We start from the raw sequence: 228433 nt of genomic DNA, 5'->3' as shown, positions 1-228433 counted from the left end.
CTGATGCCCGACTCGAAGATCGTCGCCAGCCACTCCGGGATGTGGTTGTAGATCTCAGGGACGGTGATCGGGATGATCCCGACGCCGATCGACGCGGCCACGATGAGCACGTTCGAGTTGGTGAAGTCGACCCGGCTCAGCGTGCGGATGCCGGCAGCGGCGACCGACCCGAACAGCACGATGCCGGCGCCGCCGAGGACGGGCAGCGGGATCGCGTTCATGACCCGGCCCAGCACCGGCAGCAGGCCGAGCAGCACGAGGATGCCACCGCCTGCGGCGACGACGAACCGGCTCTTGATCCCGGTCAGCGCCACCATTCCGACGTTCTGCGCGAAGGCGCTGATCGGGAACCCGTTGAAGACCGGGGAGATCGCGGTGGCGGCGGTGTCGGCGCGCAGACCGGCGGCGATCCGCTTCTTGTCGACGTCGGTGTCGAGGATCTCGCCGACGGCGAGCAGGTCCGCGGTGGTCTCCGCCATGATCACCAGCATCACGATGCACATGGAGATGATCACGCCGATGGCGAACTGCGGGGCGCCGAAGAAGAACGGCTGCGGGAACTCGAAGACCGATCCCCGCCCGACGGCGCCCCAGTTGACCCGGCCCATGACCGTCGCGATGAGCGTGCCGATCACCAGGCCGAGCAGCACCGCCATCCGCGACCAGAAGCCGGGCGCGAAGCGGGCGATGGCGAGGGTGATGACGAGTGTGAGGAAGGCGAGCAGCAGGCTCGTCGCGGAGCCGAAGTTCGGGTTCTCGATCGTCTGGCGGGTGCCGTCGACGGCGGTCGTGGTGACCGTCGGGTTGCCCCGGATCCAGCGCAGCGCCACCGGGAACAGCGAGATGCCGATGATCGTGATGATGCAGCCCGTCACCACCGGTGGGAAGAAGCGCACGACGCTCGCGAAGAGCGGGGCGATGAGGAAGCCGAAGATCCCGGCGACGATCACCGCGCCGAAGATGGTGGCGAGGCGCGCGTTGGAGTCGCCGAGCGAGGCGTTGGTGGCCACCGCCGTCATGGTCCCGACGGCGGCGAACGAGACGCCCTGCACGAGCGGCAGTTGCGAGCCGACGTACGGCACGCCCAGCGACTGCAGCAGCGTGCCCAGGCCGGAGACGAACAGTGCGGCCGTGACCAGCAGTGCCGTTGCGCGCGGGTCGAGCCCGGCGGCACTGGCGATGATGATCGGCGGCGACACGACGCCCGCGTACATCGCGAGGATGTGCTGAAGGCCGTAGATGAGCGCCTTGCCGAGGGGGACGCGCTCGTCCTCGGGACGGACGGCGGCGGAGCCGGCCTCGAGGTCGGCCGGGTCGTCAGGGGTCGACTCGTCCGGATCCTTGTGGGTGCGGTCGGTGGTCGACATCAGATGAACCCCTTCACGCCGAGCCACGCCTCGGGGACGGGCGGGAGGTCGTCGCGGATGATCGAGGCCTCGATGAGGCCGTACGGGCGGTCGGCGGCGAACCAGACCTCGTTGGGGTTGTCGAGGCCCCACTTCGACATGTCGACGAGGAAGTGGTGCTTGTTCGGCATCGACAGGCGCATCTCGGCGATCTCCGGGTGCGCCTCCAGCACCGCCTCGCCCATCGCGTAGAGCGTCTGCTGCAACGACAGGCTGTGCACGGCCGCGAACGTGTCGAGCATGATCGAGCGGACGCCGGCGTAGGTCTTGTCCCAGTCGACGTCCGTACCGAGATAGCGCCACCGCGCGGTGACGACCGTGGCCATGATCCGGTCCGTGGTCTCGACCAGCGAGGTGTACTCCACCTCGGGGAAGCCGTGGAACTCGCTGCCGGTGCTCTTGAGGACCGTGATGTTCTGCAGCCCGGAGATGACCGTCTCCTTGTCGCCATCCTTGCTGACGACGGTGGTGCGCACCTCGGGGCTGCCCTTGACGAACGAGTGGTCGTGCTCGGCGCCCTCGGAGGTGACGATGCGGTCCCAGAAGTACTCCTCCACCTCCTGGCGCGCGCCGGTCACCCACGCGTACTTGTCGACGAAGTTGCGCGCCATGCGCAGGGCGAAGTCCTCGATCGCACCGACGCCACCGAGGCGGGCCAGCGCGTACACCGTGTTCTTCTGCGTGTCGGTCGCGATGACGGCGCTGTTGTCGCCGGTGGCGTGGGTGTCGGCGGTGAAGTCGCCGATCAACTGGCTGGTGACGTTCACATCCTTGATCTTGTGCACCGGGGTCGACCGGTCGATGTGCACCAGGCGGACCTCGGCTTTGCCATATTGATTGGGGCCCAGGACGATGGCCATGCGCGTTCCTCCTCGGGTGGCATCACTCCCCGTTGAGTGCGATCTCGACGAACCTAAATCCGGCTACCCGGCGCTGAGGGCGTACCGCTCCTTTCGAAACCGGGACTTAACGCCCGACCGCGCGGGTGCGCCTACGGTGCGCGGAGAGACGAAGGGAAGGGTCTGCATGGGGGACACCCGTCGCGAGGCACTGCTGCGCGAGCTCGACTCACGCCTCGCCGCCACCGACGCCGCGCTCGCCGCCCGCTATCCCGGCCCCGCCGGTGGCCGGCATCCGGTGCACACCGTCTACGTCCCCGCCGACCGCTTCGACGCCGGCGCCGCCGTGGCCTGGGGCGAGGCGGGCGCCGCGGCGTTGGCCACGCACGGCGGCGACGACGCCGAGCTTGCGGCGGTGTTCGGGATCTCCCCGGAGCTCCTCGGCCCGGTGCGGGAGCGGGTGGTCGCGAAGCTGACCCGCGAGCCCGTGGAAGACCTGCGCGTCGACTTCGAAGACGGCTACGGCCGTCGCGGCGACGACGAGGAGGACGCGGCCGCCACGGCCGCCGGCGCCGCGCTCGGCGCCGCCCACGCCGCCGGGACCGCCCCGGCGTTCGCCGGGCTGCGCCACAAGAGCCTCGAGGCCGACACCCGGGCCCGGGCCGTCCGCACCCTGGACCTGTTCCTGGAGGCGTACCTCGCGGCAGGGGGTGATCCGGCCGCGTTGACCGTCACCTGCCCCAAGGTGAGCACCGTCGACCAGGTCTCGGCGCTGGTCGCGCTCTGCGCCGGGCTGGAGGGTGCGCACGGCATCGCACCGGGCGCTCTGCGCTTCGAGTTGCAGATCGAGACGCCGCCCGCGGTGCTGGGCGCCGACGGTGCGGCGACCGTCGCGCGCATGCTCGACGCCGCGGAGCAGCGCTGCCTGGCGTTGGTCTACGGCACCTACGACTACTCCGCGGCCCTCGGGGTCGCGCCCGCCGAGCAGCGCAGCGATCATCCCGTCGCCGAGTACGCCAAGGCCGTCATGCAGGTGGCGACGGCCAACACCGGGGTGCGGGTGTCGGACGGCTCCTCGAACTTCCTGCCCGTCGGCGACCACGACGCCGTGCTCCGCGCATGGCGCGTGCAAGCACGACTGGTGTGGCGGGCCCTGCGGGGCGGGCTCTACCAGGGCTGGGACATGCATCCCGCCCAGCTGCCCGCCCGGTTCCTGGTGACCTACGCGTTCTTCCGCGAGGGCGCCCCGTCGGCCGTCGCGCGGCTGCGGGCCTACCGGGCGAAGGCCGACACCGGCGTGATGGACGAGCCGGCGACGGAGCGGGCCCTGGTGGCGTACCTGGAACGCGGTGTGGGCTGCGGCGCGCTCGACCCGGACGAGGTGGAGGTTCTCTGATGCAGCCCGTGGAGACGGTCCCCTGCTCGCCCGCGAGTAGCGAGCGAGGGGCCCGACCCCACTGCGCGCGCCCTTCCGGGCCCCGCAGCACCCGTAACCCGTGCTCGACCACGAACGCCGCGCGGAGTGGATCGAGGCCAGGCGTCCCCCGCCGGGCGGGCCGGTGGGATCAGGGGACGGGGAAGCCGAACCGGTAGCCCTGCTCCGCCAGCCACGGGATCAGCTTCTCCAGCGCCTCCACCGTCTCCTCGCGCGAGCCGCCGCCGTCGTGCAGCAGCACGATCGGGCCGTCGGGTGCCTGCTGGAGGATCTGCTGCTGCACCGCCGCCACGATGGCGTCGGCGCCCGGTCGCTCCCAGTCGCGCGGGTCGATGTTCCAGCTCAGCGGCTGCATACCGTGCTCCGCCGAGAGCTCGGCGACCTCCGTCGACCAGTTGCCGCCGGGTGCCCGGAACCACTCGACGGGTGCCCCACCCGCCGCTGTGCTGAGCGTGGCCTCGGCGCCGACCACCTCGTCGTCGATCCGATCCTTGTCGCGGTCCGGGAGCTGCTCGTCGTGGGTGCGGGAGTGGTCGCAGAGGCGCATCCCGGCGGCGACGACCTGCTTGACCAGCGCCTCCTGGCCCACGGCGTTCGAGCTCACCATGCAGAACGTCGCGACCGCGCCGTGGCGCTGCAGGATCTCGAGGATCCGGGGCGTCCAGCGAGGGTCGGGGCCGTCGTCGAAGGTGAGCGCGACGGTGTGGCTGTCGGTGAGCTTGTTGAGGATCGCGGCGCGCGCCACGACCGGAGCGGGGGCGACGAGCTGTACCTGGACGGGTGGGGGCGCCGCCGGTGCCTCCGGTTCCACGACCGGGGCGGTGATCGGGGTCCGGGGCAGGTCGCCCGCATCGAGCGGCGGAAGCAGGGGAGCGACCAGACCGAACACCAGCACGGCCAGGTAGATGCCTGGTAGCTCGCGGCGCCGGAACGGGGGGATCCGGGGCCGACGGATCCGGGTGTCCTGGAGCATGCGCCACCTCCCGGCACCGACCGTCGATGTCCTGTCCTTCCTACTCGATCAATCGCACACCACCGGGCGACACGCCGGAGGGTGGTTCTTCCACCCGTTACGGTGCGGTCTCGTGACGCGCGACGTGGCTGTGGTGACGGGAGCCGGATCCGGAATCGGGCGGGTGGTCGCCCGTGCTCTGCTCGACGCCGGATGGAGCGTCGCGCTCGCCGGGCGGCGTCCCGAGACGCTGGCGGAGACCGCAGGCGGGGCGGACGCGGCGCTGGTCGCGCCGACCGACGTGGCCGACCCGGCCTCGGTGACGGAGCTGTTCACGGCGGTGCGCGGCGAGTGGGGGCGGGTGGACCTGCTGGTCAACAACGCCGGGATGTTCGGACCGGTCGGCGAGGTGGACGAGATCCCGGTCGAGGGGTGGCTGTCCACGGTCGCGGTGAACCTGACCGGGGCCTTCCTGTGCGCACGGGAGGCCGTGGCGACGATGAAGGCTCAGGAGCCCCGCGGCGGACGGATCATCAACAACGGGTCGATCTCCGCGCACACCCCGCGGCCGGGCAGCGCGGCCTACACCGCGACGAAGCACGCGATGACGGGGCTGACGAAGTCGCTGTCGCTGGACGGGCGCCCGTACGACATCGCCTGCGGGCAGATCGACATCGGCAACGCCGCCACGGACATGACGGCCGGGATCGCCAGAGGAGCACGTCAGGCGGACGGGCGGATGCTGGCGGAACCGACGTTCGACGTCCGGCACGTCGCGCAGGCGGTGCTGTTCATGGCCGGGCTACCGCTCGACGCGAACGTGCAGTTCATGACGGTCACCGCGACGACCATGCCGTTCATCGGCCGCGGTTGATCTAGCCGTCGACCGACACCGCAGCAGAGGAGCGGGCGCCGGCGACACCGTCGTCGCCGGAGCCGTTGTCGTCGCCGGACTTCTCGCCGGACTTCTCGTCCGACTTGCCGGACGCGCCGTCGGAGCCGGAGCCCGAGTCGTCGTCGGAGCGGTCGTCGCCCGAGCGGTCGTTCGAGCCGGAGTTCGAGCCGCCCGACCCGCTCTGGTCGTCATCGGCCGTGGGGCGAGCGGGCTTGCGGTCGTCGCCCGTGCTCCGGGCGCCGTCGTTCTCGTCGCCCGCGGCGGTGCCGGTGGTCTTCTTGCTCGCCGTCTTCTCGCCCGATCCGTTCTTGTCGGCGGTGTTCTTCTCGGCGGTGTTCTTCTCGGCGGTGTTCTTCTCGGCGGTGTTCTTGGCGGCGGTGTTCTTGGCGGCAGGCTTCTTCGTGTCGTCGGCCGACGGGGCCTCGTTGACGGGCTCGGGCACGACGCCCCTCGCGACCTTCCGGGACGGCTCCGGCTCCGGAACCGTGGCGTCGCCGGACGCGGCGGCGCTGACACTCGGGACGGCAGGTGCGGAACCCTCTGCGACTGCTCGAGGTGGGGTCGACGTGGTCTCGCCTGCGTCGGCGGCCGTCGCCGGGGCCTCGGTCTCGGGCGCGGCGGCGGTCTCCGGGGCGTCAGTCTCCGGGGCCGCGGCCGGAGGTACGGCGGCGATCCCCGGCCCGGCGATCTCCGGCGCGGTGGCCTCGGGGGCAGCTGCGTCGGGTGCGGCCGCAGGGGGCAAGGGGGCGGCGGGCTCGGGTGCAGGGGCCGCGGGAGCAGCGGGAGCAGCGGCCTCGGGGGCAGGGGGTGCGGCGGCTTCGGGTGCGGCCTCGTTCGCCGGCGGGGTGTCGGCCGGTCGGTTGTCGAGAGCGAGTGCCGGAGGAGGGCCGTTCGGGACGTTGCCCTTCGGGACGTCGCCGCTGGGGACCTCGCCGCCCGGGCCGCCGATGTCCGTCCCGCCGGCCACGGGGCCGCCGTTCGGGGAGTCGGGAGCAGGGTCGGTGGCCTCCGCACCGGTGCCTGTCGTGCCCGTGGCTTCGGTACCGGTGGTGTCGGTCTCCGCGCCGGTGCTGCCGGTCGTGGAGCCGCCAGTCGTGGAACTGCCCGTCGTGGAGCCGCCGGTCGCGGAGTCGGTGGTGGTGCCGTCGGTCGTCGTGTCGTCGGCGGAGCCGGCGGCCGCCGCGGCCGGTGCCGGGTCTGCAGGCTCGGCGGCGACCGGCGGCGTGCCCTTGCCGGCGTCGGTCGCGGACGGCGCGGCCTCGGCGAGGACGGAGGTGCCGGGCTTGGTGGGTCGGGTCGGAGTCGCCGTCGACGTGAGGTTCGGGTCGACGGGCAGCGGCGGGGTCAGCGCCACGACGGCCTCGAGCATCCGCTGCTGATCGACGAGCTGCGTGTGGCCCTCCTCCTCACGCACGCTCGGAAGTGCAGCGGCGATGGCGGTGAGCTCCTGCTTGGCGATCTCCGGCTGCCGGCGGCTGAGGGCGATCCGGGCGCGCTCCAGGCCTTCGTGGACGACGGCTGCGGCCTCGATCGACCGCGCCCGCTCTGCGAAGAACACCTTGGTGATCGCCCATGCCGGGTCGCCCGGCACGGCGGTACCGCCGCTGGCTGCGGCTCCACTGATCCCCAGCGCCGCGACGACGACGGCGACCGCCGCCCGGCGCAGCGGGTGATCCGACGGGAGCGGCCGGCCACCGGGCCGGGAGCGGCGGCGCAACGCACGGGCGCGGGACAGCAGGCCGATCACCGGAGCGGTCGGACCGGAGGCTGCAACAGCCGGGGCTGTAGAGCTGTCGTCGCGCTCGTCGGTGGGGCTGTCGTCGGTGGGGCTGCCTTCGGCGGGGCGGGCCGGAGCGGACAGCCGGACCGTGGGCTGGTCCATCCGCGCCGCAGGCGCGACGGCGGTCGTGGGTGCGCCGGCCGGCTCCTCGGCGGGAATCGCCGGCACGGAACGGAGGAGGGGGACGGCGTCGCCGGTCGCGGTCGTCTCGGCCGCCGTATCGGGCCGGGCGGTCTCGGGCCGGGCGCTGGCGGCCCAGGCGGCGAGCATGGCGATGAGCGGGTCGTCGGGATCGACGACGTCGTTCGCCGAATCCAGGCTGCCCAGACCGCCGAGGGCGTCGATCAGCGCGTCGTCGGCGCGTACCGCGGCCAGATCGATCGGCTCGTCGCTCAGCAGGGGGTCGAACAGCAGGTCGTCGAAGTCCGCCGCGTCGTCGGGCAGGTCGTCGTCGAGGTCGGAGAGGCCGTCGTCGCCGGCGGAGGGGAGCCGGGGGGCGTCGGGCACGCGAAGGGCAGCGGTTGCGTCGTCCGCCGGCACATCGCCCGGACCCGTCTGCGCCAGCATCGGGTCGGTCGAGTCCGAACGGGCGTCGTCGCCGTCGCACCGCCCCGGGTTCCGCACGCCCTGCCCTCCTCACGGCCCACAATTAGGGCCACCTCACATGTCGTCCGCGTGGCTCGAGCCGTTACTCAGAATTGTCCTTGCGCATCGCGGCGACGATATGGAAGGCCACCTGCCCACACCCTTCCGGACTGATGTCGTCACTCCGACGGCGGGCCGTTACCCGGATGCCCTGCGCAGGCGTGTCGTCGTCGGCCGAACGGGTACTTCGTTGGCTTCTCTGCCGAGCGGTACCCCGGGCGGTCGGGTTCTGTCGGTCCACCCGGAAGAATGATCTGCATGACGGCGGTGGAGGGCGAGCGGGCGGTCGGCCCGCCGATCAACGACGAGGCTGCGGTACCTGCGCAGCGTGAACAGGAGAAGGAGAGCCCGGCCCCGCCGGAGCAGCCGGATCCGACGTCGGAAACCGTCCCGCCCTCGTCGCCGTCGGACGACGAGCAGCCGTCATCGTCGCCCTCCGACGACCAGGAGCCGTCGCCGTCCGACGACGAGGAGCCGCCGCCGTCGGACCACGAGCCGGTCCCGTCGCCGCCGGACGACGATGCGGCTCCTCCCGCAGCTCACGACCCGGACGACCCGGCACCGCCTCCGCCGGTCGATCCGCCCGCTCCGGCGGTCCCGCCGCGGCGCCGCGGCAGGCTCGTCGTGGGTGCACTGCTCCTCGGCGTGCTGCTCACCGCCGGGGGCGGTGCCGTCGGTGCGTGGGCGGCCCTCGCGTTCCGGCCGCCCGCCGCCCCGCCGCCGGCGCCCGCTCCCACCGGGCTGATCGCCGCTGTCGACGCCGTGACGCCCGCCGTCCTCCGCATCCAGTCCGGTGCCCCGGACACCGGCGCCGCCGGCACCGCGCTCGTCGTGACGCCGACCGGCGACGTGGTCACGAACGAGCACCTCGTGCACGGCGAGTCGACGGCCACGCTGATCGGTCCGGACGGACGCAACAGCACCGCCAGGGTGATCGCCTCGGACGAGCAGGCGGACGTGGCGTGGCTGCGGATCGACGGCGCGCAAGGGCTCCCGGTGGCGCGCCTGGCCGGTCCCGCCGCGGTCCGGCCGGGCGAGGACGTCGTCGCGATCGGGAACGCGTTGAACCTCGACGGTGCACCGTCGATCACCAGCGGCATCGTGTCGGCCGTCGGCCGGTCGACAGCCTCGCTGACCGACGTGATCCAGACCGACGCCGCGATCAGCTCGGGCAGTTCGGGCGGCGCGCTGGTCGACCGCAGCGGAACGGTCGTCGGGATCACCACCGAGGCGTTGGTGGGCGACCCGTCGGTGTCGGTGGAGGACATCGCATTCGCGATCCCCGCGGACCGGGTGGTCGCGGTGCTGCGCGGGATGGGCCTCGACATCCCGACCACGGGCTGAGCCGCTGCAGGTCGGCCCCGGTTCCCGGACGCACCGGCCGCACGGGCAGGATCAGCAGAGTGATCGTGCGACTGGACGCCGACGGCGCCGTGGTGGCCGACGCCGACGACTGCTCGGCGGTGCACGTGCAGACCACTTTGGGTTGCGACGGCCTGCGCGCCGCCCTGCTGCACACCGGAACGGGTTCGGTGCTCGACGGCGCAGGTGCGGAGGTCGTGCTGGACGTCGCGGTGCTGCGCTCCCGTGCCGCACTCGTGGCCACGGACCCGGACTGGGCGCAGCGGTTCGACGAATTGGTCGCGTCGTCGGGGGAGCGGCTCACCGACAACGGCCTGGGCCTGCGTGTCGCCGTGGAGCGCCCGGCCGCCTGAGCCCGGCCCGGACCGTCAGCTCGCCCGCACTCCCGGGATCGGCACGACCCGCGCCTGCAACTCGTCGCCCATCACCCGCGACTCGAACCGCGGCACCGGTGCGGTCGCCGGGCCGTGCACGACGCAGCCGTCGGACACCCGGAACTCGCTGCCGTGCCACGGGCACACGATGTGCGCCTCGCCGTCCACGTCGACGACGTCGCCCTCGTGCAGTGGTGCGGACAGGTGCGGGCAGGTGTCGGAGAGCACGCTGATCCCGTCCGGCCCCACACCGTCGGCCCGGCGTAGCACGAACACCGGCACGTCACCGGCGGTCCGACGGACGGGCTTGCCGACGGGAAGCTCGGCCAGCGACCCGAGCGACCGCCAGTCGGCGGGACCGATGTGCGGGACGTCCTCGGCGTGGTTCGCCCCGACCGCCTGCCGGTAGCCCATGTGGCCGCCGAGCAGCGCGCCCGCGCCTGCGGCGCCCCCGGCGGCGATCGAGAGCAGCCGGCCGCTGCCCGTGCCGCGGATCCGGCGTACGAGCGCCGCGGCGTAGAGGCCGACCCCCACGATGTTCGCGGTCGCATGGACGAGGCCGACCCGCTGCTGGTCCTCGTGGCTCTCCGACCAGTCGGCCCATCCGGCCGCGGCGGTCGGCGGCGTCAGCGCCAGGCCGGCGGCGATGAGGAAGCTCGACGGTGCACGGCCGCCGCCGACCGGCCTGCCGACGGTGTCGAGCAGCGTCGCGGAGATGAAGGACCCGGCGGCCACCGCGGCGAGCCCGGGGTGCAGCGGGTGGCCGAGCCACACGCCGTGCAGGGCGTCCTTGACCTTCCGGTTCGTGAGGACGCGGGTGACCACCCCGCGAACCGCGGCCGCGGGCTTGTCGAGGATCTCCGCGCGCTCGATTCGGACGATGTCGTCGAAGGGCCGCATGGCGCCGGGGTTGCCTGTGGGGACCGGTTCAAACCCGCTTCACGACGTCGGTCGCCGCGTGTCGGCGCCGGGGTGCGCGAACCGGACCACGAATCCTTCGAACCGGCCCGGGCCCGCACCCGACGGCGCCCGCACGATGCCGTCCGCGTCGGGCTCCGGTGTCTTGGGCGGATCCTTGAGCAGGCGCTCCAGCCGCGTCATCGCGTGGTGGTACCAGCTGAGCTGGGTCCGGCGACCGAAGGCGTTGAAGCCGGCCCACACGAGCTTGTTGCGGATCGGTGACCAGCGCGAGTAGGCGATGATCCGGAACTCCACGCGCCCGGTGTTGATCTCCTTGGCGATCTCGTACCGCAGCTTGCCCTGCTCAAGGTGCCCGTCCAGCGTCGCGTACGACCAGCCGATGAGGCGTTCGGGCCCGTTCGGGCCGTCGACCAGCTCGTCGTGCGCGGCGACGATCCGCACCCCGAGCAGGAACCGCAGGAAGAGGAACCGGCCCTCCAGCAGCATGTTGCGCCCGACGAGGTCGCCGGGGGACTTGTACGCGGCGCGCAGGATCTTCGGATCGCTGAACTGGTAGCTGTTGACCAGCTCGCCCGCGGTCTCGGCGAGGCCGCCCTTCTCGGGTTCACCCGGCGCCTCGTGGCCGAGCTCGATCGTCACCCGGTCGCGGTGCCATCCCTTGGTGACGTGCGGCGGGGCCTCGCGCTCGTCGAAATTGATGTTGCGTGAAGCGAGGTCGGCGACCTCCGCGGCGAGATCGCTGTTGCCGATGGTGATCAGCGTCCCGCTCCTCTGCGGCTGCGGGCCCGGTCGACGGTGTCGCCGATCAGCCAGAACATCGGCGGCCACAGCCCGACGAAGAGCGCGCGGCGCTCCGCGTTGCCGCGCTCCTCCTGGTCGACGGTCTTGGCCCGGACCCACAGGCCGATGCACAGGGCGATGGATCCCAGGGACGCGGCGTGCAGCGGAAGGCCGCTCACGTTCACCCGGCGGACGAGATCGGGAGTGCTGATCACCTTGGACGGGTACCCACGTCGCCGTGTGGTCACGCTCGCGCTACACCCGTCAAGCGGGAAGCCTCTCGACGCGTCTGGGGATCGTGCTGCGCTGGCCGATCGGGCTGGTGCTGATCACCTGGCGGTACATGTGGCGGGTCACGCCGGTGTACCGCCGGGATGAGGAGGGCGGGCCGGGCGACCTGCCGCCCCCGATCCCCGACGGCGTCGATCGCGACGACATCCAGGGTCTCGCCGACGGAGTCGGCCCGTTGCTGCACCGTCGGTACGCCGTTCGCGTGATCGACTCGCGCATCGGCCCCGAGCAGGCGGTCGCGCAGCTCGCCGCCGACCCGAACTCGGCGGCGCCCGAAAACGCCGCAGTGTTCGTCAAGTCGCGCGAGGAGGGCGACTCGATGGCGGTCGGCGACGAGTACGTCGTCCGGATGCCCGGACCGTGGGACGGTCCCGTCCGGGTCGTGCACCGGACCCCCACCTCGTTCCGATTCGCGACGCTCGCCGGCCACCTCGAGGCGGGGCAGATCGAATTCCGGGCGTTCTGTGAGGGCGGGGAGTCCGCGCCTGAGTTCGTGTTCGAGATCGAGTCGTGGGCGCGCCCCGGCGACCGCGTCTCGCACCTGCTCTACAACAAGCTGCTCCTGGCCAAGGAGATCCAGCTCAACCTCTGGACGGAGACCTGTCTGGGGGCGGCGCGCAACACCGGTGGTCGGCTGCGCGGCGGCGTGCGGGTGCACACCCGGCGGGTCGCGGACATCGACGACGCGACGGAGTAGGCCGCGGGCGTCGGGGGTAGGCCGGGGCGATGGTCGGGCGGCACGACGAGGCCGGCGACGAACTCCGGGAGGAACGGACCCCATGGCTCAGCGCGACTACGAGGAACAGCCCGAGGCAGCCGACCTGGGCACGGCGATCCAGCTGGAGACGTCCGAGTCCCTGGTGGGCCCACCGGGCGACGTCGACGGACTGGACGCCGGCTACTCCCCGCCGGACCGCCCCTATGCCCTCGACGACGACGAGCTCACCGTGGCCGGGCAGCGCGCGGGTGAGACGCTCGACGAGCGGCTGGCCCGCGAGGTGCCCGAGGAGGTGCCGGTGGACGTCGACCGGGCGGGCCGGCTGGCCGACCCGGAGCAGCTCGGGGCGATGGAGCGGACCGACGCGATCGAGGGGCAGGACGTCGGCATCGACGGCGGCGCGGCGTCGGCCGAGGAGGCGGCGGTCCACATCGTCGACCTCGGGGCCGACGCCGACGCCCTGGCGGACGAGGAGGGCGGCCAGGCGGGGGTGGACGACGAGATCGTGGCGGAGACGCTCGCGGCGGACCCCACCGCCGACGCCGCGCGAGTGGACGCCGCCCGTGATCTGCGCGCGACGGACGAGGGCTCGGCGGAGCCGGTGGACGACCCGGAGGCGGGCTCGCGCTGACGCGCTCTCCCGGCCCACGCGGGCGCCGGGGATTGCAGCAAAGCCACTTTCCTGCGGTCCGACCGCAGCAAAGCCACTTTCCTGCAATCCCCGCGGCGCCGGTGGAGCGACGTATCCTGGAGACGTGGACACCGACCGTCCCGCACGCCCGGACCTGCTGCACTGGTTGTGGTACGCGGTCGGGGGTGGGCTGCCGGCGCGCTACCGCGACTGGGTGCTGCGCGACACCACGGCCCCCGGGTGGTGGTGGCGCCAGATCGTCCGCGCCCTGGTCCAGGCCACGCCGGTCGGGGTGATCGTCGGGCTGCTGATCCCCGGCTCCATCGGCATCCGCATCATGGCGGTCTGCGGCGGCATCTTCGTGGCGATGATCTACGTTCTGGCCTTCATCGACGAGGCGGTCGAGCACCGTGCCGTGAAGGCCGGCTTCCCGCGGGGCTACGCGAAGTCGATTCGCGACCAGCGGCGGGCCCCGGAACGTGACGCCGAGGCCGACCGGTACGCGCGGCGCTACCGGGGCGGCGGCCCGACTCGGTAGGGAGCGCGGGCCGTCAGCCCGCGCAGCTGCGCGTGATCTTGAGGATCTCCTTGTCGAGGTCCATGTGCGCCGCCTCCTCGCCCACGGGGACGAGGGCGACCGCGTCGACGACGAACGCCCGCAGCATGTCGCGGTCGACCTCCAGCACCGCGCGCCCGTCCGTCGAGCGGATCTCGATCTCGACGATGTCGTAGCCCTGGACCTGCTGCGGGCTCATCCGCACGTCGCCGCAGCCCGTCGGCCCGTTCAGCGACTCGATCACCAGGTCGCGCGCGACGAGCCACTCCACGAAGCGGTCGCCGCGGGCGCGGACGCCCAGGGTGACCGCGAACGGATCGGCCGCGCGGTAGGTCCACCGGGTGACGACCGGGGCCGGCTGCCCGTGCAGCACGGTGAACATCTCGTGCGCGACGGTCTCCGGGGTCATCTCGGTGTTCATCGGGGGCAACCTCCTGGCTAGCACGACAACGTCGATCAGGGGATCGCCGTTCGGCGGCCGAATGCTGCATCCGGAGCAGTTGTGTACTCGAAGGAGTGGACGAATGCGGCGTCCGTTCAGTCGTCAGTGGGATCGGTAGCTAGGGTTTCGCCGAGCAGAGCGGCGAGCGGTGAGGGTGGGTCATGGCTGCAGGCGACTCCGTACAGGCCTTCTACGCCGCGCGCGGGTTCCTCTTCGCGCACCGCGACGACTACGACACCGCCTACCGCGACTTCCGGTGGCCCGAGCTCGACACGTTCAACTGGGCGCTCGACCACATCGACGCCGTCGCCGCGGATCCGGTGCGCGGTGCGCGGCGGGCGCTCTGGATCGTCGAGCAGGACGGTTCCGAGGCGTACTGGACCTTCGCCGAGCTGGCGGAGCGGTCGAACCGGGTGGCCAACTCGCTCCGCGAATGGGGCGTGCAGCGTGGCGATCGCATCGTCCTGATGCTCGGCAACCAGGTCGAGCTGTGGGAGACGCTGCTGGCCGCGATGAAGCTCGGCGCGGTCGTCATCCCCGCCACCACCCAGCTGCGGGCCGCGGACCTGCGCGACCGGCTGGACCGCGGCGGCGCCCGGCACGTCGTCGTCGCGGCGTCGGCCACCGACGCCTTCGCGGAGCTGCCGGGCGACTACACCCGTATCGCGGTCGGCGGGGCTCCGGAAGGGTGGCTGGACTACGCCGAGACCGAGACGTCGGCAGCCGCGTTCACGCCGGACGGCGTCACCCGCGCCGCCGACCCGCTGCTGCTCTACTTCACCTCCGGAACCACGGCCCGTCCGAAGCTCGTCGAGCACACGCACGCCTCGTATCCCGTGGGGCACCTGTCGACGATGTACTGGATCGGGCTCGAGCCCGGCGACGTCCACCTCAACATCTCCTCGCCGGGCTGGGCGAAGCACGCCTGGAGCAACTTCTTCGCTCCTCTGACGGCCGAGGCGTGCGTGCTGGTGATGAACTTCGCGCGGTTCGACGCGGCCGGCGTCCTCGAGGTCCTCGACCGGTGCCGCGTCACGAGCTTCTGTGCGCCGCCGACGGTGTGGCGGATGCTCATCCAGGCCGACCTCAGCGGTCTGCCCCATCCGCCGGCCAAGGTCGTGGGGGCCGGGGAGCCGCTCAACCCCGAGGTCATCGAGCAGGTCGAGCGCGCGTGGGGAGTGCGCATTCGCGACGGGTTCGGACAGACCGAGACGACGGTGCAGATCGCGAACACCCCGGGGCAGCCGGTGAAGCCGGGGTCCATGGGCCGGCCCGTGCCCGGCTACACCGTCGCGTTGATCGACCAGTCGACGGGCGCGCCGGCGGAGGAGGGCGAGATCTGCCTGGAGCTCAAGGAGCGGCCGCTGGGACTGATGGTCGGCTACGCCGGCGACGCGGAGCTGACCGCCGGGGCCACGGCCGACGGGTACTACCACACGGGCGACGTCGGGAAGCGCGACGCCGACGGCTACATCACCTACGTCGGGCGCGCCGACGACGTGTTCAAGGCCAGCGACTACCGGATCTCGCCGTTCGAGCTGGAGAGCGTGCTCATCGAGCACCCGGCCGTTGCGGAGGCGGCGGTGGTGCCCTCGCCGGACGCGTTGAGACTGGCGGTGCCGAAGGCGTTCGTCGTGCTCGCCGCGGGGTACGAAGCGTCGGCGGACACCGCCCGGTCCATCCTGGAGTTCGCCCGCGACAACCTCGCGCCCTACCAGCGCATCCGCCGCCTGGAGTTCGCCGAGCTGCCCAAGACCATCTCGGGCAAGATCCGGCGCGTCGAGCTGCGGGGCCGGGAGACGACACGGTCCGAGGGGCAGGCGCCGGCGGAGGAGTTCACACTCTAGGTGTGCGTCTCCGCACGCGGGGTATCGGACACCGGCAGCAACGGCGTCGACAGTGGACGGATCGGCGCGCTCCGGGCACGGTGGCGCCCGAGCATGCGGTGCGAGGGGGCGACGTGGAGGAGCAGGACGACGACGGCAGACCGGCGGTCCCGATGGCCGAGGTCATGGCCGAGATGCCGGGAGTGTGGCGTCGGCTGCTCGCCGCACACGTCCCGGACCGGTTCGGACGCTGCAGCGCATGCCGCAGCGCGACCGGCTCGGGGGAGACGTGGCCGTGCAGCCTGCACCGGATCGCGATGCAGGCGCAGCAGGTGCACGAGCAGAACCTGACGCGGGCGATCGACACCGACCGCGACGCCTGAGCGCGGTACCCCGCGTCGTAGCGTCGACCGGGTGATCGCGCTCCCGCCCGCTCGCGCCGTCGGCCTGCTGCTCGGGGTCGTCGCCGACGCCGTCTTCGGTGATCCTCGGCGCCGGCATCCGGTGGCCGGGTTCGGGTCGGCGGCCGCCGCACTGGAGCGGCGCGCTTACGCCGACCGGCGCAGCGCCGGTGTCGCGCACGTCGTGGTGTTGGTCGGCGGGGCCGTGGCGCTGGGTGTCGGAGCCGAAGAGGTGGCTCGGGGCAGCGTGGCACGGACTGCGGCGACCGCTGTGGCGACCTGGGTCGTCCTCGGCGGGACGTCGCTCGCCCGGGAAGGCGCGGCGCTGGCCGCCGAACTCGACCGCGACGACCTCGCCGCGGCCCGGACGCGGCTGCCGGGGCTCTGCGGACGCGACCCGTCGGCACTCGACGCGGCCGGGATCGCGCGGGCGGGCACGGAGTCGATGGCGGAGAACACGTCGGACGCCGTCGTCGCCCCGCTGCTCTGGGGTGCCGTGGCCGGAGTGCCCGGCCTGCTCGGCTACCGGGCGGTGAACACGCTCGACGCGATGGTCGGGCACCGCTCGGCCCGGTACCGGCGGTTCGGGTGGGCGGCCGCCCGCCTCGACGACGTGGCCAACCTGCTGCCGGCGCGCGTGTGCGCGCTGCTGACGGCGGCCGTGGCGCCGGCGGTCGGCGGGTCGCCGCGGGCGGCGCTGCGCGCGTGGCGGCGGGACGCGGCGGCGCACCCGAGCCCGAACGCCGGGCCGGTGGAGGCCGCCGCGGCTGGGGCGCTCGGTGTCACGCTCGGCGGGCGGACCGTGTACGCACACGGCGCGGAGGAGCGGCCGCGCCTGGGCGACGGCCCGTCGCCCGGCCCGGCAGACCTGCGCCGGGCGGCACGCCTGTCCCGGCTCGTGGGCGCGGCGTCGACCGTTCTGGCGGTTGCGGTGGCAGTGGGGCTACGGCCTGCGACCGGCGACGAGAGGAATCAGGGCCGCTCGGGCGGGACGTCGTCGCCCGCCAGTGCCTGGCGCACGGCCGTCCGGTGTGCCCGGCGGCCACCGGACCGGCGCTGCAGCATCTCCAGCCGGATGAAGTAGCCCAGGGCCACCAGCGCGATCAGCCCGAACGTCAGCCACTGCAGGGCGTAGGAGAAGTTCGTGAACGGCGCGGCGTCGGCCACCGACGGGCCGACCGGCACCGGAACGAGCACTCCGGGCTGCTCCGCCGGCAGCTGGAGGATCCCGGGAACGATGTCCAGCCCCGCCGTCGCGCCGACGACGCGCGAGTCGGGGGCGTAGAGCTGCGGGGCTCCTTCCCCCCGGACGATCGGGCGGTCCGACGGATCCCGCTGGTCCGGGCGCAGCCGCGCCGTCAGCGTGACGGTGCCATCCGGCGGCGCCGCGTACACGGGCACCGCCCCGCCGTCCGTGACCGGCGCCAGGCCACGGTCGACGGCGACGATCCGGCCGTCGTCGAGCCGCATCGGGGTGAGCACCTCGACCGCCGGCTTGCCGTCCACCGTCCGCAGCCGGACCGCGGCCTCGGCGTCGGGCAGGTAGGTGCCGGTGACCGTCACCTGCCGCCACTCCAGCTCCGGGGTCACCCCCGATCCGGCCGGGACGAGCTCGGCCAGCGGCACGGCGGGCGTCGCGTCGGCGGTCGCGATCGCCCGCTCCTGGGCCTCCCGCTGGTCCTCGCGGCCGAACTGCCACGGCGCGAGCAGCGTGTAGCAGGCCACCGCGAAGCCGACCACCAGCGCGATGAAGGCCAGCCAGCCGGGACGCAGCAGGAACCGCACATGCCTACGGTATCCCGGTGAGCCATGCGACCGTCGGCACAGCACTCCGGGGCGCGCTGCTCGTGGCGGGCACGACCTCGGACGCGGGCAAGAGCGCGCTGGTCGCAGGCATCTGCCGCTGGCTGGTGCGCCAGGGGGTGTCGGTCGCCCCGTTCAAAGCGCAGAACATGAGCAACAACTCGGTCGTGACGGCCGACGGCGGCGAGATCGGGCGGGCCCAGGCGATGCAGGCGCACGCCTGCGGGCTCGAGCCGAGCGTCGCGTTCAACCCCGTGCTGCTCAAGCCGGGCAGCGACCGGTCGTCGCAGGTGGTGGTGCTCGGGCGGGCGCAGGGGACGGTCAGCGCGATGTCGTACCGGGAGCGCAAGGCCGCGCTGCTCGAGGTCGTCACCGCGACCCTGGCCGACCTGCGATCGCGGTTCGACGTGGTCGTCTGCGAGGGTGCCGGCTCGCCGGCCGAGATCAACTTGCGGGCCACCGACATCGCCAACATGGGCCTGGCGCAGGCTGCCGATCTGCCGGTGGTGGTGGTCGGCGACATCGACCGTGGCGGTGTGCTCGCGCACCTGTTCGGGACGGTCGCCGTGCTCTCGCCCGCAGACCAGGCGCGGATCGCGGGCTTCGTCGTCAACAAGTTCCGCGGCGACCCCGCCCTGCTCGCGCCGGGGCTCGACCAGCTGCGGGCGCTCACCGGCCGCCCGACGCTCGGTGTCGTGCCATGGGCCGACGGACTGTGGCTCGACGCCGAAGACTCGCTCGCGGCGGTCACGGACGGGGTGCTGGGCCGGCCGGCGGCCGCGCACGGGGCGCAGTGGCTGCGGGTGGCCGTGGTCCGGTTCCCACGCATCTCCAACGCGACGGACGCCGAGGCGCTGGCGTGCGAACCGGGGGTCGCGGTGCGGTACGTGACCGAGCCGTCGCGGATCGAGGACGCGGACCTCGTCGTGCTGCCCGGCTCCAAGGCGACCGTGGCGGACCTGGCGTGGCTGCGGCGCACGGGCTTGGCGGACGCGGTCGTCGCGCACGCGAAGGCGGGGCGACCGGTGCTGGGGATCTGCGGTGGCTACCAGATGCTCGGGCGGGTGATCGCGGATCCGCACGGGGTCGAGGGCGGGTCGGCGGACGGTCTCGGCCTGCTCGACCTCGACGTCGAGTTCGCGGCCGACAAGGTGCTGGCGAACCCCACGGGCACCGCGTGGGGGCACGAGGTGGGCGGGTACGAGATCCACCACGGCCGGGTGGTGCGCTCGGGAGACCCACTCCTTCTCGACGGCGAGGGATCGGACGCCGGCGCCGTCCTCGGCACGCACTGGCACGGGCTGCTCGAGAACGACGGGTTCCGCCGTGCCCTGCTGGTCCGCGTCGCGGAGCAGGCGGGCCGCAGCGGGTTCCGGGTCGCGCCCGACACGTCGTTCCCCGCCGAGCGCGCCGCCCAGCTCGACCTGCTCGGCGATCTCGTCGCGGACCACCTCGACACCGCGGCCCTGCGGCATGTGATCGGTCACGGCACCCCGCCGGATCTCCCGACGGTGACCTCCGGTCTGGCACGCTCGCCGTGATGACTTCCACAGCACCGCGCGTCGCATCGGATGACAGAGACGTCGTCCGGTTCCCCTTCTCCGCCGTCGTCGGCCACGACGACCTCCGGTTGGCGCTCCTGCTCAACGCCGTCCATCCCGGCGTCGGCGGGGTGCTGGTGCGGGGGGAGAAGGGCACGGCGAAGTCCACGGCGGTGCGCGCGCTCGCCGCGCTGCTGCCGGACGTCGCGGTCGTGCCCGACTGCCGGTTCTCCTGCGACCCGGCGGCCCCGGACCCGCGGTGCCCGGACGGGCCGCACGCCGCCCCGGGACCTCTCGGGGTGTGCTGCGACGGCCACGACCGCGCGGACGCCGAGGTGCGCCGGCGCGACGGCCTGGCGTTGCTCGCGACGCCCCCCTCGGCCGTGCACGCGCGCCCCGCGCGGCTGGTCGAGCTGCCCGTCGGCGCGACCGAAGACCGGCTGGTCGGGTCGCTGGACCTGGAGCGCGCGCTGGCGCAGGGCGTCCGCGCCTACCAGCCCGGCCTGCTCGCCGACGCGCACCGCGGCGTGCTCTACGTCGACGAGGTCAACCTGCTGCACGACCACCTCGTCGACCTGCTCCTCGACGCCGCCGCCATGGGGCGCGCGCACGTCGAGCGCGACGGCGTGTCGGTGTCGCACGCGGCGTCGTTCCTGCTGGTCGGGACCATGAACCCGGAGGAGGGCGAGCTGCGCCCGCAGCTGCTCGACCGGTTCGGGCTCACCGTGGAGGTCCGGGCCTCCCGCGACGTCGACACGCGGGTGGAGGTCGTGCGCAGGCGGATGGCGTTCGAGACCGACCCGGCCGCCTTCGTCGCCACGTTCGCGGACGCCGAGGCGGAGACGGCGCGTCGGATCGCCGACGCGCGTGCGCGGCTGGCGTCGGTGGTGCTGCCCGACGCCGAGCTGCGCCGGATCGCCGCGATCTGCGCGGCGTTCGACGTCGACGGCATGCGGGCGGACCTCGTGATCGCCCGCGCGGCGACGGCGCACGCCGCCTGGCGCGGGGCCGAGGCCGTTGCGAAGGACGACGTCCGGGCGGCCGCCCGGCTGGCGCTGCCCCACCGGCGGCGCCGCGACCCGTTCGACGAGCCGGGGATGGACGAGCAGGCGCTCGACGAGGCCCTCGACGGCGCCGATCCCGAGCCGGAGCCCGACGGGCCGGATCCCGACGGTCCCGGTGGTGGCGCCCCGGAGGGCGCTCCAGAGGGCGCCGCCGACGCCCCGGACGGAGCGAACGCGGCGTCGGGTCGGTCTGACTTGCCCGATGACGCGTCCGGTCGGTCTCCGCACGCCCCCCGTCCGGCCGGCGACGGGTCCCCGACGCCCGCGCCCCCGCCGTCGACGCCGTTCCGGGCCCGCCGGCTCGAGGTCCCCGGCGTCGGCGAGGGCGCGCCCGGCAAGCGGTCACGCGCCCGCACCGACTCCGGCCGGGTCGTCCGTCCGACGCACGGCACGCCTTGCCGCGCCGTCGAGCTGCACCTGCCCGCCACCGTCGCGGCCGCCGCGCCGCATCAGCGGAGCCGCGGCCGGGAGGGCGCCGGGCTCGTCCTGCAACGCGGCGACCTGCGCCGCGCCGAGCGCGAGGGCCGCGAGGGCAACCTCGTGCTGTTCGCCGTCGACGCGTCAGGGTCGATGGCGGCCCGCCGCCGCATGTCGGCGGTCTCCGGCGCCGTGCTGTCGCTGCTGCGCGACGCCTACCAACGCCGCGACAAGGTCGGGCTCGTCACCTTCCGCGGTACGGGTGCCGAGGTCGTCCTCCCGCCGACGTCCAGCGTCCCGATCGCGCAGGCCCGGCTCGCCGCCCTGCGCACCGGGGGCCGCACGCCGCTGGCCGAGGGTCTGCTGCGGGCCCGCCGGCTGCTCGCGGCCGAGCGGCTCCGAGATCCCCGCCGCCGCGCGCTACTGGTGATCATGACCGACGGCCGGGCCACCGTCGCCGCCCGCCCGGGCAACGACCCGGTCCGCGACGCCTGCCGTGCCGCTGCACTGCTGGCCGCGGACGGGATCGCCACGGTCGTCGTCGACTGCGAGGCCGGGCCGGTGCGCCTCGGCCTGGCCGCCGGGATCGCCGCTGCGGCGGCCGCGCCGCTGATCGCCCTCGCCGACCTGTCGGCCGACCGCGTCGCCGGCGTCGTGCACGCGGCCCGCGCCGCCTGAGGAGGACATCGTGCCGCAGGGCCAACCCGTCGCCGTCCCCGTCGACGGCCTCACCACCCGCCAGCGCCGCAACCGCCCCCTGCTGGTGGTGCACACCGGCGAGATGAAGGGCAAGTCGACCGCCGCGTTCGGCCTCGCGCTGCGGGGATGGGCGCAGGGCTGGTCGATCGGGGTGTTTCAGTTCGTGAAGTCGGCCAAGTGGCGGGTGGGGGAGGAGACGGCCTTCCGTGCGCTCGGAGCCCTGCACGAGCAGACCGGAGAGGGCGGGCCGGTCGAGTGGCACAAGATGGGCGAGGGCTGGTCGTGGACCCGCAAACAGGGCACCGACGACGACCACGCAGCGAAGGCGCGCGAGGGCTGGAGCGAGATCCGCCGCCGGATCGAGACGCAGGCCCACGAGGTGTACGTGCTCGATGAGTTCACCTACCCGATGAAGTGGGGCTGGGTGGACGTCGCCGAGGTCGTCGACGTGCTGGCCCGCCGGGAGGGCCGGCAGCACGTGATCATCACGGGCCGCGACGCCGCGCCGGAGTTGATCGAGGCCGCCGACCTGGTCATGGAGACCACCAAGGTCAAGCACCCGATGGACGCGGGGCAGAAGGGCCAGCGCGGGATCGAGTGGTGACCGTCGTACTACTCGAGTAGTACGCTGGTGAGCGTGGAGAGCATCCCCGTCCGTCAGCTCAACCAGGACACCGCCGGTGTGCTGGCGCGGGTGGAGCGCGGGGAGTCACTGGAGATCACCTCTCGGGGCCGTCCCATCGCCCGGCTGGTTCCGGTCACGAGCGGCAAGCTGGACGAGGTGACCGATCTCGTTGCGGCCGGCCGCGCCGTCCCTGCGACGATCAGCGCCCCGTTCGAGGTCCCGGACGGTCCGCTCGACGACGGCCCGGAAGCGGGCGAGCTGCTGTCCGCGCTGCGCGACGACGAGCGCTGGTGATCTACCTCGACAGCTCCGCGATCGTGAAGCTGATCAAGATCGAGGCGGAGAGCCGGGTGCTGGCGGACTGGCTCAACGACCGGAACGAGGCGCCGGTGACCTCGGTGCTCGCGGAGGTCGAGGTACCGCGCGCTCTGCGCCGGTCCGCTCCGGCCCGCCTCGCCATCATGCCGGTCGTCCTCGCCCGGATCGTTCGCATCGAGATGGACGCCTCGGTCCGCGCCACCGCCGGCGCATACGTCACCGACGCCCTCCGGTCGCTCGACGCAGTCCACCTGGCCACCGCCGAGGTGCTGGTCGCCTCCGGCAAGACGGTGAGCGCCTTCGTCACCTACGACACCCGGCAGGCGGCCGCGGTGGAGCCGACCGGGATCCCGGTGGAGATGCCCGGCCGGGGTTAGGGTCGATCGCGTGGAGTACACGCGACTGGGAGCCAGCGGTCTGCAGGTCTCGCGGATCTGCCTCGGGATGATGAGCTATGGGTCGTCGGCCTGGCGGGACTGGGTGCTCGACCTCGACTCCGCGCGCCCGCTGGTCCGCAGTGCCGTCGACGCCGGCGTGATCTTCTTCGACACCGCCGACATGTACTCCGACGGAGTCAGCGAGGAGGTCACGGGCACGCTGCTGCGCGAGTTCTTCGGGAGCCGCGACGACTACGTGCTCGCGAGCAAGGTGTTCAACCCGATGGGCCCCGGCCCGAACGACCGCGGGCTCTCGCGCAAGCACGTGCTGGCGTCCATCGACGCGTCGCTGCGCCGGCTCGGTACGGACCACGTCGACCTCTACCAGACTCACCGGTGGGATCCGCACACCCCGATCGAGGAGACGATGGAGGCGCTGCACGACGTCGTGCGCGCCGGCAAGGCGCGCTACATCGGGGCGTCGAGCATGTTCGCGTGGCAGTTCGCGAAGGCGCAGCACGTCGCGGAGCGCAACGGCTGGACCCGGTTCGTCGCGATGCAGGACCACTACAACCTGCTCTACCGCGAGGAGGAGCGGGAGATGCACCCGCTGTGCCTCGACCAGGGCGTCGGGGTGATCCCGTGGAGCCCGCTGGCGCGGGGGCGGCTGGCGAAGCCACCGGAGGAGCGGACGACGACCCGCGCGAACAGCGACGTCTACGCCCGCAAGATGTACGGCGAGGCCGACGACGCCGTGGTGCGCGCGCTCGTCGACGTCGCGAAGGCGCGTGACCTGCCGATGGCCCAGGTCGCGTTGGCCTGGATGCTGCAGAAGGACGCGCTGACGGCGCCGATCGTCGGCGCGACGAAGCCGGGGCAGATCGACGACGCGATTGCGGCCGTCGACGTCACGCTGACCGGCGACGAGGTCGCCGCGCTGGAGGCGCCGTACGTGCCGCACCCGATCCTCGGGCACGAATGACGCGGGCCCTGATCGTAGCGGCCCCGGCGTCGGGCAGCGGGAAGACGACGGTCGCCACCGGCCTGATGGCCGCGCTGCGCCGACGCGGGACGTCCGTGGCGCCGTTCAAGGTCGGGCCCGACTACATCGACCCCGGCTACCACACCCTCGCGGCGGGGCGGCCGGGCCGGAACCTGGATCCGGTGCTGGTCGGCGAGCACCGGATCGCGCCGCTGTTCCGGCACGGCGCGGCAGGCGCCGAGGTGGCCGTGGTCGAGGGCGTGATGGGCCTGTTCGACGGGCGCCTGGCCGACGGGCACGGCTCGACTGCGCATGTGGCCGGCCTGCTCGGGGTGCCGGTGGTGCTGGTGGTCGACTGCCGCGGGCAGTCGCGCAGCGTGGCGGCGCTGCTGCACGGCTTCCGGTCGTTCGACCCCGCGACCCGGGTCGCGGGGGTGGTGCTCAACCGGGTGGGCAGCGAGCGGCACGAGGCGGTGCTGCGCGCCGCGTGCGACGAGGTTGGGCTGCCGGTGCTGGGGGCGCTCCCGCGGCGCGCGGAGCTGGCCGTGCCGTCGCGGCACCTCGGGCTGGTGACGGCGGTCGAGCACGGGTCGGCGGCGACGGCGGCGGTGGAGGCGATGGCCGACCTGGTGGCGGCGCACGTCGATCTCGACGCGGTGGTCCGCCTGGCCGAGCCGATCCCCCCGGGGCCCGCCTGGGATCCGGCGGCGGAGCTCACCGAGGCCGCGCCGGATGTACCGAACGCCGCTTTCGCTGCGTTGAGTGCACCGAAAGCCGCTTTCGCTACATCAGCCCGGCCGGTGGTGGCGGTCGCGGGGGGTGCAGCGTTCACCTTCGGCTACGCCGAGCACGTCGAACTGCTCGCGGCCGCGGGACTCGAGGTCGCCGTCGTCGACCCGTTGCACGACGAGCGCCTGCCCGACGGCACGGCGGCGCTCGTGCTGCCCGGCGGCTTCCCCGAGGAGCACGTCGCCGCGCTGTCGGCCAACGTCCCGCTGATCTCCGACGTCGCGGCCTTCGCCGCGTCCGGTGCTCCGGTGCACGCGGAGTGTGGCGGGCTGCTGTACCTCTGCGCCGACCTCGACGGCCACCCCCTGTGCGGTGTCCTCCCGGCCACCGCCGCCATGACCGGGCGGCTCACCCTCGGATACCGCGCCGCGGTCGCGCTCTCGGCCTCCGTGCCGTTCGCGGCCGGGCAGCGGGTGGCGGGGCACGAGTTCCACCACTGCGCGGTGACGCCGCGGGCCGGGACCGCTCCGGCGTGGGGATGGCGCGGCGGGGAACCGGAGGGCTTCGTGGCCGGGGGAGTGCACGCGTCGTTCCTCCACACCCATCCGGCGGGGTCGCCCGGCGCGGTCGCACGCCTGGCCCGGCGGGTCTCGGGATCTTCCCGGCACGGCCTCGCCTTTCGGACGAGTGGCACAACCGTCGGATAGGTTCCGACGAGTGGGCCGTTCGTCCAGGTCACGTGCCGCAGTGCGACTGTCGGGCGGTGTGAGGCAGCACGCGCAGCGGCTCGCCGACCGCCCCGGGCGGTTATGATCGGAGCCGTTCGGCCGCGCGAACCCCGGAAGGATCGGGGATGCACTGCCCCGTGACCGGCCTCCGGGGAGGGCACCCGCGCACCAGGCCCACCGCCGCGGCGGGTGGGCGACGTCCGAGGAGGAGTTGTCCCGTGCGCGCGAGCGTGTCGCCGGTCCACGCAGGACCGGCCGATCCCCCGGCCCGACCGCTGTCGTCGCGGCACGTCGCCGGGAGCGGGCGCGCATGACCGGCGACGAGCGCCCGTACCTGGTGGGGCTCGGCCTCACCGGCCGACGCGTGGTGGTGGTCGGCGGCGGCACCGTCGCCCAGCGACGCCTCCCGGCCCTGCTCGCGGCCGGCGCGGACGTCGAGGTCGTCGCACCCGAGGTGACGCCCGCGGTCGAGGGCATGGCCACCGCGAAGGAGCTGCGCTGGACCGCGCGCCCCTACCGCGCCGGTGACCTCGACGGCGCCTGGTACGTACTCGCCGCCACCGACGACGGGGAGGTCAACGCCGCGGTCGCCGCCGCGGCCGAGGCGGCGCGGGTGTTCTGCGTCCGCGCCGACGACGCCCCTGGCGGCAGTGCGGTGACCCCGGCCGTCGGGGAGCACGACGGACTGACCGTCGGTGTGCTCTCCGGAGGCCGCCCGCGCCGTTCTGCCGCGGTGCGCACCGCCCTGATCGAGGCGCTGCAGGCCGGGGCCGTGCGGGTGGACCAGGACGCCGAGCCCGTGCGGCCCGGGGTCGCCCTGGTCGGAGGAGGCCCCGGCGACCCGGAGCTGATCACAGTGCGCGGACGGCGGCTCCTGGCCCGCGCGGACGTCGTCGTCACCGACCGCCTCGGCCCCCGCGACCTGCTCGACGAGCTCGCACCGCACGTCGAGGTCATCGACGCGTCGAAGATCCCCTACGGACGGGCGATGAACCAGGCCCGGATCAACGAGCTGCTCGTCGAGCACGCCCGGGCGGGCCGGTTCGTCGTGCGGCTCAAGGGCGGCGACCCGTACGTCTTCGGCCGCGGGTTCGAGGAGGTCCAGGCCTGCGTGGAAGCGGGGGTGCCCGTGACCGTGGTGCCGGGCGTGACCAGCGCGTTCGCCGTTCCGGCCGTCGCCGACGTGCCGGTCAGCCATCGCGGGGTCGCCCACGAGATCGTGGTCGTGTCAGGGCACGTCGCGCCCGGCCACCCGCAGAGCCTGACGGACTGGACGGCGCTGGCCCGGCTGCGGGGGACTCTGGTGCTGATGATGGGCGTCGAGCGGATCGGGGCCTTCGCCGACGCCCTGCTGGCGGGCGGGCGCCCCGCCGACACGCCGGTGGCGGTGGTGCAGGACGGCACCACCCGGATCCAGCGGACCCTGCGGACGACGCTCGCCGAGGCCGCTGCGGACGTCCGGGCGCACGAGATCGCGCCGCCCGCAGTGATCGTGATCGGCCCGGTCGCCGGTCTGGTCGACGGGCCCGTGTCGGAGTAGCGGGCACGAACCAGGCCGGCAGGTGCAGGCCCGGCCCGGCGTCGGACAGATCGGTCTTCGGGAGCACATCGGCTCCGGAGCGACCTGTCGGGCCGCACCGGAAGCACCGGGGCGGCCCGACGGGCGGGGTCAGCGGGTCAGCGGGTCAGCGGGTCAGAAGGACAGCAGCCGGTCGAAGAAGCTGCGGTACCGGCGCAGGGCCAGCCGCAGGTCCTCGGTCGAGGCGCCTTCGTGGTCGAAGCCCTGCTCCAGGGTGTGGCGCTGGTCGGCGAACAGCCGCTGGAGCTCGTCGAGCAGCTCACCCACCAGCTCGTCGGCCTGGCGGACGGCCCGGCGCGGCTCGTCGACGAAGTCGCCCTTCAGCGCGTCCCACCGCGAGCCGTAGTCGTCGGCGCGATCGGCGGGCACGAGCCGCTCCCGGCCGCCCGACTCGCCGTTCTCCTCGGCGATACCGGCCTGGGCGCCGCTCCCGGTGTCCGGCGTGCTTCGGCCGGTGTCGGTGCCGTCGACGGTCGCGGTGTCGTCCACGTTGCTGAAGCTCGCGCCGCGGTCGGTGTCGCGGTCACTGTCGCCACGGCCGCCCCCGAACGCCGCCGCGGCGACGGCTCCGGCGCCCGCGGCTCCCGCGGCCACCCCGGCTCCACGGTGCGTGTCCGAGCGGTCCGCGTCGACCCGCTCGGTGCTGACGCGGCCGGTGGTGTCCTGCCCAGCGGTGTCTACCCGGCCCGTGTCGTAGTCGTCGTCCCGGCGACCGGTGGTCCGGTCCGTCTCGGCCCGCGATGCGTCGACGTAGCCGGTGTCCTGCGCCGGGTCGTAGCCGCGGGACGCGTCGCCGCGCTGGTCGTCGACGTAGCCGGTGTCGCGGGCGGTGTCGTAGTCCGCGTCGCCCTGGTGGGGACCGGGGGTGTTGCGGGCGACCGGACCGGCTGCGGGATCCGTCAGCGCTCCGGAGGCCTGCGGGGCGTACTCGCGGTCCTGATCGCCCCTGCTTGACCCGAAGTCGCGGTCGGCGTCGCCGCGCGTGCCGGCCCCGGCCCGGTCGTCCATCGCCGTGCCTGCCGCCTGCGGGTCGTACCCGCGGTCCCGGTCGGGGTCGTAGCTCGGGGTCACGAAGTCGCGGTCCGCGCCGGTCGTGGTGCCGGTGGTCGTGCCGGTCGTGGTGTCGCGGGCGTCGTAGCCGGCGTCCCGGGCGGCCTCGCGCCGGTCGACGTACCCAGCCTGGCCGGCGTCGCGGCGGGCGTCGTCGGCGAGCCCGGCCTGACCGGAGTCCCGACGGGCGTCGTCGGCGTAGCCGTACCCGGCGGTGTCGCGCCGGGTGTCGACGTCCTGCACGGAGCCGCGGTCCTCCAGCGTGGCGCCGCCTGCGGAGTGGTCGCGCATGGCCTGCTCGTACGAGGCGTACTCGCCCCGGGGCTGGTCGCCTCCGCCCACGCCACCGCCGGGGCGGTCCGCATCGACCTGACGGGTGTCCGCGGGGTCGTCGCGCCGGGCGCCGGCCGGGTCGTCGTGCCGCTGGTCGGCGGGGTCGCCGAGCACGGCGTCCATGATCCGCTGGCCGATGCCGCGGTGCTCGCGGGGGTCGTCGTCGTGGTGTGTGCTGCGAGGGTCGGTCATCGCGTGTGCTCCTCGGTCCGGGGGCTCCGCTGCCCCGTCGGGTCGGTGGCGGGGCCGGTCGTCCGCTGCTCGTCGTGCAGGGCGTGTCGGCCGGCCTGTGTGCCGTCGGTGTGGTCGGTCGCGTCGTCGGCGCGCCGGGCGTCGTCGTCGGCTCGCGCGTCGTCGGGCCGGACGTCGCTGCGGTCGTCACGGACGTCGTCGCGTCCGGTCCCGGCGTGGCGGGCGTCGTGGTCGGCGTCGTGGTCGGCGTCGTCACCCAGAAGGGCGTTGATGAGCGACCGGTACGAGGTCAGGCCGGTGCGCTGGCTCTCGGTGTCGACCTCGCCGTCGGCGTCGCGGACCTTCCGGGCCTCCCGGTAGTGCTGCACGACCCGGGGGTGGTCGACCGAGAGGTCGTCGGCCCGCCGGTCGAAGTCGTCGTCGACCGGGTAGCCCCGGGCTCGCATGATCTCGGCGACCAACAGGTCCGCAGAGCGCAGCGACTGCCGCGGGTCGTCGACGAACCCGCGCTGGATCTCGTTCCAGGACTCGCGGAAGCGGCCGCTCTCCTCGGTGCTCAGGTCGCGGACGTCGAACTCCTCGCGGCGCTGTCGCCGCTCGGCGAGTTCGGTCTCAGCCGCGCGGCGGTCGCCCGTCGCGGCGACGCTGCGCTCGTACTCGGGGCCGAAGTGCTGTTGCAGTTGCGACGAGCGCCGGCGCCGGGACAGCACCACCCCGAGCGCGACGAGGACCAGCAGGACGACGATGATCAGGACGACCGCAGTGCCACTCACCGGGCTCTCCTCCGTGTGACGCACGGCCCACCCGATCGGGCGACCGTTGTCCCGGGGATCCCTGTTACGGGCGTGTGTCAAACGTGGGAGACCAATTCGCGACGTCGCGCGTCTCGGCCCGCCCGGGTGGCCGGAATGTCCCCTGACGTGGAGACGGAGGTCCCCTTGACCGCCCGCGGACGCCCGTGGTCGGCTCGGCGGGTGCCCGATGCCGCCCAGATCATCGCCCAGACGGTTGCGGCCGTCCGCCCCGTCAGTGCCGACGCCCGGGCCGCGGCCCAGGACCGGCTCGACCGCATGACCAAACCCCGCGGTGCGCTCGGCCGCGTCGAGGACCTCGCCGTCGCCCTCGCGGGCATTGCCGGGGAGTGCCCGCCGCCGCTACCGGAGCCCGCGGCCGTCGCGGTCTTCGCGGGCGACCACGGCGTCCACGTCCAAGGCGTCACGCCGTGGCCGCAGGAGGTCACGGCGCAGATGGTGGCGAACTTCCTGGCAGGCGGAGCGGTCGTCAACGCCTTCGCCCGGCAGGTCGGCGCGAGCGTGACCGTGGTGGACGTGGGTGTCCGCACACCCCTCGACGCCCACCCCGATCTCCGGGACCGGCGGGTGGCCGCGGGCACGGCCGACATGACCACCGGGCCGGCGATGACCCGCGACGAGGCCCGCCGGGCCGTCGCGGCCGGCATCGCCGTCGCCCACGAACTCGTCGACGAGGGGCACCGGTGCGTCGTGACCGGCGACATGGGCATCGCGAACACGACGCCCGCAGCCGCGCTGATCTGCGCTTTCACCGGAGCGGATCCGGCTGTGGTCACCGGGCGGGGGACCGGGATCGACGACGAGACGCTCGCGCGCAAGACCGACGTGGTGCGCCGGGCGCTGGCTCTGCACGCCCCCGACCCGGCCGATCCGCTCGGCGTCGTCGCGGCCGTCGGCGGGTTCGAGCACGCCGCGCTCGCGGGGTTCGTGCTCGGCGGGGCGGCGGCAGGCGTGCCGGTACTGCTCGACGGGGTCAACGCCGGTGCCGCTGCGCTCGTGGCGGGCGGGCTCGCCCCCGCCTCCGTCGGATACTGCCTGGCCGGGCACGTGTCCGCCGAGCCGGGGCACGCCCGGGCGCTGGCGTCGCTGGGCGCCACCCCGCTCCTGGACCTCGGAATGCGCCTCGGTGAGGGCACGGGGGCGCTGCTCGCGCTGCCGGTGGTGGCGGGCGCGGCGCGGGCGCTGCAGGACGTCGCCACCTTCGACGCGGCAGGAGTGGTGGACAAGACCGGCGGTTGAGCCCGATTCACGGAATCGGTTCCGTCAACAGGAGGTCACGACTCGGCCGCAGGGCGTAACGTCTTCGCGCGGGGAGCGAGTCTTTTCTACGAACGGTCCCGCTCGGGATCGCGGGGGGAAGGACGGCCCAGGTGACCGACGCCCGGATGATGTGCACCACGACCGCCGAGCGTCGGCCGACGTACCAGGCCTTCCAGCGCCCCTCGCCCGGGCCGGCCGTGCGGGAGACGGCGCAGGGCACCTGGTTCCTCCCGGTCGACGGTCCGGGAGCGTTGCTGCGGTTGCCGTCCGGCGCCGATGCGAGCGCCGTGCGCCGCATGCGCAGGCTCGAGCTGCCGGGCCTCATGCCGATCGCGAGCGTGCTGGAGGACGGCGGCCGCGTCTGGGTCGCCACCCCGGTGCCGTCCGGCCCGACCGTCGACGACCTGCTGAGCCATGGCGCCGATCTCGGCCTGGGACCGGGCGACGCCGCCGCCGTGCTCAGCGCCGTCGGACGGGCGCTGCGGGCGCTGCACATGCGTGGGCTCGGGCACGGCGCGCTCGACGCCGCCGAGATCGTGATCGCGCCGGACGGCGCGCCGCTGCTCGTCGCGGTGACCGGCGGTCCCGGGCATCGCGAGGGCGACCTCGTGGCCTGGGCGCAGCTCGCCTGGGTGCTGGCCGCGGCGTGGTGCGAGTCGGATCCGGCGGTGGCCGGGGACCTGCGCGGCTGTGCAGACCTGGCCGAGGCCGTCGGCCTGGGTGCCGCCCTCGGAGCTCTGCCGTTCGCGTCGGGCGGCGAGGGGCGGCGGCGCGTGGTGCGCAGCTGGACGGCCGATGGCGCGCGAGCCGCGGGGTAGCGCGCTCGTATGCCTGGAAGGCCACCTTCATGTCACAGGACGTCGTGAAGGTGGCCTTCCAGGCATAGACCGGAGGCTCGTACTCAGCCGATCGCGCGCAGGCTCGCCGTCAGCGGCAGGTGGTCGCTGGGCCCCGCCGGCCCCGCCTTCAGCTCCTCCATCACGATCCCGCCGCGGACGAGCACGTGGTCGAGCTGCGCGACGGGGGTCCAGGACGGGAACGTGGGTCCGGCCGGCAGAGTCCGCCAGCCGCCGCGTCGCAGTGCCGGCTCGACCACTCGTGGTGGCAGGTTGAGGTCGCCGAGGAGCACGGCGGCCACCGCGCCGTCCGGACCGCCCCGTGCGAACCGGCCGACCGTGGCGAGCTGCCGCCGGCCCCGCCACGGCACGAACGACAGATGCGCCGTCGTGACCGCGACCGGGCCGCCCCACGGCGCCTCCACCGTCACCCGCAGCGCGGCCCGCGGCTCCCCGTCCCGGTAGGGGATCGGGGGACGGCGCGCGTCCGGGCGGCGGGGACGGGCCTGCCCCGGACCGCCGCCCGGCAGGGCCGCGATCGCGACCGCCGTCACCGGCAGCCTGCTGATCAGGCCGATCCCGTAGGCCGGGCCGCCCGGATCCGGGTCGGCTCCCGGCCCGCGGGTCCAGTGCAGTGTCGGGTCGCCGAGGAGCGCGGGTGCGAACACCCCCGTGCGGCTGAGCAGCGAGGCCAGCTCCGCGACCTGGTCCAGCTCACCGGAGCGGGACAGGCCGCGGTCGACCTCCTGCACGGCCACGACGTCCACGTCCAGCGCCTCGATCGCCTCGGCCGCCGCGTCGAGGTCGACACGCTTGCTGCGCACGTCCAGCCCGTGCAGCAGGTTGAAGGTGGCGATGCGCACCGTCATCCCTCCAGCGCCGCGAGGAGGGCCCGGACCGTCACGTCGCCGCGGTACCGCACGCCGTCGACGAACAGCGTCGGCGTGCCGCGCACCCCGCTGCGGACCCCCGAGTTGAAGTCGGCCTCCACCCGGTCTTCGACGAACTGCGTCGCCGGCCACACCACCTTCTCCGGAGTCACCCCGATCTCGGTGGCGTAGTCCCGCAGGTCCGCCTGCCGCAGGTGCGGCTCGTCGCCCGAGAACAGGCGGTCGTGCATCGGCCAGAACTGCCCGTGCACCCCGGCGGCCTCGGCCGCCAGCGCCGCCGCGAGGGCGAAGGGGTGGATCTCGGCGAGCGGGAAGTGCCGGAACGCGAACACCATCCGATCACCCATGCGGGCACGCACCTCGGCGATGACCGGGACCGCCGCGCGGCAGTACGGGCACTCGAAGTCGCCGTACTCGACCAGGCTGTGCGCCGCGCCGAGCACGCCCTCCAGGTGGTCGTAGGGCCCGATGGGCGGGTCCAGCCGTGTGACCTGGTCGGTGATCGCGGGCCTCCTCGTCGGGATACGGAATGATCGGGCCGTGGCGATCACGACCCTAGCCGAGCGCGGCGAGCTCAGCCGGGCAGCGCGGTCCTTTCTGCGCACCGAGGCCGGGTCCGCGGTGCTGCTTCTCGGGGCGGCCGTTCTCGCTCTGCTGTGGACGAACCTCGTGGGCAACTACGAGGAGTTCTGGCACACGGATCTCACGCTGCGCCTCGGCGCCACGGAGTTCGGGCTCGACCTGCGGCACTGGGTGAACGACGGGCTCATGGTGCTGTTCTTCCTCAGCGTCGGCCTGGAGATCTCGCGTGAGACGACCCTGGGCGAGCTACGCGGGGTCCGGGCGCTGATCGCGCCCGCGCTGGGTGCGCTCGGGGGGCTCGTGGTGCCCGCCGGCCTGTACCTGCTTCTCAACGCGGGCGGGCCGGGTGCGGCGGCGTGGGGTGTGCCGATCTCGACGGACACGGCCGCGCTGCTCGGCGTGCTCGCCCTGGTCGGCCCGCGGTGTCCCGACCAGCTGCGGGTGTTCTTGCTGGCGCTCGCCATCGTCGACGACATCGGCGCCGTCCTCGCGATCGCGCTGTTCTACACCGACGAGGTCGACGTCGTCGCGCTGCTGCTGGCCGTCGGCCTGTTCGCCTGTCTGCTCGGGCTGCGGTTCGTGCAGTTCTGGCGCACGCCGGTCTACGTGGTGATCGGCGTGGCCATGTGGCTGGCGGTGCTGCGGTCGGGCGTGCACCCGAGCGTCGTCGGCGTCACGTTGGGGCTGTTGGTCAACGCCTATGCGCCGCGCAGGCGCGACATCGCCCGCGTGCAGCTGGCCGGCCGCAGCTTCCTCGTCGACCCCACCCCGGGACGCGCGGCCGCGGCGCAGGCCGCGGTGACCGAGGCGGTCTCGCCGAACGAGCGGCTCCAGCGGCGCATCCAGCCCTGGAGCAGCTACGTGATCGTGCCGGTGTTCGTGCTGGCGAACGCGGGGGTCGCGCTGACCGTGGAGACCTTGCAGGCCGCCGCGACGTCGCCGGTGACGTGGGGCATCGTCATCGGCCTCGTGGTGGGCAAGCCGATCGGCGTGATCATCGGGACGTGGGTGGCACTGCGGACGGGGCTCGGCCGGGTCCCGGACACGCTGCGGTGGGGGCAGCTGATCGGCGGCGCGGGCCTGTCGGGGATCGGGTTCACGGTGGCGCTGTTCGTCACGGAGCTCGCGCTCGACGACGAGGCGCTGGTCGCCGACGCCAAGATCGGGATCCTGGCCGGGTCCATCCTGGCCGGGGTGATCGGCTGGCTGATCTTCCGGCTGGCCGGGGAGCGCGGCGGTCAGTGCGCGCCGAGCGGCCTGCCGATGCTGCCGCCGCGGCCCTGGCGTCCGGTGGAGTAGCGCCGGTCAGGCGAGGCTGCCGAGCGGGTCGGCAGAGCGCAGGGCGGGATCGTCGGCGGCCAGGGTGCGAGCGCGTCCCGGCCCGGAACTGCGGGTCTCGAACCGGACGGTGACACGCCCGTGCCCGGCCCCCTGCACCCAGCCGTGCCCGTGCTCGAGGTGGTAGACGTCGTCGCCGGCCCGCCACGCCCGGCCCGGCTCGTGCTGGGCGGCGCCATTCTCTCCACCCCCGTCGGCTTCCGGATCGGGCAGGTCGACCGTGTCGTCGACTGTGTCAATCGCAGCGTCGTTATCGGTGTCGGCCGGTCCGAGGCCGTCGAACAGCCCCGGCGGCGGCTCCTCGCCCAGTCCCGCCAGCGACACCCCGATCAGGCGGACCCCGCCCTCGGGTACCGCACCGCGGGCCAGTCGCTGGGCGACGGCGGTCAGCGTCGCAAGATCCGCGGTCGCGAGCGTCGCGGTCTCGGAGCGGGTGTGGGTGGCGAAATCCGTTCTGCGGATCTTGACGGTGACCGTCCGCGCCGCCCGGTCCGACGACACCAGCCGCCGGTGTGCGGCCTCGGTGATCCGCGCGACGGCGTCGTGCACGGCCGTCATCGTGGTGAGGTCGGCGTCGAAGGTGGTCTCGGCGCTGACCTGCTTCGCCGCCCCCCGCGGCGCGACCGGCCGCTCGTCGATGCCGCGGGCGAGCCGGTGCAGCTCCGTGCCGATCGCGACGCCGAGGACGTCCGTGGCCTCGCGCCGGTCCAGCGCGGCCAAGGCGCCGACGGTGCGCACCCCGAGCCGGTGCAGCGCGGTCTCGGCGACCGGCCCGATTCCCCACAGCGCGCGCACCGGGAGCGGCGCCAGCACGTGCTGCTCCTCGTCCGGAGCGACCACCCGCAGCCCGTCCGGCTTCGCCAGCTCGGATGCGATCTTGGCGAGCTGCTTGCCCGAGCCGGCGCCGACGGACGCCGGAAGCCCCGTCCGCGTGCGCACCGCCGCGCGGAGGGCGGTGGCGAACTCCTCCACCTCGGCGACCGAGGCCCCGGCCAGCGCGGGCGGCTCGAGGAACGCCTCGTCCAGGGACACGGGCTCGACGATCGGCGCCGCCTCGGCGAGCACGGCCATCACCTGCTCCGACACCGCCGAGTAGAGCCCGCCGCGGGGCGGCAGGACGACGGCCTGCGGACAGAGCCGCCGCGCCTGCCCCATCGGCATCGCCGACCGGGCCCCGAACACCCGGGCCTGGTAGCTGGCCCCGGCCACGACCCCGCGGGGCCCGGACCCGCCGACGAGCACGGGCCGGTCGCGCAGCGTCGGACGCGTGAGCTGCTCGACGGCCGCGTAGAACGCGTCCATGTCGAGGTGCAGCACCCATCGACCCGAACCCACCGCGTCATTGTCCCGCCGCCCACCGACAGTTTCCGCGCCCCGCCGCCCGCCCACGTGGCCGCGCAGTCGGTACGAAGAGCAGCGCGAGTCGGTACGTTTCGGCGAGCGAATTCATCCTTTGAGGCAGTTGAGCGGGGTGCCCCAAACCTGACATTCGCTCGCCAGAACCTGCCGACTCGCGCTGTCGAAGTCGCGGACTCGCGGTGTGAAAGTCGCGGACTCGCGGGTCAGGCGTGGAGGACCGCGTCGCCGTCGGCCTCGACGATCTCCGGTGCCTGGGCTCCCGGGCCTGCGACCGCCGCCGGGTGGTCGGGGGCGGGGGAGAGGTCGTGCAGCCACATCGGTCCGGACGGTGCCCCGGGGCCCGTCCACTGCTCGACGCCCGGCCCATCATCAGCCAGGGTGATCGCCGTCATCGGGGCGGTGAGTCCGTCGCCGGTGGCCTTGACCAGCGCTTCCTTGCGCGTCCAGGCGCGGAAGAACCCTGCGGCATTGAGGTCGCCGCGAGCACGTTCGGCCGGCGAGCGGACGTGCTCGGCCAGGGCGTCGAGATCGGCGACGTCGCGGACCTGCTCGACGTCCAGCCCCACCGGACCGTCTGCACGGACCGCCACGCCGACGAGGTCGCCCGCGTGGCTCAGCGAGAAGCCCGGGCCTCCGCGGAGCACGGGCTTGCCGTGCGGCGCCCCGCACCGGCAGGTGCGGTCGAAGGCGAGCGCATCGGCCGCCGTTCCCGCGATCGGCGCCAGAACGAGGCGGACGAGCGCGTGGGCGGCGAGGTAGCGCGCGCGGTCGGCCGGGCGGCGGAGGCGGGAGAGCCGGACGCGCTCGTGGTCGTCGAGCAGGCCGACCAGCGCCGGGGTGGCCTCCGGATCCACCGGCGCGGCCCACCAGACGGTGCAGCGTCCTCGGAGATCCACGTTCGAGACGCTACGGGGGCGCCGCCGGGGCGGGCAGGGCGTCCCCCGCCTCGCACCCCGGCGGCGCGGATCCGGATCAGCCCGTCCGGCGGACGGGGTTGATCCGGCGGCCCTGCGCGCCCCTGGCGTGGGGGGCGCCGCCTCGGCCGTGGGACCCCGGGGCATCCGCCCCGCGGTTCCCGCGGCGCGCTGCGCGGTTGGGCCGTTCGTCGGTCGGGGCGGCGTCCGGTAGCGGGACGGCCGGTGCCGACGGGGTCTGGTCGGACGGATGAGCACGCATGGGGAACCTCCTGCGGAGAACGGGCCGGCACAGCAGGGCCGGGACGGCGGGAGCCGGCCGGGGTGACTGGGACGGGAGCGTGCCCCGAGGGGCACGACGCTCTCTCACATGCGCATGCGGCGAGGTTAGGTCTTCGCACGACATCGCCACCACCGAATTACGGTGAACGAATGTCGACTCCTCCGGACATCGCCGTCGTCGGCGGGGGCATCGCCGGCGCCTCGGTCGCCTACGAGCTGGCGGCGACCCGGTCGGTGGTGCTGCTGGAGGCCGAGGCCGCGCTCGGCACCCACTCGACCGCCCGCTCGGCCGCCACCTGGATCCCGGGGCACGGGGTCGCCGCCGTCCGCGCCCTCATCACCGCCTCGGGTCCGCGGTTCGGGTCCCTGGCCACCGAACTCGGTGCGCCGCCGCTGCTTTCTCCCCGGCCGGTCCTGTGGACGGCGACGGACGCCGAGGCCGAGGCCGCACTCGCCGCACAGCTCGACGAGCGTGTGGGGGAGCCGGACGCGCCCGTCCGCGTCGACCCCGACGAGGCCCGCCGCCGCTGCCCCGCCCTGCGCGACGTCTACGCGGCCGCGCTCACCGAGGCCGCCGCCGACGTCGACGTCGCCGCCCTGCACGACGCCTACGTGCGTGGGCTCCGACGCCGCGGCGGCACTGTGCGCACGTCGTCGCGGGTCGCCTCCGTGGACCGCGACGGCGCGGGCTGGCGGATCGGGTTCGCCGACGGCGACGCGCTCCTCGTCGGGGAGATCGTCGATGCGGCGGGGGCGTGGGCGGACACCGTGGCGGCCCTCGCCGGGGTGCCACCACTGGGGCTCACGCCGTTGCGGCGGACGATCGCGGTGGCCCGGGTGCCTGATCCCGCGCGACTGCAGCCGCCCGACGGCGGCCCGCTGCCGATGGTCTGCGAGGCCACGGACCGCTGGTACTTCAAGGCCGACGGGCCCCATCTGCTGGTCTCACCCGCGGACGAGACCCCTGCGCAGCCCGGGGACGCGCGTCCGGACGACCTGGACGTGGCGCTCGCCCTGGAGCGTGTCGAGGACGTCACGGGCCTGGGGCTGCGCTCGGTGGTGACGAGCTGGGCGGGGTTGCGCTCGTTCGTCCCCGACCGCGTTCCCGTGGTCGGGAGCCTGCCGGAGCATCCCGGCTTCTGGTTCGTCGCCGGGCAGGGCGGATCGGGGATCGAGACGGCACCGGCGCTGTCCGCGCTGGCCGCGGCCGTCGTGACCGGGACATCCGTGCTGCCGGACATCGCGCTCGACCCCGCCGCGCTCGCTCCCGCCCGGCTGGCGACGAACGGCCCGCTCGTCCAAACCTAGGCGACGAACGTGCCGCTCGTCGCGTTGCGGGGACGGCGCAGTGCCGCGCCGAGCGCCGTTGGATTCGAGTAGACGGCCAGCGCGCCCGCCTCCTCCAGCTCGCCGGGCGCCGCATAGCCCCAGCCCACGCCCAGGCACTCGAGCCCGTGCACGCGGGCGCCCTCGACGTCGTGCAGCCGGTCACCGACCATGATCGCGTCCGCCGGCTCGCCGAGCCTGCGCAGCACCTCACCGACGACGTCGGCCTTCGTGGGCCGCGCGGCGTCGAGCGTGTCGCCGCCCACCGTCGCGAACAGCTCCGTCCAGCCGCGGTACTCGACGATCTTCTCGGCGTAGACCTGTGCCTTGCTCGTCGCCACCGCGAGCGTCACGCCGGCCCCCGCCAGCTCGCGCAGCAGCGCGTCGATGCCGTCGAACGGCAGGCACTCGCGGATGCCGACGTCGGCGTAGATGCGGCGGTACGCGGCCAGCAGCTCCGGCGCGCGTTCCGGACCGACCAGCGGGGGGAGCGACCGGTACAGCGGCGGACCGAGCAGCGTGTGCGGGAGACCGCCGTCCGGCAGCGGGATTCCCAGCTCGGCGAACGCCGCACCGAGAGATCCGAGGATGCCGGGGGCGGAGTCGATGAGGGTGCCGTCGAGGTCGAGCAGGACGGTCGCGGGCGGCCGGGTAGAGGAGTCCACGTCCTCGATCCTCGCCGACCGGCGGCCGCCACGCCGGGCCCGGGTGGCGCACGTCGCGCTCCGGCCGCCTGTGGACGAGGGGCGAGGTCCGCCGAAGAGTGTCGGGGCTCGGTGGGACGCTGCCGGCGTGACCCAGAAGGCGGTTCAGCAGACGGGGCCGGGCCGGGTGCTCTCCACCCGCGAGCTGAACCGGGCGGTGCTCGCCCGCCAACTGCTGCTCGAGCGTGCGGACGGCTCGCCCGGAGAGGTGGCTGCGCGGGTGTGCGGCCTGCAGACGCAGCACGCGCCGTCGGGCTACATCGCGATGTGGTCGCGGGCGGCCGGGTTCCGGCGAGCCGACCTCACGGCGGCGCTCGAACGGGCCGAGGTCGTGCAGGGCTGGGTGATGCGCAACACCATCCACATGGTCGCCGCCGCCGACTACGCCCCGTTCACCGCCGCGGTCCGCGCAGCACGGCGGGCGCAGTGGCTACGGGCAGACAAACGGGCGGCCGGGCTCGACATGCCCGCCGTCGCCGCGGCTGTGCGCCGGTACCTGGCCGACGGCCCCCTCACGCAACCCCGGCTCGTCGCCCTACTGGTCGCCGACGGGTTCCCGAAGGTGGCCTGGGTCGGCGCCCAGCTCTGGGTCGATCTCCTGCGGATTCCGCCCTCGGGCACCTGGGAGAAGCCGAGGGCGCACCTCTTCGCCCTCGCCGACGAGGTCGTCGCGACGAGCGAGCCGGTGGCCGTCGACGACGGCCAGGAGCTACTCGTGACCCGCTACCTGCGTGCCTTCGGACCGGCGACCGCGGCGGACGTCGCGTCGTTCAGCGGACTCCCGATCACGGTGGTCCGGGGCGTGCTCGCCCGCTGCGAACTCCGGCACTTCCGCAGCGAGACGGGCGGGGAGCTGGTCGACGTGCCGGACGCCCCGCTCCCGGACGCCCACACGCCGGCGCCGGTGCGCTTCCTGGGCACCTGGGACGCCACGCTGCTCGTGCACGCCCGGCGCGCCCAGCTGCTGCCGGAGGCCTACCGCCCGCGCGTCTTCGCGACGTCCATGCCCCGGTCCGTAGCGACGTTCCTCGTCGACGGCCAGGTGGCCGGCACCTGGTCCTACGCCGGTGGGCAGGTCGTGACCTCCCCGTTCCACGACCTGCCCACCGCCGCCCGCCGTGCCGTCACGGTGGAGGCCGAGCGGCTCGCGGCCTTCCATGCCGTGTCCGACCGGAGCCGTTCAGGGGAGTCGGACGTTCGTCGTGGCGGAGACGAGACCGCGTAGCTCGGCGATCTGGCGTTCACCGTCGTAGCCCGACGGCATGGGCGGTTCTGCGGTGCGCCCGTGCCGGACGGCCAGGGCGAACAGGGCGGCGAGGGCGAAGAGAAGGATCCATGCGGTCATGGCAGAAAGTCTCCGCTCAACGAGTTCCTGCCAACAGTGGCGGAGAAGACATCCTTCGTCGAAATACTGCCACTACACTGTCAGCATGCTCCGCAGCGTCGCCGTCCTCGTCCTCGACGAGCTCGCGGTGTTCGAGTTCGGGGTGTTGTGCGAGGTCTTCGGCCTGGACCGCACCGACGACGGTGTCCCGCTCCTCGACTTCCGGGTGTGCGGTCTCCGCGCCGGTGAGCCGGTCACCACCACCGGCCACGTACAGGTCGTGCCCGAACGCGGTCTGGAGGGACTGCAGGGCGCCGACCTCGTCGCGGTGCCGGCCACGGGGTTGCGCGCGTTCCCCGAGGAGGCCCTCCAGGCGCTGCGCGACGCCTCCGCCGCGGGTGCGACGCTGCTCACCGTCTGCTCCGGCGTGTTCGTGCTCGGCGCGGCCGGCCTGCTCGACGGGCGCCGGTGCACCGTGCACTGGAAGAGCGTCGACGAGCTGCGGGCGCGACACCCGGAGGCGATCATCGATCCGGACGTGCTGTTCGTCGACGACGGCAACCTCGTCACCAGCGCCGGCACCGCGGCGGGCATCGACGCCGCGCTGCACCTCGTGCGTCGCGAGCTCGGCAGCGCCGTCGTCAACGTCATCGCGCGCCGCATGGTGGTGCCGCCGCAGCGCGACGGCGGGCAGCGGCAGTACGTCGAGCAGCCGATCCCGCAGTGCTCCGCGGACGCGCTCGCCCCGACGCTGGAGTGGGTGCTGGAGAACCTGCACGTCGAGCACTCGGTGGCCGACCTCGCGCGCCGCGCACGAATGTCGGACCGCAGCTTCGCGCGCCGGTTCGTCGCCGAGACCGGCACCACCCCGCACCGCTGGCTCACCCTGCAGCGCGTGCTGCTCGCGCAGCGCCTGCTCGAGGACACCGATCTGGCCGTGGACGACGTCGCCGAGCGGTCCGGCTTCGGCACGGGAGCGCTGCTGCGCCACCACTTCCGCAAGGTCGTCGGCGTCGCCCCGGCCGACTACCGCCGTACCTTCCAGGCGACCCCGTGTCCGGAGCCCGCCGCGGCGAGCGCCTGATCGCACGGTGCTCGACCTCGTCGGTCGCAGAGGGCAGGATCGGGAGTGAACCCGACGGCGAGGAGAAGGCATGACGAGCGCGCGTCCTCGGGTCGCGGTGGTGGGCTCAGGGCCCTCCGGCCTCTACGCGGCGGCCGCGCTCGCCGCCTCCGACACCGCCGTCGACGTCGACGTCCTGGACCGCCTGCCCGCGCCGTACGGACTGGTGCGCTACGGCGTCGCGCCGGACCACGTGAAGATGAAGTCGGTCATCCGCGTGCTGGCCCGGCCGTTCGGCCCCGGTGAGGTGCGCTTTCTCGGCGGGGTGACCGTCGGCCCGGGCCCCGGTGCAGTGCCGCTGCCGGTGCTGCGCGAGCACTACACCGCGGTCGTGCACGCCTCCGGCTCCGCTCTCGACCGACGTCTCGGTATCCCGGGCGAGGACCTGCCCGGAAGCATCGGCTCGGGGGCGATGGTCGGCTGGTACTGCGGGCATCCGGACCACGGCGTCGCGCCCCGGCTGGACGTCACGGGCGTCGCCGTCGTCGGTGCCGGGAACGTCGCGCTGGACGTCGCCCGCGTGCTGGCCCGCACCCCGGACGAGCTGGGCAGCACGGACGTCCCGGACGCTGTGCTCGAGGCGCTTCGCGCCGGCCGGGTTCGCGACGTGCACGTGCTCATCCGCCGGGGCCCGCAGCAGGTCAGGTTCACCCCCGTCGAGCTGCGCCAGCTCGGCGATCTCGCCGACGCCGACGTGGTCGTGCACGACGACGGCCTCCTCGACGCCGGTGTTCCGGACGACGTGACGGACCGCCACGAGCGCGCCAACCTCGCAGTCCTCACGGAGTGGGCGCACGCCACACACGGCACCGCCCACCGGCGCATCCACCTCCGGTTCCTCCGCAGCCCGGTGCGGATCCTCGGGACGGACCGCGTCACCGGCATCGTCGTCGAGCGCAACGTGCTGACCCCGGACGGCCGCGTGCGCGGGACGGGGGAGGAGGAGACGCTCGACGTCGGCCTCGTCGTCCGGGCCGTCGGCTACACCGGCGAGCCGATCGGGGGCCTCCCGTTCGACACCGCGACCGGTACGGTCCCGAACGTCGCCGGCCGCGTGGTCGACGCCGACGGGGCGGCCGTGCCGGGGCAGTACGTCACCGGCTGGATCCGCCGGGGGCCGACCGGCGTCATCGGCACCAACAAGCACGACGCCGTCGAGGTCGCCGCCTCCGTGCTGGCGGACCTGCCCGCGCTGCCGCCGCCGGTCCACCCGGACCCGGACGATCTCGCCCGCGTGCTGGCCGAGCACGGTGTACGGCCGGTCGACTGGACGTCGTGGCTGCGGCTGGACGCCGAGGAGATCCGGCTGGGCCAGGCGCGGGGGGCCGAGCGGGTCAAGGTCGCGGAGCTCGCGGACATGCTCGCCGCCGTCCACGGCGCCACGACCGGAGCCGAGCCCCGGCGCTGACGCCCGCGACTACCGGGGCTCGACCGCGATGACGGTGGGGACCTCGCGGAGCCGCTCGGCGAACAGCGCCGACTCGTCCGCGCGCAGCGCGACCGTGCAGGTGACCGAGCCGTAGGGGACGCCGTCCTGGACGTCGGCGACGAACTCGTGGACCTGGTAGCCGCAGGTGGTGAGGGCGGCGCCGACGCGGAGGACGCCGGCCATGCCGCCGGTGGTGACGATCTCGTGGCGCCGGTGCAGGCGGGGCTGCCAGTCGGTGCGGCGGGCGAAGTGATCCAGAACGGTCATCGTCGACTCCTGGGGTGGGTCCGGGGGAGGCAGGACCCGAGCCAGGTCTCGGGGAGGAGTGCGCGGCCGAAGACCGCCTGCGCGTCGGGAACCTGGCTCAGCCGACGCGCGAGGCTACGAGAAGAATGCTCGTTGCGCGCACCCGGTGACCGTAGCAGACCGGGGTGGGCCGTGTGACCGGGGGCACCACGCACCCTCACCCCAAAGTGAGGGGTGTCGGTCAGCGGCCCGAGCCCGTGATACCCCGCTAAGGGCGTCCGCGGTTGTGACTGCAGCCCTGAGCACCCGTAGCGGGCGATCTCCGACCCTCGGCACCCGTAGCGGGGGATCGCCGCGGGCCCGGGCCAGACGCACCTCACCGAACGACGAGGGCCCCGCCGGTGATCCGGCGGGGCCCTCGTGCGTGAGTGCGGGTCAGTCTTCCAGGTCGCTCGGCCGTCCGGCCAGCTCGCGGCGGTCCGACCTCTCGCGCTCCTCGGCCTCGCGGTTGCCGTCGCCGTGCGACGCCTCGGCCTCCGACAGCTCCCGACGTGCCCGCTCCAGCGCGGCCGTCTCGGACGCCGGGTCCGGCTTGATGAGCGAACCGGCGACCGGTGCACCCGCCGAACCGAGCTGGTTCATCCGCTTGGGCACCGGGGCGCCCTGGTACTCCAGCGGAATGGCGTGCCCGTGGTGGTCGACGCCGCCGAGCGGCTGGTGGATCTCGATGAACTCGCCGTGCGGCAGGCGCCGGACGATGCCGGTCTCGATGCCGTGCTCGAGCACCGCGCGGTCCGACCGCTGCAGGCCGATGCACCAGCGGTAGGCCACCCAGTAGGCGATCGGCGGGACGATGAGCAGCCCGATCCGGCCCGCCCACGTGGTGGCGTTCAGCGAGATGTCGAAGAAGAACGCGATCCAGTCGTTGATCGCGCTCAGGCACAGCCAGGCGTAGAACGCGATCGCCATGACGCCGAGCGAGGTCCGCACCGGGACGTCGCGCGGGCGCTGCAGCAGGTTGTGCAGGGCGTTGTCGCCCGTCAGCTTCCGCTCGATCATCGGGTAGATCGCCGCGACCGCGAACGGCAGCGGCAGGAACACCGCCGTCGGCCAGAACGCCGCCGGGATCCGGTAGTCGCCGAGGACGATCTCCCAGGCCGGGAACATGCGGGCCATGCCCTCGCTGAACCACATGTAGAAGTCGGGCTGCGATCCCGAGGAGATCTGCGCGGCGTTGTACGGGCCGAGGTTCCAGATCGGGTTGATCTGGAAGATCCCGCCCATCATCGCGATGATGCCGGCGCAGACGGCGAAGAACGCGCCGCCCTTGGCCGCGAAGACCGGGAGGATCCGCACGCCGACGACGTTCTTCTCGGTCCGGCCCGGGCCGGGGTACTGCGTGTGCTTCTGGTACCAGACGAGCCCGACGTGCAGGCCGATCAGCGCGAGCAGGACACCGGGCAGGATCAGCACGTGGATGATGTAGAGCCGCGGGATGATCTCGGTGCCCGGGAACTCGCCGCCGAACAGCGCCCAGTGCGCCCAGGTGCCGATGATCGGCACCGTCAGCGTGATGCCCGACGCGATGCGCAGGCCGACACCGGAGAGCAGGTCGTCGGGAAGCGAGTAGCCGGAGAAGCCCTCGAAGGTCCCGACGAAGATCAGCAGGACGCCGACGACCCAGTTCGCCTCACGCGGCTTGCGGAACGCGCCGGTGAAGAACGTGCGGAACATGTGGGCGAACATCGAGGCGAGGAACAGCAGTGCGGCCCAGTGGTGCACCTGGCGGACGAACAGACCGCCGCGGACCTCCAGGGAGATCTCCAGCGCGCTCTCGTAGGCACGGGACATGTGCACGCCGCGCAGGTTGTCGAACGGCCCGTCGTAGACGACCTCGACCATCGACGGGTCGAAGAACAGCCCCAGGTAGATGCCGGAGATCAGCAGGACGATGAAGCTGTAGAGCGCGACCTCGCCGAGCATGAACGACCAGTGCGTCGGGAAGACCTTGTTGAACTGGCGGCGCAGGCCGGCTGCCGGGTGGTAGCGCTGGTCCAGCTCGTCGAGAGCCTTGCCGACCGGACCGCTGCCTCCTCGGGAGGTCGGCGTGGTGATCGCGCTCATATCTTCCCCATCTCCCAAAAGGCCGGACCGACGGGACCGGCGAAGTCGCCCGTGGCGACGAGGTAACCCTCTTCGTTCACGGTAATGGGAAGTTGCGGCAACGGCCTGGCGGCCGGACCGAAAACCGGCCTGGCGTGCTCTGTGGCGATGAACTGTGACTGATGACACGGGCACAGGATGCGGTTGGTCTGCGACTCGTACAGCGACGCCGGGCAGCCCAGGTGCGTGCAGACCTTCGAGTAGCACACGTAGTCGCCGTAGGTGAAGTTCTCCTGGCCGGGCAGCGGCGAGAACGGGGTGCCCGGGCGGACGCGGATCAGCATGGCGGAGTTGTCCGCCCGGCGGACGCCCTCCAGGAGGGCGTGCTCGTTGCCCCGCTCGGAATTCCGGAACGGAAACACCGTCATCATCGAGCCCGGTTCCTGGTCCTCGGGCCGGACCAGCACGATCTCCTCGGGGTCGCCGGTGTCGTACCGGAGGTAGACGGTCTCACCGTTCTCCGCACGCCAGCCGGTGTGCCAGAGCACGGCGTCGCTCCCGCCCTTCCACGGGTTGCGGACCAGCGGGGCGACCGCGGCGATGCCGAGCCCGAGGCCGAAGACGCCCGTGGCCAGGCCGGCGCTGCCCAGGATCATCTTGCGGCGGGCGAAGCCGGTGTCGTCGCCGGCCTGGACCACCTGCGCGACGACCGTCCGCCGGGCGACCTCGTCCGACGGCCCGTCGTGGCGCTGCTGGATCGAGACCTCGTCCGGGAAGAACTTCTTCACGTACTGGATCACCGCGACGCCCAGCGTGAGGACGGCCAGGCCGAGCAGCCCGCCGACGAGCGGCGTGTAGAGGGCGTAGACCCCGTACCCGGGGTCGCCGGGTGCGTGGTACTCGTGCGGCCAGAACAGGAATGCCGCGATGAACGCCACTCCGCAGATCGCCGAGATCAGGAACCACAGCGTGACGGCCCGCTCCGCGCGCTTCTCCGCACGCGTGCCCGGGATCGGCCAGGGGTTGGCGTTGTGCACGACCTCGACGTCGTCGAGGTTCGCCGCCAGCCGCGCCAGCTGCTCCTGCGACATGGACTCGAGGTCGGCGTCGGAGACCTGCGGCGGGTGCGGCGTCTCGGTCGGGTGCGGCGGCTCGGCGGCATCACCGCGTGCACTGCCGCGGTTTCCGGACCCGTGCGTCCCGTCGGATCGGGTCGTGCTCATGCCTTCGCTCCCAGCCAGATCGCGATCCCGACCATCGCCGACAGCCCGAAGATGAAGGCGACGATGCCTTCAGCCGTCGGGCCGATCCCGCCCGCGTCGTAACCGCCGACGCTGTTGCTCGACCCCGAGACCGACTTGACGTAGGCGATGATGTCTTCCTTCTCCTCCGGCGTGAGCTGCCGGTCGGAGAACTTGGGCATGTTCTGCGGGCCGGTCAGCATCGCCGTGTAGATCTGCGTCTCGCTCGCCGGGTCCAGGTTCGGGGCGTACTTACCCGACGACAGTGCACCGCCGCGACCGGTGAAGTTGTGGCACGACGAGCAGTTGAGGCGGAACAGCTCGCCGCCGCGGGCCGGGTCGTCGCCGCGCAGCGCCTCGCCGCTCGCCTCGGGCCGGGTCGGGCCGCCGCCGTTGGCCTGGATGTAGGCGCCGAGGGCGTCCAGGTTGGCCTGACCCTCCTCGGTGTCCGGGTCGAAGGCCGGCAGCGTCGGCTTCCGCATGGCCTGCGCCTCCTGGCGCGCCAGCGGCATGCGCCCGCTGGAGACCTGGAAGTACACGGCGGCGTCGCCGACGCCGATCAGGCTCGGGCCGCGGGCCTCGACGCCCTGCAGGTTGGAGCCGTGGCAGCTGATGCAGGCGTTGGTGTTGTACAGCTCCTGGCCGCGCTGCAGCAGCGCCGCGTCGGCCGCCTGCGCGTGCGCCTGGTTCACGTCGGCCGTCACGGCCGTGTAGAGCCCTGCGGTGGCCATCAGGCCCAGGCCGATGGCCAGTGCGCCCGCCACGCGGCGGTGCAGCCGGCTGCGGCCGCGGCCCCAGCGGCGCCTCGACGCGCGCGCAGGCTCCTCGGATTCGGGTGTGGGTCCGGGTGTGGTGGTCATCGGCGCGCCTTCCCCGCCCTGGCGGTCGTGGTCAGTTGCTTCATCTGCTTCACCTGCGTCATCGGATGAAGTAGATGACGGCGAAGAGCCCGATCCACACGACGTCGACGAAGTGCCAGTAGTACGACACGACGATCGCGGCGGTGGCCTGGGCGGGGGTGAACTTGCTGAGCTTGGTGCGGATGAGCAGGAAGACGAACGCGATGAGCCCGCCGATGACGTGCAGGCCGTGGAAGCCGGTGGCCAGGTAGAACACCGTGCCGTAGGCGCTGGACGGGATCGTCGTGCCCGCCTCGATCAGGTGGCGGTACTCGTTGGCCTGCCCGAGCACGAAGAACGTGCCCATCGCCAGCGTCACCAGGTACCAGCGACGCAGCCCGAAGACGTCGCCGCGCTCCGCGGAGAACACGCCGAGCTGGCAGGTGAACGACGACGCGACCAGGACGATCGTCACCACCAGGGCGTACGGGACGTCGAGTTCGGTCGGCGGCGGCGGCCACTCCCCGACGTGTTGGGCGCGCACCGTGAAGTAGATGCCGAACAGGCCCGCGAAGAACATCAGCTCGCTCGACAGCCACACGATGGTGCCGATGCTGACGAGGTTGGGGCGGTTCAGCGAGTGGATCCGCGCGCTGATGGTGGGAGCCGCTGTCGTCACGTGGGCATTATGACCCCCATCATCTTCTACAGCCTGTCGGGATGGCTGCGGGTCGATCACGGTTCCCGCGGGGTGGAAGTCGGCCGGGGCTAGCATTCCGCCTCGTGGGTAGCCCCGTTGTGCAGCGGACGTCGACCGTGCTGGTGTTCAGCCACCGCCCGGAGGTCCGCGAGGCCATCATCACCGCCGTGGGCCGTCGCCCCGCGCCCGACGTCGGCCGGGTGCGGTACGTGGAGGCCAGCGGCATCGCCGAGGTCCTCGCCGCGGCCGACGCGGGGGAGATCGACCTCGCGATCCTGGACGGCGAGGCGCAGCCGACCGGCGGGATGGGCGTGTCCCGGCAGCTCAAGAACGAGATCGACGACTGCCCGCCGATCATCGTCACGGTGCGGCGGCGCGACGACCGGTGGCTCGCCACGTGGTCGCAGGCCGACGCGGTGCTGGTGCACCCGTTGGACCCGCTGACCGCCGCCGAGACCGTCGCGGACGTGCTGCGGCGCGCGCAGGCCGACACGGGCGACGCACCCGCGCTCGGGCGGGGCTGACACCGTGGCCGACACGTCCGCGGAGCGTAAGGGGGCGCAGAGCTGGCCGGCCCTGCTCGGCCGGCTGCTCGCGGGCACCGACCTCGGGGCCGACGACACGGCCTGGGTCATGGACCGGGTGCTGTCGGGCGAGTCGACCGCCGCCCAGCTCGCCGGCTTCCTCGTCGCGCTGCGCGCCAAGGGGGAGGCTCCGGACGAGATCGCCGGGCTGGCCACCGCGATGCTGCAGCACGCCCGCCGCGTGACCGTCGCCCGGCCGGCCGTCGACGTCGTCGGGACCGGGGGCGACCAGGCTCGCACCGTCAACATCTCGACGATGGCGGCCGTGGTCGTCGCGGCGGCGGGGGTGCCGGTGGTCAAGCACGGCAACCGGGCCGTGTCGTCGGCCAGCGGTGCCGCGGACGTGCTGGAGGCCCTCGGCGTCGCGATCGACCTGCCGCCCGACGCCGTGGCCGCGTGCGTCGAGGAAGCCGGCATCGGGTTCTGCTTCGCGCCGGTCTTCCACCCGGCGATGCGGCACACCGGCCCGGTGCGCCGCGAGCTCGGCATCCCCACCGCGATGAACGTGCTGGGGCCGCTCACGAACCCGGCGCAGCCGGGTGCCGGGCTGGTCGGCTGCGCCGACGCCCGGCTGGCGCCGGTGCTCGCCGAGGTGTTCGCGGGCCGCGGCGCGTCCGCGCTGGTCGTGCGGGGCGACGACGGGCTCGACGAGCTCACCACCACGACCACCAGCACCGCGTGGGTGGTCGGCGGCGGCGAGGTCCGGCAGGAGGTCGTCGACCCGGCGGCGCTCGGCGTGGACGCGGCGACCCGCGACGACCTGCGCGGCGGTGACGCCACGGTGAACGCCGCGGTGTTCCGGCGCGTCCTGGGCGGCGAGCGCGGGCCGGTGCGCGACGCGGTGCTGCTCAACGCCGCGGGTGCTCTGGTGGCGTTCGACGGCGTGGTGGCGGGGCCGCCCGCCGACCTGCCCGGCGCGTTGTCGAGCGCGATGGTGCGCGCGGCGCAGGCCGTCGACTCCGGAGCGGGGGAGCAGGTGCTGGCCCGCTGGGTGGAGCTGTCGACCCGGTTGCGCGGTTCCGCAGGCTGACCGACCTGGACCCCGCGTGTCCGGCGAGGTCTCCGGGTGAGGTCAGGATTCGAGGCCGACGTCGAACGTCGCCTCGGTGTCGACCCGCGCCCACGAGCGGAAGGCGATGTGGGTGTCGGTGCGGCGCACCCCGTCGACCTTGCTGAGCCGCCCGGCGATCACGTCGGCCAGCTCCTCGTGCCGGGCGACCTTCACCATGGCGATGAGATCGACGTCGCCCGCGCAGGAGTAGACCTCGTCGACGCCGTCGAGATCCGCGATGGCCTGCGCGGCCTCGGGGATCCGGTCGGCGGCGACATGCACCAGGACGATCGCGGTGATCACGACGACTCCTCGGGGGTGGGGTAGCGGCAGGCTAGCGCGTGTCCACGAGCGGGACGGGCTAGTCCACCGCAACCTCCACCGGCCGGGCGCGGCGCGCCCACTCAGCCCAGCTCCCGGCACCGCGCGCGGGCTCCTCCCACGGCTGCGTGGACAGGACGAGCCGGGTGCCACCGGCGGTGAGCCAGCCGTGCAGGAGACGCATCTCCTCGGGCGTCGCACCGCGGAGCGGCCCGGGACCGGGCAGCACGGTGGTGGCGCCGGCGCGCAGGGCGTCGACCACGGGCATCGGCGGCACCCCGCGCCGCGCGACCCCGGCCGCGGCGAGCCGGCCGTGGCGCACCACGGCCAGCTCCCAGCCCCCGCGGCCGTCCGGGCGGGCGCCGACCACCTCGGCGAGCTCGGCGAGCGCCGTGAGCCGCTGTGCCCGCCCCAGCGCCCGTACCAGCCCGGCGAGGCGGTCGCGTCGCCGGGCGGCCGACTCGAACCGTTCGCCCGCCGCGAGGGTGGCGACCTCGTCGGCGAGGGTCTGCAGCGGCTCGTCGACCGCGCCGTGGACGAGGTCCCGCCAGGTCGCCACGGCCGGGGCGTACCCGTCGACGTCCTGGTACCCGGCGCACGGCGCGGCACAGCGGTGCAGCTCGTAGAGCACGCACGGTCCGGCGGCGGCTCCGCGGGCCGGGATGCGCAGCGTGCACGGCCGCAGGGGGACGGCCTCGAGCACGGTGTCGACGGCCTCCTTCGCGTCGGACTGCGAACGGAACGGTCCGAGCGCGCCGTCGCGGGGCGTCGACACCACCGAGAGCCGCGGGAACGCCTCGGCCGTGGCCGCCACCCACCACGACGCGTTCGGGTTGCGGGAGCGGCGGTTGTAGCGGGGACGGTGTGCGGCGATCAGCCGCAGCTCATGCACCCCCGCCTCGAGCGCGTGGGCACACACGATCGTGTCGACCCGCTCGGCCTGGGCGACCATGTCGCGGATCCGCCTGCGGCGCTCGCCCGCGGTGAAGTAGCTGCGCACCCGGCGTTGCAGGTCACCGCTGGTACCCACGTAGAGGACCTCGTCGCGGGCCCCGCGGAACAGGTACACCCCCGGCGCGGACGGCACCGCCCTGGCGAGGTGGCGGTTGCGGCGCTGACGCTCCGTCGGCCGGTGCGGAGTGGCGTCGCGGACCAGCGTCAGCAGCTCCTCAAGGCTCTGGACCCCGAGGTTGCCGATCCGTTCGAGCAGGTGGTGCAGCACCTCGACGGTGGCACGCGCGTCGGCCAGCGCCCGGTGCGTGGGGCGGGTGGCGGTGCCGAACAGCTCGGCGAGCGCGCTCAGCTTCACGCTGGGGGCCTCCTCGCGGGTCAGCACGGCGCGGGCGAGGCGTGCGGTGCACAGCACCGGCGGGCGTGGCCAGGCAACGCCGTGCCGCTCGCACGCGGCACGCAGGAACCCCGCGTCGAAGGGCGCGTTGTGCGCCACCAGCACACCGCCGGCGAGGAACTCCAGCACGGACGGGAGCACCTGGGGCAGCCGCGGCGCCCCGGTGACCAGCGCCGTGGTGATCCCGGTGAGGGCGACCACCTGCGGCGGGATTCCGGTTCCGGGGTCGACGAGCGTCGCGAGCTCGCCGATCCGCTCACCGCCGCGCATCTTGACCGCCCCGACCTCAGTGATCGTGTCGCGCTGGGCGGAGCCGCCGGTGGTCTCGAGGTCGAGCACGACGAAGACGACGTCGCGCAGCGGCGTGCCCAGCTCGTCGAACGACAGTTGGGGAGCAGGTGCGGGCGGGGGAGCGGGCACGGTCGCGGACGCTAGCCGGGAACCCCGACAGTTCCGCGGCCGCGCCGCGCCGCGGCGGGGCCCCCGCCACAACCCTCGCCCCGCCGTCGCACCCTGCACAGCACGTGCGACGGCACCACGGGGTGTGATGCGGTGCCGCTCACGTCGGTCCGTGACGCCCGTGTCACGTGCCCGGATCGACCGGGTGGTCCCACGCCGCCACCACGTACGACGGGCGCGACGCAGCTAACCTGGACCGATGTCCGAGACGTCCGGCGACCGGCACCCGCCCCGCGCGGGCGATCCGGCCCGCCCGGACGCGTCCCCGGCGTCGGCGGACGACGCCGGGCAGGCGCCCGGTCCCTGCTGGAGCAGCCTTCCCGAACCGGTCCGGTCGAGGCTTGCCGAGGCGGCGTCTCTCGCGGTCGGTGCACTGCCCGTCGACGACGTCCCGATCCCGCTCCGCCGCCTCGCCCGGTTCACGCCCGCCAAGCGCTCCCGGCTCGGTCGCAGCGCGCTGCTCACGGAGCTGGAGGCGTCCGCCGCGTTCCGCGCGGCCGTGGTCGCCTGGTGGGACGAGCACCGCCCCGGGGAGCTCACCCCCTCGGCCGACGATCCCCTGGCCGCCGCCGCTGCGTCCCTGCTCGTGGCGGACCCGGGCGCCGCCGAGGCGGTGGCCCTCGCCGCCCGCCGCGGCGAGGCGGGGGAGCTGCGCGCCGAGCGCGACGAGGCCCTGGCCCGGGTCGACAAGCTGACGGGCGAGCTCGAGCGGATGCGGGCCGAGCTCGCCGACGCACGTGCCGCGGCCCGGTCGGCGGGGCAGGAACGCGATGTCGAGTACCAGCAGCTGCGCAGGCGGGTCAGTGAGCAGGGCGCCCGGTTGCGGGCGGCGCTCGACGGCCGGGCGGTGGCGGAGCGGACCGTCGAGGAGCTGCGGGAGAAGGCGGCGGCGGACCTGGTCGCGCTGGCCGCGGAGCGCGACCGGGAGCGCAAGCGGGCGGAGGCCGAGCGGCGCCGGGCGGCCGACGCCGTCGCCGAGGTCGCGGCGGCCCGGCAGGCTGCACGGGAGGCGCGCCAGGCCGACGAAGTCCGCCTCGGGCTCCTGCTCGACACCGTCGGCGGCGCCCTCTCCGGTCTGCGTCGGGAGCTGGCGCTCGGCGGCGGAGGGCCGCGTCCCGGAGATCTGGTGGTGGGCGCCCGGTCGGTGCGCGGCGGGGGGCCCGTCGACTCGGTGCCGGCCCTCGACGCGCTGCTGTCGGTGACGTCGGTGCACCTCGTCGTCGACGGCTACAACGTGACGAAGACGGGCTACCCCGAGCTGCCGCTGGCCGACCAGCGCACGCGGCTCGCGGGCCAGCTCGCGGCGCTCGCCGCGCGGACCGGCGTCGAGATCACGGTCGTCTTCGACGGCGCAGGAGTGGTGGCGGCGCCCACCCGCGGCTCACGCGGGGTGCGCGTGCTCTTCAGCGATGCCGGAGTGCTCGCCGACGACGTCATCCGCGCGCTGGTGGCGGCGGAGCCGCAGGGCCGCCCGGTCGTCGTCGCGACGTCGGACAAGGCGGTGGTCACGTCGGTCTGCGCGCACGGTGCGCACAGCGTGCCGTCCCGCCTGCTGCTGCAGCGGCTGACGCGCAGCTGAACCATCGCGCCGGCGATGCCCAGGAATTGTCGGTGCCTGCCTCTAGCGTCTCGTTCGAACAGTTCGAACAGTTCGAACAGTTCGAACGAGGTGGAGGTCGGGTAGATGGTGATCGACTGTGACCGGTGCGAGGTCCGCGGGCTCGCGTGCGGCGACTGCGTGGTCGGGGTGCTGCTGGGTATGCCCGGTGTACCCCCTGCGGTGGCGGACGACCCCGCGACGGAGACTGCCGGTCGACCGCCCGGCGCGTCGGCGATGCATCTCGACGCACCGGAACAGCGGGCGTTGGCCGTCCTCGCCGACCAGGGGCTCATCCCGCGATTGCGGTTGGTGTCCGGTCCGCTGCAGCGGGTGACGAAAAACGATCACGATGGTGAGAAAGCCCGTGACGTGGGGTGAGATCACGCCGTTTTGTTCCGATTCGTCCCCTGTTTGTTCACTCGGCCGGGTCGATCCGGCCCGTCCGTCCCGAAGGGGGTCCACCCGTCGAGGGCCGCTGGCGCCCATCCGTAATCTCCGCGAGACCTCGCCAAGGGCAGTCGTCCGGCACGGTCGGTGCCCACCGAAGTCACGTGCGTCACCCGCTCGGCCGCACGGCCTCCCGGGTGGAGCCATACGGAGGAAGGAGTCGCGTCAGCGTGGTGTCGCCCCGGCCCTCCCGGTCGTCCCGACCGCTCGCGGTGCGCTTCAGCCGGCCCCTGCCGTCCCGCTCCTCCGCGCTCTCCACCGCGGTGTTCGCCGTCGTCTTCACGGTGACCTGTTCCGTGCTGGGTGCGGGCCCCGCCGCCGCCCAGCCCGCGATCCCGGTGCCGCGTCCCGATGCGGCCGCGGTCCCGGTGCCGCCGGTGCCGCCGGTGCCGCTCCCGGCGATACCGCCACCGGCCGGTCCTGCCCCCGCGAACCCCGCCCCGGCCGCACCCGCAGCGGGTGACGCCGCCGCGCCGACGGCCGCGCCGGCTCCGACGGACGCCGCCGGCGCCGCCACCCAGTTGCAGCAGGTGCAGCACGAGGCCGAGGCGCTCACCGAGCAGTGGCACGCGGCCCAGGACGACGTGACCGCACGGAAGTCCGAGGTGGCCGCCCTGCGCGCCGCGATCGACCCGGCCCGGGCCGAAGCCGATGCCGCCCGTGGCCAGGAGGAGCAGTACCGCCAGCAGGTCGACACCGTCGCGCTCTCCACGTTCGAGAGCGGCCGGCTCGACTCGTTCAACGCGCTGCTGGCCAGCCGGACGCCGCAGGACTACCTGGACCAGATGTCGGCCCTCGAGATGATCGCGTCGGACCACGCGTTGGCGTTGGACAAGCTGACCAGCGTGGTTGACCGCACCCGGCACGCCCAGGACGACGCCGACGCGGCCGCGGCCCGTGCCCAGACGGCAGCGGACGAGGCCGCCCGGGCCGAGCAGGAGCTCGCCTCCCGCAAGCGCGACGCCGACCGCCGCATCGACGAGGCAGAGGCCCTGCTGCGCCGGCTCACGCCCCGGGCGCTGTCGGACTACCTCGGCCCGGACGTGGCGGCTCCGGCGCTGCCGTCCGGCACCGGTGCAGGCGTCCGCGCCCTGCGCGCGGCGGCGGGGCAGCTCGGCAAGGCCTACCGGTGGGGTGCGGAGGGGCCGCGCAACTTCGACTGCTCCGGCCTGACGTCGTTCTCCTTCCGTCAGGTCGGCATCACGCTCCCGCGGTCCAGCTCACAACAGGCGCGGGTGGGACGCCCGGTGTCCTTCGCGGACCTGCAGCCCGGCGACCTCGTCTTCTTCCACAATCCCGTGAGCCACGTGGGGATTTACGCCGGCGGCGGGAAGATGCTCCACGCCCCGCAGACCGGCGACGTGGTGCGCTACGGGCCCGTCAACCGGAGAACGTTCAGCGGCGCCCGGCGCCTGTAGCCGGCCCACAACAGCTTCGTCCGCTCCCCTTTGGCGGGCGGCGGCCGCGTCCGTCGGCCGGCCGCCGCCCGGCATCCCGGGGCCCGGGCAGCACCCCGGTGATCACCGCCGGTAGCGTCGAAACCCGTGGCGCGCACCCTGCTGGTGACCAACGACTTCCCGCCGCGCGCCGGCGGGATCCAGAACTACTTGCAGGCGCTGGTCGACCGGCTGCCGCCGGGCGAGGTCGCCGTCTACGCCCCGGCCTGGCCCGGGGCGGCGGAGTTCGACGCGGCCGCGCCGTACCCCGTCCACCGGCACCCCACCTCGCTGATGCTGCCGGTGCCGGGCGTCGCGGGGCGGGCCGCGCAGCTCGCTCGCGCACACGGGGCCTCGACCGTGTGGTTCGGTGCCGCTGCGCCGCTCGCGCTGCTCGGGCCGTACCTGCGGCGCCACGCCGGGATCCGGCGCGTGGTGGCGAGCACGCACGGGCACGAGGTCGGCTGGTCCATGGTGCCGGTCGCCCGGCAGGCGCTCCGGCGGATCGGTCGCGACGCCGACGTCGTCACCGTCGTCTCGCGCTACACCCGCGGCCGGTTCGCCGCCGCCTTCGGTCCCGACTCCGCGCTCGAACCGTTGCCCCCGGGGGTCGACGCCGACGCGTTCCGCCCGGACCCGCAGGCACGGGCGGCACTGCGGCGCCGCTACGGACTCGGCGACGCACCGGTGGTGACGTGCGTGTCGCGGCTGGTCGCCCGCAAGGGGCAGGACCAGCTCCTCCGGGTGCTGCCACAGCTGCGGGCCCGGGTGCCGGGGACGCGGCTCCTGCTGGTCGGCGACGGGCCGGACGCCCGACGGCTGCGCGGGCTGGCCGACGCGCACGGCGTGTCGGAGCACGTGGTGTTCACCGGCTCGCTGCCGGCGGGCGAGCTGCCCGCGCACCACGCCGTGGGCGACGTGTTCTCGCTGCCGTGCCGCACCCGCGGGGGCGGGCTGGACGTCGAGGGTCTGGGGATCGTCCTGCTGGAGGCGTCGGCCGCGGGCGTGCCGGTGGTCGCGGGCGACTCGGGCGGCGCCCCGGAGACCGTCCGCGAGGGGATCACCGGGCACGTCGTCGGGGGCCGGGACACCGCCGCGCTCGCGGACGCCCTCGCCGGCCTGCTGGCCGACCCGGACCGGGCGCGCCGGATGGGCGCCGCGGGCCGGGAGTGGATGGTGCGCGACTGGGCGTTCCCGGCCCTGGTGCAGCGTCTGCGGGGTCTGCTCGGCGGCGGGCCGGCGTGCCCGGCTCCGCCCGTCCGCGAGCCCGTCAGGCCGGCTGGTTGACCCCGGAGTAGAGCGCGGCGACGTCGTCGGCGTACCGGCTCGTCACCACCGAACGCCGCACCTTCAACGTGGGCGTCAGCTCGCCGCCCTCCTCGGTGAAGTCGCCGGGCAGGATGCGGAACTTCCGGATCTGCTCGGCACGTGACACGGCCCGGTTCGCCTCCTCGACCGCGGCGGCGATCTCGCCGCGCAGCTCGGGGTCGTCGACGAGGTCCGCCGCCGACCCGTCGCCCTCGGGCTTGCCGTGCCGGCGCCGCCACCGGGGCAGCGCCTCGGCGTCGACGGTCACCAGCGCGGCGATGAAGGGCTGCCCGTCGCCGACGACGAGGACCTGCCCGACGAGCGGATGCGCCCGCAGGCGGTCTTCCAGCACGGCGGGCGCGACGTTCTTGCCCCCGGCCGTGACGATGAGCTCCTTCTTCCGCCCGGTGATGCGCAGGAACCCCGCCTCGTCGAGCTCGCCGACGTCACCGGTGTGGAACCAACCATCGGTCACCGCCTCGGCGGTGGCGTCCGGGTTGCCGTGGTAGCCGCGGAACACGACCGGACCGCGGACGAGGATCTCCCCGTCGTCCGCGATGCGGATCGTCTGCCCGGGGATGGGCCGGCCGACCGTGCCGATCCGCTGCGCGGACATGGTGTTCACCGAGATCGCGGCCGTCGTCTCGGTGAGGCCGTAGCCCTCGAGCACCGGCACGCCGACCCCGCGGAAGAAGTGCCCGAGGTGTTCGGTCAGTGGCGCGCTGCCCGACACGGCCGCCCGCACGTGCCCGCCGAGCGCGGCCCGCAGGCGCCGGTAGATCAGCGCGTCGAACAGCGCCCGTCGCAGGCGCAGCCCGGCACCGGGACCGCCCGTGTCGCAAGCCCTGCTCCACGCCACCGCCGTGGCCGCCGCGGCGTCGAAGATCTTTCCCTTGCCCCCGTCGACGGCCTTGCGCCGCGCGCCGTGGAAGACCTTCTCGAACACCCTGGGGACCGCGAGCAGCACCGTCGGCTGGAAGGTCCCGAGGTCGTCAAGGAGGTGCTTCGCGTCGGGGGAGTGGCCGAGCACGGTCCGGCTGTCGAGGACCGCGCACTGCACGACCTTGCCGAAGACGTGTGCCAGCGGCAGGAACAGCAGGAGCGAGCCGTGGCCGTCGAGCACCTCGGGCAGGACCGTGATCACCGTGCGCACCTCGGCGAGGAGGTTGGCGTGGGTGAGCTCGCAGCCCTTCGGGCGCCCGGTGGTGCCGGAGGTGTAGATGAGCGTGGCCAGGTCGTCGCCCCTGGCGGCGGTCCGGCGCTCGTGGACCGCAGCCGCCGGTACCGACGCGCCGCGCGTGGTGAGCGCCTCCACCGCGCCCGGCCAGTCGGCGTCGGCCACGATCCGCCAGACGTGCGCGGGGGCGTCTTCGGTACCGGTCACTGTCGCGGCGTGCCGGTGGTCCTCCACCACCACGGCCTTCGCCCCGGAGTCGGAGAGGATCCAGGCCACCTGCTCCGCGGACGAGGTCTCGTAGATCGGGACGGTCACCGCGCCCGCGGCGACGATCGCGTAGTCGAACAGCGTCCACTCGTAGCGGGTGCGGGAGAGCAGGGCGATCCGGTCGCCCGGCTCGATCCCCGACGCGACGAGCCCGCGGGCGACGTCGACGATCTGCGCGGTGAACGCGGCGTAGGTGACGTCGACCCACGCGTCGTCGACGCGACGGCGCAGCGCCACGGCGTCGGGTTGCTCGTCGGCCAGCGCGAACACCGTGGTCGACAGGGTGTCGACGTCGTCGACGCGCACGCTCGCGGGGACGCTGAACTCGCGCACGCCCGACCTCCTCCGCCGACCCTGGCCTCTTGCGCGCAACCTACCGCCTGCCGCCCCGCCGCGGGCACGGACCGAATCGGATGACCAGGTGGGACCGACCTAGCATGGACGATCATGCGGGTGCACGTCGTCTCGGACGTCCACGGCAACGTCGAGGCGCTGCGCCGGGCGGGCGACGGCGCCGATGCTCTCTTCGTGCTGGGCGACCTGGTCGACTTCGTCGACTACCACGACCCGGCCGCCGGCATCCTCGGCCGCGTGCTGGGGCCCGAGGTCAGCGCGCGCTTCGGTCGGTTGCGGGCCACGGGCGCTCCCGGCGAGCTGGCCGCCTACGCCACGGCCAGGTGGGCGTCGCTCCCCGACGCCGCGGCCGTGGTCGAGGAGGCGGTCCGCGAGCAGTACACGGACATGTTCGCGGCGATGCCGGCACCGACCTGGGCGATCCCGGGCAACGTCGACGTGGCGGCACTCTGGCCCGAGTTCGCCCGCCCCGGCCTGTGCCTGCCTGACGGGCAGGTCGTCGACGTGGGCGGACTGCAGGTCGGCTTCGTCGGGGGTGCTCCGCTGCCGGCCGGTCGCGCGCCGCGCCGCGGCGGCCCGTGGCACCCGCACGTCCTGCGGATGGAGGAGTACACGGCGGTCGTCGCGGCGCTGGGCCCGGTCGACCTGCTGTGCAGCCACGTCCCGCCCGCCGTGCCCGAGCTGGGCTACGACGTGGTCGCCCGGCGCCCGGAGGCGAGCTCTGCGGCGCTGCTGGATCTCGTGCACCGCGACCGACCCCGAGCCGCGCTCTTCGGGCACGTCCACCAGCCGCTGGCGGCCCGCGTGCGGGTCGGGCGCACCGAATGCGTCAACGTCGGGTACTTCCGGCGCACCGGCCGCCCCTACGTGCTGCATTGCTAGTCACGGCACATGGGTAGCCTCCCCGTCCATGGCCGACGCCACGACCTCCTCGATCACCATCGGTGCCGACCCGGAGCGCGTGATGGCCGTGATCGCCGACTTCGCCGCCTACCCGGAGTGGGCCGACCAGGTCAAGACCGTCGAGATCCTCGACACCGACACGGCGGGCCGGCCCGAGCGCGTCCGGTTCCAGATGGACGCCGGCCCCATCAAGGACTCCTACACGCTCGACTACACGTGGGCCCCCGACGGCCGGTCGGTCAGCTGGTCGTTGGTCAAGGGGCAGATCCAGAAGGCGCAGAACGGGTCGTACGTGCTCGTCGGCAGTGACGGGCGGACGACCGTCACCTACTCGCTCGCCGTCGACCTGAACATCCCCATGATCGGGATGCTGCGTCGGAAGGCCGAGAAGGTGATCATCGACACCGCGCTCAAGGGCCTCAAGCGGCGCGTGGAGGGCGCCGCCTGACCGCACCACCACGGAATCCGCGCGGCGTTTACCCTCGTGCGATGCGGATGGTGCTGTTCACGGGCAAGGGTGGGGTCGGGAAGACCACCCTCGCCGCGGCGACGGCCGCCCATCTCGCGCGGTCCGGCCGCAAGACGTTGACCGTCTCCACGGACCCGGCCCACTCGCTGGGCGACGCACTGGAGGCCGAGCTCGGCGGCGAGCCGACGGAGGTCGACGGGGTCGGTGGCCTGTTCGCCGCACACGTCGACGCCCGGGCCCTCCTCGAGGGTGCGTGGGGTCGGCTGCGCGACCACCTCGCCACGGTGCTGGCCGGGGCGGGCGTCGACGAGCTGGTCGCGGACGAGCTGACGGTCCTGCCCGGTGTCGAGGAGCTGCTCGCACTGGCCGCGGTGCAGCGCGCAGCGCAGGCCGGCCCCTGGGACGTCGTCGTGGTCGACTGCGGCCCGACGGCCGAGACCCTGCGGCTGCTGGCCCTGCCCGAGGCCGTGGGCGGATACCTCGAACGGCTGTTCCCCGCGCACCGCCGGGCCCTGCGTGGCCTGATGACACGCGACCGGTCCGACGCACGGCGCTGGGACCGCACGGTGGAGGCGCTCGACGGCCTGGCGGGCGAGCTCGCCGACCTGCACGCGCTGCTGGCGTCGCCGCAGACCGGAATCCGGCTCGTGCTCACCCCCGAGCGGGTGGTCGCCGCCGAGACGCGCCGGACGCTCACGGCGCTGGCGTTGCTCGGCCTGCACGTCGACGGCCTCGTCGCGAACCGGATGGTGCCGGTGCCGCCCCCGGACGCGCCGGGGGAGGCGGCCCGCTGGCTGCGTGAGCGCGGGGGCGAGCAGGCGGCGGTGCTCGCGGACCTGGAACGGCTCGGAACGCCGCTGGGCACGGTCGAGTACACCGCGGCCGAGCCGACGGGCGTCGAGGCGCTGCTCGTGCTGGCGGCTCAGCTGTGGGGCGACGACGACCCGGCCGTTGAGCAGCCGCCGGCGACACCGCTGCTGGCGGTTCGGCGCACATCCGGCAGTGGCCGCTCGCTCGACTCGGAGTTCGAACTCGCGCTGCACCTGCCCGGTGCGACGTCGGCGCCGCTCGACCTGGCCCGGATCGGCGACGAGCTGGCGGTGACGGTGGCGGGCCTGCGGCGGCTGGTGGCCCTTCCCGCGGTGCTGCGGCGGTGCACGGTGATCCGGGCCCGGCTGGACGGCGACGATCTCCGGGTGGCGTTCCGCCCGGACCCGGCGCTGTGGCTCCGGTGACCGGGGCGGCGGTGGCGGGGCGGCGATGAGTACCGGGCACCTGGGGGAGCCGACGCGCGGGGTCGCGCGGGAGGCCGTGGTGGAGGAGCTGCGCGCGTTGGGATTGCTGGCACTGGACCGCTTGGACCCCCTCGTGGGCCGCCTGAACGAGTCGGTGTCGACCGAGCGGGACGATCGCCGCGAGCCGCACACGGAGCACCGCTGCACGGCGTGCCCGGTCTGTGCGGCCCTCGCTGACGTGCGCGCCGATCACCCCGACGCCGTGGCTCAGGTGGCGCGACACGCCGTAGGGCTGCTCGCCGCATTGCGCGTCGTCCTCGCCCAGGAGGGCAACGGAGGCACTGCGCAGGCCGCGCCACGACCCGCGCGGGAGCCGGACCGGGTCGTGCAGCGGATCCCGGTCGAGCGCATGTCGTCCGGCGACGGGGTGTCGTCGTGCTGACGGTCGGGGTGGACGTGGGTGGCACGCGCGTGCGGGCCGGGGTCGTCGATGCCGAGGGCGCGATCATCGACACCGCCCGCGCCTCCACACCGCGCAGTGAGGAGGCGCTCGAGGCCGCTGTCGCCGCGGTCGTCTCGGAGCTGGCACAGCGCCACGCCGTGGGCGCGGTCGGGCTGGCGCTGGCCGGGTTCGTCACGCCGGACCGCCGTGGCGTCCGGTTCGCCCCGCACCTGGCGTGGCGCGACGCGCCGGTCGCCGACCGGATCGCGGACCGGATCGGGCTGCCGGTCGTGGTCGAGCACGACGTGAACGCCGCGGCGCTCGCGGAGCGGCGGTTCGGCGCCGCCGCCGGCGCGGCGACGGTGGTGTTCATCGCTCTCGGCACCGGGATCGGCGCAGCCCTCCTGCTCGACGGCGAGCTCTACCGGGGCGCCTTCGGGGTCGCACCCGAGCTGGGCCACATCAGGGTGGTGCCCGACGGCCGCCCGTGCCCGTGCGGGAAGGACGGCTGCTGGGAGCGCTACTGCAGCGGCACCGCTCTGGCGACCACCGCCGTGGAGCTGCTCGCTCGCGACCGGCTGCACTCGCCGGTCCTCGGCCGGATCATCGCGGCGGACCCCGGCCGGCTCACTGGCCAGCGCGTGGCCGCGGCGGCCCGCGAGGGCGACCCCGTCGCCTGCGCGGCGATGGCGGATCTGGCGCAGTGGCTGGGGGAGGGCCTGGCGCTCGTCGCCGACGTCTTCGACCCCGAGCTGATCGTGATCGGCGGTGGGGTGTCGGAGTCGGCACCGCTGTTCCTGGACGAGGCCCGCGAGCACTACGCGGCGCGTCTGACCGGCCGCGGCAACCGGCCGCTCGCCCGGGTGCGCGTCGCCCAGCTCGGCGAGGCCGCGGCGGTCGTGGGCGCGGCCGAGCTGGCCCGGGAGCACGCGCTGGCGCTGTGACCAGGCGCAGGGGGCCTCGCCCGTCGCCGGGCCTACGCGGTCAGAGCTGTGCCCCGTCGTCGTCCTCGTCGCGCTCGTCCGGCGGCGCCGGCCACAGCCGCAGCACCAGCCAGCCGAGCCCGGAGGCGAGCGCGAGCAGGCCGAGCGGCAGCCCGTAGACGTTCGAGATGCCGACGACGCCCGGCGCGATGACGAGCGTGAGGCCGAGCACGAGCAGGGTGATCCCCACCGCCGCCGGCGGCCCGATCCGGGGGAGCGGGGGTGGCTCGGGTGGGACGAAGTGCTCGAACCGCTCCGACTCGGGCTCGTGCGGCCGGTGTACCGGGGCGACGGGGGTGGCATCGACGGGAGGGACGGCGAACGGCGGAGTGCGCGGCGGTTCGGTGGACGGCCGGTCGTCGCCCGGCCAGGCCGGCACGGCGCCTTCCCGGCGCCACCCCGCGACGATCGCCTCGAACTCGTCCGCGGCGGGGTCGGGCCCGCTGGGCTCGTCGGGTTCGCGGTTCACCCGGCCTCCCCGCCACTCGTCCCGCCCGGTACGTCATCTTGACACGTGGTTCCCGGCCGCAGGAGACGCCGGTGGGCTGTTACCGATCCGAGTGGCCCGTTGTGACTGCGGGAACAACGTATCTAGGCTGTTCCGGTCGATGTGAGGAGTCCCTGTTCCGGTGCTGTACTGGTGGTCGAAGTATGTGCTGCTCGGCCCGCTGATGCGCCTGTTGGCCCGGCCGACGATCGAGGGGCTCGAGCACATCCCGGCGCGCGGAGGCGCGATCCTGGCAGGCAACCATCTGGCTGTCGCCGACTCGTTCCTCGTCCCCCTGCTCGTGCGCCGCCGGATCACCTATCTGGCCAAGCGGGAGTACTTCATCCAGCCCGGCTTCATCGGCTGGATCAAGAAGGTGTTCTTCACCGGCGTGGGGCAGGTTCCGGTGGACCGGGCGGTCGGGTCGGAGGCACAGGCCGCGCTCGACACGGCCATCCGGCTGCTCCGCGAGGGCAAGCTGCTCGGCATCTACCCCGAGGGCACCCGGTCGCCCGACGGGCGGCTCTACAAGGGCAAGACCGGTGTGGCGCGGATGGCCCTGGAGGCCGGTGTGCCGGTGATCCCGGTCGCGGCGATCGGCACGAACAAGCTCAACCCCATCGGCTCACGGATGTGGCGCCCGCACCACGTGCACATCCGCATCGGCGAGCCGCTCGACTTCTCCCGCTACGCGGGCATGGCCGGCGACCGCTTCATCGAGCGCTCGATGACGGACGAGATCATGTACACCCTGATGGAGCTGTCGGGGCAGACCTACGTCGACGTCTACGCGGCGTCGGTGAAGGAGCGCGCAGCGGCGCGCGAGGCGTCGCGGCTCCCCGACTCGCAGGCGGGATAGCGGACCGGTCAGACGCCCATGCCGACGAGCACCTCGTGCACCGGCGGCAGGGCCTGCCGCACGGCGAGGTTGAGCGCCTGCGGCGGGAGAACAGGCCGAGGACGACGTCGGCGGCGGTCCGGTCGGGCGGGGTGGGGCAGGGGCCGCCGGTGGAGCAGCAACCGCGGCCCGGGCAACACACCGCCAGGCACCGGACGTGGCGCCGCCGGTGCCGCGGCACGTGGTGCCACAGGAGCCGCGCGGGGAACGACCTCGAGGAGCCTGGTCTCGACGAGGTACCGCACGTCGAGGGTGACTGCGAACAGCCCGCGGTCGACCAGGAACGCGATGTCGCGCAGGGCGATCAGGCCGCTGCCGACGAGTCCGAGCACCATCCGCTCCCGGGTGGAGAGCAGGCGGGTGTCTCCGGCGGCCGTTGCCGTGAGCAGGGTGTCGGCGCGCAGCGGCGGCCGGTCGTCGCGGCCGAGCCTGCGCCGCGTCATCAGTTATCGCTACCGGGTCGTTGCGGGGCCCGTCGCCGTGCTCAAGAGTCGAACTGCCGCCGGAAGGTGTCCGGCCCCCTCGCACACCTTCCGGCGGTGCGCACGCGGCAGCGCCCGCCTCACGCGACTGGAGGCGGGCGCTGCTGCTTCGGTCTCCCCTCACGGACCTCGGCGTGTACAACGTAAGTCGCAGTTCTTGGAACTCCCTTGGGACGCCGAGCCAGCCGACGTTCCTCGGCCCGGTTGTCGTCGGATCGGGTATCGCCGGAGTCCGCAGTCTGATCCGAGGCCGAGCGTGCCTGTGGGGCGTCGGCAGGCACTTGTTCGTCCCGTCGGCGGACGACCCGGCGACGCGAAGGTGCACCGGCGTCGCGGGAGTAGCCGGAGCGCGCCGCCCGTCATGATCCATGTGGACGGCTCGGACACTCGTCGGCGGCCGTCACGGTGGACCTATACGGTCGCTCGTGGCGCCTGGAGACGCGGTGCCGGCCGGGGTGGTCGATGATGGCCGTCGGCCTGCAACAACGGGATAGGGATGCGCTTCTTCTACGACTGCGAGTTCATCGAGGACGGCACGACCATCGACCTGGTGTCGATCGGGGTGGTCGGCGAGGACGGCCGCGAGTTCTACGCGGTGTCGACCGAGTTCGACCCCTCACGCGCGGGCCCGTGGGTGCGGGCGAACGTGCTGCCGAAGCTTCCGTCGCCTGCCGACCGCGCCTGGCGGTCACGGCAGCGCTTGCGGACGGATCTGCTGGAGTTCCTGACTTCCGCGCCCGGCGAGGTCGAGCTGTGGGCCTGGATCGCGGCCTACGACCACGTGGCCCTGTGTCAGCTGTGGGGCGCGATGCCCGCGCTGCCGCGCGCACTGCCGCGGTTCACCCGCGAGCTGCGTCAGCGGTGGGAGGACGCAGGCCGCCCCCCGCTGCCGGCGCCGACGTCGGACGCGCACGACGCTCTGGCCGACGCCCGGCTGAACCGGCAGCGGTGGGATGCCATCGAGGCGGCGGTCGCCGCCCGGTGAGTGGGGCAGGTGGATGAGGGAGGGGCAGCCGGCCGCCGTGTCGGCGGACGGCCGCCCGTGGTCAGACGTTGAAGATGCTCACCCCGCCGGGGCCGACGAGAAGACCGACGACGATCAGCACGATGCCCCAGAGCAGCTGGCGGCGGATGATCGCGAAGATGCCGGCCACCACGAGGATGACGGCGAGGATCCACAGGAGGGTTGCCATGGGCGCGGTGTATCCGTAAAGGTCCTCAGTGGAATCGACGCGTTCGAGTGATCCACTCCGTCGATAGGGTGAATCTCGTGCGTGCTTCCTCCTGATTGCCGCGTTGTGCACCCAGGGGCGCCGCCGATCAGGTTGCGCCTACCCTTGGACACCGTGAACTGGACCATCGACGCCCCGGTGGAAGTGCTGCCTGAGCTCCCTCCGCTTCCCGTCGAGTTGCGCGCCAAACTGGACGAGGCTCTCTCCCGCCCGGCCGCCCAGCAGCCCGAGTGGCCGGATCCCGCGGCGGTGGCGCACGTGCGCACCGTGCTGGAGAGCGTGCCACCGGTGACGCTGCCGCCGGAGGTCGACCGCCTCCACAAGCGCCTGGCCGCCGTCGCCGAGGGTCGTGCCTTTCTGCTTCAGGGCGGCGACTGCGCCGAGACGTTCGTCGACAACACCGAGCCGCACATCCGGGCGACGATCCGCACCCTGCTGCAGATGGCCGTCGTCCTGACCTACGGCGCGAGCATGCCGGTCGTCAAGGTCGGCCGGATCGCCGGTCAGTACGCCAAGCCGCGCAGCGCCGCGATCGACGCGCTGGGCCTGCCGTCCTACCGCGGCGACATCGTGAACTCGCTGGTCGCCCATCCCGCCGCCCGGGTCCCCGACCCCACGCGGATGGTCCGTGCGTACGCGAACGCCGGGGCGGCGATGAACCTGGTTCGCGCGCTGACCGGCACGGACATGGCCGACCTGTCGCTGGTGCACGACTGGAACAAGGACTTCGTCCGCACCTCGGCCGCGGGCGAGCGGTACGAGGCCGTCGCCGCGGAGATCGACCGCGCGGTGCGGTTCATGGACGCCTGCGGGGTGGAGGACCACAACCTGCACAGCGTCGAGTTCTTCGCCAGCCACGAGGCGCTGCTGCTCGACTACGAGCGCGCCATGCTCCGCCTCGACACCCGCGACGCGCCGCGGCTCTACGACCTGTCGGCGCACTTCGTGTGGATCGGCGAGCGCACGCGCCAGCTCGACGGTGCGCACATCGCGTTCGCCGAGCTGCTCGCCAACCCCATCGGGCTCAAGATCGGCCCCTCGACGACGCCGGAACTGGCCGTCGAGTACGTCGAGCGCCTCGACCCGCGCAACGAACCGGGTCGGTTGACGCTGATCAGCCGCATGGGCAACGGCAAGGTGCGCGACGTGCTGCCCGCGATCGTCGAGAAGGTCGAGGCGTCCGGGCACAAGGTCATCTGGCAGTGCGACCCGATGCACGGCAACACCCACGAGTCGACCACCGGGTACAAGACCCGGCACTTCGACCGGATCGTGGACGAGGTGCAGGGCTTCTTCGAGGTGCACGCCGCGCTCGGCAGCCACCCGGGCGGCATCCACGTCGAGGTCACCGGGGAAGACGTCACCGAGTGCCTCGGCGGCGCGCAGGACATCTCGGACCAGGACCTCGCCGGCCGCTACGAGACGGCATGCGACCCGCGGCTCAACACCCAGCAGTCGCTCGAGCTCGCGTTCCTCGTCGCGGAGATGCTGCGGGGCTGACAGGGGCCGGGCGGGTCAGAAGGCGCGCAGGGTGATCGTCGTTCCGCGATCCACCATGCTGCCGGGGCCGTGGCTCTGGTTGACGACCTGGGCGTCGTCGGGGCTGCGCGCGCCGAACGGGAAGGCGTTCTCGACCTCGGCCTCCAGCCCCACCGCGGCCAGCGCGGCGGTCGCCTCCGCGGCCGACCGTCCGACGAGGAGCGGCACCCGGACCTGACGGGGTGGCTCGGCGCCCCTGCTGACCACGAGCGTCACGGAGCTGCCGCCGGGCAGGGCGGTGCCCGCGGGCGGATCCGTCCGTGTCACGGTGCCGGCAGGGACCGTCGCGCTGTACTCCCGCGCGGCGGCCGACCGGCTGGGCGTGAACCCGGCGTCGCGGACCGCCTGCTCCGCGGCCGCGACCGGGGTGCCCGCGGCGACCGCGGGCACCTGGGGCCGGCCGCTCGACACGGTCAGTCGCACCGCGCTGCCGCGAAGCAGCCGTGCCCCCGGAGCGGGGTCGACCGCGGACACCAGGCCCGCCGCCACGACGTCGTCGCGGGTGACCGTGACGGTCGCGACCAGGTCCGCGGCGAGCAGCAGCCGCTCGGCGGTCGCCTGCTCGACGCCCGTGACGGTCGGCATCTCGGTCCAGCGCCCGTTGCCCAACCACCAGCCGGCCGCGCCGACGAGCAGGCCGAGCACCGCCACGACCGAGATCCACGTGCCGAACACCCGGCGGCTGCGTCGCCGGAGCCGGACGTGTTCCGACGGCTGCGGCACGGGCGGATACCCGGGCACGGGCGGGTACCCGGGCACGGGCGCCGCCCACGGCGGTTCCTCCCGAGGCAGCGCGCGGGTGCCCCGCAGGCCGGGAACGGCCGGGAGCCGCTGCGGTGTCGCGGCGGTGGGGCCGGGCAGCGCCTCCGGCTCGGGAGCGGCCGGTGGCACGGGCGGTGGCGTCCGCGGGATCCGGGCGCGCTCGGCGACCCGGCACAGGGCGGCGAGGAACGCGGCGGCGTCGGCGGGTCGGGCGGCCGGGTCGCGGCGGGTGGCCCGCACGATCAGGTCGTCGAGCTCGGGCGGCACGTCCGCGGCTGCGGCCGACGGCGGCGGCACGTCGTCGTGGACGTGCCGGTAGGCGACCGAGATCGGGGTGTCGCCGGTGAAGGGCGGCGCACCTGTCAGGAGCTCGTAGGCCAGCACACCGGCGGCGTAGACGTCGCTGCGGGCGTCCGCCACACCGGTGGTGACCTGCTCGGGCGACAGGTAGGCGACCGTCCCGAGGATCATGCCCGCGTGGCTCGCCCCGGCCTGCGCCGCGGCGGTGACCAGCCCGAAGTCGGCCACCTTGACCTCGCCCGCACGACTGATCAGCACGTTCTCGGGCTTCACGTCGCGGTGCACGAGCCCGCGCCCGTGCGCCTGCGCGAGCCCGTCGAGCACCGGCACGAGGACGGCCACCGCCGCCGGGACGGGCAACGCGCTCCGCGACCGCAGGACGTCGCGCAGCGTGCCGCCCTCGACGAGCTCCATGACCAGGAACACGACGGGCTCGCCGGCGCCGAGCAGGCCCGTGCCCTGGTCGTACACGTCCACGACTGCCGGATGGTCGATCCGGGCCGCGGAGCGGGCCTCGCGCTCGAAGCGGGCGCGGAACGCCGGATCCGCGGCCAGGCGCGGTTCCATCACCTTCACCGCGACGGGGCGGTCCAGCCAGGTGTCCGTGGCTCGGTACACCGTCGACATGCCGCCGCGGGCCAGCGCCGGGCCCAGTTGGTAGCGGCCGTCGAGCAGCATCCCTCCGGGACGTCCGGCCACGGCGGCGACGTCCACCCCCGGCCCCTCCTCCATGCGGCGACGGTACCGCCCGTCCGGATGCTCCCGGCGCACCCGGTGCTGTGGCAGGGTGTCGGCCGTGAACGAGCTCGCGAGCGACCCGGCCGTGCTGTCCGACGACGTCGCGGTGCTGCCCATTTCCGAAGTCGCGCAGATGCTGGCGGTCCCGGTGTCACGGGTGCACCAGATGGTCCGCGACGGCCAGCTGCTCTCGGTGCGGCGCGACGGCGCGATCTGGGTGCCGTCCGACTTCTTCGACGACGACGGCGCCCCTCTCAAGGGACTGTCGGGCACGATCGTGCTGCTGCGCGACGGCGGTTACGACGACCCGGACATCCTGCGCTGGCTCTTCGCCGACGACCCCGCCATGCCCGGCTGCCCGATCACGTCGCTGCGCGCCGGGCGGCACCGCGAGGTCAAGCGGCGTGCCCAGGTGATGGCCTTCTGAGCGGCCGTCTCAACGGCCGTCTGGGCGGCCTCCGACCAACGCTCAGCGGGTGAGCGCCCGCGCCGTCAGGGCCCGGGCGAGCCCGGGCAGCGCGACGGCCGCGCGTCGCCGGTTCGGGACGGCGACGCGCCGGTGCAGCACGTCGAAGTCGACCTTCTCGATCTCGTCGAGGATGCCTTCGTAGAGCGTGAACGCGCAGCCGACGCAGGCCCGCGACACCGGCTCCAGCATGGCGATGCCCGGTTGCGCCTCCCGGTAGATGCCGCGGGTGTGGGCGACGAGGTGGGCCAGCGCGCTGCGCACCCGCGGATCCGACCGGCGGTTCCGCCGGCACCAGGTCAGCAGCTCCCGGTCGACGCCGAACGCCGCCAGCTCGCCGGTGGGCAGGTAGACGCGGCCGCGGTCGAGGTCCTCCCCGATGTCGCGCAGGAAGTTCGTGAGCTGGAAGGCCACCCCGAGCGCGGCTGCCGGGGGCTCGGCCTCGGCGCGTGGCACCCGCGTGCCGAGGATCGGCAGCATCTGCAGGCCGATCACCGCTGCGGAGCCGTGCACGTAGACCCCGAGGTCGTCGAACGTCGCGTACTCGGTGACCGTGGTGTCCATGCGCATCGACACCATGAAGTCCGTGAAGTGCCGGCGGTCAATGGCGTAGCGCCGGGCCGTGTCCGCCAGGGCGGCCAGCACGGGGACGGTCGTCGGAGCGCCGTCGAGGGCGGCCTCGAGGTCCGCCGTGAGCCCGTCGAGCTCCGCGGCCTTCTCCTCGATCGGCCGGTCGTCGTCGAGGTCGTCGACGATCTCGTCCGCGTAGCGGGCGAAGCCGTAGAGCGCGTGCACCGCCGGCCGCCGAGCGGCAGGCAGCAGCCGGGTGGCGAGGAAGTAGGTGCGCCCGTGCGCCGCGTTGAGGGCCCGGCAGGTGGCGTAGGCCTCCCGCAGCGCCGGGTCGGTGACCCCGGCGGCGTCGAGCTCAGCCGCTCCGCTGCCCGGCATGTGCGAACTCGTCGGGAGCGGTTTCCGGTCTGTCGTAGCTGCGTAGCCGCAGGTGCAGCGGGTCGATCCGGTGCAGCGACACGGCGCCCAGCGCGGACAGTGCCGCGCATGCGGCGAGGTAGGGCCAGTTGTAGAGGGCGTCTTCGCCGTTCGGGTAGTAGACGATCACCAGCATCAGCGAGAAGAAGACGAGCCACGTCAGCGCCCGCCGTGACCACGGGGCCCCCGCGACCAGCGCCATGCCCCAGCTGACGTACCAGGGCAGCGTGGCGGGCGACAGCACCGCGACCGCCAGCAGCACGATGCCGGCCCGCCGGATCGCGTCCGGCCCGCCGTCGCGTGCGGCCCACCACTGCCGGACGGCGATCACCAGCAGCGCGGTGCCACCGATGATCCGGGCGACGTTGATGAACGGCTGCTTGGGCAGGTCGAAGGGGATCTCGAGGAGCCAGTGCACGAACTCGCCGACGCCCGTGGGCAGCGACATCCAGTTCACGATCAGCGACGGGGCGCTCAGGGCGGGGAGCCAGCCCAGGTCCACCCGGGCGGCGAGAGTGATCAGGGTGAACACCGTGGCGAAGACACCGATGCCGGCCGCCGTGGCCTTGGTGATCCGGACCCTCTGCGACCCGCTCATGTGTGCGGCCCAGACCAGCACCAGGAACGGCAGGGCGACGCCTGCACTGGCCTTCACCGCCATCGCGGCCGTCACCAGCGTGATGCCGACGACGTGCCGGCCGCGCAGGGCGAACAGCGAACCGGTGGCCAGCAGGCCCATCACGAGCAGGTCGTTGTGCCCGCCCCCGACCATGTGGATGACCATCATCGGGTTGGCGACGACGACCCACAGCGCCACCGGCACGCGGCCGCCGAGGCGGCGGGTCAGCTCCGGCAGCGCCCACACGAGCAGCAGCAGGCCCAGCGCCAGCGTCAGGCGCATGAGCAGGACGCCGGCGATGATGTTCGTGCCCACCGTCCACGCCACGGTCTTCGCCAGCAGGATGAACAGCGGCCCGTACGGGGCCGGCGTGTCCTGCCAGAAGTAGTGGACGTTCGCGGTGAAGACACCGGGCATGGCCTCGGGGCCCACCGCGTACGGGTCGAACCCCGCGAGCGGCAGTGCGCCCTGCGCCAGGTAGCTGAACACGTCGCGGGTGAACAACGGCGGCGTGACCAGCATGGGGATCAGCCATACACCGGCCGTGGTGAGCACCGCCCGCCCGCCGACGCGCTCGGCGAGCACCTCGCGGCCGAGCCGGATCCAGGCCCAGGCCATCAGCACCACGCCCAGGTAGATCAGCGCGGTGGCGAGCTCGTGGCCGTGGCCGTAGCGCCAGAAGCCCAGCGGCGAGTTGGTGAGGATCGGGTCGCGGATGAGGATGCCGCCCCCGCCGAAACCGCCGACCATCATCAGCAGCGAGGCGGCGAGCCCGGTCAGGAGCGGGCCGCGCGGGGGCGCGCCGAACCGGCTGCGCCGGCGTGCAGGCTCCACCGGGCCGTCCGTGAGCGACGCAGCGGTGAGCACCCGGGAGGGCGGCGCGGCCACCCGCTCGGGCGTCGCCGGTTCGTCGACCGGGGAGGACGGCTGTGCGGTCATGTCGTGGCCAATGCTCGCACGAGGGCCGTCAGCGTGATGTACGGCCCCTTGTCCTCCGGCTGCCGCCGGTGACCCGCTCCGCAGCGAGCCGCCCCGAGATCAACACCGGCGGGATCCCGACCCCCGGAGTGGTGCCGCAGCCGGCGAGCACGACGTTGTCGAGCCCCCTGACCAGGTTGCGCGGCCGGAACGGCCCGGTCTGGGCGAACGTGTGGGCCAGGGCGAACGGCGTGCCCGCGCCCATCCCGTCGGCCGCCCAGTCGGCCGGTGTGACCAGGTGCGACACCTCGATCTCCCCCGAGACCCCGTCGAGTCCGATGCCGCGGGACTCGAGCACGCGCAGCATCTCGTCGCGGTAGGCGGGTCCGACGCGCGGCCAGTCGATCGGGCCCGCGGCCGTGTTCGGGCCCTGGGTGTTGGGGCAGGGCGCGAGGACGAACAGCAGGTCGCGGTCGGCGGGGGCGAGCCCCGGGTCGGTCGCGGTCGGCCGCGTGACCAGCAGTGACGGATCGCTCATCACCCGGCCCTCGTCGATGATCTCCCGGAACGTCGACTCCCAGGCCGCGCCGAAGGAGATCGTGTGGTGGGCCAGCTCGGGCCGGGTCCGCGTGACGCCCGCGTGCAGGACGACCGCGCTGGGCGACCAGCGCAGCGGCACGGGCCGGCGCGGTGCCCGGCCGAGCAGCCGGTGCACCACCGGCAGGTCCGGCGTGAGCACCACCGCGTCGCAGGCCAGACGCTCGGTCGGCCCGCCCTCGGCGGCCCGGTGGCGGATCGCGGTGACCCGGCCGCCCGACTGTTCGAGTCCGGTCACCGCACGCCCGTAGACGATCTCCGCGCCGGCGTCGGCGGCGGCGCCGGCCAGCGCCCGGCCGACCTGCCGCATCCCGCCCTTGGGGAAGTACACACCGGCGATCGTGTCCATGTAGGCGATCACGCCGTACGCGCCCAGTGCCTGCTGCGGCGGCACGCCGGCGTAGAGGGACTGGAAGGAGAAGATCCGCTGCAGCCGCTCGTCGGGCAGGTACCGGGCGATCCGCGGCGCGAGCCGGCCGAAGCCGCCGAGCGCCGCCAGCCGGGCGAGGTCGGGGCCGACGAGGCCGAGCGGGGAGTCGAAGTTCGCGCCGATGAAGCGGTCGATCTCGGCCCGGTAGAGCTGCGTCAGCCAGGTGCGCAGCCGGCCGTAGCCCGCTGCGGAGTCCGGTCCGCAGACCCGCCGGATCTCCGCCTCCATGGCGTCGGCGTCGGTGTGGACGTCGATCGTCGACCCGTCGGCGAAGCACGCGCGGTAGCCGGGATCGAGTTCGACGAGGTCGAGCCGCTCCTCGAGCTTCTCCCCGACGGCGCCCAACGCCTCCTCGAGCAGCGACGGCATCGTCAGCACTGTCGGCCCGGGGTCGACCCGGTACGTGCCCGAGGAGGTCTCCAGGTCCAGCGCGCCGGCGCGGCCGCCCGGGTGGTCGGCCCGCTCGACGATCGTGACGCGACGGCCGGCGCCGAGCAGGTGCAGCGCGGTGGACAGCCCGGAGAAGCCCGCGCCGACGACGACGACGTGGTCGGTGGGCCCCGGAACGCTTCTCACCGGTGCCTCCGGGTGGCCGCCACGGCCAGGTCGGCGAGCCGCGACGCGGCGGGCTCGGCCACGCTCCCGGCGCCGAGGGCGTCGAGCGCCGAGCCGGTCAGTGCGGCGATGCGCTGCTCCACGGCCTGGACGGCGCCGAGGTCGTCGAGCAGGTCGCGGACGCGGTCGAGCCGGGTGTCGTCCAGCTCGGGGTCGCCCACAGCCTCCTCGATCTCGGCCACGGCGGCCGTCGACCCGCGCTGCTCGGCCCGCTCGATCGCGAGGGCGAGCAGCAGCGTCCGCTTGCCCTCGCGCAGGTCGTCGCCCGCGGGCTTGCCGGTCACCGCCGGGTCGCCGAACACGCCGAGCAGGTCGTCGCGGAGCTGGAAGGCCACCCCGATGTCCGCGCCGAAGCGGCGGTAGCACGCCACGAGGTCCGGGCCCGCCCCGGCGATCGCCGCGCCGAGGTGCAGCGGCCGCTCGACGGTGTAGGCGGCGGTCTTGTAGCGGTCGATCTGCAGGGCCGCGCGGGCCGAGGAGTCGCCGGTGGACTGGACGAACACGTCGAGGTACTGCCCGCCGAGCACCTCCGTGCGCATCGCCTCCCACGGGGTCGCCGCACGGGCCGCCGCGTCCGCGTCGAGACCGGCACCGCGCAGCATGTCGTCGGCCCACACCAGGGCGAGGTCACCGAGCAGGATGGCCGCCGCCGCACCGAACCGGGCCGGCCGGCCGCGCCACGAGGCGGCGGCGTGCCGGCGGGCGAAGGCGACATGCACCGTCGGGCGGCCGCGGCGGGTCGCGGAGGCGTCCATCAGGTCGTCGTGCACGAGCGCGCACGCCTGGATCAGCTCCAGTGCGGCGACGGCGCGCAGCACCGCGTCGACCTCGAGGCCCTCCGGGTCGCCACCCGCCCCGCGCCATCCCCACCAGGCGAAGGTCGGCCGGATGCGTTTGCCGCCGCCCAGCACGAAATCGCAGAGGTCACCCGCTGCGGCGCCGAAGGCGGGGTCGATGGCCGTTGCGGCTGCGCGCCGCCGGTCGAGGAAGAGCGCGAGGGCCTCCTCCAGCCGGACGGGCAGGTCCAGGTCGGCGGCGTACAGACCGGCCTGGGCCGGTCGCGCGGTGGTGGGGCTCACGGGCGCAGCTCTCGGCCGGGACGGGGGAGCGCGCCTGCGGGTCGGGAGGACACGGTGCGGAGCGTATCGGCGCCCCACGACCACGGCGCGCCGACGCGGACGGCGTCACTATCCTGTGTCGAATGAAGGTGACCGATCGGCTCCGCCACGACAGGCCGGTGTTCTCGGTCGAGTTCTTCCCGCCGAAGGACGAGGCGGGCGAGGCCGAGCTCTGGCGGGCCATCCGGCGGCTGGAGCCGCTGGACCCGGCGTTCGTCTCGGTCACCTACGGCGCCGGCGGATCGAGCCGCGACCGCACGATCCGCACCACCGGCCGGATCGCCACGGAGACGACGCTGGTGCCGATGGCGCACCTCACGGCCGTGTCGCACTCGGTCGCCGAGCTGCGGCACGTGATCGGCGCCTACGCGGCGGCCGGGATCGGCAACATCCTCGCGGTGCGCGGCGACCCTCCCGGCGGTCCGCTGGGCGACTGGGTCGCCCACCCCGAGGGTCTGACGTACGCCGACGAGCTGGTCCGGCTGGTGCGCAGGCTCGGCGACTTCTGCGTCGGCGTCGCGGCGTTCCCCTACGGGCACCCGCGCTCGGCCGACACCGAGGCCGACACGGCCCGGCTGCTCGCCAAGATCCGGGCGGGCGCCGACTTCGCGATCACCCAGCTGTTCCTGGAGCCCGAGGGCTTCCTGCGACTGCGCGACCGGCTGGCGGCCAAGGGCTGCGACGTCCCGCTCCTGCCGGGCATCATGCCGGTGCTCAGCGTGCGGACCCTGCGTCGCGGGCCGGAGCTCTCCGGCGCTCCGGTGCCGCCCGCGGTGCTCGAGCGCCTGGAGCGCTTCGCCGACGACCCGGTGGCGTTCCGGGCGGCCGGGCTGGACGTCACGGCGGAGCTGTGCGCCGACCTGCTCGCCGAGGGTGTGCAGGGGCTGCACTTCTACACGCTGAACCGTTCGACGGCGACGGCGGAGCTGGTGTCGCGCCTCGGGCTCGGGGCGCAGGCGACGATCCCGGCCTGACCCGGGTCAGGACCGCGGGCGGACCGGCGGGTTGCGGGTGCGGCGGGCGAGCAGCACCACCGCGGCGCAGGCGAGCGCGACGAGCGTCGTCGCGAGCAGTGTCCAGCTCACGGCGGACGGGGCGTTCGGGTCGGCGACCGCGATGACGGCGCTGACGTCGCCGACCTTACCCGCGTCGAACGTCCAGCTCGCCGTGCCCGCCTCGGCGTCGCCGTTGGTCTCCAGCACCTCGCCGGACGTGGTGATCTTCAGCTGGAAGTCGGCCTTGTCGACCGGCACCGTGGTCAGGTCGGCCTTGCCGTTGACGAGCAGCCGGTTGCCGGCCCGGCGCAGCGAGAACTGCACCTTCTCCCCGGCCGGACCCGCCGCGGCCGAGAGCCGGCCGAGCTGGTCGAACGTCAGGCCGGAGAAGCGCAGCAGGGAGCCGGTGTAGCCCTCCTGGCGGTAGGCGGAGACGTCGACGTCGTCGGCGATCTCCTCGGGCACGCTGATCACGGGCCCCGGGTCGTCCGGACCGGTCTCGGGCGTCGCCACCACGATCTCGCCGTTGACCGTGTCGTCGGGCTGCACGGCGAGCGCGGCCCGGACGCGTGCGCAGCCGCTCAGCGCCGTGAAGGCGATCAGCAGGGCGAGCGCCAGGGTCAGCGCGCGGCGGAGCGTCGGCCGGGAGGTGGCGGGAGGGAACGGCACGGGCGTCATCGTGCCAACCGGGATGCCGGGCGCCGCACGGGCCCCGGTGCAGCCTGGCCGCGCTGTCGTATCTCGTGGCGGGCTGTCGCACCTGCTGTGGAGGGTGTGCGGGCCGCGGAAGCTGTGTGGCAGACGCGACGATCGGGAGGGCTTCGAGCGGCTGTGGGGGCGAATGAAGGTCGGCCCACTCACAATCCGGTTGGTGGCGCCGGAGACCAGGGCGTACCGGTTCCTGGTCTGACAGGTATTGCTCCCACCTCCACCGACGGCGGCGTGCTGCCGCTCGCGGCCGACTCGACCGGCAGGCAGGCGGGCGGGCGGGCGCGGCCGACTCGACCGGCAGGCGGGCGGGCGCGGCCGACTCGACCGGCAGGCGGGCGGGCGGCGATTGCAGCATGGTGGCTTTACTGCACTCCGACCGCAGCAAAGCCACCATGCTGCGAACCCCGGCACCCGCCGATACACCCTGTGGCCGTGGTCGGAGTGTGATGACGCGGACTCTGGCCATCGCAAAGCGGCCGTGCGTCGCGCGCCGTCCGCAGCGTCGCACCCCATGGCGGACCGTCGCACCCGCTGTAGAGGGTGTGCGGGTCATCAGAGCTGTGTGATGCCTGGGTGCGCCCCGGCTACGGCCGGCCGACGACGTCCTGCGGAGCGTGACGGGGGTCGGACGGGGGGAGCGGGAGCTCTCGGCCGAGCACGGCGAAGGGGCGGGCGTCGCCGGTGAACAGGTGGTCGCGCAGCACGTCCCGGAAGCCCAGGCGGCGGTAGAGGCGCCACGCCCGCCCGGCCGGGCGCGGGCCGTGCTCGGGGGTCGACAGGAGCACGTGCCGGCGATCCGTACCCGCCAGCAGGGCCCGCAGCAGCCCCTCACCGAGTCCGCCGCCCTGCGCGTCCGGGCGGACGTGGAGCTCGGTCAGCTCGAAGTAGTCGTCGGTCATCGCGGTCAGCTCGCCGCGCAGGCCGCGGCGGACCTCCTCGTACCACCACTGGCCCGGACCACCGGTGTAGCCGTACGCGATGCCGAGCAGCGTGCCGGCGGGGTCGAGCCAGCCCACGGCGCGCCAGCCCGGGCGGCGGACGTGGTCGAGCCAGAGGGAGCGGCGCTGGCGGGCGGTGCCGGGTGGGTAGCCCATCGCGGCGACGTAGACGTGCAGGGCCTCGGCCAGGCGGTCCGCCAGGTCGCGCGCATCCAGCTCGACGAGCCGGGGTCGGGTCGGAGCGGCCGTCACCGGTCTGCCCTCAGCCGTGGGACGGCGGCACGGGAACGCAGCACCGGGCCATCACACCACGCTGCGGCCGATCACGCTGCGGCCCGACCGGCTCCGGCCGGACTTGACGCCCGCGGCGGCGCGCGTTCTACTGGAACCCGATCGAACATGTGTTCGATCGCGGCGTCCGGTGGCGGAGTGGGGGAAGCACTCCTCCACCGGGCGGCCGGCTCCGGCCGGTCGGAAGGAGAGTACCGAGGTGAGCCCCTTCAACCGCATGTTCGGCGGGCGGTCGCCGGCGCCCGTGCACGTCCGCTACCAGGACGGCGAACCGGTGGAGTTCCAGCGCCGTCCGATGCGGAGGGGCTCGCGGTTCCTCATCACGGACGTGCGCGACCGGTGGATCGAGGAGTCGCCGTGGCCGTTCCCGTCGCCGATGCCGGTGGGAGGCGACCGGATGCGGTGCTGGCGGGTCGTGGCGCGGTCGGCGGACGAGCCCTACGCCCCCGCGCACGAGTTCGTGCTGCGGATGCGGGCCGGCCCGGGGGTGTGGGACCTGGTCCGGGTGGCCGAGTGAGAACGGAACGGGGGAGACGGCGATGACGGTGACCACGGAGCGGGCGGCGGCGCCGCCCCCGATGCCGGCGCCCACGTCACGGGCGGCCTTCGGGCTGCTCCGGCAGGCGGCCGACGGCCTGGCCGAGGCGCACGGGGAGGCGGACCCGCTGCTGCGCTACCCGGCGGCCTATCTCGCAGCCCTGCGGGCGGCCGCCGCCGTCCTCGCGGTCCGGGCCCGGCCCAAGCCGCGCCGCGGTGCTCCGCGCGACGTGTGGCACCTGCTGGCCGAGGTCGCGCCGGAGCTGGGGGAGTGGGCGGCGTTCTTCGCCTCCTGCTCCGACATCCGGGCGGCGGCGGAGGCGGGAATCGCGCGCTTGGTGAGCCGTCGGGACGCCGATGATCTGCTGCGGCAGGCCGAGCAGTTCGTCGGCATCGTGCGGGAGCTCGTGCCGCTGCGCTGACCGGGCCGCCGACCAGTCGGCCCCGACGTGCGCGACCCCGGTGTTCGAAGATATGTTCGAGTCATGGCAGATCCCCAGGATGTCACTGAGAACGCAGCGAAGGACCCCGACGACTGGACCACCGGCGACGAGCCGATGACCGGTCCGCAGAAGTCGTACCTGCACACGCTGGCCCAGCAGGCCGGTGAAGAGGCCCCGGCGGACGACCTGTCGAAGGCCGACGCGTCGAAGGCGATCGATGCGCTGCAGGAGAAGACCGGACGCGGCCAGTAGCACTCGTCCACAGCCGGCTTCGGATCACCGGCGGGGCGCCTAGCGTGCGGCCTCGCGCAGGGCCTGGTGATCGGCGGCCGCGTCGTCGTCGGCGCGGTCGCCACCGAGGTCGCTCTCGTTCGAGGCGGCCGTGTCGTCGTGCCGGTCCCGCCGGCTCCGGGAGGTGCGCAACACCCGGCCGAGCAGCGTGGTGAACACGGCCGAGATCTCCCGCGCGCCCGGCGTGTCCCACCGCTGGATCGGCAGGCACGCCCCCTGGGCCTGCTGGATCGCCGACCGGTCGGGCAGCACGTTGCTGAACACCAGTGGCCCGAACAGCTCTCGGAGCTCGGAGATCCGGAACTCGTGCTCGCTGTTGCGCGGGCGCACGCGGTTGACCACCACACCGAGGGGCTGCAGGTCCGGGTTGCCGCGCTCCCGCTCGCTCTGGACCGCGTCGAAGGCTCGCTGGACCCCGGACACGGCGAACATCGTGGGGTCGGTGACCAGCACGGCCCGCTGGGCGGCGCTCAGCGCGCTGCGGGTGAGCTGGCCCAGCGACGGCGGGCAGTCGACGATCACGAGCCGGTAGGGCTCCTCCGGCCCGTCGGCCCCGTTCCGGAGCCGGTCCAGGGCGCGGGCGAGGCGGCCCAGCTGCGCGGCGCCCGGATCCGGGCGGTTGTGCCGCTCGGTCTGCTCGGCACCGACCAGCACGTCCACCCCCTCGCCCCAGCCGCTGGGCGCGATCGCGCGGTGCACCACGGCCGTGGTCGGGTCGTCGAGGACGTCCGCGACGGTGGCGGTGGTGGGCCCGGCGTCCAGCGCGACCGTGGCGTTGGCCTGCGGGTCGAGGTCGACGACCAGGGTGCGCACGCCGTGCGCCTGGGCGGCTCCGGCAAGGCCGAGAGCGACGGTGGTCTTGCCCACGCCTCCCTTGAGACTCAGCGACGCGACGACCAGCACGGGCCAAACCTACTCAACCGGTCCGCCCACTACGCTGCGGCTGTGACCACGTCGGCGGGAGAACGAAGCGGCACGGTGAGCGGCGGCGCCGCCCGGCGTGTCGTGGCCGCCGAGGTCGCCCGGCTCCGCCAGGCCCGGCCCGGGGTCGCCCCGCAGGTGCTCGACGTCGGCGGCGGGAGCGGCGCGTGGGCGGTGCCCCTCGCCGGGCTCGGCTGCGCGGTCACGGTCGTCGACTCCAGCCCGAACGCGCTGGCCGCCCTGCAGCGCCGGGCGCGCGACGCCGGGGTGCACGACCTCGTCCGTGCGGTCCAGGGCGATGCGGACGCGCTCGGCGACGTCGTCCCGGCCGGCTCGGCCGACCTCGTGCTGGGCCACAGCCTGCTCGAGATCGTCGACGACCCGGCCCGTGCCGTCGCCGCGCTCACCGCCGCCGCCGGGGTCGGTGCCGCGGTCTCGGTACTGACGGCCGGCAGGTACGCGGCGGTGCTGTCGCGCACCCTGGCCGGTCGGCTCGCCGACGCACGGACCCTGCTCACCGACCCGGACGGGCGCTTCGGCCCGGACGACGCGCTGCGCCGCCGGCTGGGCGCTGACGCGTTGCAGGCGCTCCTGGAGAACGGCGGCTTGCGGGTGGAGGTCCTGCAGGGCGACGGCGTGCTGGAGGGCTGGGTGCCCGGTGCCACCCGCGACGGCAGCCCGTCCGCCACCCGGGCCGTGGCGGAGCTGGAGGAGCTGGCGACCGGGGTGACTCCGCTGCGTGACGTGGCGGCGCGGTTGCACGCCCTCGCGCGACGCACCGGCTGACGGCGGTATCCGCCGCCATCGGAAGCGACGCCCCGTGGGGCGTCTGCAACTCGGCTCGCCGGATCGACCGCCCGAAGCACGTGACCGTGATGTGAGGGTTTCGACACCCCGTGTCCACCCGCCGATGGTTGCCCGTATCACCACTGGCCGAGTCCGGGTAGTCGTCAAGCCGTAGGACTCGTATCCTTCGGGTGGACGTCCACCCTGGGCGCTCGTCGCGTCGCTCCGGCACTATGGAAGAGACCGACAGGAACGTGAAAGTGCCGGAGGCGAAGTCATGCCCCTCTCCGAGCACGAGCAGCGACTGCTCGACCAGATCGAGCGTGCTCTCTACGCCGAGGACCCCAAGTTCGTATCCACCGTCCGTGGTGGCCGGTTGCGCAAACCGACCCGCCGCCGGCGCCTGCAGGGCATCGCCGTCTTCGCGCTCGGGCTGGTACTGCTCGTGCTGGGCGTCGCCGTCCGGGCGCTCTGGATCGCCGACAATTTCCCTGTACTCAGCGTCGTCGGATTCCTGGTGATGCTCGCCGGAGCGGTGATGGCTGTCACAGCCGTCGGCGCGAAGGGGCAGCAGGCCGGTACGCCCAAACGCGGTGAGCCCGACAAGAGCCGCTTCACCGGTCGGATGGAGGAGCGGTTCCGCCGTCGCTTCGAACAAGAGTGACGCGCTCCTCGCCCTGAGGACGCTCGTCGCTCCATAGTGACTCTGCGACACCGCGGTGGTCCGGCTCAGCGCCGGGTCACCGCGGTGTCGTCGTTGTTCCGGTCGTCCGCGTCCTCATCCGCGGCGTTCCGGTCCGTGCGGCCGGGCCGCCGGTCGACCACCGACGCCGGGAACATCCTGCGGTGGAGGGGGAGCGGCGCGGCGCGCAGCGCCGCGGAGACCGTCCGGGTCGGCCCGGCGAGAGCTCCGGGTGCCGGATCGACGCCTCCGTACCAGCTCTCCTCGACGATCCCGGTCACGGTGTCCACCGCCCGGCGGGCCTCCGCGTCGAGACCGTGGGCCTGGACCATCCGGTCGGCCGCGGTCCGGACCGTGTCCGTCGCCCGTCCCGGTACCCCGTGGTCCGCCGACTCCGCCAGCAGTTCCGCCCACGCGGCCTCGGCGGCCCCGACGCCACCGGCGTCGGCCGAGGCGAGGCGCCGTCGGCGCATCCGGGCCCGCCACCACGCCGGTGCGGCGGCGGCCGCCGCGACCAGCAGCATCAGCAGTGCGAGCACGAGCGGCAGGGGTGAGCCGGACGGTGCGGCCTCGCCGGGTGCGGGCGCCCCGTCGGCGGACTCCGCTGCGGTCTCCGGTGCTCCCGCCTCGGGCGCCGCCGTCTCCTCGGGGGCGGGCGGCGATGGGGCCGCCGATTCCGCCGGCTGGTCGTCGGAACCATCACCGGTCTCCCCGGCCGCCTCCGCGACGTACGGCGGGACGATCGCCCGGCCGTCGTTGAGGGGTGTCGGGTCGAACGTCGTCCAACCGGCGCCGGGGAACCACGCCTCCACCCACGCGTGGGCGTCCGCGGTGCTCACCGAGCGGGCGTCGTCGGCCTCCCGGCCCCCGGTGAAGCCGACGGCGACCCGGGCCGGCACCCCGAGGGTCCGCAGCATCACCGCCATCGCCGAGGCGAACTGCTCGCAGTAGCCGCGCTTGCCGATCGTCAGGAACTCGACGAGTGCGTCGTCGCCGTTGCCCGGTGCCGTCGACAGGTCGTAGGTGAACGTGGAGTCCGGCCCGGTGAACCACTGGTTGAGCGCGACGGCCCGGTCGAACCCGGTCGGCGCGTCAGCGGTGATCTCCCGCGCGATGGCGGCGACCCGCCGGTCGACGCCGTCCGTGTTGAGGAACAGCGGATCGACGCCGTTCGCGCCGTCGGCCGCCCGCAGTGCCTCGGCCGTCGGCGTCGGCAGGAGCGTCTCCTGCGTCCACGACCGCTCCTGCTGGGGCCGGTTGCTGTACGCCGTGCCGCTGAGCGCGTCGTAGCTCCACCGCTCCCCGTCCGGACCCGCGACCCCGAGCGGGACGCCGTAGACGGGCAGCCAGTAGTCACGGAATCCGACGTTCTCGATGTCGACGCTCGCCCGGTCGCCGGCGACGTCCGACCCGGGCAGCGGACCCGTCAGCGGCGTGCCCGGTCCGGGGCGGCGCACCTGCCAGCCCGCGTCCGGGACGTAGGTGCTCAGGGTCAGCGCCCGCAGGTAGGTGGGCCGGGGGAGGCCGGTGACCCGGAACAGCTCGCTCGGCGTGGACTGCAGCAACTCTCCACGCAAGGCCGTGAACGGGCTCAGCCCGATCTCCCCGACGCGGCTGGCGCCCACTCCGCCGGTGCTCGGGAACCTCCCCGCGGTCCCGACCGCTCCGGCCGCGGCACCCGCCCCCAGGGCCAGGACGACGGCGGCGGCCACGATCCCGGCGGCACCCACGCCCGGGCGCCACTGCCGGTGATCGGAGGGCGGGCCGGGCCGGGCGAGGAGCAGCAGCCCGAACCCGGCGGCCCCCGCAGCCGGCATCCACGCGGGCAGCAGGTCGTCGGCGAGCGCTGCGGGGACGGCGAACACCGCGAGCAGCAGCACCCCCACCGCGCCAGGCGCTCCGGCCCCGACCGTCACCACGTGCACGGCGACCGCCGTCACCCCGAACGCGAGCGTGACGAGCAGCAGCATCGCCGGCGTTGCGGGTACCGGCGCCGCCTCTGTCCGGATCTGGGTCGCCGCGTCCCCGACCAGGGCGGTCAGCTCGCCGACGGCGGCCGGTCCGGGCACGATCCCCAGCACGCCCGACCCGGTGAACAGGCCGGTGAGGAGCACCGCCAGGGCCGCGAACTGCGCGACGACCACGCCGCCGACCCCGCGCGGTCGGACGGCGGCCCCGAGCAGGCCGACGGCGACGACCAGGCCTACCGCGCCCGCCGCGTACCCCCACCACGACGTGCCCTGCACGACGGCGCCCACGGGAGAGCCCGCGAGCAGGAGCGCGATCCCGGCCCAGACCGGGCGCAGCCAGGCCGTCCGCCGGACCCGGGCCTGCGGCGGGATGTCCGGCGTGGCCGGTGGGGCGAGCGCGGTCACGACACACCGGCCTGCGGAGCCGGGGACGACACCAGTTCGTCCCACACACCCTCGGGCCGGTCGCCACGCCTGGCCACGGTGACCGCCCACCCCGCACCGCGCAGGACGGCGGCCGTCGCCTCGACGGGGACCGCCCGGCCGGCCGGGGTGAAGACCGGTGGCGTGCCGGCGCCCCAGCTCGCGACGTCGAGCAGCACGGCGTGCCCCTGGCCGGCGGAGCGGGCGAGCAGCGCCGGAAGCTCGTCGGTGGCCGTCGATCCGAGCACCGCGAGAAGGTCGCCGGAGCCCGGCAGCGCCGGACCGCCGAGGTCGGTGTGGGCGGAGGGACGCAGCGTCGCGAGCCCGTCGAGCACGCCGTCCGCGCCGCCGACGGAGCCGGGCGAGGCCGGACTGCCGCCGTCCTCGGTCACGAGTTCCACGGGTTCGCCCCGCTCGATCAGGTGCACGCAGGCGCTGGCCGCGAAGGTCACCGCCCACTCCAGGCTCGCGCCCGGACCGTGCCCGCGGTGCGCGGCGGCCCGCCGGTCGAGCAGCACGGTGACGCCGCCGCGCCACGGCCGCTCCTCGAGCCGGACCATCAGCTCGTCGTGGCGCGCCGTGCTGCGCCAGTGCACGCGCCGCAGCTCGTCGCCGCTTCGGTAGGGCCGGACGAGCACGTCCGAGCGGCCCTGACCGGAGCCCGACGAGCCCGCGCCGTGCGCCCCGTCGCTCGAGCCGAGCGCGTGCGGGACCCCGTGCAGCGGCACGGTCGTCGGCAGCACCAGCAGCCGTTCCGTGCCCGGGACCGTGCGGGCGAACTCGGCCAGACCGAGCGGGTCCGTGCCGTACGCGACGAGCGGGCCGATCCGGTGCACGCCCCGCCGCACCGGGCGGAGGGTGTAGTGCACGGCGGCGTCCACGCCCCGCGCACGCGACGGGACCAGGAACCGCGGTGGGGACGTGGCCCCTACGGCGTCCGGCGCGGTGTCGACCAGCTCCAGCGGACCGACCGCCGCCCCTCCGGTGACCTGCAACGTGACGGTCGCGGGTGCGCCGACGGGGAGCCGGTGCGGCGAGAGCGCCCGCTGCACGCGCACGGTCCGCCGGGTGGCCAGGGCGAGCAGCAGCGCGAGCAGGGGGAGTACGGCGGCGAAGGCGCCGATCCGCAGCAGGTCGCGCTCCTCGAGCGGGATCGCGCACGCGGCGGTGGCGATCCCGGCGGCCAGCAGGCAGCGGCCGCGGGTGCTCAGGACGGTGCGGTCGGCCGGGCGGGCGACCGCACCGAGGGCCGAGCCGCCCTCGGCTGCGTCCCGGTCGTCGCGCGACGCCGCGGCCGGACCGGCGCCGGACGTCCGCGAGCCGGTCGGCCGGGCCGCGGGGAGGTCCGTCGGATCCGGAGCCACGGGCCGCTCAGGACCGGGCCGGCGCCGGGACCGGCAGGCGGGCGAGCAGGCCGTGTACCAGGTCGGTGGTCGAGCGCCGGGCGGCGCGGGCGTCGGGAGCCAGCAGCAGCCGGTGGGCCAGCACGGGGACCGCGACGGCGCGCACGTCGTCGGGGACGACGTAGCTGCGGCCGTGCAGCGCGGCCTGGGCGCGGGCGGTGCGCACCAGGTGCAGCGTCGCGCGGGGCGAGGCGCCCAGCCGGAGGTCGGGCAGCCGCCGCGTGGCGGTGACGAGGTCGACGCAGTACTGCCGGATCTCGGCGCTGACCCGGACACGGCGGACGGCCTCGATCACCGCCTGCACCGTCGGCGCGTCCGCGACGGGACGCAGCTGATCCAGCGGGTCCGCGGCGGCGTGCTCGTCGAGCATGGTCAGCTCGGCGGCCGGGTCCGGGTAGCCGACGCTGACCCGCGCGGTGAAGCGGTCGCGCTGGGCCTCCGGCAGCGGGTAGGTGCCGTCCATCTCGATCGGGTTCTGGGTGGCGACGACGAAGAACGGGCGGGCGAGCCCGTAGGTCACGCCGTCGACGGTGACCTGGTGCTCGGCCATGCACTCGAGCAGCGCGGACTGGGTCTTGGGGGAGGCCCGGTTGATCTCGTCCGCGATCACGACGTTGGCGAAGACCGGCCCGGGCCGGAACTCGAACTCCTCGGTCCGCCGGTTGTAGATCGACATCCCGGTGATGTCGCCGGGCAGCAGGTCCGGGGTGAACTGCACCCGGCTCACCGAGCAGTCGATCGACACCGCCAGGGCCTTGGCCAGCGACGTCTTGCCGACGCCCGGCACGTCCTCCACCAGGAGGTGCCCCTCGGCGAGCAGCGTGACGAGCGCGATGCGCACGACGTCCGGCTTCCCCACGAGCACGTGCTGCACGTTCGCGGCGATCCGGTGGGCGAGCTCGGTCACCTCGGGAAGACCTGCAGCCGGACGGAGCGCCCCGTGGTTCGCCTCGTCTGCTCGCGCCGCGGGCGTGGGCCAACTGCCCGTCGTCGTCACCCGACCCTCCTCGCCGCCCCACCGACGGGGCTGCACCCAGTGTGTCAAAGCCCGGAGCGGCGGCGGGCGGGCCGGGTGGTCGGCCCGCCCTGCCCGTTCCGCGAGGTCTGCGGGCCTGCTCCCCACGGTGGGGGCCGCAGCCCCCCACCGTCCCCCACCACGGAGTCTCTCGAGCACCGAAATTCACTCTCCGTATCGGTTTCAGCTACGGAACGTTCCGATCTTCAAGGTGCGGCGTGTCCCGCTTTCGGGTGGGGCGACGACTTCCCCCACCTCGCACCACGCCTGCCGACCTGCGGAAACACCTGGCGACACGCCGGTGGATGCGGTCCGTGACGGTTGACGGTGGAGCGAAGTGGGGTAGTGTGGTGATCGCTGGAGCACGAGGGGGCCACTGGCTGGAGGTGGGGTCGTGTTCCTCGGCACCTACACCCCCAAGCTGGATGACAAGGGGCGGCTCACGCTGCCCGCGAAGTTCCGGGACGAGCTGCGAGGCGGGCTGATGATCACGAAGGGGCAGGACCACTGCCTGTACGTGTTCCCTCGCGAGACCTTCGCGGAGATGGCCCGGAAGGTGTCGTCGGCACCGCTCACGAGCGAGTCGGCACGCGCCTTCCAGCGCAACCTGTTCTCGGGCACGGACGAGCAGAACCCCGACGCGCAGGGCCGGATCGCCATCATCCCGGAACTGCGCCGCTACGCCGGCCTCACGAAGGACTGCGTGGTACTCGGTGCCTTCACCCGCGCCGAGATCTGGGATGCGCAGCTGTGGCAGCGCTACCAGGAAGAGCACGAGGACGAGTACGCGAAGGCTCAGGAGGAGGTACTTCCCGGCCTCTTCTAGAGCGGGCGACGGCGATGCGGTGACAGGACCACACCGCCCGTGCGCCCTCCCGGATGCCGTGCGACAACGCCCGACGGCCCTGACACACCTTCCCCGGTGCCAGGTCCGCCGTCGTACGCGCACGGCCTCCGGGAGGGTGCGCGGCGGTGGCCCGGTGGGGCCTCGGCAGGGGACGGCAGCTCGGCAGCCGTCCCGCAGGTGTAGGTGCCATGACTAGCAGATCACGGCACAGAACTACTCCGGCTGCCGTCGGCGCATCCGGGAACGGCGCGGGGCGGGAGGTGAGCGGTGGGGCAACATCCCGACGCGGACGCGGCGGGCGGGCCGGCTGGGGCCAGGCACGTCCCCGTCCTCCTGCCCCGTGTCGTTCAACTCCTCGAGCCCGCCTTGCGTGACCGGCCGGCCGTTCTCGTCGACGCCACGCTGGGACTGGGCGGCCACGCCGCCGCCCTGCTCTCCGCGCACCCGCGGCTGACGCTGGTCGGCCTGGACCGCGACCCGGAGGCGCTCGCGCTCGCGGGCCGGCGGCTCGTCGCCTTCTCCGACCGCACCCACCTCGTGCACGCCGTGTACGACCGCATCGCCGATGTCCTGGGGGAACTGGGGCTTCCCCGGGTCGACGGCGTGCTGTTCGACCTCGGGGTGTCGTCGCTGCAGCTCGACGCGGACGAGCGGGGCTTCTCCTACGCCCGCGACGCCGATCTGGACATGCGGATGGACCAGAGCACCGGCCCGACGGCCGCCGACGTGCTCAACACCTACTCGGTGCCCGAGCTCGCCCGCGTGCTGCGCGAGTACGGCGAGGAGCGGTTCGCCTCCCGGATCGCCGCAGCGGTCGCCCGCCGCCGGGCGCGCAGCCCGCTGCGCCGCAGCGCCGAACTCGTCGAGCTGCTGTACGAGGCCGTGCCGGCCGCGTCCCGGCGCACCGGCGGGCACCCCGCCAAGCGGACGTTCCAGGCATTGCGGATCGAGGTCAACGGCGAGCTGGACGCCCTGCAGACCGCCGTGCCCGCGGCGATCGACGCGCTGGCCGTCGGCGGCCGGATCGTCGTGCTCGCCTACCACTCGCTCGAGGACCGGATCGTCAAGCGGGAGCTGGCCGAGCGCGCCCGGTCGCGGACGCCGGAGGGACTGCCCGTCGAGCTGCCCGGACACGGACCCGAGCTTCGGCTGGTGACGCGCGGTGCTGAGGTCGCGGGCGACGACGAGGCCGCCGACAACCCGCGCGCCGCCTCGGTGCGGCTGCGCGCCGCCGAACGGATCGCGGAGGCCGCCGCGTGAGCACCGCCGAGCCGTCGAAGGTCACAGCAGTCAGCACGGTCAGCAGGGTCGTCAGCATCATCGGGGAGGGCACATGAGCGCGCCGGTCGTCGAGCGTCCGCGGGCGGGCAGCACGCGTGCCGCCACCGCGGCGACACGGACCGCCACCCGGCCGAAGGTCCAGCCGGCCGCGGCCGTCCGGGCCCGTCCCCAGCGCGACGAGCGCCCGGCCCGCCCCGCGGCCCGGACCGTGGTGCGGCCGGCCGTGCCCGGGCGCGCCAAGTTCGTGCTCACCGTGATGGTGCTGCTCGGGATCGGCCTGGTCGCGACGCTCTGGCTGTCGACGGCCGCAGCGGCCGACTCCTACCGGCTGCAGGACGCCCGCGCCGCGGCCCGGGACCTCAGCGAGCGCAGCGAGCGGCTGCACCGCGACGTCGCCGCCCTGCAGTCGCCCCCGGCGCTGGCCCAGCGGGCGACGGAGCTGGGCATGGTGCCGGCCAAGGACCCGGCGCGGCTGGTCGTCGCGGCCGACGGGACGACGATGGTGGTGGGCGAGCCCACCGTGGCCGTCGCGCCGCCGGCCGCCGCCGCGCCGCCCGGCCTCGGTGGTGACCCCGCGCCGGCCACAGCGGCGGAGGTGCCGGCAGCCACGTCCGTCGCGGCTGCGCCGCAGTCGGTGCTCGCCGCGGCGATCGCGGCGGTGGAGCCGGCGGTCGAGGAGGCGGAGGCAGCCGAGGCGGCGGAGCAGGCGGCGGAGGGCGACAGCCCCACCTCCGGGACGGACGCGACCGACGGCGACACCGACGCCACCGACACCGACACCGACACCGCGGACACCGACGCGGACACCGACAGCGACGCCGACACGCGGACCGGTACCAGGTCGGACAGGGCGCGTGCCGCGAGCACGGACACGGACTCGACCTCCGACGACTCCGCGGACGCCAGGACCGGCGCACGGTCGACCGGTACCTCGGGCACCTCGGGCACATCCGGGACGGCGGCACGCTCCACCCGGACGAGCACGGGCACCGGCTGATGCCCGCGGCCCCGCCCCGCACCCGCCCGGCAGGCGCCGCTCGAAGCTCGCCGTCCGCTCCCCGCAAGGGCGGCCGCGGCCGGACCGGCGTGCGCACGCCCGACCCCCGCCGGCGCCTGCGGGTCGGACAGCTGGTGCTCGTCGCGGCGCTCGTGCTGGCCACCCTCAAGCTCGTCGTCGTGCAGGGTCCGCAGGCCGGCACGCTGCAGACGGGCTCGGCGCGGCAGCGCACGAGCGAGATCGCGCTGCCCGCCGAGCGCGGCAGGCTCCTCGACCGCTCGGGTGCCCCGCTGGCGTTCAGCGTCGAGGCCCGCGCGCTCGTCACCAACCCCCGCCTGATCGCGACGACGAAGGGCGCGGGCACCGCGGCGTACGTCACGGAGATGGCCGCCGGAATCGCGCAGGCGACCGGCGCCGACGCGACCGCGCTGCGCACCGCGCTGGAGAGCGACAAGGGCTACGTCGTGCTCGTGCCGCTCGTCGACCCGGACGTGGCGCGCGCCGTACGCGAGAAGTATCCGGAGATCGCCGAGGAGAAGCGGGAGTCGCGGCAGTATCCCGGAGGCGCGCTGGCGGCGAACGTCGTCGGCGTGGCGTCGTGGAACGCGACCGACCAGAAGCTCACCGGGTTGATGGGCCTGGAGAGCTCGCAGGACAACCTGCTCGCCGGCCAGGACGGGCTGCGGGTGGTGGACACGGCCGAGGGCAGCTCGGCGGTCATCCCCGGTAGCACGCGGTTCGAGCGGCCCGCGACCCCCGGTTCGGATCTGCAGCTGACGCTCGACTCCGACCTGCAGTACACGGTGCAGCGCCAGCTCGCCGAGTACGCCGCGGAGAAGGGCGCCAAGGGCGGTTCCGCGGTGGTGCTCGACTCCGCGACCGGCCAGGTCCTCGCGATGGCCAACGCGCGGACGTTCGACCCCCGCGCGTTCTCGAAGGCCGACGAGTCGACGCTGGGCAACCCGTCGGTGTCGAGCCCGTACGAGCCGGGCTCGGTGAACAAGGTCGTCACGATGGCGGCGGCACTGGAGTACGGCACGGCGTCCCCGGACAAGGTCTTCGCGGTCCCCGGCAGCATCCGGGTGGCCGACCGCACCGTGAGCGACGCCTGGAACCACGGCACGGAGGACTACACGCTCACCGGCATCCTCGCGAAGTCGTCGAACGTCGGGACGATCATGGCCGCGCGGGACGTCGGCGAGGACCGCTTCGCGGACATGCTCGGCCGCTTCGGGCTGGGCCAGCGGACGGGCGTGGGGCTGCCGGGGGAGAGCCCCGGCCGGGTGCCGGCCAGGGAGACCTGGTCCGGGTCGACGTTCGGCAACCTGCCGATCGGGCAGGGCCTGTCGGTGACGGCGCTGCAGATGGCCGGGATGTACCAGGCCGTCGCCAACGACGGGATACGCGTCCCGCCGCGGATCGTCGAGGCCACGATCGGACCGGACGGCGTCCGCACCCCCACCCCGGCGCCGGACCCGGTGCGCGTCGTCTCCCCGGAGACCGCGCAGAAGCTGCGCACGATGCTCACCGCGGTCACGCAGGACGGCCACACCGCCGACTCCCGCGGCACCGGCGCCGCGGCGGCGATCCCGGGCTACCAGGTGGCGGGCAAGACGGGCACCGCGCAGCAGGTCGACCCGACGTGCGGCTGCTACGCCTCGTCGACGTACTGGATCACCTTCGCGGGCATGCTGCCCGCGCAGGACCCGCGGTACGTCGTGGCGATCATGCTGGACGCCCCGCAGGGCGGCACGAGCGCCGCGCCGCTGTTCCACGAGATCGGGTCGTACCTGGCGCAGCGCGAGAAACTGCCGGTGAGCCCGGACCCGCAGCCGGTCCAGACCCTGGTGACGCACGCCCCGCCCGCCGCCGCGGCGGCTCAGGCCGCAACGCCCGGCGACGCGGCCTCCGTTCCGGTCGACGGCGTGGCCCCCGCCCCCGCCCCGGTCGCCGGCGCGACCCCACCCGGCTGACCCGCACCGCAGCGCAAGACTCGCGTACCGCAGCGCAAGACTCGCGCCCAACCTCCGCGCGAGTCTTGCGTCTGTGCACGCGAGTTGCGCGTTCGTGCTCGCGGAGTTTCGCGTTCGTGCACAGCGTCTGAGATCGCGCTCGCGGCCCGGGCTCGCGGGGCTCGCGCGGGCGTGGGGCGGCGGTCGGGCTCGATCATGGCCGCCGGTAGCCTTCCGACGTGCCGCACGCCCGCACCACCGCCGTCGCCGCGGCTGCACTGCCGCCGCGGCCCCGGGCCTCGCGACGCGTCGACCTGCACGTCCTCGCCGACACCCTCGGCGCGACGCTGGCCGGCATCGACGCAGGTAGTACGCACGTCGAGGTCACCGGCGTGACGCTCCGGGCGGCCGAGGTCCGGCCCGGCGACCTGTTCGCCGCGCTGCCGGGCGCACGCGTGCACGGCGCGGACTTCGTCGGTCAGGCACACGACGCCGGGGCCGTCGCCGTCCTCACCGACCCGGCCGGCCTCGACCGGGCCCGGGCCGCAGACCTGCCCGTGGTGCTGCACCCGCAGCCCCGCACGGTCCTCGGCCTGGCGGCCGCCACCGTCTACGGCGACCCGACGCAGCGGCTGCGGATTCTCGGCGTCACCGGGACCAGCGGCAAGACGACGGTGGCGCACCTGCTCGAGGCCGGGCTGGCCGCAGCGGGCCGGACGACCGGGTTGATCGGAACCGTCGGCACCCGCATCGCCGGAGCCACGCTGCCCAGCGCGTTCACCACCCCCGAGGCGCCCGATCTGCAGGCGCTCTTCGCGGTGATGCGGGAGGACGGCGTCACGGACGTCGCGATGGAGGTGTCGAGCCACGCGCTCGCCCTCGGTCGCGTCGCCGATACGCACTTCGCCGTCGGCGCCTTCACCAACCTCTCGCAGGACCACCTCGACTTCCACGCCGACATGGACGACTACTTCGCCACGAAGGCGTCGCTGTTCGCGCCCGGCCGGGCCGAGCGCGCGGTGATCTGTGTCGACGACGAGTGGGGCGTCCGGCTGGCCGCCCGGACGCGAGGGGCCGTCACGGTGTCCGCCACGGGCCCGGCCGACTGGAGCGCCCGCGACGTCACCGCCGACGCCGACGGAACCCAGCACTTCACCGCACTGACCCCGCACGGCCCGGTACCGGTCGCGCTGCGCCTGCCGGGGCCGTTCAACGTCGCGAACGCCCTGGTGGCGCTGGCCTGCCTGGACGCCGTCGGCGTGCCGCCCGCGGTGTCCGCCCTCGGCGTCGCCGAGGTCGCCGTCCCCGGCCGCATGCAGCGGATCGAGCGCGGGCAGCCGTTCCTGGCGGTCGTCGACTACGCCCACAAGCCCGCCGCGGTGTCCGCGCTCCTCGACGCCCTGCGTGCGCAGGTGGCGGCGGGGCGGCTGCTGGTCGTGCTCGGCGCCGGGGGCGACCGCGACCGGGCCAAGCGGCCGCTGATGGGCGCCGCCGCGGCCGCCCGGGCCGAGCTGCTGGTCGTCACCGACGACAACCCGCGCTCCGAGGACCCCGCGCTCATCCGCGCGGAGGTGCTGGCCGGTGCGCGCAGCGAACCGCGCCGCGGCGACGTGCGGGAGGTCGGCGACCGTGCGGAGGCGATCGCCGTCGCCGTCGCCGCCGCCCGGCCGGGCGACGCGGTGGTGGTGGCCGGCAAGGGTCACGAAACCGGGCAGAAGGTCGGCGACGTCACGCTCCCCTTCGACGACGCCGAAGAGCTTGCTGCCGCGATCGCGGCCGCCGTGAGCGAGAGGCCGAGCGTGGGAACCCCGAACCCGGGCCAGGTGCCCGGATGATCGAGATGAGCCTGGCCGAGGTCGCCGACGTCACCGGAGGGCGGCTGCACCGCGCCACCGGAGCCGAGCGGGTCACCGCCGTGGAGTTCGACTCCCGCGCCGTGGGACCGGGCGGGCTGTTCCTGGCCCTGCCGGGGGAGCGGGCCGACGGGCACGACTTCGCCGCTGCAGCGGTCGCCGCCGGTGCCGTCGCGGTGCTGGCGGCGCGGGAGGTCGACGCCCCCGCGGTGATCGTGCCCCCGGCACCGGACGACGAGGTCGCCACGGGGAGCTACCTCGCCGCGACCGACCCCGACGGCTCCGGCGCCGCGGTCCTCGCCGCGCTGGCCCGCCTCGCCGCGCACAACGTCAGCTCCCTGCCGGACCTCACGGTCGTCGGGGTCACCGGCAGCTCCGGCAAGACGTCGACCAAGGATCTGCTGGCCGCCGTCCTCGCGCCGCTCGGCCCGACCGTCGCCCCGCCCGGGTCGTTCAACAACGAGCTGGGCCTGCCCTGGACGGCGCTGCGCGCCGACGCCACCACCCGGCACCTGGTGCTGGAGCTGTCCGCCCGCGGCGCGGGGCACATCGCGGCGCTGTGCCGCATCGCGCAGCCCCGGATCGGGGTGGTGCTCAACGTCGGCCGTGCCCACCTCGGCGAGTTCGGCTCACCCGAGGCGATCGCTCAGGCGAAGGGCGAGCTGGTCGAGGCACTGCCCGCCGCCGGGGTCGCGGTCCTGAACGTCGACGACCCGGCCGTCGCCGCGATGGCGACCCGCACCCGGGCCCGGGTGCTGACGGTCGGGCGGTCGCCGGAGGCGCAGGTGCGGGCCGACGACGTCGTGCTGGACGCCGGCCGGGCCCGCTTCCGGCTCGTGACGCCCCGGGGCTCGGCGGACGTGGGGCTGCGCCTGGTCGGTGCGCACCACGTCGGCAACGCCCTGTCCGCCGCGGCGGCGGCGCTCGAGTGCGGAGCCACTCCCGAGGGCGTCGCCGCCGCACTGTCGGCGGCCGGCCCGGCGTCGCGCTGGCGGATGGAGGTCGTCGACCGCCCGGACGGCGTGACGGTGGTCAACGACGCCTACAACGCGAACCCCGAGTCGATGCGCGCGGCGCTGCAGGCACTGGTGGCGATCGCGGCCGGGCCGCCCGGCAGGCGGACGTGGGCCGTGCTCGGCCGCATGGGCGAGCTGGGCGACACCGCCCCGGCGGCGCACGCCGAGGTCGCCGCGGCCGCCGCCGAGCTCGAGGTGGACCGACTCGTGGCCGTCGACGCACCCGAGTACGGCGGTGCGCGGCCCGTCGCGGACGTCGCCGAGGCCCTCGTGCTGCTGCGTGCGGAGCTGGAGCCCGGCGACGTCGTGCTGATCAAGGCGTCCCGCGCCGCCGGTCTGGACCGGCTCGCCGAGGCGCTCGTGGCAGCGTCCGACACAGTCGAGCGGGAGCCCGTCGCGTGAGGGGCGTCTTCATCGCCGCGGGCGTCGCGCTCGCGGTCTCGATCCTGCTCACCCCGTACCTGATCCGGTTCTTCGCCCGCCAGGGTTTCGGCCAGGAGATCCGCGACGAGGGTCCGCAGAGCCACAAGGCCAAGCGCGGCACGCCCACGATGGGCGGCGTGGCGATCATGATCGCCATCTGGGTGGGCTACCTCGTCTCGCACGGACTGACCGGTGAGCCGATCACGGCGTCGGCGATGCTCGTGCTGTACCTGACCACCGCGCTCGGCGTGGTCGGGTTCCTCGACGACTTCATCAAGCTCCGCCGTCAGCGCAACCTCGGGTTGAACAAGACCTCGAAGCTCGTCGGGCAGCTCGTCACCGCGCTGATCTTCGGGATCCTCGCCAGCCGGTTCGTCAACGCCGAGGGGCTGAGCCCCGCGTCGACGAACCTCTCGTTCGTCCGCGACATCACCGTGATCTCCTTCGGGGTCGTCGGCTTCGTGGTGTTCGCCTACTTCGTCATCGCCGCGTGGTCGAACGCCGTCAACCTCACCGACGGCCTCGACGGGCTCGCGGCGGGCACCGCCGCGATGGTGCTGGCCACCTACGTGATCATCGGGTTCTGGCAGTTCCGCAACGCCTGCGCGATCAACGGCGTCGCCGGCTGCTACCAGGTGCGCGACCCGCTGGACGTCGCGCTGGTCGCGGCCGCCGCCATGGGCGGGTGCATCGGCTTCCTGTGGTGGAACGCCGCGCCGGCCCGCATCTTCATGGGCGACACGGGGTCGCTGGCACTGGGCGGCCTGATCGCCGGACTGTCGATCGTCACCCGCACGGAGCTGCTGCTCGTCGTGATCGGCGGGGTGTTCGTGGTGGAGACGCTGTCGGTGGCGCTGCAGATCGTGGTGTTCCGGACGACGCGGCGCCGGCTGTTCCGGATGGCGCCGTTCCACCACCACTTCGAGCTGGCGGGCTGGGCCGAGACCACCGTGATCATCCGGTTCTGGCTGCTCGCGGCGATGTGTGCGGCGCTGGGGCTGGGGCTCTTCTACAGCGAGTGGCTGACGGCGTCGTCGGGCATCGCCTCGTGACGGTGACCGCCTCGCGTCGCCGGGCGTTCGCCACCGCACCGGCGCGACACGCGCCGCACGTCCCCGTGAGGGCGGTCGAGGGACGCCACCATGGCCCGATGATCCCTCCGCGCACCGCAGAGCCGCCCGTCGTGCCGGAGGACGGGGCCGCTGCTGCGGCAGGGCCGACGGTCGAGGAGGCATGGTGAGCCCCTCAGGTGACGGTGCGCAGGCGGCGTCGGCCCGGTCCGACCGGGCGACGCGGACGAGCGGCACGAAAGGCTCCACCCGGCGCCCCGCTCAGCCGGCTCCCGGGCTGCTCGCCAGCCCCGGAGCCGCGGCAGTGCGCCGCGGCACGACCGCGCTCGCGCAGTGGCTGCGCCGGCCGCTGACGTCCCTGCACCTCATCCTCGGCGTCTTCGGCCTGTTGACGCTGTTCGGGCTGGTCATGGTGCTCTCGGCGTCGTCGGTCGAGAGCTACGCCGCCGACGGGTCGTCGTACTCGGTGTTCGTCAAGCAGCTGATGTTCTGCGCAGTCGGGCTGGTCATGTTCTGGGTCGGGATCCGCATCCCGCCGCAGAAGCTGCGGATGCTCGCCGCCCCGCTGCTGCTGATCGGGATCGTGCTGCTCGTCGCCGTCCTGATTCCCGGGCTCGGCGCGCTGCGGGGCGGTTCCCGGGCGTGGTTCGCGTTCGGGCCGTTCTCGCTGCAGCCCTCCGAGGGGGTCAAGGTCGCGCTGACGCTGTGGGGCGCGCACGTGCTGGCCCTGCGCCGCAACGTGCTCTACCGCTGGAAGCAGGCGCTCTCGCCGGTCGTGCCCGTCTCTCTGCTGATCTTCGTGCTGCTGATCCTGCAGCCCGACCTCGGCATGACCGTCTCGATGGGCATGGTGCTCATCGCGCTGCTGTTCTTCGCCGGCGCGCCGATGCGCCTCATGGCGGCCCTGACGATCGGCGGCCTGGCGGGCGCGGTGATCCTCGGCCTGACCGCGGGCTACCGCCAGGCGCGCATCACGGCCTTCCTCTCCCCGGCGACCGCGGACCCGCTCGGCCCCGGCTACCAAGCCACCCAGGCGCTGTACTCGCTCGCCGACGGCGGCCTGTTCGGCGTGGGACTGGGGCAGGGCAGGGCCAAGTGGAGCTACCTGCCGAACGCCCACAACGACTTCATCTTCGCCATCATCGGCGAGGAACTGGGCTTCCTCGGGGCGTTCGCGGTGCTCGCGCTGTTCGCCACGCTGGCCTACACGGGCCTGCGGATCGCCGCACGCAGCGTCGATCCGTGGCTGCGTATCGTCGTCGCCACGTCGACGACCTGGCTGGTCGCGCAGGCCGCGATCAACATCGGCTACGTCGTGGGTCTGCTGCCGGTGACCGGGCTGCAGTTGCCGCTGATCTCCTCAGGAGGAACCTCGCTCGTGGTCACCATGTTCGTCTTCGGAGTGCTGGCCAACGCGGCCCGCCACGAGCCGGAGGCCATCGCGGCGCTGACGCGCGGGGGCCGCGGTTCCCGGCCGGCCAACGCCGTCTCCCGCCTCCTGCGGATCCCGGCGCCCCAGCCATACCGGGCTCCGCGCACCCCGGCCGGTGCGGGGCGGGTCCGATGACCCTGTCCGTGGTCGTGGCCGGCGGGGGTACCGCCGGGCACATCGAGCCGGCGATGGCGTTCGCCGACGCCGTGCGCCGGCTCCGTCCCGACGCCACCGTCACCGCGCTCGGCACCGAGAAGGGCCTCGACACCCGGCTCATCCCGGCGCGCGGCTACCCGCTGGAGCTGATCCCGCCGGTCCCGCTGCCGCGAAAGCCGAGCGGAGATCTGCTGCGGCTGCCGGTCAAGGTGTGGTCGGCCGTCTCCGCGGTCCGTGACGTGCTGCGCAAGGTCGACGCGGACGTCGTCGTCGGGTTCGGCGGCTACGTCGCCCTGCCCGCCTATCTCGCGGCCCGCGGGCGCACGCCGATCGTCGTGCACGAGGCGAACGCCCGGGCGGGGCTGGCGAACAAGGTCGGTGCCCGGTTCGCCGCCCGCGTGGCCGCGGCCGTGCCCGGCAGCGGCCTGCCGAACGCGGAGGTGCTGGGCATCCCGCTGCGGCACGCCGTCACCACGCTCGACCGGAACGCCCTGCGCCCGGCCGCCCGTGAGCACTTCGGCCTGCCCGCCGACGGCCCGGTGCTGCTGGTCTTCGGCGGCTCCCAGGGTGCCCGCTCGCTCAACTCCGCGGTGGCCGCGGCGCTGCCGGGGCTCACCGAGGAGGGGATCGCCGTGCTGCACGCGCACGGCGCCGCCGGTACGCCCGCAGATCCGGCACCGGGGTACGTCCCGCAGATGTATCGAGCACGGCCCTACATCGAGGACATGCACCTGGCGTACGCCGCGGCCGACGCGGTGCTGTGCCGGGCGGGGGCGATGACCGTCGCCGAGGTGTCCGCGGTGGGCCTGCCCGCGGTGTACGTGCCGCTGCCGCACGGCAACGGCGAGCAGGCGCTCAACGCCGAACCGGTCGTCGCCGCGGGCGGCGGCGTGCTGGTGCCCGACGCCGAGCTGACCGGCGACCGGGTGCTGGCCGAGCTGGTGCCGCTGCTGGGCGACGCGGCGCGGCTGGAGGCGGCGGGCAAGGCGGCGCGCGCGTCCGGCCACGCCGACGCGGACGAGCGCCTCGCCCGGCTGGTGCTGGACGTCGTGGAGGGCCGGCCGTGAGCGCGCCCGTCCTCGGGGACCGCGTCCACCTCATCGGCATCGGAGGCGCCGGGATGAGCGGGATCGCCCGCATCCTGCTCGCCCGCGGCGTGACCGTCTCGGGCTCCGACGCCAAGGACTCCCGCACCGTCCTCGCCCTGCGTGCGCTGGGCGCCCGTGTGGACGTCGGCCACGACGCAGCCCACGTGCCGGCGAACGCGACCGTCGTGGTGTCCACCGCGATCCGCGAGACCAATCCTGAGCTCGTCGCAGCCCGCGAGCGTGGTCTGCCGGTGGTGCACCGCGCCCAGGCGCTGGCTGCCCTGACGGCCGGCCGCCGCGTCGCGGCGGTCGCCGGAACGCACGGCAAGACCTCGACCACCTCGATGCTCACCGTCGCCCTGCAGCACTGCGGCCTCGACCCGTCGTTCGCGATCGGCGGCGACCTGACCAGCTCGGGGGCGGGAGCGCACCACGGCGACGGCGACATCTTCGTCGTCGAGGCCGACGAGAGCGACGGTTCGTTCACGGCCTTCGCCCCGGACGTGGCGGTGATCACCAACGTCGAGCCCGACCACCTCGACCACCACGGCACCGAGCAGGCCTACCGCGCGGTCTTCGCCGACTTCGTCGACCGGATCCGGCCCGGCGGCACCCTGGTCGCCTGCACGGACGACCCGGGCGTCGCCCCGCTCGTCGCCCGGGCCCTCGAACGGGGGCTCACCGTGCGCCGCTACGGCCACACCGAACCGGTCGACGCCCTCCTGCTCGACCACGTCCCCACCGGCGCAGGTGCCCGGGTGCGGGCCCGGCTCGGGAACGACGAGCTGGTGCTGCGGCTCGCCGTGCCCGGCGAGCACATGGCCCTCAACGCGCTGGGGGCCGCCCTGGCCGCGCTCGAGCTGGGCGGGCACCGCGGCTGCCTCACCGAGGGCCTTGCCGCGTTCGACGGCGTGCGGCGCCGGTTCGAGTACAAGGGCCGCGTGAACGGGGTCGCGGTGTACGACGACTACGCGCACCACCCCACGGAGGTCGAGGCCACGTTGCGGGCGGCCCGGGAGGTCGCCGTCGGCGGCCGGGTCGTCGTCGCCTTCCAGCCGCACCTCTACACCCGGACGCGGACGTTCGCCGGCGCCTTCGGTGCAGCGCTGCGGCTCGCCGACGAGGTCGTGGTCCTCGACGTCTACGGCGCCCGTGAAGACCCCGAGCCGGGCGTCACCGGCGCGCTGGTGGCCAACGCCGTGCCGCTGCCGCCGGAGCGGGTGCACTACGTGCCGCGGTGGGCGGAGGTTCCCGCGGTACTGGCAGGCCTCGCTCGACCGGGTGATCTCGTGCTCACGATGGGGGCGGGCGACGTGACCGTGCTCGGCTCCGAGGTGCTGCGCGAGTTGGAGCGCGCCGGCGAGCCCGAACCGGAGCGGTCCCTGTCGTGACGCGACCCACGCGCCGTCCGACCGCTGCGGGTCGGAGCCGCGGACGCGGCGACCGCACCACACGGGCGGCCGCCGACTGGGACCGGGCGGGTCGCGGCCGGGCCGCGCGGGAGCGCACGGCGGACGATGCCCGTCGACGGGGCGACGTCCCGCCCGTCCGCCCGGCCGACGACGACGGCGCGCGGCGCGACGAGACCGTCCCGCCCGGAGCGGTCCCGACACCCCGCGGACCGGCTCGGCGTGGGCCGAAGGGCGCTGCCGCGGGTGGTCCGGCGCGCGCGCCACTGCCGCCCCGGTACCGGCGGCGCAGGCTGGCCGCGGCGCTGATCGGCGCCGTCCTGCTGCTGGTCGTCGTCGGCTTCGGCACCCGCGTGCTGCTCTACGACGCCCATCTCGCCGACGTCGAGGACGTCACGGTCACGGGGCTGGTCACGGTGCCTGAGCAGGCCGTACGCAACGCCGCGGCCGTGGCGCCGGGCGGCCCGCTCGTCTCGATCGACACGGTCGGCATCGCCGAGCGCGTCGCCGCCGTCGAGGGCGTCGCGGCGGTGAAGGTCCGCCGGGCGTGGCCACACACCGTCGAGATCGAGGTGACCGAGCGCGTTCCCGTGGCTCTGTGGCAGACCCCACAGGGCCTGTTCGAGGTCGACACCACCGGCCTGTCCTACCGCCGGGCACCAGAGCCGCCTCCCGCGCTTCCCCGGCTGACGTTCGCCGGCGTCGGGCCGGACGATCCCGCCACGGCCGCGGCGATCACCGTGCTCCGGGAGCTCGCCGAGCCGGTTCGTGCGCAGGTCGCGACCGTCGAGGTCGCCGGTACCCAGGTGACCCTCGGACTGGTCGACGAGCGCTCGGTCCGGTGGGGCGACCCGGAGCGGTCGGCCGACAAGTCGGCCGTGCTCGGGCCGCTGCTCGGGCAGCCGGGAACGGTCTACGACGTCTCGAGCCCAGACCTGCCTACCGTGCGTCGATAATCTGCCACACTGCGTTACACACAGGTGCACACGACCTTGTCAGGGGCATGTCGTCACGCGGCGCGCCTAGTGGACCGGTGTGCGTCGTCCACCTAGCGTGCCCAGGCGACGGCCCGGAACGACCGAGCTGGACAGGCCCAACCCGAGCCCGACTGGAAGGTGCCGCGCATGACACCCCCGCACAACTACCTGGCCGTGATCAAGGTCGTCGGCATCGGTGGCGGCGGTGTGAACGCCGTCAACCGGATGATCGAGGTCGGGCTGAAGGGCGTCGAGTTCATCGCGGTGAACACCGACGCCCAAGCCCTGTTGATGTCGGACGCCGACGTCAAGCTCGACATCGGCCGCGAGCTGACTCGCGGCCTGGGTGCAGGCGCGAACCCGGAGGTCGGCCGCAAGGCCGCGGAGGACCACCGCGAGGAGATCGAGGAGGTCCTCAAGGGGGCCGACATGGTCTTCGTGACCGCGGGCGAGGGCGGCGGGACGGGCACGGGCGGCGCGCCGGTCGTGGCCTCGATCGCCCGCAAGCTCGGCGCGCTGACCATAGGTGTCGTCACCCGCCCGTTCACGTTCGAGGGGCGCCGCCGCGCGGGGCAGGCCGAAGACGGCATCACCTCGCTGCGCAACGAGTGCGACACGCTGATCGTGATCCCGAACGACCGGCTGCTGCAGCTGGGCGACGTGGGCGTCTCGCTCATGGACGCGTTCCGCTCGGCGGACGAGGTGCTGCTCTCCGGTGTCCAGGGCATCACGAACCTGATCACCACGCCCGGCCTGATCAACCTGGACTTCGCGGACGTCAAGTCGGTCATGTCCGGGGCGGGCAGTGCGCTGATGGGCATCGGGTCGTCGCGCGGGGAGGGCCGCGCGGTCCAGGCCGCCGGCAAGGCGATCAACTCGCCGCTGCTGGAGGCGTCGATGGACGGCGCGCAGGGCGTGCTGCTGTCGATCGCGGGGGGCTCCGACCTCGGCCTGTTCGAGATCAACGAGGCGGCGTCGCTGGTCCAGGAGGCCGCGCACCCCGAGGCCAACATCATCTTCGGCACGGTGATCGACGACTCGCTCGGCGACGAGGTCCGGGTCACGGTCATCGCGGCCGGGTTCGAGGCCGGCACACCGACGCACAAGAAGCTGGAGCCCACGGCGTTCGGGTCGGCGCCGCGGACGGCCAACGGCAACGGCGCGTCGCCACCGGCGCAGCAGAACGGCAACGGGTACGGGACGAACGGCAACGGGCACGCCCCTGCGCAGCCCGCCACGCCCGCCCCGGCGACCGCGCACCAGGCCGGCACCCTGCCGCCCGCTGCGCCGTCGTACAGCGCCCCGCCGCCGCGCACGCCGGAGACGGCCCGCCGGGAGGCCTCCGGATTCGGCCTGCCGGCCGCAAACGGCAGCTCGGCCGAGCCGGCCGCCACGCTGCCGCCCGCCCCGCCGTCGGCTCCTCCGGCCACGGGGTCGTACCCGTCGTACTCGTCCTCGCTCCTGCCGTCGGCCGCCGCGACGGCGAGCGACCCGGACGACGACGTCGACGTCCCGTCGTTCATGAAGCGCTGACCACGTCACCGTCGATGCGCGTCCGCCGGGTGGTCACCACCCGGGCGGGCGGGCGGTCGGCTGGTCCGTTCGCCCGGTTCAACCTCTCGACCGGCGTCGGCGACGACCCCGTGGCCGTCGCCGCCAACCGGCGGCGGCTGGCGACCGAGCTGGGTGTGCGGGGGGTCGTGTTCCTGAACCAGGTGCACGGCACGCAGGTGGCCGTCGTGGACGCCGTACCGCGTGCTGGTGAGCCGGACCGACCCCGTACGGATGCCGCCGTCACCGCCCTGCCGGGCGTCGCGCTGGCCGTGCTCGCCGCGGACTGTGTCCCGGTGCTCCTCGCGGACCCTCAGGCGGGCGTGGTGGGCGTCGCGCACGCCGGGCGGGTGGGTGCCGCTGCCGGCGTCCTGTCGGCGACCCTGACGGCCATGGAGGGGCTGGGCGCGCGTGCGGGCGACTGCGAGGCGCTGTTGGGCCCGGCCGTGTGCGGGGCGTGCTACGAGGTGCCCGCGGAGATGCGCGACGAGGTCGGGGCGGCCCTCCCCGGCAGCGCCACCCGGACCCGGCGCGGGACGCCGGGCCTGGACCTGCGGGCGGGTCTGCGCGCCCAGCTCGCCGCCCTGGGCGTCGCCAAGGTCGGGGTGGACCCGCGCTGCACCGTCGAGGACCCCGACCTCTACAGCTACCGCCGCGACCGCCGCACCGGCCGCCTCGCCGCCGTCACCTGGCTCGACCCGTCCCGCTGACCCGCGAGTCGGCACGTTCGACAGCCTGAATGTGTGCCCGTGTCCCCGCGAGTCGGTACGTTCGTCAGCCCGAATGCGCGCCCGTGTCCCCGCGAGTCGGTACGTTGGCCAGCCCGAATGTGCGCTCCGCCCTGCCCATCGGATGCCGACTCGCGCTGTCGAACGTGCCGACTCGCGCTGACGAACGTGCCGACTCGCGCTGGCGAACGTGCCGACTCGCGCGCCACCCCGTGCCGACTCGCCGGTCATAGGGTGGGCGCGTGAGCGTGGGGGAGGACCGGGACGCGGAGGAGCGGCGGGCGGAGCTGGAGCGGCGGCTCGCGGCGGTGCGGGAGCGGATCGCGCAGGCGTGCGCCGCCGCCGGGCGTGATCCCGATCGGGTGGAACTGATGGCCGTCACGAAGACCGTGCCGGCCGCCGACGTCGCCGTGCTGCTCGACCTCGGGCTCACCCTGTTCGGGGAGAACCGGGCCCAGGAGGCGGGTGCCAAGGTGGCCGAGGTGGCCGCCCTGCGCCCCGACGCGCGTCCGCGCTGGCACTTCATCGGAGGGCTGCAGCGCAACAAGGCCAGAACCGTGGTGGGGTGGGCCGCGCGCGTGGAGTCGGTCGACTCGGTCCGCCTCGCCGACGCCCTGGACCGCGCCGCCGCACACGCCCTGGACGAGGGCCGACGCACCGGCCCGCTGCCCGTGCTGCTGCAGTACAGCGTCGACGGCGACGCGGCGCGCGGCGGCGTTCCCGCGGACGGGCTGATGGCCCTGGCCGATCACGTCGCCGGCTGCGCGGGGCTGCGCCTCGAGGGACTGATGGCCGTCGCACCGCTCGGTGGCGACGCCGGGGTCGACCCCGAGGCGGCCTTCACCGACATCGAACGGGCCGCCGATCGGCTCCGTTCCGCCCATCCGGAGGCATCCGTCCTGTCGGCCGGAATGAGCGGTGACCTCGAGGTCGCCATCCGTCACGCTTCCGGGGTCGTGCGTGTCGGAACCGCCCTAGTGGGGTATCGGCCGTTAGCCTCGCTGTGATCGCCGGCCGACCGGAAGCGGTGCAGCGGGCGGGGCGTCGAAAGGGGAGCGCGGATGGGCGCGATGTATCGGCTCAAGGCCTACTTCGGCATGGTCCCTGCCGAGGACATGGCCGAGTACGCCGACGAACCGCCCGTGGAGCGTTACGCCGGGCGGCGTAGAGAGTACGCGGGCGACCGCTGGGGCGACGGCGAGTACCCCGCCGAGCGGGAGTACGCGGCCGCGCCGCGCGACGTCCGGGTCGAGGCCCGTGTGCCCGAGGTCCGTGCCGAGGCCGTTCGGAGCGTGGACGTGCGCGGCGCCGAACTCCGCGAGGTCGGACTCCGCGGTGTCGACGACCGGGCCGCCGACCGCTACGACGACGACTGGGACCGCCGCCCGGTCCGGGAGCCCAGCCGCCCCGTCGCGGTGGACCGCCCGCGGGAGGCCGTCTCCCGACTGGATCGTGAGCCGGTCCGAGGGTCGGGCCTCGGCCCGTCCGCGGTGAGGGGAGCCTTGGCCATGGACACCGACGCCCTGCGCGAGCCGGTGCGGCTGCCCGAGCGGCCGCCGCCCCCCACGGTCCCCGAGCAGCGTCTCGGAGGCGCCGCCGCGCTGGCCCGCATCACCACGTTGCAGCCCCGCAGCTACAACGAGGCACGCACGATCGGCGAGCGCTACCGGGACGGCGTGCCGGTCATCATGAACCTGACCGAGCTCGACGACGCCGCCGCCAAGCGCCTTGTCGACTTTGCCGCCGGGCTGGCGTTCGCGTTGCGCGGGTCGATCGACAAGGTCACCAGCCGCGTGTTCCTGCTCACCCCGGCGGACGTCGAGGTATCGGCGGACGACGCGCGTCGTCTGGCCGAGCGCGGCCTGTTCCGACAGGACTGAACGGACCGCGGGGAAGCGGGGTCGTGAGTGTGCGCCCCGACGTGATGCGCCACGGCACGCCGACCCACCGGGTTGGATGCCGGGGCGCTGGTCAGGGACGATGGGGACGTGCTCGCGATCCAGTTCGTGCTCTACTACGCACTGTTCTTCTTCTGGCTGCTCCTCCTGGCCCGCATCGTGGCCGAGATGGTGCGCAGCTTCGCCCGGCAGTGGGTGCCCGTCGGGCCCAGCGCCGTCGCCCTCGAGGTGATCTTCACCGTCACCGATCCGCCTGTGAAGTTGTTGCGGAGAGTGATTCCGGTCGTCCGGATCGGCGGCGTAGGACTGGACCTGTCGATTATGGTTCTGCTGCTGGTCGTGTTCATACTGATGAGCGTTGCCCAGCCGTAGCCGGAGTGAGCCCCAGTCACCCGGTTTCGCCGCCGAGGACTGCATGAGGTGATCCGATGCCGCTGACGCCCGCCGACGTTCACAACGTCGCGTTCAGCAAACCCCCGATCGGGAAGAGGGGGTACAACGAAGATGAAGTCGACGCGTTCTTGGATCTCGTGGAGGCCGAGCTAGCTCGGCTGATCGAGGAGAACGACGACCTGCGCGAGCAGGTCTCGCAGCTCGAACAGCGGCTGGGCAATGCCCAGGCCGACCTGGACGAGGCGCGGTCGCGCCCGCAACCCGCGATGGCACCGCCCGCGGCGACGCAGCAGATGCAGCGTCCCGTCGAGCCGCCCCCGATGCCGCAGCGGCCCATGGAACCGCCACGCGGGATGGGTGGGCCGCCTGAGCCGGACTACCGCGGCGACATGGGGGGCGACCACCATGTCCAGGCCGCGAAGGTCCTGGGCCTGGCCCAGGAGATGGCCGACCGGCTGACGGCCGAGGCCAAGAGCGAGGCCGACTCCATGCTGGCCGACGCCCGCAACAAGTCGGAGCAGCTGCTCTCCGACGCCCGTGCCAAGTCGGACGGGCTGGTCAACGACGCGCGGTCGCGTGCCGAGACGATGCTGAACGACGCCCGGACCCGTGCCGAGACCCTCGAGCGGCAGTCGCGTGACAAGGCCGCCCAGCTCGTGGGCGACGCCGAGCGCAAGCAGACCGAGATCATCGGCTCCATCACCCGCGACAAGTCGGAGCTGGAGAAGAAGATCGACCAGCTGCGCACGTTCGAGCGTGAGTACCGGACCAGGCTCAAGAACTACCTGGAGTCCCAGCTGCGCGACCTGGAAGGGCGTGGGACCGCGGCGCCGGCCGACGCCCGGGCCGCCGCCAACGGCGGGTACGCCGCGACGGGGTACGGCCAGCGGGCCGACGCCGGCAGCTGACCACCCCACCCATCAGGGTGGCGCGGGGATTAGGCACCGCGCCACCCGGACACGGACTGAATCGTGCTGCTCCTGGTACTCATCCTCGTCCTCATCGCCTTCGGCCTGCTGGTCGTCGCCCTGTTGTCGGGCAGCGTCCTGTGGGCCTGGGTGTCCGTCGGTGTCAGCGTCGCCGCCGCCGCTGTCCTTCTCGTCGACTGGCTGCAGCGCCGGTCCGCGGTGCGGGCCGGAGCTGAGGCGGGCGACGCCGTGCCCGTCGGCGTTCCGGCACAGCTGCCGGACCGGGATCCGGTCGTCGAGCCGGCCACGGAGATCATCCCCGCGGTCCGCGCCGACGGCTCGGCACCGGAGAATCCGCTCGGTCCCGGCGTCCCGCCGAACGGCGGCGACGAACGGCGGGAGGGGCAGGAGACCATCGTTCTGTCCGCGGTTGCACCGCCCGGCTCTTCCGGGGGACCGTCGGGCGCTCGTGGCGGTATCGGCTCGTCAGAGCCGAATTGGTCACAGAACGTGACGAACTCGGAGGCAACCGCAAGCCCATCGGGTGCCCGCGACGGTGGTGAACCCGCGGCAGATCCTGACGCCGAGGACACCGTCAAGGTCGCCGGTGCCCCCGGGCCCGCCGACGCCGCGCCGCACCGGGACGGACCCGTCGGGGGGTCGGCCCGTGGCGGTGCCGCCGAGGCACCTGCGGCACAGGCGGGCCGTGGGCACGAGCTCCCACCGCTCGGCCCGGACGGTGCCCCGCCGGAGGAGCCGCGCGACGCCGACGCGGCCGAGCTCGTGGCGGGCGTCGACGACGAGGTTCTCGTCGTCGACGAGTTGCCGCGCTACCACCTGGCCGGGTGTCGCTCCCTCATCGGGATCCCGGTGATCCCGCTGCCGGCCCGCGAGGCCGTCGAGTTGGGCTTCACCCCCTGCGCCTGGTGCACCCCGGACCGGATGCTCAGCGTCCGCCACCGCGCCCCCGTCAGGTAGGTCCGGTGCGGGGCTTGCCTCAGGGCGGGCCCCGCACCGGAACCCGGTGGCGCCGCGGCGCTACTCTGGTGACACAGGCACCGATCCGGCCATCACCGGGGAGCCTCCGGAAGAAACCGCTGCTGAACTCTCATGAGCAGGGGAAGTAGAACCGGACGGGTGCGGCCCGTCAACGCCGCCGAACGAGAGGCTGCGGGTCCCCGAGTGGGGGCGCGCGGCAAGCGGGGTGGTACCGCGGCGCTCGTGGACCTCTTCTGAGGTCCGGATCGTCGTCCCCGTGCCGGCACGTCCGGCGCGAAGCGCCGGCCGAACGCACAGTCGACCGCCGCACGAGGAGCCTGCCCAGTGACCACCCCCGACACCCCGCGGGCCTATCCGACGGTGCCCGCCCACCCGTCCTTTCCCGCGCTCGAGCGCGAGGTGCTCGACTTCTGGGCCGCCGACGGCACCTTCGAGGCGTCCGTCGACGCCCGCCCGGCCGGTGAGAACGGCGCCAACGAGTACGTCTTCTACGACGGCCCGCCCTTCGCCAACGGCCTGCCCCACTACGGGCACCTGCTGACCGGCTACGTGAAGGACGTCGTCCCGCGCTACCGCACCATGCGCGGCCACCGCGTCGAGCGCCGCTTCGGCTGGGACACCCACGGCCTGCCCGCCGAGGTCGAGGCCGAGCACCAGCTCGGGATCAAGCACAAGTCCGAGATCGAGGAGATGGGCGTCGCCGAGTTCAACGACGCCTGCCGCACCTCCGTGCTCCGCTACACCGACGAGTGGCGCGACTACGTCACCCGCCAGGCCCGGTGGGTCGACTTCGACAACGACTACAAGACGCTCGACCTGGACTACATGGAAAGCGTCATGTGGGCCTTCAAGACCCTGTGGGACAAGGGCCTCGTCTACTCGGGCTTCCGCGTGCTCTGGTACTGCTGGCGCTGCGAGACGCCCCTGTCGTCCACCGAGACCAAGATGGACGACGTCTACACGGACCGGCAGGATCCGGCGGTCACGGTCGGGCTGCGCCTGCGCGCCCCCGGCACGGACCTGGACGGCGCGTACGCCCTGATCTGGACGACGACGCCGTGGACACTGCCGTCGAACCTGGCCGTGGCGGTGCATCCGGACATCGAGTACGTGCTCGTGGAGACGGCCGACACCACCGTGCACCCGGGGGAGCGGTTCGTCATCGCGGCCGCCCGCCTGGCCACCTACGCCCGCGAGCTCGGCGGTGGCGATGGAGCAGACCCCCGTGTGCTGCGCCGGTTGAGCGGCGCCGAGCTGCTGGGCACCGCGTACGTCCCGCCGTTCGCCTTCTTCGAGGGCCGGGAGAACGCGCACCGGGTGCTGGCCGCCGACTACGTCACCACCGACGACGGCACCGGGCTCGTGCACATCGCGCCGGCGTTCGGCGAGGAGGACAAGGTCGTCACGGACGCGGCCGGCATCGAGGCCGTCGTCCCGGTGAACACCCGCGGTGAGTTCGACGCCACGGTGCCCCCGTACACCGGGATGCAGGTGTTCGACGCGAACCCGCAGATCATCCGCGACCTGCGCGACGGCAAGGGGCAGGGACTGCTGCTGCGTCACGAGACGTACGAGCACCCGTACCCGCACTGCTGGCGCTGCGGGAACCCGCTGATCCAGCGCGCCGTCGACTCGTGGTTCGTCCAGGTCTCGCAGTTCCGCGACCGGATGGTGGAGCTCAACCAGGAGATCACCTGGGTGCCCGAGCACATCAAGGACGGCCAGTTCGGCAAGTGGCTGGAGGGCGCGCGCGACTGGTCGATCTCCCGCAACCGGTACTGGGGCAGCCCGATCCCGGTGTGGGTCTCCGACGACCCCCGCCACCCGCGTACGGACGTCTACGGCTCGCTGGACGAGTTGGAGCGCGACTTCGGCGTGCGCCCGACCGACCTGCACCGCCCCTTCGTCGACGACCTGACCCGCCCGAATCCGGACGACCCGACCGGGAACTCGACCATGCGCCGGGTGCCGGAGGTGCTCGACTGCTGGTTCGAGTCGGGCTCGATGCCGTTCGCGCAGGTGCACTACCCCTTCGAGAACGCCGACTGGTTCGAGCACCACTACCCGGGCGACTTCATCGTCGAGTACAACGGCCAGACGCGCGGCTGGTTCTACACGCTGCACGTGCTGGCGACGGCGCTGTTCGACCGGCCGTCGTTCCGCTCGTGCGTCGCGCACGGGATCGTGCTGGGCGACGACGGCGCGAAGATGTCGAAGTCGCGGAAGAACTACCCGGACGTCAACGAGGTCTTCGAGCGCGACGGTTCCGACGCCATGCGCTGGTTCCTCATGGCGTCGCCGATCCTGCGCGGGGGGAACCTCGTCGTCACCGAGCAGGGCATCCGCGAAGGCGTGCGCCAGGCGATCCTGCCGCTGTGGAACACCTGGTACTTCCTGTCGCTGTACGCGAACGCGGCAGGCCGCGTGGGTGTGGTCCGCACGGACTCGACGCACGTGCTCGACCGCTACGTCCTCGCGAAGACCGCCGCGCTGGTCGACGGGGTGACCGCGGCGCTGGAGGTGCACGACATCGCGGGCGCGTGCGAGCAGGTGCGCGACCACGCCGAGGTGCTGACCAACTGGTACGTGCGCCGGTCCCGGGAGCGGTTCTGGGACGGCGACGCCGACGCCGTCGACATCCTGCACACCGTGCTGGAGGCGACGGCGCGGGTCGCCGCGCCGCTGCTGCCGCTGGCCATGGAACGGATGTGGCAGGGGCTCACCGGCGGGCGGTCGGTGCACCTGGCCGACTGGCCGACGTCGGGCGAGCTGCCGCACGACGACGCTCTCGTGGCGGCGATGGACCGGGTGAGGCAGGTCGCCTCGTCGGCGCTGTCGCTGCGGAAGGCCCGCGGGCTGCGGGTGCGGCTGCCGTTGGCCCGGCTGACTGTGGCCGCGGCGGACGCGGCGGCGCTGGAGCCGTTCTCGGACATCCTGCGCGACGAGGTGAACGTCAAGGACGTCGTACTGACCGACGACGTGGCGGCGTACGGCCGGTTCGAGGTGGCGGTCAACGCCCGCGCCTGCGGGCCGCGGCTGGGCGGCGACACCCAGAAGGTGATCCGCGCGGTCAAGTCGGGGGAGTGGACGGCGAACCCGGACGGCACGGTCGAGGCGGGCGGGATCACGTTGCTGCCGAACGAGTTCACCGAGCGCCTGGTAGCGGCCGACGCCTCGGGGACAGGAGCGTTGCCCGGCAACACCGGCCTCGTCGTGCTCGACACGGAGGTGACGGCGGAGCTGGCCCGCGAGGGGCTCGGCCGCGACGTGGTCCGGCTCGTCCAGCAGGCCCGCCGCGACGCGGGGCTGGAGGTCTCCGACCGGATCACCCTGACCCTGGACGCTCCGGAGCCGGTGGTCGACGCGGTCCGGGAGCACGAGACGTTCGTGGCCGGCGAGGTGCTGGCGACGTCCGTGACGTACGCGCCGGTGGCGGAGCCGACCCTGGTCGGGACGGTATCCGACGGCCATGAGGTGCGGGTGCTGGTCACGCCGATCCCGCGCTGACGGCACGGCTCACGGTGGTCCGCGGCGTACGCGCCGCGGACCGCCGCCCAGGACTCGCGCGCAGGAACGCAAGACTCGCGGGTGGGGCGGGACCCGGGGCGTCAGGGGTGGGGGCGGTGCGTGACCCACCAGGCGATCAGCACACCCAGCGAGTTGGTCGCGGCGTGCAGCAGCATCGGCGTGACGAGGTGCCCGCTCCACCGCTGCCAGGCGCGGAACATCACTCCCGCCGCCGCGGTGAACAGCACCGTCCCGACCACCGCCCCGGACGTGCCCAGCGTGTTCGTCACGGCCGAGCCCGACCCCATCGACGGCAGCACGTGCCAGAGCCCGAACAGCCCGGACGACACCAGCGTCGCCCGCCACCAGCCGCCCCCGACCAGCGCCGGGAGCACCCCGCGGAACGCCAGCTCCTCCAACACCACGGTGCCGAGCGGGATCCGCACCAGCGCGACGAACAGCACCGCGGCCAGCGGGACGGCTCCGCGCGAGTCCACGAAGGCCGTCCGGGTGGCGGGCAGTGCCACGGCCGCGGCGTAGACCAGCGCGACGGCGGCGACGGCCAGCGCCCCGATCACGAGACCGCGGCGCAGCCGCAGGCCGTGCAGCCCGAGATCCGCCCACGCCAGTCCGGCGAGGCGGGCCACGACGAGCAGCACGCCGGTCATGCCGAGGTTCCACACCAGGTAGCCCTCCGGCCACAGCCGGTTGCTGACCACGTTCGAGACCGCCAGTAACGTAACCGCCGCGAACAGCGCGAGCCGGACGCGCAACGGTCGCGCGGTCCTGGCGGGCGGCGGTGGCGCGAGCGTCGTCACCCGTCCATCGTGCGTCACGAGGCTGTGGGGTGCCCGTGTGGGGACCCTCGTCGTGTCACCGCGTCGGGCAGCGCCGGCCCGGGTGGGCGAGGACCCCCTGACCGGTTGCCGCCCGTTAGGGTGATCACCGGGCGGAGGTGGGCATGGCGAGCCTGGAGGTGCTGCTCGGCGTCGCGGCCGCCGTCGTGCTGCTCGGGGTGCTCGCCGTGCGGGTGTCGGTCCGCCTCGGTCTGCCGTCGCTGCTGCTCTACCTGGGCATCGGCATCCTGCTCGGTGAGTCCGTGCTCGGCATCCGGTTCTCCGACGCCGGGCTGACCGAGGCCGCCGGGCTCGGTGCGCTCGTGCTCATCCTCGCCGAGGGCGGCATCACCACGCGGTGGGCCACCGTGCGGCCCTCCCTGTGGGTGGGGATCGCCCTGTCGACGGTGGCGGTCGTCGTGAGCATCGCCGTCGTCGGCACCGCGGTGCACGTCGCGCTCGGTCTGGACTGGCGCACGGCCTTCCTCTGGGGTGCGGTGCTGTCGTCCACCGATGCCGCGGCCGTCTTCAGCGTGCTCCGCGGGGTGGGCGTGAGCAGGCGGCTGCGCGGTGTGCTGGAGCTGGAGTCGGGGATGAACGACGCGCCGGTGGTGCTCGCCGTCGTCCTGCTCGCCTCGGACGACCCGATCACCTGGCTGACCCCGATCCTGGTGATCTACGAACTCCTCGCCGGCGCGGTCATCGGGTACGTCTTGGGCCGGGCGGGAGCGTGGGGCCTGCGGCGCGCCGCGTTGCCGTCGACGGGCCTGTACCCGCTCGCCGCGCTCGCCGTCTGCCTGCTTGCGTACTCGGCGGGCACGCTTGCGCACGCGTCGGGGCTGCTCGCCACCTACATCGCGGCACTGGTGCTGGGCAACTCCAACCTGCCGCACCGCGGCGACGTGCTGTCCTTCGTCGAGGGAACGGGGTGGCTGGCGCAGATCGGACTGTTCGTCATCCTCGGCCTCTACGCCTCGCCGTCGCGGCTCGTCGACGCCGTCGTCCCCGCGCTGATCGCCGGGGTCGTGCTGGTGGTGGCCGCGCGGCCGCTGTCGGTCATCGCGGCGGCGGCACCGTTCAAGGTGCCGTGGCGCGAGCAGGCGTTCCTGTCGTGGTCCGGGCTGCGCGGTGCCGTACCGATCGTGCTGGCGCTCGTCGCGCTGCAGGAGGGTGCGCCGAACGCGCAGCGGCTCGTCGACGCCGTGTTCGTGCTGGTCGTGGTGCTCACCCTGCTGCAGGGCACGACGCTGCCGTTCGTGGCGCGCCGGCTGGGCGTGGTGGCGAGTGAGCCCCGCGAGATCGAGGTCGACGCCGCCCCGCTCGACGAGCTGGGTGCCGACCTACTGCAGGTCAGGGTGCCGGCGGGCTCCCGGCTGCGCGGGGTCTACCTGCGCGAGCTGCGGCTGCCGCGCGGCGCGACGGTGAGCCTGGTCGTGCGCGACGAGGAGGCGTTCACACCGTCGGTCGACACCCGGCTGCGCGTGGGTGACCAACTGCTCGTCGTCACCACCGCCGCGGCCCGCGGCGCCACCGAGCAGCGGATCCGGGCGGTCGACCGCGCCGGACGGCTGGCCCGCTGGCACGGGGAGTCCGGGCACTGACCCCGGTGGGGGATGATGGGGAGGTGACATCCGCCGACGCTCCAGGACAGCCGCCCGCTCCACCGCGGCCCCGCGTCCCGCTGCTGGTGGGGATCGCCGCGCTCGTCCTCGCCGCGGACGTCGTGACCAAGGTCCTGGCCGTCGCCCGGCTGGAGGACCAGGGTCCGGTCGAGCTGCTTGGCGGCGCGGTCTACCTGGTGCTCGTGCGCAATCCCGGTGCGGCGTTCTCGCTGGCCACCGGCTACACGTGGGTGCTGTCCCTGATCGCGGTCGCGGTGGTGGTGGTGATCGCGCGGATCGCGCGACGGCTGCGCTCGGCGGGCTGGGCGGTGGCGCTCGGCCTCGTGCTCGGTGGAGCACTCGGCAACCTCATGGACCGGATCTTCCGCGCGCCCGGCCCGCTGCAGGGCCACGTCGTCGACGTCGTGTCGCTCTTCGCGCCCGACGGGAGCGTGTGGCCGGTGTTCAACCTGGCCGACTCCTCGATCGTCACCGGCGGAGTGCTGCTGGTGCTGCTCGCGCTGACCGGGCGGGAGCTCGACGGCACCCGCGTCATGCGGCAGCACGCGGCGAAGGGCGGGGCCGGGAAGGCCACGCAGTCGCACGACGCCGTTCTGCAGGAACCGCCGCAGCGGGGCCCAGTGGCCGCGGACGAGACGCCGCAGGGCACGACGCAGCGGACCGACCGTGGGTGACACGCGCCAGCTCCCCGTGCCGGACGGCCTCGACGGGATGCGGGTGGACGCGGGGCTGTCGCGCCTGCTCGGCCTGTCGCGCACGGCGGTCGTCACCCTCACCGAGGAAGGGCGCGTCGCGGTCGACGGACACGCGGCCGGGAAGTCGGACCGGCTGGTGGCCGGCAGCTGGCTCGAGGTCGACCTGCCGGACGCGGAACGGCCGACGACCATCGCCGCCCCGGCCGAGGTCGTCGCCGGGCTCACGATCCTGCACGAGGACGACGACATCGTCGTGATCGACAAGCCCGTCGGCGTCGCCGCACATCCCAGCCCCGGCTGGACGGGCCCGACGGTGCTGGGCGGCCTCGCCGCACTCGGCGTCCGCGTCTCCACCTCGGGCGCGGCGGAGCGGCAGGGCATCGTGCACCGGCTCGACGTCGGCACCACCGGGGTCATGGTCGTGGCGAAGTCCGAGCACGCGTACAGCGTGCTGAAGCGGGCGTTCAAGGAACGCACCGTCGAGAAGCGCTACCACGCCGTCGTCCAGGGGCACCCGGACCCCTCGCGCGGCACGGTCGACGCGCCGATCGACCGCCACCCGAAGCACGACTACAAGTGGGCCGTCGTCGCCGGGGGCCGGCCGAGCGTGACCCACTACGACACGATCGAGGCGTTCCGGGCGGCGTCGCTGCTCGACATCCGGCTGGAGACGGGGCGCACCCACCAGATCCGGGTGCACATGGCCGCGTTGCGCCACCCGTGCGTCGGCGACATCGCCTACGGCGCCGATCCCGTGCTCGCGAAGCGGGTGCGGCTGGAGCGGCAGTGGCTGCACGCCCGCGAGCTGGGGTTCCATCACCCGGCGGACGGGGCGTGGGTGACCTTCACCAGCCCGTACCCCGCGGACCTCGCCCAGGCGCTGGACCTGCTGCGGGAGTGAACACGCGGGGTCGGCTCGCGGTGCTGGCCGGCTGCGTCCTCGTCGCTCTGGCCGTCGCCTGGTACGCCGGGTCGCAGCACCCGCCCTCGTCCGCGACCCCGGCACCCGGTTCGGTGCGGCTGGGGCCCGAGGCGGGCGAGGACGTCGCCGCCTACCTCGCCCGGCTGCCGGCGACCCTCCCGCCGGACCGGGCCCGCGCTCCCGCGCTGGTGCAGTTCGCCGCGGAGACGACCGCGCAGGACGCGCTGGCTGCCGTCGACGGGACGACGCTGGTGACCGCGGTGTTCCGCGTGCCCCTGCCGCGGGTGCAGACGGCGCTGCGGTTCGTCGCGCTGGAGCCCGGTGTGCCGGCGGCGACGGCACTCGACAGCGCGCGCGTGCGCGCCCAGCGTGCGGCGGCCGCGGAGGCGCTCCAGACGGGTCGGCCCGGCGCGGTCGCGGCGGTCGAGGCGGCCTCGCTCGATCGTGCGGACTGCCGCTGCGTGGTCGCGCTGGTCGTCGAGGGCGACCGGGCCGGGCTCGGCGCGGTCGCGGGGCGGGCGGCGGTGCGAGCCGTGGAGGCGGCCCCGTCGGGCACGACCGACGGGGAGCTGGCGCTGGCGCCCCTGTTGCCGGAGCAGACGGTCCGCGCGGACCCGCCGCCGGACGACGGCCCGGTGCCCGCCGCCCCCTGAGGCCCGCCGGGAGTGCAGCATGGTGGCTTTGCTGCACTCCGACCGCAGCAAAGCCACCATGCTGACCCCGGGCCGGGGCCCTACGGGCGCTCGGCCGCCTCCCGCGCCGCCCGCAGCTCGCGCTCCCGCACCGCGTGCTCGTCGGTCCGCGCGTCGTAGTTCCAGAACGAGCGCAGGGCCGCCGCCGTGGCGCCCACCCCGGCGACGCACAGCACCCCGCCGCTGACGATCGCCGTCCGGACCGACGTCGCGTCGGCCACCAGCCCGGCGCGTGCCTCCCCGCCGAGCGGGCCCAATGTGTACGACAGCATCTCGATCCCGGCCAGGCGGCCCCGGTGGGAGTCGGGAATCGTCTGGTGCCAGATCGTCCCGCGGAACAGCCCGCTGATCATGTCGAACGCCCCGGCGAGCACCAGGCCGAGCAGCACCAGTGCCGGGACCGTCGTCAGCCCGGCCAGCACCACCGACGCACCCCACGCGGCGGCCGACAGCACCACCGCGCGGCCGTGGTGGTGCACCCGGGCGGTCCACCCGCTCGTCGCCGTGGCCACGAGCGACCCCACGGTCCCGGCCGAGTAGAGCAGGCCCAGCAGCGCCGGCTTCTCGAGCACGTCGGTGGCCAGCGCGGGGAACAGCACCACCGGCATCGCCAGGAACATCGCGACCATGTCGACGACGTAGGTGCCCAGGAGGTCCGGGCGGCGCACCGCGTAGACGATGCCGTCGCGGATCTCCCGCACCGTCCCCGCGGCCGACGGCGTCTCGAGCGGGCGGTAGGGGCGCAGCAGCGTGAACAGTGCGGTCGCACCCGCGAAGCCGGCCAGCGTGACGCCGTAGGCCCACGGCGTGCCGGCCGTGGCCAGCAGCACTCCACCGAGAGCGGGCCCGGCGAGCATCCCGACCTGCGCTCCGACGGACGACAGGGCGACGGCCGCGGGCAGCTCGGCGTGGCGCACCGTGCGGGGGACGAGTGCCTCGCGGCTCGGCGACTGCAGCGACTGCGCCACGGCCATCAGCACGCCGACGCCGTAGATCACCGGTAGCGACGGGTGGGCCGCGAGCGCGTTGACCAGGAGCACCGCCGTTCCCGCGACCTGGGCGACACCGGTGAGCACGAGCACCCGTCTGCGGTCCAGCCGGTCGGCCAGCGCGCCGCCGTAGAGCCCGGCGAGCACCAGCGGAACCAGTTGCACCAGCCCGTACGCGCCGACGGCGAAGTTGGAGCCGGTCAGGGCGTAGAGCTGGTACGGGACCGCGACGTAACCGACCATCGCGCCGAGGAAGAACACGAATCCGGCGACGAACAGCACCCGGAAGTCGCGTGAGGTGCGCAGTGGGGTGACGTCGAGGCGCAGTCCCGCGAGGCGGGTGCGCCATCGGGAGCGGGACGAGGCGGACACCAGCGGCATGGTGCCGTTCCGGGCCGCCGCGGGCGAGTGGTTTCGCGACCCCACGAGGCGAGCGGAAGGTTCGGATCACCTCCGGACGGGTCGGGCCCGGCTGCGCGGAACTGTCGGACCCCGGCGTTAGTCTGGCGTCCTCTCCCCAGAGCGTCCGACCCAGAAACAGTGGACCCGGAAACACCCGACACATCCCGAGCACACGCGCTGCCCGCCGGCACAGCGTGAGGACGGAGCAGACGACACCCCATGGCAGCGCCCTCCCGATCCGCCGACAGCTTCGTCCACCTGCACACCCACACCGAGTTCTCGATGCTCGACGGGGCCGCTCGCCTGGACGACCTGTTCAAGGAGTCGGCGCGGATGGAGATGCCGGCGCTGGCGATGACGGACCACGGCAACGTCTTCGGCGCCTACGAGTTCTGGCGCAAGGCCAAGGCGCACGGGGTCAAGCCGATCATCGGTATGGAGGGCTACCTGTCGCCGGGCAGCCGGCACGAGCGCAAGCGCGCCACCCTCGGCGGGCAGACGGTCAGCGACGACAACCCGGGTGAGATGTACACCCACATGACGCTGCTGGCCGAGAACAACGAGGGGATGCACAACCTCTTCCGGCTCTCCAGCCTCGCGAGCCTCGAGGGCTACTACTACAAGCCCCGCATGGACCGCGAGCTGCTCGAGACCTACGGCAAGGGGATCATCGCCACCACCGGCTGCCCGTCCGGCGAGGTCCAGCGGCTGCTGCAGCGCGACCGCTACGCCGACGCGTGCCAGGCCGCGAGCGACTACCGCGACATCTTCGGCCGCGACAACTTCTTCTGCGAGCTGATGGACCACGGCATCGGCATCGAGAAGCAGGTGCAGGAAGACCTCTTCCGGCTCAAGAAGGAGTTGGGCCTGCCGGGGCTCGCGACGAACGACCTGCACTACACCTACGCCGAAGACGCGAAGCCGCACGAGGTGCTGCTCTGCGTCCAGACCGGGAAGACGCTGGCCGACCCGAACCGGTTCAAGTTCGACGCGCAGGACTTCTACCTCAAGTCCCCGGCCGAGATGCGCGCGCAGTGGGACCCGCAGTTCCCCGAGGCCTGCGACAACACCCTGCTGATCGCCGAGCGGGTGGACGTCGGGTTCACCGAGGGCCAGGACCTCATGCCCCGCGCTCCCGTCCCCGAGGGCGAGACCGAGGAGTCGTGGCTGGTCAAGGAGGTCGAGCGCGGGCTGCACCAGCGGTTCCCGAACGGCGTGACCGACCAGTACCGCAAGCAGGCCGAGTACGAGCTCGGCGTGATCACGCAGATGGGCTTCCCGGGCTACTTCCTGGTCACCGCCGACCTCATCCAGTACGCCAAGTCGGTCGGCATCCGCTGCGGCCCCGGCCGCGGATCGGCGGCCGGCTCACTCGTCGCCTACGTCCTGGGGATCACCGACCTCGACCCGATCAAGCACAAGCTGATCTTCGAGCGGTTCCTCAACCCCGAGCGCATCTCGATGCCCGACATCGACATGGACTTCGACGAGCGTCGGCGCGGCGAGATGATCCGCTACACCACGCAGAAGTACGGCGAAGACCGGATCGCGCAGATCATCACCTACTCCACGATCAAGGCGAAGGCCGCGATCAAGGACTCCGCGCGGGTGCTGTTCGGCCAGCCTGGCTACGCCGTGGCGGACCGGATCACCAAGGCCATGCCGCCGGCGATCATGGGCAAGGACATCCCGCTGTCCGGGGTGTTCGACCCCGCCCACAAGCGGTACTCCGAGGCCACCGAGGTCCGCGCCCTGTACGAGGTGGACCCTCAGGTCAAGGAGATCATCGACACCGCCCGCGGGCTGGAGGGCCTGAAGCGGCAGTGGGGTGTGCACGCCGCGGGCGTGATCATGTCGAGCACGCCGCTGATCGACGTCATCCCGATCCAGCGCCGCGACTCCGACGGCGCGATCATCACGCAGTTCGACATGGGCGCCTGCGAGACGCTCGGGCTGCTGAAGATGGACTTCCTCGGCCTGCGCAACCTCACGATCATCGACGACGCGCTGGAGAACATCGAGCTCAACGGCAAGCCGAAGCTCGTCATCGAAGACGTCGAGCTGGACGACCAGAAGACCTACGACCTGCTGGCCAAGGGCGAGACGCTGGGGGTGTTCCAGCTCGACGGCGGCCCGATGCGCGACCTGCTGCGCCGCATGGCCCCCACCGAGTTCGACGACATCTCGGCCGTCGGCGCGCTGTACCGGCCCGGTCCGATGGGCGCGAACGCGCACAACGACTACGCGGACCGCAAGAACAAGCGCCAAGAGGTCACGCCGATCCACCCGGAGCTGGCGGAGCCCCTCAAAGACATCCTGGGCGAGACGTACGGCCTGATCGTCTACCAGGAACAGGTCATGGCGATCGCCCAGAAGCTCGCCGGCTACACGCTCGGCAAGGCGGACCTGCTCCGCCGCGCCATGGGCAAGAAGAAGAAGGAGATCCTCGACAAGGAGTACGCCGGCTTCGCCCAGGGCATGAAGGACCACGGCTACTCCGAGGCCGCGGTCAAGACGCTCTGGGACATCCTGCTGCCGTTCTCGGACTACGCGTTCAACCGCGCGCACTCCGCCGCGTACGGCGTCGTCTCCTACTGGACGGCCTACCTCAAGGCGAACTACCCGGCCGAGTACATGGCCGCGGTGCTCACCTCCGTCCGCGACGACAAGGACAAGGCCGCCGTCTACCTGGCCGAGTGCCGGCGGATGGGGATCCGGGTGCTGGCGCCGGACGTCAACGACTCGGTACGCAACTTCGCGCCGGTCGGCGTCGACATCCGCTTCGGGCTGGGCGGCATCCGCAACGTCGGCGTGAACGTCGTCGACGCGATCGTCGCGGCGCGCAAGGACAAGGGGGCGTTCACCGACTTCTCCGACTTCCTGCGCAAGGTCGACGCGGTGGTCTGCAACAAGAAGGTCATCGAGTCGCTGGTCAAGGCGGGTGCGTTCGACTCGCTCAACCACTCGCGCAAGGGCCTGCTGCTCGTGCACGCCGACGCGATCGACGCGGTGATGAGCACGAAGAAGGCCGCGTCGATGGGCCAGTTCGACCTGTTCGGGTCGATGGACGGCTCGGGGCCGTCGGAGCTCGACTCGGTGTTCGACGTGAAGGTGCCCGCGGAGGAATGGGACGCCAAGCACCGGCTGGCCGTCGAGCGGGAGATGCTCGGGCTCTACGTGTCGGGCCATCCGCTCGACGGGATCGAGCAGGCGCTCGCCGCGAAGGCCGACACCCCGATCTCGGCGATCCTGGAGGGCACCGTCGCCGAGGGAGCGCAGGTCACCGTCGGCGGCATCCTCGCCGGGGTGAACCGGCGGGTGAACAAGAACGGCGAGCCGTGGGCGTCGGCGCAGATCGAAGACCTGGCCGGTGGCATCGAAGTGCTGTTCTTCCCGCGCTGCTACCAGGTCGTCGGCGTCGACGTGGCCGAAGACGCGATCGTGCTGGTGAAGGCCCGGGTGAACAAGCGCGACGACCGCGTGTCGCTCATCGCGAACGACCTCGCCGTGCCCGAGCTGGCGGCGCCGGGGGAGGGTGGCCTGCCGTTCAAGGTCAGCCTGAAGACGGAGCTGTGCACCCCGGAGCGGGTGGCGAAGCTCAAGGAGGTGCTCACGCACCATCCCGGCTCGTCCGAGGTGCACCTCAACCTGGTGAACGGCAGCCGCATCACCCCGCTGCGCCTGGCCGACACGCTCCGGGTGACGAACAGCTCCGCGCTGATGGGCGACCTCAAGGCGTTGTTGGGCCCGGGCTGCCTGGGGTGATCGACGATTGGGTGACATGAGCTGCACCGGTGCAGCTCATGTCACCCGAATGACGATCAGGCATGAACTCGCCGACCTCTCGCCGGTTGAGGTACGTGGCCGGGTCCGGTGCGGAACGTGCGCCGTGCCGTGCTCGGGGCCACCGATGAGAAACCGCCACCCCGCCCGTCATCACCGGCGAAGGGGGTCGTCGCGGCCCCGGGGGAGGGTGCGACGTGTCCTGCGACGAGACCGGTCCGCTCCTGCCCGGCGACGGGCCGGGGTTCCGGCGCCGCACGGTCGTGCTCGGGCCGGGTGAGTCGCGGCCGTCCGGCGACGCCGAATGGCGCGACGCGCTGGTGGTGGTCGAACGGGGCGACGTCGAGCTGGAGTGTGCGGCGGGCGGCCGGCGGCGTTTCTCCGGCGGTGCGGTGCTCTGGCTCGCGGGGATCGACCTGCGGGTGTTGCACAACGTCGGCGACGAGGCGGTGGTACTGCTCGCGGTCAGCCGCCGCCGCGACGACGACGCCTCTACTCTCCCCCTGTGAAGGATGTCGACGACCTGCTGGCCGCCGACCGCGCCCATGTATGGCACCCCTACGCGGCGATGCCCGCGGCCCTCGCGCCGTTGCCGGTCGAGTCCGCGCAGGGGGTGCGGCTGCGGCTGGCCGACGGGCGGGAGCTGGTCGACGGGATGTCGTCGTGGTGGGCGGCCGTCCACGGCTACCGCCATCCGGTGCTCGACGCCGCGGTGCACGATCAGCTCGGCGCGATGAGCCACGTCATGTTCGGCGGCCTGACCCACGGCCCGGCCGTCGAGCTGGCCCGGCTGCTGGTGGACGTCACCCCCGCCGGCCTCGAGCACGTGTTCCTCTGCGACTCCGGCTCGGTCTCGGTCGAGGTTGCGATCAAGATGTGCCTGCAGTACCAGCGTTCGCGGGGCCGCCCCGACAAGCACCGGCTCATGACCTGGCGCGGCGGTTACCACGGCGACACGTTCGGCGCGATGAGCGTCTGCGACCCTGACGGCGGCATGCACGCGCTGTGGCGCGACGTGCTCCCGCGTCAGGTGTTCGCCGGGATCCCGCCGTCATCTTATCAGCACGACTACGTCGCCGAGCTGGCGCAGCTGATCGAGACGCACGCCGACGAGCTGGCCGCCGTGATCGTCGAGCCGGTCGTGCAGGGCGCGGGCGGGATGCGCTTCCACGATCCTCGCTACCTGCACGTGCTGCGCGAGCTGTGCTTCGCCCACGACGTGCTGCTCGTGTTCGACGAGATCGCCACCGGGTTCGGGCGGACGGGTACCTTCTTCGCCGCGGAGCACGCGAACGTCGCTCCGGACGTCATGTGTGTCGGTAAGGCCCTGACCGGCGGATACCTGTCCATGGCCGCGGCTTTGTGCTCCACGGAGGTCGCCCGCGGGATCTCCGACGGTGAGGTCGGAGCACTCATGCACGGGCCCACCTTCATGGGCAACCCGCTGGCCGCCGCGGTCGCGCTCGCCTCGGTCCGGCTGCTGCAGGATCGCGGGTGGCGGGCCGAGGTGCGGGAGATCCAGGCCGGGTTGAGGGCGGGGCTCGCGCCCGCGCGGACCCTTCCCGGAGTCGCCGACGTGCGGGTGCTCGGTGCGATCGGCGTCGTCCAGCTCGACCATCCCGTGGACGTCGCGGCCGCCACGGCTGCGGCGGCCGAGCACGGCGTGTGGCTGCGCCCGTTCCGCGACCTCGTCTACACGATGCCGCCGTACGTGTGCGGTCCCGGCGACGTCGCCACGATCACGGCGGGGATGCGTGCGGCGGCCGCGGCCGGCTGATCGCGGCGGCCGGACCGTCACCCGGCCGGGTGGTGCGCAGCCGACATGCCGACTTCACCCGGAGGGGGAGTGGGAGGTCGGCCGCAGCAGCGGTGTCGACAGTGCGTGATCGTTCTGCGCGTGATCGTTCTGCGGGCCGCGCACGATGGCGTTCCTGCCGCCCGCCCGGTCGGCGCCCGGAGAGGCTGGCGAGCCGCTACGTGTGGTGACGACGTCCACGACAAGTCGGACAAAGCAGACGGAACGGAACTCCGCGTCGATCGGTTGAACGGGCATTCCGGCGGTGCCCGACCGCGTCCCCGACACCTGTCCCGGAGGTTGGCTTGTCCGCGTCGCCGTCCCGCCCTTCCTGTTCCGGCTGGACGGCGCTGCGCGCCGACGTGCCCGCCTCCGTCGTCGTCTTCCTCGTCGCGGTCCCGCTCTCGCTCGGCATCGCGCTGGCGTCCGGTGCGCCGATCATGGCCGGGCTCGTCGCCGCCGTCGTCGGTGGTGTGGTCGCCGGGCTCTTGGGCGGGTCGCCGCTGCAGGTCACCGGGCCTGCAGCCGGCCTGACGGTCGTCGTCGCCGAGCTCGTGGCCCGGTTCGGCTGGCAGATGACGTGCGTGATCACGGTGGGCGCCGGGCTGCTGCAGATCGGCTTCGGGTTCCTCGGCATCGGCCGCTACGCCGCGGCGATCCCGCCAGCGGTCGTGCACGGCATGTTGGCCGGCATCGGCATCTCGATCGCGCTGGCGCAGCTGCACGTCGTGCTCGGGGGTCGCCCCGAGGCGGGACCGTGGCAGAACGCGGCCGCCCTGCCCGGGCGGATCGCCGCGCTGCACCCCGCGGCGCTCGCGGTCGGCGTCGTGACGATCGTGCTGGTCGTGGCCTGGCCGAAGCTCGCCGGTGCGCTGCGGTGCGTCCCGGGCCCGCTGGTCGCGATCGTCGCGGCGACGCTGCTGGCGCTGGCCTGGCCGCAGGTCCCGCGGGTCGACCTGCCGGGCGGACTGCTCGACGCCATCGCCTTCCCGCTGCTGCCGCAGGGCGACTGGGCCGCGTTGGCGGGCGGCATGCTGACCGTCGCGCTGATCGCCAGCGTCGAGAGCCTGCTGTCGGCCGTCGCCGTCGACCGGCTGCACACCGGCCCGCGCACGAAGGTCGACCGCGAGCTCCTGGGCCAGGGCGCGGCGAACACGATGTCCGGGATGCTCGGCGGGCTGCCCGTCACCGGCGTGATCGTGCGCAGCTCCGCCAACGTCGCCGCCGGAGCGCGCACGCGGCTCTCGGCCGTGCTGCACGGCGTGTGGATCGCGGTGTTCGCGCTGCTGCTCGCCGGGCTGGTGGAGATGATCCCGCTCGCCGCGCTGGCGGGGCTGCTCGTGGTGGTCGGCGCCAAGCTCGTCGACCGGGCCGACATCAGGGCGGCCCGCGACCACGGCGAACTCGTCGTCTACGTCGGGACGGTCGTCGGCGTACTCGCGCTGAACCTGCTGGAAGGAGTCGGGATCGGGCTCGCCCTGGCCGGGCTCCTGGTGCTCCGGCGGGCCGTCCGGGCCCAGGTGCGGACGGAGCACTCCGTGGACGGGTGCGGCGGCTGGTGGCCGAAGGGCTGCTGAGCTTCCTCTCGGTGCCGGCGCTGTCGCGCGAGCTGACCGCGGTGCCCCCGGGCGTGCCGGTCCGCGTCGACCTGAACGTCGACTACCTCGACCACGCCGCCCGCGACCACATCGACTCCTGGGCGACCCGGCACCGGGCCACCGGCGGCTCGGTCGAGGTGGTCGAGACGCGCCGGCACGGTCGCCGGGCCGCGCGGCGGGCAGGCGGGTCGCTGGCGCCGCTGCCGCCGACGGTGCACCGCGAACGGCGGCCCGCCCCGGCCCGGTGACGCTGCTCCCCGGCGCCGTCTTTCTGTCGGTGCGCGGGCCTATCGTGCCCCGTGTGTCACCGCCGCACCCCCTCTCCTGGCTCGAGCCGCACGCCGCCCGCCGACGTGCGGTGGGCCTGCGCCGCGAGCTGAGTCCGCGGGCCGCCGCCGACGGCGTGCTCGATCTGGCCGGGAACGACTATTTGGGCCTGTCCCGGGATCCTCGGGTCGTCGACGGCGCGGTCGCCGCGGCCCGTACCTGGGGAGTGGGGGCGACGGGCTCGCGGCTGGTCACGGGGACGACGGAGCTGCACGTCGCGCTGGAACGCGAGCTCGCCGCGTTCTGCGGGTTCGCGGACGGGCTGGTGTTCTCCTCCGGCTACGCGGCGAACCTCGGCGTGCTGACGGCGCTGTCGGGCCCGGGAGCCCTCGTGGTGTCCGACGCCGCGAACCACGCGTCCCTCGTCGACGCCTGCCGCCTGTCCCGGGCGCGGGTGGCGGTGGTGCCGCACAACGACCCCGCGGCCGTCGACGCGGTGCTCGCCACCCGACGCGAGGAGCGGGCGCTGGTGGTGGTGGAGAGCGTCGACAGCGTGGACGGCGACACGGCCCCGCTGCGCACCCTCCACGGCGTCTGCCGGGCCCGCGGTGCGCTGCTCGTCGTGGACGAGGCGCACGGGCTCGGGGTGCGCGGTCCGGGCGGGCGCGGGCTGCTGGCCGAGGTGGGGCTGGCGGGAGCGGACGACGTCGTCGCGACCGTGACGCTGTCGAAGGCACTGGGCTCGCAGGGCGGCGCGGTGCTCGGGCCGGCGGCGGTGACGGCCCACCTGGTCGACACCGCCCGCTCGTTCATCTTCGACACCGGCCTCGCCCCACCGGCCGTGGGCGCCGCGCTTGCGGCGTTGCACGTCCTCGAGGCCGAGCCGGAGCGGCCGGCCGCCGTGCTGCGGAACGCCGCCGTGCTCGCGGCCGCCGCCGGGGTGCCCGCGCCACCGTCGGCGGTCGTGCCGGTGGTGCTGGGCGAGCCGGAGGTGGCCGTCGCGGTCGCACGGCGGTGCCGGGAACGTGGCGTCCGTGTCGGGTGTTTCCGGCCGCCGTCGGTGCCGGAAGGTACCAGCCGGCTGCGCCTGACGGCCCGGTCGGACCTGACCGAGGCGGACCTCGCGCGGGTGCGTGAGGTGCTGGCGGAGATCCTGGCGCCCGTGGGGCTGCGGTGAGTGTTCCGAGCGCCGCCGGTGACGCACGGGTCCTCGTGGTGACCGGCACCGGGACCGGCGTCGGCAAGACCGTCGTGACGGCAGCGATCGCGGCCCTGCACCCCGGACGGGTCGCCGTGCTCAAACCGGCGCAGACCGGTGTCGCGGCGGGGGAGCCGGGCGACCTCGCGGACGTCGTCCGGCTCGCGACGCCCACCACCGTCTGCGAGCTCGCCCGCTACCCGGACCCGCTCGCCCCCGCGACGGCCGCTCGCCGGGCAGGCAGGCCGGCGCTGGATCCGGCGGCTGCGGTGGAGGCCGCCCGCCTGCTCGCGCAGAGCCACGATCTCGTGCTGGTCGAGGGTGCGGGCGGCCTGCTTGTCCGCTTCACCGCCGAGGGTGGAACCCTGGCAGACGTCGCCGCCCGCCTCGACGCGCCGGTGCTCGTCGTCGCCGCGGCGGGGCTCGGCACCCTCAACGCCACCGCGCTGACGGTCGAGGCCCTGCAGACCCGGGGTCTGAGCTGCGCGGGGGTGGTGATCGGGGCGTGGCCCGCCGCCCCGGACCTCGCCGCCTGCGAGAACCTGCGCGACCTCCCGGCCGTCACCGGCGTCCCACTGCTCGGAGCGCTCGCCGACGGGGCGGGTGCGCTGGAGCGGACCGACTTCGCCCACGTCGCGCGGGACGGACTGGGGCCGCATCTGGGAGGGCGATGGCAGAATCCCGAGCCGTGACGATTCTGGACGTCGCCCGCCGCCAGGTGCTGGAGTCCGGTGAGGGGCTCACGCAGGCGCAGGTGCTCGACGTGCTCGACCTTCCCGTCGAGGCCCTCGATCCGCTGCTGGCGCTGGCCCACGAGGTGCGCATGCGCTGGTGCGGCCCGGAGGTGGAGGTCGAGGGCATCGTGTCGCTCAAGACCGGCGGCTGCCCCGAAGACTGCCATTTCTGCTCGCAGTCGGGGCTCTTCGAGTCCCCGGTGCGCTCGGCGTGGCTGGACATCCCGATGCTCGTGGAGGCAGCGAAGCAGACGGCCAAGACCGGCGCCACCGAGTTCTGCATCGTGGCCGCGGTACGCGGGCCGAGCGCGCGGCTGATGGCGCAGGTCGCCGCCGGGATCGCGGCCATCCGCGACGAGCTCGACATCAACATCGCCTGCTCGCTGGGCATGCTGACGGCCGACCAGGTCGACGAGCTGGCCGCGATGGGCGTCCACCGCTACAACCACAACCTGGAGACCGCCCGCTCGTACTTCCCGAACGTCGTCACCACGCACACGTGGGAGGAGCGGTGGGAGACGCTGCGGATGGTGCGCGTCGCCGGGATGGAGGTGTGCTGCGGCGGGATCGTCGGCATGGGGGAGAGCACCGCGCAGCGGGCCGAGTTCGCCGCACAGCTCGCCGAGCTCGGGCCGGACGAGGTGCCGCTGAACTTCCTCAACCCACGCCCGGGAACGCCCTTCGGCGAGCTCGAGCCCCTCGGCGCGGCCGACGCCCTGCGCACCGTGGCCGCGTTCCGGCTGGCCCTGCCCCGGACGATCCTGCGGTTCGCGGGTGGTCGGGAGCTCACGCTCGGCGACCTGGGCGCGCGGCAGGGGCTGCTGGGCGGGGTCAACGCGGTGATCGTCGGGAACTACCTGACGACGTTGGGCCGCCCGGCCGAGGCGGACATCGACCTGCTCGGTGAGCTGCAGATGCCGATCAAAGCGCTGAACGCGACGTTGTGAGCTCCTTCTGCGACCAGTGCGGCTCCCTGCTCGAGGTCGGTGACCACGTCCGGTGCGCCGCGCGGCAGAGGCTCGAACCGCCGCGCTTCTGCCCCGAGTGCGCCCGCCGGATGGTCGTGCAGGTGACCCCGGCGGGCTGGACCGCCCGATGCAGCCGCCACGGTGAACGCCGCGGCTGACCTCTCCTGGGCCTGCACCTGGGAGGACGACGTGACCGCCGCCGAGCACGATGCGCTCGGCGCCCTGCTCGCGCGCTGCTTCGTCCGGTCCCGGACGCCCTTCGGGCCGGGCCGCAGCTGGTCGAGCGCGCGCCCGGAGCTGCGGGTGGTCGCGCACGCTGACGGTCAGCCGGTGGCACACATCGCCGTGCTGCGGAGGTTCCTCCAGGTCGACGGCAGGGCGGTGCTCGTCGGGGACGTCGGGCTGGTGGCGGTCGACCCGGCGCTGCAGGGCGGCGGCGTGGGCGCGGAGCTGTTGGCCCGGGGCAGCGCCACGTTGGACGGGCTGGAGCTCCCGTTCGGATACCTGACCTGCGGCGAGCAGGTCGCGGGCTTCTACGGGAGCGGCGGGTGGGTGCGCGTGCCCGGGCCGACGCGCATGGTGCGGGCGGACGGGCGGGTGCAGGTGTACGGCGGGGTGTCGATGGTGCTGCCGGTGCGCGCGGGGATCGAGCGCTGGCCTGCGGGGCAGGTGGACCGCAACGGGTGGGAGGTGTAGCCATTCATCGCTACGAATGGACTACGGTGGAGTCATGCCGGAATTCATCCCACAGCGGCAGCTGCGCAACGACAACGCCGAGATCATGCGGCGGGTCGAGGCGGGCGAGACCTTCGTGATCACGCGCAACGGCACGCCGGTCGCGGACCTCGTGCCGCACGGTGTGCCGCCGAAGAAGCGGAGAACCCTGCGGGACATGCAGGAGGAATTCCGGCAGCTCCCGCCGATCGACGTCGAGCAGTGGTACCGCGACCGCGAAGAGGCCGACCGGATCTTCGGTGACGACCGAATCGAGTACTGACGTGCCGGTTCCGGCCGTATTGCTGGACACCTCGGTGGTGATCGACGTCGAAGAAGTCGATCGAGGCGAGTACGCCGACTCCGCTGTCGTCGTCAGCGCCGTCACGGTCGGTGAGCTCGCCTACGGCCTCGGCGCCGGCGATCGCACCGCCCGCGAGCTGCGCCTACGCCGCGTGCTGACGGCCTACGAGGTCGTGCCGTTCGGGGTCGAGGAGGCCAAGCTCTACGGCGTGCTCGCCGAGCTCGTGCGCATCGCCGGTCGAAGCCCACGTCCGCGCAGGCTCGACCTGCAGATCGCAGCCACCGCGGCAGCAGCACGTATACCGCTGCTGACCATGAACCCGGACGACTTCATCGGCGTCGCGCCGTTGGTCGACGTCGTGCCGATCCGCCGCGCGGGCTGAGGTCGCGGCACCTCCTGCGTCCCGCGCCGGCTGTGACGAGTGCGGGTGCGTGAACGCCGCGCGGAGTGGCGTCGGGCATGCTGTCGCGCGTGGCGACGTGGGGGAGCCTGCTCCGGCAGGCCGCAGAGGCCGGGCTCAGGCTGCTGACGCAACAGACGCAGCAACGCGAGCGCCGAGCGCCTGCGAAGCGGACGTCCGAGACGAAAGAGCGCTCCGCCCGGCCGCATCCGCCGGCCGGCCGGGCCCGCACCGCACCGGCCCAGGACCGGGCGCGCAAGGTCGCCTATGCCCCCGACCTCGACGGCGCGGCGGACCCGGGCGAGATCGTCTGGACCTGGGTGCCATACGAAGAGGACGACGCGCGGGGCAAGGACCGGCCGGTGCTCGTGGTCGGGCGCGAGGGCCGCGACCTCGTCGGGCTGATGCTGTCGAGCCAGTCCGAGCGCGCCGACGATCGGAACTGGGTCGGCATCGGTGCGGGCAAGTGGGACGGCCAGGGACGGCCGTCGTACGTCCGGCTGGACCGGGTGATCGAGGTCCCTGAACACGAGATCCGGCGCGAGGGCGCGGTGCTGGACGAGGGGCGGTTCGACCGCGTGGCCGGTGAGCTGCGTTCGCGCTACGGCTGGACCTGATCCGGACGCAGCGGCGTGCAGGAACGCAAGACTCGCGTGCACCGACGCAAGACTCGCGTACCGGAACGCAAGACTCGCGGTCAGTTGGGGCTGGAGTCGACCGTGAAGGTGTGCAGCGGGGCGGGGACGGCGTGCAGCTCGCCCAGCAGGCCCGCCTCCCTGATCAGCAGGGCCCGCACCATCCGGAGCCGGATCGCCGCGCGGGTCTGCTCCAGGAGACGCTGGCGGTCCGACAGCGGGAGCAGGCAGTCGGCGGCGAGCAGGTGGGGCAGGTCGGCGGTCGCGGTGTCGTCGGCGGGCTCCGACCAGTCGCCGCTCGTCCACGCCGTGGTGCAGTAGCGCCGGTGGGCCGAGCGGGCCGCGCCGACGAGGCCGGCGAGGTCGTCCGTCGGCTCCTCGGGCACGTCGGGCAGGTACTCGACGTTCGCCATGAGGTAGGGGCGCGCTTCGGTGTCGATGTCGAGCAGGCGGAAGCGGTGACAGCCGCGAGTGACGATGTCGTAGCGGCCGTCGGGCAGCCGCCGCACGTCGATCAGCTCGGCCGTGCAGCCGACGCTGTGCAGGGCGGCCTTCTCGTCGCCCGCGCTCCATCCCTCGCGGACGGCGACGATGCCGAACTCCTTGCCCGGAACCACCCCGGTCACGAGGTCGACGGTCAGCTGGCGGTACCGCGGCTCGAAGATGTGCAGTGGAAGCGGCGCTCCCGGCATGAGCACAGTGCTCAAGGGGAACAACGGAAGATTCGCAACCACTCGCTCACGGTAAGGCCGCCCGTGCGTGCTCGCCCGGCGGCCTGCCGGGTGGCCGCAGTACGGCGAACGCGTCGGTCACTCGCAGCGTCCGCTCGGCGAACCGGAACAGTGCCGCGGGCCGTCCGCCCGCGGGCCCGGGCGCGACGAGTTCGCCCGTCGGCACCAGCACGGCGCGCCGCGCGAGCACCCGCTGCAGGTTCGTCGCCGACACCGGATGGCCCAGGGCTGCCGCGTAGTGCTCACGCAGCATGGAGATCGTGAACTTGCGGGGCGCCAGGGCGAACCCGAGGTTGGTGTAGGAGAGCTTGGCGCGCAGCCGGTCGCGGGCCGCCCTGACGATCTCGACGTGGTCGAAGGCCGGATCGGGAACGGCGTCGACGGGGTGCCAGGTGGTGTCGGCGGGCACCACCGGATCGGCGTCGGAGGGGACGAGCCCGAGGAACGCGGTGGCGATGCGCCGGGCGCCCGGAACCCGGTGGGGGGCGCTGAACACCGCGAGCTGCTCGACGTGGGAGATCTCGCGCACGTCGACCTTCTCCGCGAGCTGGCGGCGCACGGACGCCTCGACGTCTTCGTCGTCGCCGAGCAGGCCGCCCGGCAGCGCCCACCGTCCGGCGTCCGGCGGCTGCGCCCGCCGCCAGGCGAGGACCTGCAGCGTGCCGTCGCGGATCTGCAGGACGGCGGCGAGCACCTCGTGCGCGGTCGGTCGCGCCGCGCGGTCGGACATGCACCCGATCGTAGGTCGACGCCCCGACAACCCGGGCAAGCGGTCGGAAGTGAACGGCGCATGTCCGACGGGTGAGGTGAGCGTCACGTCAGGCGCGACAACGGCCGCGCCCGTTGCTACGCTCTCGTATGTTTTCGCTTAATAGGCGAAAACCACGGAGCGGCAGGAGGCACGACATGACCGTGACAGATGTTCGAGCGAACACTGTCGACGGCGCCTGGTTCGCCGAGGTCCGCGAACTGGCCCGGGACCGCGATGCCGTGCTGCTGGCGCACAACTACCAGCTGCCCGAGATCCAGGACGTCGCCCACCACACGGGCGACTCGCTGGCGCTCTCCCGCATCGCCGCGGAATCGTCCGCCTCGACGATCGTGTTCTGCGGGGTGCACTTCATGGCCGAGACGGCCAAGATCCTCGCCCCGGACAAGACCGTGCTCATCCCGGACGCCCGGGCCGGCTGCTCGCTGGCCGACTCGATCACCGCCGACGAGCTGCGCTCGTGGAAGGCCGAGCACCCCGGCGCCGTGGTGGTCTCCTACGTCAACACGACCGCCGCCGTGAAGTCCGAGACCGACATCTGCTGCACCTCCAGCAACGCCGTCGAGGTCGTGGCGTCGATCCCGGCGGACCGTGAGGTGCTGTTCCTGCCCGACCAGTTCCTCGGAGCGCACGTCCGCCGGACCCTGAACCGGCAGAACATGCACGTCTGGGCGGGGGAGTGCCACGTGCACGCGGGCATCAACGGCGCCGAGCTCACCGCGCAGGCCACGGCACACCCGGACGCCGAACTGTTCGTCCACCCCGAGTGCGGCTGCGCGACCTCGGCGCTCTACCTCGCCGGCAGCGGCGCGGTCCCCGCCGACCGCGTCAAGATCCTCTCCACCGGCGGCATGCTCGACGCTGCACGGGCGTCGCGAGCGACGGAGGTGCTGGTGGCCACCGAGGTGGGGATGCTGCACCAGCTCCGGAGGGCCGCCCCGGAGATCGACTTCCGGGCGGTGAACGAGCGGGCCTCGTGCCGCTACATGAAGATGATCACTCCGGAGGCTTTGCTGCGCAGCCTGCGCGAGGGCACGGACGAGGTCCACGTCGACCCGGAGCTGGCCGCCCGCGGCCGGGCCGCGGTGCAGCGGATGATCGCGATCGGCCGTCCGGGCGGTGCGGAATGAACGCCCCGCACTGGGAGGCCGCCGCCGACCTCGTCGTGATCGGCAGCGGTGTCGCCGGCCTCACGGCGGCGCTCGACGCCGCCGCCGCCGGCCTGCGGGTCGTCGTCGTCACCAAGGACGCGGAGGACGCGGGATCCACCCGGTGGGCGCAGGGCGGTGTCGCGGTGGTCGTCGGCGACGTCGCGGGCGACAGTGTCGACGCGCACGTCACCGACACCCTCACCGCGGGTGCCGGGCTGTGCGACGCCGCGGCGGTCGCCTCGATCCTGACCGACGGCCCGGCCGCGGTCGCCCGGCTCAGGGCCCGCGGAGCGGTGTTCGACACGACACCCGCAGGCGCCCTCGAGCGCACCCGCGAGGGCGGGCACTCGGCGTTCCGGGTGGTGCGGGCCGGGGGCGACGCCACCGGTGCCGAGATCGAGCGGGCGCTCGTCGCCGCCGCCCGCGGAGCCGGCCTGCCGCTGCTCACCGGGCACGTCGCCGTCGACGCGCTGCGTGTCGACGGGGAGCCCGTCGCCGGTGTCACCGTGCTCGACGACGACGGCCGCCCCGGACTGCTGCGCGCACCCGCCGTGCTCCTGGCGACCGGCGGCTACGGCCAGCTCTTCGCGAGCACCACCAACCCCGCCACGTCGACCGGCGACGGGATCGCGCTGGCCCTGCGGGCCGGCGCGACGGCCGCCGACCTCGAGTTCGTGCAGTTCCACCCCACCGTCCTGTACCTGCCGGGCGCGCTGGGGCACCGGCCGCTGGTCACCGAGGCCGTCCGGGGCGAGGGCGGCGTGCTGCGCGACCGCACCGGGGCGCGGTTCATGGTCGGCGTGCACCCGCTGGCCGAGCTCGCACCGCGCGACGTCGTCGCTGCGGCGATCACGCGGCGGATGGGCGAGACGGGGACGGACTGCGTGTGGCTCGACGCCACCGCCGTCGACGGCTTCGCGGCCCGCTTCCCGACGGTGACCGCCTCCTGCCGGGCCGCGGGGATCGACCCGACCCGCGAGCCGATCCCGGTGACGCCGGCCGCGCACTACGCCTGCGGCGGCGTGCTCACCGACGTCGAGGGACGCACCGCCGTCAGCGGCCTCTACGCCGCGGGGGAAGTGGCCCGGACAGGTCTGCACGGGGCGAACCGCCTCGCGTCGAACTCGCTGCTCGAGGGCCTCGTCGTGGGTGCCCGGGTGGGACGCGCGGTGGTCGCGGACCTCGCCGTGCCGCGCCCGGTGCCGATCACCGCGGCGGCGCCCCTGCCCGTGTTCGCCGTGGCGGACCGGCGCGTGGTGCAGCGGGCGATGAGCGCGGGAGCCGGGATCGGCCGCGACGCCGCGGGGCTGGCGGCGGCGTCGGACGTGGTGGAGGCGGCGACCGGCCCCGGGCCGGCCACCGACCGGGCGGGCGTCGAGGACGCGGCGCTGACGCTGCTCGCCGCGGCGGTGCTCGCCTGCGCCGGTACCCGCACCGAGACCCGCGGCTGCCACGTCCGCACGGACCACCCGGACCGCGACGACGCCTGGCAGCGCGCGAGCCTGCGGGTGTCGCTGGACGGCGACGGCCGCCCGGTCGTGGCCGCCGACGCACTGGCGGGTGTGGCGTGACCGCGCGGGTTGCCGCCGGCGTCGGGGGCGTCGCGGAGATCGGGGTGCCCGACCCGGACGACCTGCTGCGCGTCGTGCGCACCGCCCTCGCCGAGGACCTGCGCTACGGGCCCGACGCCACCACGGCCGCCACCGTGCCCGCCGACGCCGTGGCGATCGGCGCGTTCACCCCGCGCGCGGGTGGCGTGCTCGCCGGGGTGGTGGCGGTCCGGGTCGTGCTCGCCGAGGTCCTGGGCAACGAGGTCCTGGGCGACGTGGAGGTGCTCGGCGAACGGCCCGACGGCACCAGGGTGCCGGCCGGCGAGCCGGCGCTCGTCGTCCGTGCTCCCGTCCGCGGGCTGCTCACCGCGGAGCGCACGGCGCTCAACCTGCTCTGCCACCTCTCCGGTGTCGCCACCGCGACCGCGTCCTGGGTCGACGCGGTGGCCGGCACCGGCGCGCGGATCCGCGACACCCGCAAGACCCTGCCGGGCCTGCGGTTGCTGGAGAAGTACGCGGTCCGCTGCGGCGGAGGGGTGAACCACCGCCTCGGGCTCGGCGATGCCGTGCTCATCAAGGACAACCACGTGGCGGCGGCCGGGTCGGTCGGCGCGGCGCTCGAGCGGGCCCGGGCCGCGGCACCCGACCTGCCGTGCGAGGTGGAGGTCGACTCGCTCGAGCAGCTCGACGACGTGCTGGCGCTGGGCGCCGAGCTGGTGCTCCTCGACAACTTCACCGTGGCGCAGACCGCCGAGGCGGTCCGCAGGCGGGGAAGTGCGCCGACCCTGCTCGAGTCGTCCGGCGGGCTCGCGCTCGCGAACGCCCGCGCCTACGCCGGAACGGGCGTCGACTTCCTGGCCGTCGGGGCGCTCACGCACTCGGTGACGGCGCTGGACGTCGGGCTGGACCTCCAGGAGAGGTGACCCCGACCCCCGATTTGGGGGGGTGAGACACCCCCGCCTGCGGTTTCCGCCGACCGGTCGACGTCGATCACACTGACGCCCGGTCGGCTGCCCGGCCACCGGGAGGGAGCCGCAGGTGACGGCCATGGTGTCCGTACGGCGGGCCGCCCTGCCCGCGCCGCGCCGCGCCGCCCACCGGGCCCGGTCCGCCGGGTCGGGCACGCCCCGCCGCGCGCTCGTCCACTTCGCGCTGGCCGGCGTGCTGACGGTCGTGCTGATCGCCGTCGCGGGGGCGTTCGTCAGCCGCACCGCCGCCGAGGGCCAGGCGCTCGACGGCGCGCGCAGGCTGAACGGGGTGCTCGCGCGGACGGTCGTCGAACCGCACCTGCGCGACGGCCTGCTCACCGGCGACCCGGCCGCGCTGGCCGCGATGCGCGACGCCGCCCGCCTGCTCACCGGCGGCCCGGTGCAGCGGATGAAGCTGTGGACGGCCGACGGCCGGGTCGTCTACTCCGACGACGAGCGCCTCATCGGCCGGCAGTACCCGCTGGGGCTCGACGAGGCGGAGGTGCTGGTCACCGGTGAGGCCGCCGCCGAGATCAGCGACCTCAGCCGGGCCGAGAACGACCTCGAGCACGACCTCGGCACCCTGCTCGAGGTCTACCGGCCCGTGCACACACCCTCGGGCCAGGTGCTGCTCTTCGAGACCTACATGCCGCTGAGCTCGGTGGCCGCGCGGACCTCGGCGATCTGGCTGCAGTTCCTGCCCATCACCATCGGAGCGCTGGTGCTGCTGCAACTCGTGCAGTTCCCGCTCGCGGTGCGGCTGGCCCGGCAGACGGCCCGCGCGCGCCGGGAGCGCGAGCTGATGCTGCACCGCTCGCTCGCGGCGTCGGACGCCGAGCGCCGCCGGATCGCCGCGGACCTGCACGACGGGGTCGTCCAGGACCTCGCCGCCACGTCGATGGCCCTGGCAGGGTCAGCGATCGAGGCGGACCAGGCCGGGAACAGGGCGGAATCGGGTCGGCTGCACCTCGCCGCGGACTCCGTGCGTTCGGCGATCCGCTCGCTGCGATCGCTCGTCGTCGACATCCACCCACCCAATCTGCGGCGCACCGGCCTCGCCGCTGCACTGGGCGATCTCGCGGAGACGACGACCGCGCGGGGCGTCATGGCGACGCTGGTGATCGACGACGGGGCCACGCGCCGCCTGAGCTGCTCCGCGGAGCAGTTCGCGTTCCGCGTGGCACAGGAGGCGCTGCGCAACGTCGTCGCGCACGCCGGCGCGTCGGCCGTGGACGTGCGGCTCGGACGGCGGCCGGGCCCGGACGGCGACGTGCTCACGCTCGCCGTGAACGACGACGGCGTCGGCTTCGATCCCGCGGCCGCGGTGTCCGATGACCGGCCCCACCTGGGCCTGCGCCTGCTGGACGACCTCGCCGGCGACGTCGGCGGACGGATCGAGGTCAGCTCGGCGCCCGGCGCCGGGACTGCCGTGACGATGGAGGTTCCGGTCTCGTGATCACGATGCGGGGCGACGCGACGGGCCCGGCCGCGGGAGCGGCAGCCGTTCGCCCGGGTGGCCCGCCGAGGCCGGACCAGCGGCGCGCGGGCGTCATCCGGGTGCTGCTGGTCGACGACCACGCCCTCCTGCGCGCCGGCATGGCTCGGCTGCTCGAGCTCGCCTACGACGTCTCCGTGGTCGGCAGCGCCGGCAGCGGTGCCGAGGGGCTGGAGATGGCCGCGGCGCTGCGCCCGGACGTGGTCCTCATGGACCTGTCGATGCCGGGCATGTCCGGGGTCGAGGCGACCCGCCGGCTGCTCGCCGCGCAGCCCGACACCGCCGTGGTGGTGCTCACCTCGTTCGCCGACCCGGACCTCGTCACCGACGCGCTCGACGCGGGGGCGATCGGCTACCTCCTCAAGGACGCGGAACCGGACGGGCTGGTCGGCGCGGTGCGCTCGGCCGCGCGCGGGGAGTCGCCGCTCGACCCGCGGGCGGCGCGGATCGTGCTGACCGGACGGTCGAAGCCGACCCCGGTGTCGGTTCTCTCGGGGCGGGAGAAGGAGGTGCTGGTGCTGGTGGCCGAGGGCCTGGCGAACAAGCAGATCGCCCGCGTGCTCGGCATCGCCGAGCGCACCGTGAAAGCTCACCTGACCAGCGTCTTCACCCAGATCGGCGTGACGGACCGGACGAGCGCGGCGCTGTGGGCGCACCGGCGCGGGCTGGTGAGCTCACCACCGAAAACCCCACCGGGCCGCTGACCAGCACCGGATCTGTCGGTACCGCCGACTACCCTGGCCTCATGCTCCGCCGAACGGACCTGCGCCCGCGCCCGCTGCCGCCCACCGCCGCCCTGCGGGCCCTGCTGCCCCGCGCCGAGGTCGACGTCGAGGCGGTCGTCGAGCGGGTCCGTCCGATCGTCGAGGCCGTCCGCGAGCGCGGGGCGGAGGCCGCGCTGGACTACTCCGAGCGGTTCGACCGGGTCCGGCCCGCTGCCGTCCGCGTGCCGCCCGAGGCGCTGACCGGGGCGCTCGCGACGCTGGACCCCGCGGTGCGCACCGCGCTGGAGACCTCCATCGAGCGGGCCCGGACGGTGCACGCCGACCAGCGCCGCACGGACATCGTCACCCAGGTGGTCCCCGGCGGCGTCGTCTCCGAGCGGTTCGTGCCCGTCCGCCGCGTCGGCCTGTACGCCCCGGGCGGGCTCGCGGTCTACCCCTCGTCCGTGATCATGAACGTCGTCCCCGCCCAGCAGGCCGGGGTCGAGTCCCTGGTCGTCGCCTCGCCGCCGCAGGCCGAGCACGGCGGCCTGCCGCACCCCACGATCCTCGCGGCGGCCGCGCTGCTGGGCGTCGAGGAGGTCTGGGCGGTCGGCGGGGCGCAGGCCGTCGCGCTCCTCGCGTACGGCGGCACGGACACCGACGGGCAGGAGCTGGAGCCGGTCGACATGGTCACCGGGCCGGGCAACGCCTACCTCACCGCGGCCAAGCGGCTGCTGCGCGGGCTGATCGGGATCGACGCCGAGGCCGGCCCCACGGAGATCGCCGTCCTCGCCGACGAGACGGCGGACCCCGTGCACGTCGCCGCGGACCTGGTGTCGCAGGCCGAGCACGACCCGTCGGCCGCCTCGGTCCTGGTGACGACCAGCGACGCGCTGGCCGACGCCGTGGACGCCGAGCTGGAGCGGCAGGTCGCGGCCACCAAGCACACCGAGCGCATCCGCACCGCGCTCACCGGACCGCAGTCCGGCACGATCCTCGTCGCGGACGTGGCGGCCGGCCTCGCGGTCGTCGACGCCTACGCGGCGGAGCACCTGGAGATCCAGACGGCGCAGGCCCGCGAGGTCGCGCTGCAGGTGCGCAACGCCGGGGCGATCTTCATCGGGCCGTGGGCGCCGGTGTCGCTCGGCGACTATTGCGCGGGGTCGAACCACGTGCTGCCCACCGGCGGTTGCGCGCGGCACTCCGCAGGCCTGTCGGTGCAGACCTTCCTGCGGGGCGTGCACCTCGTCGAGTACACCGAAGACGCGCTGCGCGAGGTGGCGGACCGGGTGGTCACCCTCGCGACCGCGGAAGACCTCCCGGCCCACGGGCAGGCCGTGACGGCGCGATTCGGGACCACGTGATGACGACCACGGATCAGCTCGTCGGCGCGGAGGTCACCCTCGACGCCCTCCCGCTGCGCGCGGACCTGCGGGGCAAGACCCCCTACGGGGCACCGCAGCTCGACGTCGCGGTGCGGCTGAACACCAACGAGAACCCGTACCCCCCGCCGCCCGAGCTGGTGGCCGACGTCACCGCCGCCGCCCACGAGGTCGCCGCGGAGCTGCACCGCTACCCGGACCGCGACGCCGTCGCCCTGCGCGCGGATCTCGCCGCCTACCTGACCGGCGTCACGGGTGTGCCGCTCACCGCGGCGAACCTGTGGGCGGCGAACGGGTCGAACGAGATCCTCCAGCAGGTCCTGCAGGCGTTCGGCGGGCCCGGCCGGGTCGCGGCCGGCTTCGTGCCGTCGTACTCGATGCACCCGATCATCGCCGGCGGCACCCGCACCGAGTGGCTGCCCACGCCCCGCCGCGACGACTTCACGATCGACATCCGGGCGGCGGCGGAGCTGCTCGCCCGGCGGGCCCCGGATGTGACCTTCCTGACCAGCCCGAACAACCCCACGGGGCAGTCGCTGGAGCCGGACGAGCTGGCGCAGCTCGTCGACGCGTCGCCCGGGATCGTGATCGTGGACGAGGCGTACGCCGAGTTCTCGGACCGGCCCAGCGCCGCCGTCCTGCTGCCCACGCACGGGCACAAGCTCGTCGTCAGCCGCACCATGAGCAAGGCGTTCGCCTTCGCGGGCGGGCGCCTCGGCTACCTGGCCGCGGCGCCGGCGGTGGTCGACGCGCTGCAGCTCGTCCGCCTGCCGTACCACCTGTCGTCGCTGACGCAGGCTGCGGCGCGGGCTTCCCTGCGGCATGCTGACGCGACGCTCGGATCGGTGGCCTTGCTGCGGGCCGAGCGGGATCGGGTGGTCGCCGCACTCGCGGCGGCGGGCTACGACGTGGTGCCCAGCGATGCGAACTTCGTGCTGTTCGGACGGTTCGCCGACGCCGAGCGGGCGTGGCGGGCGTTCCTCGATCGCGGAGTGCTGATCCGGGACGTCGGGATCCCGCACCGGTTGCGGGTGACCATCGGGACCCCGGAGGAGAACGACGCGTTCCTGCAGGTCGCGCAGGACGTGCTTGCCAGGAACGTAGTGGTGGAGGAGACGGAAAAGGTATGACACGGGTCGGTCGGGTAGAGCGGGTCACGAAGGAGTCGAAGGTCGTCGTCGAGATCGACCTCGACGGCACGGGGCAGACCGACATCGCCACCGGCGTGCCGTTCTTCGACCACATGCTCGACTCGCTGGGCAAGCACGGGGCGTTCGACCTGTCGGTGCACGCCGAGGGCGACGTCGAGCTCGACGCACACCACACCGTCGAGGACACCGCGATCGTGCTCGGCCAGGCGCTGCGGCAGGCGCTGGGCGACAAGCGCGGCATCCGCCGCTTCGGCGACGCGTGGATCCCCATGGACGAGGCGCTCGCGCACGCCGTCGTCGACGTCTCCGGCCGGCCCTACACCGTGCACACCGGCGAGCCGAAGTACATGCGCCACTTCGTCGTGGGCGGGCACTACGCGACGGTGCTGAACAAGCACGTGTTCGAGTCGCTGGCCTTCCACGGCCACCTCGCGCTGCACGTGCGCGTGCTGGAGGGCCGCGACCCGCACCACATCACCGAGGCCGAGTTCAAGGCGATCGCCCGGGCACTGCGGGCGGCGACGGAGCGCGACGAGCGGATCACCGGTATCCCGTCCACCAAGGGCGCGCTGTAACCGAGCACGGCCGGCGGATCCGCGCCGGCAGGTCGCCTCTGGTGTTCCCCACCGGCGAGGATGCACCATCCTCCGATGGGGCCGGTGCTGCTGGAGCGCGACCAGGAGCTGAGCCGGCTGCGAACCTGCCTCGCCGAGGCGGCCGCCGGCACCGGCTCGGCCGTGCTCCTCTCCGGTGAGGCGGGCGCGGGCAAGACCAGCGTCGTGCGGGCGTTCTCCCGCGAGGTCGCGGGGACGGTCCGCATGCTCGCGGGCACCTGTGACGACCTGCTCTCCCCGCGCACGTTCGGTCCGCTGCGCGACGCCGTGCGCGCCGGGTCGCTGGGCGATGCTCTGACCCGGGGAGACCGGGACGCCGTGCTGAGCGGGATCGAGGCGGAGCTGGCGCGGCCCACGACGGTGCTGCTCGTCGAGGACGTGCACTGGGCCGACGAGGCGACGCTCGACGTGCTGCGGTTCCTCGCGCGCCGGATCGCCGACCTGCCGGCACTGCTCGTGCTCACCTACCGTGACGACGAACTGGGCCGCGGCCATCCGCTGCGCCGCGTGCTCGGGGCGCTCGGCGGGGAGCGGGTCCACCGTCTGAGGTTGGCTCCGCTGTCGCGGGCGGCCGTCGCCCGGCTCGCCGGCGGCACGACGGCCACGTCGGCTCGCCTGTACGCACTCACCGCAGGCAACCCGTTCTTCGTCACCGAAGCGCTCGCCGCCGGTTCCGACGGCGTGCCGCCGACCGTCGTCGACGCCGTTCTCGCGCGGGTCCGCGGGTTGGACCGGCCGGTGCAGTCCGCGCTGGAGCAGCTCGCCGTGGTGCCCTCGCGGGTCGAGGTGCCCCTGGCGCGGGCACTTCTCGGCGACATCACCCTGCTCGCGGATGCCGAGCACATCGGGGTGCTGGAGGTGCGGCCGGACGCGGTGGCCTTCCGGCACGAGCTGGCCCGGCGTGCGGTGGAGGGGACGCTGCCGCGCAGTGTGCAGATCGAGCTCAACGCTCGCGTGCTCGCGGCGTTGCGCGACCGGGACGGGGTCGACCCGGCGCGGATCGTGCATCACGCCGTGGCCGCCGGTGACGACGCCGCGGTGGTCGCGCACGCCCCGGAGGCCGCGCGGCGGGCGTGTGCGGCGGGCGCCCAGGACCAGGGGGCGATGCTGTACCGGGCCGCGCTCGCACGTCGGGAGCTGCTCACCCGGCACGAGGAGGCCGCCCTCTGCGAGGCCGACGCGTGGGCGGAGTTCCACGCCAACCACCGCCATGAGGCGCTGTCGGCCGCCGAGCGGGCGGTCCGGCTGCGCGAACGGCTCGACGACCGCAGCGCGCTCGGCCGGGCGCTGGCCACTCTCGCGCTGCAGCAGTGGACGAACATGCGCACCGACGACGCGGTGGCCTCCGCGTCGCGCGCCGTCGACCTGCTGCGGCCCGCCGGCGACAGCGCGGCCCTCCAGTTCGCGCTGGTCTACCTGGGCGTCGTGCTGGTCAACGTCGACCGCGAGCGCGAGAGCCTGGCCGCGCTCGACGAGGCCCTCGCGATGGGGGAGCGGCTCGGCGCCGACCCGCTGCGGACGCAGACGCTGATCTATCGGGGGCGGGGGCTGTGGCAGCTCGGTGACCCGAGCGGGCCGGACGAGCTGCGCCGCGCGCTGGCCCAGGCATCGGCGGCAGGGGAGCACGGGCGGGTCGCTCTCGGCTACGTGAACCACGTCGGGCTGCTGTGGCGGTACGGCCGCTACGGCGAGATCGACGCGGTGCTCGAGGCCGGTGCGGCGTACTGCCGGAACCGCGAGTTCGCGACCTCCGAGCGGGCGTGGGACGCCTACCGCCATCGCCTCGCTGCGCTGCGCGGGGACTGGGCCGGCGGGGAGGCGGGCCTGCGGGCCCTGCTCGACGACGCCGACAACCACGGCATGCTCGCCCGCCACGCCCTGCCCGGCCTCGCCCGGATCGCCGTGCGCCGCGGCACCCCGGACGCGCGGGAGCTGCTGGCCGCGGCGTGGGAGAACGCCGAGCAGGCGAAGAGCCTGCAGGCCCTCGTACCGACGGCCGCCGCGGCGGCGGAGCTCGGCTGGCTGACCGGGGACCCGAGCCTCGGCCGCGACGCGCTCGCCCTGCTGCCCCGCACGGCGCAGCCGGGCCGCGAGCGCGACCGCGCGGAGCTGCTGCGCTGGCTGCGGCGCCTCGGCCGGCCGGCCGAGACCGTCGACGGGTGCCCGGAGGAGTTCGCCGCCGACCTCCGCGGCGACTGGCGCACGGCCGCGGCGGCCTGGGAGCGGGTCGGCGACCCGTACGAGCGGGCCGTGCAGCTGCTCGACTCCGGTGAGATCGAGCCCGTGCTGGAGGCGCTCGCCGTGTTCGACGGGCTCGGCGCCGCGCCGGCGGCGCTGCTGACCCGGCGTCGGCTGCGGGAGCTCGACGTTCGCCGGGTTCCCCGCGGTCCGCAGGCGACGACCCGGGCCAACCCGGCCGGGCTGACCGGCCGGCAGCTGGAGATCCTCGGCCTGCTCGGGGACGGGCTGACCAACGCCGAGATCGCGGCCCGGCTCGTCGTCTCCGTCCGCACGGTCGACCACCACGTGTCGGCCGTGCTGCAGAAGCTGGACGTCTCCACCCGGCGCGAGGCGGCGGCGCTGGCGGCCCGCCTCGCCGCGGACTGAGATCTGGGCAGCGATCTGGGCAGCCGAGGTCGAGATGTGGGCAGCGCGATCCGTTGGTCCTCGGCGCCGGTGCCCCTAGCGTCGTCGGCGATCCCGGCACCCGGCCGGGCCCGGACGAGGAGCACGACATGGACGTCGAGGAGTCGCGGACCGACCGGCCGCGCGTCGGCCAGACGGCCAGCCGGTCGAGACTGGTGACACGGCGCGACATCGAGCTGTTCACGGAGATCTCGGGCGACCGCAACCCGCTGCACTACGACGCCGACGTGGCGGCGCGCAGCCGGTTCGGCGGCATCGTCGTCCAGGGCGGCGTGACGACCGCGGTGCTCAACGCCGTGGTCGCCGAGGACCTGCCCGGCCCCGGCAGCGTGTTCCTCCAGCTCGACCTGCGCTTCCTCGCACCCGTCCGCCCGGGCGACGTCATCACCGGCACGGTGGAGGTGACCTCCGCGCGCGCCGACAAGCCGATCACCGGCCTGGACGTGCAGGTGGCGCGCGACGACGGCGTCGTGGCCGTCAGCGGTACCGCGGTCTGCTGGACGGAGGCGCTGGAGCCGACGCCGTGACGCGGCCGCTCGTCCTGGAACGTGGTGCCGAGCTGGACGTCCTCGAGACCGCGCTACGCCGGGCCACGGGGGGTACGGGGTCGGTCGCGCTGATCTCGGGGGAGGCCGGCATCGGCAAGACGAGCCTCGTCCGCGCCTTCGTCCTCGACCGGCCCGACCGGGCCCGCGTCCTGCTCGGTGCGTGCGACGACCTCGTCACGCCGCGCACCTTGGGCCCGCTGCGTGACGCGGTCCGCGGCGCCGGTGGGCCGCTCGCCACGGCACTGGCCACGGGTGACCGCGACGCGGTGCTCTCCGGGCTGCTCACGGAGCTGGCGGACGGTGCCCGTCCGACCGTCCTCGTTCTCGAGGACGTCCACTGGGCCGACGACGCCACCCTCGACGTGCTGCGCTACGTCGGGCGCCGGGTGGTCGACCTGCCGGCCGTGGTCGTGGCGACCTACCGCGACGAGGAGGTCGGGCCGTCCCTGCAACGGGTGCTCGGCGCGCTGGGCGGTCCCGCCGTGCACCGGCTCGCCCCGGCCCGGCTCTCCCGCGCGGCGGTGGCCCGGCTGGTCGGCGGCACCGCGGCCACGTCGGCCCCGCTCTACCGGCTGACGGCCGGCAACCCGTTCTTCGTCTCCGAGATGGCCGCCGCGACGGGGTCCGCCACCGTCTCGGGCGCCGTGCCCGCGACGGTGGTCGACGCGGTGATCGCCCGGCTGCACCGTCTCGGTCCCGCCGAGCGAACGGCGCTGGAGCAGCTGTCCGTGGTGCCCGCCGGCGTGGACCTGTCGCTGGCCCGCGCGGTCGTCGACGACCTGGGTGTGCTCGCCGGCGCGGAGCGGAGCGGGCTGCTGGAGATGCAGGCGGGGACGGTGGCGTTCCGGCACGAGCTGGCCCGTCGCGCCGTCGAGGCGGCGCTGCCCGTGGCGGTGCGGATGCAGTACAACGCCGGCGTCCTTGCGGCGCTGCTCGGCAGGTCCGACCGCGACCTCGCGCGCGTCGTCCATCACGCCGTGGCGGCCGGGGACGAGGCGGCTGTCGTTGCGCACGCGCCGGCCGCCGCCCGCACGGCGAACCGGCTCGGCGCGCACACCCAGGAGGTCGCTCTGCTGGAACAGGCCCTCCGGCATCGCCACCTCCTCGATCCCGCCGAGGAAGCGGCGCTGTGGCAGGAGCAGGCCATGGCGCTGTTCACGCTCGACCGCGTGCCCGACGCCCTGGATGCAGGCCGGCGTGCGGCCGGGCTGTACGAGGCGCTCGGCGCGTCCGGGCCGCTGTCGGAGGTGCTGATCACCGTCGCCCTGGCTCACTGGGCGCTGGTGCAGCCGCGGGAAGCCCTGGCCACGGCCGAACGGGCGGTCCGGGTGCTCGAGCCGGGCGCGGACAGCAGGCAGCACGCCTACGCGCTGGCCTACCTCGCCGGCCTGCAGACCAACGTCGACCGGACGGACGAGGCCCTCGGGACGGGTGCGGCGGCGCTGGCGATGGCGCGCCGGTTGGACGCGCCCGACCTGGTGGCCCTGGGCCAGATCGCGCACGGCAACGCGCGGCACAAGGGCGGCGACCGGAGCGCCGTCGACGAGCTGTGCGCCGGCATCGATGCGGCCGCCGCGTTGTCGGCGCACGTGTTCGTGATGACCGGCTACCTCGTGCTGGTGGAGAACCTGTCGCAGATGGGCCTGCTCGCGGAGACCGGACGCCGGATCGCGGAGGCCATCGCCTACGCGGAGGAGCGCGACGTCGACATCTACCTCGACCCCATCCGCGCCTACGGCTGTCGCCTGCAAGCCGTCCGCGGCGAGTGGGAGGCCGCCGAGGCCGGGCTGCGCGGACTGCTGTCCACCGCAGGGACCGGTGGGATGCGCCACAGCCTTCCCGAGCTGTCCCGGCTGCTTGTGCGCCGGGGCACCGACGACGCCGCGGCCGTCGTCGACCGGGCGGTCGACTTCACGCGGCGCACCGACGCCCGCTACCAGCTCACTCCCGCCTTGATGGCTCGGATCGAGCTGGCCTGGCTGACCGGCCGTGCGGTCGACGCCCGCGACGCGGCAGCGGTGCTTGCCGTGCGGACCGCGGTCCCCGGAGCGGAGCGCCCACGGGCGGACCTCCTGCGATGGCTGCGCCGGCTCGGCGAGCCGGTGCAACCCTTCGAGGGCTGCCCGCCGGAGTACGCAGCTGGCCTACGGGGCGACTGGCGGGCGGCGGCGCGCGGGTTCGCCGAGCGCGGTGAGCCGTACGAGCAGGCGCTGGAGCTCGCCGATTCCGGTGAACCGGAACCCACCCTCGAGGCACTGCGGATGCTCGACGAACTGGGTGCCCGGCCGGCAGCGGCGCTGCTGCGCCGGAGGCTGCGCGAGCGCGGGGTCACCGCGGTGCCGCGAGGACCGAAGCCCACCACCCGGGCGAACCCGGTGGGTCTGACCGACCGCCAGGTGGAGATCCTCCGGCTGCTGGCCGACGGCCGGACCAACGCCGAGATCGCCGCGAAGCTGGTGCTCTCGGTCCGCACGGTGGACCACCACGTGTCCGCGGTGCTGCAGAAGCTGGGGATCACCTCGCGACGCGAGGTGGCCGGGGCGTCCGCCCGGCTCGGGGTGGTGTGAGCACCCCGCCCCACCGCGATGTGGGTGGTACGCCGCCCGACCTGGGCAGTCACAACCGTGGTGGGACGGTGGTGGCGGCGGGACTCTCGTCAGGCCCGCCGCCTGCGAAGGAGCCCGCCATGACCACCGCTCTCGTCCCCACCCTCGCCGTCCTCGTCGAGCAGCTCGACGAGGCCGTCCGCGCTCCGCGTGCCGGCCTCGACGTCCCGCACGCCGTCGGAGAGGCACTGCGCCCGTTCCTCGGCCGCTCCGGGCTGCTCACTCCCGAGCAGGAGGCCGGCGATCCGCGCCGATACCTGACCCACCTGCTGCACGTGCCCGACGACGGGGCGTACTCGCTGGTCGCCGCGGTGTGGCGCCCCGGGCAGCGCACCGCGGTGCACGACCACATCGCCTGGTGCGTGGTCGGCGTGCACCGGGGCGAGGAGCACGAGATCCGCTACCGGATCGACGACGGCCGGCTCGTCGAGGACGGCCACACCGTCGGCCCGTGCGGCGAGGTGACGGTGCTGACGCCGCCGGGCGACATCCACGCCGTCGTCAACGACGGCCCAGAAGTCGCGGCGTCGCTGCACGTGTACGGCGCCGACCTGCGTCGACGGGGCACGAGCGTCCGCCGCTGCTACGACCTGCCGGTGCGTGGGCGGGCATCGGGGTAGGAGTGTCGGTAGGAGTGTCGGTAGGAGTGTCACCGTGAACGCCGCACCGCCCGTCCGGCGCCTCGCCCTGGCCGACGGCCGTACGCTCGCCCACCGCGCGTACGGCCCGGCGGGCGGGGCGCCGCTGCTGTTCGTGCCCGGCGCCGCGTCGGGCAGCCTCATGCGCTTCGGAGAGGAGCTTCTCGACGGCCGCGGCCTTCGGCTGCTCAGCGTCGACCGGCCGGGACTCGGTAGCTCCGACGCCGACAAGGGCAAGACCTTTGCGAGCGTCGGCGACGACCTGCACCGACTCGCCGCGACGCTCGGTGACCCCGTGCCCGTCGTCGCGAACTCCCAGGGCGCGCCCTTCGCACTGGCGGCGACCCTCGCCGGGCCGGTGAACAGGCTCGTGCTCGTCTCGCCGGTCGACGAGGTCGCCCACCCCTCCACGACCGCCCTGCTCCCCGAGCCGCTCCGCGAGCTGGTCGCGGCCGTCGCCGCGGATCCCGACGAGGCTGCTGCCCGCTTCGCCGGCTTCTCACCGGAGTCGTTCCTCGACTTCGTGCTCGGCGGCCATCCCCCCTCGGACGCTGCGGTCTTCGGCGACAAGGCCTTCCGCGCACTCCTCCGCGCGGCGCTCGACGACGGCTTCCGGCAGGGGTCGGATGGCTACGTCCGCGACACCGTGCTCGCGATGCAGCCCTGGGGTCTCGATCTCGATGCGCTGGACGTGCCCGTCACCGTGCTTTTCGGCGCCGACGACACGAGCCACTCGCCCGATCTGGGGGCCACGCTGGCAGCCCGGATCCCCACGGCCGAGCGCATCGTCGTGCCGGGAGTCGGCGGGTCCCTCCTGTGGGCACGTCCGGAGCTGGTGCTCGACGCCGCACTCGGCGAGCCCCTGCTGCCCACTGCGTGATGGCCGGGCAGCGGGCCGGCACCAGTATGGGCGACGGCCGGGTCGAGATGGGTGACGTTCCCCGATGGGCGACGGGCTCGATCAGCGCAGTGTTCTCGGCACCGGGGACGACCCGACCGAGGAACAGGAGCAAGGACCATGACCGAGACCACCATCACCGCGACCGAGACCGTCCGCAACGGCGTCGACACCACCACGATGTTCGCGACCCTGGACGCCATCAAGGCCCAGCCCGAGATCGCGGAATTCCGATTCCGGGCCCGCAACCAATGGCTCGGTGGCGCGCACAACCGCTCGACGATCAAGGACTTCTACGCCGCGTGCGACGAGGACACCACGCGCACCGAGGCCTTCACCCTGGACGCGGGGGAGCCCGCGATCCTGCTCGGCACCGACACCGGTCCGAACCCCGCCGAGTACCTGCTGCACGCGCTCGCCGCGTGTGTGACCACGTCCCTGGTCTACTCGGCCGCCGCCCGCAAGGTGAAGCTGACCATGGTCGAGTCGACGCTCGAGGGCGACCTGAACGTCGAGGGCGCGATGGGCACGAACACCGTCGACTTCCGCAACGGGTTCACCGGTATCCGCATGTCGGTCCGCATCGCCGGCGACGCACCGGCCGACAAGCTGCGCGAGGTCGTCCAGCGCGGCACCGACCGTTCCGTCGTGTTCGACTCGATCTCGGCCGGTGTCCCGATCTCCGTCGACGTCACCACCGTCTGATCAACGGCGCTGTCTGATCAACGGCGCTGTCTGACGGACCCCATCCCGGACGGCTGGGCCCGCGGTGATCGATCCGTTCACGACGTGTGGCGGATCAGGCGGGCCCGGCCGTCCGTCTTCGGAGAGGAACCGACCATGTCCGAGTACGACGCCGTGGTCGTCGGCGCCCGCTGCGCCGGCTCCGCCACCGCGATGCTGCTGGCCCGGGCCGGGATGCGGGTGCTCCTACTCGATCGCACCCACCCCGGCCACGACACCCTCTCGACGCACGCGCTGATGCGCGCCGGTGTCGTCCAGCTCGACCGCTGGGGCGTCCTGCCCCGCATCCTCGCGGCCGGCACGCCGCCGGTGACGGCCACGACCTTCCACTACGCCGACCGCGCCGAGACGGTCGCGCTCCGGGAGCCGCTCTACGCCCCGCGCCGTCCGGTGCTCGACACCGCGCTGCTGGCCGCGGCGCTCGAGGCGGGCGTCGAGGCCCGATTCGGGGCCGACGTCACCGAGCTGGAGCGCGACCGCTCCGGCCGGGTGACCGGGGTCCGGTTCCGGGTCCGCGGGCCGCACGGTGGTGAGCACCGCGCCGGTGCGGCGCTCACCGTCGGCGCGGACGGTATGCGCTCCGGCGTCGCGCGGGCCGTCGCCGCCCCGACCACCTGGCAAGGCAGCGCGGCGAGCGCCTGCGTCTACGGCTACTGGCCTGCCGCGGCCGCGAGCGCCTACGAGTGGTTCTACCGCCCCGGCGCCGCCGCCGGGATCATCCCGACCAACGACGGGCAGGTCTGCGTCTGGGCCGGCCTGCCCGCGGCCGCGTTCGCCGCCGAGCGCGACGCGGGGCTCGGGGGGTTGTTCGCGGCTGTCCTCGCCCGGATGCCGGAGATGCACGCGGTCCGGGCCGCCGCCGGCATCGGCGGTGACCGGGTCGGCCGGCTGCGCGGGTTCCCTGGTCAGCCCGCCTTCCTGCGCCGCCCGCACGGGCCCGGCTGGGCCCTGGTCGGCGACGCCGGCTACTTCAAGGACCCGTTGACCGCGCACGGCATCACCGACGCGCTGCGCGACGCCGAGCTGCTCGCGAGGGCCGCCCTCGACGGCAACCGGGCAGCCTTCGCCCGCTACGAGGCCGAGCGGGACGCGCTGGCGCGCCCCCTGGTCGAGGTGGCCGAGCGGATCGCCGCCTACGACTGGGACCTCAGCGACGTCGGGGACCTCCTGCGCACCGAGAGCGCTGCCATGCGGCCCGAGGTGGCCGTGGTGCGTTCCTTCGACGACGACGAGGCGACCGGTACGACTCGACGCGCAGCCTGACCGGGCACGACGAGACGGGCCACCTCCGATCGGAGGTGGCCCGTTGGCCCGTTCGTCGTGGGTCGGCTACACCGCAGCCGCGAGCTCGCCGACCCGGTACCGGGCGATGTGGTCGGCGATGTGGTCGGCGTCGCCGCCCACCCCGTCGATGAAGCTCGAGCTGCGGCGGTGCTGCCAGCGCAGCCCCAGGAAGTACAGCCCGCGAGCGGCGGTGACGCCGCGGTCGTGCACCGGCTCGCCGTCGACGACCACGTCCGCATCGATGTAGCCGTGGTCGCGGCGGAACCCGGTCGCCCAGATCACCGCGGCGACGGTGCCGAGGTCCAGCTCGCGCGGCGCGTCGGTGATCCACCGGGCCGGCTCCGGCTCGGGAACAGGCTCGGCGGGAACGTCGACCCCGGTCGCGGCGACGTGGGCGTCGACCGAGGCACGGAACCGGCGGGCGTTGTCCTCGGCGGTCGCCAGCGTGGTGGGCAGGTCGTCGGCGAAGCGGGCCGTCCGACCGTCGACCCCGAGCAGGCGGCCGTGCGCCACGACCCCCTCGGCCACGAGCCGGCGCACGTCCAGGTCGCGCGTGCCCCCGGCGAGCACCGCGTTGGGTGAGCGGCGGGCGCCGGCGGCCAGCGAGTCGGCCGTCCGGTGCAGCATGCCCAGCCGGTCCATCCACCAGTACGTGTCGTGGCCGCGGTAACGGCGCGGAAGGCAACGGTGCCGCCCGACGGCCATGTGCACCCGCCGCCCGCTGCGGGCCAGCTCGGCCGCGATCTGCTGCCCCGACGGCCCGGCGCCCACGACCAGCACCGCTCCCGCCGGTAGCTGAGCCGGGTTGCGGTACGCGCTGGTGTGCAGCTGGGCGACGGGTGGTGGCAGGTCGCCGGCCAGCGCGGGAATGCGCGGGTGGGTCAGGTCGCCGGTGGCCACGACGACGGTGTCGGCGGTCAGCGCGCCGGCGTCGGTGGCGACCAGCCAGCCGTCGCCGATCGGGGCGATGCGCCGCACCGTCACGCCACATCGCACCGGTGCGCCGAAGGACCGGGCGTACTCCTCGAAGAACGCCACGACCTGCGCGCCCGTCATGAACCCTTCGGGATCCGCTCCGCGGTAGCGGTAGCCGGGCAGCCGGGTCTGCCAGTTGGGGGAGAGCAGGCTGAAGGAGTCCCACCGCTGGGTGCGCCAGCTGTGCGCGACCGTGCCGCGGTCGAGCACGACGTGCTCGAGGCCGCGCGCGGTGAGGCAGTGGCTCAGCGCGAGCCCGGCCTGGCCGGCGCCGACGACGACGGTGGGGATGTGCTCGGTCATGATCGGTTCCTCTCGACGGGTCGAGAGGAACGCTAGGAAGGTCGGGCTCCCCGACCATCGGTGTCGACCGCCCATGCCGGGTGCGCGGGCGCCCATCTCCGGCCCGTGCCCGAGGGGCTTGCGTCCGCGGTCACCTATCCTGGGGAGGTGTCGCGGATCGTCGTGCTGGACTACGGATCGGGCAACCTGCGCTCTGCCGAGCGTGCGTTGCGCCGTGTGGGTGCGGACGTGACGGTGACCGCGGACCGGCACGCGGCGCTGGAGGCTGACGGGCTCGTCGTCCCCGGCGTCGGCGCGTTCGCCGCCTGCATGGCCGGCCTGCACGCCGTCGACGGGCCGAGCATCATCGACCACCGTCTCGCCGGCGGCCGCCCCGTACTGGGCATCTGCGTGGGCATGCAGGTGCTGTTCGACCGCGGCGTCGAGTGGGACGAGCGCACCGACGGCTGCGCGCAGTGGCCGGGCACCGTCGAGCGGCTCAAGGCGGACGTGCTGCCCCACATGGGATGGAACACCGTGTCCGCGCCGGTCGGATCGACGCTGTTCGCCGGCCTGGACGCCGACACCCGCTTCTACTTCGTGCACAGCTTCGGCGTGCGCCGGTGGGAGATGGAGGTGTCGACGGCGATCCGCCCGCCGCTGGTCACCTGGGCGAACCACGGCGAGGACTTCGTCGCGGCCGTGGAGAACGGCGCGCTGGCGGCCACGCAGTTCCACCCGGAGAAGTCCGGCGACGCGGGCGCGGCGGTGCTGCGCAACTGGCTGCGCGACGTGGTGGGCTGACGCCCGGTCTCAGCGTCCGGCGAACTCGCCCTTCTGCAGGTCGTAGCGCAGCTCACGGCGCCCGGTCCGGATCCCGTCGACGACCAGCGAGACCAGCTGTTCGACCGTCGCCGCCGCCTTCATGGGCGGCGCCTGACCGGCGATCGCCCGCCCTGCCAGGCCGGTCTCGATGTGCGGCGGGCGGACGTCGAACACCGTGACCCCGCGGCGCCGCAGCTCCGGCCGCACCGCGGTGAGCCACGCCGACAGGCCCGCCTTGCTCGCGCTGTACGCGGCCATCCCCGCGGTCGGGTAGTCGGCGAGGATCGCCGACAGCACCGCGACCGCGCCCCCGTCGGTCATCCGCGCCACCCCCGCGCGGGCCAACGCCATCGGCGCCTTCGTGTTCACCGCCAGCAGGTGCTCGGTCACGGCGTCGTCCGCGGCGTCGGCCGGCCCGAACGCGGCCACCCCGATCGCGACGACGACGACGTCCAGCCCGCCGAGCGCGTCCGCGGCCTCGTCGACCGCCGCCGCGCAACGCTTGAGGTCGAGTGCGTCGAACACACTGATAGGGGCGCCACCCAGCTCGTCCGCCAGTGCCGCCAGCTTCCGCTCGTCGCGTCCCGCGAGGGCGACGCGTGCCCCACCGCTGTGGAGGGCGCGGGCGATGCCGCCCCCCAACACCCCGGTCGCTCCCGCCACCACCGCCCGCGCTCCTGAGATGTCCACGACGACCACGCTAGGACCGCTCGCCCACGGCCGCGCGCCGACCGCGCAGGCGCTCCGGACGGCTAAGGGGTGAGCTGGTCGAGAGCCCGACCTCCGGTCGGTACTCTCCGTGGCGTGAGTTTCACCCTTCTGCCCGCCGTCGACGTCGCCGACGGCCAGGCCGTCCGCCTCGTCCAGGGCGAGGCCGGCACCGAGACCGGCTACGGCGACCCGCTGGACGCGGCGCTGGCCTGGCAGCGCGACGGCGCCGAGTGGATCCATCTCGTCGACCTCGACGCCGCGTTCGGCCGCGGGAGCAACGCCGATCTGCTCGCCGGCGTCGTCGGCAAGCTGGACGTCGCCGTCGAGCTCTCCGGCGGCATCCGCGACGACGCCACGCTCGAACGCGCGCTGGCCACGGGGTGTGCGCGCGTCAACCTCGGCACCGCCGCGCTGGAGAACCCGCAGTGGTGTGCGAAGGCGATCGCCGAGTACGGCGAGCGGATCGCGGTCGGGCTGGACGTCAAGATCAAGGACAGCGCCCACCGGCTGGCCGCCCGCGGCTGGACCACGGACGGCGGCGACCTGTGGGAGACCCTGGAGCGCCTGGACCGCGACGGCTGCGCCCGCTACGTCGTCACGGACGTCAGCAAGGACGGCACGTTGAAGGGCCCGAACGTGGACCTGCTGCGCGCCGTCGCCGCCGCCACGAAGGCGCCGGTGATCGCGTCGGGCGGGATCGCCGAGGTGTCGGACCTGGTCGCGCTGGCCGAGGCGGCGGCAGCGGGGGCGAACATCGAGGGCTCGATCGTCGGCAAGGCGCTGTACGCCGGTCGCTTCACGCTGCCCGAGGCGCTTGCCGCGGTGCGCGCGGTGGCCCCGGCCCAGCCGGCCGCCAGCTGATGGCCGTCGCCGTCAGGGTCATCCCCTGCCTGGACGTCTCCTCTGGACCAGATGGGGCCGGGCGGGTGGTCAAGGGCGTCAACTTCCAGAACCTGCGCGACGCGGGCGACCCCGTCGAGATGGCCGCCGTCTACGACGCCGAGGGCGCGGACGAGCTGACGTTCCTCGACGTCACGGCGTCGTCGGGCGGCCGGGAGACGATGGTCGACGTCGTGCGCCGCACGGCCGAGCAGGTGTTCATCCCGCTCACCGTCGGCGGCGGGATCCGTACCCCGGACGACGTCGACCGCATGCTCCGCGCGGGCGCGGACAAGGTGTCGGTCAACACCGCGGCGATCGCCCGGCCCGAACTGCTGGGCGAGATGGCGCGCCGGTTCGGGTCGCAGTGCATCGTGCTGTCGGTCGACGCGCGGACGGTGCCCGAGGGCGCTGCGCCGACGCCGTCCGGCTGGGAGGTCACCACGCACGGCGGCCGTCAGGGCACGGGGATCGACGCGGTCGAGTGGGCGGCCCGGGGCGAGGAGCTGGGCGTGGGGGAGATCCTGCTCAACTCGATGGACGCCGACGGCACCCGCGCCGGGTTCGACCTCAAGATGATCGCGGCGGTGCGTGCGGCGGTCGACGTGCCGGTGATCGCCAGCGGCGGCGCCGGGGCGGTGGAGCACTTCGCGCCTGCGGTGCGGGCGGGCGCGGACGCCGTGCTCGCGGCAAGTGTCTTCCACTTCGGCACGCTGCGGATCGGGCAGGTCAAGGACGCGCTGCGCGCGGACGACGTGGAGGTCCGGTGACGACGGTCGAACCGCCGGTGCGCGAGTCGGGGCTGGACCCGGCGATCGCGGCCCGGCTCAAGCGGACGCCGGACGGTCTCGTCTGCGCCGTCGTGCAGCAGGCCGGCACGCGCGAGGTCCTGATGGTGGCGTGGATGGACGACGAGGCGCTGCACCGCACGCTGACCACCGGCCGGGCCACCTACTGGTCGCGCAGCCGGAAGAACTACTGGATCAAGGGCGACACGTCGGGGCACGTCCAGCACGTGCGCGAGGTCCGGCTCGACTGCGACGGCGACGCGCTGCTGGTGGTCGTCGACCAGGTCGGGGCGGCGTGCCACACCGGCGACCGGACGTGCTTCGACGCGGACCTGCTGCTGGGCGGAGCCTAGAAGTAGTTGCGGATGGCGAAGCCGCCGCCGAGCAAGGCGTCCCAGCGCGCGTCGTCGGTGTCCGGGCCGCTCAATAGGCCGACGAACCGCAGGTTCGCGCACGACTGCACCCCGGCGTAGGCGAGCGCGAGGCCTCTGCCCGTGAAGGCCGGGCCGTCGGCCGCGGCCGGTTCGCAGGACAGGGTGCCGCCGGAGGCGGTGAGCCGGTACGTGCCGTCGAGACCGTCGCCGATGACGCGGAACGGAAGCGTCGCGTCGATCGGCGCGGCACCCCGGGCGCGGAACGCCCCGACGACGTCGAGCAGCCGCAGCCCGTAGGGCCACTGCCGCATCGGTCGCCAGGGTGCGGCGGGCAGGACCAGCCGGGTGGCGTCCCCACCCGATGTGCGGAGCGCCACGGTGCCGGCCACGCTCTCGAACCCGCCGAACAGGCGCCACAGCGCGGCTGCGGCGGCTCCGGTGAGCGCGATGAACTCGTGCACCGTCACCGTCGCGGTACCTCCCTGGTAGCCGTCGGTGCGGCGCCATGCGGCGTATCCGACCGGCTCCCCGGCGGTGTCGAAGGCCAGCGTGACCGTGTCCCAGTCGTCGGGAGCCTCGCGGCCGAGCGGGCGCTGCTGTGGCCCCTGCCGGGTCAGCGGCCCGTTCTGGGCGGCGGCCCAGCGGTCGTAGACGGCGCGCCGGACGACGACGTCGGGCTCGTCGTCCGGGTCCGCCCGCCGGAGCACGATCCCCTCCGGCGCCGGGATCCGGGCCAGCGACGCCACGGGGACCTCCACGTCGGCGAGCTCACCGACGATCTCGTATCCCAGCGGACGGTAGATCCCGGGTGCCGTCGGGAAGAGCGTGGAGATCACCTCGCCCCGGGCGCGGGCGTCGGCGAGCATCTGCCGGAAGAGCGGAACCAGCAGCCGGGTGCCGCGGTGCTCGGGGCGGACCGCGACGGCGGCGATACCGGCGGTCGGCACGGCGGTGCCACCGAACCACGAGGCGAGCTCGCGGACCTCGGCCGCCGCGACCAGATCCCGCCCGCGCAGGACACCCCACGCACGGGAGCCGACGGTCGGCCACTGTTCCGCCGCAGGTCCGGTGGGAGCCGGGTATCCGAACGCCTCGGTGTCGAGGTCGGCGACGGCGTCGGCGTCGTCGGGGGTGAGCGAGCGGATCTCCGGAGCGGGCGGCACGTGGCTAGCCTGCCGCATCACCGCGGGCGTGGACTCAGCCGAGAGAGCCGGTGAGGTAGCGCTGCATGGTCGGCGCGATCGCTGCGACGACGGTCGGGTGGTCGGCCGACGCCAGGGGCTCGAGCTCGAGCACGTAGCGCACCATGCCGAGACCGACGAGCTGGCTCGCGCACAGTGCCGAGCGCAGCTCGACCTGGTCCGGCGCCACGGACGAGACGACGCGGCGGACGAACATGCCCACGAACTGGCGCATCATCCGGGCCGCGACGTCGTGGCTGGCGACGCTGCGTACGAGTGCGGCCAGCCTCCGGCCGCCCCCGGTGTGGTCCCAGATGGTGAGGAAGCGGAGCACGATGCGCTCTCCGAGCCCGTCGGGGTCGCCCGGCAGCAGGTCTGCGATCAGCGCTTTGGGGTCGAGCGGCATGTCCAGAGCGGCGGTGAACAGCGTCTCCTTGCCGCCGAACCAGTGGTTGACCATCGCGGGGTCGACGCCCGCGCGCTCGGCGATCACCCGGACCGTCGCGCCCTCGTATCCGCGCTCGGCGAACTCGGCACGGGCGGCCTCGAGGAGGGTGGCGCGGGTGTCCGCCCCGCCGGGCCGCCGTCCGCGTCGACGGGGAGCGCCGGGGGTGCGCTCGGCTGCTGTCACGGGTCCATCCTCCTCTGCGGGGGCGGCGGCCGCCGTGGCCGCAACGCGAAGCGGGGCCGGTGTCCGCTTCGTCCGGTGGACGCGACGCCCGGACGATCAACCTCGCTGATCGTGTGGCCGGAAATCGCCCCGGTCGGGACCGTGTTGGTGCCGGACGATCAGCTCGGTTGATCGTGTGGCCAGAAATCGCCCCGCTCGGGACCGTGTTGGCGCCGGACGATCAGGTCGGTTGATCGTGCGGCCGAAGCGGGGCCCCGCGGGACGACGTTCGCGCCGTGCAAAGGGGTGGGCGGCGTCTGCGACGATGAGACCCATGACCTCTGCGCCCACCTCCACGGCCGGTCGGCCCCAGGCGGCTCGGCTCGGTGCGGTCGCCCCCACCCGCGAGGAGTTCCGGGAGCTGGCCGTCGGTCACCGGGTGATCCCGGTGGTCCGCAGATTGCTTGCCGACGACGAGACGCCGATCGGGGTCTACCGCAAGCTCGCCGGCGACCGGCCCGGCACGTTCCTGCTCGAGTCGGCGGAGAACGGGCGCTCCTGGTCGCGCTGGTCGTTCGTCGGGGCGCACTGTGCGGCGGCGCTGACCGAGGTCGACGGATCGCTGACGTGGACCGGGGAGGTCCCCGCCGGCCTGCCCGCCGACGGCGACCCCCTCGCGGCGATGCGGGCCGTCGTCGAGGAGTTGCACAGCGAGCCGCTGCCGGGGCTTCCGCCGCTGACCGGGGGCCTGGTCGGCTACATCGGCTACGACGCGGTGCGCCGGATGGAGCGGCTGCCGACGCTCGCCGTCGACGACCTGAAGCTGCCCGAGCTGGTGATGCTCCTCGCGACCGACCTCGCCGCGGTCGACCACCACGAGGGCACGGTCACCCTGATCGCCAACGCGATCAACTGGGACGCCAGCGACGAGCGCGTCGACGAGGCCTACGACGACGCCGTCGCCCGGCTGGACCGGATGACCGCCGAGCTCACCGCGCCCGCGCCCGCGACCGTCGCCTCCTACCACCCGGCCGAGCCGCACTTCACCCGCCGCCGCTCGCCCGCGGAGCACCACGCCGCCGTCGAGGCCGCCAAGGAGCAGATCCGTGCCGGCGAGGCCTTCCAGGTGGTGGTGTCGCAGCGGTTCGAGGCGGAGTGCACGGCGGACCCGCTCGACGTCTACCGGGTGTTGCGCGCGACGAACCCCAGCCCGTACATGTACCTGCTCCGGCTGGAGAGCGCGGCCGGCGAGCGGTTCGACATCGTCGGCTCGAGCCCCGAGGCGCTGGTCACGGTCCTCGACGGCAAGGCGACCACGCATCCGATCGCCGGCACCCGGTGGCGCGGGGCCACCGAGGAGGAGGACGAGCTCCTGGAGAAGGACCTGCGGTACGACGAGAAGGAGCGCTCCGAGCACGTCATGCTCGTCGACCTCGGCCGCAACGACCTCGGCCGCGTCTGCGAGCCCGGCAGCGTCAAGGTGCACAACTTCTTCTCCGTCGAGCGCTACAGCCACGTCATGCACCTCGTCTCGACGGTGACGGGCACGCTGCGGCCGGAGTGCAACGCCGTCGACGCGGTGGTGGCCTGCTTCCCGGCAGGGACGCTGTCGGGAGCGCCGAAGGTGCGCGCCATGGAGATCATCGAGGAGCTCGAGCCGACGCGCCGCGGGCTGTACGGCGGGATCGTCGGCTACCTCGACTTCGCGGGCAACGCCGACACCGCCATCGCGATCCGGACGGCGCTGGTCCGCGAGGGGATCGCCTACGTCCAGGCCGGCGGCGGGATCGTGGCCGACTCGGACCCGGAGGCAGAGGACACCGAGACGCTGAACAAGGCGCGTGCTGTGCTGTCCGCGGTGGCCACGGCGGCGACGCTGCGCACCCCGGGGCTGGACGACCGTGCGGACGCCGCGGTGGTGCCCCCGCGCCTCGGCACGGGTGCCGACGGCGGCGACCCGGCGGCGCACGGCACCCGGTGACGGAGACTCCCGCTCGTCGGGGAAGCCGATCGGCCGGCCGGCTCCTGCTGCTGGTGAGCCTGGCTCTGGCCGGGGGAGCCGCCGCGCTCGAAGGGGCCGCCCGCCTCGCCTGGTTCACCGCCGGTGTCGACGCGGTGGGGCGCGGCACCGTCGACGTGACGGCGACCGGCGCCGATCTCCTCCCCGCGCTGTCGGGCATCGCGCTGCTCGCCCTGGCCGCCGTCGCCGCGGCGGTCGCGGTGGCCGGGCTGCCACGTCGCGTGCTGGGGGCGCTGGTCGCGGCCGCGGGCGGCTACGTCGGAGTGATGGTCGTGCGGCTGCTGGTGAGCCCGCCGTCGCCCGCCGACCTCGCCGACCTGCCCGGTGCACCCGCGGGCGGCACCGCCGTCGCCGACTCCGTCGCGTCGCATCCCGGGCCGCTCCTGGCGGCGCTCGGCGCGGTACTGCTGATCACAGCCGGGGCTGCGCTCGTCGCCGCGGACCGCCGCCTGCCCCGGCTGGGGGCCCGCTACTCGGCACGTCCCGAGCAGGCGGCGACGGACCCGGACCGGGCGACGTGGGAGGCGCTGGACGCGGGTGTCGACCCCACCGTCGAGGCGGGCGACGCCGGCGCGGGCCGGTCCGACGGCGGCGCGTCCGGCGGCAATGTCTAGCATGTCGGGGACGTCCGAGCCCGGGAGAGCAGGCACGGCCGAGCGGGGAGGGGGACCAGCGGGATGAGCCAGAACGGCAGGAGTGTCCTCGACTCCATCGTCGACGGTGTTCGCGCGGACCTCGCCGTCCGCGAGGCGCAGGTCGATTTCGCCGAGATCAAGCGCCGCTCGACCGCCGCCCCGCCCCCGCGCGACGTGATGACCGCCCTGCGCGCCCCCGGCATCGGGGTGATCGCGGAGGTCAAGCGGCGCAGCCCGTCGAAGGGCGACCTCGCCACGATCCCGGATCCCGCGGAGCTCGCCGTGGCCTACGCCGAGGGCGGCGCCCGGGTGATCAGCGTCCTCACCGAGCAGCGCCGGTTCGGCGGGTCGCTGGCCGACCTCGCCGCCGTCCGCGCCCGGGTGGACGTGGCGATCCTGCGTAAGGACTTCGTGGTCAGCCCCTACCAGGTCCACGAGGCCCGGGCGTACGGCGCGGACCTCGTGCTGCTGATCGTCGCGGCGCTGGAGCAGAACGTGCTGACGTCGTTGCTGGACCGGGTCGAGTCGCTGGGCATGACGGCGCTGGTCGAGGTGCACACCGAGGAGGAGGCCGACCGCGCCCTGGAGGCCGGTGCCGGCCTCGTCGGGGTGAACGCGCGCAACCTGCACACCCTCGAGGTCAACCGCTCGGTCTTCGGTCGCATCGCCCCCGGCCTGCCCAGCGACGTGTTGCGCGTGGCCGAGTCGGGCGTCCGCGGGCCGGGCGACCTGCTGACCTACGCCGGCTGGGGCGCGGATGCCGTGCTCGTCGGCGAGGGCCTGGTGACCAGTGGCGACCCCCGCGCGGCGGTGCGGGGGCTGGTGGCCGCGGGCTTCCACCCGTCGTGTTCCAGAATGGTCCGGTGAGCGAGCTTGCGAGCGAACCCGTAGACACAGCGACGTGGGCAGCGCGCCGACCGAGCGTCAGCGAGGGAGCGTGATGACCACTTCTGTCCAGGCCGGCGACGGCATCGCCACCCCCTCGGGCCACGAGCCCGACGCGCGTGGACACTTCGGCCGCTACGGGGGCCGGTTCGTCCCGGAGGCGCTGGTCGCCGCCCTGGAGGAGCTGACCACCACCTACGAGAAGGCGCGTCACGACGACGACTTCCTCGGCGAGCTGAACCGCCTGCAGCGCGACTACACCGGCCGGCCCTCGCCGCTGACCGACGCGACGCGCCTGTCGGAGCACGCGGGCGGTGCGCGGATCCTGCTCAAGCGCGAGGACCTGAACCACACCGGCTCGCACAAAATCAACAACGTGCTCGGCCAGGCGCTGCTGACCAAGCGCATGGGCAAGACGCGGGTGATCGCCGAGACCGGCGCGGGACAGCACGGCGTCGCGACGGCCACCGCCTGCGCGCTGCTCGGGCTGGAGTGCGTCGTCTACATGGGAGAGGTCGACACCCGCCGGCAGGCGCTGAACGTCGCGCGCATGCGGCTGCTGGGCGCCGAGGTCATCCCCGTGACGCTGGGCTCCCGCACGCTCAAGGACGCGATCAACGAGGCGCTGCGCGACTGGGTCACCCACGTCGACAGCACGCACTACCTGCTCGGCACGGTCGCGGGGCCGCACCCGTTCCCGACGATGGTGCGCGACTTCCACCGTGTCATCGGCATGGAGGCCCGCGAGCAGGTGCTCGAGCGCACCGGACGGCTGCCCGACGCCATCGCGGCCTGCGTCGGCGGGGGATCCAACGCCATCGGGATCTTCCACGCCTTCCTCGACGACCCGGCCGTGCGGCTGGTCGGCTTCGAGCCCGGCGGCGACGGGGTCGAGACCGGGCGCCACGGCGCGACGCTGTCGGCGGGCTCGCCGGGCGCGCTGCACGGCGCGATGAGCTACCTGCTACAGGACGACGACGGGCAGACCTCCGAGTCGTACTCGATCTCGGCGGGCCTGGACTACCCCGGGGTCGGCCCGGAGCACGCGCTGCTCAAGGACCTCGGCCGCGCGGAGTACCGGCCGGTCACCGACGCCGAGGCGATGGACGCGTTCGCCCTGCTCTGCCGGACCGAGGGGATCATCCCGGCGATCGAGTCGGCGCACGCGATCGCCGGTGCGCTGGAGCTGGGCCGCGAGCTCGGCCCGGACGCGGTGATCCTCGTGAACCTGTCGGGCCGCGGCGACAAGGACGTCGACACCGCCGCGAAGTGGTTCGGCATGATCGGCGAGGGGGAGAGCGCGGAAGACGCCGACGGCACCGCGATCGCCCAGGGACGTGATCCCGGGCGTCCCGAGAAGTCGTTCGCCGACCCGGCCTCACAGACCGAAGGGATCCAGCTGTGAGCGAGCTTGCGAGCGAACTTGGCGCAGCGCGTTCGCGAAGCGCCGACCGAGCGCAGCGAGGGAGTGCGGGGAGCGTCGCCGATGTCTTCGCCCGCTGCGCCGCCGACGGCCGCGGTGCGCTGGTCGGGTACCTGCCCGCGGGCTACCCGACCGTCGACGGCTCCGTCGAGCTGTTCACCGCGGCGATCGAGGGCGGGTGCGACCTCGTCGAGGTCGGCGTCCCGTACTCCGACCCCGTGATGGACGGCCCGGTGATCCAGGCTGCGGCGGACACGGCGCTGCGCGCCGGTTTCCGGCTGCGCGACCTGTTCACCGTCGTCGAGCGGATCAGCGCGGCCGGCGGTTCGGCCGTCGTCATGACCTACTTCAACCCGGTGCTGCGCTACGGGGTCGACGCCTTCGCCCGCGACCTCGCGGCCGCAGGCGGCCTCGGGATCATCACGCCGGACCTCATCCCGGACGAGGCCGACGAATGGCTCGCGGCGTCGGAGGCGCACGGCCTGGACCGGATCTTCCTGGTCGCGCCCTCGTCGACGGAGGAACGCATCGCGTCGACGGCCGCGGCGAGCAGCGGCTTCATCTACGCGACGTCGACGATGGGCGTCACGGGCACTCGTGGCACCGTCGACACGGCGGCCGCGACGATCGTCGCCCGGTGCCGCCCGCACACGTCGCTGCCGATCGGTGTCGGTCTCGGCGTGCGCTCGGGCGAGCAGGCCGCCGAGGTCGCCGCGTTCGCCGACGCGGTGATCGTCGGCTCGGCGCTGGTGTCGGCGGCGGACCGCGGCGGTCCCGACGGCGTGCGCGACATGGCCGCCGAGCTGGCGGCCGGGGTCGCCCGTGCGGGTAGACCGGCGGGCGCTCCCACGCCCGCCTGACGGAACCGTCGGGGGCGACGGATACCGTGGCGGGGTGAGTGTTGACAGGGCGGGGCCGGTGCTCGCCTACCTGCACAGTCCGGACCGCGGTGTGTGGATGCTCGGTCCGGTCCCGATCCGCGCGTACGCCCTGTGCATCATCGCGGGCATCGTCATCGCCGTGCTCTGGGGCGAGAAGCGGTTCGTCGCCCGCGGCGGTGAGCCGGGCACGGTCACGGACGTCGCGGTGTACGCCGTGCCGTTCGGGCTCGTCGGAGGCCGGCTCTACCACGTACTCACCGACTGGACGACCTACTTCGGCCCCGAGGGCAACCCGATCGACGCCCTGAAGATCTGGCACGGCGGTCTGGGGATCTGGGGGGCGGTCGCCCTCGGCGCGGTCGGGGCGTGGATCGGCTGTCGGCGCCACGGCGTGCCGCTGCCGTTCTTCGCCGACGCCGTCGCGCCCGGCATCGTCACGGCGCAGGCGGTCGGGCGGCTCGGCAACTGGTTCAACCAGGAGCTGTACGGCGCCCCCACCACGCTGCCGTGGGGCCTGGAGATCTACCGCCGGGTCGACCCGGCGACGGGGATCACGGACCCGCTCGCGGGAGTCGCCGTCGACCACACCCCGATCGCGGTCGTGCAGCCCACGTTCCTCTACGAGCTGCTGTGGAACCTGCTCGTCGCCGGGCTGGTGGTGTGGGCGGACCGGCGGTTCCGGCTCGGGCACGGGCGCGCCTTCGCCGTCTACGTCGCCGGGTACACGCTCGGTCGCTTCTTCATCGAGCTGCTGCGCACGGACCCCGCGACGCGGGTGTTCGGCGACATCCGGATCAACGTTGTGGTCGCCGGCGTGGTGTACGCGGGTGCCATCGCCTACCTGCTGCTGGTGCGCAAGCCGCGCGAGGTGCCGCCGTTCCCGCCGCGTGTTCCGCGTGTCGCCGCGGTGCACCCGGGACGTCCTCCGGCGCACGCCGCGGAGCCCGGCGGCTCGGCCGCGACTGAGCCGGCCGCTCCGGACGCTCTCCGGCAACCCGCCCCGGCCGCCGCGGGGGAGCCACCGGAGGGCAGACCGGACCGCACCCCGTGACCGAGGTGGACACGGCCGAGGCGTTCTCCGGGTTCGGCGAGGGGGCCGTCGAGTTCTACGACGGCCTGCTCGCCGACAACAGCAAGGCCTACTGGACCGACCACCGCGCGGTCTACGAGAGCGACGTGCGAGGCCCGATGCAGGCGTTGCTCGCCACGCTGGAGCCCGAGTTCGGTCCGGGAAAGATCTTCCGGCCCTACCGCGACGTCCGGTTCTCCCGCGACAAGACCCCGTACAAGACCGCCTGCGGCGCGAGCGTCGGACCGTTCTACGTGCAGATCTCCGCCGACGGGCTGCTGGTCGCCGGCGGGGCGTACCGGTGGGCGCCGGACCAGGTCGCGCGGTTCCGCACCGCGGTCGACGACGAGCGGCGCGGCGGCGACCTCGAGGCCCGCCTCGCCGCGCTGGCCGCCACCGAGATCGAGGGCGAGGCGGTCACCCCGGCGGGCGATCTGCTCGCCACCCGGCCCCGTGGCGTCGCCCCCGACCACCCCCGGCTGCATCTGCTCCGGCACCGCAGCCTCTACGCGCACCGCGGGTGGGCGCCGGACGACATCCTGCACGAGGCGGCCACGGTGGAGCGGGTGGTGGCGGTGTGGCGGGCGACCCGGCCGCTCACGGAGTGGATCGACGACCACGTGGGACCGTCCGAACACCAGCGGTGACGTTCACCGGTTCGACGCCTGCCAGCCACTTTTGCGACTTCCACCGTACGGCGTCGCGGACATGATCGGTCCAGAGCGGAGAGTACGCTCCGGACACGTGAGTCGACGCACTAAGATCGTCTGTACCCTTGGCCCGGCCACGGCGACGCCCGAGCGCATCCGGGAGCTGATCCAGGCGGGCATGGACGTGGCACGCTTGAACTTCAGCCACGGCGACCGGGACGACCACAAGCGGGTCTACGACATGATCCGCGATGCCGCGGACGCCGAGGGCCACGCCGTCGGGATTCTGGCGGACCTGCAGGGGCCGAAGATCCGGCTGGGCCGGTTCGCGACCGGGCCGGGCTCGCTGGAGTGGCGGACCGGTGAGCAGGTGCGGATCACCGTCGAGGACGTGGCCGGCACCCACGACCGGGTGTCGACGACGTACAAGGGCCTCGCCGCCGACGCCCGGCCCGACGACCGGCTGCTGGTCGACGACGGCAAGGTCGGCCTGCGGGTCGTCACCGTCGAGGGCAACGACGTGGTCTGCGAGGTCACCGAGGGCGGCCCGGTCAGCGACAACAAGGGTCTCTCGCTGCCCGGTATGAACGTGTCAGTGCCGGCGATGTCGGAGAAGGACTGCGCGGACCTGGCGTTCGCGCTGGGCCTGCGCGTCGACATCGTGGCGCTGTCGTTCGTGCGCAGCCCCGCCGACATCGACGCGGTCCATAAGATCATGGACGAGTCGGGTGGGCGGCTGCCGGTGGTGGCGAAGCTGGAGAAGCCCGAGGCCGTCGACAACCTCGAGGCGATCGTGCTGGCCTTCGACGGGATCATGGTCGCCCGTGGCGACCTGGGTGTCGAGCTGCCCCTGGAGCACGTGCCGCTGGTGCAGAAGCGGGCGGTGCAGATCGCCCGGGAGAACGCCAAGCCGGTCATCGTCGCCACCCAGATGCTCGATTCGATGATCACCAACTCGCGGCCGACCCGCGCGGAGGCCAGCGACGTCGCCAACGCGGTGCTCGACGGGGCGGACGCGGTGATGCTGTCGGGCGAGACCAGCGTCGGGCGCTACCCGATCAAGTCGGTGCAGACGATGGCGCAGATCATCGAGGCCGTGGAGGCGGGTCCGACCGGGGTGCCGCCGCTCAACCACGTCCCGCGCACCCAGCGCGGCGTGCTGTCGTTCGCCGCCCGCGACATCGGCGAGCGGCTCTCCGCCCGCGCGCTGGTCGCGTTCTCGGTCTCCGGCGACACGGTCCGCCGGCTCGCCCGGCTGCACACTCGGCTGCCGCTGCTGGCGTTCACGCCCAAGCCCGAGGTGCGTAGCCAGCTGGCGATGAGCTGGGGTGTGGAGACCTTCCTCGTCGACTACGTGACCTCCACCGACGCCATGGTCCGGCAGGTCGACAACGCGATCTTGTCGATCGGCCGGTTCAAGCCGGGCGACGTCGTGGTCATCGTCGCAGGCTCGCCGCCCGGCACCTCGGGCTCGACGAACCTCATCCGGGTCCACCGCCTCGGCGAGGAGGACCACGCCTGACGGTTCCGCGCTCGCGCTGCGAGGATGGCGCGGTGACGGCTCCCCGCAAGGCAGTGCAGGACGACGCCGCAGGGCAGGCCGCCGCGGCACCGGTCGCCGGCCAGGAGGCCCTCGACGGCCTGGTCGCGCTGCTCGACCTCGAGCGGCTCGAGACGAACCTGTTCCGCGGGTTCAGCCCGCCGCACAGCCCCACGCGGGTGTTCGGTGGTCAGGTCGCCGGCCAGGCTCTGGTCGCGGCCGGGCGCACCGTGGAGCTGGATCGGGCGGTGCACTCGCTGCACTCGTACTTCGTGCGCCCGGGCGACCCGCGGGTGCCGATCGTCTTCGACGTCGAGCGGATCCGCGACGGCCGGTCGTTCACCACGCGGCGGGTGCGGGCGGTGCAGCGTGGCGAGGTGATCTTCACGCTGGCGGCGTCGTTCCAGCTCCCGCAGCCGGGCGTCGAGCACGCCAAGCCCGCGCCCACCGGCGTGCCGGTGCCCGAAGAGCTGCCGGACCTGGGGGAGCGACTGCGCGGGGAGCGGACGTTCCTCACGGGCGTGCCGCGTCCGCTGGACCTGCGTTTCGTCGAGGCGCCGCTCTGGTCGTCGCGGCGCGGGCCCGCCACGGACGAACCGCAGCGGGTGTGGATGCGGGCGGACGGGACGCTGCCGGACGACCCGATGCTGCACGTCTGCCTGCTCACCTACGCGAGCGACCTGACGCTGCTCGCCTCGGTGCTCGCCCCGCACCCGCTGCACATGGGCGAGGTCGGCCTGGCGAGCCTGGATCACGCGATGTGGTTCCACCGACCGTTCCGCGCCGACGAGTGGCTGCTCTACGAGTGCCGCTCGCCGAGCGCGTCCGGGGCACGGGGGCTGGCGACGGGCCGGTTCTTCACCCGCGACGGGCGGATGATCGCGACGGCGGTGCAGGAGGGGTTGGTCCGGGTCTCGGACGAGCGCCTGTCGTAGTCCCGGCGGGTGCGCGTGGATGCAGCGAAAGCGGCTTTCGGTGCGTTGAGTGCACTCAACGCCGCTTTCGCTACATCAGGCGCGGGACCGCGACGGCCGGCCGTAGGTAAGGCGGCGCAGCAGCACCTCCGCGGGGCCGCGGTAGCCGGCGCGCGCGGACACCGCGGCGATCAGGAGCAACGCCAGCCAGACGCCGACGGCGAGCAGGGCCGCCTGCGTGACGGTCAGCCGGGCGCCGAGGCCGAGGGCCCAGGCAGGCAGCAGCATCGCGAACACCACCGACTGCCCCAGGTAGCACGACAACGACCGCTGTCCACCCGCCGCGAGCGCCCGCACCGCCGGACCCGGGCCACGGGTGCCGGCGGCCAGCAGACCGAACGCTGCCGCGTAGCCGAGTCCGCCCGCGTACCCGCCCACCGTGTGCAGGGTCCCCGACAGCAAGAGCATCCCGACCCCGGGCCGCCACACCCCGACCGCGGCGAGCGCCAGCGGCAGTCCGGCGAGGACCGCGACGAGGAGCCCGCCGACCGCGACCCTGCCCAGCACGCGCCGGTGCACAGCCGGCTCGTCGAGGATCCGGTACCGGGCCGCCCACACCCCGAGCGCGACCGCGGCGACCACGCTGAGCAGGGAGCTGATGAGGATGCCGCCCGCCCACTCGGTCACCCTCGTCGCCGCCGCGGTCACCGGATCGGCCACCGCGACCGAGAGGAGCGGCGCCGTCCCGGGCGGCGAGAAGCCCGAGAACGCCCCCAGGCCGGCGCCCAGCACGGACCCGACCACCGCCGTCGTCGCGAGGCTCACCGACGTCCCCGTCACGGCCATCCCGGCGAGGGCGACGGCGAGCACGCCGTAGGCCGAGACGATGTCGCCGGCCCAGAGCAGTACGACGTGCGCGACACCGATCACGACCAGCCACAACCCGCGTCGCCGGACGAGGTGGATCACGGCGTGCGGCTCCACCCCCGCGGCCGCACGGCGTGCCGCGAGCTGGCCGAGCCCGTAGCCGAACAGCAGCCCGAACAGGGGGTAGGCCCGGCCGTCGACCAGGGTGAGCTGCAGTACGGCGACCACCGCGTCGGACCCTGGGAGCCCGGCGGGGTAGCTGCGCACCCCGAGCGGCCGGTCGAACAGGTACAGGTGCACGTTCGCCAGCGCGATGAGCAGCAGCATGGCGCCGCGGGCCACGTCCGGTGCGAGCGCCCGGTCGCGCAGGGCCACCGCACCGGCCGAGGGGTCAGCGGGGCCGGACATGGTCGCGACAGTAGGACCCGACACCAGGACACCGCACCCACGTGACCTCGCTCTCGGTATCGGTTCCGGTAACGCCCGTCTCGGTCCACCCAGAAGGGAGGGGGATAGCCTCGTGTCGTGTCTGCGTCGACTGCGTCTCCTGTCACCGTGACCGTCACCGGAGCCGCCGGGCAGATCGGCTACGCGCTGCTGTTCCGGATCGCCTCCGGCCAGCTGCTCGGGCCGGACACCCCGGTGCGCCTGCGCCTGCTGGAGATCCCGCAGGCGGTGAAGGCCGCCGAGGGCACCGCGATGGAGCTCGACGACTGCGCGTTCCCGCTGCTGGCCGGCATCGACATCACCGACGACGCCACCGCGGCGTTCGACGGCGTGAACGTCGCGCTGCTGGTGGGCGCGCGTCCGCGGACCAAGGGCATGGAGCGCGGCGACCTGCTGGAGGCGAACGGCGGGATCTTCGCCCCCCAGGGACGCGCGATCAACGCGGGTGCGGCCGACGACGTCCGCGTGCTGGTCGTCGGCAACCCGGCGAACACGAACGCCCTCATCGCCCGGTCCGCGGCTCCGGACGTCCCGGCCGACCGCTTCACCGCGATGATGCGCCTGGACCACAACCGCGCGATCGCGCAGCTCGCGAAGAAGCTGGACGTACCGGTCACCTCGATCCGCAGGATGACGGTCTGGGGCAACCACTCGGCCACCCAGTACCCCGACCTCTTCCACGCCGAGGTCGACGGCAAGGTCGCGGCGGAGCAGGTCGACGAGAGCTGGCTGCGCGACGAGTTCGTCCCGACGGTCGCCAAGCGCGGCGCCGCCATCATCGAGGCGCGCGGGGCGTCGTCGGCGGCGTCGGCCGCGAACGCGGCGATCGACCACGTCCGCGACTGGGTCTCCGGCACGCCCGAGGGCGACTGGACCTCCGCCGCCGTCGTCTCCGACGGGTCGTACGGCGTCACCGAGGGCCTGATCTCGTCGTTCCCGGTCGTCTCGAAGGGCGGTCGCTGGGAGATCGTCCAGGGCCTGGAGCTCGACGCGTTCTCCCGTCAGAAGATCGACTCCTCGGTGGCGGAGCTGGCGGAGGAGCGCGAGGCCGTGAAGGGCCTCGGCCTGATCTGATCCGAGGCTCGTGCCTGGAAGGCCACCTTCACGGCGCCACGCGTCCTGAAGGTGGCCTTCCTGACTTCCCGGCCGGCCGGCGTCAGCCGATCTCGGCGATCACGAACGACTCCGGGCCCACGGTCAGGGCCTCCTCGTCGACCTCCACCGGCTCCGACGCCAGCAGCACCCGCCCGACCGGCAGCCCCAGGTCGAACGTCACGGGGTCGTCGCCCAGGTTGACCGCCAACCGCAGCCCGCCGCGGTGCAGCACGATCGTGCGCGCGTCGTCGTCGACGTCCACGTCGACCTCGTCCAGCCACGGGTCCGACAGCTCCGGCCGGGCCTTCCGCAGCGCGATCAGCTCGCGATAGGTCGCGAGCACCGTCGAGTGCGGTTCCTCGGCGGCCTCGTTCCAGTCGAGCTTCGAGTCGAGGAACGTCTGGACGTCCGTCGGGTCGGGCACCTCCTCGGCCGCGTCCCAGCCGTGCGACGCGAACTCCGACCGCCGGCCCTCACGCACCGCGTCGTTGAGCCGGTCGTCGGGGAAGTGGGCGAAGAACTGCCACGGGGTGCGCGCCCCCCACTCCTCGCCCATGAACACCATCGGCGTGAACGGCGAGCAGAACAGCAGCGCCGCACCGCAGGCCACGAGGCCGGGGGTGAGCGTCGCGGCGTGGCGGTCGCCGGCCGCCCGGTTGCCGACCTGGTCGTGGTCCTGCAGGTAGGTGACGAACCGGTGGGCGGGGATCCGGCGGGTGTCGACCGGGGCGCCGTGGTTGCGGCCGCGGAAGCTGCTCCAGGTGCCCTCGTGCAGGAACACCCGGGTCAGCACGTGGGCGAGCCCGGTCAGGCCCGCCGTCGCGAAGTCGGCGTAGTAGCCCTGGTCCTCGCCGGTGAGCACGGCGTGCAGGCTGTGGTGGACGTCGTCGGCCCACTGCGCGTGCAACCCGTACCCGCCGCCCTCGCGGGCGGTCACCATCTTCGCGTCGTTGAGGTCCGACTCGGCGATCAGCGACAGCGGCCGGCCGAGATGGGTCGACAGCGACTCGACCTCGCCGGCGAGCTGGTCCAGGACGTGCCGGGCGCGCGTGTCGTGCAGGGCGTGGACGGCGTCGAGGCGCAGGCCGTCGAGGTGGAAGTCGCGCAGCCACATCAGCGCGTTGTCGATGATGTAGCGGCGGACCTCCTCGGAGTGCGCCCCGTCCAGGTTCACGGTGGGGCCCCAGATCGTCTCGCCCGCGAAGTAGGGGCCGAACCGGTCCAGGTAGGCCCCCGAGGGGCCCATGTGGTTGTAGACGACGTCGAGGACGACGCCGAGGCCACGGGTGTGGCAGGCGTCGATGAACCGCTTGAAGCCGTCCGGACCGCCGTAGTTCTCCGTGACGGCGTACCAGCCGACGCCGTCGTAGCCCCAGTTGCGATCGCCGTCGACGGCGTTGACGGGCAGCACCTCGACCAGGTCGATCCCGAGCGAGACGAGGTGGTCGAGCTTCTCGATCGCCGAGTCGAAGGTGCCGGCCTCGGTGAAGGTGCCGATGTGGAGCTCGTAGAGCACGCTGCCGGGCAGCTGACGGCCGGTCCAGGCGTGGTCGGACCAGAAGAACGCGTCGTGGTCGTAGAGCCGCGACGCCGAGTGCACACCGGTGGGCTGCCACTGGGAGCGCGGGTCGGGCAGCGGGGTCTCGTCGTCGTCGAGGAGGAACGAGTAGGCGGCGCCGGGCCCCGCGTCGGGGACGTCGACGTGCCACCAGCCGCCGGACTCCTCCACCATGTCGTGTTTCCGGTTGTCGACCAGGACCCGCACCCGCTTCTTCAGCGGCGCCCACACCACGAACTCAGCCACGGATGAATCCTTCCTTGTCCACTCATGGCCCGCCGTGTCGGAGGGCCGCCCCGACCGGATGGACCGGGTACTGGTGCGGAGCGCGTCGGCGTGGCAGTACCCCTGACCGTGACCGCCAGTCCAGGTGACGATCTCGCTGTGAGCACCAGCACGATCCTCTTCCTCACCGGCGCCGCGTGCGGCGTGTTCTTCGCCGCGCTCGCGGTCTACGGGCAGGCGCGCGGCGGCGGGTCGCTGCGCGAGGTGCGCTGGGGGGTGCCGATCGGGATCGTGGTGTTCGGTCTCCTGTTCGGCGGCATGGCGTTCCTGCTCGACTCGGGCGTCGCGGGCAAGACGCTGTTCGAGGCCGAGGTGGCCGGATCGGGTGCAGCGGTGCCCTCTGTGCTCGAGTGGGAGATCCCCGTCGAGCACCCCGGAGCGGGCCACTCGCTGGGCGTCTACCCGAACTCCGACCGCAACGTGGACAGGCCCGCCGACGTCCGGGTGCAGCTGGTCGACGAGCTCGGGCGGGTGCTGGTCGACGACGAGCGCACCCTCGAACCGCGCTGCGAGGACGACTGGAACTGCAACTGGGACGGCTACAGCAGGGACTTCACGCCGCCGACCGGGGGTGAGCTGCGGCTGACGGTCACCGTGCTCACGCCGGACGTGCCCACCGTGCACGTATGGCTGGGCGACGACGAGAAGACCGACGGGCAACGCATCCCGGGTTACTAGCCCGCTCGCACACACGAAGCCGGGCCGGTACACAGGTCACGACCTGAGTACCGGCCCGGCTTCCTTGGTGTGAGCTTCAGTCCGACCGCACCAGCAGGGCGACCGGGTAGCGCGCGAGCACCTGGGCGAGCCGCGGGGCGCTGCTCTCGACGGGCGTGCCGGTCAGCACGTCCGTCCACGTCGCGGCCCCGTCCGGCAGGGGCAGGACGGTGTCCGCCCACCCGCCGCGGGCGGTGAGGCCGATCGGCAGCCGCGTCGCGACCGCCACGAGCTGCGGGGACCGCTGGAACGCGATCGCGTGCTCGGCCGCGGGCCCCTCGGCCGGGACGGCCCGGTAGCCGGCGAACAGCTCGGGCCGCTGCCGACGCAGCAGCAGCGCCTGGGCGGTGACCAGCAGCTTCGTCGCCCCGTCCGGGTCGGCGTCGACGCCCCCGAAGTCGGGGAGCCAGCCGCCGTCGATGCGCTCCAGCAGTTGCCGGCGCAGGGCCCAGTCGACCGGGCGCCGGTTGTCCGGGTCGACCAGCGAGTACTCGTAGAGCTCGGTGCCCTGGTAGACGTCCGGGATGCCCGGCCCGGCGATCTGCAGGAGCTTCTGGCCCAGCGAGTTGCCGCGGCCGGGCGCGTCTATGCGCGCGACGAACTCGTCGATCTCCGCGACGGTGCCGGGATCGCCGAGCACCTGCGCTGGCCACGCGGCCACCGCGGCGTCGACCTCGGCGTTCGCGTCGACGTGGCTGGTGACGAGCTTGGCCTCCTTCGAGGCCTTGCCCAGGTACGCGGCCATCCGCTCGGCGGAGATCGGCCAGGCGCCGACCAGGTTCTGCCAGGCCAGGAGCTCCAGCGAGCGGTCCGGCAGCGGGTGCGCGGCCGCCCACCGCCGCAGCCGGGGCGCCCACTCGTCCGGGATCTCGGCCAGCACCGCGAGCCGGGCACGCACGTCTTCCGACCGCTTGGTGTCGTGCGTGGACAGCGTGGTCATCGTGCGCGGCCACGAGGCCACCCGGCCGGCGCAGCGGTCGTGGAACTCGGCGGGGGAGACGCCGAACCGGTCCGGGTCACCACCCACCTCATTCAGCGCGACGAACCGGTTGTAGCGGTAGAACGTGGTGTCTTCGACGCCCTTGGCCATCACCATGCCGGACGTCTGCTGGATCCGGGTGGCCAGCTTGCCCTCCGGGTCGCCGACCATCGTCCCGGCGATCACTCCGACGACGTCGGCGAGGTCCGGCCGGTGCGTGATCGCCACCGACACCGCCGTGTCGAGCGCGGAACGCCCTTCCGGCAGGTAGCTGCGGTACACCGGGAAGCCGCAGAGCAGCTCGGCGACGGCTTCGCGAACCCGGTCCGCAGCGGGTCCGGGCTCCTCGTCGGTGGACGGGGCCGCGTCGGGCACCGGCACCAGCGCGGCGATGCGGCGCACCTCCGCCGCCAGGATCGTGTCGGCCACCTCGCGCCGGGCGGCGTGCTCGGCGGCGTGCGCGTTCTCCTTGCGCCCGATGTGCTCGGCCGTGAGCTGGGTGAGCAACCCCGCCCCGTCGGCGTCGACGAACACCCCGCAGATCTCGCGCAGTGCCTCGTAGCCGGACGTGCCGTCGACCGGCCAGGAGACGGGCAGCTCCTCGCCGACGCCGAGGATCTTCTCCACCAGCAGCCAGCGGTCGGGCCCGATCGCCGCGCGGAGCCTGCGCATGTAGCCGCCGGGGTCGGACAGGCCGTCCGGGTGGTCGACCCGCAGCCCGTCGACGTCGCCGGCCTCCACCCAGCGCAGCACCGCGCCGTGCGTCGCCGCGAACACCTCGGGGTCTTCCACGCGGACCGCGGCCAGCGTGGACACGTCGAAGAACCGGCGATAGGTCAGCTCCGCGGCGCCGCGCTTCCACGACGTCAACCGGTAGTGCTGGCGCTCGTGCACCTCCTGAGCAGATCCCTCGCCGGTGCCCGGCGCGACGGGGAAGGCGTGCTCGTAGTAGCGCAGCTCGCTGCCGTCGTCGGAGAGGGTGAGCTGCTCGGCGAGCACCTTCTCCTCGTCAGCCGGGTCGGCCTCGGCCCCCAGGATCGGGAGCAGCAGCGGGCCGGCGTCCCAGTCGATGTCGAAGTACGACGCGTACCGCGACGAGCGGCCGTGCGTGAGCACGTCCCACCACCACGGGTTCGCCTTCGCGACGTCGACGCCGACGTGGTTCGGCACGATGTCGAGCAGGAAGCCCAGGCCACGCTCGCGTGCGGCGTCGACCAGCGCGCGACGGCCCTCCTCGCCGCCGCGCTCGCCCGAGATCCGGGTGGGGTCGACGACGTCGTAGCCGTGGTTGCTGCCCGCGCCCGACTCGAGCAGCGGTGACGCGTACACGGCACCGACCCCGAGCGCGTCGAGGTAGGGCACGAGCTCGGCGCCCTGCTGAAGCGTGGTGTCGCGGGAGAACTGGATGCGGTAGGTCGATGACGGAGTCACGACTGGGACGACTCCGTCCGCTGCAGCACGACGACCGAGCGGGCGGGCACCGGGCGCTTCGCCCCGCCCGCGACCCGCGGCGGGTCGGCTGCCACCACGCCGGGGACGGTGGTCAGCGTGAGCACCTCGCCCACGGCGGTGTCGACCACGATCGCCCAGCCCGTGCCGTACTCCGGCGGCGGCAGGGTGACCTCGATGTCCTCGTAGTGCGCGTTGAGGCACAGGAGGAAGGAGTCGTCGGTGACCCGCTCACCGCGGGTGTCGGCCTCGGTGATCCCCTGGCCGTTGAGGAACACGGTGACGCACTTGCCGAACCCGGAGTCCCAGTCGTGCTCCGTCATCTCCTCGCCGGCGGGGGTGAACCAGGCGATGTCCGGCAGGGCCGTGCGGCCGTCCGTGCCGCGGCTGCGGCCGATCGGCTTGCCGGCGAAGAACCGGCGCCTGCGGAACACCGGGTGTCCGGCGCGCAGGGCACTGACCCCGGCGGTGAAGCCGACCAGGCCCGCGTTCTTGGTCGACAGCGACCAGTCCATCCAGGCGATCTCGCTGTCCTGGGCGTAGACGTTGTTGTTGCCGCTCTGGGTGCGGCCCAGCTCGTCGCCGTGCAGCAGCATCGGCACGCCCTGGGACAGGAACAGCGTGGTGATGAAGTTGCGCTGCTGGCGCGCCCGCAGGTCGAGCACCGCCGCGTCGTCCGTGGGGCCCTCGACCCCGCAGTTCCACGAGCGGTTGTGGCTCTCGCCGTCGTTGCCGCCCTCGCCGTTCGCCTCGTTGTGCTTCTCGTTGTACGAGACGAGGTCGTTGAGCGTGAACCCGTCGTGCGCGGTCACGAAGTTGATCGACGCGTACGGGCGTCGGCCGTCGGCCTTGTACAGGTCGCTGCTGCCGGTCAGGCGTGAGGCGAACTCGCCGAGCGTGCCGGGCTCGCCGCGCCAGAAGTCGCGGACCGTGTCGCGGTACTTGCCGTTCCACTCCGTCCACAACGGGGGGAAGTTGCCGACCTGGTAGCCGCCGGGGCCGACGTCCCACGGCTCGGCGATCAGCTTGGCCTGGCTGATCACCGGGTCCTGCTGGACCAGGTCGAAGAACACCGACAGGCGGTCGACGTCGTAGAACTCGCGGGCGAGGGTGGACGCGAGGTCGAAGCGGAAGCCGTCGACGTGCATTTCGGTGACCCAGTACCGCAGCGAGTCCATGATCAGCTGCAGGGTGTGCGGGTTGCGCACGTTGAGCGAGTTGCCGGTGCCCGTGTAGTCCATGTAGTACCGCTGGTCGTCCTCGACGAGGCGGTAGTAGGCGGCGTTGTCGATGCCGCGCATGGACAGCGTGGGGCCCATGTGGTTGCCCTCGGCCGTGTGGTTGTAGACCACGTCGAGGATCACCTCGATGCCCGCGTTGTGCAGGTCGCGGACCATCGCCTTGAACTCCTGCACCTGACTGCCCGCCCGGCTGTTCGCCTGCGAGTAGGCGTGGTGGGGGGCCAGGAACGCGATGGTGTTGTAGCCCCAGTAGTTCGTGAGGCCCTTCTCCTGCAGGTGGTGGTCGGTGATGAACTCGTGCACCGGCATGAGCTCGACGGCGGTGATGCCCAGGTTCTTCAGGTGCTCGATCATCACCGGGTGCGCCAGGCCCGTGTAGGTGCCGCGCAGCTCCTCGGGGATGTCGGGGTGCTGGAAGGTGAGGCCCTTGACGTGCGCCTCGTAGATCACGGTCTCGTGGTACGGGATGCGCGGGTGGCGATCGCTGCCCCAGTCGAAGAACGGGTTGACGACCACCGACTTCGGCACGAACGGCGCCGAGTCGGTGTCGCTGCGCTCGTCCGGGCTCCCGAACGGGTAGCCGAACACTGCCTCGTCCCACTCCACCGGGCCGTCGAGGGCCTTGGCGTAGGGATCGATCAGCAGCTTGTTCGCGTTGCACCGCAGGCCCTCGGCGGGGTCGTACGGACCGTGGATCCGGTAGCCGTAGCGCTGTCCCGGCTCGACGGTGGGCAGGTAGCCGTGCCACACGAAGCCGTCGACCTCGCGGAGCTCGACGCGCGTCTCGGTACCGTCTTCGGCGAAGAGACACAGCTCCACGCGGTCCGCGATCTCGGAGAAGATCGCGAAGTTCGTCCCGGCGCCGTCGTAGCTCGCGCCCAAGGGGTAGGCACTTCCCGGCCACGGCCGCATGGCGTCCTCGCTCTCCGGCTCTCGCCGGCTCGTCGTCACTGGTGGGGAAGGACTCGCCGCGGTGGCGGTGTCCGGGATCGATCGGCTGCTGGGGGCCGGGCGCAGGGGTGCGGTCGACATGGGTCCGGAGCACCCCGGTGCTCGGTGAGGCAAACGCTACCGGGCACCACCGACAGTGTCGGAAAGCCCACGTGCCCTAGGTTCGCCCTCCATGGCCACCGTCTTCACCCGCATCATCGCCGGGGAACTGCCCGCCCGCTTCGTCTGGTCCGACGAGTACGCGGTCGCGTTCCTCTCGGTGAACCCGCTCGGGCCGGGCCACACCCTGGTGGTGCCGCGCCTCGAGGTCGACCAGTGGACCGACGCCCCGCCGCCTCTCCTGGCCCATCTCACGACCGTCGCACACGCTGTGGGTGCCGCGATCCGTGCCGTGTGGGCGCCGCCACGGGTGGGGCTGCTGGTGGCCGGGTTCGAGGTCCCGCACCTGCACGTGCACGTCTTCCCGGCGGCGGACATGAGGGCCTTCGACTTCGCCAACGCCGCGGCCTCGGTCGACCCCGCCGAGCAGGACCGGCACGCCGGAGCGCTGCGGGCGGCGCTGCGGGCGGGCGGGCACCGGGCCACCGTGCCCCGCTGAGCACCGGCGCCGCTCCTCGCCGGGAGGTGGCCGTTCGCCGCCTGCTTGCGACCGTTCGAGGGGACGGTCGGCAACCTCGCTGACCTACTGCATTCGGATGCCTACGGTGGGCCACACGTCCGCCGGCTCGCCGACGGTCCACCCAGGGCACGGGGAAGGGTCACATCCGCATGCACCGAGCGTGGGTTCACCAGGAGCGGTTCGACATGCGGGTCTCCTTGCGGGCCGATGGTGTCTCGGTCGGTCGAACGAGCAACGCCGGGTGTCGGATGCGGCCCCTCGTCCTCCTTCCGATCGGCGGTCGTCCGTGGACGACGAGCGGTATTCGTCACCCTGCGCGACGATCCAGCAGCGAAATCCACACGTCCGGTTCCCCAGCCGGACGATCACTTTCCGCTGCGGAGTGACTACTCTCAGGTCTCGTTCGCGACAGAGGAGGAGCTGACATGGGACGGTCCCCCGACCGGCCGTACCTGCGGCGGCCCCGGGTGCGTCCCTGGCTGATCGGCCACTGGGAGATGTGGCAGCTGCGCGGCTCGGTCGTGGTCGCCGTGGTGCTCGTCTGCGGCGCGGCCGCGCTGCTCGTGGGGGCGCAGATCGTCCCGCTCCGCGCCACCGGCCGCGACGTCCTGCTCACCGCTGCGCTCGTGCTGCTCGGGCTCGTGCACACCGAGATCGCGAGCAAGGTCGAGCGGATGCGCCGACGCGTCTCCGAGTCGTCGTACTACGACCTCAGCTCCGTCTGGACCTTCGCCGCCGCCCTGCTGCTCCCGCCGCCGCTCGCCGCGGTCGTCGTCGTCGCGCTGTACTCACACCTGTGGGTGCGGGTCTGGCGGCCCGCGAAGAGCCGGCTCCACCGCAACGTCTACACCGCCGCGGCGGTCGTCCTGGCGACCCAGGCCGCGCACGCCGTGGTCACCGGCTCGGGCGGGGCGCCCCGCTGGACGGACGGCGCGGCCGGGCTGGCCGTGCTCGCCCTGGCCGTGGTGGTCTACGCCGTGGTCAACAACGTCCTCGTGGTCGGGGTGATCGCGCTGCAGGAGGGGTCGGGCCCGGAGCCGCACGGGCGGGTCCGCCACCTGCTCGGCAAGGTCGACGACATCGCACTCGAGATCGCCACGTTGTCGCTCGGCGCGTTGACCGCCGTGGCCGTGGTGCTCAACGCCTGGCTCGTCCTGCTCGTGCTGGTGCCCCTGGTGGTGCTGCACCGCGCCGACATGGCCCGCCAGCTCGAGCAGCGGGCCGCGACGGACGGCAAGACGGGCCTGCTGAACGCCGCGGCCTGGCACGACAAGGCCGAGCGGGCCCTGCGCCGTGCGCAGCGCCAGGGAGCCGCCGCGGGCCTGCTCATCCTCGACCTCGACCACTTCAAGTCGGTCAACGACACGTACGGGCATCTCGCGGGTGACGAGGTCCTGTCCGCGGTCGCGGAGACGCTGCGGGCCGAGGTGCGCGAGGGCGACGTCGTCGGCCGCTTCGGCGGCGAGGAGTTCACGGTGCTGCTGCGCGGCCTCGAGCCGACGTCGGCGGGCCACCGTCAGATGGAGCTGATCGCGGAGCGCATCCGCGAGCGGATCGGCCAGCTCGCCGTCGCGGTGCACACCCCGGACGGACCGCTGACCATCGAGGGCATCTCCACCTCGGTCGGGGCCGTGTTCGACCTGGGCCGCACCTGCACGCTCCAGCAGGTGCTCGGCGCGGCCGACGCCGCGCTGTACGCCGCCAAGCGCGACGGGCGCAACCTCGTGCGGTTCGGGCCGCCCGCGGCGCCGACCCACGCCTTCCCCGGACGTCCGCAGGCCTGAGCGCCACCTGATGCAGCCGAACGCCCCGACGCCCGCCGGGCCGCGCCCGACGGGTGCGCGCCCGCGCCGTCCGTAGACTGGCCCCTGTGACTCTGTTGCGTCGCCTGCGCGGCCCGGCGGACCTCCGGCGGCTCGACCCCCGAGAGATCACCGAGCTCGCGGCCGAGATCCGTCGCTTTCTCGTCGCGAGCGTCGCCCGGACCGGGGGCCACCTCGGCCCGAACCTGGGTGTCGTCGAGCTGACCATCGCGCTGCACCGGGTGTTCGACTCCCCGCGCGACACGCTCATCTGGGACACGGGACACCAGGCCTACGTGCACAAGCTGCTCACCGGCCGGGTCGACGGGTGGGAGCGGCTGAAGAAGGCCGGCGGCCTGTCCGGCTACCCGAGCCGGGCCGAGAGCGAGCACGACCACGTCGAGAACAGCCACGCGTCCACCTCGCTGTCGTGGGCGGACGGGCTGGCGCGCGCCTATGCGCTCACCGGGCAGCAGCGCCACGTCGTCGCGGTGATCGGCGACGGCGCGCTCACCGGCGGCATGGCATGGGAGGCGCTGAACAACATCGCGGCGGGGCACGACCGCAACGTCGTCATCGTCGTCAACGACAACGGACGCTCGTACGCCCCGACGATCGGGGGCCTGGCCGACCGCCTCGCCTCGCTCCGGTTGCAGCCGGGCTACGAGCGGGTGCTGGAGGCCGGCAAGGACACGCTGCGGCGCACTCCCGTCGTCGGCCGTCCGCTCTACACCGGGCTGCACGCGCTCAAGGCCGGGGTGAAGGACGCGCTCAGCCCGCAGGAGCTGTTCGCCGACCTCGGGCTGAAGTACTTCGGGCCGGTCGACGGCCACGACACCGCGGCCATGGAGTCGGCGCTGCGCCGGGCGAAGCAGTTCGGCGGGCCGGTGATCGTGCACGCGGTGACCCGCAAGGGCTGTGGGTACGCACCGGCCGAGAACGACGTCGCCGAGCAGATGCACAGCCCGGCCGCGTTCGACCCCGAGACGGGCCGGCCCACGGGGCCGACGCCGGTCGGGTGGACGTCGGTGTTCGCCGAGGAGATGGTGGCGCTGGGCCGGGCGCGCCAGGACGTCGTCGCGATCACCGCGGCCATGCTCGGCCCGACGGGGCTCGCGCCGTTCGCCGAGGCCTTCCCGGACCGCTGCTTCGACGTCGGCATCGCCGAGCAGCACGCGCTGACCTCGGCGGCCGGCCTGGCCGCAGGCGGGCTGCACCCGGTGGTCGCCATCTACTCGACCTTCCTCAACCGGGCCTTCGACCAGCTGCTGATGGACGTCGCCCTGCACCGCAAGGCCGTCACGCTCGTCCTGGACCGCGCCGGGGTGACCGGCAACGACGGGCCGTCGCACAACGGGATGTGGGACCTGTCGATCCTGGGTGTCGTGCCGGGCATGCGGGTGGCCGCACCGCGCGACGCCGAGACGTTGCGCGAGGAGCTGGCCGAGGCCGTCACCGTCGACGACGGACCCACGGCGCTGCGCTTCCCGAAGGGCGCGGTGATCGGTTCGGTGCCCGCGGTGCGTCGGATCGGCGGGGTGGACGTCCTGCGTGAGCCCGACCTCGACGAGGCCCCGATGGGTGACTCAGCAGGGCCGCAGGTGCTGCTGGTGTGCGTGGGGGCGTTCGCCGAGCTCGGGGTGGCGGCGGCCGAGCGGCTGGCGGCGCAGGGCGTGGCGGTGACGGTGGTCGACCCGCGGTGGGTGCTGCCGGTCCCGGACGCGCTGGTCGGACTCGCCTCCGGGCACCAGCTCGTGGTGACGGTCAGCGACAGCGGACGGCACGGGGGGTTCGGTTCGGCGCTGTCGGACGCGTTGCGGACCGCCGAGTGCGACGTCCCGCTGCGCGACCTCGCGCTGCCGCAGGAGTTCCTCGAGCACGGCAACCGGCCGGACGTGCTGGCCGCGGCGGGGCTGACCGCGCAGGACGTCGCGCGTCGGGTGACGGAGTGGGCGGCGGCGCTGCCGGGATCCCGGGCCGGGGTGACGGCGGGACACCGTCGGCCCCGCCGGTTGGACACGCGCGGCCTGGACGGCTTCGACCCGGACGGCCTGTCCGGTTTCGGCCCCGAGGAGCAGGCGCGCTGATGCGGGTGCTGGTGGTCGAGGACGAGCGCGCGCTGGCCGACGCCATCGCCCGCGGGCTGCGCCGTGAGGGGATGGCCGTCGACGTGGCGTACGACGGCGACACCGGGCACGAGAAGGCGACGATCACCCGGTACGACGTGGTCGTGCTGGACCGCGACCTGCCGGGCATGTCCGGCGACCGGTTGTGCGCGGAGATCGTCTCCTCGGGGTCGACGACGCGGGTGCTGATGCTCACGGCGAGCGGCACGCTGGCCGACAAGGTCGACGGGTTCTCCCGCGGCGCCGACGACTACCTGGCCAAGCCCTTCGACTTCCCCGAGCTGGTGGCCCGCTGCCGGGCGCTCGGCAGGCGGGCGACGCCGGCGGCACCGCCGCTGCTCGTGGCGGGCGACGTCGCGCTGGACCCGGCCCGCCGGGTCGTCCGCCGCGCGGAGCGGCCGGTGGAGCTGACCCGCAAGGAGTTCGGCGTGCTCGAGGTGCTCATGGGCGCCGGGGGAGCGGTGGTGAGCAGCGAGGAGCTGCTGGAGCGGGTGTGGGACGAGAACGCCGACCCGTTCACGACCACCGTGCGGGTGACGGTGATGACCCTGCGCAAGAAGCTCGGCGACCCGGGAGTGATCGAGACGGTGGTGGGGGCGGGTTACCGCGTCCCGGCGGCCGGTTGAGGCACACCCGCGTCGGCGCCGGTTCGTGACCCGGCGTCGTTCGCGACTCCACCTACAGACCACCGCCTCGCTTCGCTGCGGCGCTGGTCTGTAGGACAAGCGTGGGGCGTGCGAGGATCGCGCCGTGTCCGCCGCGTCGCCCGTCGATGCCGCGCGGCCCACCCGCGACCCGGGCGCCGGGTGGCGCGCCACGGGCCTGCGGCCGGTGCTCACACTGCTCAGCACCGGGCTCGTCGCGCTGGTCAGCGCCCTGCTCCTGTGGCTGGGCTGGCTGCTCGTCGGCGGAGTCGCGAACGCGGTTCCCGCCCTTCCGCCCGGCAGCCGGGTGCGCGTCGGCGGTCTGGACGTGCCGGCGGAGCAGGTCAGCGCCGCCGTGGGGGCCGCGATGCAGACGGAGGTGCTGCGCGCAGGCCTGATCGCCTATCCGCTCGTGGTGCTGGCGGCGGCGGTCGTGTCGTGGTGGCTGGTCGGGCGGGTGCTCGGGCCGCTGCATGCGGTCACGGCGACGGCGCGACGGCTCTCGGCCGAGTCGCTCGACACCCGGCTGGGGCTCAGCGACGCCCGCGGCGAGGTCGCCGAGCTGGCCGCGGGCTTCGACGCGATGCTCGACCGGCTGCAGGCGGCGTTCGACGCGCAGCGCCGGTTCGTCGCCAACGCCAGCCACGAGCTGCGCACGCCGCTGGCGGTGCTGCGGACCGAGGTCGACGTGACCCTCGCCGATCCCGACGCCGACGTCGACGAGCTGCGGCGGATGGGCGAGGTCGTCCGCGACGCCACCCGGCGGGCCGACGAGCTGATCTCCGGGCTGCTCCTGCTGGCGCGGACCGAGGCGCCGTCGGCCGTCGACCCCGCCGTGGTCCGCACGGTCGACCTCGCCGCCGTCGTCGTGCCCGCCGTCGCCGCGGTGCGCGCCGAGGCCGCCCGACGCGGGCTGCGGATCACCGAGCACCGTGCTCCGGCGCCGACGGTGGGCGACCCCGTGCTGCTCGAGCGGGTGGCGGGGAACCTCGTCGAGAACGCGGTGCGGCACAACGTCACCGCGGGCTGGGTGAGGATCGGTACCGGCCTGCAGGCCCGGTCCGCCGAGCTGTGCGTCAGCTCGAGCGGCCCGGAGATCGCGCCGGACCGGGTGGAGGAGCTGTTCGAGCCGTTCCGGCGCGGACCGGTGGACCGCACCGCCGACACCCCCGGCTCGGGGCTGGGGCTCTCGATCGTCCGTGCGGTGGTGCACGCCCACGGGGGCACCGTGGCGGCCGAGCCGGTGCCGGGCGGCGGGCTGACGGTCACGGTGCAGCTGCCGATGCCGTGACCGCTCAGCGGGCGAGTCGGCACGGCGACGGCTGCGGCCTGACGGGCACCGCTCAGGCCGAGGTGTGCGCGGCCTCGTCGAGGATCGGCGCGACGAGCTGCACCTGCCACGGGCGCGCCCCGCCCGCCCGCAGGGCGCCGGCGACGTCGCCGTCTTCCGGGGGAGACCAGCACACGCGGCGCAGGAGGTCGGGCTGCAGCAGGTTCTCCGCCGGGATCGACCACTCCTCCGAGAGGGCTGCGATGCCGGCACGGGCGGCCGAGAGCCGCGCGGCCGCGGCGGGGTCGCGATCGGCCCACCGGGCGACGGGCGGGGGGCCGTCGGCCGGAGCCGTCGGCGCCGGAAGCGCGTCGGGGTCGAGGCGGGCGGCCTGGGCCAGCGCCGCGTACCAGTACGACGTGAGGCGGCGCTGGGAACGGCCGCGGAACACCGGGAGCGCCGCCAGCGCGCCCGGGGAGGTCGGCTCGGTCACGGCGGCGTCGACGATCGCCGCGTCCGGGAGCACACGGCCGGGAGCGATGTCGCGCTCGGCGGCGAGGCGGTCGCGGGCCTCCCACAGCGCCCGCACGGCGGCCAGCGCCCGCGGCTTGCGGATCTTGTGGAGGCCCGACGTGCGCCGCCACGGCTCCGCCCGGGGCGCAGGCGAGCCGGCGGTGCGCACGGCCTCGAACTCCTGGTGGGCCCACTCGAGCTTGCCCTGCTCGGCCAGCAGGTCCGCGAGGACGTCGCGCAGCTCCACCAGCACCTCGACGTCCAGCGCGGCGTAGACGAGCCAGTCGTCGGGCAGCGGGCGCCGCGACCAGTCGGCGGCGCCGTGGCCCTTCTCGAGCGAGAGCCCGAGGAGCTGCTCCACCAGCGGACCCAGCCCGACGCGGGGGAGCCCGGCGAGCCGTCCGGCCAGCTCGGTGTCGAACAGCGACTCCGGCGCGAGCCCCACCTCGGCGAGGCAGGGGAGATCCTGCGACGCCGCGTGCAGCACCCACTCGACGCCGACGAACGCGGGTGCGAGTTCGTGCAGGTCGCTGCCGAGCGGGATCGGGTCGACCAGTGCGGTGCCCGCACCGGCACGCCGCAGCTGGACCAGGTACGCCCGCTGCGAGTACCGGAAGCCCGACGCCCGTTCGGCGTCGACGGCGACCGGCCCGGTGCCCGCTCCGAGCTTCTCCGCCACGTCGCTCAACGCGGCGCGGTCGGCCACGACCGGCGGCAGGCCGTCGGCCGGGGCGAGCAGGGGCACCGGTGCCGGGTCGGGCTCCGGGACGGGCTCCGCGGTCAGCGGATGACCCCGGCCCGCATGGCGAGCGCGACCATCTGCGCGCGGTCGCCGGTGCCGAGCTTGCGCCCGATGCGGGACAGGTGACTCTTGACCGTCAGCGCCGACAGGCTCAGCGCCTCGCCGATCTCCTTGTTCGACTGCCCGTCGGCGACCAGCTGGAGCACCTCGACCTCACGGGCCGACAGCTCGCGCGGGGTGTTGTCGGTGCCGGGGACCCTGGTGCCCGTGGCCAGCAGCGGCGCGACCGTCGGGTCGGCGTAGACGCCGCCGTCGAGCACCCGCTTGACGCCGTCCGTCACCACCGCAGGCGACGCCGACTTCAGCAGGTACGCCTGCGCGCCGGCCTGAAAGGCCGAGCGGACCGCGTACGGGTCGTCCGACGACGCGAGCACGACGAGCCGCATCCAGCCCAGCGAGCGCAGCTCCGTCACCAGGTCCAGGCCGCTGCCGTCCGGCAGACCGAGATCGAGGATGGCGAGGTCGCACGGCCCGTTGGCGTGCGCGCGGGCGCGCGCCTCGGCCACCGAGGCGGCCTCGTGCACCGTGCCGGCTCCCATCGAGCGCAGCCGGGCGGCGATGGCCTCGCGCAGGAGGGGGTGATCGTCGACCACGAGCACGGAGAAGTGCTCCTCCCGCGGATGCGGGATCGCTGCCGGTGACAGCATCGCTCCGGCGGTGCTGCGTACGGACGCACTCTGGCCAAGTACGGCCACGTCATCTACCTCCTGGAGTCGGTCGTTGCCCCCCGACCGCCACCAGCCCCTACGGCGGCGGACGGTGACGTTCACCGCCCGAGGTGGTGTCGTGGGATGAACCGTACCCCCCAAGCGGTCTAACGTCGTGTATGCCCTCGCTCCCGGGAGTGTGAAGGTTACAGCCGTGTCAGCCTGCGATCACTCGCCGGAGTGATCGATTGGTCACGTTCCGGCACGTCGGACACGACGTAACGGCTACGGAGGGTTCACCCGATCTAGCGAGCCAGTTGGGCGATCCCGACGGGTGGCAGCCCGGCTGCCGTCGACACGAGCGTGCAGAAGGCCTCGGCGTGACATCGCAGGTCAACACCCGACCCGTCGCCGCCGACGGGAGTCCACGACGCGCGCAGTTCCACGTCGTCGTCGCGGCGCGGGCCGGCGATGTCGCCGAAGCGCACCGACGACGTCTGGGTCACGGTCCCGCCGAGGGCGACGTGCGCGGCCCCGTTCTGCTCCAGCGCCTCGGTCAGCCACGACCAACCGACGGTCGGCAGCATCTCGTCGCCGACCTGCTCCGGGTCCAGCCGCGCCTGCACGAAGCAGACGAACCGGAAGCGGCCCTCCCACGCGTCCTGCCCGGCGGGGTCGTGCAGGAGGATCAGGCGACCGGACGTGTCGGGCTCGTCGAGCTCCTCGCCCGGGGCGCGCGCGGCGTCGGCCTCGATGCTGACGGCCCACGTGTAGGGCGCCAGCCGGGGTGGCGCGTCGAGGGGGGCCACGACCAGTTCCGGGCGCGGCCGCACCGCCGACAGCGCGGCGACCGCGCGCCGGAACTCCTCCGGAGGACCGGTCGGGTCGGGCACGAGCGGGGACTCTAGATCGAAGCGCCGGGTCACCGACCCAGGCGCGCCGGTGACCGATCGGGCGACGCCGTGGGCGGCGCGCGCGACCGGGTGGTCGCATGGGACCATGGACAGGTCATGGTCGTCCAGCCGGTCACCTCACCCGCCGCGGTCGTACCGCCCGTGACCCGGGCGCGCCGCGAGCTGCGTGATGCCCCCTTCCTCGTCGCCGCCCGCGGTGGACGTCCGGCGCACGTGCCGGTGTGGTTCATGCGCCAGGCGGGGCGGTCGCTGCCCGAGTACCGGGCGCTGCGGGCGGACACCGGCATGCTCGCCGCCTGCCTGACGCCCGAGCTCGCGTGCGAGATCACGATGCAGCCGGTCCGCAGGCACGGGGTGGACGCGGCGATCCTGTTCAGCGACATCGTCGTGCCGTTGTTCGCGGCCGGGATCGACGTCGACATCGTGCTCGGCACAGGGCCGGTCGTCGCCTCGCCGGTGCGCACCGCGGCCGACGTCGATCGGCTGCCCACCCTGGACGCCGACCAGGTCGCCCCAGTGGCCGACGCGGTCGGTCTGCTGCTGCGCGAGCTGGGTCCCACGCCGCTCATCGGCTTCGCCGGCGCCCCGTTCACGCTCGCCTCCTACCTCGTCGAGGGCGGCCCGAGCCGCAACCACGAGCGCACCAAGGCGCTCATGCACTCCGCACCGCAGGTGTGGCACGCCCTGATGGGCAGGCTCGCCGCCATCACGACGACGTTCCTGCGGGCGCAGGTCGACGCCGGGGTGGACGCCGTGCAGCTGTTCGACTCGTGGGCGGGCGCGCTCTCGCTGCGCGACTACCGCGAGTACGTCCTGCCGCACTCGGCCCGCGTGCTCGCCGGGCTGGCCGACGCCGGTGTGCCGCGGATCCACTTCGGTGTCGGCACCGGGGAGCTGCTCGGCGCGATGGCCGAGGCGGGCGCGGACGTCGTCGGGGTCGACTGGCGGGTGCCACTGCACGACGCCGCCCGACGGACCGGCGGACGCGTCGCCCTGCAGGGCAACCTGGACCCGGCGGTGCTGTTCGCCGGTGCGGCGACGGTCGAGGACGAGGCGCTCCGCATCGTCGCCGAGGGCCGGGGCGCGCCCGGGCACGTGTTCAACCTGGGGCACGGAGTGCTGCCGGGAACGGACCCGGACGTCCTCACCCGGCTCGTCGAGCTGGTGCACGGCCTGGAGCCGTGAGCTCTCCGCGGGTCGCGGTCGTCGGCGGTGGGATCTCGGGTCTGACCGCCGCGCACCGGCTCCGGACGCTGCTCGGGCCGGCCGCTGAGGTCGTCGTCCTCGAGCAGCGCGACCGCGTCGGCGGTGTGCTACGGACGGTGGACCTCGCGGGCGTGCCCTACGACGTGGGCGCCGAGGCGTTCCTGTGGCGGCGGCCCGAGCTGCGCGAGCTGCTCGACGATCTGGGGCTGGCCGGCGAGGTGGTGCACCCGGCCGGTGCGGCGGCCTCCGTGCGGGCAGGTGGCGTCACGGTTCCGCTGCCGACCGGCACGCTGCTGGGCGTCCCGACGAGCGCCGCCCGGCTCGACGGTGTCCTGTCTGCGGCAGGAACGGCGGCGGCGAGGGCCGAACGCGACCGGCCGATCGACTGGGCGCCCGGGGGAGACGTCGCACTCGGCGGGTTGCTGCGGGACCGCTTCGGCGACGAGCTGGCCGACCGGCTGGCCGACCCGTTGCTCGGCGGCGTCTACGCGGGCCGGGTGGATGCGCTGGGACTGCGGGCGACGGTGCCCGCACTCGCCGTCGCCCTGGATGCGGGTGCTTCCTCGGTGACCGCGGCCGCCGACCGGGCCACCGCCCCACCCCCCGCGAGTCCAGCGTCTGTGCACGCGAGTTCTGCGTCTGTGCACGGTGAGTTGCCCGTTCCTGCACAGCCGCCCGTGTTCGGGGCCTTGCGCGGTGGCTACGCCGTGCTCGTCGACGCCCTCGCGACCGGCGTGGACGTCCGGTTGTCGACCACGGTCCGCGCCCTGAACAGGCTCGCCGACGGATGGCGGCTCGTCCTCGGTCCGGACCAGGGTGCCCTCGACGTCGACGCCGTGGTGCTCGCCGTACCCGCTCCCGCGGTCGCGCGGCTGCTGGCGGACGTCGTGCCCACCGCCGCAACCGCGGCGGGGGAGATCGAACTGGCGTCGTCCGTCGTCGTCGCGCTGGCCTACCCGGAGGGCGACGCGACGCGGCTGCCGGCGACGTCCGGCGTGCTGGTCGCGGCGGGTGAGCCGGTGTCGATCAAGGCGGCGACGCACTCGTCGCGCAAGTGGCCGCACCTCACGGCGTCGGCGACCGACGGCCTGGTGCGGCTGCGCGCATCGGTGGGCCGGTACGGCGAGGAGGCGACGTTGCAGGTCGACGACGCCGAGCTGGTCGCCCGCGCCCGCGCCGATCTCGCGACGCTGGCCGGCATCACCGCGGCCCCGGTCGCGGTGCACGTGCAGCGGTGGGGTGGGGGCCTGCCGCAGTACGGGGTCGGGCACGTCGACCGGGTAGGCGCGATCGACGACGCGGTCGCCTGCGTGCCGGGCCTGGCGGTGGCCGGGGCGGCGTTGCACGGCGTCGGGGTGCCGGCGTGTGTGGGGACGGCGCGGGCGGCGGCGGAGCGGGTGGCGGAGCAGCTGGTGGCCGCGACCGCGCGCTGAGGCCGAGCCTGAGTCAACAGAGCCAATAGAATGGCCGCATGGCTCGCCTCGACTACTCCGCACTGAACTCGACCGTCCGCTACACGATGTGGTCGGTGTTCCGGGTGGAGCCGGGGCGGCTCGGCGACGACCGGAGTGCGGCCGCGGCACAGGCCGCGGAGTTCGTCGAGGCGCTGGAGGGCAAGGGCGTGGTCGTCCGCGGCGTGTACGACCTCGCCGGCATGCGCGCCGACGCCGACTACCTGATCTGGTGGCACGCCGAGGAGATCGAATCGCTCCAGGCGGCCTACGCCGACTGGCGCCGGACCACCGCGATCGGCCGCGCCAGCGTGCCGGTGTGGAGCCAGGCCGCGCTGCACCGGCCTGCCGAGTTCAACAAGAGCCACGTGCCGGCGTTCCTCGCGGGCGAGGAGCCGCGGCGCTACGTCTGCGTCTACCCGTTCGTCCGCTCGTACGACTGGTACCTGCTGCCCGACGCCGAGCGCCGCACGATGCTCGCCGATCACGGCAAGGCCGCCCGCGGCTACCCGGACGTGCGCGCGAACACCGTTTCGTCGTTCGCTCTGGGCGACTACGAGTGGATCCTCGCCTTCGAGGCGGACGAGCTGCACCGCATCGTCGACCTGATGCGCGACCTGCGCGCCACCGAGGCGCGCCGACACGTCCGCGAGGAGATCCCGTTCTTCACCGGACCGCGGGTCCAGGTCGGCGACCTGGCCGCGACCCTGCCGTAGCGGCGCGGGCGACCGGCTACGACAGCTCGGTGCGCTGCGGCGCGGCCACGTAGACGTCCGCGCCGTGCTCCGGGACCGGGATGTGCTGCGACCGGATGCGCAGGATGCGCCCCGTCGCGAGCATGAGAGGGATGGTCACGACCGTGTAGCCGGCGACGATCATCGCCACCATCTGCAGCGTCGACGCGTCGTTCATCGCATCATCCCGCCGGCCAGGGGACAGCCGGGCGCGAACACGACCTGCGCGACGGCGTGGCCACCTGAATCCGTGCGCTGCGTTACTTCGGTGTTCTTCACCGTGGATCCTCCATCCCCCGACCTGGGAACATGATCATCGATCGGCACGCGGTGTCACTGCACGACTCGCCGCTGTACGCCCGATCGGGTGTCGTGCGACCAGCTGCCGCAACGGCTCGTTCGACACCGCCAGCTCGTCCCGTCCGTCGAAGCACTGTCTGTTGTCACCCATAAGTGAAGTGACACGGGCGTTGTGACGGCCCGTTGCGGAAACGTTATCGGAACGTGTGGCGTGCCGCGAGACCTTCTCGTCCGAATTGACGAAAAGCCGCGGTGAGCGGTCTCTGCGTGACGGATGTGGCCGCCTGGCGACGACGGAGGGTCAGTCCTGCGTGGGCACCAGCCGCATCGAGATCGAGTTGATGCAGTACCGCAGGTCCGTCGGCGTCGCGTAGCCCTCGCCCTCGAACACGTGCCCGAGGTGGCTGTGGCAGGTCGCGCAGACCACCTCCACGCGCCGCATCCCCATCGAGGTGTCGACCCGCTCGATCACGGCGTCGCCCGCCAGGGGGGTGAAGAACGACGGCCAGCCGCAGTGCGACTCGAACTTCGCGTCGCTGCGGAACAGTTCCGCGCCACAGGCGCGGCAGGCGTAGACGCCCTCGGTCTTGGTGTCGGTGTACTCGCCCGCGAACGGGCGCTCGGTGCCGGCCCGGCGCAGAACCTGGTACTCGGCGGGGGTCAGCTCGGCGCGCCACTCGGCGTCGCTCTTGACGACCTTCGGGGCGCTCTCGGTCTCCATGACTCCACAGTAGGTCGAGTCACAGCCAGGTGCCCACGACGAAGAGCACCGCGTCGTACACCACGTACCCGGCGACGGCCAGCAGCAGCCCGACCAGCACCACGGCCGCCCACCACCGGCCGCCCTCCGCGCGGTTCACGGAGTCGGCGAACGTGCGCACGCCGTCGAGATAGCCCTCGACGGTGTAGGCCGGCCCCTGGCGCTGCATGCGATCCAGATGGGCGGCGAACGCCTGAGCCTCGGGGTCGTCGGGGTCCAGGCCGAGCAGGTCGTCGTCGAACCGGGACGAGCGCTCCGGGCGGGGGTCGGCCACGGGCCCAGGTTAACGCGCACCCTGTCGATCATCGCTGCGGCGGAGCCGTACGCCACCACGTTCGTGCAGCGCAATGCCCGGTTCCGGGGGCCCTCCAGCGCGAGAGCACATCGGTCCGCTCCTGCCGTGCCGTTCGCTCGTTCCGCGAGCGGGTCATGAGTCGGGTTCGGGCCCGACTGGCGACCCGCTCGCCGACGTCGGGGCGCGCGGAGGCGGTCGATAGAGTCCTCCGCGTGCCGATGACCGCCAAGTACGCCACCACCTGCGCGGTCTGCGCCTCGCCCGTCCGGCCCGGTGAGGAGATCGCGAAGTCGGGCAGTGGATGGGCGCATGTGCCATGCGCGGAGTCGGCCCCGTCGGGGTCTGTGCAGCCCAAGCCGGTGGCCGCCCGGCCGACCCGCCCCGCACCGCGCCCGGACATGCCCGCCGTCGACGGCGCGCTCGAGGTGTGGACGGACGGCGCGTGCTCGGGCAACCCGGGCCCCGGCGGCTGGGCGTGGGCGACGAAGGACGGTCGGCAGGACAGCGGCGGCGAGGCGCTGACCACCAACCAGCGCATGGAGATCCGCGCGGCGCTGGAGGCGGTGCGGGCGCTGCCCGGGCCGCTGGTCGTCGTCAGCGACTCGACCTACGTCGTCAACTGTTTCCGCGACGGCTGGTGGAAGGGCTGGATCGCGCGTGGCTGGATGACGAGCGCGAAGAAGCCCGTGGTCAGCCGCGATCTGTGGGAGCCGCTGATCACGCTGGTGAACGAGCGCGGCGACGTGTCGTTCCGCTGGGTGAAGGGCCACTCGGGCGACCCGATGAACGACCTCGTGGACGCGCTGGCGGTGGAGCAGTCGAAGGCGTCGGTCTGAGGGGTCAGTCCACCGAGCGCGACCGCCACAGCAGCCACACGAAGTACGGCGTGCCCACCAGCGCCGCCAGCAGCCCGGCCGGCAGCTGCCCCGGCGCGATCACCGTGCGCCCCAGAGTGTCGGCCGCCGACACCAGCAGCGCGCCGAGCAGCGCCGCCACCGGGAGCATCCGGGCGTGCCGGGCCCCGACCAGCGCACGTGCGGCGTGCGGGGCGACCAGCCCGACGAACGAGATCACGCCGACCGCCGACACCGCCGTCGCGGTCAGCAGGCACGCCACGCCGAGCAGCAGCGGCCGGGCGCGGTCGAGCCGAACCCCGACGAGGCGCGGGGTGTCGTCGTCGACGGCCAGCAGGTCCAGCGTGCGGTGCGCGCCCCCGAGCAGCGGCACGGACAGCAGCAGGACCGTCGTCGCCGGGACGACCAGCGGCAGCGTCCGCCGGTAGGTCGACCCGGACAGCCACGTCAGCGCCTTCGCGATGCTCCACGGGTCGGTCAGCACGATCACCACGGTGATCAGCGCGTCCGCCGCGGCCGCCACCCCCACCCCGATCAGCACCAGCCGGTCCGACTCCAGCCCGCCGCGCGCCGCGAGCCCGAACACGACCACCGACGCCACCATGGCTCCGGCGAAGGCGGCCCCGGTGATCGGCCAGGTGCCGGCGGTCGGGACGAGCGTGAGGACGAGGACGGCGCCGAGGCCGGCGCCGCTGGTCACACCGAGGATGCCCGGCTCGGCCAGCGGGTTGCGGCAGCCCGCCTGGATGATCGCGCCGGCCACGGCGAGGGCGGCGCCGGCGACCAGTGCGGCGAGCACGCGGGGGACCCGGGCGTCCAAGACGTTGGTGACGATCGGTCCCGAGCGGCCGGCGACCCAGTTGGCCAGGTCGCCCGTGAGCAGCCAGGCGTCGCCGAGCAGCAGCCCGCTGACCGCCGCCGCGCCGGCGGCCACCGCCACGACGACGGCAACCACCACGAAGCCGCGACGGCCGCGGAGCCGGGAGGAGCGCGCCACCGGGGCCGGACGCACCGGGCCGGAGCTCCGGTAGCGGCACGCCAGCACGACCAGGAAGACCGCGCCGAACAGCGACGTCACCACTCCGGTGGGCACCTCGACGCCGCCGACCTGCGCGCCGAGCGCGAACCGGACCAGCACGTCTGCGCCGAGCACCACGACGATCCCGGAGAGCGCCGAGACGGGGAGCAGCACCCGGTGCCGGAGCAGTCCCGGGATCCGTGGCCCGAGGAGCCGCACGATCGCCGGGGCGGCCAGCCCGACGAAGCCGATCGGGCCCGCCACGGTCACCGACGCGGCGGCCAGCAGCACGGCGAGGAGCACCACCACGAGCCGGAGCCGCCGCGAGTTCACCCCGAGCACCGCGGCGGCGTCGTCGCCGAGGCCGTGGATGTCGAGGCGGCCCGACAGTGCCACCAACGCTCCCGCCGTCAGCAGCACCAGCGGACCCATCCAGGTCACCGACGACAGCCCGTACTGCGCCAGCGAGCCGCTGCCCCAGGCGAACAGGCCGCTGGTCTCGGTCCGGAACAGCAGGAGCAGCGTCACGGTGACCGAGTCGAGCGCCATCGCGATGGCCGAGCCGGCGAGGACCAGCCGGGTCGGCCCGGATCCGGCGCCGGAGGCCAGGGTGAGCACCAGTGCCGCAGCGGCCAGGCCGCCGACGAAGGCCAGGCCTCCCGCGAACGGCAGCGGCAGCGTCCACCGCAGCGCGATGGCCAGCACCAGCAGCAGGTAGGCGCCGGCGTCGACGCCGAGCGTGTCCGGCGACGCGAGCGGGTTGCGCGCGATCGACTGCAGCGCCGCGCCGGACACCCCGAGCGCCACCCCGACCAGCACGCCGGCGAGCAAGCGCGGCATGCGGGAGGCGACGACGACCGCGACCTCCTGCTCGGTGCCGGAGCCGTCGAGCAACAGCCTGACGAGGTCAGCGAGGCCGACGTCCGCCGTGCCCTGGGTGAGGTGCACCGCCGCGAGCAGTGCCGCCGCCACCAGGCCGACGACCACCACGGACGCCACGCGGAGCCGCCGGGCGGGAGCGGCGACCGGCGGGATCGCCGTGAGCTGCGACACGGAGCGCGACTACGCGCCGAGCGTGGTTACGAGGGCGTCGACGTACTGCTCCATCGACGTCGGGCCGCCGAACATCCAGATGCCGTCGGGCATCCGCTCGACCCGGCCCTGCTGCACCACCGGCAGGGACTTCCACACCGCGTTGGCGGCCAGCTGGTCGGTGAACGGGTCGCCGCCGTCGGCGGCGTTGGCGATGTAGAGGAAGTGGTCCGTGCCACCGACCGCGGTGAGCCCCTCGACGTCGGTCTCACCCAGGCCGTAGACGTCGTCGCCGGGTTCGGTCCACGCGTTGGTCAGGCCGAGCTGCTCCGTGACGTCGGAGATCAGCGAGCCCTTGGCGTACGGGCGGATCGAGACCTGGCTGCCTTCGACGTAGGCGTCGGTGAACACGAAGCTCTGGCCCGCATTGGCCGCCAGCTTGGTCTTGGCGTCGGCCAGTGAGGCGTCGAACCCGGACAGCAGGGCCGAGGCCTCGGCCCCCTTGCCGGTGGCCTGGGCGACGAGCTCGAGGTTGCGCCGCATCGTGCCGATGCTGTCCTTCGCGTCGTTGCCCTTCACGAACGCGACCGGGGCGAAGGCCTCCATCTGCGTGACCGCCGTGTCCGGGAGTTCGTCGGTCGCCAGGATCAGGTCGGGGCGCAGCGCGGCGATCGAGTCGATGCTGGGCTCACCGCGCACCCCGACGTCCGCGACGGAGGCGTCCAGCGGCTCGGCCTTGACCCAGTTTCCGTAGCCGGTGACGTCGGCGACCCCGACCGGCATGACCCCGAGCGAGACCGCGTGCTCGGCGACATTCCACTCGAGCGCGACCACCCGCTGCGCCGGCGACGGCAGGTTGATCTGCTTGCCGCGCGAGTCGGTCAGGCTGACAGGTCCGGCGGCCGTCGTGGGGGCGGGGGCGGCCGGGGCGGGCGCGGCCGGCGGCTCGGTGGTGCCGCAAGCGGCGAGCACGAGCAGGCCGGCGACCGCGCCGAGGACGGTGCGCAGCGCGCGGGGTCGGGAGGTCATCGAGGTCCTCTCATCGGGGTCCTGACATCGGGATCGGTGGGGTAGTCGCCGTGCGCGGGCCGTGCCGGCCGACCGGACGGGTGCGCACGGCGCCGGTTCTCGGGTCGTGGTCCACCTCGACGCGGATGCCGTACACCTCGGTCAGCAGCTCGGCGTCGAGCACCTCGGCCGCCGGTCCGTGGCGGCGGATCCGGCCCTCGTCGAGCAGCACCAGCTCGTCGGCGACCGCGGCGGCCTGGTCGAGGTCGTGCAGCACCAGCCCGATCGCCACGCCGCCGGCCTCGGCGAGGTCGCGGACGAGGTCGAGCAGCTCGACCTGGAATCGCAGGTCGAGGAACGTCGTGGGCTCGTCGAGCAGCAGCACGGCAGTGTCCTGGGCCAGGCAGCAGGCCAGCCAGACCCGCTGCAGCTGGCCGCCCGAGAGCTCGTCGACCGGCCGGTCGCCCAGGTCGCCGATCCGGGTCAGGGCCATGGCGTGGGCGATCGCGGCCGGCCCGCCGGCGTCGCCCTCGCGCCAGCGGCCGCGGTGCGGGTGCCTGCCGAACCCGACGACGTCGCGCACCGACAACCCGGCCGGGGTGGGGCGGCTCTGGGCCAGCAGCGTCACCTCGCGCGCGAACTCGCGGGCGCTCAGGGCGAGCGCATCGACGCCGTGGCCTGCGGATTCGAGCCGCAGCTCGCCGGAGATCGGCCGGTGCAGCCGCGCGAGCGCGCGCAGCAGGGTGGACTTGCCGCTGCCGTTGGGGCCGACCAGTGCGGTGATCCGCCCGGCCCGCAGCCTGATGTCGGCGCCGTGCACCACCGCACGGTCGTGGTAGCCGAGGTGCAGGCTGACGCCGTCAAGGCCGTCCGGGCGGAGAGTCACGACACGCGTCACGCTGCGGCGGTGGCCGGGTCGCCGTCCACCGCCGCCGACAGCTGCGGGACCAGCCCGTCGAGCAGGTACGGGATGCTCAGCGGCGTCACGAACGAGAACGCCTTGCCCAGCGTGTCGTTCTCGTTCAGGAACACCGCGCGGCCCTGCGTCGCCACGTCGAGCCGGCTGTAGACCGGATCGCCGGCCAGCTGCGCGCGCAACGTGTCGGGGCCGACCCAGACGATCCCGTCCGTGTCCAGGACCGACGCACGCTCGGCCGGCACGGTGCCGCCGAAGCCGTCGGAGTCGATGAACTGCGCGAGGTCCGGCGGCACGGTGAAGCCGAGGGAGCCGAGCAGACGGCCACGCGGATCCTCGGCGCCGTAGAAGTAGTAGCCCTCGTAGAACGTCGCCCCGACCCCGGACTTCCCGGCGAACTCGGGGTGCGCGGAGCGTTCCTGCGCGAGCCGGGCCTCGGTGTCGTCGACGAGCTTCTGCGCCTCCGCGGGCTTGCCGAGGATCTTCCCGACCGTCAGCGTCGTGTCTTCCCAGGAGACGCTGTAGTCCTTCTGCCCGGGCGGCTGCGCGACGACCGGGGCGATCTTGGACAGCGTCGCGTACTGCTCGTCGGACAGACCCGAGTACAGCCCGACGATCAGGTCCGGGGTCAGCTCGGCGACCTTCTCGTAGGGGATCCCGTCGGTCTGGTCGAGCAGCACGGGCTGGGGTGCCCCGCCGAGCGCCGCCTCCGCCCAGGGGAAGATCCCGCCGTCGACGTCGAGGAAGTTGCTGGTCGCGACCGGGACCGTGCCGAGGGCGAGCATCGCGTCCTGCTCGTTGAGGCCCACCAGCACGACGCGCTGCGGCTCGGCGGTGATCTCGGTGCTGCCGTACTTGTGCTCAATCGTCACCGGGTACGCGCCCGCGGCGGCCGACGGCGCGCCCGACGCGGACCCGGAGGCCGTAGCCGACGGCGCGGGTGAGCCGCAGGCGGTCGCCCCCAGGGCCAGGGCCAGGGCCAGGGTCGCTCCCCAGCGCAATCGGCGAGCGGGGGTTGCGCGGGGCATCGGTGTCCTTCCGGTCAAGGGCGACGAACCCGGCACACGTTAGACAGGCAAGCCTCTCCTAACAACTGCGGCGGGTGTGAGGTGGGCGGACGGGGGTAAGCCGCGGACAGCCGATCGACGACACAGGAGAGCACCGCATGAACGCCATCAGTACGGCCGACAGCCGAGTCGCCGCCCAGGCCATCCACGACCTGGGAGCCGCGGTGTGGTTCGGGGGTTCGGTGATGGGCGTGGCGGGGGTGAACAAGTCGGGCGCGGATCTCCGCGACGGGGTCGACAAGGTCCGGGTCGCCGAGTCGGCCTGGCGCCGCTTCGCCCCGGTGCAGTGGGTCGGGATCGGGGCCGTGCTCATCGCCGGCTCGCGGCTGACCTGGGAGAGCAAGGGACGGCTCGCCGTCCAGCACGGGATCGGCCGGGCGGGCGCGGCGCAGGCGGCCGTCGCGGTGGCCGGCGCCGCGGCGACCGGCTTCGCCGCCTTCAGCGGGAACCGGATCGGTCAGCTCACGGAGCGGGTGCAGGAGCGCGGCGACGCGTTCGACACGAAGGACGCCACGATCCCGAACGCGCAGACGCCCCCCGAGGTCGCGGTGTGGCAGCGTCGCCAGCGCGTGGCGCAGTACCTCGTGCCGGTGCTGGCCGGTGCGAACATCGTGCTGAACGCGTACCTGACGCAGCACTACCGCCCCGGCGTGACGCTCGCCGGCATCGCCCGCCGCTTCCGTCCCTCCTGACCCGCGACCGGGGTCCTTCCTTGTCAGTGCTGACCCGCTGACGGCTCGTCCGGAAGCTCGGTGAACCGGCGCAGCCGTTCGTCGACGGGGACCCGCGGGCAGGTTCCGCACGGGCCCGCGCCCGGGTCGACCTTGAAGTAGTAGCAGCACGACAGCGTGCGACGGTCGACGTGCCGCCGCCCCCGGCCGTCGACCACCACCTCCAGCGTCGACGCCGGCAGCACAGACGGCCCGGCCGGCAGGGCGAGCGCCGCCTCGGGCAGCAGTCGCTCGGGCGTGGCGTCGCCGCCGAGCTGCAGCCCGGTGTCGACGCCGTCGGTGAACGCGCCCAGCAGGGCTCGCCGCGGCAGTCGTCCCCGCGTCGGGTGCTGCGCGAGGAAGGTGTCGGCGTGCTCGCGCACCTGGGCGCGCAGCACCGCGGCGAGCTCGGCCTCGTCCCGCACGGCCGTGGCGTCGGGGTGGTCGGCGGCGGGATCGGTCGGCAGGCACCAGAACCGGGTGTCGAGCAGCGCGTAGGCGTCCGGGTAGGCCTCGGAGCAGAGCCGGAACGCGACGGCGGCCCGGTCCAACCGCGGGACGCGCCGGGCCAGCCGGAACAGCGCGCCGCCCAACCCGGCAGGTATGCCCGCGTACCAGCCCAGGACGTAGCCCGTGGCCGTCGTCGGGTGGCTGCGGCCGAACTCGTGCACGTGCTGAGCCGCGACGGCGTGCTCCCAGCGGGTGACGAACGCCGCGTCGACCTCCGCACAGCGGGTCCAGCCGGGGCCGGGGATACCGCATAGCACAGGATGATCGAACGCCTCGGCCAGACGTGCGGCCGAGTCGGCGAGCGGGGTCACGACCGGCGGCGGGTCAGCAGGAACAGCAGGTAGGGCGCGCCGAGCACGGCGATGACGATCCCGACCGGCAGCTCGACCGGCAGCATGGTGCGGGCCACCAGGTCGGCGGCGACCACCAGCAGCGCGCCGCCGATCGCCGACGCGAGCAGCGGGGGCCGTGCGGTGTGCGCGAGCCGCAGGCAGATCTGCGGGACGACGAGCGCGACGAACGCGATCGGCCCGGCCGCCGACGTCGCGACCGCCGCGAGCGCGACGGCGAGCACGACCAGCGCGGCCCGGGTCCGGTCCACGCGCAGCCCGAGCCCGCGCGCCGAGTCGTCGCCCAGCTGCAGCACGCCGACCCGGGCACTCAGCAGGAGCGCGGCAGGGACCAGCACGACCAGGGCCACCGCGACCGGGACGACCTGCTCCCACCCCCGCCCGTTGAGGCTGCCCGTCAACCACACGGTGGCCCGTGCGGCGTCCTGGACCTTGGTGATCACCAGCAGCCAGTCGATGAGCGCCGTCGCGGCGGCGTCGATCCCGATGCCGACGAGCACCAGCCGGTAGCCGTCGAGGCCGTGCCGCCACGCCAGCGCGTACGCCAGCGCGGCGGCGCCGAGGCCGCCGATCACGGCCGCGACGGGCAGGCCGATGCCGGCCAGCAGCGGCCCGACCACCCCCGACGTCCCGCCGAGCGCGATCACCGCGACCGCCGCGGCACCGGCTCCCGCGGTGACGCCGAGGACGTCCGGGCTCGCCAGCGGGTTGCGGGCGACGGCCTGGGTGAGTGCCCCTGCCACGCCGAGTGCGGCACCGACCAGAGCGCCGACCGCCACCCGGGGGAGCCGCAGCTCGAGGACGACGAACTGCTGCGCCCGCGCTCCGCCACCGGCGAGCACCGCGAGCACGTCGCCGACGGGGATCTGGACGTCTCCCCGCCCGATGCTCAAGGCGGAGACGACGGCCAGGAGGCCGAGGGAGACCAGCGGTACGGCGACGACGCGGGGCCGCCACACCCCGGAAACGGGGCCGACGCGGACGGGCGCCCGGCCCGGGACCCGCTCCGTCACCGTCGAGGTCATGCCCGGCCCCGACGGTGGTGCGGTGACCCGGACGTTCGGCACATGCGGGACCTTCCGGTCGAGGGGCGGGCGGCGTCGTCCAGTATGAGGTGAGGCTGTCCTACGTCGTGGGGTCACCCGAACGACCGCACTGGGCCGGGAACCCGATCACCGCTGTGGAGGCGGCCTGCGCCGGTTCGAGAATTTGACCGGTTCCAGAAAGCGGGGCAGTGTCGGCGGAGCCATGACGCCTCCTGCCGACACTCCCCGCGCCGACCCGGCCGTCGACGCCCTCCGTGGCGCCGGTCTGCGGGTCACCGCACCCCGCCGGGCGGTGCTCACCTGGCTCTCCGAGCACCCCCACTCGACGGCCGACGCCGTCGGTGCGGCCGTGCGCGCCCAGCTCGGCACCGTCTCCACCCAGGCCGTCTACGACGTGCTGGCCGCCTGCGTCGACGCCGGTCTCGTGCGCCGGATCGAGCCGGCGGGCCACCCTGCCCGCTTCGAGCGTCGGGTGGCCGACAACCACCATCACGTGGTGTGCCGCCGTTGCGGCGTCACGCAGGACGTCGACTGTGCGGTCGGCCCCGCGCCCTGCCTGGCCCCGTCGCAGGCCCACGGTTTCGCCGTCGACGAGGCCGAGGTCGTCTTCTGGGGGCTCTGCCCGTCGTGCCAGGACCTTCGAGCCGCTGAACATGCCGACCCGGCTCGGGAGAGCGCACAGGCGAAGACCTGAGCGCTCCACCACCTCCCGTCCGGGTGACAACAGCGCCCGCGGCTCCCACCCCCCGGGGAGCCGCGGGCGCGCCCCTCCCGCGAGTCGGCACGTTCGTCCCCGCGAGTCCGCGGCACCTGCGGTCCATCCTCGTCGTGTGAAGGAGAACCGATGACCCCCGACGTCGCCACGGGCTACCCCGTCCTGTCCGGCGAGACCCTCGTCGTCCCGATCCTGGGCGACCCGATCGCGCAGGTGAAGAGCCCCGACGGGGTCACCCGCGCCCTCGTCGCCCGCGGCCGCGACGCCGTGTGCGTCCCGATGCACGTGTTATCCGACAATCTGGACACGGTCGTCCGCGGCCTCGGCCCGGTCCGCAACGTCGCCGGGCTGATCGCGACGGTCCCGCACAAGTTCGGCCTGGCCGCGCACTGCGCCACCCTCACCGACCGCGCCGCGTTCCTCGGCTCGGTCAACGTCGCCCGGCGCAACCCCGACGGCACCTGGCACGGCGACCAGGTCGACGGCGCGGCGTTCGTCGCCGCCTGCCGCGCGAATGGAGCGAGGACCGAGCGAGCGCGGGCCCTGCAGGTCGGCGCCGGGGGAGCAGGCTCGGCGATCGCGCTGGCCCTGCTCGACGCCGGCGTCGCCGAGCTGACCCTGCACGACGCCGACCCCGCGCGGCTCGACGCGCTGGCCGGGCGGCTGCGCGACCGGTTCGGAGACCGGGTCACCTCCGGCCCGGCCGACCCCGCCGGCTTCGGGATCGTCGCCAACGCCACCCCCATGGGCATGCGCGAGGGCGACCCGCTGCCGGTCGACGTCGCGGGCCTCGGGCCGGACGCGTTCGTCGGCGACGTCATCACCAAGCCCGCCGTCTCACCGCTGGTCGCGGCCGCCCGCCGCATCGGGTGCGGCACCTCGACCGGCGGCGACATGTTCGCCGCCGTGTCCGGGCTGATCGTCGACGTCCTGGTCGAGGACGGGATGCTCGCGTGAGTACCGAAGAGTTCGCCCGAGGAAGGACACCGATGTCACTGTTCGCCGTCATCTACCGCTACGTCGACGACACCGCCACGCTCGACGAGCACCGCCCGCGACACCGCGACCACCTGCGCTCCCTGCACGAGGCCGGTCACCTCGTGATCAGCGGCCCCCTGGCCGAGGGCGGCGGCCCCGGTGCCCTGCTGATCTTCCGGGCCGACGCCGCCGAGCAGGTCGAAGAATGGCTCGAGAACGACCCGTTCCGCGTGCTCGAGTTGATCGTCGAGCGCGAGATCCGGGCCTGGAACCCGGCGTTCGGGGCGGACCGGCTCGCCCCGCTGCCCGCGGTGTGACCGACCGGGTCTGTCCGATTGGGTGAGGCCGTCATCGGGTAGCAGATCTCTCGTGCCCGACGACGGTCCCGCCCGAGCGAGCGCCCCGCCGAACGACGACCAGCCGCTGCGCGTCGCCATGAAGAAGGTCGCCACCGCGCTCAAGGGCGCGAACGTGCCCTTCGCCCTCAGCGGCGGCTACGCGTCGTGGGCCCGCGGCGGCCCGGAGCCGTCGCACGACGTCGACTTCGTGCTCCTCGCCGACGACGTCCCGCACGCCCTGCAGGTGCTCGACGCGGCAGGGCTGCGGGTCGTCGAGCCGCCGGAGGACTGGCTGGTCAAGGTCTACGACGGCGACGCGCTCGTCGACCTGATCTTCCGACCCGCCGAGCGGCCGGTCACGCGCGAGCAACTCGACGCGGCCAACGAGGTGCGCGTCGACTCCGTGGTGATGCCCGTCCAGTCGGCCACCGATCTACTGGCCGCCAAGCTGCTCGTGCTCAACGAGCACTACTGCGATTTCGCGCGGCTGTTCCCGCACGTCCGCGCGCTGCGGGAACAGGTCGACTGGCCGGCGCTGCACGAGGTCGTCGGGCACTCGCCGTTCGCCCGCAGCTTCCTCGCCCTGTGCGGCGAGCTGGGGATCGCCGAGTCGTAGAACGCCAGGGCGCCGGTCTCAGGGCGGGCAGAGCGTCCCGTCGAGCGGCAACCTCCCGGCGACCAGGACCGTGCCGACAGCGGCCACGACGCACGGCGTCCGCGGATAGGCACCGGTGCCGCCGCCCTGCCAGCTGAGGAACAACGCCCCCGGCGTCTCGCTCGCCACCCGGCGGGAGTTCTCCAGCGGCCCCCGCGGATCGTGCGCGGTGCCGATCACCAGGACCGGGGGGAGCTGGGTGCCGGGGTCGGGCACCGGTGCCGGGGAGGCGGTCGGCCACGGCCCGCAGGCCAGCAGCCGTTGCGCCATCGTCGCCCCGAACAGGGGATAGGCGGTACGCCACCGGCGGGTCAGGTCGCCGACCTCGGCGGGCGTCATCCGCCGCTGCACGTCGTTGCAGTCGGTCGCGAGCGCGATGTCGAACTCACCGCCGCGCGTGACCAGGGGGACCAGCCGGCTGATCAACGCGTCGGGAACGCCGCTCTGCGCCTGGCCGAGCGCGGCGGCGAGGTCCGGCCACCCGGCCGGCTCGCTCAGCCCCGTGAGGAGCGCCGTGACCGTCATCCCCGCGGTCAGCCGCCGACCGTCGGTCGCGGTGATCGGCTGTGCGCGCAGGCGGCCGACGAAGGCGGAGACCGCTGCGCGGGGGTCGGCGCCGAGCGGGCAGGTGGGTTCGGCGGCGCAGGCCGCGGCGAAGGCGTCGAACGCCGACTCGGCGGCGGCCGCACGGGCCTCGGCGGCGTCGGGCTCGTCCAGCGCGGCGTTCGGCGGGCCGTCGAGGACGAGCCGACCGGCGGCAGCGGGGTGGGTCCGGGCCCAGGTGCTCAGGGCGGTGGCGCCGTCGCCGACGCCGATCGCCGACATCTGCGTCACACCCAGCGCGGCCCGCGCCTGCTCGATGTCCCACGCCGTGGACGCGGTGCGGTAGCCGCTCAGTGCTCCCGCATGGACGAGATAGCAGTCCTGGACGACCTGTCGTGCCTGCTCGAGCAGGGCGTTGAGCGCGGTGAGGCTGCCGTCGCCGCCCGGGTCGATGTTGACGAAGGCGCTGCGGGCGACCGCGGGGCCGCAGTCGAGGTCGTCGATGCCCGCCCCGCGGCGGTCGATGCCGACGAGCGTGTAGCGCTGCAGCAGCTCGACGGGCACCTGCCCGGCCAGGATCGCGGCGCCGGTGGCGGAGGGTCGGGTGGCGCTGTCGCCGACGACGAGCAGCGGCGGCCGGTCGGCGGGCGCGTCGGCGAGCCCGACCCGCATCAGCCCGATCCGCGTCCGGCTCAGCCCGGGCTGAGCCGGGTCGGCCTCGACGGTGAGCAGGGCGCAGCCCACGCGCAGGACGCGGTCGGCGGGAGTGGGCACGGCCGTGGCGAGGGTGCCGGTGCAGTCGCGGAACTCGATCGTCGGGAATCCGGGCTGCGGGACGGGCAGCGGCACCGGAGCGGCGACGGGCGGCGGTGCGGAGGCCGGTGGCACGGGCATGTGCTCCCCGCGCACGGCGACGGGCGGCCGCTGCGACGGCCCGACCGTGCACCCCGCGAGCAGCGTGGCGACGGCGAGCAGGAGCCCGGCGATCACCGCCCGGGCCGACCGCCTCCCCCCGGCAAGTTGCGCGTCGCGCCCTTCCGGCACGTGCCCCTCCGCCCGGTCCCCGATCCCGTTCACTTCTCCTCACCCTGCTCGTCGGGCGGTGAGGCGGCGGTGAGCACCGAAGGGTCAGGACGGGTCGTGTCGCCGCCGCCAGGTGCGGATCAACGCCACCCCGAGGCGAACGGGGAACGACATCGGATCGTGGGTATTCGCCGGCGGACCGGCATCGGTACCGACCGCGTCGGCCGCGTCCGCGATCCGGAACCGGTCCATGCCGGCGGTGAAGACAGCGGGATCACCACCCCGGTCCGGATGGTGGTCGCGGACGAAGGCCCGGAATGCGACCCGCTGCTCCGGCGAGAGGCGACGGTCCGGATCACTCATCCGACGTCCTCAGCACGCGGACGTGCAACTCGCCGGGCAGGAACGCGCAACTCGCGGCACGTCACACCGGAGGCGGGGCGTCGGCGGCATCGGTCGGGTCGGGGGAGCGGCGGTAGCGCAGGAGCAGGGCGTCGTCCGCGTGCAACGCGCCCACCAGCGTCATCCGCCGTGGCGGGGGGCCCGACGGGCCGTGCGCGATGCGGCCCCCCTCGCCGCCCACCAGCAGCGGCGCCACCGTGAGGCACAGCTCGTCCACCGCGTCGGCCGCATGGAGCGCGCCGAGGAGCGACGGGCCGCCCTCGCACAGCACCCGGGTCAGCCCGCGGCGGCCCAGCTCGGCGAGCAGGACGTCCGGGGTCAAACGGGGGAGGACGACGACCTCCCCACCCGCCTCGGTGATCGCCCCCCGCCGGTCGGCCGGCGCCGACTCGAGCGTCAGGATCAGCGGCGGCACCACGGTGTCGCTGAACAGCGCGCTCGTCGGTTCGAGGTCCGCCGACCCGGTGACGACGGCGACCGGCGGCGGCGTGTCACGGCCACGCGTGTTCCGCTGCACGCCGTTGTACTTCTCCGTGCGCACCGTGCCCGCGCCGACGAGGACCACCTCCGCCAGCTCCCGGAGCAGGTCGAACACCTTCTTGTCGGCCGCGTTCCCCAGCCCGCCGGACTGCCCGTCGACCGTCACCGCCCCGTCGAGGCTCGACACGAAGTTGACCCGCACGTACGGCACCGCGCGCTTCTCCGGCCAGGCGTAGTGGGCGGCGAGCGTGGCGTCGAGTTCGGCGTCGTCGAGCGCCCCGTCGTCGAGGCCGGTGGCGGACGGCGGCGGCCAGAGGCGGTGCACGGGGCCATTCCACCATCCGGATCGTCGGTCGGCCGGGCTACCCTCCGCGCCGTGACCGCGACCCGGACCTTGCGGCAGGCGCTGCGCGCCCCGAAGGACCTCGACCTGACGGCCGTCGACCCGCGCGGGCGGCCCGTCGGCCCGCGCGACAAGAAGGCGGCCGCCGACGCGATGACCGAGCTCGGCGAGCGGCTCGGCGCACAGCAGGAGGCGCTGTACGCCGAGGCGGCCGGGGGTGGCCACCGCGCCGTGCTCCTCGTTCTGCAGGGCATGGACACCTCCGGCAAGGGCGGGGTCATCGAGCACGCGGCCGGCCTGATCAACCCGCAGGGGCTGCACATCGCGTCGTTCAAGAAGCCGACGTCCGAGGAACTCGCCCACGACTTCCTGTGGCGGATCCGTCGGCAGGTGCCCGCCGCGGGGATGATCGGCGTGTTCGACCGCTCGCACTACGAGGACGTGCTCGTGGTGCGGGTGAACGGGCTGGTCCCGGAGCTGGAGTGGCGGTCGCGGTACGGCGCGATCCGCGACTTCGAGGGCGAACTGGCGGCGGCGGGCGTCGCGATCGTCAAGTGCATGCTGCACATCTCGCCCGAGGAGCAGCAGGCGCGGCTGCTCGCCCGGCTCGACGACCCGGCGAAGCGGTGGAAGTACAACCCGGGCGACGTCGACGTCCGGGGCAGGTGGGCCGACTACCGCGCCGCCTACACGGGCGCCCTGCGCGAGACCGACAGCGACGTCGCGCCCTGGTACATCGTCCCCGCGGACCGCAAGTGGTACCGGAACTGGGCCGTCTCCGCCCTGCTGGCCGAGACGCTGGAGGAGATGGCCCCGCAGTACCCGCCGCCGTCGTACGACGTGGCCGTCGAGCGGCGGCGGGTGGAGGCCAGCACGGTCAGGTGACCAGCGGGTGGATCAACCAGAAGGCGAGCGCCGCGGCCAGCGCCGCCATCGGGATGGTCAGCACCCACGCGACGACGATGTTGCCCGCGACCCCCCAGCGCACCGCGGACAGCCGCTTCGTCGCGCCGACCCCGAGGATCGACGAGGTGATCGTCTGGGTCGTGGAGATCGGCGCCGCGAAGGCGAACGCGGTGGTGTAGAGCACGGCCGACGCGGTGGCCTCCGCCGCGAAGCCGCGCGGCGGGTCGAGGTCGATGATCCGCCGCCCGAGCGTGCGCATGATCCGCCAGCCGCCGGAGTACGTTCCGGCCGACAGCGCTCCCGCCGACAGCAGGATCACCCACCACGGCACCTCGAAGCCCTGGTGGAAGCCGCCGACGACCAGCGCCAGCACGATCACGCCCATCGTCTTCTGCGCGTCCTGCAGGCCGTGCCCCAGCGCCATCGCCGCGGCGGACACCGTCTGGGCGTGGCGGAAGCCCCGGCTCAACCGGCTCGGGCGGCCGTTCCGGAAGATCCACAGCAGGGCGAGCATGACCAGCCCGGCGAGGACGAAGCCGACGATCGGTGAGATCACCATCGGGATGATCACCTTGTCGAGGACGCCGCTCCACTTCACCGTGCCCGCCGACGCCAGTCCGGCGCCGACGAGGCCGCCGATCAACGCGTGCGACGACGACGAGGGCAGGCCGAAGTACCAGGTGACGAGGTTCCAGAAGATCGCACCGAGCAGCGCCGCGAGCACGACCACCAGCCCCGGTATGCCCACCGGGGCGTCGATGATGCCGCTGCCGACCGTCGTGGCGACGGCGGTGCCGAGGAACGCGCCGACCAGGTTCATGACCGCCGCCATGATCAGCGCGGTGCGGGGGGCGAGGGCGCGCGTCGACACCGAGGTGGCGATCGCGTTCGCCGCGTCGTGGAAGCCGTTCGTGTAGTCGAAGCCGAGTGCGACGATGATCACCACGACGATCGCGGCGAACTCCACTCAGGCCTCCTTGACGGCGATGCTCTCGACGGTGTTGGCCACCGTCTCGAAGGCGTCGGCGGCCTCCTCGAGGGTCTCGACCACCTCCTTCGTCTTGAGCACCGTGAGGACGTCTGCGGGAGGCGCGCCCTCGGGCGGGGCGAGCAGGTCGCCCAGCAGCGTCCGGTAGATGTCGTCCGCCTCGTTCTCCAGCGAGTTGACCTGGATCCAGTACTCCTGCAGCTCGGCCATCTTCTCCAGCCGCGGCATGGCCTCTGCCGTCGCCGCGGCGGCCCGCTGCAGCACCTCGACCTGCGCGCCGATCCCGTCGGGCAGCGTGCCGAGCCGGTAGAGCACGATCCGGTCGGCGGCTTCCTCGATCGCGTCGAGGACGTCGTCGAGCGCCGAGGCGAGCCGGTAGATGTCCTCGCGGTCGAACGGCGTCACGAAGGTCGTATTGATCTTGACCATGATCTCGTGGGTGACCTCGTCGCCCGCGAGTTCGGCCTCCTTGACGCGCGCCGCGAGCGTGTGGCGGCCTGCCGGATCCGTCGCGACGAGCTTGGCCAGCTCGTCCGCGGCGACGGCGATGTTCTCCGCAGCTCGGGTGAACAGCGGGTAGAAGCCGCGTTCATGTGGCGTCAACCTGAAAGCCATCCGCACGTTGTACCCGGTCAACCGCATCCGGGACGACCAGGGGCCGTGCCGTGTCCTGATCGTGGCGATTTCTGCACCGTCGTGCCGTGCGGTGTAGACCGGGGGTATGCGTTATGTCGACGACATCCCAGCGGCGAAGCGGTACTCGGTGATCGGGCTGGGCACCTGGCAGTTCGGCTCGAGGGAGTGGGGCTACGGCGGCGGCTACGACGACGCCGAGGCGGGCCGGATCGTCCGCCGCGCCCGCGAGCTGGGGATCACCGTGTTCGACACCGCCGAGGTCTACGGCTTCGGGCGCAGCGAGCGGATCCTCGGCGAGGCGCTGCGGGCGAGCGGCGGCACGGACGACGTGGTGATCGCGACCAAGGTGTTCCCGGTGGTGCCGACGGCGGCGGTCGTGCAGCAGCGCGGGGTGGCCAGCGCGCAGCGACTCGGGGTGAAGACGATCGACCTCTACCAGCTGCACTGGCCGAACCCGGTGGTCCGCGACGCCACGGCGATGCGCGGCATGCGGGCGCTGCGCGACGTCGGTGTCGTCGACCAGGTCGGCGTCTCGAACTACCCGTTGCGCCGCTGGCAGCGCTCGGAGGTCGACCTCGGCGGGGTCGTGCTGACCAACCAGGTGCAGTTCAGCCTGGTCTCCCGCGGCCCGATGACGGACACGCTGCCGTGGGCGGCGCGGACCGGGCACGTCGTCATGGCCTACAGCCCGCTGGCTCAGGGGCTGCTCTCCGGGCGGTACGACGCCGACAACCGCCCGACGAACCGGGTGCGGGCCGCGAACGCGATGTTCCTGCCGGAGAACCTCCGGGCCGCCGGGCCGCTGCTGTCGGTGCTGCGCGAGGTCGCAGCGGCGCACGACGTGACCCCGGCGCAGATCGCGCTGGCGTGGACGGTGCACCACCCGCACGTCGTCGCGATCCCCGGCGCGTCGAGCGTCGCGCAGGTGGAGAGCAACGCCGCGGCGGCGGAGATCAGGCTGGCGCCCGACGAGTACGGCGCGCTGACGGCGGCGGCGGAGGCGTTCCACCCGACGACGGGGGTCTCCGCGATCCCGGCGCTGATGCGGGCCCGCCGCAGCTGATCCCGCGCCGCGGGGGTGGCCGGGAGCGTCAGCATGGTGGCTTTGCTGCGGTCGGAGTGCAGCAAAGCCACCATGCTGCGAAACTCGCGCCCGCTCAGCCCAGGTTCGCCCGCAGGAACTCCACCGTCCGGCTCCACGCCAGCCTCGCCTGCTCCGGGTCGTGGGTGCCCAGCAGGTTCTCGTCGTTGAAGAACGCGTGGCCCGCCGGGTAGAAGTGCAACTCCGGGGTCACGCCCGACTCCTTCTCGATCCGGTCCGCGAGCGCCCGTGCCGCCTCGGGTGTCGTGAACCCGTCCTCCTCGCCGAAGTGGCCCAGCACCGGCGCCGTCAGCCCCGACAGGTCCGGGTAGTCCTCCTTGAGCACGCCGTAGAACGGCACCGCCGCGCCGATCCGGCCGCCTTGCTGGGCCGCGAGGACGATCACGAACCCGCCGCCCATGCAGAACCCGACGGCGCCGACCTTCGACGACGTGACGGCCGCGTGCCCGAGCAGGAAGTCGACAGCCCCGGCGAGGTCCTGGGCCGCCTTGTCGACCGGCAGCTCGGACATCAGCCTGCCGGCCTCGTCGGAGTCGTGGGTCGTGGCACCGCCGAACAGGTCGGGAGCCAGTGCGACGAAGCCCTCGGCGGCGAACCGGTCCGTGACGTCCTTGATGTGGGTGGTGAGGCCCCACCACTCCTGGATGACCACCAGCCCGGGGCCGCTGCCGGACTCCGGGAGGGCGAGGTAGCCGTGGGCGGTGCTGCCGTTGCTCGGAAAAGTGACGTTCTGCACAGGGTTCTCGGTCACGGCGACATTCGAGCACGCCCGCGGTGGAGCCACACGCAGGGCCCGCTCGCGTCCGATGTGCACACCGGGCCGATCTCGGTGCGACGGACGGTGCGCACACCCGGGCGATGTCATCTTCCGCACCTTCCGGGTGGAGGTTGTGCGAGCTAACGTTCCGGCTGTGAGCGTGATCGTCCCTGTCGCCGACCACGTCGCCGCTGCCGCCGACCTGGTCAGGCGCTACCGCGAGCTTCCTCCGGAGGCCCGGGTGCGTCTGGGCAAGCCCAGCTCGAACCTGTTCCGGTTCGGCGCACCCCCGCCCACCCTGGACGCCTCGGGGCTCTCCGGGGTGATCTCCGTCGACCCGGTCGCCCGCACCGCGGACGTCGCGGGGATGACGACGTACGAGGACCTCGTCGACGCCACCCTCCCGCACGGCCTGATGCCCCTGGTCGTCCCGCAGCTCAAGACCATCACGCTGGGTGGGGCCGTGGCCGGACTGGGCATCGAGTCGACCTCGTTCCGCAACGGTCTGCCGCACGAGTCGGTGCGTGCGATGGAGATCCTCACCGGCGCCGGCGAGGTCGTCACCGCGACCCCGGACGGCGAGCACGCCGACCTGTTCCGCGGCTTCCCGAACTCCTACGGCACCCTGGGCTACGCCCTGCGGCTGACGATCGACCTGCAGCCCGTCAGCCCCTACGTCCGGCTGCGGCACCACCGCTATCCCGACGCGAAGGCCTGCACGGACGCGATCGTCGAGCTCGCCGATCCGCACGGTTGCCTCGACTTCCTCGACGGCACCGTCTTCGACGCCGGCGAGCAGTACCTGACCACCGGCGAGTTCGTCGACGCCCTGCCGGCCGGGACGAGCGCGAGCGACTACACCGGCCAGAAGATCTTCTACCGCTCCCAGCAGGAGCGGGCCGTCGACCACCTGACGACCCGCGACTACATCTGGCGGTGGGACACCGACTGGTTCTGGTGCTCCCGCGCGCTGGGAGTGCAGAACCCGGTCGTCCGCCGCTTCTGGCCGGGCCGGTACCGCCGGTCGGACGTCTACCGGCGCATCGTCGCCCTCGACCGCCGCCACGGGTTCAGCGACCGGCTCAACACCCTGCGGAAGCGGCCGGTGGAGGAGCCCGTCGTGCAGGACGTCGAGATCCCGGTGCGCAACCTGCCGGCGTTCCTCGAGGCGTTCCACCGCGACATCGGGATCTCGCCGGTATGGCTGTGCCCGCTGCGGCTGCGTTCGGGCCGGCCGTGGACGCTCTACCCGATGAAGCCGGGGGAGTTGTACGTCAACGTCGGTTTCTGGTCGTCGGTGCCGGAGAAGGCCGGGGAGCCGGACGCGCACAACCGGCGGATCGAGCAGCTCGTCACCGATCTCGACGGGCACAAGTCGCTCTACTCGACGGTTCACTACTCCGAGGACGAGTTCTGGCAGCACTACAACGGGCTTGCCTACCGCGCACTCAAGCAGCGCTACGACCCGCGCGGCCGGTTGCCCGATCTGTACTCCAAGGTTGCCAGTCCTTCAGCACACACCGGGAAGACAGGACGGTGAAGCACATGCAGGTTGCAGATGTCATCGGCAGCATGCTGGGGTCGGACCTCCCGATCCGGGTGCTCGGCTACGACGGCAGCAAAGCGGGGCCCGACACGGCGGAGACGGCGTTGCGGATCGTCTCCCCGCGGGCCCTCGCGCGGCTGGCGACGGCGCCGGGCACCCTGGGTCTCGCCAGGGCGTACGTGACGGGTGAGCTCGAGGTCGAGGGCGATATCTACGCCCTGCTGGACGGGATCTCGGACGTCACGTTGAACTCGATCCCGCGCGCCGAGCAGCTGCGGCTGGTCCGCAAGCTCGCCCCGATCGCGCTGCGGCACCGCGTCTCCCCGCCTGACCTCGAGTACCGCCCGCCGGGCCGGCTGCACTCCAAGAAGCGCGACAGCAAGGCCATCGCGCACCACTACGACGTCTCGAACACCTTCTACGAGTGGGTGCTCGGGCCGTCGATGGCCTACACGTGCGCGGTCTACCCGACGCCCGACGCGACGTTGGAGCAGGCGCAGTCGGAGAAGTTCGAGCTGGTGTCGCAGAAGCTCGCGCTGAAGCCGGGCATGCGGCTGCTCGACGTCGGCTGTGGCTGGGGCGCGATGGTCATGCACGCGGCAGCCGAGCACGGGGTGCGCGCTCTCGGTGTGACCCTGTCCCGCAACCAGGCGGAGTGGGCGCAGAAGGAGATCGAACGCCGCGGGCTGGGCCACCTCGCCGAGGTGCGCCACCTCGACTACCGCGACACGCCTGCAGCGCAGTTCGACGCCGTCAGCTCGATCGGGCTCACCGAGCACCTCGGCCGGGCCGCGCTGCCGTCGTACTTCCGGTTCTTGGCGAGCCGCCTGCGGCCGGGCGGGCGGCTGCTCAACCACTGCATCACGCAGAGCCGCACCTACAAGGGGCGGACCGACCCGTTCATCGACCGCTACGTCTTTCCCGACGGCCAGCTGCACGCCGTCGGTCACCTGATCTCGGTGATGAACGACAACGGCTTCGAGATCCGCCACGAGGAGAACCTGCGCGAGCACTACGCGATGACCCTGCGCGACTGGGGTCGCAACCTCGACGAGCACTGGACCGAGGCCGTGGCCGACGTCGGCGAGGGCCGGGCGCGGGTGTGGCGGCTCTACATGGCCGCGTGCCGGCTGGGCTTCGAGCGCGACAACATCCAGCTGCACCAGGTGCTGGGCGAGGTCGTCGGCGACAGGGGCGCGTCCGGGTTCCCGCTCCGCGGCTGGTGATCACGGCGCACCGCCGTTGCGGTGGTCGTCGGTGTAGGCGCGCGCCTGCAGGGTGAACAGCTCGCGGTAGACGCCGTCGCGCGCCATCAGCGCGTCGTGCGTGCCGACGTCGGTGATCCGCCCGTGCTCCAGCACCACGATCTGGTCCGCGGTGCGGACGTTGGCGAGCCGGTGGGTCACCAGCACCGTGATCCCGCCGAGCCCGTCGGCTCCCGCCGCCGCCATCGAACGCAGCGCGGCGAACACGGTGTGCTCGGCGCGGGCGTCGAGTGCGGCGGTGGGCTCGTCCGCGACGACGACGGGCGCCAGCCGGTAGAGCCCGCGGGCCACGCTGATCCGCTGCCACTGCCCACCCGACAGGTCGCGCCCGCCCTGGAACTGCTTCGACAGCATCGTGCGCAGCCCGCCGGGCAGCTCCGCCAGCACCGCGTCGGCGCCCGACCGGGCGGCGGCGTCGGTGAACAGCCCGTCGTCCGGGTCCGGCCGCGCCAGCCGTCCGATGCGCACGTTGTTCTCCGCGGTGACCGGCCAGCGCAACGGCTCCTGCATGACCACGGCGACCTGCCCCCACAGGTCGTCGGTGGCGATCCGCGCGGTGTCCCGACCGTCCCACGTGACGGTGCCCGACGTCGGCAGGTACAGCCCCGTGACCAGCTTCGCCAGCGTCGTCTTGCCCGAGCCGTTCTCGCCCACCAGCGCGACCACCTGCCCGCGGCGCAGGGTCAGCGTCACCCCGCGCAGGGCGTCGTCCTCCTGGCCGGGATAGCGGAAGGTCACGTCGGTGAGCGCGATCGTCGCCGGGCCGCCCTCCAGGGTGTGCAGAGCCGCAGGCCGCCTCCGGGCGGCGAGGTCGTCGAGGCAGGTGCGGTAGACGTCCACGTGCAGGCCCAGCTCGAACAGCCGGTTGAACGCGTAGATACCGGTGACGATCGACTGCGCCGCGGTGCGCATGGCCAGCACCGCGGTCCCGGCCAGCGCCAGCGGCAGCAGGCCCTCGTAGAGGAGGAGCCCCAGACCGCAGTACCCGACCGCCGAGCCGACGCCGGACAGCGTCCGCCCGACCGTCGTCACGCGGTTCTGCTGCAGTCCGACCCGCACCTCGTCGTCGCCGAGGTCCGCGGCGATCCGCCGGTGCTCGCCCAGCACGACGTCCCGCGTGGTGAACGCCCGCAGCTCCGCGGCGTTCTGGCGCTCCGACAGCAGATCACCGGTGACGAACCGGCGCCGGAGGGTGGCGTTGATCCGCACGTTCGCCGCCATGCGCAGCTGCGCTCCGCGGACCCCCGCCCAGCCCTGGGGGAGCGCGGCGAGCAGCACCAGCGGCGCGAGCACCGGGTGCAGCAGCCCCGCGGTCACCACGGCCGCACCCGTCGAGACGACCGCGGCCGCCAGGTCGCCGACGAGCGACGCTCCGAACCGCAGGTGTATCAGCGCCTGCTCGGCCCGCTGTACCAGCGTGGTGAAGTCGGCGTCGTCGAAGGCGGCCAGCTCGACGTCGGCGAGGCCGGTGTAGAGCTCGTCCTGAGCGCGTTCCTCGATCCGCGGCAGGAGCCGGGCCTGGACCGACCCGCTGGCCGCCTGGAGCGCCCCGCGCGCCACCAGCGCGCCGACCACCACGGCCAGTGCGGGCAGGGCGTCGACGACCCGCTGCGGCGTCGGACCTGCGGCGAGCAGATTCGTGAAGACGTCGACGGTCGAGAGCAGGCCGAGCGCAGTGGCCACCGCCGTCGCCAGCTGCAGGACGAGGGCCAGCAGCGTCCAGCGTGGTGAGGCCCGCCACGACCAGGCGGTCAGCAGCAGGGCCGTCCGCGGGGCACCCCGGGCCACCGTCCAGATCCCCGCCTGGCTCGCCTCCAGCTGGCTCCGTGCCCAGTACGGCGTCTCCAGCTCGGCGGCACCGATGAGCGGTTCGTCCTCCACTGTGTCCCCTACTGCGTCCCCCACCGGGCCATCGTGAGCGACCGGCGTCGCCGCCCGCGACGGGTGAGCGCCCGACGGCGGCCCTACCCTCGGCGGAGTGCCGGACCGTCTGTCGCCGCTCGACGCGTCGTTCCTCTTCGCCGAGGACCGCACCCGGCCGATGCACATCGGCGGCGTGATGACGTTCGCCGCGCCCGACGGCTTCGACTTCGACGGATTCGTCGCGCTGATCGGGCAGCGGCTCGGGCTGGTGCCGCGCTGGCGGCAGAAGGTGCGCGAGGTGCCCGTCCACCTCGGCCTGCCGGTGTGGGTCGACGATGCCGACTTCGATCTCGAGTACCACGTACGCCGCTCGGCCCTGCCCGGCCCGGGCACCGAGGAGCAGCTGCGGGCGCTGGTGGGCCGGCTGCTCGGGCGACGGCTCGACCGCTCCCGCCCCCTCTGGGAGATCTACCTGGTCGAGGGGCTGGCGGACGGCCGGTTCGCCGTGGTCACCAAGACCCACCACGCGATGGTCGACGGTCTCGCGTCGATGGACGTCGGTGCGCTGCTGCTCGACCCGACCCCGGAGATCCGCGAGACGCCGCCCGACGACTGGCGTCCGGCCGCGGAGCCGTCGTCGCTGGACCTCGCCGCAGACGCCGTGCGCGAGGCGATGCGCCGCCCGCGCTCCGTTCTCGACGTCGCGGCGCGGGCGCGCGCGGACGTCCGCGAGGTGATGGCCGGCGTGGAACGGACGGTCGAGACCCTCGTGTCCGCCACCTCGGCACGACCGGTGCATCCGCTCAACGCCGTGACCGGCGAGCAGCGGCGATTCGGCATGTCGCGCAGCACGCTGGCCGACCACCGCGCCGTGCGGGCCGCCTGCGGGGGAACCGTGAACGACGTGGTGCTCGCGGTGGTCACCGGCGCGCTGCGGCGCTGGATGATGACCCGCGGCGAACCGCTGACCGACGGCACAGCGGTACGGGCGCTCGTCCCGGTGAGCGTGCGGACCCGCCGCAACGGTGCCGCCGACAGCCGGAACGGCACCGCAGCCGTCGGCAACAGCATCTCCGCGTACTTCGTCGAGCTGCCTGTGGGGGAGGGCGACCCGTTGCGCCGGCTCGCGGCCGTCTCGGCGGCGATGGACGAGCACAAGGCAAGCGGACGCGCCGTGGGCGCGTCGACGCTGATCCGCCTGGCCGGCCTCGCCCCGCCCACCCTGCACAGCCTCGGGGTCCGGCTCGCCAGCCAGTTCTCCAGCCACGCCTACAACGTGCTCGTCACGAACGTGCCGGGACCGCCGCGCCCGCTCTACGCGATGGGCGCGCGGATGCTCGACATGTATCCGGTGGTGCCGCTGGCCGGAGGCCAGGCGGTGTCGATCGGGATCACCTCGTACGACGGCGGCATGCACTACGGGCTCAACGCGGACCGCGACGCACTTCCCGACGTCGACGTGCTCGCCGAGGCCATGCCCGAGGCTCTCGCCGAGCTGAAGGCGGCCGCGGTCCCCGGATGACCGGTAGGGCCGGTCGGCCGAGCGCCCTATCCCGATGGGCAGGGACCGTTCTGCGTAGTGCCGGACAGAGCTGGCGCGTTTGGCGGCATCGGGAACGTTCGGCGTTACTGTTGGTGAGTGCGTCGACTCGCCTTGTCACCCAACTCGTCAGAAAGATCACGGTGGGACCGGTGAACCCGCTCGTGCAGATGATCCTCGGCCAGCCGGGCATGGCCGCGCGCCTGCTCGCCGAACACGTCGACGACGGCAGCGGGCGGTGCACGGGCTGCCCTGTGGGTGGTCAGCGCGGGCGGCACTCCTGGCCGTGCACGTTGTGGCAGGCCGCCGAGGAGGCGACGAAGCTGCAGCGGGCGCGCTCGGTCTGACGAACCACGGGGATTCAGCAGCCGTCCAGGGTCGCGCGGGCCGCGGCGACCGTCTGGCCCGCGTAGCCGCGGCCAAACAGCACCACGTGCACGAGCAGCGGGAACAGCTGGTGCAGAGCGACGCGGTCGCGCCAGCCGGGAGCCAGCCGCGCGGCGTCGTCGTAGGCGGCCAACACCTCGTCGAGGTGCGGGCAGCCGAACAGGGCCAGCATCGCGAGATCGGTCTCCCGATGCCCGCCGTGCGCCGCCGGGTCGATCACCCAGGCGGCGTCGGTCGACCACAGGACGTTGCCCGACCACAGGTCCCCGTGCAGCCGGGCCGGCGGCTCGGCCGGCCCGGCCAGCTCCGGCAGCCGGTCGCAGACGCGCTCGATCAGCGCGGTCTCGGCGCCGGTCAGGTCCCCGGAGTCACGGGCGGTCCGCAGATAGGGCGTCACGCGGTGCTCGGCGTACCAGGGCGCCCATTCCGGGCCGCTCGGAACGTTGCGCATCGGTGCCCGGCCGATCCAGGCGTCCACCGGCGTCTCCGGCGGTCCGGCGCCGAACGCGGGCGCCCCCTCGGCGTGCAGCGCGGCCAGCCGCCGGCCGAACTCGGCGGCCGCCGTCGCCGAGGGCCGGCCCGGCGGCACGTGCTCGGTGACGAGCCGCGCGCCGGCGAGCGCGAGCACCGCCGGGACCGGCGGCCCCTTCGGCACCGCCAGCCAGCGCAGCCCCGCCGCCTCCGCGGCGACACCCGCGCCCTCCTTGACCACGACGGTCCGCCCGTCGGTCAGCTCCACGCGCGCCGCACCACCGCCCAGCGGCGCGGAGCGGCGCACGGCGCAGCCGAGGATCGGGGAATCGACGATCACAGCCGCGCCTTGACGTACTCCAGCAGCCCCGGCATCGCCGCCCGGACCATCGTGAGGACCTCGGTGAAGCCCTCCGGGCCGCCGTAGTACGGATCGGGGACGCCGGCTCCCGCAGGTGCGTCCGGATCGAACGAGCGCAGCAGCCGCACCCGCTCGGGGTCGGGGGCGATCCGGCGCAGCGCACGGAGGTGGCCGGCGTCGAGGGCGACGAGCAGGTCCGCGTCGAGCAGTTCGTCGTCGACCTGCCGCGCGACGTGGGCGTCGACGTAGCCGTGCTCGGCCAGGAGCGCCGCTGCCCGCGAGTCGGCGGGATCCCCGATGTGCCACGAGCCGGTGCCGGCGCTGGTGACCTGAACGCGGTCGGCGAGCCCGGCCTGTTCGACCTCGTGTGCGAAGACCTTCTCGGCGATCGGGGAGCGGCAGATGTTGCCGCTGCAGATGAACGAGACGTGGAAGCGCCGGTCCATGGTGCTGACCGTAGCCGCCCCGAAATGCAGAACGTCCGCCCCGGCTCCCCCCGGGACGGACGTTCTGTCTGGCCGACCGGCCGCCCCCGCTCCCCAGCGGGGCGGGCGGTTCGGTGGAGTGGCTGCCCTTGCTCCCCAGCAGGGCAGCCACTCAGGTCCTCATAGGACAACCCTGTCATCCGGCGGGGGCGCGGTCGACGGTGTTCCCCCGTCTTTGGTAGGTGGTGCTAGCACCACCCGCCGTCGCCGGGATCAGGCGAAGGTGTAGCTCGGGGTGCCGTCGGCGGCGACCGTCACGGTGATCGCGGCGCTGTCCGACGGGTCCGTCGCATTGGTCGCGGTGCAGGCGATCGGGGTGCCCGGCGCGTTGACGACGACCGTGCGGCCTGCGGGCGGGCATTCGACGTTCACGTCGACGTCGACGTCGCTGCCGACCTGCTGGGCGACGACGCTCTCCACCTCGGCCACCTTCAGCAGCCGGTCGTAGTTGATCGTCAGGTGCCCCTGGTCGTCGTCCTGCCGGACGTCGTAGGTCACCGGCTGGCCGTCGACGGTGGCGGTGCAGGCGAATGTCGCGCCCGCCTCGGCCCGGATCTCGTCGGGGCAGCGGACGTCGGCGGGGACGACCCCGACTGCGGTCTGCGTGATCCGCACGATCTCCTGCTGAACCGACTCCGGCTGCACCGTGCGGGTGCCGAAGACGAACAGCGCTGCGACGCCCAGACCGCCGAGCAGCACCAGTACCGCGATCACGATGCCCACGACCTTGCCCGTGTTGCGCTTCGATGCCGGGGGCAGCGGCGGGTAGCCGGGCGGGAGGTCGGGGCCCGCCCCGTAGACGGGCTGGCCGTACGGCTGCGGGTAGGTGGCGCCCTGGGGCGGGAACGGCGGAGTCGAGATCGGGGTGGTCGGCTGCGCGGTCATGGGTTTCCCTCTGTGGAGCGGTCGTTCCGTCGGGATCAACCCTGATCGACGGGCGCCGTCGCATCGACGATGTCTCCCCGTCGAACACCTGTGGTGCCAGCACCACCGGCCCGGGGTTGCTCCCGCCCGGCGGCCGTGAGGCGCCCCGTAGGGTGGCGTTCCATGGCGGACGCCCCCGAACTCGCGCCCGACACCGCGGCACCCGACGACGGCCCGGACTACGAGGCCGCCCTGCGTCATCACGGCGACGCCGAGGTCGCTCCTGGCCTGCTCGACTTCGCGGTGAACGTGCAGGGCGAGGCGCCGCCGAGCTGGTTGCGCGACCGGCTCGTCGCCGCCCTCGACGGCCTGGCCCGCTACCCGACTGTCGCCGCCGACGCGCGGGCCCGCGACGCCGTCGCCGCGCGCCACGGCCGACGGCCCGCCGAGGTGCTCGTGCTCGCCGGCAGCGCGGAGGGCTTCGCGCTGCTCCCGGCGCTGCGCCCGCGCCTGGCGGCGGTCGTGCACCCCGGGTTCACCGAGCCCGAGGCCGCACTGCGCACGGCCGAGGTGCCGGTCGTCCGCGTGCTCACCGAGGAGGCGGACGGCCATCGGCTGCACCCCGACGCGGTCCCCGAGGAGGCGGACCTCGTCGTCGTCGGCAACCCCACCAACCCGACCGGAGTCCTGCACCCCGCGCACGCCGTCCGCGCACTCGCGCGGCCGGGTCGGGTGGTCCTCGTCGACGAGGCGTTCGCCGACGCCCTGCCCGGCGAACCCGAGTCGCTGGCCGGCGCGCACGTCCCCGGACTGCTCGTGTTCCGCAGCCTCACCAAGACCTGGGCCCTGGCCGGCCTGCGCGCCGGCTACGCCCTCGGCGCCCCGGCGTTGCTGGCCCGGCTCGCCCGTCCGCGGCCGCCGTGGCCCGTCTCGACGCTCGCGCTCGAGGCGGTTGCGGCCTGCTGCGCACCGGAGGCCGTCGCCGCGGCCCGCCGGGCGGCCGATGCGCTCGTCCACCGCCGCGCCGCGCAGGAGGCGGCGCTCGCGGCGGTCCCGGGGGTCACCGTGCTGCCCGGTGTCGCGCCCTACCTGCTGCTGCGGCTGCCCGAGGGACAGGGGCCGCGGGTCCGCGACGAGCTGCGGGCCGCCGGTGTGGCGGTGCGGCGCGGTGACACCTTCCCGGGCCTGTCCGCGGACCACGTCCGCGTGGCCGTCCGGCCTGCCGCACAGGTGCAGCAGCTCGTCCACGGCCTCACGGTGGCGCTGGCGGGGACGACCGTATGACCGCCCGGCTCGCCGACGTCATCGCCGCGCTCGAGGCGGCCTATCCGCCCGCGCTCGCTCAGGCGTGGGACGCCGTCGGGCTCGTATGCGGCGACCCCGCCGACAAGGTGTCGAGCGTGCTCGTCGCCATCGATCCCGTCCCCGCGACCGTCGACGAAGCGCTCGACGGCGGTGCCCAGCTGCTGCTCACGCACCACCCGCTGCTGCTGCGGGGGGTGCACGGTATCGGCGCGGACACGCCGAAGGGCGCGCTGGTGCACCGGCTCGTCCGGGGCGGCGCCGCCTTGTTCACCGCGCACACCAACGCCGACGCCGCCGACCCCGGCGTGTCCGACGCCCTCGCCGCGGCGCTCGGCCTCGTCGTCGAGGGTCCGCTGGAGCCCGCACCCGAGGCCCCGCTCGACAAGATCGTCACGTTCATCCCCGTCGGCCCCGCGATCACCGCGGTGCACGACGCGCTGGCGGCCGCGGGTGCAGGGGCGATCGGCGACTACAGCCACTGCTCGTTCGCGACCGCAGGCACGGGCCAGTTCAAGCCGTTGCCCGGCGCGCACCCGACGATCGGCGAGGTCGGGAAGCTGGAGCGCGTCGCGGAGACCAAGCTGGAGATGGTGCTTCCCCGGGGGAAGCGCGCCGCCGTCGTCGCCGCTCTGCGCGCGGCCCACCCCTACGAGGAACCCGCGTTCGACGTCCTCGAGCTCGCCGACCTGCCGTCGACGCGCGGGCTCGGCCGGATCGGCACCCTGCCCGCACCCGAACCTCTGCACGCGTTCGCCGACCGCGTCGCCGCCGCCCTGCCCGCGACGGCGTGGGGTGTGCGCGCGGCGGGCGACCCGGACCGCGCGGTGCGGCGCGTGGCGGTGTGCGGGGGAGCGGGCGACTCGGCCCTGGGCGCGGCGGTAGCGGCGGGCGTCGACGCCTACCTGACCGCGGACCTGCGGCACCATCCGGCGTCGGAGCACTTGCTCGCCGGCCAGATGAATCCGGCGACGCCGGCGCTCGTCGACGTCGCGCACTGGGCCTCCGAGTGGCCCTGGTGCGCCCAGGCGGCCGACATCCTGCGGACGGCGCTGGGCGGTAGCGTCGAGGTCCGCGTCTCGACACTCCGCACGGATCCCTGGACCGTCGGTCGGACGCAGCCCATCGGTCGGACCCAGCCGACGGAAAGGACACCGCAGTGAAGGCCGACCCCGCCGTCCAGCGACGCCTGTTGGATCTCGCCGACGTCGACGCCGAGCTCGCCCGGCTCGCCCACCGTCGCCGGAATCTCCCCGAGCACGCCGAGCTGGCGGCCGCCGAGGCGGCCGTGCGCGCGGCGAAGGACGCGCTGGTGGAGGTGGAGACCAAAGTGGGCGACCTGGACCGCGACATCCGCCGTCTCGAGCGCGACATCGAAGGCGTCCGTGCCCGCGCCGACCGCGACCAGAAGATCCTCGCGAGCTCCGGGGTGGGCGCCAAGCAGGCGGTCGACCTGCAGCACGAGCTCGAGACCCTCGCCCGCAGGCAGGGTGTGCTGGAGGACGAGGAGCTGGAGGTCATGGAACAGCGCGAGGCGCTCGGCATGGACGTGCAGCACGCCCAGCGCACCCTCGACGAGGGCCAGGTCAACCTGATCGCGGTCACGGAGCGGCGCGACACCGCGCTGGCCGACATCGACGCGGGCGAGGCCGGTCGGAGCCGCGCCCGCGAGGCCGTCGTCGCGGACCTGCCGGCGGACCTCCTCGCCGAGTACGACCGGCGCCGCGCGCGCGGCGGCACCGGCGCCGCGCTTCTGCGCGAGCGCCGCTGCGGGGCGTGCCGGCTGGAGCTGGACCGGACGGCGATCGCGGCGCTGCGGGCCGCTCCGCCGGACGCGGTGGTGCACTGCGAAGAGTGCGGGACGGTGCTGGTGCGGACGCCCCAGTCGGGACTCTAGGGATGGCGACGCCGGACGATCCCGAGGTCACGGTCGCGCCGCTGCCCGACGTGGTGGACGACGTGACGCCGGAGGACGACGACCCCGAGCCGGAGGGCGCCGCGGCGTGGACCGGCCAGATCGGCTCCCCGACGCGCCTGCTCCTGCTGCGCCACGGCCAGACCGAGCTCTCGATCCAGCACCGGTACTCCGGGCTCGGCGACCCGGAGCTGACGGCGCTCGGACAGGACCAGGCCGCGGGTGCGGCTGCCCGGCTGGCCGCCCCGGAGGCCGGCGGGCTCGCGCCCGAGGGCATCGTCGCCGTGCTGTCGTCGCCGTTGCGACGCGCCCGGCAGACCGCCGCCGCAGTGGCGGAGGCGCTGGACGTGCCGATGGAGGTCCGCGACGGGCTGGTCGAGACCGACTTCGGCGGCTGGGAGGGCCTGACGTTCGCCGAGGCCCGCGAGCGCGACCCCGAGCTGCACGCGAAGTGGCTCGGCGACGAGCACGTGCCGCCTCCGGGCGGGGAGAGCTTCGCGACGGTCGGTGCGCGCGTCGCGGCCGAACGCGCGGCGATCGTGGCGGCCTACCCGGGCCAGACCGTGGTGGTCGTCAGCCACGTCACGCCCATCAAGCTGCTGCTGCGGCAGGCCCTGGCGGGCGGTCCGGAGATCCTCTACCGGCTCCACCTGGACCTCGCGTCGCTGTCGGTGGCCGACTTCTACCCGGACGGCGGGGCGTCGGTGCGGCTGTTCAACGACACGACCCACGTCCCGCGCCCCTGACGCACCCTCCAGATCGCGCGACCGCTCACGAACGGGTCGGGGCGAAGGCCTCCAGCACCTCGTGGGCGTGCGCGTCCGCACTGATCGGGTCGACGTCCGGCGACCCGACGCGCGGGATGAAGTTGAGGTCGAGGAACACCTCGGTGATCCCCGCCTCGTGCAGCCGCCCCAGGTCCTCGCGGATGGCTTCGGCCGATCCGCTCAGCGGCCGCCGTCCTGCGTCGTCGCGGATCTCCTCGCCAAGCTCCACCACACCGCGCACCACCATCCGCAGTGCCGCCGGGTCGCGCCCGGCCTCCTCGGCGGCGGCGTGGATCGTGCCGACGGCCTCGGAGATCGACCGAAGGTCATGGCGGCTGGCACTGATCCACCCGTCGGCGATGCGCCCGACCCGCCGCAGCGCGACGTCGGCGGAACCGCCCAGCAGGATCGGCGGGGCGGGCCGTTGCACGGGCTTGGGCAGCATCCGCGCCGGCGGGACGTCGGTGAACTCGCCGTGGAACTCCACGGGGTCGTCGGCCCACAACGCCCGCAGCGCCGCCACGTACTCGGCGGTCTGCGCGCCGCGGCGGGCGAAGGTCGCGCCGACGGCCGCGAACTCGTGCGGCGCCCACCCCGAACCGAGCCCGACGTCGAGCCGGCCGCGGCACAGCACGTCCACCGTCGCGAGCTGTTTGGCCAGGATCGCCGCCGGCAGGTACGGGGCGTTGAGCACGGCGACGCCCAGCCGTGGCTGCTCGGTGACAGCCGCGGCGAACCCGAGGGCGACGACCGGGTCGAGCACCGCCCGGTACTGCGCGCCGTAGTCCTCCTCGGCGGGGACGAGCACGCGCTGGAAGCTCCACAACGAGCCGTAGCCGAGGTCCTCGGCCCGGCGCGCGACGGCGGCGATGGTGCCCGGGGTGGCCCAGCTGCCGGAGACCGGCAGGCCGAAGCCGAGGGTGAGGTCGCCGGCGGCGGTGTTCTCGGAGAGAGTCACGGTGCACATCATGGCGGGGCCTGCGGACAAGAAGTCCGGCGTGCGGAGACCTGGGGGTATCGTGTCGGGCACCGGTAACGGCTGCCGCGTCGACACGCACCCTGGACTGACCGAACCATTCCGTGCACGTCCCGGAACCGGAGGCAGCAGATGACCGTGTCGCAGACGGACGAAATCCTGTGGGAGCCCGACGAGCCGGCCGAGGCCGTGGCGGGCGCGATCGCTCTGCTGCGGGTGGACGGCCTGGAGCTCGACGAGTTTGGTGCAGCAGTGATGCAGCGCGTGGCCGACGGCGAGATCGACGAAGAAGAGGCCATCTCGATCTTCCTCGCCCAGTACCGGAAGTGACCGGCGACCCCCACCTCGATCTTCGAAGCGGCGTCTTTCGCAACAGGCTCGGTCTGACGGACCGAGCTGAGCTGGCGACGGCGGAGAAGAGGTTCACCACAGCGCGTATCGGGCAGCTCAAGCGCCGCCGCCTGCCCGGCACCTACGACCTCGAGCACCTCCGCGTCTTCCACTGGACGATCTTCTAGGACGTCTACCCGTGGGCCGGGCAACTGCGCACGGCGCTCATCGTGAAGGCCGGGCGTCCTTCTGCCTGCACGCAACGCGCCTGCCTGTCCCAGCTCGCCCGCGACGCCGGCTACCGGCTGCGCTGGGAGCACGCCGACCGCGACGCGAACATCGACGCGGCACGGGCAGCGGCCGACGGCGACCTGGCGCCGATGCGCGCGCTGCTGGAGCCCGTCGTCGAGGCCGTCCGGCCCAGGCAGCGGCGGTAGCCGGCGGCGTTCAGTGCCGTTCGTGCGGCGGGGGAGGCGGGGGTTCGGCACCCGGCGGGGGAGGCGGCGGGATCGACTCGAGATCCGGCGCCTCGCCCGGCCACACCAGCAACACGGGGCACGGCACGTGGTCGACCACGAACCGCGTCGCCGGCCCCAGGCTCCGCGGGCCGAGCCGGCTGCGGTCACCGTCGCGCGCGCAGATCAGCAGGACCGCGTCCGCGGTCGCCGCCACCACCTCGCGCTCGACGCGGCCGGTGCGCTGCTCGGTCGTCGCGGGCCGGCCCAGCCGCTGCCGGGCGCGGTCCAACAGGCCGGCGACGGCCTCGGCGGACAGCGCGTCGATGCTCGCCTCCGGGCCGCGCCTGCCCCGGCCCAGCAAGCCCGCCAGTGCACCGTGCGCGGCTGCCAGCTCACTGCCGCCCACGTGCAGCAGGACGATGTCGTCGTCCGGCGGCACCCAGCTCCGCGCCGCATCGATGCACGCAGGCCACGTCCCCTCGGCCAGCCACACGATCGCCGTCCCACCCATGCCTCAGCCTCCCGTGATCGTCACCATCGCCCAGAGGGCGAGGGTCGCGCCGAGCAGCGTCGCCGGCACGGTGATCAGCCCGACGCGGGTGAACTCACCGAGGTCCGCGTCGTGGTCGTGCTCTTGCAGGATCCGCCGCCAGAGCAGTGTGGCGAGCGAGCCCACGTATGTCAGGTTCGGCCCGAGATTGACCCCGATCAACCCCGCGAGCACCGGCCCGGGCCCGGCAGGGGCCAGCACCGGCAGCAGGGCGAGCACCGCGGGCAGGTTGTTGATCAGATTGGACAGCACGGCGGCGATCGCGGCGATCGCCAGCAGCGCGAGCAGGGTGGTCGACTGCGGCAGCAGGTTCTGCAGCACGGCGCCGAGCCCGTGGTCGACGACCGCCTTGACCACCACCCCCAGCGCCAGCACGAACAGGCAGAACAGCAACGACGCCGAGTCGACGAGCCCCCGGACGGTCACCCGGCGCCGCGCGAGCCCGCGCACCGCCAGCACCACGGTCCCGGCCAGCGCGGACCAGACCGGTTCGATGCCCACGAGCGAGCCGACGATGAACCCGACGAAGGTCAGCCCGAGCACGACGAGCGCGAACACCGGGGTCTCGGTCCGGGAGGCGTCCTCCTCGATCCCGGTTCCGACGGCCAGGTCCGCGCGGAACAACCAGCGCAGCACGGCGTACTCGATACCGATCGTCACGAGCCACGGCGCCGCCATCAGCGCGCTGAACCGGCCGAACGAGAGCCCCGACGCGGTGAAGGCGAGCAGGTTCGTCAGGTTCGACACCGGCAGCAGCAGCGACGCCGAGTTGGCCAGGTGCGTACAGGCGTAGACGTGCGGCTTGGCCCGTACCCCCATCCGGTAGGCCGTCGCGAACACCACCGGGGTCAGCAGAACCACAGTGGCGTCCAGACTGAGCACCGCCGTGATCACCGATGCCACGGCGAACACCCCGACCAGCAGCCGGCGCGGGCTCCCACGGCTGGCCCTGCCCATCGCGTCGCCGGCTGCGGCGAACAGGCCCTCCTCGGCGCACAGGTGGGCGAGCACCAGGAGGATGGCGAGGAACGCCACCACCGGCCACAGTTCCCGGACCTGGTCCCACGCCTCGGACAGCGGCACCGCGCCGACCAGCACGAGCAGCAGCGCCGCCGGCACGGCGACCGTCGCCTCCGGCAGCCCGCGCGGGCGGGCCACGGCGAACGCGAGCACGCCGAGCAGCAATCCGACGGCAAGAACGGTCGCGCCGAGTCCGCTCAACGGGCCCACCTCCTCATCGAGGCTGATCATGACCCGGATATCCCAACCGCGCGCTCCTGCGGCCTCACCGCACGAGCAGGTAGATCCCCACGCTCAGGCCCAGCAGCACGACCGCCGCGCGCAGCACGTTCTCGGGCAGCCGACGGGCCAGCCGGGCCCCGAGGTACCCGCCGACCAGCGTGCTCGGCGCGAGCAGCGCGACCGCCGCCCAGTTCACCGGCGCCCGCAGGGCGAAGATCACGACGGTGACGGAGGCGATGACCAGCGACAGGACGCCCTTCGTCGCGTTGAGCCGCTTCAGCTCGTCGCCCGCGCACAGCGACAGCGTCGCGATGAGGATCACCCCGAGCGCGCCGCCGAAGTAGCCGCCGTAGACCGCGGCGAAGAAGATCGCCGGCAGCAGCACCCCCAGCCGGTCCGGCATGCCCGGCGCCGGCGGCGGGATCCACCGCTTGAGCCAGGGCTGCAGGCCGAGCAGGGCGCTCGCCAGCAGCACCAGCACGGGCACGACCGCGTCGAACACGGCGGCCGGGAGGACCAGCAGCAGCACGCAGCCCACCGCCGACCCGAACACCGACACGACCGAGGTCAGCGCCAGTCGTCTGCCCTGCCCCGGGAGCTCGTGCCGGGCACCGGCCACGACGCCGACGTAGCCCGGCCACTGGGCCACCGAGTTCGTGACGTTGGCGGCGAGCGGAGGAAAGCCCACGGCGAGGAGCGCGGGGAACACCAGCAACGAGCCGCCGCCCGCGACGGCGTTCACCGCTCCTGCGATCAGCCCTGCGGCGACGAGGAACGCCAGCTGCAGGGGCGACGAGCCGATCACCCGCGCACGGTAGCCCGGCGCGCCGCCGGATGCGGGCTCACAGGCGCAGGCAGCCCTCGACGCCGTCGCGCACGCCTCCCTGGAACGCCGCGGTGCGCTGGCGTGCGTTGCCGTGGCTCGACTCGTCGGTCCACCGGTAGTCGTCGGCGACGGCCTGCAGGGTCTGCGCGATCTCCTCGTCGTCGCCGGGTTCGATCCGCACGAGCCCCTGGTCCGCCGCCCCCTGCAGCGCCGCGCCCGCGAGGCAGTCGGCCTGCAGCTCGACGGCGCGCGACACGAACCGGTCCGGGAGCTGCGCCTGGATCGCGTGCCCCCACTCGTGGGCGATCACGAGGTAGACCCACGCGTCGCCGATCTGCGTGTACCCGGCGCGCATGAGGTCTTCGTCCCAGGCCAGGAAGTTGCCGGTGGGGCAGTAGTAGGCGTTGCCGGGCACCGACGGCTCGCCCGCGCAGCTCGGACCGTCCGTGCCGGTGTAGCCCCCCTCGACCGTCGGCGCGACGTAGCGCAGCCCCTGGTCGCCGAACCACCCGCTCCAGAACCTGTCGGTGATCGAGACTGCCGACCGCTCGTCGCCGGCCCGGGTGTCGGAGTCGTCGGCGCCGGGCGCGGCGTCGATCGTGCTGTCGACGGGGACGTCGGACCCTCCGTCCGGCGCGGACCCCACGGTCGGCCGACTGGAGGCGGGCGTGGCGCTGCCCGACACGATCTCGATCCCACAGCCCGTCAGGGCGAGGGCGAGCAGCAGCACCACGAGGATCGGACGCACGGCAACACCCCATCACGGACGACGCCGCGTGTCACGGCGGCCCATGATCGGCGGTTTGGTGACATGAGCTTCGCCGGTGCACCTCATGTCACCGGATCGTCGATCACCTCCTGCGGGCGGCCGTCGGAGGAGCTCGGTAGAGTCGATCCCGCGGACGAGTCGGCCGGGCGGCCGCGTCGGCAGCCTCCGGGCTGCCGCCGAGGAAAGTCCGGACTCCGCAGGGCAGGGTGGTTGTCAACGGCAACCCGGGGCGACCCGCGGGACAGTGCCACAGAGAACAGACCGCCCCGCGCATCCAGCGCGGGGTAAGGGTGAAACGGTGGTGTAAGAGACCACCAGCACCCCGGGTGACCGGGGTGGCTCGGTAAACCCCACCTGGAGCAAGGTCGAAAGGTCGCACGGCGCGAGCCGCGTGACTGCGCAGGCGTTCGAGGGCGGCCCGCCCGAGCCTGCGGGTGGACCGCAAGAGCCTGTCGGCGACGGCAGGCCGAGATGGATGGTCGCCGAACGGAGCGCCGTGAGGCGCCCGGGAACAGGATCCGGCTTACAGGCCGACTCGTCCGCGCCAACGCCTTGAGCAGCGTAAACAGGATCAGTGATCGTTTTTAGGGCACATATAGGGCGGCACGATCCGGCGGCGGCCGATCCTCGGCGGCTTGATCAACGAGTACGAGGCCGCGGCCTGAAACCGCTGATTAGGCGCCATGGCCGAGTTGTGGCACCTGACACGCGTCCTGGCGATTGTCGGAGAACGCCAGCAGGCCACCCCACAAGAAAAGGGCCGTCCTCGCCGCCTGGGCCGCCGCCGGGAAATGATCAACAAAGACTGCGAAACACGAGGGCTCAGACCGACTTCTGGAACCCACAGGCGCAGCACCTCGATCGCCAACACCCGGATCTCGACGTCGGCGTGCTCGCTGGCCCGCATGCGCAGGAAGTGGCGCCCGGCCTGGTAGTCCCGGTTACCACGATTCGGGTCTCGGTCGTGTTGGGCGGGATCGCCCGCGCCGCCTGCCGGGCCTCCTTGCGCCACCCCGTGGCGCCCGGAACGTCGGCGAAGCGCCGCAACCCTGCCTTGAGCTGCTCGTAGGCGACCTGCAACCGGCCTACCAGCGCTGGCAGAACCCCGCAATAGCCTCCGGCGCCGTGGCGGACGAAGAGCAGGGCGGTGGTGGCGTCGACGCCCGGCTATCCGTCGGGTGCTGGCCCCGCCGGGGCCGCGCTGCTGCTTACGGGGTTCGGTGTGGCTGTGGGATTGGGGTGTGCCAGCACTTTACTTAAGCACTCCGTCGTCTATCCCGCCAGCAAGCCAGGCCCGCAGCTGGTTGGGCGTCGCCTCGACGTGGTGGACAGGCAGCTGATGCTTCTGCTTCGTCACCTGTGGGAGGTCGAGGCGCAGCCAGCGGGAGTGCTCCTTGGGCAGCGTGGAGATGACCAACCCGGTGTAGCCCGGGTTCTCCCGAAGCTCCTGGTCGATGGCGTCGACGGGTGACTCCGCGCCGATTCTTGTCGCCACCAGGTTGACTCCGGCCTGGATGAACGCCTCGCGTCCCTCGGCCTGCCGGTGCTCGGCCGCTTCTTGCTCGGTGGCGGTGTCGGTCTTCCACAACAGCAGGTGTCGCACGGGGCTGGCGGGAACGAGCAGGACGAACTCGGCGGTGTCGTCCTGCTTCGCAATCTCCTTGAGCTTTTCGACCAGCTTGGGATTGCTCACCGTCTCGTGAGCCACCACGAGATAACGGGCCATGATGCACCCCCTGCGCTACTACTGCGGGAACTCCTGCGACCGCTCGTAGCACTTACAATCTAGCCTCGGTCTTACGCCTGGGCCAGCATGCGGCTCGCCTGCGCGGCCCCTGCCGGGCAGTTGAGGACTGTCCGATCCCACCAGTACCCCGCCGACCGGTCGCCTCCCGGCCTGCGCGCACGCCGAGCTGCAGTGAAGCTCGCTCTCATCATGGAAAGCCTGGCGATGAGTCTGCAAGGCCGGCGACCCGCTCGTGTCCTCCCGATAGCCTCCGCAGCGACCGTGTGGGTGCCGAAAACTCGGCCACGTCACGCGACCTCGAGCATGACAACGCGCACCGGCCCCCACCCACGCCCTGGTGGGGTGTGCGGTGATCCCGGCGACGTGTGTTGTTGGAAGATCAGGTATAGCAGCCGGAGCCACACGACGGAGATCATGCCGGGGAACTGGCGATCATCAATCATCGCTGGTCGCGGTATGTGCGGCGTTTTGGAACACCACACGGTTCTCGCTTCGGCTGATCAGGGCTGGCGTGAGAACCGCCATGATCAGCGAGCGAACCGTGCCCGCCCTACTCCACCGCCACCTTCGGCGTTCGCCCGTGCAGGTCACAGCAGCGTTCCACGACTTTGCCGACCCCCTGCTGCGCAGTCGGCGTCGGCCCTTTCGACTCGACTTCGGATGCGGAGGCCGCTTCGTTCTAGCCGCCTCACCACCGAACGAGAGTTACGATCACGGGCTTTGACATTGACCGCACCCCGACGTCGGTGCTGACCGAGACACCGGAGCCACTCACTACGGAGCTCGCACGGGCGGCCGTGCCTCCGCCCACAGCGAGTGTCACGGTCACCAGGACAGCCGCCTTCCACGGCTCAAACACTTCTCGATGTAGACCCTGTTCCCGTTGATCGTCCGCCAGCAGCCCAAGCACCGCCCCCTCAGCGGCAACGTAGCGTCACCGGCCTGCACCGCAGGGCCAACAGTCACCCCCGTGTCGGCGCAACCGGCGAATGATCGAAGACTCGCAACGGTCCGCTGGGTCGCGTCCCGGCTGGTGGTGTAAGTCCGGGGCCTGTCCCGGCGTGCCTGAGCACGTGGGAGGGGCCACCGCGTGAGTCTCTGCGTGAACCGACCAAGGATCTCGTAGAGAGGTGCCACGCGATGGCCCTGGATCAGTCTGCCCTGCTCGAAGTCCTCGACGCAT

The 228433-nt window shown here is 73.9% G+C and carries 218 protein-coding genes, 1 other RNA gene and 1 pseudogene (1 of these 220 cut by a window edge); 140 read left to right on the top strand and 80 right to left on the bottom strand.

The annotated features are described in order from the left end of the window. Together RM445_RS14205 and pucL are read right to left on the bottom strand one after the other, a co-directional pair. On the bottom strand, positions 1-1367 hold the 5' portion of the coding sequence (locus tag RM445_RS14205) for a nucleobase:cation symporter-2 family protein (RefSeq protein WP_311556705.1). 88 nt of this gene lie to the left of the window's left edge; the window shows 1367 of its 1455 coding nt (coding positions 1-1367); its start codon is at positions 1365-1367; its stop codon lies beyond the left edge, outside the window. Then, on the bottom strand, positions 1367-2266 hold the full coding sequence (pucL, locus tag RM445_RS14200) for a factor-independent urate hydroxylase (protein WP_311556704.1): 900 nt from the start codon (positions 2264-2266) through the stop codon (positions 1367-1369). Before pucL ends, RM445_RS14205 begins: the two co-directional genes overlap by 1 nt. A gap of 166 nt (positions 2267-2432) precedes the next feature. On the opposite strand from pucL, the gene RM445_RS14195 reads away from it, so the two are divergent. Then, on the top strand, positions 2433-3641 hold the full coding sequence (locus RM445_RS14195; protein ID WP_311556703.1) for a DUF6986 family protein: 1209 nt from the start codon (positions 2433-2435) through the stop codon (positions 3639-3641). Positions 3642-3810: 169 nt separating this feature from the next. Here RM445_RS14195 and RM445_RS14190 read toward each other — a convergent pair whose 3' ends face one another. Then, the gene (locus tag RM445_RS14190) at positions 3811-4653 is read right to left on the bottom strand and encodes a polysaccharide deacetylase family protein (protein ID WP_311556702.1); all 843 of its coding nucleotides are present in this window, start codon (positions 4651-4653) and stop codon (positions 3811-3813) included. Between the two features lie 112 nt (positions 4654-4765). On the opposite strand from RM445_RS14190, the gene RM445_RS14185 reads away from it, so the two are divergent. After that, complete coding sequence (locus RM445_RS14185; RefSeq protein ID WP_311556701.1) at positions 4766-5506, top strand: SDR family oxidoreductase; 741 nt, start codon at positions 4766-4768, stop codon at positions 5504-5506. A 1-nt stretch (position 5507) separates the two neighbouring features. Here RM445_RS14185 and RM445_RS14180 read toward each other — a convergent pair whose 3' ends face one another. After that, positions 5508-7931, bottom strand: a complete 2424-nt coding sequence (locus RM445_RS14180; protein ID WP_311556700.1) for a hypothetical protein — start codon at positions 7929-7931, stop codon at positions 5508-5510. Positions 7932-8210: 279 nt separating this feature from the next. Between RM445_RS14180 and RM445_RS14175 the strand changes: the two genes are divergently transcribed. Together RM445_RS14175 and RM445_RS14170 are read left to right on the top strand one after the other, a co-directional pair. Next, a complete protein-coding gene (locus RM445_RS14175) occupies positions 8211-9296 on the top strand; it encodes a S1C family serine protease (protein WP_311556699.1) in 1086 nt (361 codons plus the stop codon). A 59-nt stretch (positions 9297-9355) separates the two neighbouring features. Beyond that, positions 9356-9667, top strand: coding sequence for a hypothetical protein (locus tag RM445_RS14170; RefSeq protein ID WP_311556698.1), 312 nt, complete (start codon positions 9356-9358; stop codon positions 9665-9667). Between the two features lie 15 nt (positions 9668-9682). Here the strand turns inward: RM445_RS14170 and RM445_RS14165 are convergent, their stop codons facing one another. Genes RM445_RS14165 through RM445_RS14155 form a run of 3 tightly spaced genes read right to left on the bottom strand, consistent with a single transcriptional unit; the run spans position 9683 to position 11601 of the window. Then, the gene (locus tag RM445_RS14165; RefSeq protein ID WP_311556697.1) at positions 9683-10588 is read right to left on the bottom strand and encodes a Rieske (2Fe-2S) protein; all 906 of its coding nucleotides are present in this window, start codon (positions 10586-10588) and stop codon (positions 9683-9685) included. A 39-nt stretch (positions 10589-10627) separates the two neighbouring features. After that, the gene (locus RM445_RS14160) at positions 10628-11437 is read right to left on the bottom strand and encodes a DUF1990 family protein (protein WP_311556696.1); all 810 of its coding nucleotides are present in this window, start codon (positions 11435-11437) and stop codon (positions 10628-10630) included. Then, positions 11365-11601, bottom strand: coding sequence for a hypothetical protein (locus RM445_RS14155; protein ID WP_311556724.1), 237 nt, complete (start codon positions 11599-11601; stop codon positions 11365-11367). The genes RM445_RS14160 and RM445_RS14155 overlap by 73 nt, the downstream gene beginning before the upstream one ends. Positions 11602-11627: 26 nt before the next feature. Here RM445_RS14155 and RM445_RS14150 point away from each other — a divergent pair, with 26 nt between their 5' ends. The 3 genes from RM445_RS14150 to RM445_RS14140 all read left to right on the top strand — a co-directional run bounded on the left by RM445_RS14150 (position 11628) and on the right by RM445_RS14140 (position 13567). Then, on the top strand, positions 11628-12377 hold the full coding sequence (locus tag RM445_RS14150; RefSeq protein ID WP_311556695.1) for a DUF1990 family protein: 750 nt from the start codon (positions 11628-11630) through the stop codon (positions 12375-12377). 82 nt (positions 12378-12459) lie between these two features. After that, positions 12460-13029, top strand: a complete 570-nt coding sequence (locus tag RM445_RS14145; RefSeq protein WP_311556694.1) for a DUF5709 domain-containing protein — start codon at positions 12460-12462, stop codon at positions 13027-13029. A gap of 124 nt (positions 13030-13153) precedes the next feature. Beyond that, complete coding sequence (locus RM445_RS14140; RefSeq protein ID WP_311556693.1) at positions 13154-13567, top strand: DUF5313 family protein; 414 nt, start codon at positions 13154-13156, stop codon at positions 13565-13567. A 13-nt stretch (positions 13568-13580) separates the two neighbouring features. Here the strand turns inward: RM445_RS14140 and RM445_RS14135 are convergent, their stop codons facing one another. After that, positions 13581-14006: an SsgA family sporulation/cell division regulator gene (locus RM445_RS14135; protein WP_311556692.1), complete on the bottom strand. Its 426-nt coding sequence runs from the start codon at positions 14004-14006 to the stop codon at positions 13581-13583. Positions 14007-14188: 182 nt separating this feature from the next. On the opposite strand from RM445_RS14135, the gene RM445_RS14130 reads away from it, so the two are divergent. The 3 genes from RM445_RS14130 to RM445_RS14120 all read left to right on the top strand — a co-directional run bounded on the left by RM445_RS14130 (position 14189) and on the right by RM445_RS14120 (position 17338). Further along, positions 14189-15874: an AMP-binding protein gene (locus RM445_RS14130; protein ID WP_311556691.1), complete on the top strand. Its 1686-nt coding sequence runs from the start codon at positions 14189-14191 to the stop codon at positions 15872-15874. A gap of 113 nt (positions 15875-15987) precedes the next feature. After that, positions 15988-16236 (top strand): hypothetical protein, encoded by a 249-nt coding sequence (locus RM445_RS14125; RefSeq protein ID WP_311556690.1) that lies wholly within the window; start codon positions 15988-15990, stop codon positions 16234-16236. A gap of 31 nt (positions 16237-16267) precedes the next feature. Next, on the top strand, positions 16268-17338 hold the full coding sequence (locus RM445_RS14120; protein ID WP_311556689.1) for a cobalamin biosynthesis protein: 1071 nt from the start codon (positions 16268-16270) through the stop codon (positions 17336-17338). Here RM445_RS14120 and RM445_RS14115 read toward each other — a convergent pair. Continuing rightward, positions 17227-18039 carry an SURF1 family cytochrome oxidase biogenesis protein gene (locus RM445_RS14115; RefSeq protein ID WP_311556688.1) on the bottom strand — a complete coding sequence of 271 codons (813 nt, stop codon included), beginning with the start codon at positions 18037-18039 and terminating at the stop codon, positions 17227-17229. The two genes, RM445_RS14120 and RM445_RS14115, sit on opposite strands and share 112 nt — an antisense overlap. 17 nt (positions 18040-18056) lie before the next feature. Between RM445_RS14115 and RM445_RS14110 the strand changes: the two genes are divergently transcribed. The 8 genes from RM445_RS14110 to cobA all read left to right on the top strand — a co-directional run bounded on the left by RM445_RS14110 (position 18057) and on the right by cobA (position 27077). Continuing rightward, entirely contained in the window at positions 18057-19598 is a 1542-nt protein-coding gene (locus RM445_RS14110) for a cobyric acid synthase (RefSeq protein ID WP_311556687.1), read from the top strand. Next, positions 19598-21757: a putative cobaltochelatase gene (locus RM445_RS14105; RefSeq protein WP_311556686.1), complete on the top strand. Its 2160-nt coding sequence runs from the start codon at positions 19598-19600 to the stop codon at positions 21755-21757. The genes RM445_RS14110 and RM445_RS14105 overlap by 1 nt, the downstream gene beginning before the upstream one ends. Positions 21758-21767: 10 nt before the next feature. Further along, complete coding sequence (gene cobO / locus RM445_RS14100; RefSeq protein ID WP_311556685.1) at positions 21768-22382, top strand: cob(I)yrinic acid a,c-diamide adenosyltransferase; 615 nt, start codon at positions 21768-21770, stop codon at positions 22380-22382. Positions 22383-22415: 33 nt separating this feature from the next. After that, positions 22416-22697 (top strand): type II toxin-antitoxin system Phd/YefM family antitoxin, encoded by a 282-nt coding sequence (locus RM445_RS14095; protein ID WP_311556684.1) that lies wholly within the window; start codon positions 22416-22418, stop codon positions 22695-22697. Continuing rightward, a complete protein-coding gene (locus RM445_RS14090; protein ID WP_311556683.1) occupies positions 22694-23098 on the top strand; it encodes a type II toxin-antitoxin system VapC family toxin in 405 nt (134 codons plus the stop codon). Before RM445_RS14095 ends, RM445_RS14090 begins: the two co-directional genes overlap by 4 nt. 10 nt (positions 23099-23108) lie before the next feature. Further along, a complete protein-coding gene (locus RM445_RS14085) occupies positions 23109-24080 on the top strand; it encodes an aldo/keto reductase (RefSeq protein WP_311556682.1) in 972 nt (323 codons plus the stop codon). Further along, positions 24077-25516, top strand: coding sequence for a cobyrinate a,c-diamide synthase (locus RM445_RS14080; RefSeq protein WP_311556681.1), 1440 nt, complete (start codon positions 24077-24079; stop codon positions 25514-25516). The genes RM445_RS14085 and RM445_RS14080 overlap by 4 nt, the downstream gene beginning before the upstream one ends. Before the next feature lie 331 nt (positions 25517-25847). Continuing rightward, the gene (gene cobA / locus RM445_RS14075; protein ID WP_311556680.1) at positions 25848-27077 is read left to right on the top strand and encodes a uroporphyrinogen-III C-methyltransferase; all 1230 of its coding nucleotides are present in this window, start codon (positions 25848-25850) and stop codon (positions 27075-27077) included. Positions 27078-27230: 153 nt separating this feature from the next. Here the strand turns inward: cobA and RM445_RS14070 are convergent, their stop codons facing one another. After that, positions 27231-28691 (bottom strand): hypothetical protein, encoded by a 1461-nt coding sequence (locus RM445_RS14070; protein ID WP_311556679.1) that lies wholly within the window; start codon positions 28689-28691, stop codon positions 27231-27233. After that, positions 28688-29464: a hypothetical protein gene (locus tag RM445_RS14065; RefSeq protein ID WP_311556678.1), complete on the bottom strand. Its 777-nt coding sequence runs from the start codon at positions 29462-29464 to the stop codon at positions 28688-28690. Before RM445_RS14065 ends, RM445_RS14070 begins: the two co-directional genes overlap by 4 nt. 165 nt (positions 29465-29629) lie before the next feature. On the opposite strand from RM445_RS14065, the gene cobT reads away from it, so the two are divergent. Together cobT and RM445_RS14055 are read left to right on the top strand one after the other, a co-directional pair. After that, positions 29630-30742 (top strand): nicotinate-nucleotide--dimethylbenzimidazole phosphoribosyltransferase, encoded by a 1113-nt coding sequence (gene cobT / locus RM445_RS14060; RefSeq protein WP_311556677.1) that lies wholly within the window; start codon positions 29630-29632, stop codon positions 30740-30742. A 131-nt stretch (positions 30743-30873) separates the two neighbouring features. Continuing rightward, positions 30874-31581 carry a protein kinase family protein gene (locus RM445_RS14055; protein ID WP_311556676.1) on the top strand — a complete coding sequence of 236 codons (708 nt, stop codon included), beginning with the start codon at positions 30874-30876 and terminating at the stop codon, positions 31579-31581. Positions 31582-31664: 83 nt separating this feature from the next. Here RM445_RS14055 and RM445_RS14050 read toward each other — a convergent pair whose 3' ends face one another. After that, a complete protein-coding gene (locus RM445_RS14050) occupies positions 31665-32468 on the bottom strand; it encodes an endonuclease/exonuclease/phosphatase family protein (protein WP_311556675.1) in 804 nt (267 codons plus the stop codon). Then, a complete protein-coding gene (locus RM445_RS14045) occupies positions 32465-33040 on the bottom strand; it encodes a DsbA family protein (RefSeq protein WP_311556674.1) in 576 nt (191 codons plus the stop codon). The genes RM445_RS14050 and RM445_RS14045 overlap by 4 nt, the downstream gene beginning before the upstream one ends. On the opposite strand from RM445_RS14045, the gene nhaA reads away from it, so the two are divergent. Then, positions 33030-34370 carry a Na+/H+ antiporter NhaA gene (nhaA, locus tag RM445_RS14040; protein WP_311556673.1) on the top strand — a complete coding sequence of 447 codons (1341 nt, stop codon included), beginning with the start codon at positions 33030-33032 and terminating at the stop codon, positions 34368-34370. The two genes, RM445_RS14045 and nhaA, sit on opposite strands and share 11 nt — an antisense overlap. Before the next feature lie 6 nt (positions 34371-34376). Here the strand turns inward: nhaA and RM445_RS14035 are convergent, their stop codons facing one another. Both RM445_RS14035 and RM445_RS14030 read right to left on the bottom strand, forming a co-directional pair. Continuing rightward, the gene (locus RM445_RS14035) at positions 34377-35744 is read right to left on the bottom strand and encodes a DNA polymerase IV (RefSeq protein WP_311556672.1); all 1368 of its coding nucleotides are present in this window, start codon (positions 35742-35744) and stop codon (positions 34377-34379) included. Between the two features lie 227 nt (positions 35745-35971). Continuing rightward, positions 35972-36664, bottom strand: a complete 693-nt coding sequence (locus RM445_RS14030) for a 4'-phosphopantetheinyl transferase family protein (RefSeq protein ID WP_311556671.1) — start codon at positions 36662-36664, stop codon at positions 35972-35974. Between the two features lie 450 nt (positions 36665-37114). On the opposite strand from RM445_RS14030, the gene RM445_RS14025 reads away from it, so the two are divergent. Beyond that, entirely contained in the window at positions 37115-38272 is a 1158-nt protein-coding gene (locus RM445_RS14025) for an NAD(P)/FAD-dependent oxidoreductase (protein WP_311556670.1), read from the top strand. Here RM445_RS14025 and RM445_RS14020 read toward each other — a convergent pair. Next, entirely contained in the window at positions 38269-38955 is a 687-nt protein-coding gene (locus tag RM445_RS14020) for an HAD hydrolase-like protein (protein ID WP_311556669.1), read from the bottom strand. The genes RM445_RS14025 and RM445_RS14020 overlap by 4 nt on opposite strands. Before the next feature lie 127 nt (positions 38956-39082). Between RM445_RS14020 and RM445_RS14015 the strand changes: the two genes are divergently transcribed. After that, positions 39083-40219 (top strand): winged helix DNA-binding domain-containing protein, encoded by a 1137-nt coding sequence (locus RM445_RS14015; protein WP_311556668.1) that lies wholly within the window; start codon positions 39083-39085, stop codon positions 40217-40219. Here the strand turns inward: RM445_RS14015 and RM445_RS14010 are convergent. Then, positions 40175-40339: a hypothetical protein gene (locus RM445_RS14010; protein ID WP_311556667.1), complete on the bottom strand. Its 165-nt coding sequence runs from the start codon at positions 40337-40339 to the stop codon at positions 40175-40177. The two genes, RM445_RS14015 and RM445_RS14010, sit on opposite strands and share 45 nt — an antisense overlap. Positions 40340-40424: 85 nt before the next feature. Between RM445_RS14010 and RM445_RS14005 the strand changes: the two genes are divergently transcribed. Together RM445_RS14005 and RM445_RS14000 are read left to right on the top strand one after the other, a co-directional pair. Further along, a complete protein-coding gene (locus tag RM445_RS14005) occupies positions 40425-41402 on the top strand; it encodes a helix-turn-helix domain-containing protein (RefSeq protein ID WP_311556666.1) in 978 nt (325 codons plus the stop codon). 70 nt (positions 41403-41472) lie between these two features. Next, positions 41473-42849, top strand: a complete 1377-nt coding sequence (locus tag RM445_RS14000; protein WP_311556665.1) for an FAD-dependent oxidoreductase — start codon at positions 41473-41475, stop codon at positions 42847-42849. 9 nt (positions 42850-42858) lie between these two features. Here the strand turns inward: RM445_RS14000 and RM445_RS13995 are convergent, their stop codons facing one another. The 5 genes from RM445_RS13995 to ctaE form a co-directional block, all read right to left on the bottom strand. After that, the gene (locus RM445_RS13995) at positions 42859-43137 is read right to left on the bottom strand and encodes a hypothetical protein (protein ID WP_311556664.1); all 279 of its coding nucleotides are present in this window, start codon (positions 43135-43137) and stop codon (positions 42859-42861) included. 414 nt (positions 43138-43551) lie between these two features. Further along, complete coding sequence (gene qcrB / locus RM445_RS13990) at positions 43552-45240, bottom strand: cytochrome bc1 complex cytochrome b subunit (protein WP_311556663.1); 1689 nt, start codon at positions 45238-45240, stop codon at positions 43552-43554. Then, positions 45237-46442 (bottom strand): cytochrome bc1 complex Rieske iron-sulfur subunit, encoded by a 1206-nt coding sequence (gene qcrA, locus RM445_RS13985; RefSeq protein WP_311556662.1) that lies wholly within the window; start codon positions 46440-46442, stop codon positions 45237-45239. Before qcrA ends, qcrB begins: the two co-directional genes overlap by 4 nt. Then, positions 46439-47320 (bottom strand): cytochrome bc1 complex diheme cytochrome c subunit, encoded by an 882-nt coding sequence (gene qcrC / locus RM445_RS13980; RefSeq protein ID WP_311556661.1) that lies wholly within the window; start codon positions 47318-47320, stop codon positions 46439-46441. Before qcrC ends, qcrA begins: the two co-directional genes overlap by 4 nt. Before the next feature lie 58 nt (positions 47321-47378). After that, positions 47379-47978 (bottom strand): aa3-type cytochrome oxidase subunit III, encoded by a 600-nt coding sequence (gene ctaE, locus RM445_RS13975; RefSeq protein WP_311556660.1) that lies wholly within the window; start codon positions 47976-47978, stop codon positions 47379-47381. A 104-nt stretch (positions 47979-48082) separates the two neighbouring features. Here ctaE and RM445_RS13970 point away from each other — a divergent pair, with 104 nt between their 5' ends. Continuing rightward, entirely contained in the window at positions 48083-48523 is a 441-nt protein-coding gene (locus RM445_RS13970; protein ID WP_311556659.1) for a response regulator transcription factor, read from the top strand. Between the two features lie 4 nt (positions 48524-48527). Beyond that, positions 48528-49613, top strand: coding sequence for an anthranilate phosphoribosyltransferase (gene trpD / locus RM445_RS13965; protein ID WP_311556658.1), 1086 nt, complete (start codon positions 48528-48530; stop codon positions 49611-49613). A 42-nt stretch (positions 49614-49655) separates the two neighbouring features. Here trpD and RM445_RS13960 read toward each other — a convergent pair whose 3' ends face one another. Together RM445_RS13960 and RM445_RS13955 are read right to left on the bottom strand one after the other, a co-directional pair. Then, the gene (locus tag RM445_RS13960; protein ID WP_311556657.1) at positions 49656-49937 is read right to left on the bottom strand and encodes an Lrp/AsnC family transcriptional regulator; all 282 of its coding nucleotides are present in this window, start codon (positions 49935-49937) and stop codon (positions 49656-49658) included. A gap of 58 nt (positions 49938-49995) precedes the next feature. Beyond that, on the bottom strand, positions 49996-51723 hold the full coding sequence (locus RM445_RS13955) for a DEDD exonuclease domain-containing protein (RefSeq protein ID WP_311556656.1): 1728 nt from the start codon (positions 51721-51723) through the stop codon (positions 49996-49998). A gap of 238 nt (positions 51724-51961) precedes the next feature. Between RM445_RS13955 and RM445_RS13950 the strand changes: the two genes are divergently transcribed. The 4 genes from RM445_RS13950 (at position 51962) to RM445_RS13935 (ending at position 56532) form a co-directional block, all read left to right on the top strand. Continuing rightward, positions 51962-53341 carry an NYN domain-containing protein gene (locus tag RM445_RS13950; RefSeq protein ID WP_311556655.1) on the top strand — a complete coding sequence of 460 codons (1380 nt, stop codon included), beginning with the start codon at positions 51962-51964 and terminating at the stop codon, positions 53339-53341. A 105-nt stretch (positions 53342-53446) separates the two neighbouring features. Then, complete coding sequence (locus RM445_RS13945) at positions 53447-53740, top strand: hypothetical protein (protein ID WP_311556654.1); 294 nt, start codon at positions 53447-53449, stop codon at positions 53738-53740. Between the two features lie 239 nt (positions 53741-53979). Beyond that, positions 53980-55227 (top strand): C40 family peptidase, encoded by a 1248-nt coding sequence (locus RM445_RS13940; protein ID WP_311556653.1) that lies wholly within the window; start codon positions 53980-53982, stop codon positions 55225-55227. A 126-nt stretch (positions 55228-55353) separates the two neighbouring features. Next, entirely contained in the window at positions 55354-56532 is a 1179-nt protein-coding gene (locus RM445_RS13935; RefSeq protein ID WP_311556652.1) for a glycosyltransferase family 4 protein, read from the top strand. Here the strand turns inward: RM445_RS13935 and RM445_RS13930 are convergent. After that, positions 56516-58330, bottom strand: coding sequence for an AMP-dependent synthetase/ligase (locus tag RM445_RS13930; protein ID WP_311556651.1), 1815 nt, complete (start codon positions 58328-58330; stop codon positions 56516-56518). The genes RM445_RS13935 and RM445_RS13930 overlap by 17 nt on opposite strands. Positions 58331-58444: 114 nt before the next feature. On the opposite strand from RM445_RS13930, the gene RM445_RS13925 reads away from it, so the two are divergent. Genes RM445_RS13925 through RM445_RS13905 form a run of 5 tightly spaced genes read left to right on the top strand, consistent with a single transcriptional unit; the run spans position 58445 to position 62344 of the window. Beyond that, positions 58445-59233: a metallophosphoesterase family protein gene (locus RM445_RS13925; RefSeq protein WP_311556650.1), complete on the top strand. Its 789-nt coding sequence runs from the start codon at positions 58445-58447 to the stop codon at positions 59231-59233. A gap of 28 nt (positions 59234-59261) precedes the next feature. Continuing rightward, positions 59262-59702, top strand: coding sequence for an SRPBCC family protein (locus tag RM445_RS13920; RefSeq protein WP_311556649.1), 441 nt, complete (start codon positions 59262-59264; stop codon positions 59700-59702). A gap of 41 nt (positions 59703-59743) precedes the next feature. Then, on the top strand, positions 59744-60958 hold the full coding sequence (locus tag RM445_RS13915; protein WP_311556648.1) for an ArsA family ATPase: 1215 nt from the start codon (positions 59744-59746) through the stop codon (positions 60956-60958). 25 nt (positions 60959-60983) lie between these two features. Next, a complete protein-coding gene (locus RM445_RS13910; RefSeq protein ID WP_311556647.1) occupies positions 60984-61400 on the top strand; it encodes a hypothetical protein in 417 nt (138 codons plus the stop codon). After that, entirely contained in the window at positions 61394-62344 is a 951-nt protein-coding gene (locus RM445_RS13905; protein WP_311556646.1) for an ROK family glucokinase, read from the top strand. The genes RM445_RS13910 and RM445_RS13905 overlap by 7 nt, the downstream gene beginning before the upstream one ends. Before the next feature lie 40 nt (positions 62345-62384). On the opposite strand, the gene RM445_RS13900 is transcribed toward RM445_RS13905, so the two are convergent. Beyond that, positions 62385-62852: a hypothetical protein gene (locus RM445_RS13900; RefSeq protein ID WP_311556645.1), complete on the bottom strand. Its 468-nt coding sequence runs from the start codon at positions 62850-62852 to the stop codon at positions 62385-62387. 160 nt (positions 62853-63012) lie between these two features. Between RM445_RS13900 and RM445_RS13895 the strand changes: the two genes are divergently transcribed. Beyond that, a complete protein-coding gene (locus tag RM445_RS13895; RefSeq protein WP_311556644.1) occupies positions 63013-63729 on the top strand; it encodes a lysophospholipid acyltransferase family protein in 717 nt (238 codons plus the stop codon). A gap of 8 nt (positions 63730-63737) precedes the next feature. On the opposite strand, the gene RM445_RS13890 is transcribed toward RM445_RS13895, so the two are convergent. Continuing rightward, positions 63738-64211: a hypothetical protein gene (locus tag RM445_RS13890; RefSeq protein ID WP_311556643.1), complete on the bottom strand. Its 474-nt coding sequence runs from the start codon at positions 64209-64211 to the stop codon at positions 63738-63740. 535 nt (positions 64212-64746) lie between these two features. On the opposite strand from RM445_RS13890, the gene RM445_RS13885 reads away from it, so the two are divergent. Beyond that, the gene (locus tag RM445_RS13885) at positions 64747-65235 is read left to right on the top strand and encodes a polyadenylate-specific 3'-exoribonuclease AS (protein ID WP_311556642.1); all 489 of its coding nucleotides are present in this window, start codon (positions 64747-64749) and stop codon (positions 65233-65235) included. 61 nt (positions 65236-65296) lie between these two features. Here the strand turns inward: RM445_RS13885 and RM445_RS13880 are convergent, their stop codons facing one another. After that, complete coding sequence (locus RM445_RS13880) at positions 65297-65443, bottom strand: GPGG-motif small membrane protein (protein WP_311556641.1); 147 nt, start codon at positions 65441-65443, stop codon at positions 65297-65299. A gap of 153 nt (positions 65444-65596) precedes the next feature. Here RM445_RS13880 and RM445_RS13875 point away from each other — a divergent pair, with 153 nt between their 5' ends. Further along, on the top strand, positions 65597-66982 hold the full coding sequence (locus RM445_RS13875) for a class II 3-deoxy-7-phosphoheptulonate synthase (protein WP_311556640.1): 1386 nt from the start codon (positions 65597-65599) through the stop codon (positions 66980-66982). 15 nt (positions 66983-66997) lie between these two features. Here RM445_RS13875 and pknB read toward each other — a convergent pair whose 3' ends face one another. Beyond that, a complete protein-coding gene (gene pknB, locus RM445_RS13870) occupies positions 66998-68815 on the bottom strand; it encodes a Stk1 family PASTA domain-containing Ser/Thr kinase (protein ID WP_311556639.1) in 1818 nt (605 codons plus the stop codon). Positions 68816-68879: 64 nt separating this feature from the next. Here pknB and RM445_RS13865 point away from each other — a divergent pair, with 64 nt between their 5' ends. Beyond that, positions 68880-69248, top strand: coding sequence for an Rv2175c family DNA-binding protein (locus RM445_RS13865; protein ID WP_397469295.1), 369 nt, complete (start codon positions 68880-68882; stop codon positions 69246-69248). Positions 69249-69290: 42 nt separating this feature from the next. On the opposite strand, the gene RM445_RS13860 is transcribed toward RM445_RS13865, so the two are convergent. Genes RM445_RS13860 through RM445_RS13845 form a run of 4 tightly spaced genes read right to left on the bottom strand, consistent with a single transcriptional unit; the run spans position 69291 to position 74532 of the window. After that, positions 69291-70235: a phytoene/squalene synthase family protein gene (locus tag RM445_RS13860; protein ID WP_311556637.1), complete on the bottom strand. Its 945-nt coding sequence runs from the start codon at positions 70233-70235 to the stop codon at positions 69291-69293. Further along, the gene (mptB, locus tag RM445_RS13855) at positions 70213-71832 is read right to left on the bottom strand and encodes a polyprenol phosphomannose-dependent alpha 1,6 mannosyltransferase MptB (protein ID WP_311556636.1); all 1620 of its coding nucleotides are present in this window, start codon (positions 71830-71832) and stop codon (positions 70213-70215) included. Before mptB ends, RM445_RS13860 begins: the two co-directional genes overlap by 23 nt. 28 nt (positions 71833-71860) lie before the next feature. Further along, positions 71861-73414, bottom strand: coding sequence for a phytoene desaturase family protein (gene crtI / locus RM445_RS13850; RefSeq protein ID WP_311556635.1), 1554 nt, complete (start codon positions 73412-73414; stop codon positions 71861-71863). Further along, positions 73411-74532, bottom strand: a complete 1122-nt coding sequence (locus RM445_RS13845) for a polyprenyl synthetase family protein (protein ID WP_311556634.1) — start codon at positions 74530-74532, stop codon at positions 73411-73413. The genes crtI and RM445_RS13845 overlap by 4 nt, the downstream gene beginning before the upstream one ends. 122 nt (positions 74533-74654) lie before the next feature. Between RM445_RS13845 and RM445_RS13840 the strand changes: the two genes are divergently transcribed. Further along, on the top strand, positions 74655-75545 hold the full coding sequence (locus RM445_RS13840) for a methylenetetrahydrofolate reductase (protein ID WP_311556633.1): 891 nt from the start codon (positions 74655-74657) through the stop codon (positions 75543-75545). Between the two features lie 6 nt (positions 75546-75551). Here the strand turns inward: RM445_RS13840 and RM445_RS13835 are convergent, their stop codons facing one another. Further along, on the bottom strand, positions 75552-76235 hold the full coding sequence (locus RM445_RS13835) for an LppM family (lipo)protein (protein WP_311556632.1): 684 nt from the start codon (positions 76233-76235) through the stop codon (positions 75552-75554). A gap of 626 nt (positions 76236-76861) precedes the next feature. Then, positions 76862-77467 carry a GNAT family N-acetyltransferase gene (locus RM445_RS13830; protein WP_311556631.1) on the bottom strand — a complete coding sequence of 202 codons (606 nt, stop codon included), beginning with the start codon at positions 77465-77467 and terminating at the stop codon, positions 76862-76864. Between the two features lie 238 nt (positions 77468-77705). Between RM445_RS13830 and RM445_RS13825 the strand changes: the two genes are divergently transcribed. The 3 genes from RM445_RS13825 (at position 77706) to RM445_RS13815 (ending at position 78738) form a co-directional block, all read left to right on the top strand. Next, complete coding sequence (locus RM445_RS13825; protein ID WP_311556630.1) at positions 77706-78023, top strand: hypothetical protein; 318 nt, start codon at positions 77706-77708, stop codon at positions 78021-78023. A 22-nt stretch (positions 78024-78045) separates the two neighbouring features. Then, positions 78046-78465, top strand: a complete 420-nt coding sequence (locus RM445_RS13820; protein ID WP_311556629.1) for an SAV_6107 family HEPN domain-containing protein — start codon at positions 78046-78048, stop codon at positions 78463-78465. Positions 78466-78528: 63 nt separating this feature from the next. Next, on the top strand, positions 78529-78738 hold the full coding sequence (locus RM445_RS13815; protein ID WP_311556628.1) for a DUF3072 domain-containing protein: 210 nt from the start codon (positions 78529-78531) through the stop codon (positions 78736-78738). A gap of 39 nt (positions 78739-78777) precedes the next feature. On the opposite strand, the gene RM445_RS13810 is transcribed toward RM445_RS13815, so the two are convergent. Next, complete coding sequence (locus RM445_RS13810) at positions 78778-79680, bottom strand: ParA family protein (protein ID WP_311556627.1); 903 nt, start codon at positions 79678-79680, stop codon at positions 78778-78780. 42 nt (positions 79681-79722) lie between these two features. On the opposite strand from RM445_RS13810, the gene RM445_RS13805 reads away from it, so the two are divergent. Continuing rightward, the gene (locus RM445_RS13805; RefSeq protein WP_311556626.1) at positions 79723-80484 is read left to right on the top strand and encodes a class I SAM-dependent methyltransferase; all 762 of its coding nucleotides are present in this window, start codon (positions 79723-79725) and stop codon (positions 80482-80484) included. 277 nt (positions 80485-80761) lie between these two features. After that, positions 80762-81148, top strand: coding sequence for a DUF3040 domain-containing protein (locus tag RM445_RS13800; RefSeq protein ID WP_311556625.1), 387 nt, complete (start codon positions 80762-80764; stop codon positions 81146-81148). Positions 81149-81213: 65 nt separating this feature from the next. Here the strand turns inward: RM445_RS13800 and RM445_RS13795 are convergent, their stop codons facing one another. The 3 genes from RM445_RS13795 to RM445_RS13785 are packed head-to-tail and all read right to left on the bottom strand — an operon-like array spanning position 81214 to position 86007. After that, positions 81214-83541 (bottom strand): transglutaminase family protein, encoded by a 2328-nt coding sequence (locus tag RM445_RS13795; protein WP_311556624.1) that lies wholly within the window; start codon positions 83539-83541, stop codon positions 81214-81216. Next, positions 83538-84923, bottom strand: a complete 1386-nt coding sequence (locus RM445_RS13790; protein ID WP_311556623.1) for a DUF58 domain-containing protein — start codon at positions 84921-84923, stop codon at positions 83538-83540. The genes RM445_RS13795 and RM445_RS13790 overlap by 4 nt, the downstream gene beginning before the upstream one ends. Before the next feature lie 7 nt (positions 84924-84930). After that, on the bottom strand, positions 84931-86007 hold the full coding sequence (locus RM445_RS13785) for an AAA family ATPase (protein ID WP_397469294.1): 1077 nt from the start codon (positions 86005-86007) through the stop codon (positions 84931-84933). Between the two features lie 364 nt (positions 86008-86371). Between RM445_RS13785 and mraZ the strand changes: the two genes are divergently transcribed. The 19 genes from mraZ to ileS all read left to right on the top strand — a co-directional run bounded on the left by mraZ (position 86372) and on the right by ileS (position 110462). Continuing rightward, positions 86372-86803, top strand: coding sequence for a division/cell wall cluster transcriptional repressor MraZ (gene mraZ, locus RM445_RS13780; RefSeq protein ID WP_311556621.1), 432 nt, complete (start codon positions 86372-86374; stop codon positions 86801-86803). A 288-nt stretch (positions 86804-87091) separates the two neighbouring features. Next, entirely contained in the window at positions 87092-88084 is a 993-nt protein-coding gene (rsmH, locus tag RM445_RS13775; protein WP_311556620.1) for a 16S rRNA (cytosine(1402)-N(4))-methyltransferase RsmH, read from the top strand. 73 nt (positions 88085-88157) lie between these two features. Continuing rightward, a complete protein-coding gene (locus tag RM445_RS13770; RefSeq protein ID WP_311556619.1) occupies positions 88158-89102 on the top strand; it encodes a hypothetical protein in 945 nt (314 codons plus the stop codon). Beyond that, complete coding sequence (locus tag RM445_RS13765; RefSeq protein WP_311556618.1) at positions 89102-91075, top strand: peptidoglycan D,D-transpeptidase FtsI family protein; 1974 nt, start codon at positions 89102-89104, stop codon at positions 91073-91075. The genes RM445_RS13770 and RM445_RS13765 overlap by 1 nt, the downstream gene beginning before the upstream one ends. A gap of 218 nt (positions 91076-91293) precedes the next feature. After that, positions 91294-92889: a UDP-N-acetylmuramoyl-L-alanyl-D-glutamate--2,6-diaminopimelate ligase gene (locus tag RM445_RS13760; protein ID WP_311556617.1), complete on the top strand. Its 1596-nt coding sequence runs from the start codon at positions 91294-91296 to the stop codon at positions 92887-92889. Continuing rightward, the gene (locus RM445_RS13755; protein WP_311556616.1) at positions 92886-94325 is read left to right on the top strand and encodes a UDP-N-acetylmuramoyl-tripeptide--D-alanyl-D-alanine ligase; all 1440 of its coding nucleotides are present in this window, start codon (positions 92886-92888) and stop codon (positions 94323-94325) included. The genes RM445_RS13760 and RM445_RS13755 overlap by 4 nt, the downstream gene beginning before the upstream one ends. After that, positions 94322-95398: a phospho-N-acetylmuramoyl-pentapeptide-transferase gene (gene mraY / locus RM445_RS13750; protein ID WP_311556615.1), complete on the top strand. Its 1077-nt coding sequence runs from the start codon at positions 94322-94324 to the stop codon at positions 95396-95398. The genes RM445_RS13755 and mraY overlap by 4 nt, the downstream gene beginning before the upstream one ends. Before the next feature lie 181 nt (positions 95399-95579). After that, complete coding sequence (gene ftsW, locus RM445_RS13745) at positions 95580-96983, top strand: putative lipid II flippase FtsW (RefSeq protein ID WP_311556614.1); 1404 nt, start codon at positions 95580-95582, stop codon at positions 96981-96983. Next, entirely contained in the window at positions 96980-98071 is a 1092-nt protein-coding gene (murG, locus tag RM445_RS13740; protein WP_311556613.1) for an undecaprenyldiphospho-muramoylpentapeptide beta-N-acetylglucosaminyltransferase, read from the top strand. Before ftsW ends, murG begins: the two co-directional genes overlap by 4 nt. After that, positions 98068-99483: a UDP-N-acetylmuramate--L-alanine ligase gene (murC, locus tag RM445_RS13735; protein WP_311556612.1), complete on the top strand. Its 1416-nt coding sequence runs from the start codon at positions 98068-98070 to the stop codon at positions 99481-99483. The genes murG and murC overlap by 4 nt, the downstream gene beginning before the upstream one ends. Beyond that, positions 99480-100457, top strand: a complete 978-nt coding sequence (locus RM445_RS13730) for a cell division protein FtsQ/DivIB (RefSeq protein WP_311556611.1) — start codon at positions 99480-99482, stop codon at positions 100455-100457. The genes murC and RM445_RS13730 overlap by 4 nt, the downstream gene beginning before the upstream one ends. Before the next feature lie 168 nt (positions 100458-100625). Then, a complete protein-coding gene (gene ftsZ, locus RM445_RS13725; RefSeq protein WP_311556610.1) occupies positions 100626-102011 on the top strand; it encodes a cell division protein FtsZ in 1386 nt (461 codons plus the stop codon). Positions 102012-102025: 14 nt separating this feature from the next. Next, complete coding sequence (pgeF, locus tag RM445_RS13720; RefSeq protein ID WP_311556609.1) at positions 102026-102739, top strand: peptidoglycan editing factor PgeF; 714 nt, start codon at positions 102026-102028, stop codon at positions 102737-102739. Positions 102740-102999: 260 nt separating this feature from the next. Then, positions 103000-103764 (top strand): YggS family pyridoxal phosphate-dependent enzyme, encoded by a 765-nt coding sequence (locus RM445_RS13715; protein ID WP_311556608.1) that lies wholly within the window; start codon positions 103000-103002, stop codon positions 103762-103764. Between the two features lie 63 nt (positions 103765-103827). Next, positions 103828-104637, top strand: a complete 810-nt coding sequence (locus RM445_RS13710) for a cell division protein SepF (protein WP_449619179.1) — start codon at positions 103828-103830, stop codon at positions 104635-104637. A 108-nt stretch (positions 104638-104745) separates the two neighbouring features. After that, a complete protein-coding gene (locus RM445_RS13705) occupies positions 104746-105027 on the top strand; it encodes a YggT family protein (protein ID WP_311556606.1) in 282 nt (93 codons plus the stop codon). A 56-nt stretch (positions 105028-105083) separates the two neighbouring features. Continuing rightward, positions 105084-105956: a DivIVA-like cell division protein Wag31 gene (gene wag31, locus RM445_RS13700; protein ID WP_311556605.1), complete on the top strand. Its 873-nt coding sequence runs from the start codon at positions 105084-105086 to the stop codon at positions 105954-105956. Between the two features lie 63 nt (positions 105957-106019). Then, positions 106020-106934 carry a hypothetical protein gene (locus tag RM445_RS13695; RefSeq protein ID WP_311556604.1) on the top strand — a complete coding sequence of 305 codons (915 nt, stop codon included), beginning with the start codon at positions 106020-106022 and terminating at the stop codon, positions 106932-106934. Positions 106935-107279: 345 nt separating this feature from the next. After that, positions 107280-110462, top strand: a complete 3183-nt coding sequence (gene ileS, locus RM445_RS13690) for an isoleucine--tRNA ligase (protein WP_311556603.1) — start codon at positions 107280-107282, stop codon at positions 110460-110462. Between the two features lie 101 nt (positions 110463-110563). Here ileS and RM445_RS13685 read toward each other — a convergent pair whose 3' ends face one another. Then, entirely contained in the window at positions 110564-111280 is a 717-nt protein-coding gene (locus RM445_RS13685) for a CPBP family intramembrane glutamic endopeptidase (RefSeq protein WP_311556602.1), read from the bottom strand. 143 nt (positions 111281-111423) lie between these two features. On the opposite strand from RM445_RS13685, the gene RM445_RS13680 reads away from it, so the two are divergent. From RM445_RS13680 to RM445_RS13665, 4 genes are read left to right on the top strand one after another with little or no spacing between them, the layout of a single operon-like run. Next, on the top strand, positions 111424-112899 hold the full coding sequence (locus tag RM445_RS13680; RefSeq protein ID WP_311556601.1) for a potassium/proton antiporter: 1476 nt from the start codon (positions 111424-111426) through the stop codon (positions 112897-112899). A 23-nt stretch (positions 112900-112922) separates the two neighbouring features. Beyond that, a complete protein-coding gene (gene lspA / locus RM445_RS13675; RefSeq protein WP_311556600.1) occupies positions 112923-113594 on the top strand; it encodes a signal peptidase II in 672 nt (223 codons plus the stop codon). A 37-nt stretch (positions 113595-113631) separates the two neighbouring features. Continuing rightward, on the top strand, positions 113632-114516 hold the full coding sequence (locus RM445_RS13670) for an RluA family pseudouridine synthase (protein ID WP_311556723.1): 885 nt from the start codon (positions 113632-113634) through the stop codon (positions 114514-114516). Continuing rightward, a complete protein-coding gene (locus tag RM445_RS13665) occupies positions 114513-115190 on the top strand; it encodes a hypothetical protein (protein WP_311556599.1) in 678 nt (225 codons plus the stop codon). Before RM445_RS13670 ends, RM445_RS13665 begins: the two co-directional genes overlap by 4 nt. 80 nt (positions 115191-115270) lie before the next feature. On the opposite strand, the gene RM445_RS13660 is transcribed toward RM445_RS13665, so the two are convergent. Beyond that, a complete protein-coding gene (locus tag RM445_RS13660; RefSeq protein ID WP_311556598.1) occupies positions 115271-116590 on the bottom strand; it encodes an MFS transporter in 1320 nt (439 codons plus the stop codon). A 249-nt stretch (positions 116591-116839) separates the two neighbouring features. Here RM445_RS13660 and dnaE point away from each other — a divergent pair, with 249 nt between their 5' ends. The 13 genes from dnaE to RM445_RS13600 all read left to right on the top strand — a co-directional run bounded on the left by dnaE (position 116840) and on the right by RM445_RS13600 (position 128998). Continuing rightward, on the top strand, positions 116840-120385 hold the full coding sequence (gene dnaE / locus RM445_RS13655; protein WP_311556597.1) for a DNA polymerase III subunit alpha: 3546 nt from the start codon (positions 116840-116842) through the stop codon (positions 120383-120385). Positions 120386-120600: 215 nt separating this feature from the next. Continuing rightward, entirely contained in the window at positions 120601-120912 is a 312-nt protein-coding gene (locus RM445_RS13650) for a hypothetical protein (RefSeq protein WP_311556596.1), read from the top strand. Beyond that, entirely contained in the window at positions 120909-122180 is a 1272-nt protein-coding gene (locus RM445_RS13645) for an adenosylmethionine--8-amino-7-oxononanoate transaminase (protein WP_311556595.1), read from the top strand. Before RM445_RS13650 ends, RM445_RS13645 begins: the two co-directional genes overlap by 4 nt. Positions 122181-122503: 323 nt before the next feature. Then, positions 122504-123775: a SulP family inorganic anion transporter gene (locus RM445_RS13640; protein ID WP_311556594.1), complete on the top strand. Its 1272-nt coding sequence runs from the start codon at positions 122504-122506 to the stop codon at positions 123773-123775. Then, positions 123757-124044 carry a hypothetical protein gene (locus RM445_RS13635; protein ID WP_311556593.1) on the top strand — a complete coding sequence of 96 codons (288 nt, stop codon included), beginning with the start codon at positions 123757-123759 and terminating at the stop codon, positions 124042-124044. Before RM445_RS13640 ends, RM445_RS13635 begins: the two co-directional genes overlap by 19 nt. 53 nt (positions 124045-124097) lie before the next feature. Further along, positions 124098-125240: an 8-amino-7-oxononanoate synthase gene (locus RM445_RS13630; protein ID WP_311556592.1), complete on the top strand. Its 1143-nt coding sequence runs from the start codon at positions 124098-124100 to the stop codon at positions 125238-125240. After that, positions 125237-125953 (top strand): dethiobiotin synthase, encoded by a 717-nt coding sequence (bioD, locus tag RM445_RS13625; RefSeq protein ID WP_311556591.1) that lies wholly within the window; start codon positions 125237-125239, stop codon positions 125951-125953. Before RM445_RS13630 ends, bioD begins: the two co-directional genes overlap by 4 nt. Next, positions 125932-126942 carry a biotin synthase BioB gene (bioB, locus tag RM445_RS13620; RefSeq protein WP_311556590.1) on the top strand — a complete coding sequence of 337 codons (1011 nt, stop codon included), beginning with the start codon at positions 125932-125934 and terminating at the stop codon, positions 126940-126942. The genes bioD and bioB overlap by 22 nt, the downstream gene beginning before the upstream one ends. After that, positions 126939-127121, top strand: coding sequence for a biotin synthase auxiliary protein BsaP (gene bsaP, locus RM445_RS32380; RefSeq protein ID WP_397469293.1), 183 nt, complete (start codon positions 126939-126941; stop codon positions 127119-127121). The genes bioB and bsaP overlap by 4 nt, the downstream gene beginning before the upstream one ends. Then, entirely contained in the window at positions 127105-127659 is a 555-nt protein-coding gene (locus RM445_RS13615) for a GNAT family N-acetyltransferase (RefSeq protein WP_311556589.1), read from the top strand. Before bsaP ends, RM445_RS13615 begins: the two co-directional genes overlap by 17 nt. 34 nt (positions 127660-127693) lie before the next feature. Beyond that, positions 127694-127960 carry a type II toxin-antitoxin system Phd/YefM family antitoxin gene (locus RM445_RS13610; protein WP_311556588.1) on the top strand — a complete coding sequence of 89 codons (267 nt, stop codon included), beginning with the start codon at positions 127694-127696 and terminating at the stop codon, positions 127958-127960. Then, positions 127938-128363: a PIN domain-containing protein gene (locus tag RM445_RS13605; protein WP_311556587.1), complete on the top strand. Its 426-nt coding sequence runs from the start codon at positions 127938-127940 to the stop codon at positions 128361-128363. The genes RM445_RS13610 and RM445_RS13605 overlap by 23 nt, the downstream gene beginning before the upstream one ends. A gap of 89 nt (positions 128364-128452) precedes the next feature. Beyond that, positions 128453-128998 carry a type II toxin-antitoxin system PemK/MazF family toxin gene (locus RM445_RS13600; RefSeq protein ID WP_311556586.1) on the top strand — a complete coding sequence of 182 codons (546 nt, stop codon included), beginning with the start codon at positions 128453-128455 and terminating at the stop codon, positions 128996-128998. A gap of 80 nt (positions 128999-129078) precedes the next feature. Here the strand turns inward: RM445_RS13600 and RM445_RS13595 are convergent, their stop codons facing one another. Then, positions 129079-129750 (bottom strand): LON peptidase substrate-binding domain-containing protein, encoded by a 672-nt coding sequence (locus RM445_RS13595; protein ID WP_311556585.1) that lies wholly within the window; start codon positions 129748-129750, stop codon positions 129079-129081. Positions 129751-129754: 4 nt separating this feature from the next. Continuing rightward, positions 129755-130477 carry an NUDIX hydrolase gene (locus RM445_RS13590; RefSeq protein ID WP_311556584.1) on the bottom strand — a complete coding sequence of 241 codons (723 nt, stop codon included), beginning with the start codon at positions 130475-130477 and terminating at the stop codon, positions 129755-129757. Between the two features lie 176 nt (positions 130478-130653). Between RM445_RS13590 and nadA the strand changes: the two genes are divergently transcribed. The 15 genes from nadA (at position 130654) to RM445_RS13515 (ending at position 148874) form a co-directional block, all read left to right on the top strand. Continuing rightward, positions 130654-131646, top strand: coding sequence for a quinolinate synthase NadA (gene nadA / locus RM445_RS13585; RefSeq protein ID WP_311556583.1), 993 nt, complete (start codon positions 130654-130656; stop codon positions 131644-131646). Next, on the top strand, positions 131643-133238 hold the full coding sequence (locus RM445_RS13580; protein WP_311556582.1) for an L-aspartate oxidase: 1596 nt from the start codon (positions 131643-131645) through the stop codon (positions 133236-133238). Before nadA ends, RM445_RS13580 begins: the two co-directional genes overlap by 4 nt. Then, positions 133235-134140 (top strand): carboxylating nicotinate-nucleotide diphosphorylase, encoded by a 906-nt coding sequence (gene nadC / locus RM445_RS13575; protein ID WP_311556581.1) that lies wholly within the window; start codon positions 133235-133237, stop codon positions 134138-134140. Before RM445_RS13580 ends, nadC begins: the two co-directional genes overlap by 4 nt. 124 nt (positions 134141-134264) lie before the next feature. Next, complete coding sequence (locus RM445_RS13570) at positions 134265-135641, top strand: sensor histidine kinase (protein ID WP_311556722.1); 1377 nt, start codon at positions 134265-134267, stop codon at positions 135639-135641. Positions 135642-135646: 5 nt separating this feature from the next. Beyond that, entirely contained in the window at positions 135647-136384 is a 738-nt protein-coding gene (locus tag RM445_RS13565; protein ID WP_311556721.1) for a response regulator transcription factor, read from the top strand. Between the two features lie 41 nt (positions 136385-136425). Next, positions 136426-137748 (top strand): histidinol dehydrogenase, encoded by a 1323-nt coding sequence (gene hisD, locus RM445_RS13560; RefSeq protein ID WP_311556580.1) that lies wholly within the window; start codon positions 136426-136428, stop codon positions 137746-137748. Next, a complete protein-coding gene (locus RM445_RS13555) occupies positions 137748-138896 on the top strand; it encodes a histidinol-phosphate transaminase (RefSeq protein ID WP_311556579.1) in 1149 nt (382 codons plus the stop codon). Before hisD ends, RM445_RS13555 begins: the two co-directional genes overlap by 1 nt. Next, positions 138893-139492, top strand: a complete 600-nt coding sequence (gene hisB / locus RM445_RS13550; RefSeq protein ID WP_311556578.1) for an imidazoleglycerol-phosphate dehydratase HisB — start codon at positions 138893-138895, stop codon at positions 139490-139492. The genes RM445_RS13555 and hisB overlap by 4 nt, the downstream gene beginning before the upstream one ends. A gap of 75 nt (positions 139493-139567) precedes the next feature. Next, positions 139568-142138 (top strand): AAA family ATPase, encoded by a 2571-nt coding sequence (locus RM445_RS13545; protein WP_311556577.1) that lies wholly within the window; start codon positions 139568-139570, stop codon positions 142136-142138. Between the two features lie 128 nt (positions 142139-142266). Further along, positions 142267-142704, top strand: a complete 438-nt coding sequence (locus tag RM445_RS13540) for a MaoC family dehydratase (RefSeq protein WP_311556576.1) — start codon at positions 142267-142269, stop codon at positions 142702-142704. Next, positions 142701-145292, top strand: a complete 2592-nt coding sequence (locus tag RM445_RS13535) for an ATP-binding protein (protein WP_311556575.1) — start codon at positions 142701-142703, stop codon at positions 145290-145292. Before RM445_RS13540 ends, RM445_RS13535 begins: the two co-directional genes overlap by 4 nt. Positions 145293-145411: 119 nt before the next feature. Then, a complete protein-coding gene (locus tag RM445_RS13530; protein ID WP_311556574.1) occupies positions 145412-145951 on the top strand; it encodes a cysteine dioxygenase family protein in 540 nt (179 codons plus the stop codon). Positions 145952-145985: 34 nt separating this feature from the next. Continuing rightward, complete coding sequence (locus RM445_RS13525) at positions 145986-146849, top strand: alpha/beta fold hydrolase (RefSeq protein WP_311556573.1); 864 nt, start codon at positions 145986-145988, stop codon at positions 146847-146849. A gap of 138 nt (positions 146850-146987) precedes the next feature. After that, positions 146988-147572, top strand: coding sequence for an OsmC family protein (locus RM445_RS13520; protein WP_311556572.1), 585 nt, complete (start codon positions 146988-146990; stop codon positions 147570-147572). A 135-nt stretch (positions 147573-147707) separates the two neighbouring features. Then, on the top strand, positions 147708-148874 hold the full coding sequence (locus RM445_RS13515; RefSeq protein ID WP_311556571.1) for an NAD(P)/FAD-dependent oxidoreductase: 1167 nt from the start codon (positions 147708-147710) through the stop codon (positions 148872-148874). Positions 148875-148940: 66 nt separating this feature from the next. Here RM445_RS13515 and RM445_RS13510 read toward each other — a convergent pair whose 3' ends face one another. Continuing rightward, the gene (locus tag RM445_RS13510; RefSeq protein WP_311556570.1) at positions 148941-150173 is read right to left on the bottom strand and encodes an NAD(P)-binding domain-containing protein; all 1233 of its coding nucleotides are present in this window, start codon (positions 150171-150173) and stop codon (positions 148941-148943) included. A 147-nt stretch (positions 150174-150320) separates the two neighbouring features. On the opposite strand from RM445_RS13510, the gene hisH reads away from it, so the two are divergent. Next, positions 150321-150956 carry an imidazole glycerol phosphate synthase subunit HisH gene (gene hisH, locus RM445_RS13505; RefSeq protein ID WP_311556569.1) on the top strand — a complete coding sequence of 212 codons (636 nt, stop codon included), beginning with the start codon at positions 150321-150323 and terminating at the stop codon, positions 150954-150956. A 9-nt stretch (positions 150957-150965) separates the two neighbouring features. Here hisH and RM445_RS13500 read toward each other — a convergent pair whose 3' ends face one another. Next, positions 150966-151667 carry an SDR family NAD(P)-dependent oxidoreductase gene (locus RM445_RS13500; RefSeq protein WP_311556568.1) on the bottom strand — a complete coding sequence of 234 codons (702 nt, stop codon included), beginning with the start codon at positions 151665-151667 and terminating at the stop codon, positions 150966-150968. Positions 151668-151781: 114 nt separating this feature from the next. On the opposite strand from RM445_RS13500, the gene priA reads away from it, so the two are divergent. The 3 genes from priA to hisI are packed head-to-tail and all read left to right on the top strand — an operon-like array spanning position 151782 to position 153708. Then, the gene (gene priA / locus RM445_RS13495) at positions 151782-152549 is read left to right on the top strand and encodes a bifunctional 1-(5-phosphoribosyl)-5-((5-phosphoribosylamino)methylideneamino)imidazole-4-carboxamide isomerase/phosphoribosylanthranilate isomerase PriA (RefSeq protein WP_311556567.1); all 768 of its coding nucleotides are present in this window, start codon (positions 151782-151784) and stop codon (positions 152547-152549) included. Beyond that, the gene (gene hisF, locus RM445_RS13490; protein ID WP_311556566.1) at positions 152549-153337 is read left to right on the top strand and encodes an imidazole glycerol phosphate synthase subunit HisF; all 789 of its coding nucleotides are present in this window, start codon (positions 152549-152551) and stop codon (positions 153335-153337) included. The genes priA and hisF overlap by 1 nt, the downstream gene beginning before the upstream one ends. Positions 153338-153354: 17 nt before the next feature. Further along, the gene (hisI, locus tag RM445_RS13485; protein WP_397469296.1) at positions 153355-153708 is read left to right on the top strand and encodes a phosphoribosyl-AMP cyclohydrolase; all 354 of its coding nucleotides are present in this window, start codon (positions 153355-153357) and stop codon (positions 153706-153708) included. Here the strand turns inward: hisI and RM445_RS13480 are convergent. Then, entirely contained in the window at positions 153705-154892 is a 1188-nt protein-coding gene (locus RM445_RS13480) for a GNAT family N-acetyltransferase (RefSeq protein WP_311556564.1), read from the bottom strand. The genes hisI and RM445_RS13480 overlap by 4 nt on opposite strands. A gap of 34 nt (positions 154893-154926) precedes the next feature. Continuing rightward, a complete protein-coding gene (locus tag RM445_RS13475; RefSeq protein WP_311556563.1) occupies positions 154927-155541 on the bottom strand; it encodes a TetR/AcrR family transcriptional regulator in 615 nt (204 codons plus the stop codon). Positions 155542-155854: 313 nt separating this feature from the next. On the opposite strand from RM445_RS13475, the gene RM445_RS13470 reads away from it, so the two are divergent. From RM445_RS13470 to RM445_RS13430, 9 genes are all read left to right on the top strand, one after another. Continuing rightward, the gene (locus tag RM445_RS13470; protein WP_311556562.1) at positions 155855-157501 is read left to right on the top strand and encodes an anthranilate synthase component I; all 1647 of its coding nucleotides are present in this window, start codon (positions 155855-155857) and stop codon (positions 157499-157501) included. 53 nt (positions 157502-157554) lie between these two features. Beyond that, positions 157555-158154, top strand: a complete 600-nt coding sequence (locus tag RM445_RS13465; RefSeq protein ID WP_311556561.1) for a Trp biosynthesis-associated membrane protein — start codon at positions 157555-157557, stop codon at positions 158152-158154. Positions 158155-158217: 63 nt separating this feature from the next. Beyond that, positions 158218-159042 carry an indole-3-glycerol phosphate synthase TrpC gene (gene trpC / locus RM445_RS13460; RefSeq protein ID WP_311556560.1) on the top strand — a complete coding sequence of 275 codons (825 nt, stop codon included), beginning with the start codon at positions 158218-158220 and terminating at the stop codon, positions 159040-159042. A gap of 73 nt (positions 159043-159115) precedes the next feature. Beyond that, entirely contained in the window at positions 159116-160465 is a 1350-nt protein-coding gene (gene trpB / locus RM445_RS13455; protein ID WP_311556559.1) for a tryptophan synthase subunit beta, read from the top strand. Next, entirely contained in the window at positions 160462-161343 is an 882-nt protein-coding gene (trpA, locus tag RM445_RS13450) for a tryptophan synthase subunit alpha (RefSeq protein ID WP_311556558.1), read from the top strand. The genes trpB and trpA overlap by 4 nt, the downstream gene beginning before the upstream one ends. Before the next feature lie 97 nt (positions 161344-161440). Further along, positions 161441-162415: a prolipoprotein diacylglyceryl transferase gene (gene lgt / locus RM445_RS13445; RefSeq protein WP_311556720.1), complete on the top strand. Its 975-nt coding sequence runs from the start codon at positions 161441-161443 to the stop codon at positions 162413-162415. Then, on the top strand, positions 162412-163080 hold the full coding sequence (locus RM445_RS13440) for a DUF2461 domain-containing protein (RefSeq protein WP_311556557.1): 669 nt from the start codon (positions 162412-162414) through the stop codon (positions 163078-163080). Before lgt ends, RM445_RS13440 begins: the two co-directional genes overlap by 4 nt. Positions 163081-163177: 97 nt before the next feature. Beyond that, a complete protein-coding gene (gene pyk, locus RM445_RS13435; RefSeq protein ID WP_311556556.1) occupies positions 163178-164605 on the top strand; it encodes a pyruvate kinase in 1428 nt (475 codons plus the stop codon). A 32-nt stretch (positions 164606-164637) separates the two neighbouring features. After that, positions 164638-165558 (top strand): acyl-CoA thioesterase, encoded by a 921-nt coding sequence (locus tag RM445_RS13430; RefSeq protein ID WP_397469292.1) that lies wholly within the window; start codon positions 164638-164640, stop codon positions 165556-165558. Positions 165559-165633: 75 nt separating this feature from the next. On the opposite strand, the gene RM445_RS13425 is transcribed toward RM445_RS13430, so the two are convergent. Next, positions 165634-166812 (bottom strand): DUF418 domain-containing protein, encoded by a 1179-nt coding sequence (locus RM445_RS13425; protein WP_311556555.1) that lies wholly within the window; start codon positions 166810-166812, stop codon positions 165634-165636. Positions 166813-166929: 117 nt separating this feature from the next. Here RM445_RS13425 and RM445_RS13420 point away from each other — a divergent pair, with 117 nt between their 5' ends. Beyond that, positions 166930-167925, top strand: coding sequence for a malate dehydrogenase (locus RM445_RS13420; protein ID WP_311556554.1), 996 nt, complete (start codon positions 166930-166932; stop codon positions 167923-167925). A gap of 82 nt (positions 167926-168007) precedes the next feature. On the opposite strand, the gene treZ is transcribed toward RM445_RS13420, so the two are convergent. Then, complete coding sequence (gene treZ, locus RM445_RS13415; protein WP_311556553.1) at positions 168008-169750, bottom strand: malto-oligosyltrehalose trehalohydrolase; 1743 nt, start codon at positions 169748-169750, stop codon at positions 168008-168010. A 138-nt stretch (positions 169751-169888) separates the two neighbouring features. Here treZ and RM445_RS13410 point away from each other — a divergent pair, with 138 nt between their 5' ends. Further along, positions 169889-170467, top strand: coding sequence for a hypothetical protein (locus tag RM445_RS13410; RefSeq protein WP_311556552.1), 579 nt, complete (start codon positions 169889-169891; stop codon positions 170465-170467). Positions 170468-170543: 76 nt separating this feature from the next. Here the strand turns inward: RM445_RS13410 and treY are convergent, their stop codons facing one another. Together treY and glgX are read right to left on the bottom strand one after the other, a co-directional pair. Further along, positions 170544-172916 (bottom strand): malto-oligosyltrehalose synthase, encoded by a 2373-nt coding sequence (gene treY, locus RM445_RS13405; protein ID WP_311556551.1) that lies wholly within the window; start codon positions 172914-172916, stop codon positions 170544-170546. After that, complete coding sequence (gene glgX / locus RM445_RS13400; protein ID WP_311556718.1) at positions 172913-175087, bottom strand: glycogen debranching protein GlgX; 2175 nt, start codon at positions 175085-175087, stop codon at positions 172913-172915. The genes treY and glgX overlap by 4 nt, the downstream gene beginning before the upstream one ends. Before the next feature lie 211 nt (positions 175088-175298). On the opposite strand from glgX, the gene RM445_RS13395 reads away from it, so the two are divergent. The 5 genes from RM445_RS13395 to RM445_RS13375 all read left to right on the top strand — a co-directional run bounded on the left by RM445_RS13395 (position 175299) and on the right by RM445_RS13375 (position 181608). After that, positions 175299-175724, top strand: coding sequence for an HIT family protein (locus RM445_RS13395; protein ID WP_311556550.1), 426 nt, complete (start codon positions 175299-175301; stop codon positions 175722-175724). A 446-nt stretch (positions 175725-176170) separates the two neighbouring features. After that, a complete protein-coding gene (locus RM445_RS13390) occupies positions 176171-177529 on the top strand; it encodes a GGDEF domain-containing protein (protein WP_311556549.1) in 1359 nt (452 codons plus the stop codon). An 86-nt stretch (positions 177530-177615) separates the two neighbouring features. Next, a complete protein-coding gene (gene dxs, locus RM445_RS13385; protein ID WP_311556548.1) occupies positions 177616-179634 on the top strand; it encodes a 1-deoxy-D-xylulose-5-phosphate synthase in 2019 nt (672 codons plus the stop codon). Further along, a complete protein-coding gene (locus tag RM445_RS13380; protein ID WP_311556547.1) occupies positions 179634-180299 on the top strand; it encodes a response regulator transcription factor in 666 nt (221 codons plus the stop codon). Before dxs ends, RM445_RS13380 begins: the two co-directional genes overlap by 1 nt. A gap of 124 nt (positions 180300-180423) precedes the next feature. After that, positions 180424-181608 (top strand): sensor histidine kinase, encoded by a 1185-nt coding sequence (locus RM445_RS13375; protein WP_397469291.1) that lies wholly within the window; start codon positions 180424-180426, stop codon positions 181606-181608. Positions 181609-181660: 52 nt separating this feature from the next. Here RM445_RS13375 and RM445_RS13370 read toward each other — a convergent pair whose 3' ends face one another. From RM445_RS13370 to RM445_RS13360, 3 genes are all read right to left on the bottom strand, one after another. Beyond that, positions 181661-182845, bottom strand: a complete 1185-nt coding sequence (locus RM445_RS13370) for a ribonuclease D (RefSeq protein ID WP_311556546.1) — start codon at positions 182843-182845, stop codon at positions 181661-181663. A gap of 35 nt (positions 182846-182880) precedes the next feature. Continuing rightward, positions 182881-183549, bottom strand: a complete 669-nt coding sequence (locus RM445_RS13365; RefSeq protein WP_311556545.1) for a response regulator transcription factor — start codon at positions 183547-183549, stop codon at positions 182881-182883. A 305-nt stretch (positions 183550-183854) separates the two neighbouring features. Beyond that, entirely contained in the window at positions 183855-184442 is a 588-nt protein-coding gene (locus tag RM445_RS13360) for a DUF3000 domain-containing protein (RefSeq protein ID WP_311556544.1), read from the bottom strand. Positions 184443-184559: 117 nt separating this feature from the next. Between RM445_RS13360 and hemE the strand changes: the two genes are divergently transcribed. Genes hemE through hemQ form a run of 3 tightly spaced genes read left to right on the top strand, consistent with a single transcriptional unit; the run spans position 184560 to position 187836 of the window. Further along, the gene (gene hemE / locus RM445_RS13355; RefSeq protein ID WP_311556543.1) at positions 184560-185648 is read left to right on the top strand and encodes a uroporphyrinogen decarboxylase; all 1089 of its coding nucleotides are present in this window, start codon (positions 184560-184562) and stop codon (positions 185646-185648) included. Continuing rightward, positions 185645-187102, top strand: coding sequence for a protoporphyrinogen oxidase (gene hemG, locus RM445_RS13350; protein ID WP_311556542.1), 1458 nt, complete (start codon positions 185645-185647; stop codon positions 187100-187102). The genes hemE and hemG overlap by 4 nt, the downstream gene beginning before the upstream one ends. A gap of 38 nt (positions 187103-187140) precedes the next feature. Further along, a complete protein-coding gene (gene hemQ, locus RM445_RS13345; protein WP_311556541.1) occupies positions 187141-187836 on the top strand; it encodes a hydrogen peroxide-dependent heme synthase in 696 nt (231 codons plus the stop codon). Between the two features lie 16 nt (positions 187837-187852). Here hemQ and RM445_RS13340 read toward each other — a convergent pair whose 3' ends face one another. From RM445_RS13340 to RM445_RS13330, 3 genes are all read right to left on the bottom strand, one after another. Continuing rightward, entirely contained in the window at positions 187853-188032 is a 180-nt protein-coding gene (locus tag RM445_RS13340; RefSeq protein WP_311556540.1) for a hypothetical protein, read from the bottom strand. 423 nt (positions 188033-188455) lie between these two features. Then, entirely contained in the window at positions 188456-188875 is a 420-nt protein-coding gene (msrB, locus tag RM445_RS13335) for a peptide-methionine (R)-S-oxide reductase MsrB (RefSeq protein ID WP_311556539.1), read from the bottom strand. A gap of 19 nt (positions 188876-188894) precedes the next feature. After that, positions 188895-189188 (bottom strand): hypothetical protein, encoded by a 294-nt coding sequence (locus RM445_RS13330; RefSeq protein ID WP_311556538.1) that lies wholly within the window; start codon positions 189186-189188, stop codon positions 188895-188897. A 239-nt stretch (positions 189189-189427) separates the two neighbouring features. On the opposite strand from RM445_RS13330, the gene RM445_RS13325 reads away from it, so the two are divergent. After that, a complete protein-coding gene (locus RM445_RS13325) occupies positions 189428-190045 on the top strand; it encodes a ribonuclease H family protein (RefSeq protein ID WP_311556716.1) in 618 nt (205 codons plus the stop codon). A 4-nt stretch (positions 190046-190049) separates the two neighbouring features. Here the strand turns inward: RM445_RS13325 and RM445_RS13320 are convergent, their stop codons facing one another. Genes RM445_RS13320 through RM445_RS13305 form a run of 4 tightly spaced genes read right to left on the bottom strand, consistent with a single transcriptional unit; the run spans position 190050 to position 195065 of the window. After that, a complete protein-coding gene (locus RM445_RS13320) occupies positions 190050-192134 on the bottom strand; it encodes an iron ABC transporter permease (protein ID WP_311556537.1) in 2085 nt (694 codons plus the stop codon). 9 nt (positions 192135-192143) lie between these two features. Continuing rightward, on the bottom strand, positions 192144-193142 hold the full coding sequence (locus tag RM445_RS13315; RefSeq protein ID WP_311556536.1) for an iron-siderophore ABC transporter substrate-binding protein: 999 nt from the start codon (positions 193140-193142) through the stop codon (positions 192144-192146). 10 nt (positions 193143-193152) lie between these two features. Next, complete coding sequence (locus RM445_RS13310; protein ID WP_311556535.1) at positions 193153-194019, bottom strand: ABC transporter ATP-binding protein; 867 nt, start codon at positions 194017-194019, stop codon at positions 193153-193155. Beyond that, entirely contained in the window at positions 194016-195065 is a 1050-nt protein-coding gene (locus RM445_RS13305) for an iron-siderophore ABC transporter substrate-binding protein (RefSeq protein ID WP_311556534.1), read from the bottom strand. The genes RM445_RS13310 and RM445_RS13305 overlap by 4 nt, the downstream gene beginning before the upstream one ends. Before the next feature lie 137 nt (positions 195066-195202). Between RM445_RS13305 and RM445_RS13300 the strand changes: the two genes are divergently transcribed. Next, positions 195203-195796: a hypothetical protein gene (locus tag RM445_RS13300; protein WP_311556533.1), complete on the top strand. Its 594-nt coding sequence runs from the start codon at positions 195203-195205 to the stop codon at positions 195794-195796. A gap of 23 nt (positions 195797-195819) precedes the next feature. Here RM445_RS13300 and RM445_RS13295 read toward each other — a convergent pair whose 3' ends face one another. Both RM445_RS13295 and RM445_RS13290 read right to left on the bottom strand, forming a co-directional pair. Further along, positions 195820-196635 carry a (2Fe-2S)-binding protein gene (locus tag RM445_RS13295; protein WP_311556532.1) on the bottom strand — a complete coding sequence of 272 codons (816 nt, stop codon included), beginning with the start codon at positions 196633-196635 and terminating at the stop codon, positions 195820-195822. Continuing rightward, positions 196632-197741: a FecCD family ABC transporter permease gene (locus RM445_RS13290; RefSeq protein WP_311556531.1), complete on the bottom strand. Its 1110-nt coding sequence runs from the start codon at positions 197739-197741 to the stop codon at positions 196632-196634. Before RM445_RS13290 ends, RM445_RS13295 begins: the two co-directional genes overlap by 4 nt. 181 nt (positions 197742-197922) lie before the next feature. On the opposite strand from RM445_RS13290, the gene RM445_RS13285 reads away from it, so the two are divergent. The 4 genes from RM445_RS13285 to RM445_RS13270 all read left to right on the top strand — a co-directional run bounded on the left by RM445_RS13285 (position 197923) and on the right by RM445_RS13270 (position 200367). Next, positions 197923-198414 carry a Fur family transcriptional regulator gene (locus RM445_RS13285; RefSeq protein WP_311556530.1) on the top strand — a complete coding sequence of 164 codons (492 nt, stop codon included), beginning with the start codon at positions 197923-197925 and terminating at the stop codon, positions 198412-198414. A gap of 150 nt (positions 198415-198564) precedes the next feature. After that, on the top strand, positions 198565-199392 hold the full coding sequence (locus RM445_RS13280) for a shikimate dehydrogenase family protein (RefSeq protein WP_311556529.1): 828 nt from the start codon (positions 198565-198567) through the stop codon (positions 199390-199392). A gap of 32 nt (positions 199393-199424) precedes the next feature. Further along, positions 199425-199730, top strand: coding sequence for a YciI family protein (locus RM445_RS13275; protein WP_311556528.1), 306 nt, complete (start codon positions 199425-199427; stop codon positions 199728-199730). Positions 199731-199782: 52 nt separating this feature from the next. Continuing rightward, the gene (locus RM445_RS13270; protein ID WP_311556527.1) at positions 199783-200367 is read left to right on the top strand and encodes a nucleotidyltransferase family protein; all 585 of its coding nucleotides are present in this window, start codon (positions 199783-199785) and stop codon (positions 200365-200367) included. A gap of 18 nt (positions 200368-200385) precedes the next feature. Here the strand turns inward: RM445_RS13270 and RM445_RS13265 are convergent, their stop codons facing one another. The 3 genes from RM445_RS13265 to RM445_RS13255 form a co-directional block, all read right to left on the bottom strand. Continuing rightward, entirely contained in the window at positions 200386-202026 is a 1641-nt protein-coding gene (locus RM445_RS13265; RefSeq protein WP_311556526.1) for an alpha/beta fold hydrolase, read from the bottom strand. A 51-nt stretch (positions 202027-202077) separates the two neighbouring features. After that, positions 202078-202335: a hypothetical protein gene (locus RM445_RS13260; protein ID WP_311556525.1), complete on the bottom strand. Its 258-nt coding sequence runs from the start codon at positions 202333-202335 to the stop codon at positions 202078-202080. Between the two features lie 61 nt (positions 202336-202396). After that, positions 202397-203179, bottom strand: coding sequence for a pyrimidine reductase family protein (locus RM445_RS13255; protein ID WP_311556524.1), 783 nt, complete (start codon positions 203177-203179; stop codon positions 202397-202399). A 51-nt stretch (positions 203180-203230) separates the two neighbouring features. On the opposite strand from RM445_RS13255, the gene RM445_RS13250 reads away from it, so the two are divergent. Further along, on the top strand, positions 203231-204082 hold the full coding sequence (locus tag RM445_RS13250; protein ID WP_311556523.1) for a PPK2 family polyphosphate kinase: 852 nt from the start codon (positions 203231-203233) through the stop codon (positions 204080-204082). Here RM445_RS13250 and RM445_RS13245 read toward each other — a convergent pair. Together RM445_RS13245 and RM445_RS13240 are read right to left on the bottom strand one after the other, a co-directional pair. Further along, positions 204075-205070, bottom strand: a complete 996-nt coding sequence (locus RM445_RS13245; RefSeq protein WP_311556522.1) for an inorganic phosphate transporter — start codon at positions 205068-205070, stop codon at positions 204075-204077. The two genes, RM445_RS13250 and RM445_RS13245, sit on opposite strands and share 8 nt — an antisense overlap. After that, positions 205071-205706 carry a DUF47 domain-containing protein gene (locus tag RM445_RS13240; protein WP_311556521.1) on the bottom strand — a complete coding sequence of 212 codons (636 nt, stop codon included), beginning with the start codon at positions 205704-205706 and terminating at the stop codon, positions 205071-205073. A gap of 106 nt (positions 205707-205812) precedes the next feature. On the opposite strand from RM445_RS13240, the gene RM445_RS13235 reads away from it, so the two are divergent. Continuing rightward, positions 205813-206790 carry an aldo/keto reductase gene (locus RM445_RS13235; protein WP_311556520.1) on the top strand — a complete coding sequence of 326 codons (978 nt, stop codon included), beginning with the start codon at positions 205813-205815 and terminating at the stop codon, positions 206788-206790. Positions 206791-206884: 94 nt separating this feature from the next. Here RM445_RS13235 and RM445_RS13230 read toward each other — a convergent pair whose 3' ends face one another. After that, positions 206885-207580: a dienelactone hydrolase family protein gene (locus RM445_RS13230; protein WP_311556519.1), complete on the bottom strand. Its 696-nt coding sequence runs from the start codon at positions 207578-207580 to the stop codon at positions 206885-206887. 160 nt (positions 207581-207740) lie between these two features. Here RM445_RS13230 and RM445_RS13225 point away from each other — a divergent pair, with 160 nt between their 5' ends. Next, a complete protein-coding gene (locus RM445_RS13225; RefSeq protein WP_397469290.1) occupies positions 207741-209126 on the top strand; it encodes an FAD-binding oxidoreductase in 1386 nt (461 codons plus the stop codon). 5 nt (positions 209127-209131) lie between these two features. Continuing rightward, entirely contained in the window at positions 209132-210358 is a 1227-nt protein-coding gene (locus RM445_RS13220) for a class I SAM-dependent methyltransferase (RefSeq protein ID WP_311556518.1), read from the top strand. Here the strand turns inward: RM445_RS13220 and RM445_RS13215 are convergent, their stop codons facing one another. Beyond that, positions 210359-212278, bottom strand: coding sequence for an ABC transporter ATP-binding protein (locus RM445_RS13215; RefSeq protein ID WP_311556517.1), 1920 nt, complete (start codon positions 212276-212278; stop codon positions 210359-210361). Positions 212279-212375: 97 nt separating this feature from the next. On the opposite strand from RM445_RS13215, the gene RM445_RS13210 reads away from it, so the two are divergent. Both RM445_RS13210 and RM445_RS13205 read left to right on the top strand, forming a co-directional pair. Next, positions 212376-213782 carry a WS/DGAT/MGAT family O-acyltransferase gene (locus tag RM445_RS13210; protein WP_311556516.1) on the top strand — a complete coding sequence of 469 codons (1407 nt, stop codon included), beginning with the start codon at positions 212376-212378 and terminating at the stop codon, positions 213780-213782. Positions 213783-213952: 170 nt separating this feature from the next. After that, complete coding sequence (locus tag RM445_RS13205) at positions 213953-214147, top strand: hypothetical protein (protein WP_311556515.1); 195 nt, start codon at positions 213953-213955, stop codon at positions 214145-214147. A gap of 14 nt (positions 214148-214161) precedes the next feature. Here RM445_RS13205 and RM445_RS13200 read toward each other — a convergent pair whose 3' ends face one another. The 3 genes from RM445_RS13200 to RM445_RS13190 form a co-directional block, all read right to left on the bottom strand. After that, positions 214162-214998 carry a fructosamine kinase family protein gene (locus RM445_RS13200; protein ID WP_397469289.1) on the bottom strand — a complete coding sequence of 279 codons (837 nt, stop codon included), beginning with the start codon at positions 214996-214998 and terminating at the stop codon, positions 214162-214164. After that, the gene (locus RM445_RS13195; RefSeq protein ID WP_311556514.1) at positions 214995-215465 is read right to left on the bottom strand and encodes a low molecular weight protein-tyrosine-phosphatase; all 471 of its coding nucleotides are present in this window, start codon (positions 215463-215465) and stop codon (positions 214995-214997) included. The genes RM445_RS13200 and RM445_RS13195 overlap by 4 nt, the downstream gene beginning before the upstream one ends. A gap of 252 nt (positions 215466-215717) precedes the next feature. Continuing rightward, a complete protein-coding gene (locus tag RM445_RS13190; protein ID WP_311556513.1) occupies positions 215718-216389 on the bottom strand; it encodes a DUF4333 domain-containing protein in 672 nt (223 codons plus the stop codon). 162 nt (positions 216390-216551) lie between these two features. Between RM445_RS13190 and cobC the strand changes: the two genes are divergently transcribed. The 4 genes from cobC to RM445_RS13170 are packed head-to-tail and all read left to right on the top strand — an operon-like array spanning position 216552 to position 220331. After that, positions 216552-217652: an Rv2231c family pyridoxal phosphate-dependent protein CobC gene (cobC, locus tag RM445_RS13185; protein WP_311556512.1), complete on the top strand. Its 1101-nt coding sequence runs from the start codon at positions 216552-216554 to the stop codon at positions 217650-217652. Continuing rightward, positions 217649-218833: a Nif3-like dinuclear metal center hexameric protein gene (locus RM445_RS13180; RefSeq protein WP_311556511.1), complete on the top strand. Its 1185-nt coding sequence runs from the start codon at positions 217649-217651 to the stop codon at positions 218831-218833. Before cobC ends, RM445_RS13180 begins: the two co-directional genes overlap by 4 nt. Continuing rightward, a complete protein-coding gene (locus RM445_RS13175; protein WP_311556510.1) occupies positions 218830-219567 on the top strand; it encodes a zinc ribbon domain-containing protein in 738 nt (245 codons plus the stop codon). The genes RM445_RS13180 and RM445_RS13175 overlap by 4 nt, the downstream gene beginning before the upstream one ends. Positions 219568-219569: 2 nt before the next feature. Then, positions 219570-220331, top strand: coding sequence for a histidine phosphatase family protein (locus tag RM445_RS13170; RefSeq protein WP_397469288.1), 762 nt, complete (start codon positions 219570-219572; stop codon positions 220329-220331). Between the two features lie 25 nt (positions 220332-220356). Here RM445_RS13170 and RM445_RS13165 read toward each other — a convergent pair whose 3' ends face one another. After that, the gene (locus RM445_RS13165; RefSeq protein ID WP_311556509.1) at positions 220357-221310 is read right to left on the bottom strand and encodes a TIGR03619 family F420-dependent LLM class oxidoreductase; all 954 of its coding nucleotides are present in this window, start codon (positions 221308-221310) and stop codon (positions 220357-220359) included. 150 nt (positions 221311-221460) lie between these two features. Here RM445_RS13165 and RM445_RS13160 point away from each other — a divergent pair, with 150 nt between their 5' ends. Genes RM445_RS13160 through RM445_RS13150 form a run of 3 tightly spaced genes read left to right on the top strand, consistent with a single transcriptional unit; the run spans position 221461 to position 222095 of the window. Continuing rightward, complete coding sequence (locus RM445_RS13160; RefSeq protein ID WP_311556508.1) at positions 221461-221658, top strand: antitoxin VbhA family protein; 198 nt, start codon at positions 221461-221463, stop codon at positions 221656-221658. Beyond that, positions 221655-221846: a hypothetical protein gene (locus RM445_RS13155; protein ID WP_311556507.1), complete on the top strand. Its 192-nt coding sequence runs from the start codon at positions 221655-221657 to the stop codon at positions 221844-221846. Before RM445_RS13160 ends, RM445_RS13155 begins: the two co-directional genes overlap by 4 nt. Before the next feature lie 42 nt (positions 221847-221888). Beyond that, the gene (locus RM445_RS13150; RefSeq protein ID WP_311556506.1) at positions 221889-222095 is read left to right on the top strand and encodes a hypothetical protein; all 207 of its coding nucleotides are present in this window, start codon (positions 221889-221891) and stop codon (positions 222093-222095) included. 10 nt (positions 222096-222105) lie between these two features. On the opposite strand, the gene RM445_RS13145 is transcribed toward RM445_RS13150, so the two are convergent. Genes RM445_RS13145 through RM445_RS13130 form a run of 4 tightly spaced genes read right to left on the bottom strand, consistent with a single transcriptional unit; the run spans position 222106 to position 225482 of the window. Beyond that, complete coding sequence (locus RM445_RS13145; RefSeq protein ID WP_311556505.1) at positions 222106-222627, bottom strand: universal stress protein; 522 nt, start codon at positions 222625-222627, stop codon at positions 222106-222108. Between the two features lie 3 nt (positions 222628-222630). After that, positions 222631-223917, bottom strand: coding sequence for an arsenic transporter (locus tag RM445_RS13140; protein ID WP_311556504.1), 1287 nt, complete (start codon positions 223915-223917; stop codon positions 222631-222633). A 34-nt stretch (positions 223918-223951) separates the two neighbouring features. Further along, a complete protein-coding gene (locus RM445_RS13135) occupies positions 223952-224713 on the bottom strand; it encodes a sulfite exporter TauE/SafE family protein (protein WP_311556503.1) in 762 nt (253 codons plus the stop codon). Positions 224714-224750: 37 nt separating this feature from the next. Then, positions 224751-225482: a neutral zinc metallopeptidase gene (locus tag RM445_RS13130; protein WP_311556502.1), complete on the bottom strand. Its 732-nt coding sequence runs from the start codon at positions 225480-225482 to the stop codon at positions 224751-224753. A gap of 155 nt (positions 225483-225637) precedes the next feature. On the opposite strand from RM445_RS13130, the gene rnpB reads away from it, so the two are divergent. Further along, an RNA gene (rnpB, locus tag RM445_RS13125) (RNase P RNA component class A) lies at positions 225638-226045 on the top strand. 305 nt (positions 226046-226350) lie between these two features. On the opposite strand, the pseudogene RM445_RS13120 reads toward rnpB, so the two are convergent. Continuing rightward, positions 226351-226574, bottom strand: a pseudogene (locus tag RM445_RS13120) (FAD-dependent thymidylate synthase); the annotation flags it as partial. 181 nt (positions 226575-226755) lie between these two features. After that, the gene (locus RM445_RS13115) at positions 226756-227229 is read right to left on the bottom strand and encodes a hypothetical protein (RefSeq protein ID WP_311556501.1); all 474 of its coding nucleotides are present in this window, start codon (positions 227227-227229) and stop codon (positions 226756-226758) included. Between the last annotated feature and the right edge of the window lie 1204 nt (positions 227230-228433).

It is taken from the genome of Pseudonocardia charpentierae, from assembly GCF_031845345.1.
GTDB classification, from domain to species: Bacteria; Actinomycetota; Actinomycetes; order Mycobacteriales; family Pseudonocardiaceae; genus Pseudonocardia; species Pseudonocardia charpentierae.
The sequence above is the reverse complement of the archived record's forward strand: the minus strand, read 5'-3'. Positions and strand labels throughout refer to the sequence as shown.

Excerpts from the sequence above, each read along its gene's own strand:
- pucL (WP_311556704.1), bottom strand. The coding sequence starts at position 2,266 with ATGGCCATCGTCCTGGGCCCCAATCAATATGGCAAAGCCGAGGTCCGC.
- RM445_RS14195 (WP_311556703.1), top strand. The coding sequence starts at position 2,433 with ATGGGGGACACCCGTCGCGAGGCACTGCTGCGCGAGCTCGACTCACGC.
- RM445_RS14190 (WP_311556702.1), bottom strand. The coding sequence starts at position 4,653 with ATGCTCCAGGACACCCGGATCCGTCGGCCCCGGATCCCCCCGTTCCGG.
- RM445_RS14175 (WP_311556699.1), top strand. The coding sequence starts at position 8,211 with ATGACGGCGGTGGAGGGCGAGCGGGCGGTCGGCCCGCCGATCAACGAC.
- RM445_RS14165 (WP_311556697.1), bottom strand. The coding sequence starts at position 10,588 with ATGCGGCCCTTCGACGACATCGTCCGAATCGAGCGCGCGGAGATCCTC.
- RM445_RS14145 (WP_311556694.1), top strand. The coding sequence starts at position 12,460 with ATGGCTCAGCGCGACTACGAGGAACAGCCCGAGGCAGCCGACCTGGGC.
- RM445_RS14135 (WP_311556692.1), bottom strand. The coding sequence starts at position 14,006 with ATGAACACCGAGATGACCCCGGAGACCGTCGCGCACGAGATGTTCACC.
- RM445_RS14130 (WP_311556691.1), top strand. The coding sequence starts at position 14,189 with ATGGCTGCAGGCGACTCCGTACAGGCCTTCTACGCCGCGCGCGGGTTC.
- RM445_RS14105 (WP_311556686.1), top strand. The coding sequence starts at position 19,598 with ATGACTTCCACAGCACCGCGCGTCGCATCGGATGACAGAGACGTCGTC.
- RM445_RS14080 (WP_311556681.1), top strand. The coding sequence starts at position 24,077 with ATGACGCGGGCCCTGATCGTAGCGGCCCCGGCGTCGGGCAGCGGGAAG.
- cobA (WP_311556680.1), top strand. The coding sequence starts at position 25,848 with ATGACCGGCGACGAGCGCCCGTACCTGGTGGGGCTCGGCCTCACCGGC.
- RM445_RS14070 (WP_311556679.1), bottom strand. The coding sequence starts at position 28,691 with ATGACCGACCCTCGCAGCACACACCACGACGACGACCCCCGCGAGCAC.
- RM445_RS14050 (WP_311556675.1), bottom strand. The coding sequence starts at position 32,468 with ATGACGGTGCGCATCGCCACCTTCAACCTGCTGCACGGGCTGGACGTG.
- RM445_RS14025 (WP_311556670.1), top strand. The coding sequence starts at position 37,115 with ATGTCGACTCCTCCGGACATCGCCGTCGTCGGCGGGGGCATCGCCGGC.
- RM445_RS14010 (WP_311556667.1), bottom strand. The coding sequence starts at position 40,339 with ATGACCGCATGGATCCTTCTCTTCGCCCTCGCCGCCCTGTTCGCCCTG.
- RM445_RS14005 (WP_311556666.1), top strand. The coding sequence starts at position 40,425 with ATGCTCCGCAGCGTCGCCGTCCTCGTCCTCGACGAGCTCGCGGTGTTC.
- RM445_RS14000 (WP_311556665.1), top strand. The coding sequence starts at position 41,473 with ATGACGAGCGCGCGTCCTCGGGTCGCGGTGGTGGGCTCAGGGCCCTCC.
- RM445_RS13995 (WP_311556664.1), bottom strand. The coding sequence starts at position 43,137 with ATGACCGTTCTGGATCACTTCGCCCGCCGCACCGACTGGCAGCCCCGC.
- qcrB (WP_311556663.1), bottom strand. The coding sequence starts at position 45,240 with ATGAGCGCGATCACCACGCCGACCTCCCGAGGAGGCAGCGGTCCGGTC.
- qcrA (WP_311556662.1), bottom strand. The coding sequence starts at position 46,442 with ATGAGCACGACCCGATCCGACGGGACGCACGGGTCCGGAAACCGCGGC.
- qcrC (WP_311556661.1), bottom strand. The coding sequence starts at position 47,320 with ATGACCACCACACCCGGACCCACACCCGAATCCGAGGAGCCTGCGCGC.
- RM445_RS13950 (WP_311556655.1), top strand. The coding sequence starts at position 51,962 with ATGTCCGAGACGTCCGGCGACCGGCACCCGCCCCGCGCGGGCGATCCG.
- RM445_RS13945 (WP_311556654.1), top strand. The coding sequence starts at position 53,447 with ATGGTGATCGACTGTGACCGGTGCGAGGTCCGCGGGCTCGCGTGCGGC.
- RM445_RS13925 (WP_311556650.1), top strand. The coding sequence starts at position 58,445 with ATGCGGGTGCACGTCGTCTCGGACGTCCACGGCAACGTCGAGGCGCTG.
- RM445_RS13920 (WP_311556649.1), top strand. The coding sequence starts at position 59,262 with ATGGCCGACGCCACGACCTCCTCGATCACCATCGGTGCCGACCCGGAG.
- RM445_RS13915 (WP_311556648.1), top strand. The coding sequence starts at position 59,744 with ATGCGGATGGTGCTGTTCACGGGCAAGGGTGGGGTCGGGAAGACCACC.
- RM445_RS13910 (WP_311556647.1), top strand. The coding sequence starts at position 60,984 with ATGAGTACCGGGCACCTGGGGGAGCCGACGCGCGGGGTCGCGCGGGAG.
- RM445_RS13890 (WP_311556643.1), bottom strand. The coding sequence starts at position 64,211 with ATGACGCGGCGCAGGCTCGGCCGCGACGACCGGCCGCCGCTGCGCGCC.
- RM445_RS13885 (WP_311556642.1), top strand. The coding sequence starts at position 64,747 with ATGCGCTTCTTCTACGACTGCGAGTTCATCGAGGACGGCACGACCATC.
- RM445_RS13880 (WP_311556641.1), bottom strand. The coding sequence starts at position 65,443 with ATGGCAACCCTCCTGTGGATCCTCGCCGTCATCCTCGTGGTGGCCGGC.
- pknB (WP_311556639.1), bottom strand. The coding sequence starts at position 68,815 with ATGGAGGAGGGGCCGGGGGTGGACGTCGCCGCCGTGGCCGGACGTCCC.
- RM445_RS13860 (WP_311556637.1), bottom strand. The coding sequence starts at position 70,235 with ATGCCGGGCAGCGGAGCGGCTGAGCTCGACGCCGCCGGGGTCACCGAC.
- mptB (WP_311556636.1), bottom strand. The coding sequence starts at position 71,832 with ATGACCGCACAGCCGTCCTCCCCGGTCGACGAACCGGCGACGCCCGAG.
- RM445_RS13840 (WP_311556633.1), top strand. The coding sequence starts at position 74,655 with ATGAAGGTGACCGATCGGCTCCGCCACGACAGGCCGGTGTTCTCGGTC.
- RM445_RS13820 (WP_311556629.1), top strand. The coding sequence starts at position 78,046 with ATGACGGTGACCACGGAGCGGGCGGCGGCGCCGCCCCCGATGCCGGCG.
- RM445_RS13815 (WP_311556628.1), top strand. The coding sequence starts at position 78,529 with ATGGCAGATCCCCAGGATGTCACTGAGAACGCAGCGAAGGACCCCGAC.
- RM445_RS13800 (WP_311556625.1), top strand. The coding sequence starts at position 80,762 with ATGCCCCTCTCCGAGCACGAGCAGCGACTGCTCGACCAGATCGAGCGT.
- RM445_RS13770 (WP_311556619.1), top strand. The coding sequence starts at position 88,158 with ATGAGCGCGCCGGTCGTCGAGCGTCCGCGGGCGGGCAGCACGCGTGCC.
- RM445_RS13765 (WP_311556618.1), top strand. The coding sequence starts at position 89,102 with ATGCCCGCGGCCCCGCCCCGCACCCGCCCGGCAGGCGCCGCTCGAAGC.
- RM445_RS13755 (WP_311556616.1), top strand. The coding sequence starts at position 92,886 with ATGATCGAGATGAGCCTGGCCGAGGTCGCCGACGTCACCGGAGGGCGG.
- ftsW (WP_311556614.1), top strand. The coding sequence starts at position 95,580 with ATGGTGAGCCCCTCAGGTGACGGTGCGCAGGCGGCGTCGGCCCGGTCC.
- murG (WP_311556613.1), top strand. The coding sequence starts at position 96,980 with ATGACCCTGTCCGTGGTCGTGGCCGGCGGGGGTACCGCCGGGCACATC.
- ftsZ (WP_311556610.1), top strand. The coding sequence starts at position 100,626 with ATGACACCCCCGCACAACTACCTGGCCGTGATCAAGGTCGTCGGCATC.
- pgeF (WP_311556609.1), top strand. The coding sequence starts at position 102,026 with ATGCGCGTCCGCCGGGTGGTCACCACCCGGGCGGGCGGGCGGTCGGCT.
- RM445_RS13710 (WP_449619179.1), top strand. The coding sequence starts at position 103,828 with ATGTATCGGCTCAAGGCCTACTTCGGCATGGTCCCTGCCGAGGACATG.
- wag31 (WP_311556605.1), top strand. The coding sequence starts at position 105,084 with ATGCCGCTGACGCCCGCCGACGTTCACAACGTCGCGTTCAGCAAACCC.
- RM445_RS13680 (WP_311556601.1), top strand. The coding sequence starts at position 111,424 with ATGGCGAGCCTGGAGGTGCTGCTCGGCGTCGCGGCCGCCGTCGTGCTG.
- RM445_RS13670 (WP_311556723.1), top strand. The coding sequence starts at position 113,632 with ATGCGGGTGGACGCGGGGCTGTCGCGCCTGCTCGGCCTGTCGCGCACG.
- dnaE (WP_311556597.1), top strand. The coding sequence starts at position 116,840 with ATGGCAGCGCCCTCCCGATCCGCCGACAGCTTCGTCCACCTGCACACC.
- bioB (WP_311556590.1), top strand. The coding sequence starts at position 125,932 with ATGGCAGAATCCCGAGCCGTGACGATTCTGGACGTCGCCCGCCGCCAG.
- RM445_RS13610 (WP_311556588.1), top strand. The coding sequence starts at position 127,694 with ATGCCGGAATTCATCCCACAGCGGCAGCTGCGCAACGACAACGCCGAG.
- RM445_RS13590 (WP_311556584.1), bottom strand. The coding sequence starts at position 130,477 with ATGTCCGACCGCGCGGCGCGACCGACCGCGCACGAGGTGCTCGCCGCC.
- nadA (WP_311556583.1), top strand. The coding sequence starts at position 130,654 with ATGACCGTGACAGATGTTCGAGCGAACACTGTCGACGGCGCCTGGTTC.
- RM445_RS13580 (WP_311556582.1), top strand. The coding sequence starts at position 131,643 with ATGAACGCCCCGCACTGGGAGGCCGCCGCCGACCTCGTCGTGATCGGC.
- RM445_RS13570 (WP_311556722.1), top strand. The coding sequence starts at position 134,265 with ATGGTGTCCGTACGGCGGGCCGCCCTGCCCGCGCCGCGCCGCGCCGCC.
- RM445_RS13565 (WP_311556721.1), top strand. The coding sequence starts at position 135,647 with ATGCGGGGCGACGCGACGGGCCCGGCCGCGGGAGCGGCAGCCGTTCGC.
- hisD (WP_311556580.1), top strand. The coding sequence starts at position 136,426 with ATGCTCCGCCGAACGGACCTGCGCCCGCGCCCGCTGCCGCCCACCGCC.
- RM445_RS13555 (WP_311556579.1), top strand. The coding sequence starts at position 137,748 with ATGACGACCACGGATCAGCTCGTCGGCGCGGAGGTCACCCTCGACGCC.
- hisB (WP_311556578.1), top strand. The coding sequence starts at position 138,893 with ATGACACGGGTCGGTCGGGTAGAGCGGGTCACGAAGGAGTCGAAGGTC.
- RM445_RS13545 (WP_311556577.1), top strand. The coding sequence starts at position 139,568 with ATGGGGCCGGTGCTGCTGGAGCGCGACCAGGAGCTGAGCCGGCTGCGA.
- RM445_RS13540 (WP_311556576.1), top strand. The coding sequence starts at position 142,267 with ATGGACGTCGAGGAGTCGCGGACCGACCGGCCGCGCGTCGGCCAGACG.
- RM445_RS13530 (WP_311556574.1), top strand. The coding sequence starts at position 145,412 with ATGACCACCGCTCTCGTCCCCACCCTCGCCGTCCTCGTCGAGCAGCTC.
- RM445_RS13520 (WP_311556572.1), top strand. The coding sequence starts at position 146,988 with ATGACCGAGACCACCATCACCGCGACCGAGACCGTCCGCAACGGCGTC.
- RM445_RS13515 (WP_311556571.1), top strand. The coding sequence starts at position 147,708 with ATGTCCGAGTACGACGCCGTGGTCGTCGGCGCCCGCTGCGCCGGCTCC.
- RM445_RS13510 (WP_311556570.1), bottom strand. The coding sequence starts at position 150,173 with ATGACCGAGCACATCCCCACCGTCGTCGTCGGCGCCGGCCAGGCCGGG.
- hisF (WP_311556566.1), top strand. The coding sequence starts at position 152,549 with ATGGCCGTCGCCGTCAGGGTCATCCCCTGCCTGGACGTCTCCTCTGGA.
- RM445_RS13470 (WP_311556562.1), top strand. The coding sequence starts at position 155,855 with ATGACCTCTGCGCCCACCTCCACGGCCGGTCGGCCCCAGGCGGCTCGG.
- trpC (WP_311556560.1), top strand. The coding sequence starts at position 158,218 with ATGAGCCAGAACGGCAGGAGTGTCCTCGACTCCATCGTCGACGGTGTT.
- trpB (WP_311556559.1), top strand. The coding sequence starts at position 159,116 with ATGACCACTTCTGTCCAGGCCGGCGACGGCATCGCCACCCCCTCGGGC.
- lgt (WP_311556720.1), top strand. The coding sequence starts at position 161,441 with ATGCTCGGTCCGGTCCCGATCCGCGCGTACGCCCTGTGCATCATCGCG.
- RM445_RS13425 (WP_311556555.1), bottom strand. The coding sequence starts at position 166,812 with ATGTCCGGCCCCGCTGACCCCTCGGCCGGTGCGGTGGCCCTGCGCGAC.
- glgX (WP_311556718.1), bottom strand. The coding sequence starts at position 175,087 with ATGCGGCCGTGGCCGGGAAGTGCCTACCCCTTGGGCGCGAGCTACGAC.
- RM445_RS13395 (WP_311556550.1), top strand. The coding sequence starts at position 175,299 with ATGGCCACCGTCTTCACCCGCATCATCGCCGGGGAACTGCCCGCCCGC.
- RM445_RS13390 (WP_311556549.1), top strand. The coding sequence starts at position 176,171 with ATGGGACGGTCCCCCGACCGGCCGTACCTGCGGCGGCCCCGGGTGCGT.
- RM445_RS13380 (WP_311556547.1), top strand. The coding sequence starts at position 179,634 with ATGCGGGTGCTGGTGGTCGAGGACGAGCGCGCGCTGGCCGACGCCATC.
- RM445_RS13365 (WP_311556545.1), bottom strand. The coding sequence starts at position 183,549 with ATGCTGTCACCGGCAGCGATCCCGCATCCGCGGGAGGAGCACTTCTCC.
- hemE (WP_311556543.1), top strand. The coding sequence starts at position 184,560 with ATGGTCGTCCAGCCGGTCACCTCACCCGCCGCGGTCGTACCGCCCGTG.
- hemQ (WP_311556541.1), top strand. The coding sequence starts at position 187,141 with ATGGCTCGCCTCGACTACTCCGCACTGAACTCGACCGTCCGCTACACG.
- RM445_RS13340 (WP_311556540.1), bottom strand. The coding sequence starts at position 188,032 with ATGAACGACGCGTCGACGCTGCAGATGGTGGCGATGATCGTCGCCGGC.
- msrB (WP_311556539.1), bottom strand. The coding sequence starts at position 188,875 with ATGGAGACCGAGAGCGCCCCGAAGGTCGTCAAGAGCGACGCCGAGTGG.
- RM445_RS13325 (WP_311556716.1), top strand. The coding sequence starts at position 189,428 with ATGACCGCCAAGTACGCCACCACCTGCGCGGTCTGCGCCTCGCCCGTC.
- RM445_RS13315 (WP_311556536.1), bottom strand. The coding sequence starts at position 193,142 with ATGACCTCCCGACCCCGCGCGCTGCGCACCGTCCTCGGCGCGGTCGCC.
- RM445_RS13305 (WP_311556534.1), bottom strand. The coding sequence starts at position 195,065 with ATGCCCCGCGCAACCCCCGCTCGCCGATTGCGCTGGGGAGCGACCCTG.
- RM445_RS13300 (WP_311556533.1), top strand. The coding sequence starts at position 195,203 with ATGAACGCCATCAGTACGGCCGACAGCCGAGTCGCCGCCCAGGCCATC.
- RM445_RS13285 (WP_311556530.1), top strand. The coding sequence starts at position 197,923 with ATGACGCCTCCTGCCGACACTCCCCGCGCCGACCCGGCCGTCGACGCC.
- RM445_RS13280 (WP_311556529.1), top strand. The coding sequence starts at position 198,565 with ATGACCCCCGACGTCGCCACGGGCTACCCCGTCCTGTCCGGCGAGACC.
- RM445_RS13275 (WP_311556528.1), top strand. The coding sequence starts at position 199,425 with ATGTCACTGTTCGCCGTCATCTACCGCTACGTCGACGACACCGCCACG.
- RM445_RS13260 (WP_311556525.1), bottom strand. The coding sequence starts at position 202,335 with ATGAGTGATCCGGACCGTCGCCTCTCGCCGGAGCAGCGGGTCGCATTC.
- RM445_RS13240 (WP_311556521.1), bottom strand. The coding sequence starts at position 205,706 with ATGGCTTTCAGGTTGACGCCACATGAACGCGGCTTCTACCCGCTGTTC.
- RM445_RS13235 (WP_311556520.1), top strand. The coding sequence starts at position 205,813 with ATGCGTTATGTCGACGACATCCCAGCGGCGAAGCGGTACTCGGTGATC.
- RM445_RS13220 (WP_311556518.1), top strand. The coding sequence starts at position 209,132 with ATGCAGGTTGCAGATGTCATCGGCAGCATGCTGGGGTCGGACCTCCCG.
- RM445_RS13195 (WP_311556514.1), bottom strand. The coding sequence starts at position 215,465 with ATGGACCGGCGCTTCCACGTCTCGTTCATCTGCAGCGGCAACATCTGC.
- RM445_RS13190 (WP_311556513.1), bottom strand. The coding sequence starts at position 216,389 with ATGACCGCGCAGCCGACCACCCCGATCTCGACTCCGCCGTTCCCGCCC.
- cobC (WP_311556512.1), top strand. The coding sequence starts at position 216,552 with ATGGCGGACGCCCCCGAACTCGCGCCCGACACCGCGGCACCCGACGAC.
- RM445_RS13180 (WP_311556511.1), top strand. The coding sequence starts at position 217,649 with ATGACCGCCCGGCTCGCCGACGTCATCGCCGCGCTCGAGGCGGCCTAT.
- RM445_RS13170 (WP_397469288.1), top strand. The coding sequence starts at position 219,570 with ATGGCGACGCCGGACGATCCCGAGGTCACGGTCGCGCCGCTGCCCGAC.
- RM445_RS13160 (WP_311556508.1), top strand. The coding sequence starts at position 221,461 with ATGACCGTGTCGCAGACGGACGAAATCCTGTGGGAGCCCGACGAGCCG.
- RM445_RS13145 (WP_311556505.1), bottom strand. The coding sequence starts at position 222,627 with ATGGGTGGGACGGCGATCGTGTGGCTGGCCGAGGGGACGTGGCCTGCG.
- RM445_RS13140 (WP_311556504.1), bottom strand. The coding sequence starts at position 223,917 with ATGATCAGCCTCGATGAGGAGGTGGGCCCGTTGAGCGGACTCGGCGCG.
- RM445_RS13115 (WP_311556501.1), bottom strand. The coding sequence starts at position 227,229 with ATGGCCCGTTATCTCGTGGTGGCTCACGAGACGGTGAGCAATCCCAAG.